The organism is Bradyrhizobium sp. BLXBL-03, from assembly GCF_051853015.1.
GTDB classification, from domain to species: domain Bacteria; phylum Pseudomonadota; class Alphaproteobacteria; order Rhizobiales; family Xanthobacteraceae; genus Bradyrhizobium; species Bradyrhizobium manausense.
In genome coordinates this window covers 7,816,327-8,039,590 of record NZ_CP182470.1, presented here as the reverse complement: position 1 = coordinate 8,039,590, position 223,264 = coordinate 7,816,327, and the positions used below count along the sequence as shown (strand labels likewise).

Here is a 223,264-nt window from a genome sequence, read left to right as displayed (position 1 = left end):
TCGCTGGCCTGGCTCTCCGGCGTGATGGCGACACCGACAGCCTCGTTGCTCGCGCCGCTCGGCGACACCGTAACCGGGCCAGGCCCGGTGAAGTTTCTGCCCTATCTCGATGGCGAGCGCACGCCGCACAATGATGCAGCCGCGGCCGGCGCTTTCATCGGTCTGCGCGGCGCCACCGGGCGCGACGCAATCGTGCAGGCGGTGCTCGAAGGCGTCGCCTTTGCCGCGCGCGACAATCTTGCCGCGCTCGGCAGTGCCAGCTCGGCGATCTCTGAAGTTGATCTCGTCGGCGGCGGCTCCCGCTCGGCGTTGTGGGCGCAGATCTGCGCCGACGTGCTCGGCATTGCCGTGCATCGCGTCGAGGAGGGTGAGGTCGGCGCCGCGCTCGGCGCTGCCCGGCTCGGCCGGCTCGCCGCTAGGGGCGAAAATCCCGCGCAGGTCTGCACGCGTCCGCGGCGCCTTGCGACGTCAACACCCAACCCGTCGCGCGCTGCGGCCTATGACGAGGCCTATCAGCAGTGGCGCAAGCTCTACCCCGCGTTGAAGGAGTTTTCACTGTGAACGCGTTACCAAAATTCTTCGGCGCCGCCGACCCCGTCGCCTATGGCGGCAAGGACGCCAAGAACCCTATGGCCTTCCGCTGGTATGACAAGGACCGCGTCGTCCGCGGCAAGCGGCTCGAGGATCATCTGCGCTTTGCGGTCTGCTATTGGCATTCGTTCTGCTGGCCCGGCGGCGATCCCTTCGGCGGCGAGACCTTCCTGCGTCCATGGCATCACGGCTCCGACGCCATGGCGATGGCGCGCGCCAAGGCCGACATCGCCTTCGAGCTGTTCCGACTGCTCGACGTGCCCTTCTTCACGTTCCACGACGTCGATGCCGCGCCCGAAGGCTTAACGCTCGCCGAATCCGTCGCCAACCTCAATGCGATCGGCGACATCTTCGAGAAGAAGATGGCCTCGGCCAAGGTGCGGCTGCTGTGGGGCACCGCGAACCTGTTCACGCACCGCCGCTACATGGCGGGCGCGGCGACCAATCCCGATCCTGACGTCTTCACCTATGCCGCCGGACAGGTCCGCGCCGCGCTGGAGGTGACGAACCGGCTCGGCGGGCAGAACTACGTGCTGTGGGGCGGCCGCGAAGGCTACGAGACCCTGCTCAACACCGATCTCAAGCGCGAGCTCGACCAGCTGGGCCGCTTCGTCTCGCTTGTCGTCGAGCACAAGCACAAGATCGGCTTCAAGGGCCCGCTTCTGATCGAGCCCAAGCCGAAGGAGCCGACCAAGCATCAATATGATTTCGACGTCGCCACCTGCTACGGCTTCCTGCAGCGCTACGACCTGCTCAAGGACGTCAAGCTCAACATCGAGCAGAACCACGCCATCCTCGCCGGCCATTCCTTCCAGCACGAGGTGGCCCTGGCCCAGGCGCTCGGCGTGTTCGGCTCGCTCGACATCAACAGGGGCGACGATCTGCTCGGCTGGGATACCGACCAGTTCGCCATGAACGTGCCGGAGCTGGCACTGGTGTTCCACGACATGATCAGGGGCGGCGGCTTCACCACCGGCGGTCTCAATTTCGATGCAAAGATCAGGCGTCAATCGATCGACCCTGATGATCTCATCCACGCCCATGTCGGCTCGATGGACGCCTGCGCACGGGCGCTGCTCGCAGCAGTCGACATGCTCGACGCCGAGGCGCTCACCGGGCCGCTCGCCGAGCGTTATGCGGGATGGACCGATAGCGAAGGGCAGGCGATCATGGCAGGCAAGCGATCGCTGGCCGATCTCTCTGATCGCGCGCTTGCCCCCGGTTTCGATCCGCAGCCGCGGTCGGGCCGTCAGGAATATCTCGAATCTCTCGTCAACCGGTACGTCTGAGCGAGGCCCGAGCATGACAACTTCTTCGACAAGCCAGCCGGTGCTGGAATTGACCGGGATCGGCAAGGAGTTCGGCGCGATCCGCGCGCTGCATGGCGTCAACATGCATGTCCATCCCGGCGAAGTGGTCGGCCTGATGGGCGACAACGGCGCCGGCAAGTCGACGCTGGTCAAGATCATCGCCGGCAATTTCCGCCCGACCCATGGCGAGATCCGCTTCGACGGCCATCCCGTCCACTTCAGCCGCCCGGTCGACGCCCGCGCGGTGGGCATCGAGGTCGTCTATCAGGACCTCGCGCTCGCCGACAATCTGTCGGCCGCGGCGAACGTCTTTCTCGGCCGCGAGCTCAAGCGCAAATTCGGACCCATCGCGCTGCTCGATCACAAGGCGATGGCGTCGCGCGCGCTGGAGCTGTTCGGCGAGCTGCGCTCGGAAACCCGGCCGCATGATCTGGTCAAGCAGATGTCCGGCGGCCAGCGTCAGGCGGTGGCGATCGCGCGCACACGCCTCTCCAACGCCAAGCTGGTGATGATGGACGAGCCGACCGCCGCGATCTCCGTGCGCCAGGTCGAGCAAGTGCTGAGCCTGATCCACCGTCTGAAGGAGCAGGGCGTCGCGGTGATGCTGATCTCCCACCGCATGCCCGACGTGTTCGCCGTGTGCGACCGCGTGATCGTCATGCGCCGCGGCGAGAAGCGGGCCGACAAGCCGATCCACGACACGTCCCCCGAGGAAGTCACCGCCCTTATCACCGGCGCGAAGGAGGCGGCGTAATGTCCGTACCCATGGAAAACCCGATCTCCTTCACCAATGTCGGCCGCAGCAAATGGTGGCACCGGGGCATCTTTGCCTCGCAGACCGGCTACGTGCTGCTGGCGCTGGTGGTGCTGATGATCGTGATGCGTTTTGCCAGCCCTTACTTCTTTACCGAGGGCAACATGCAGAACGTGGCGAAGAACTTTTCCTTCATCGCCATCGCCACGCTCGGAATCACCTTCGTCATCATCACCGGCGGCATTGATCTCTCCGTCGGCTCGATGATGTGTTTTTCCGCGATGATCACCTCCATGGTCATGGTCGAGCTGTCGGCGCCGGGATCGTATTTCGTCCACATGGCAGCCGATGGCAAGACGGTCGTCGCCAATGTGCCCGGATTGATCCTGCTGATCTCGGTGCTTGCCGGGCTGTTCACCGCGTTCATAGTCGGGATTTTCAACGGCTTCTGCATTGCGGTGCTCGGGCTGTCGCCCTTCGTCACCACGCTCGGCATGCTCTCGATCGTGCGAGGGCTGGCTTATGTCGTCTCGAACGGCCGTGGCAGCTTTCCGGGCGGGCCCGATGCCGATTTGTTCTACGCATTGACCTCGGGTGACGTGTACGGCGTGCCCGCGCCCTTCATCTACCTGGTGATCCTCGCGGTCGTGATGGCGGTTGTGCTGCATCACACGAGTTTCGGCCGCCACGTCTTCGCGCTCGGCGGCAACGAGAAGGCGGCGGAGTTGACTGGTATTCCGGTCGTGCGCGTGAAGATCCAGGTCTATGTGATCTGCGCGCTCGCCGCCGGTCTGCAAGGCATCATCATCTCGGGCTGGCTGGGATCCGCGCCCGCGAACATGGCGACGTCCTACGAGCTCAACGTCATCGCCGCCGCCGTTATCGGTGGCGCCAATCTTGCCGGCGGCCTCGGCGGACCGCTCGGCGCCATCGTCGGCTGCGTGCTGCTGGAGGTGATCCGCAACGGCCTCGTGCTCGCGCAGGTCAACTCCTACTGGCAGCAGACGCTGGTGGGCGTGATCATCATTCTTGCCGTGCTGGTCGATCGCATCCGCTCGCGCATGACTTAACACTTAACCAGTTACTCCGGCAGGACAACGAAAGATCGTCTATCCGCCTGCCGGGGCATCACATCACAAATGGATAGGCATCAAAGTGTGGAGGGAATGGTATGAAGAAGCTTCTGTTGGCTGGCGTGACCATCGCGATGATGGCGACCCCGGCATTTGCCCAGACCTACAAGTTCGCCGTCGTTCCCAAGGCGATGAACAACCCGTTCTTCGACGTGGCGCGTGACGGCTGCCTGAAGCGCGCCAAGGAACTCGGCAATGTCGAGTGCATCTACAAGGGGCCGATCGAGCACGAGCCGGCGACGCAGGCGCAGATCATCCAGGACTTCATCACCCAGAAGGTGGATGGGCTCGCGATCTCGGTTGCCGACGTCGCGTCGATGACCAAGTCGATTGAGGCTGCGACCGCGGCAGGCATCCCCGTCATCACGTTTGACGCGGACGCGCCGGGCTCCAAGCGCATCGCCTATATCGGCACCAACAACAAGGACTTCGGGTTGGCGCTCGGCAAGCAATTGCTGCAGCTTCGGCCCGAGGGCGGCAAATATGCCATGGTCTCCGGTGGTCCGGGCGCCAAGAACCTCGCCGAACGTGTCGATGGTGTCCGCGAGGCGTTGAAGGGCTCGAAGTGGGTCGAGGTGCAGGGTTCGCCGACCTTCTGCAACGACGATTCCACGCTCGCGGTCCAGCAGATGTCCGACCTGCGCACCGCGACGCCCGATCTCGCCGCGATCGTTCCGGTCGGCGGCTGGCCGATGTTCGCGCCTGAGGGCTTCAAGGCCTTCGTTAACAAGAACAAGAAGGACATCGACAGCGGCAAGCTGACGCTCGTCGTTGCCGATACGCTGAAGATGCAGCTCGAGTTGCTGCGCGACGGCTACTCCAACGCGCTCACCGGCCAGCGCCCGTTCGAAATGGGCGAGAAGTCGATGGACACGTTGCTCGCGATCAAGAAGGGCCAGAAGGTTCCGGAAGTGATCTACACCGGCCTCGACCTCGTGACCAAGGATAACGTCGCTCAATTGTTGAAGTAGGAACGTTACCAGCCCAACGTTCCTGCGCTGACCACCCTCTCCCCTTGTGGGAGAGGGTGGCTTCGCGTAGCGAAGCCGGGTGAGGGGTTCTCTCCGCGAGTCCCGCTCGTGTGATATGCGCCGAGAGAACCCCTCGTCCGCCTTGCCTTCGGCAAGGCACCTTCTCCCACAGGGGGAGAAGGAAGGGAGCCCGCAAGGTGAATAAGATGAAAAAAGCGCGGCTAGCTGACAATCTCGAAGTCACGTCAATCGGCCTCGGCTCGGCGCCGCTCGGCGGCCTGTTCTCGGCGGTCAGCGATGCGGACGCGGAGGCCACCGTCGCAAAGGCCTGGTCGCTCGGTGTCCGCTTCTTCGATACCGCGCCGCTTTATGGCTTCGGCCTCGCGGAACGCCGTTTGGGTGCTTTCCTGCGGCAACAGCAGCGCGAGTCCTATGTGATCTCGACCAAGGTCGGCCGCCTGCTGCGCGCGCCTGACAGTACGACCGTCGAGGACGATCATTTCAAGGACGCACCCAGCTTGCGGCCGCGATTTGATTTCAGCTATGACGGCGTGATGCGCTCGGTGGAGGAAAGCCTGGAGCGCCTCGGGCTCGATCGCGTCGACGTCCTGCTCGTGCACGATCCCGACGATCACTATGATGCCGCCGTCAGCGGCGCCTTCCGCGCGCTGATACGTCTGCGCGGCGACGGCACCGTGAAAGCGATCGGTTCCGGCATGAACCAGTGCGAGATGCTCACGCGTTTTGCCGAAGCCGTCCCGGTCGATTGCTTCCTGCTCGCCGGCCGCTACACGCTGCTCGACCAGGGCGCGCTGGATGCGCTGTTCCCGATCTGCATTGCGAAGAATATCGGCATCCTGCTCGGCGGCATCTACAACAGCGGCATTCTGGCCAATCCGCACACGGGCGCGAAGTTCAACTATGAGGACGCCGACGCGGCCCTCGTGGCGCGCGCGCTCGAGCTCGACCAGCTCTGCCGCAAGCATGGCACCGAGCTGAAGGCCGCCGCGCTCCAGTTCGGCATGGCCCATCCGGCCGTGACCGTTGCCGTGATGGGCGCGCGCAACGCGAGCGAGGTCGCCGACAATATCGCGATGTCGGAGCGCACGGTGCCGCAGGCCTTCTGGCAGGAGCTGCGCGCCAGGAATCTCGTCGACCCGCGGGCGCCACTGCCGGGCGGAGCGTGAGTCATGGTCATCGACGCCCACCAGCATTTCTGGGATCCCGCGCGCGCCGACTATCCCTGGATGATGGCGCCTGAGCTGGCGCCGATCCGCCGCGCCTTCGGTCCCGCCGATCTCGCGCCGCTGCTGCAGGCGAACGGCATCGATGCAAGCATCGTGGTGCAGTGCCGCTCGTCGCTCGCGGAGACCGAGGAATTCTTGGCGACCGCGCATGCCACGCCCTCCGTCATCGGCGTCGTCGGCTGGGCCGACCTGACCGACGCCGCGCTCGGCGATGCGCTCGATCGCCTGCGCACCTTGCCGGGCGGCGCCAAGCTGGTCGGCATCCGCCACCAGGTTCATGACGAGGCCGATCCCGAATGGCTGCTCCGCACCGAGGTCCAGCGCGGATTGGCGGAAATCTTCGCCCGTGATCTCGCCTACGACTTCCTCGTCCGCACCCGCGAGCTGCCCGCCGCGATCGCAACCGCAAAAGCCTTTCCGCAAGCCCGCTTCGTGCTCGACCACGCTGCAAAGCCGCCGATCGCAGCTGGCGGCAGCGCCGAATGGTCCGAGCGCATCGCGCAGCTCGCAGCCTGCGACAATGTCTGGTGCAAGGTCTCGGGTCTCGCGACCGAAGCAAAGTGGGACGATTGGGACGCCGAGCGGCTGTTTCCGTATCTCCGGCACGTCGCGAATTGTTTTGGCGAGGATCGCCTGATCTTCGGCTCGGATTGGCCGGTGTGCCTGCTCGCCGGCAGCTACAGCGAGATCAAGAGCGCGCTGGAAGCGTGCTTGGCGAAGCTCGGGCCAAGCGTGCGCGAGAAGGCGTTCGGGGTGAATGCCAAGGCTGCGTATCGGCTCGCAGGATAAGCCGAGCGCAAGCCAAACAGCAGGTGTCGTCCCGGCCTGGTGCGCAATTGCGCAACTAGGCCGGGACGACCACTGAGTTTGAGGCGGCGCTTACATCCCCTTCACGCCCCCGCGGGCACCTGATCCAGGAATCCCGTAATGCTCTTGATCCGCCCGTCCTTCAGCACGGCGAAATCCGTCCCCTTGATCGGGCTGTCGACGCCGTCAGGGCCGAGCCCCCACGAAAATCGGACATGGTCGCCGTAGCCGTTGGGCTCGCCGATCAGGCTGAACTTGAAGTCAGGAAAGCGCTGCTGCACGCCTGATATCAAGGCGTCGATGCCGTCCCTGCCATCGCCCTTCATCAGCGGATCGACATAGCTCGCATCCGCCGTCCAGTTTTCACTGAGCAATTCGCGCCGGCGATTTTGCCCGCGCTCGTTCCAGAGATCGATATAGCGGCGGGCGATGGTGATGGGGTCGGTCATGGTGCTCTCCTGCGATGGGGCCGCTTGGTTCGGCTGACCTGACTATCGAAGGTTCGCGCGCAGGGATCGATTACCTCGGAGATCATGTGTCCGTAAAAAAAAAGAGCGCGATGGGTCGCATCGCGCTCCTGTCGCATGTTGGGGCCGCGAAAATTACTTCGCCGCCGTCACCATGATCTCGACGGTGTACTGCGGCGCCGCGAGCTTGGCTTCGACGGTGGCGCGGGCCGGGGTGTTGCCGGGCGACACCCAGCCGTCCCACACCGCGTTCATTTCCTGGAACGTCTTCATGTCGGTGATGTAGATCGTGGCTGACAGCAGCTTCGACTTGTCGGTGCCGGCCTTGGCGAGGTGGCCGTCGATGGTCTTCAGGATGTCCTGGGTCTGCTTGGTCACGCTTTCGCCGGCCGCATTGCTGGCGACGACGCCGGCGAGATAGACGGTGTCGCCGTGCACGACCACCTGGCTCATGCGCGGGCCGGTTTCAAAACGCTGGATGCTCATTTGCGGAATCTCCTTCAGGGAATGGCGGCCCTGTCTAGCCCAGCCCCTCAAGCTGAGCCACCCCGGGCACGCATGCGTTGCCGGCGGCGCATGCATCCTCGATGACGCATGCGTCCTGCCTATCCCACCGCTTTCGCTGCCGCACGCCCGGCATTGCGGCCGGAGAACAGGCAGCCGCCGAGGAAGGTGCCTTCCAGCGAGCGATAGCCGTGCACGCCGCCGCCGCCGAAGCCTGCGGCTTCGCCGACCGCATACAATCCGGGAATGACGCTGCCCTCGGCGCCGAACACGCGCGAGTCGAGGTCGGTCTCGAAGCCGCCCAGCGTCTTGCGGGTGAGAATGTTGAGCTTCACCGCGATCAGCGGTCCCTGCGCGGGATCGAGAATCCGGTGCGGGGGCGCGGTGCGGATCAGCCTGTCGCCGATGTAGCGCCGCGCATTGTGGATGTTCATCACCTGCGCGTCCTTGACGTAAGGGTTGGCGATCTCGCGGTCGCGCGCCTCGATCTGCATCCTGACGTGCGCGAGCTTGAGCAGATCGTTGCCGGCGAGCTTGTTCATGGCGGCGACGAGGTCCTCGATTCGGTCGCGCACGATGAAGTCGACACCGTGGCTCTTGAACGCCTCCACCGGTGCCGGCGCGCCCTTGTTGGTGGCGCGGCGCAAGGTCATGCGCCAGCTTTTGCCCGTGAGGTCGGGGTTCTGCTCCGAGCCCGACAGCGCAAATTCCTTCTTGATGATGGCCTGCGTCAGGACGAACCAGGAATAATCATACCCCGTCGACATGATGTATTTGAGCTGGCCGAGCGTATCCGAGCCGGGAAACAGCGGCGCCGGCAGTCGCGTGCCTGTGGCGTCGAACCACATCGAGGAGGGCCCGGGCAGGATGCGGATGCCGTGGCGCGGCCAGATTGGTGACCAGTTCTGGATGCCCTCGACGTAGTGCCACATGCGGTCGCGGTTGATCAGCCGCGCGCCTGTCTTCTCGGTGATGCCGATCATGCGGCCGTCGACATGCTCCGGCACCCCTGAAATCATGAACTTCGGGGGATCGCCGAGCCGCCTGGGCCAGTTCGCCCGCACCAGATCATGATTGCCGCCGATGCCGCCGGAGGCGACGATCACGGCCTGCGCCTTCAACGCGAATTCGCCGACGATAGCGCGCGACGAGCTCTTGCCGCGCTCGACATTGGTCGCTTCGAGGATCGCGCCGCTGACGCCGTCAACGGTACCGTTGGTGATCGACAGCGCATCGACGCGATGGCGGAACCTGAAGATCAGCCGCCCGCTCTTGGCGGCCTCGCGCGCGCGGCGCTCGAACGGCTCGACGATGCCGGGGCCCGTGCCCCAGGTGACGTGAAAGCGCGGCACCGAATTGCCGTGGCCCATTGCGTCATAGCCGCCGCGCTCGGCCCAGCCGACCACGGGAAAGATGCGATGACCCATCGCGCGCAGCCAGTCACGCTTCTCGCCGGCGGCAAACGCGACATAGGCCTCCGCCCATTGGCGCGGCCAAAAGTCCTCGTCGCGGTCGAAGCCGGCGGTGCCGAGCCAGTCCTGCATGGCGAGATCAAAGGAGTCCTTGATGCCGAGCCGGCGCTGCTCCGGCGAATCAACCAGGAACAACCCGCCGAACGACCAGAACGCCTGGCCGCCGAGTGACTGCTCGCCTTCCTGATCGAGGACGATCACGCGCTTGCCGGCATCGGCAATCTCGGTCGCTGCGACCAGCCCGGATAGTCCTGCGCCGACGACAATGACGTCCGCCTGGTCAGCCCGAAGGTCGGTCATGAGTTCCCCCCTGTAGTTGTCCGGAATTGAAGCCCGTTGCCGTAACTGAGATCAAGGACGTGTCGCGTAAGGCATCGTTAACTTGTTCCACTTTGGGATTGAGCCAGGCGGAGTGCAGCGCGGACGCAACACTGGATTTGAATTTGTTTTGAGCGAGCCGGCCTGCCTAGACAAAACCACGGTAACGACCGACGCTAGGCGCGCATCACCACCTGACACGCAGATTCGAAAACGACTGGGGCGGGGGCCAATGAAGTTTCTGACGGGGTTGCTTGCGGCGGCTTGCCTGATCGCTTGCATGGGGGCGTCTCACGCGGTGGTTCGGATCGCGGATGATCGTGGCGGCCGGATCGGAACCTACGTCGACAAATACCAGGACCTCAGGCAGTCAGGCGATACCGTCATCATCGACGGTCTCTGCGCCTCCGCCTGCACCATCGTCCTCGGCGCCATCCCGCACGACCGCATCTGCGTCACCTCGCACGCCACGCTCGGCTTCCACGCCGCCTGGGACTTCGGCAGCAACGGCCGCGCCATCACCAATCCCGAAGCCACCCAGATGCTCTATGCGATGTATCCCTCGCAGGTGAAGCGCTGGATCTCACAGCGTGGTGGCCTCACGCCGCACATGCTGTTCCTGCGGGGCAAGCAGCTCCAGGCCATGTACAAGCCCTGCTACATGGACGCGCAAGCCTCGGCCAACAAGCCATCGGCAAGGTAGTCCCTCGCTTCTCACGCTCACCTTCGTCATGGCCGGGCTTGTCCCGGCCATCCACGTTTTTTGGGCACGCAAAGGAGGTTCGTGGATGCCCGGGACAAGCGCGGGCATGACGGGAGAACTCATCACCAATTGATCTCCGCCAGCCCCGTTCCGCTTGTCCGGCCACGCCCGAGCGCCTATTTCAAAGGCAGGGAACCCGATCCTTGTCATGGCTCAACCACTGCACCAGGCGCATTCGCTAAGGGACAATTCGCCCACTGCCGGGCGCGCGCCGTCTGTGCTGCTGTGGACAGGGGCTGGCGTCGGTGGGCTTCTCGTGATCGGCGCGCTCGCGCTCTGGTTCCACTATGGCACCCAGGTGTTCTTCGAAATGATCAGGACTGGCTTTGCCGCCTGCTTCTGACCCGCGACAGGAAGTTTCCCGCTCATGAGCTCCACTGCCCGTCCGCTGGTGATCGCGACCGCTTTCGCCGCAAGTCTCGTCCTCGGGCTCCTCATCATATTCTGGGCCATGGGCGGGGTCAGCAAGGTGGCGCAGCCGGCCGCGATCGGCGGCCCGTTCCAGCTCACCGACCAGAACGGCAAGACCGTCACCGAGGCGAGCCTCAAGGGCAAGCCGACCCTCATCTTCTTCGGCTACACCCATTGCCCTGACGTCTGCCCCACCTCGCTGTTCGAGATGTCGGAAGTGCTGCGCGCGATGGGCAAGGATGCCGACAAGGTCAACGCCGTCTTCATCTCGGTTGATCCGGAGCGCGATACGCCCGCGACCATGAAGGACTATCTCTCCAGCTTCGATCCGCATCTCGAAGGCCTGTCCGGCGATCCCGCCGAGACCGCCAAGGTGATCACCTCCTACCGGGTCTATGCCAAGAAGGTCCCGACCAAGGACGGCGACTACACCATGGACCACACCGCGCTGATCTACCTGATCGATCGCGACGGCCGCTTCGTCTCGCCGTTCAACCTGAAGCGGACCCCGGAAGAGGCGGCGGCGGATCTGAAGAAGTACCTGTAGGGACACCCGCAGGCGGGGGGAGGAGTGCATTTCGGCTCGCGTTCCCGGCCGGATGGTCTATAAGGCCTTCCGATCCCAACGAAATTCATGCATCTCCGGCCGATGGCTCCATCGCAACAGGCGAAATCGTCGAAATCTGCCCGTGGCTTGCTGACGGGGCTGGCCGTCACGGCCTGCCTGCTCGCAGGTTTGTCCTCGGCAAGGGCCCAGGCCCCCGCCAAGCAACCTGCCGCGGCGCCTCAGGCCACCACCCCGGTCGCACCCCAAGCCGCTCCCCAGGCGGTGCCGGGCTTCTGGGACCCGCGGCGGCGGCCGGAGCGGCCGGACCTGTCGCGCCTGACCGTGATCCGCTTCCTGACCGAGACCGACTATCCGCCGTTCAACTTCACCGGTGCCGACGGCAATCCGGCCGGCTTCAATGTCGATCTCGCCCGCAGCCTGTGCGAGGAGATCAAGGTCAGCTGCACCGTGCAAATGCGCCGCTTCGAGACGCTGGTCGATGCGCTCAGCTCCAACCGGGGCGATGCCATCATCGCCTCCATGGCGGTGAGCCCACAGCTGCGCGCGCGCGTCGACTTCACTGATCCCTATTACCGTGTGCCGGCGCGCTTCGTCTCGCGCAAGGATGCGGTGATGCCGGAGATTCGCCCCGAATATCTCGAAGGCAAGAAGGTTGGCGTCATCGCGGGCTCCGCGCATGAAGCCTATCTGAAGGCGATGTTCACCGACGCCGAGCTGCACCCCTATCCGAACGACGACGCGCTCCGCGCCGCGCTTCGCAAGGGCGAGGTCGATTTCATCTTCGGCGACGCCATCTCGCTGGCGTTCTGGATCAACGGCACCGACTCAGGCGATTGCTGCGCCTTCTCCGGCGGTCCCTTCGTGGAGAGCCGCTTCTTCGGCGAAGGCATCGGCATCGCCGTGCGCAAGGGCAATGACGTGCTGCGCCAGGCCCTGAACTGGGCCCTGTTCCGCGTCTGGGAAAAAGGCCGCTACACCGATCTGTGGCTGAAGTATTTTTCGGTGAGCCCGTTCTAGCCAACCATCGTCATTCCGGAGCGCGCGAAGCGCGAATCCGGAATCTCGAGATTCCGGGTTCGATGCGGACGCATCGCCCCGGAATGACGACCGAGACCATTTTTGCATTCTGCCCGGAAATCGCTATTTTCCGCGGCCCGGAGGCCCCTTGATGTCCGTTATCGACCCGAACATGAGCCCGAGCGATCTTCGTGCGCTCGCCGAACAATCCAACGCCTGGCCGTTCGAGCAGGCGAAGGCCATTGTCGCGCGGCTGAAGAAAAGCCCGAAGGACGAGGTGCTGTTCGAGACCGGCTACGGACCCTCCGGCCTGCCGCATATCGGCACGTTCGGCGAGGTCGCGCGCACCTCGATGGTGCGCCATGCCTTCCGCGTGCTGACCGAGGACAAGATCAAGACGCGGCTCCTCGCCTTCTCCGACGACATGGACGGCTTCCGCAAGGTGCCTGACAACGTGCCGAACAAGGATCTGCTGGCGCAATATCTGGGACGGCCGCTCACCGCGGTGCCGGACCCGTTCTCGAACGAGCATCCCTCGTTCGGCGATGCCAACAACGCGCGCCTGCGCGCATTTCTGGATCATTTCGGCTTCGACTACGAATTCGCGAGCTCGACCGTCTATTACAAGTCGGGCCGCTTCGACGCGACGCTGCTGAAGATGCTCGCCGCCTACGACAAGATCATGGACACCATCCTGCCGACGCTCGGGCCGGATCGCCGTGCAACCTATTCGCCGTTCCTGCCGATCAGCAAGACGACAGGTGTCGTGCTGCAGGTGCCGATGATCCGCCGCGACGTCGCGGCCGGTACGGTGACCTATGTCGACCCTGATACCAACGAGGAGGTCGAAACATCAGTCACGGGCGGTAACGTCAAGTGTCAGTGGAAGGCCGACTGGGCGATGCGCTGGGTCGCGCTCGGCGTCGACTACGAGATGGCCGGCAAGGATCTGATCGATTCCGTAAAGCTCTCCGGCGCCATCGCCAGGGCGCTCGGCGCCATGCCGCCCGAAGGCTTCAATTACGAGCTCTTCCTCGACGAGAAGGGTCAGAAGATCTCGAAGTCGAAGGGCAATGGCCTCACCATCGACGAGTGGCTGCGCTACGCCTCGCCGGAATCGCTGTCGCTGTTCATGTATCGCGAGCCGAAGGCGGCGAAGCGGCTGTTCTTCGACGTGATCCCGCGCCAGGTCGACGATTATCAGCAATTCATTGATGGCTTCCCCAGGCAGGACGCCAAGCAGCAGCTCGGCAATCCGGTCTGGCACATCCATGGCGGCCATCCGCCGCAAGGCGACATGCCCGTCACCTTCCAGCTGCTGCTGACGCTGGTGTCGTCGTCGAATGCGGAGAACGCCGAGACGCTGTGGGGCTTCATCGGTCGCTATCGTCCCGGCGTGTCGCCGCAGACGCATCCGAAGCTGGATGCAATGGTCGGCTACGCCATCAACTATTACCGCGACTTCGTCGCACCGACGAAGCAGTTCCGCGTGCCCACGGACAGCGAGCGCGCCGCGTTGCAGGACCTGCGCGATGCGCTGTCGCAGTTGCCGGCGGATGCATCGGCCGAAGACATCCAGAACGTCGTCTACGAGATCGGCCGCCGCGAGCCGTTCCTCGATCAGGCCAAGAAGGGCAAGGACGGCCGTCCCGGCGTCACGCTCGACTGGTTCAACATGCTCTACCAGGTGCTGCTCGGCCAGGAGAAGGGCCCGCGCTTCGGCTCCTTCGTCGCGGTCTACGGCGTGCAGAACGCGGTCAACATGATCGACGGCGCGCTGGCACGGAGTGCGTGAGGGCACTTGTAGCCCGGATGGAGCGAAGCGAAATCCGGGGTTCTCGCAACATGCACGACCTGTCCCGGATCGCGCTTCGCTCCATCCGGGCTACCTACCTGCGCTGGAGGCGCAACCACTTTCCCCAACGTCGTCCTGGCAAAAGCCAGGATCCATAACCACCGAATCTGGCTTGGCGAAGACTCGGAGTGAACAGTTGGGCGCTGCATTTGCCTCTTGGGGTAATGGGTCCTGCCCTTCGCCAGGACGACATTGAGTTTGACTCACTGGCTCGCCCAAACAATCCTCGCCACCCACGCGACATCCCCCGCCGGCATCGTCCGCTCGCCTAGCGTCGCGTCGAGCGGCTGCAGCTCCAGCGCCTTTGCCGTGCGGCGCTTCAGCGTCGCGAGCATGACCTCGCCCGCCCTGGTCTTCACCACCACACGGTCGCCTTTGCGAACCGGCGCGCCGGGCGAGACCAGGATCACATCGCCGTTGCGATAGGCCGGCAGCAGCGAATCCCCGGCGATCTCCAGGGCAAAGGCGCTGACGTCGTCAGTGATCGGCAGCGCGATTTCGCTCCAGCCCTTGCCGGACGGCGAGCCTTGCTCGTCGAACGCGCTGCTCGCAGGCGCCTGTGCGAAGCCGAGCAGCGGTATCGTGCGGCCGTCGCCGGATTCGTCGTCGATGAGCCTGGCAAAGATCTCGATCGACGAGTCCGCTGCCGCCAGCGCCTTCGCAATCGATTCGGTCGAGGGCCAGCGCTCGCGGCCGTCGGTGGTGACGCGCTTGGACTTGTTGAAGGTGGTGGGATCGAGCCCGGCCCGCTTGGCAAGGCCAGATGGCGACAATCCGGCGCGCGCGGCCAATCGGTCCAGTGCGGCCCAGATCTGGTCGTGGGTCAGCATCCTCTGCGCTTTGGCCTGTTTGACCATGGAAGGTCCAGCCCGTCGCAACTCAGGAAAACTATCCTCAAATCAACCGGTTTTCCGTTTTTCGCGCAAGAGGGCGGCGGAAGCGTTTTCAAGCGAAGTGGTGGGTACCGGTTCGCGTCAAGAAAACGCGTCAAAACAAGAATCTAGAGACCCGTTCCGATGAAATCGGAAGGGAAAAGGCTCTAGGACTTGAGTTCGGAAGGGGCCGCCTTTACGGTCGCGCCGGGTTTTGAAGACCCGTTCGGGACGAAAAAACCAAGAGACTCAAAGAGCTGAGTCGAAGAGCAAACAGGGCTCCGGCAATCTGTGGTCAAGATCTACAAAATCTGTCCGGCCTCGGCCTGGCGCGAGGCGGAACGGCAGGGCGTGTACCGGGGCAGCGCGGACGACGCGCGCGATGGATTCATCCATTTCTCGACCGCGAGCCAGGTGCCTGAGACGCTGCGCAAGCACTATTCCGGCCAGCGCGCGCTGTTCCTGGTCGAGGTCGACGGCGATGCGCTCGGCAGCGAATTGCGCTGGGAGCGCTCGCGCAATGACGAACTGTTTCCGCATCTGTATGGCGAGCTCGATCTCGGCGCCGTGCTCTCGGTGATGAACCTCAACATACGCTCCGATGGTGGCCACGATACACCGGAGCTCGCCCCGTGATCCGCGCCTTCGATGCATTCTCGCTGCCGGTGTTGCGCTGGCTCGATCCGGAGGACGCCCACCGCCTCGCCATCCAGGGCCTGCGCTTCCTGCCGCCGGTGAAGCCACGTACCGATGATCCCAAGCTTGCCGTGCGCGCCTTCGGGCTCAACTTCCCCAACCCGATCGGCATGGCCGCAGGTTTCGACAAGAGCGCCGAGGTGCCCGACGCGCTGCTGCGGCTCGGCTTCGGCTTTGTCGAGATCGGGTCGGTGACGCCGAAGCCGCAGGCGGGCAATCCGCGGCCGCGGCTGTTTCGGCTCGAGCGCGACGAGGCTGTCATCAACCGCATGGGCTTCAACAACGACGGCGCGGAAGTCGCATTGCGCCGGCTCGCCGCGCGCGCGGCCAATGGCGGCATCGTCGGCGTCAATGTCGGTGCCAACAAGGATTCGCCCGATCGCGTCGGTGACTACGTCAAGCTGATCGAGACCTTTGCACCCGTCGCAAGCTATTTCACCGTCAACGTCTCCTCGCCGAACACGCCGGGCCTGCGCAATCTGCAGGAAGGCGCGTTGCTCGACGATCTGCTCGGACGCGTCATCGATGCGCGCGAGCGTGTGAGGCAGAAGGCCGGCGACACGCCAGTGCTGCTGAAGATCGCGCCCGACCTCAGCCTCGCCCAGCTCGACGACGTCGTCCAGGTCGCGCGCTCGCGCAAGGTCGACGGGATGATCGTGTCGAATACGACGATTGCGCGGCCGAGCACGTTGCGCGAGCAGACGCGGGCGAAAGAGCAGGGCGGCCTGTCCGGCCGGCCGCTGTTCCGGCTGTCGACGCGCATGGTCGCGGAGACCTACGTCCGGGTCGAGGGCGCCTTCCCGCTGATCGGGGTCGGTGGCGTCGACTCCGGCGGTGCGGCGCTGACAAAAATTCGCGCCGGCGCGAGCCTGATCCAGCTTTATTCGTCGCTGGTCTATAAGGGCCTCGGCCTCGTCGACGAGATCAAGCGCGATCTGACCTCGACATTGCTGCGCACGGGCCGGGATTCGCTGTCCGAGATCGTCGGCGCCGATGCGGCCACGCTGACGGCGGAAGACTGGCCTGGGATGTAAGCACCGCTGCATCCGGGCTACGACTTCGCGAACGTCGCTCGATACAGCGCCGGATACCGTGCGCCCTGCAAGCCGCCGCGCGCGACATAGAACGCGAGCAGTGCGCCCCACAGCCCGGCATTGCCGAACGATTGCAGCGCCCACCACACGCCCAAGAAGATCGCCAGCGAAGCCAGCATCAGATTGCGCATCTCGCGCGCCCAGGTGGCGCCGATATAGATGCCGTCGAAACCGAAGGCGAACACGCCGGGGATCGGCGCTATCACGATGAACGGCAGGAACTCGCGTGCGGCGCGGCGGACGTCCTCGCTCGCCGTCATGAAGCTGATGATATCGGGCCCAAACAGCGCGAACAGCACCGCGACAACAAGCGCAAAGCCGAGCCCCCACAGCAGCACCAGCCGGGTCGAATCCGCAAAGCCCTTGGCGTCGCGCGCGCCAAAGCTGCGGCCGCAGAGCTGCTGCGCGGCATTGGCGAGGCCGTCGAGGAAGAAGGCGCTGACCAGGAGAAAATTGTTCAGCACGGAGTTCGCGGCCAACGTGACGTCGCCGGCCCGCGCGCCCTTGGCGGTGAAGAACAGGAACACGGCGATCAGTGCCGCGGTGCGGATCATGATGTCGGAATTGACAGCCAACAGCCGCATCAGCCTGGTGCGGTCGAACAGCATCGCGCGGGGCACGGCGAAGCCGCCATGCGCATAGCGGCGGCAGACGATAACGCCGAGCACGAAGCCGATGCCCTCCGACAGCAGCGCGGCGATCGCCGCGCCCGCAATGCCGGTGTCGTAGACCAGCACCAGCAAAATCGTCGCCGCCATGTTGATGAGGTTGATGACGACTTGCAGCGCGAGCGCCGGATTGGCGCGGGCCAGCCCGACCAGCCAGCCGAGGATGACATAGTTGGCGAACGCGAAGGGCGACGACCAGATCCGGATCATGAAATAGGTTTTTGCGGCGTGCGTCACGCCCGCGCTGCCGCCCATCACATCGAACAGCACGCCGGCCAGCGGCAGTTGCAGCAGGATCAGTCCGCCGCCGATCAGGCCGGCGACGATGAAGCCGCGCACCAGGATCACGGTCTCCTCGCGCGTCTCGCCGGCGCCGAGCGCCTGCGCGGTGAAGGCGAGCGTGCTCATGCGCAGGAAGCCGAACAGCCAGAACAGGCAGTCGAAGATCACCGACGCCATCGCGACGCCGCCGAGCAGCGCGGCATCGTCGAGCCGGCCGATCGCGGTGGTCGAGACCACGCCGATCAGCGGCGTCGTCAGGTTCGCGACCATCGCGGGACCCGCGATGGCGAAGACCTCGCGGCTGCCGACTTTGGGATGAACCGGGGCGTGCATCAGGTGCGTGTATCCGAGCCCTGCGCCGAATGCACCATCGTGGCCGGCATGGCGTGCTTGCGCCGGCCGCGCATTTCAGAGCGCCTCAGCGGCGCGGCGAGCCGAAGATGCGCGACAACAGCCAGATCGGGATCACGATGACGGCGCCGAGCAGGAAGTAGCGCCACAGCCAGTTCACGGCGTCGAAGCCGAGATCCCAGAGACGCTGGAACAGCAGGCGAATGCTGTAAATGATATTCCAGGGGTCGAAGCCGATCGCCGCCAGCACGACGCCGACCAGGATCGAGAGCAGCACCAGGCGAAACGCGACCGCCAGCGGCGAGCCGCCGAGAAAGCGGTGCAGGCCATCGCTGTGGCCGGCCGGCAAATCTCTGACGTCGTGGGCCATCTCAAACTCCTCGTGGGGGCTAGCCCCGATTATAGGTCACGGCGGGGGACATGGGGAACCCACAACAGGCCGTCAATGGCCGTCTGCGGAGGCTGCGACCTTAATTGTTGGTAGGGATTCGTCCGCTTTCAGCATCTTCTCCAGCGTCTCCAGCCGGTCGGCCTCCCGCGGCGGCTTGTCCCAGCGCAGGCGGCTGATGCGGGGGAAGCGCATGGCGACGCCGGATTTGTGCCGCGGCGAGCGCTGCAGGCCCTCGAACGCCACCTCCAGCACCAGCCCCTTGTCGCCTTCGTGCACGACATGGCGGACGGGGCCGAACTTTTCCGTGGTGTTGCGGCGGACGAAACGGTCGATCTGCAGCAGTTCCTCGTCGGTGAAGCCGAAATAGGCTTTCCCCACCGGCACCAGTTCCTCGCCATTGTCGGTTTCGGTCCAGACACCAAACGTGTAGTCGGAGTAATAGGACGAGCGCTTGCCGTGGCCGCGCTGCGCATACATCAGCACGGCATCGATGATGTGCGGATCGCGCTTCCACTTCCACCACTGCCCCTTCGGCCGTCCCGGCAGATAGGGCGCATCGCGCCGCTTCAGCATCACGCCTTCGACGGCGTCGGCATCCTCGCCGGCGCCGGCCCTTGCGGGATCGGCGCGCGCGGCGGTGAGCGCATCCCAGCTCGCGAAGGGGATGGTGGGCGAGAGATCGAGGCGGGGATCGTCGAGCTTGCCGATAAAGGTCTCAAGTCGCTCGCGCCGCTCGGCGAAGGGCAATTCGCGCAGATCGTTCTCGTCATCCCCGAGCAGATCGTAGGCGCGCAAGTGAATCGGAAAATCCTTGATCAGCTTCGGCGAGACAATTTTGCGGTTGAGCCGCTGCTGCAGGACGTTGAAACTCTGCACGCGGCCTTCGCGCAGGATCAAGAGCTCGCCGTCGATCGCGCCGGGCAGGCGCAGCGACGGCACGAGATCCGGAAAGCTTCCCGTGATGTCCTCGCCGGTGCGCGAATAGAGCCGCGCGGTGATCTGCCCGTGCTCATCGCGGCCGGCGACCGCCTGCACGCGGATGCCGTCCCATTTCCATTCGGCGATGTAATCGGCGGGATCGAGTGAAGCAAAATCACTATCCTCGATCGCATGCGCCAGCATCACGGGCCGGAACGGCGCGGGATCGCGATTGACTGGCTTTTCGGCGCGACCTTCCAGCCAGGCGAACAGGTCGAGATAAGGCGGGCTGAGGCCCGGCCAGAGCAGCTCGACCTCATGGGGATCCTTATCCCCAAGCGCCGCGGCTGCCGTCTTCGCCAGCCGCGCGGAGATACCGATGCGCATGGCGCCGGTGACAAGTTTCAACAATGCCCAGCGGCCGGTCTCATCGAGCTCGTCCAGCCAGCGCTCGAGCTGCTTCGGTAGCTCGGTCTTGCCGAGCGTGCGCAGCGTGGTGACGACCTCGGTCAGGGTCGGGGGCGGCGGGTTGTTGTGGGCGGCCAGCGCCGTCTTCGGCCACATCAACGCGACCGTTTCCGAGAGATCGCCGACATAGTCGTAACTCAAGCCGAACAGCACCTCATCGGTGCGCGATGCGATGAGATCGCGGATCAGCGCAGGCTTGGCATGCTTGAAGCTGAGCGCGCCGGTGAGCGCAGCGAGCGCGTAGCCGCGGTCGGGATCGCCGACCTCGCGGAAATAGCCTTGCAGCAAACGCAGCTTGTTGTTGCGGCCGGGCTCGTAGGCAAGGCGGTCCAGCAGTTCGGCGAAGCGGTTCATGCCTCGGCCTCGCTTCGCGCCGGAGGCTCGCCCTCGTCCTCGTCGCCATAGCCGACGAGATCGAGCGGCCGGGCGCGCAGGCCTTGCGTCTTGCACCAATGTACCAGCGCATCTTCCTGGCCGTGGGTGACCCAGATCTCGCCGGCGCCGGTCGCCGCGATGGTCGCGGTGAGGCCGTCCCAATCGGCGTGATCGGAAATCACCAGCGGCAGCTCGACACCGCCCTGTCGCGCCCGGGCGCGCACGCGCATCCAGCCCGAGGCGAAGGCGGTGACGGGATCGGGGAAGCGCCGGGCCCAGATGTCCGATGTCGCCGAAGGCGGCGCGAGCGTGATGGTGCCGGCGAGTGCCGCCTTTTTCATGCCCATCGCCGGCCGCCGCTCGCCGAGGTCGATGCCGCGGCTTTGATAATACGCGGTGATCTTCTCCATCGCGCCATGCAGATAGATCGGCGCGTCATAGCCTGCCTTGCGCAGCAGCGCGATCACACGCTGGGCCTTGCCGAGCGAATAGGCGCCGACGAGATGGGCGCGCTCGGGAAACAGCGCGACCGAGGCCAGCAGCTTCTTCACCTCGAGGGCCGCATCGCCGTGCCGAAACACCGGCAGGCCGAACGTCGCCTCGGTGATGAAGACATCGCAAGGCACCAGCTCGAACGGGGCGCAGGTCGGGTCGGGCGCATCCTTGTAATCGCCTGATGCGACGATGCAGGTGTCCTTGGCTGTCACCGCGATCTGCGCCGAGCCCAGCACATGGCCGGCCGGGTGAAACTTGACCTTGACGTCGCCGAGCCGGAGCTCTTCGCCATAGCTGATGACTTGCGTCGAGCCGGCAAAATTCTCGCCGTAGCGCAGCCGCATCATGTCGAGCGTTTCCTGCGTCGCCAGCACGGCGCCATGGCCGGCGCGGGCGTGGTCGGAATGGCCGTGGGTGATCAATGCCCGCTCGACCGGGCGGATCGGATCGATATGGAAGCCGCCGGGCTTGCAGCACAGGCCGTCAGCAGTTGGCAGCAGGATGTCTTGCGGGCGCATGATCGTCATATAGGAACATCGTGCTCCAAATTAACCCGTCATGCGCGGGCTTGACCCGCGCATCCATCCTCTTAAAGAGGTCTTTTTTGATGGATTGCCGGGTCAAGCCCGGCAATGACAATCGGTTCCTGCAATGCCGCTCCGCCTGTTCCTGACCTCCGGCGATCTCATGGCCGACCGCCGTTTCGAGTTCGCGCGCGACCTCCAGCTCAAGGGCGACCTGCCCGCCGCCGCCGATCTCTTGGAGCAGGCGATCGAGCTCGCCCCTGACTTCACCTCGGCCTGGTTCACGCTTGGCGAGATCCGCCAGCAGCTCGGCGAGCGCGACAAGGCCATCGCAGCGTTCCGGGAAGCGCGGCGATCCGACCCCGAGGATCAGCACGGGGCCGGTCTCCATCTGATGCGGCTGGGCGATACTGAAATGGCGGAAATGCCCAAGGCCTATGTGCAGGCGCTGTTCGACCAATACGCTCCGCGCTTCGAGCATGCGCTGATCAACGATCTCGGCTATCGCGCTCCTAGCGTGATCTTCAAGGCGGTGCTGGCCGCGCGCGTCGCGGCGAAGAAGCCGGCCTTCTTCAAGCGCACCATCGATCTTGGCTGCGGCACCGGGCTTGCCGCGGCAGCCTTTGCCAAGCAGGTCGACCATTTCATCGGCATCGATCTGTCATCAGGCATGATCAAGGAGGCACGCGCCACCAACCTCTATGCCGAGCTCGAAGTCGCCGACATGGTCGAGGGCCTGCGCACCAAGCCCGATGCCAGCGCGAACCTCGTCGTCGCCGCGGATGCGTTCGTCTATCTCTCCGATCTCGCGCCTGTGCTGAACGAGGCCAGGCGCGTGCTCGTATCAGGCGGAGTGCTCGCCTTCACGCTGGAGACGCATGACGGCGATGGCATCGTGCTCGGCGAAGGCCTGCGCTATGCCCATTCGGCGGAATATGTGCGGGGTGCGATTGCGAAGGCCACCCTGAAGCTCGTCACGCTTGAGCCGTGCTCGCCGCGCAACGAGAACAACGAGCCGGTGCGCGGCCTCGTCATCGTCGCCGAGAAAACTTGAGTCTAGGCGCTAAACACCCTGCAATTCAGCGTCATTGCGTTGCAAAGCGGCGTCTTCGGACTTGCGAGCTGCGCTGCGTTCCCAGCACAATGCGCAGAACCAGGGAGAGAAACAATGACCAGGAATCCATCGCGGCGCGATGTCAGCGCCGCCGCGTTCGCCACCATCGCCGCATCCGTTCTGCCCGCGCCCTATGTCCGGGCCGCCGAGAAGAAATACGATGCCGGCGCCAGTGATACCGAGATCAAGATCGGCCAGACCGTGCCGCATTCCGGTCCCGGCTCGCTCTACGGCGTGCTGGGGCGCGTCGGCGAGGCCTATTTCCAGATGCTCAACGAGGGCGGCGGCATCAACGGACGCAAGGTCAACTTCCTCACGCTCGACGATGCCTACAGCGCGCCGAAATGCGTCGAGGCGACGCGGCGCCTGGTCGAGCAGGAGGAGGTGCTCGCGCTCTACGGCTCGCTCGGCACCGCGCCGCAAACCGCCGTGCACAAATATCTGAACGCCAAGGGCGTGCCGCAGCTGCTGCTCAACACCGGCGCCTCGAAGTGGAACAATCCGAAAGAGTTCAAATGGACGATGGCGGGGTTGCCGCTCTATCCGACCGAAGCGCGCATCCTAGCGCGACACGTCATCAACGTGAAGCCGAATGCCAGGATCGGCATCCTCTACCAGAACGACGATTTCGGCCGCGATTTCCTTGGGCCCTTCAAGAAGGTGCTGGCGGATGCCGGCGGCACGGCGCAGGTGATCATGGAGCAGACCTACGATCTCACCGATCCGACGGTCGATTCCCAGCTGATCAACCTGTCGAAATCGGGCGCGGACGTTTTCTACAACATCTCCACCGGCAAGGCGTCGTCGCAGTCGATCCGGAAAGTGGCCGAGCTCGGCTGGAAGCCGCTGCAGCTGCTCTCGGCCGGCTCGACCGGCAAATCCATCCTCAGCGCCGCGGGCTTCGAGAATGCCAAGGACATCGTCTCGATCAGCTATGCGAAGGATGCCGGGCCTGGCCGTTGGGAAAAGGACCCGGGGCCCATGGCATTCGAGGAGCTGCGCAAGAAATATCTGCCGAACGTCGCTCCTGACAACACCATCGCCTATGCCGGCTACGGCCAGGCCGTGACCATGGGTGAGATCCTGCGCCGCTGCGGCGATGAGCTGACGCGGGCCAATGTGCTGAAGCAGGCCTCAAACCTCAATGGCTTCCACTCGCCCTTCTTCCTCGATGGCGTCACCTACAGCTACACACCGGACGACTACACGCCGATGAAGACGCTGTTCATCCAGGTCTTCAACGGCAAGGATTGGGAGGTCTCCGACAAGCCGGTGGTGGAGTAGCGGGTCTCCACAATCGAGATGCCGTAGGGTGGGCAAAGGCGCCCTTGCGCCGTGCCCACCATTCCTCTCGATTGTAAAAATGCGTGGGCACGCTTCGCTTTGCCTACCCTACGAGACCTCCTCCCCCTCGACGAACCCGCCCCCACGGCTTACCTCTAACGCCGTGCCGCCCCGCATCCTCAAAATTCCGGCCGAGCCGGCCCCGCTGCTGCCCGACCGTTTCCAGCAATGGTTTGCGGCCCGCGGCTGGACGCCGCGCGAACATCAGCTCGCGCTGCTGGAAAAGGCGCGTGAGGATCGATCGGCCTTGCTGATCGCTCCGACCGGGGCCGGCAAGACGCTGGCGGGATTCTTGCCGACGCTGGTGGAACTGAGCTCTGCGCCGGCGACGCCCGCGAAATCCCTCGTCTCCACCGGCCGCAGCGTGCAGCGCAGCGCCGGTCTCCACACCCTCTACATCTCGCCGTTGAAAGCGCTCGCCGTCGACATCGCCCGCAACCTCGAGCGCCCCATCGCCGAGATGGGCCTGCCAATCAAGGTCGAGACCCGCACCGGCGACACGCCGGTGTCGCGGCGCCAGCGGCAGCGGCGTTATCCGCCCGACATTCTGCTGACGACGCCGGAGCAGCTCGCGCTGCTGCTGTCCTCCGACGATGCGCCGTTTTTGTTTTCCTCGCTGAAGCGCATCGTGCTCGACGAGCTGCATGCGCTGGTGACGTCCAAGCGCGGCGATCTGCTGTCGCTCGGCCTTGCACGGCTGTGGCGTCTCGCCCCGCAGATGCGCGCGATCGGACTGTCGGCGACCGTGGCGGAGCCGGAGCAGCTCGCGCGCTTCCTGGTGCCGCAGCCCGAAGGCAAGGAAGTTGCCGCCGATATCGTCGTCGCCGGCGGCGCCGCGCCGCCGCTGGTTCAGATGCTCGACACAAGCGAGCGCCTGCCCTGGGCCGGCCACAGCGCGCGTCACGCGCTCCCCGAAATCTACGAGCTGATCAAGCAGAACAAGACCACGCTGGTGTTCGTCAACACCCGCAGCCAGGCCGAGATGCTGTTCCAGAATCTCTGGAGCATGAACGACGACGGCCTTGCCATCGCGCTGCATCACGGCTCGCTCGACGTCGCGCAGCGCCGCAAGGTCGAGGATGCGATGTCGGCAGGACGCTTGCGCGGCGTGGTCTGCACCTCCTCGCTCGACCTCGGCGTCGACTGGGGCGACGTCGATCTCGTCGTCAATATCGGCGCGCCCAAGGGCTCCTCGCGCCTGATGCAGCGCATTGGCCGCGCCAATCACCGTCTCGACGAAGCCTCCCGCGCCGTGCTGGTGCCCGCCAACCGCTTCGAGGTGCTGGAATGCCGCGTCGCCATCGATGCCATCGCCGAGAATGCGCAGGACACCCCGCCCTTGCGTACCGGCGCGCTCGACGTGCTGGCCCAGCACGTGCTCGGCTGTGCCTGCGGCGAGCCGTTTCTCTCCGATGAACTCTATGCCGAGGTCCGCACCGCCGCGCCTTATGCCGACCTGTCGCGGCAGGATTTCGACGACGTCGTCGATTTCGTCGCCTCCGGCGGCTACGCGCTGAAGACCTATGAGCGCTTCGCCCGCATCAAGCAGGACAAGGAGGGCCGCTGGCGCGTCGCCAATCCAAAAGTGCGGCAGAGCTACCGGATGAATGTCGGCACCATCGTCGAGGACGACATGCTGAAAGTGCGGCTGGTGCGCTCGCGCGGCGGCGGTCACGGTTCGACGGGGGTGATCGCGCGCGGCGGCCGCTTGCTCGGCGAGATCGAGGAGGCCTTCATCGAAGGCCTCAGTCCGGGTGACACTTTCGTATTCTCCGGCGAGGTGGTGCGCTACGAAACCCTGGTCGAGGATCAGGTCTATGTCTCGCGCGCGCATGACAAGGACCCGAAAGTGCCGTCCTATATGGGCGGCAAATTCCCGCTCTCGACCTATCTCGCCGAACGCGTCCGCCGTCTGCTCGACGACGGGCGTGCTTGGGGTGGCTTGCCCGAGCAGGTGCGCGACTGGTTGTCGCTGCAGAAGGACGTCAGCCGCGTGCCTGCCGTGCGCGAGCTGCTGGTGGAAAGCTTTCCGCGCGCCAACAAGCACTACATCGTCTGCTATCCCTTCGAGGGCCGCCTCGCGCACCAGACCCTCGGCATGCTGCTGACGCGTCGGCTCGAGCGCGCTCGCGCCCGGCCGCTCGGCTTCGTCGCCAATGAATATGCGGTTGCGATCTGGGGGCTCGGCGACCTCTCTTTCATGATCAGGGACGGCCGCATCGATCTCGACGGGTTGTTCGATCCTGATATGCTCGGCGACGATCTGGAGGCCTGGCTCGCCGAATCCGCGCTGATGAAGCGCACCTTCCGCAACTGCGCGATCATCTCCGGCCTGATCGCGCGCCGCCACACCGGCGAAGAGAAGAGCCGCCGCCAGGTGCTGTTCTCGACCGACCTCGTCTACGACGTCCTGCGCAAGCATCAGGCCGATCACGTCCTCCTGCGCGCCGCGCGCGCCGATGCCGCCACCGGCCTATTGGATCTGCGCCGCCTCAGCGACATGCTGATGCGCATCCAGGGCCGCATTACCCACCGGGAACTCGACCGCGTCTCCCCGCTCGCCGTCCCCGTGATGCTGGAAATCGGCCGCGAGTCAGTTTATGGCGAAGCTGCAGACGAGCTGCTGGCCGAAGCCGCGGATGAACTCGTCAAAGAGGCGATGGATAGAAGCGGGTAAGACGTGACGGCAGGCGCGCTGATTTCGGGGGATGACGAGGACATGCGCGTTTCCAGAGTCACCATCATCAATGTGACCTTCGCGGCCGATCTCTCCGGCGCGCTGTTCTGGGACGAGCAGCGCCTGCTGGTCGTCTCCGATCTGCATCTGGAGAAGGGCTCGAGCTTCGCCACCCGCGGCGTGCTGCTGCCGCCCTACGATACCGTCGCGACACTTGGCCGGCTCGCTGCTGTCATCTCCCGCCATAATCCCAAAACGGTCATCGCGCTCGGCGACAGCTTTCACGATCGCACCGCGCATGAGCGCCTGTCCGCGGAGGACCGCGATGCCGTCGCCGCGCTACAGAGCGGCCGCGACTGGATCTGGATCTCGGGCAATCACGATCCGATGCTGCCGCGCGATCTCGGCGGTACCGTCGCCGACGAAGTTGCTGTTGGCCCCATCACCTTCCGCCACGAGCCATCAGGCGCGCCTGGCGAGATTGCCGGCCATCTGCACCCCAAGGCCCGCATCTCCGCCCGCGGCCGATCGATGGAGCGACGCTGCTTCGCCAGCGACGGAATGCGCGCCGTGATGCCGGCCTTCGGCGCCTATGCCGGCGGCCTCAGCATCCGCGACGCCGCGTTTGCAAGGATCTTTGCGAAGACCGGCTTTGTCGCCCATCTCCTCGGCGATCGCCGCGTGCACGCGATAGCGGCGTCAAGGTGTTACTGAAGGCGCTGCTCTCGTAGGGTGGGCAAAGCGTAGCGTGCCCACCACCTGCTAATTATTGAAGGATCGTGGGCACAGCGCTTCGCGCCTTTGCCCACCCTACGCATCTCGCAAGCTCACGCCGCCTTCGCCTGCACGTCCTCGCAGAACTCCGCCAAGCGATCCGCCAGCCGCAGCGTCGCGGGGCTCGCATTGGGCGAGGCCATCAGCGCCACCTCCGTCTTGTTGATCGGCGCAAAGCCGTCCTTCGCGGTCAGCACGCGGTGGTCGGACTGGATCGACATCTCCGACAGGATGCTTAAGCCCATGCCCGCGGCCACCGCGGCCTGGATGCCGGAGAGACTCGATGATGTGTAGGCGGTGTGCCAGGCGCGGCCCGCGCTTTCCAGCGCGTGGATGGCGCCGGCGCGATAGACGCAGCCGAGCGGAAAGCCGATCAGGGGCACTGATGGCACGTCGACGTCGACCGGATGGCTCTTGCTGGTGACCCAGTGCACCCGCTCCGGCCACACCGCGATCGCGCCCTTCTCGCCGGCCGCGCGCTTGTAGAGCGCGAGATCGAGCTCGCCGCGTTCGAGATCGCGGGCGAGGTGCTTGCTCTGGTCGGCGCGCACGTCGAGGCGCAGGCCCGGGTGCGAGCGCGAGAACGTGCCCAGCAGCTTCGTCAGCCGATAGGCCGCAAAATCCTCGGGGATGCCGAGCCGGATCGCGCCTTCGCCGCCCGGCTGGCGCAGCACGTCGCGCGCCTCTTCCGCAAGCGAAAGCAGCCGCCGCGCGTAGGACAACAGCCGCTCGCCGGCCTCGGTCGGGCGCACGTCCTTGCCGTCGCGGTGCAGCAGCACCTGGCCGACATCCTCCTCCAGCCGCTTGATCTGCTGGCTCACGGTCGACTGCGTACGGTGGACGCGCTCGCCGGCGCGGGTGAAGCCGCCGGCCTCGACCACCGAGACGAAGCTGCGCAGAAGCTCGAGATCGAGCATATCAGCCTCCATTCGAAAACCAACTGATCCGCAGTTAATCATTTAATTTCCAAATGGCAAGCGGCGTCCCTAGATCGGGGGTTCAGGAGAATGCCTCATGTCGCTTGCGCCTTCGATTTCGGTTCCCCGCACCCGCTTCAACACGCTGCCGCTCGCCATCGGCCTGTTCTGCTTGCTCTGGAGCTACGCCTTCGTCGCCGGCAAGATCGGCGTCACCCATTGCCCGCCGCTGATCCTGCTCGCCGCGCGCTTCTCGCTGGCCGGCATCCTGATCCTGGGTGCCACGCTGATCCGTGGCGAAGCCTGGTCACTGTCCTGGCGCGACGCCGCGATCTTCGCGGTGCTCGGCATCGCCAACAACGCGCTCTATCTCGGGCTCGGCTATACCGGCCTGCAATCGGTCTCCGCCGGCCTCGGCGGGCTGATCGTCTCGACCAATCCGGTGTTCACGGCGGCGCTCGCCGCACTGTTGCTCGGCGAAGGCATGACCTGGCGCAAGGCGAGCGGCCTTTTGCTCGGCGTCGTCGGCGTGACGGCGATCGTGTGGCACCGTCTCTCGGTCGGCACCGACAGCCCGCACGGCATTGTCTTCACGCTGGCCTCGCTCGCCTCCATCGTTTCAGGCACCATTCTGTTCAAGCTGCTCGCGCCGAAGGGCTCGTTGTGGATCGGCAATGGCGTGCAGAGCCTCGCAGCGGGCATCGTGCTCGCGCCGATCGCGTTCACCTTCGCGCATGTTCGCGCGATCGACTTTACCCCGGGCCTGATTGGCGCCTTCGCCTTCCTCGTGCTCGGCGGCTCGATCCTCGCCTCCTGGCTCTGGTTTCATCTCCTGAAAGTGTGTGGCGCGACCGCGGCCAGCGCCTATCATTTCCTGATGCCGCCGCTCGGCATGCTGTTCGCGTTTCTCGTGCTCGGCGAACACGTCGAGGCGCGCGACCTCTTCGGGATCATTCCGGTGGCGCTCGGCATTTACCTGGTGACGCGCCCGGCAAAGCCGGTGGTGTAAGAGGAGTTCCGCATGCCCGTTTCAATCACCCTGATCGGCGGCCCCACCGCCTTGATCGAGATCGACGGCTTTCGCCTGCTCACCGATCCCACCTTCGATGCGCCGGGCGCCTATCAATTGCCGCATGTGAAGCTGGAGAAGACCACCGGCCCGGCGGTGAAGGCCGATGCGATCGGCCCCATCGATGCCGTGCTGCTCAGCCACGACCAGCATTCGGACAATCTCGACAATTCAGGGCGCGTCTTCTTGCTGAAAGCACCACGCGCGCTGACGACGGAGGCCGGCGCCAAACGCCTCGGCGGCCATGTCGAGGGCCTCGCGCCCTGGGCAACCGCGCATCTGAAGGACGACGACGGCAACACGCTGACCATCACCGCGACACCGGCGCGTCACGGCCCTGCCGGCATCGAGCCGTTGTCGGGCGATGTCATCGGCTTCGTGGTGCAATCGAGCCGCAAGGACACGAGCGCGGTCTATATCAGCGGCGACACCACCTGGTTCGACGGCGTCGCCGAAGTTGCGCGCCGCTTCAAGTGCGGCGTGGTGCTGCCGTTTGCCGGCGCCGCGCAAACGCGTGGCCCGTTCCATCTCACCATGGACACCAACGACACCATCGAGACCGCGCGCGCCTTTCCCGATGCGATGATCGTGCCCGTGCACACCGAAGGCTGGGCGCATTTCCGCCAGAACGGCGAGGATTTGCGCAAGACGTTTGACGTGCTCGGGTTCGGGCCGCGGCTGCGATTGCTGGAGCCCGGCGTGCCGACCGTGATCGAGGCGCCGTGATGCAGACTGTCATTCCGGGGCGATGCGAAGCATCGAACCCGGAATCTCGAGATTCCGGGTTCGGTCCTGCGGCCCGTCCCGGAATGACTGATGATAGCTAACCGCGTTCAATGCGCCGCCGACGCCGTCTTCTTCGTTGCGACCGGCTTCGGCGCGGGCTTGGTGGCCGCCTGCGGGGCGCTGTCCCAGCCGCCGGCGGGCGTCGCCACGTTGACGGCGTCGTCGGGCTGCGGCTCGGCGCTGAAGGTCTGGATCGCGAGCTTGGCGGCGGCGAGCGATTGCGGGTCGAGGCGCTTGGCGACATCGTCGCGCTTGCCGGCCGCATCGGCATCGCCCTGGGCGGCCGCCAGGCTGAACCATTTGTAGGATTCGGCGAGGTTCTGCTCCACGCCGATGCCGCGGGCGTAGAGGATGCCGAGGTTGAACTGGCTGTCGGCGACGCCGCGGTCGGCGGCTTTGCGGAACCACTGCGCCGCGCTCTTGTAGTTGGCGCCGCGTCCGCCACCGTCGGCGTCGAGCACCGCGAGATTGTGCATCGCCTTGGCGTTGCCGCGTTCGGCCGCCTGCGTGTAGTAGCGGCGGGCGATGTCGGCGTCCTTCTTCACGCCCAGGCCCTTCTCATAAAGCGTGCCGAGGCGGAAGGTTGCGGGCACCACGCCGGCCTGCGAGGCGCGGTCGTACCACTTGGCGGCTTCGTCGTAATTCGCAGCGACGCCCTTGCCCTCGGCAAAGCGCACGCCGATCTCGTAGGCCGCGGTCGCATCGCCCTTCATCGCAGCGACGCGCAAAGCGGGACCGGCGATGCCGTCAGGCAGCTTCTCGCTCGGCGGGATCTGGACCACGCCGAGCCGCGCGCGGCTGGTGCCTGACAGCGCGCCGGTGACATCGCCGTTCGCCGCGGGCGGAAGCGGCGCTGCTGCGGGCGCGGGGGGAATTTCGACCGAAGCCGTGCTGCCGGAGCTCGCCGCCGGCGCGGCATTGTTCAGGGACTGCTTGCCGATCGGTGTCGGCGAGGTCATCGACGGCGTGACCTGCTCGGGCGGCTTGCTCTCGACTGGCGGCGGCGCCTGCGGTGCCTGTTGGCTGGTATTCTCCATCGCCTGCGGCGCCGGCGGCACGCTGCCGCCTTCGAGCAGGTTCATCGCCATCTTGAAGGTGCCGAGCACGATCACGACCACGCTGGCGCCGACCAGCAGCGAGCGGATTTTCGAGGTGATGGTCGAGCCGCCTTCCGAAGCGGCGGCCTGGGCTTTGCCTTGAGCCTTGTCCTTGCTGCGCGCCGCGATCGCGGCCTTGACGCCGCGGGCGGGCTTTTCCTGTGGCTGCGCGGCGGCGGCCTGTGCGGCGCGGCGCGCGGCTGCGATGAAGCTCGACGACGACACCGGCTCCTTGGGCGCAGCCGGGATTTCGCTGATCGCGCTTTCGGACGCGGCAATGCGCTCGGACGTCGTGGCGGGGCGGCCGCCCGGACGCGTGCCCGGCTCGAGCGGATGATCCGGCGGCAGTTCGGGCGCGATCGCGGCGCGCACTGGGGCGGTGTGCGGCTCGAGGATCTCGCTGATCGCGCGCGGTGGCAAAGGCGGTGTAGCTTGCTGCGCCACCGGCACCGGTGGCGGCGCGGTGGGGGCGGCGGCGTGGAATTCGCGCGGCGCGGCGACGAAGCCGGAATGCGCGTGCGGCTGGGCGGCGGGATTCGGCAGCTCGGGCTTCGGATCGTATTTCGGTTGCGGCGGTTGAGGCTGCCATTGCTCGCGCGCCATCGGCACCGGCTCGACGGGAGCCGCCATCGGCAATGGCGCGGCCACCGGCATCGGCGCAGGCGCGGGCGGCGCGGCGCGCACCGCGCGCAGGTCGCCCTCGATCATGGCGAGGCGATCGACGACGTGGCCGAGCGTGTTGTGCACGGCCTCCAGCGAATCCTGGGTGCCGCGGTTGGTCTCGGCCTGGCTGAAACGGATGTCGGACAGCTCGCGCCTGACGAGATCGACCATGCCGGAATCGGGCGGCGGCGCTGAATTGCGGCTCTCGGCCAGCGCGGCATAGGTCGCCTGCTGCCGCTCGAGGTGGTGCAGGATGTCGTGCAGCCCGTCCTCGACACGGCTGAAATTGCTGCCGCGCTGATCCGAGGCGGACTCGAGCCGCTCCAGCAGATAAGAGACGCGCTGCTCGAGATGCGCAAAGGTCGAGGCGGAGTCGTTGCCGACCTGCATGCGGTCGAAACGGTCGGACAGCGCGCGGATCGCGGCTTCCAGATGTTCGGTGCTCTCGGCAGGCGCCGGCCGCTCGCGCGTTTCCAGCGCGGTCGTGAGCGCGGCGATGCGCTGCTCCAGCACCGCAAAGCTGTCGCCGCGGTCCGAGGCGCGATTGAGCTGATCGACCTTGGATGACAGCAGCTGCACGTCCTCGGCGAGGCGGGCCAGCGCTTCGTTGGAGGCGACGTTGGAGACGATGCCGCGCAGCGCCGAGATCGCGCCTTCGAGCTGGCGCACCGTCGAGGGATCGTCATTGGCGCGCAGGATCAGGTCGAGCTTGGCGCCGAGATTGCGGATCGCCTCGTCGTAGCCGGTGAGCTGCTCGGCCGGCGTCAGCGTGCGCAGCACCTGCTTGATGTCGGAAAGCGCGCGCTCGATGCCTGACAGCACCTGGCCGTCGGTCCCGTTGGAGCGGGTCTCGTCGATGCGGCGGTGCAGCGAGCGGATCTCGTTCTCGATCGATTCGATCGCGCGCCGCGGCATCGCCTCGGTGATGACGTTGCGGATCTCGGCTAGCTCGGCGCGGAAGCCGTTGATGGCCTGCTCGGTATGGTCAGGCCGCTGCAGCGACTCGATCTGGCTGGTGATCTTGAGCAGATGGCGCTCGAGCGCGGAGAAATCCGGCCCCGCCTGCGGTGGCGGCGGAGCATAGACAGGCGCAGACGGAGCGATCGGCGGCGCAGCGCGCGGCGGCACCTGCCGCGGTGCGAATCCGTCAAGCTCGCTTTGCCGTGCGGTGATCTCGGCGACCGCGACGTCGAACGAGGCGGGACTCAGCGGCGGCGAGTTGCGATAGACCTGCGCGGCCGCGCGCTCGACCGCATCGGCCTGGCGATGGCGCGTTTCAACGGGTGAGGGCGCAGGCGTCGCGCGTGGCGCCGGAGGCTGCTGCGGCTGCGGTTGCTGCGGCCGCGAGATCTGCGACAGGCGGGCATCGAGCCGCGAGATCGCATCGTTGAGCTGGCGGGCCACGCCCTGCTCGCGCGAGACGTCTCTTTCACGGGAAGAGTCTTGGCGCGGCGCGGCGGGCTTCGAAATCCGTTCGATCTGCCGGGTGATCGCGTCGAGCCGCTGATGGATATCGGCGACTTCGCGACTCGCCTGACCAATTCCTTGGTTCTGAATGTCCTGCTGCTGCGAACGCGGATCGTGACGTTGATCCTGACGCGGCTGTTCGTAAGGGCTGCGAAAGTTCGGCGGGGCCGTCTCGCCGAGCGTGGAGTTCAGCCAATCGTTGAGTGACATGCCGGCACGGCGGGCAGCGGCTTCGGCCCGCTCCCTGACGGATGGATCGATACCGTCAACACTCCACGATACGCGCGAATTCATGACTCTGTCCGGTTCCGACTCCGCGCCCACCCGACGCCTCCAGTCTCCCCACGCGTGCCGCTTGCGAGACAATCGAATTCGGCGCGGGTCGTCTGCCTCGAAGTCTGACTTTTGTCGGTTACGGTAAATAACGGGTTAAGGAAGCCGTCGCCGGTGTCTTAAAGTTGGGCGGCGGGAACCCGGGGGAAGTTGGGCGGTGGGGAACCGGGGGAGTCTTGTAGCGCTCATTGGTTGCCCAATAACCGTGTCATGCCCCGCCCTACAGCGGCACGAGGTCGACATGCAGGACGGCGGTGCATCCCGCGTCGACCGCGCGGAGACAGCGGGTGATTGCTTCATCAAGCCGATTCGGATCGCTCACCCGTTCGCCATGAGCGCCGAAGGCACGGGCAATGTCGATGAAATGCCGCTGCTCGTCCTGGCGTCCGGTCCGAAGCCTGGACAGGAACGCGTCGGCCCGCTGCGCTTCTCCGTCGGGATAAACCCGTTGCACTGCGGCCTTGACGGCCTGCCAGCCGCCATTGTCGAGAATGACGGTGAAGATCGGCAGCCGATATTGCTGCGACACGGCGTAGACGGTATCCGGCGCGGCGAAGTGGAAAGCGCCGTCGCCGACGACCTGCACGATCCGGCGCGCCGGATCGGCCAGCTTCAGTCCGAGCGCCATGCCGCCGCTGAAGCCGAGCCCGCCGCCGGCCAGACCCACATAGGTCAGAGGCTTGGTGCGGCGCAGCTGCTGCTGCAGGACCGGTGCGTTGCGGACGGCCTCGTTGAGGACGACGTCGTGTTCCGACAAGAGTGCCTGCAGCCGCGAGAAAAGGAAGGCGGGATTGATCGCGCCCGATTCGCCTCTTTCCGTGGCCGCGGCTCGTCGCCTCGCCTGGCCGGCCTCGCGCAGTGGCTCCCAGCTCTCGATCCGGCGACGCACTTTCCTGCGATAGTCGTCATCGCCGCGCGCTTCGACGGCCTCCAACACCTGTCGCAGGATGATCGCCGAATCACCGGCGATGCGCAGGTCGGTGGCAAAGCCCCACATCGGGATATCGGCCTTGAGCGGATCGATGTCGATCTGGATCCAGCGCAGCCCATCCGCGGCCTTCACGGACTGCGGGACGAAGGGCACGTCGGTATCGACGAGCAGGCCGAGGTCGGCATGGGCGACCAGGGCGGACGGATCGCCACCGGCGAAGCACGGCGAGTCCTGGGGAATGTTCACCGTCACCGGATTGAATTCGGCGACGCGAATGCCGCAGGCAAGCGCCAGCCGTTCGAGCACCGCGACGGCATCTGGATTGCGGCCGAGATAGGCGGTCAGCGCGATCGGATTCTCGGCCGCCATCAGCGCTTCAGCCACTTCATGCGCCCGCGCCGGCTCGATCCCGCCGGCCTTGACCGGGCCATACCGCGCCGGCGGGTAGGCGGGCATTTGCTGCGCGTCCCAGCTCTCCGCGAGGGTCTCGCGGGGCAGCATCATGTAGACCGGCCCCGGTGGATCGCTGTGCATGAACGCCGCCGCACGTGCCAGCGCCTCCTTCACGACCACGCCCGATGGCAGCGTGTATTCCCATTTCACATAAGGGCGTACGATGCTCGCCTGATCGAAACTGTCCTGGACGAAGTGGACATAGGTGTCGCGCGATCCCCTGAGTTCGCCATGCAGGGTGAACGGCGCCCGGCCCGCCAACAGCATGACCGGCAGCCGATAGCGAAACAGATTCTGGATCGCCATGCACGCATTGGCGGTGCCGGCATCGACGTGGACGAATACGGCCTGGCCGCGGCCTGTTGCGAACGCATAGCCGGCCGCCATGTGGACCGCGACCACCTCGTGCGGACACAGGATAACCTCGGGATGCCGTCGTCCCTCTTTGTCCCAGCGCGCGATCTCCTCGATCAGCGAGACGTGGTCGGTGCCGAGATTGGCAAAGATATAGTCGACCCCGAGGTCAACGAGGGCCTCGAGGAAGTAGTGCGCGGTGCTGTAGGTCGTCATGGCAGCTCAGCTTCTGATGGCACGCAGCGTATGGCGGAGCGGACTCAGACCGCAGCTTGCGTCGCTGTTCCGGCCACGATGTACCAGGTGACCAGCAGGCCACAGATCAGGGCTCCGGGCAGTGACGTGCCGGTACGTCGCCACGTGAAGGTCGAGATTACGGCAATGGCGGCAAGGAGCGGGATGAACTGAATGCCGATGATGGTCGAGAGCGGTACGACCGGCGAGGCCGGGAACGGATTGATCAATTTTCCACCAAGCCACATCGCCAGATATTGGCCGCCGATCAGAATGAAAATCCCGAGCGAGAGCACCAGGATGGTCGTGACATAGTGACCCATCGCCGGCGCATCGAGCCGGCTGAAATTGGCGTGCAGCGCGCGCAGCGCGACGACAAAGAAGAGCGTAAAGGGAACCAGATAGATCAGCATGATCGTCAATTGCGTCGCACTCGGCAGTTTGAGCGCCACGACCCAGAAGCGAAAGTCGATCTTGAACAGGAGGTCGGCAAGCCAGACGGTCACAACGCCGACAGCGACCGTCGCCAGTGCGATCAAGACGGCCGGCCCCGCAATACCCTTGCGGGCGATACGCCGCGGCATGAACGGCAGCAGCGCCAACGTAATCGCCGTGTTGAGCAGCGCCCAGATCGCGATCTCTGTCGTGAAAGCCTGCGGGAGGACGCGCGATGCCGGCAGCCACGCATTTCCGATCGCAAAGGCGGGATAGTAAGTGATCGCAGGCAGCAGCGCAGAAATCCAGAACACGGCCCACCAGCGTCCGCCTTTAGGCAGCGCGACACTCGTCGCATCCGAATGGACCGGCCCGGTCCGAAGCGAAGCAAAGGCCGACGAGGTCAGCAGCAGGTCGAAGACCCCGAGCAGCAGAACAAAGAAGCCGATGAGGGCGATCAATGTGCCGATCTCCTTGCGGAGCCAGATCTGATCGGTCGGCGGCAGCGGCGTGCCGCCGGCGAGCGTCTTGCTGAACCAGTCGAGGCTGTCACCGATGGCTTCGTGCGAGAAATGATCGGCCGGATGCGTGATGGCCGGGGTATAGAGAACCCGCGCCGTGCCTTTGCTGATGTCGCCATAAATCCTGCCGGGCTCGATCGGGACCGCAGCACTGAACACGGCGGCAAGCTTTTCCGACCGAGGAACATTCCTGGCATACTCGCTGCCCCACATGATTCCGGAGAACTCGTCGTATTGCGAGAACACCACGGCGAGGTTGCGCGGCCAGGTCGGCGTGCCATCGGCTGCAAAAGGCTTTCCGGTGGACGAGCCCTCCAGCACCAGCGACTTGTAGGCATCCGGCATCGCTGCAGCCGCGGCAAGAATCGTCCAGCCGCCCATCGAGTGGCCTTCAAGGCCGATGTTCTCCTTGTCGACATAAGGCAGGCTGCGCAGATAGGCCAAGCCGTCGGGACCGCCGAAGCCGTGCGCGAAAGCGGGCGGATCACTGTAGCCGTGGCCGGTCTGGTCCAGTGCAACGACGACATAGCCGCGTCTGGCGAGCTCGATCGCAAAACCGTCCTGAGTCTCGCGCGAGTTGATGTAACCATGGACCGCGAGAATGCCGGGCGCGGGGCTCTTCTCGCTTGCATTTCGCGGAATATAGACCAGGGCGCTCATGGTATTGCCCGCGGCGCCCTTGAAGCGCACGTCTTCGATACGAATGCCATTGGTCGTCTGAGTGAAATAGGCCAGCATCCCACCCAACAAGATGAGAACGGCTCCTATCGCAGCCATCGTTCTTTGACGCATTGTGTCCCCCCGTTGAAACAAGAAAGCCGTATGTCCGATCAAGCAATGTGAGCAGCCGCTGCTTCTCCCGCAGAATCGTGCTCACGGCTGCCCGGCTCGGAAGCTGCTCCCCGCAATCGCTCGAACAGCCGATCAGGATCCCGCGGCGCCGCCAGGCCGCGCCAGGCAATGTGCGTATCCGGGCGCACCATCAGCAGATTCTCGGCAAAATCGAATCCTGCCCCGGCCCGATCGACGTCGAGCACCGTCAGGGGGACGCCCGAACGCGCGGCTGCGTCCACCAGCGGTGCGGCATCGATGGTTTTAGCGAATCGCACCAGCGTATAGGCGGAGCCGAGCGCATCGAGCAGCGAACGTCCGTCAGTCAGCCAGACGTGCGGCGCGCGGGCGCCCGGCACGGTCGAGGCTGTGAAGCTGCCCATGCTGTAGGGCGGCGGCGCCTCGCCGTCATAGGCAATGATCGGTGACCGGTCGTAATAATAGCCGAAGTTCAGGCCTGCGCAGCAATATTGCTGGACGTTGAGATCGTAGGCGGCCTGGCCGACCTTGCTGCGCGCGGCATCGCCTGCCTCGCCGTCGATCTCGACCTCGGGCGGCACCGCGCGGCGTTGCCCCATCACGGCAAGCGCATGGTTCATCGCGAAATGCGACACCTGCTCGGTGATCGGCTGGCGCTCGGCCTCGTAGGCGTCGAGCAGCGCAGGGCTCGCCCAGCCCTGCAGCACGCCCGCAAGAATCCAGCAGAGGTCGACGGCGTCGGCGATGCCGGCATTCATGCCGTAGCCGGCATAGGGAATCCACAGATGGGCCGCATCGCCGCAAATGAACGCACGGCCGTCGCGGAAGCGATCGGCGACCAGGCGTCGCCCGACCCAATCCTCCTTGCTGATGATGTCATATTGGAAGCGATCGTCGACGCCGAGAATGGTGCGCAGCGCCCAGTCGCGATCGACGCTGTCGAACTCGAGCTCATCAGGTGCGAGATGGTTGTGGATCAGCCAGAAGTCGCGGCCGTCGATCGAAACAGTCGTGCCGCAGCGGCGCGGATTGAGCGACATGGTCATCCAGGCCGGCTTCTGGGTGATCAGATCCTTCAGCGCGGGAGCGCGGATGTGGGTGGACTGCACCCGCTGCACGACGTCGGTGCCTGACAGCCGCGAGCCGATCAGCCTGCGCACGGTCGAGCGGCCGCCGTCGCAGCCGATCAGATAATCGGCCGCGATGGTGATGGTCTGGTCATCATCCAGGGCCTGCGCCCGCGCCACAACGCCGTCTGCGCCCTGATCGAAATGCGCGACCTGAACGCGATTGAGAATCCGGATTCCCGGCCGGGCCTCGGCGGCCGCAAACAAAATCGGCTCGAGATAGATCTGGTTGATCCGGTGCGGCGGCTCGGGTGTCGGCCAGTCGGTATCGGGGCCGCCGGTCGCGGTGTAGCGATCGGCGCGACAGGGAATCGGGATCCGTGTCAGCTCGCGCCCGACCACGGCGGTGCGATAGGCGCAGTCGTTCGGGAAGTCGGCCGGCAAGCCGCCTTCGCGCACCTCGCGGACGATGCCGAGGCGGCGGAACACCTCCATCGAGCGCGCGGAGACGTGGTTGCATTTGACGTTCGGTGGCTCGCCGGGCGAGCGGATTTCGGCGACGACGACGTCGATGCCGCGGGAGGCGAGATCCATGGCGGCGGTCAAGCCGACTGGCCCCGCGCCGACGATCAGGACCTGTGTCTGCAAAACCTGGGTCTGGATGTTTCTCATGTCATTTTCTTCTCGCGTGTTCTCGACCTGGCTCAGGCGCGCTCTGGCACCGAAAGCTCGTCGTGCCGGGCCTGGCCGCTGACCGCGCCGCCGCGGCGCATGCTGAGCAAGGCAAGGCCAAGGATCACCAGCGCGGAGCAAAGCTGCGGCACCGCGCTGGTCTGGAACAGCGACGGGACGCTCCAATGCGCGGCGAGCATCAGTCCGCCGACGGTCACGCCGAGAATCGAGCCCAAACGGCCGATGCCGAGCGCCCAGCCGATTCCGGTGGCGCGGATATAGGTCGGATAGAGCCGCGCCGCATAGGCGTTGCAGCCGATCTGGCCGCCGATGACCGCGACGCCCGCAATGAAGACCGCCGGCACCAGGATCGGCAGCACGGCTCCGGCAAATCCGATGGTCACGATCGAGACGAAGCCGGCGACGTAGGTCAGGAACAGGACACGATGGAAGCCGAGCCGCTCGATCAGCAATCCCAGCGCGACCGTGCCGACCATTCCGCCGAGCTGGAACGCGATCCCGACGGCGATCGCGGCCTCGACGTCGAGGCCGACGCCATGCGTCAGCGTCGGCAGCCAGCTGTTGAGGAAGTAGATGTCGAGCATGTTCATGAAGAACATGATCCACAACAGCAGCGTCGGCACGAGCCGCCGGTTGGCGAAGAGCTGCGGCAACAGGAATCCCTTGCCGCTTTCCTCGACGACGGCGAAGCGCGCGTCATCCGCGAACTTTGCCGACGGGTCGATCTGCCCCAGGAGTGAGCGGACGCGGCCGTTGTTGCGCTGGTCGAGCGCCAGCAGCGACAGCGATTCCGGCAGCCATACGATCAGGACCGGGCAGAGCAGCAGCGGAAGCACGCCACCGATCACGAAGATGCCCTGCCAGCCGTAGGCCGAAATCAGCCTGGCCGCGACCGAACCGCCGATCGCCGATCCCAGCGACACCGTCATGAACATCAGCATGATCAGCAGCGTCCGGCGGCGCTGCGGTGAATACTCGCCGGTCAGTGCGATCGCATTCGGCAGGACGCCACCAAGACCGAGGCCGGTCAGGAAGCGCAGGACCACGAGGTCCTGAACGCTTCCGGCCCTGCTGGTCGCCAGCGAGCCCAGCGCAAAGACGATCACGCCCGCAATCACCAGCCATTTGCGACCGAAATAGTCGGCCAGCGCGCCGAACAGCAGCGAGCCGATCATCACGCCGAACAACGAGGCGCCGAAGACAGGACCAAGCGCGCCGGGAGCCAGATGCAGGTCCTTGCTGAGCGCCGGCGCGACGAAGCCGAGCGCCTGGGCATCGAAGCCGTCGAGCCCGATCACGAGGGCACACAAACAGATTGCGCGGACCTGGAAGGCCGAAAGCGGACGGTCGTCGATGTAACGGCCGATGTTGATCGCCTGCGCCAAATCTCCCTCCCCCTGTATTTCGTTTTTCCGACGATATCAGCCGCGTGGATGGCGATCGCGGTCAGAATTATCTTGCACACCCCAACTCTTTCGATTAGCCACAAAATTCTCATAAATTCATGAGGCTAGCTTATGAATCCGACCATGCGGCAGCTCGAGGCGCTGGTCCTGGTCTATCGCCTCGGCAGCATCACCAAGGCGGCGGCCGAGCTGCGCGTGACGCAGTCGGCGATCAGCCTCCTCATCCGGCAGATCGAGGAGAACTTCCAGGTCAAGCTGTTCGATCGGACGACGCGCGCACTGCACCCGACGGCTGCGTGCAGGGAAGCAATCCCCGCGGCGGAGCGGATCCTGTCGAGTGCACGAGGCCTCGCGCAGCATATGCGCGACCTCGTCGAAGTCAGGACGGGCCGGATCGCCCTCGCAGTCTCCGCCGGTGTAGCCTCGGCCCTGCTGCCGCGCATCCTGGCCAGGTTTCGGTCCCGCTATCCCGAGGTCAGGATCGATCTGTTCGATGTCGCTCCGGACGAACTGCTGCCGTTCGTCATGGCCGGCCACGCCGAGTTCGGAATCGGCAGCTTCGAGGACGATGGTACGTCGGAGGCGCGGATCGAAACGCTGATGGAAAGCCCGCTCTCGGCGATCGGCATCAGGAACGGCCGGTTCGAGAAGCGTCGGCGCCTGACCTGGGACGAACTCGCCGGCTCCGACCTGATCACCATGCGCCGCGGAACGCGGATCCGGACCCAGATCGACGAGGCCTTGGGCCAGACGGGCCAGGAGCTGAAGCCGGCCCTCGAAGTCTCGCTCATCACGACGGCCCTGGCATTGACCGCGGAGGGGGCCGGAATCAGCATCCTGCCGGCGCACATGCTGCCCAAGGCGCAGTTTCCAACCCTTGCAGCCGTTGCCCTGAGCCAGCCGATCGTCAAACGGCACGTCTCGCTGCTGAGTCGGGCCGACTTCACACTCTCGCCGGCAGCGGAGCAGTTCGCCGAAATCGCCAGGCGCGCCTTGTCGACGCGATAGTGACCTGAGCGTGCTGGCGATTCAGCCTGATCATCGTCGGAAGCGCCTCTGTACCGTCGGCCTGAGCGGCATCGAGGCGCAGAGCATCTTGGTACGGCGGCGGCGCCGGTATTACCCCGACGCCGCGCCGCCATGTGCTAGGCCGCGCGGACCTCGCTGAGGAATTGCGCGACTTCGGCTTGAAGCCTGCTGCTCTCCGCGGCCAGCGAGTTGGCGGAGGCCAGCACCTGCGACGACGCCGCGCCGGTCTGCTGCGCGCCGGCATTGACCTTGGTGATGCTGCCTGAGACCTCGCGGGTGCCGTCGGATGCCCTCTGCACATTGCGGGCGATCTCGGTGGTCGCTGCGCCCTGCTGCTCCACCGCAGCCGCGATCGTGGTGGCAATGCCGGATATCTGGGCAATGGTATCGCCGATTTGCTTGATGGCGACGACAGAATCGTTGGTCGCACTCTGAATCGACGTGATCTGGCCTCCAATCTCTCCCGTTGCCTTCGCGGTCTGGGCCGCGAGTTCCTTCACTTCCTGCGCCACGACGGCGAAGCCGCGACCCGCCTCCCCGGCCCGGGCGGCCTCGATGGTGGCGTTGAGCGCCAGCAGATTGGTCTGCTCGGCGATCGTCGTGATCAGCTTGATCACATCTCCGATCCGGTTCGCCGCCTCGGACAAAGTATTGATCCGGTCGTCGGTGGCACGGGCCTGCTCGACAGCCGCAGCTGCAATCTTGGTCGACTCCTGCATCTGCCGACTGATCTCGTGAATCGACGCGGTGAGTTCGTCCGTCGCAGATGCCACCGACTGGACGTTGGTGGAGGCATTCTCCGAAGCATCGGTCACGACGCCCGCCAGCTGCTGGGTGTGATTGGCCGTCTTGGTCAGAGTGCTGGCGGTCGCTTCCAGCTCCGATGAAGCGCTGCTGACGCTGCCGACGATCTGATGCATCGTCTGTTCAAAGCGCTTTACGAGGCTGTCGAGCAGATTGGCGCGACGGTCTTTCGCGGCATGCTCCGCCTCCTCCGCGGCCTGCAGGGTCCTGGCGCGCTTCAGCCCGTCGCGGAACTCCACCATCGACTGCGCGATGATGCCGATTTCGTCGTTGCGGTGGGTCTCCTCGATCGCCACGTCGAAGTTGCCCCCCGCCAAAGCTCGGGTCGTCGTCTCGATCTTCGACAGGCTCAGGACCACGAAACGGTACATATAGGCGCACAGCATCAGCACCGAGATCACCAAGAGCCCGATGGCGACCACCGAAGCGGTTCGCCACAAGGTCGCTCGCGACGACGCATCGTCGATGCTCGCCTGGGTTCGCTCGTCCAGCATGACGAAGAAGCGATCGATCGGCTCCATGATCTGCGACTTGTATTGATGATAGGTCTTCGAATGCAGCAGTTCGATGGCCCTCGTACGATCCGGCGCGGCGATCGGCTGGCCGTTCTTATCCTTGCCCTCGACGAGGTTCATCGCTTCGACTTCGAGATTGACGAGCCCGTCCGAATTCTTCTGCGCCTGCTCAAGCTGCTGGAATTCGGCATCGGTGAAGCCTTGCCGCTTCATCAACTTCGATAGGGCAACAGTCTCCGAGTCAGGCCGCGGTTTCGCCGTCCCGCCGGCGACGAAGTCCCAATAGATGCGGTGATAGGCTTGCGGCCGCGGCTTGTCGCCGTTGCGGATGGCGAGAATGTCGAGATATTGGGTTTTGTAGGACGCATCGCCGGTGACCACGTAGGTCCGGCCGAGGCGGGTGAGATCATCCGAGCTCTGGCGGAGCTCGTCTGCCAAAAGGTAGGAACGGTAGCGGTTGTCATATGCCGCTGCTTCGTCCGCTGAAGCCCCGCGCGACTTTATGATCGAGATGGCTGTAGCGAAGCCGGCCAGCACAGCCACGCTGCTTAGAATAATGAATGTCGTCCTGATCGTCGGCATCGCGTCCCCCCTTGGGATTCCGTGAAAATTGGAAAAAAACTAGAAAAGTCGCGATTAATGGTGGGTAAAATTGGGGCTGCGTAGCTTTCCGGTCCCCGTGCAACAAATGTTTAGCCGTCAAAGCGTGTTCACCATTGGTCAGCGGCTGCGCTCGGTGCATTGTATGACTTTGTTCGGCTTGCTTCCCCGAAGCGGCCGTCGCGCAGCCTTGCTCATCACGGGCAGGGGACACTTGATCGGGGCTCAAATGAACTCGACTCAGGCTGCTTTATCGGTGTCTCCTTGCGACAGGAGCAGCATACAATCGCAGCGAACACCCGTACTTTCACGATGGTCGCAGGTTCAGCTTTCGTCAACCGAGTTGGAACAACGATCTCGCCGGTTTAACCATCCGAAGCGATGGCGCCCGGTGCACGCCGAGCTCTGTCTCATCCCTCCAATCCGATGTCGAAAATGAGCAATGTAACCACTTTGCAGCTCAGCAGCTATCTGTCGAGCCATCGATCGATCGCAGCCGATCTCATCGCACAGAGCGAAGAGACCAGGCAAAAGGCCGCAAAATACGCCGAGTCCTTCGCTAATCTGGAATCGATCATCGGCTCGTTGAACGGTGCCAAGCGGCATGGCTATCGCATCCGCTTTCGCGCGCTTCAGAGCGAATTGAAAGCGGCCATCGACGAGCTGACGATCTTGGAGCGGGAGCTCGTCGACATCCGCCGAGGTCTTGCGCAGCAAGCCGTTGCGACGAGTGCGGCATCAGAAGCCCACCCGGCGCTTGCGAAGGTGGCTGGGCAACAGTCCAAAGGCCCTCTTGAAGACGTGGCCAAAATGGATCGGGTCTGAAAAGCGCAACCTAACGCGATGTCCTTGACCGAGCCATGCGTCTGGTTTGGATCTTCCGGCGCCCGGCGGCGTCGCGCCAGGCGCTTGGCCGGGATCAGTCGTATCAGCAACCGGCCCTGTTCTGCGATCAGCTTGCTGGCCTGGGATCGCACTATACCTAGCGGACCAACTCGGCCTGGAAGTTTTGGCGAGCCGATATTCGAGAATAGTGATCGGCGATCCGGGCGCGGCAAGCGGCTTGCCGATCGTCGAAGCGATCCCGCGGGTGGATTGTTGGAAGTGGAGAGCTCGACCTCCACCGAGTTCCTCCAATTCCTCCTCAGCCGATTAATTGAGCCGGGTCAGCCGAGCGGCTTGGCGGTTCCCGCCTAACTTTTCGAACACCTCATTCTTCCGATTCGGCCAGCGTCGAATGCGGCGATGTCTGGACTCGATATGGATCGTACGAGACGTAATTTTACGGGAATTGCTTGCCGTCACGAGCTCTCTGGACCGGTGCTCATGCTGGATGATGAACCGACGGTCTGCCAGATCGTCTCGCTCGTGCTGGGAAGCGAGGGCTTTGACGTGATCAGCTGCAGCGAGCCTGCTTCCTTCGTTAGCCTCTGCCGAGAGAAGAACCCCTCTTGCCTACTGGTCGATGTGGTTCTGCCTGAGATATCGGGCCTGGAAGTTCTCAAGGAGCTGCGAAAACATAGCTTTGAGAGGCCGATCATCATGATGTCCGGCAGGAGCGACATCGAAACGGCCGTCCAGGCGATCAAGGAAGGTGCCTTCGATTTCGTCACCAAACCGTTTCGCGGAGGCGACCTCGTTACCCGCGTGAGGGCCGCGATAAGCCCTGTGAAGCGCCAGGCCTCGCCGCCGATCTTTCATTTTCCAGGCCGACCGCCTCTCACATTGCGCGAGCGGGATGTCTTGCATGAACTCATCGGCGGAAGGTCAACCAAGGAGATCTCGCGTTGCCTCAATCTGAGCCCGCGGACGGTCGAGAGCTATCGCGCCAACCTCATGCGCAAGGTGAGTGCGAAGAACCTCGCCGAACTGGTGCGGCTTGCGATTGCAGCGGTGCGCCAGCGAACGTGAGGGGAGATCCGTCGGAGCCCTCAGCCCTTCTCCCGCTTGCCGTCCTCCAGCGGCACCACGGTGCCCTTGCCTGACATCGCCGACAGCGCCTCGAGCGCCTCTTCGCAGAAATCCGCCACCATCTGCTCGTGCCGCGCGCCGAGGCGAAGCAGCAGCAGATTGCCGAGGTCGAGCCGGCCCTCCGCCGTCCCGTCAGGAAAACGCTTCTTCAGGATGCGCTCGTAATTGGCGTGCCGGTCGCGATGGTGCTCCAGCCGGTCCATCAGATCGGTGCGGATCGGCTCGATGTCGATGCTGTCGAGCGCATGCAGCCGGACCAGGAGATCGTCCTTGATCGAGGGCGGGGTGCTCGGCCGCGCGGCCCAGTGCCGCAGCGCTGTTCGGCCTTCGGGAGTGAGCGTATAGATGAGCTTGTTGGGCTTGCCCGTCTGCACGACCTCGCGGCCCTGGATGTAGCCGCGGTCGCGCAGCTTGGAGAGCTCGCGGTAGATTTGCTGGTGGTCGGCCTTCCAGAAGAAGCCGATCGAGGAATCGAACGTCTTGGCGAGCTCGTAGCCCGTCATCGGACGTTCCGTCAGGCATGCGAGGATCGCGTCGCCCAGCGCCATGTGACCGGCCTCCCTGTATGCTGAACCAACCAGCTTGACTTTATGCGCATCGGCGCATATGCGTCAATGTGCATATGAGGTGGGGCTCCAGACCCCCGGACAAGCGACCTTGGCGCTACTGTGCATGGGGTTGTTTTCGCGTTTTTGCCAAAGCCCTTTGGGAGGCACCTGACAATGACCGGCCTCGACTCCTGGTACGCCTACATGAGGTCCCACGACACCAAGGCGTTGTGGGAGCTGCTGCATCCTGACGCGGTGTTCGAAAGCCCTGTCGTGCACACCCCGCAGCGCGGGCGCGACATCACCTTCAAATACCTCGCCAGTGCCGAGAAGGTGCTCGGCGGTCCCGGCTTCAGCTATGTCGGCGAGTGGCGCAGCGCCAGCGGCGCCGTGCTCGAATTCAAGGCCATGATCGATGGCATCGAGATCAACGGCGTCGACATCATCAGCTTCGACGCCGAGGGACGCATCACCCATTTCAAGGTGATGGTGCGTCCGCTCAAGGCCATCAACATGCTGCACCGCCTGATGGCGGAGCAGCTCGCCGCTGCCCAATCCTGATTCAGCATCATCACTTTCCAAGGCCTGCCGGGAGACCACCATGCCGATCTACAAAGCCCCCGTCGAAGACGTGAACTTCCTGCTCAACGACGTTTTCCAGATCGACCGCTACGACAACCTCGCCGGCTTCTCCGATGCCTCGAGCGACGTGCGCGAGGCGATCCTGGGCGAAGCCGCCAAGCTCGCCGAAGAGGTGCTGCAGCCGCTCAACCGCGTCGGCGATCTCGAAGGCTGCAAGCGCGCTGACGATGGCAGCGTCACCACGCCGAAGGGCTTCAAGGAGGCGTTCAAGCAAGTGGCGGAAGGCGGCTGGCTCGGTCTTTCCGCGCCGACCGAATTCGGCGGCCAGGGGCTGCCGGTGACGCTCAGCCAGGCCGTCAACGAATTCCAGATCTCCGCCAACATGGCGTTCTCGATGTATGGCGGCCTCACCATGGGCGCGACCGCCGCGCTGCTGGTGCATGGTTCGCCGGAGCAGAAGCAGACCTACGTGCCGAAGATGATCGCCGGCGAGTGGACCGGCACCATGAATCTCACCGAGCCGCATTGCGGCACCGATCTCGGCATGCTCCGCACCAAGGCAGTGCGCCAGCCCGACGGCTCCTTCAAGATCACGGGCACCAAGATCTTCATCTCGGCCGGCGAGCACGATCTTGCCTCCAACATCATCCACCTCGTGCTGGCCCGCATCGAGGGCGCACCCGCCGGCATCAAGGGCGTGTCGCTGTTCGTGGTGCCGAAATTCCTGGTGAACCCGGATGGCTCGGTCGGTGCCCGCAACGGCGTCGTCTGCGGCTCGATCGAGCACAAGATGGGCATCCACGGCAACTCGACCTGCGTGATGAACTACGACAACGCCACCGGCTGGCTGATCGGCGAAGAGAACAAGGGCATGCAGGGCATGTTCGTGATGATGAACGAGGCCCGGCTCGGCGTCGCCGTGCAGGGCCTCGCGCAGTCCGAGGTCGCCTATCAGAACGCGGCGGCCTATGCGCGCGAGCGCATCCAGGGCCGCGCGCTGTCAGGCGTGAAGGCGCCGGACAAGCCGGCCGATCCGATCATCGTGCATCCCGACGTGCGCCGCACGCTGCTCTCGATCCGCGCCTTCAACGAGGCCGCCCGCGCTTTCGTGATGTGGACCGCGCTGAAGAGCGATGTCGCTCATCGCTCGGAGGATCCGAAGGACCGCCAGGCCGCCGACGATCACATGGGGCTGATGACGCCGGTGCTGAAGGGCTTCCTCACCGACTACGGCTTCGCCAATGCGGTGCAGGCGCAGCAGATGTATGGCGGCCACGGCTACATCGCCGAGCAGGGCATGGAGCAGTTCGTGCGCGATGCGCGCATCGCCATGATCTATGAAGGCGCCAACGGCATCCAGGCGCTCGATCTCGTCGGCCGCAAGCTGCCGCGCGACGGCGGCCGCGCCATCATGGCCTTCTTCGGCGAGGTCATGGCCTTCGCCAAGGAGAACGGCGGCGACGATGCGATGAAGCCCTTCATCACCCCGCTCTCGACCTCGCTCGGCCATCTGCAGCAGGCCACCACCTGGCTGATGCAGAACGCGATGATGAAGCCTGATAACGCGGGAGCCGCCGCAACCGACTATTTGCATCTCTTCGGCTTCGTCGCGCTCGGCTACATGTGGGCGAAGATGGCGAAGGTCACGCTGGCCAAGATTGCCGAGGGCGGCGCGACGCCTTATCTCTCGACCAAGCTCGTCACCGGCCGCTTCTTCATGGAGCGGATGCTGCCGGAGACCGCGGCCAATCTCGCGCGCATCCAGTCCGGCTGCGCCACCATCATGGAATTGCCGGCGGAAGCGTTCTGAGTCGGCTTCCGCATCATCAAATCGAACAACAGATCAGGAGGGCGTCATGCCTGAGGCATTCATCTACGATCACGTTCGCACCCCCCGCGGCCGCGGCAAGCCGGACGGCGCGCTGCACGAAGTCACCGCGCTGGCGCTCGCCACCGTGCCGCTGAAGGCGCTCAAGGACCGCAACAATTTGCCGGAAGATTCCGTCGACGACGTCGTGCTCGGCGTGGTCGATCCGGTCGGCGAAGCCGGCTCCGACATCGCGCGCTTTGCCGCGCTGAAAGCCGGCCTCGGCGAAGCCGTGCCCGGCGTGCAGATCAGCCGCTTCTGCGCCTCCGGCTTGGACGCCGTGAACTTCGCGGCCGCGCAGGTGATGAGCGGCCAGCATGAGCTGGTGATCGGTGGCGGCGCTGAATCGATGAGCCGCGTCGGCATCGGCGCCTCCGGCGGCGCCTGGCCGATGGATCCCTCGATGGCCGTGCCGGCCTATTTCATGCCGCAGGGCGTCTCGGCCGATCTCATCGCGACGAAGTACGGCTTCTCGCGCGACGACGTCGATGCCTACGCCGTGCAGAGCCAGCAACGCGCGGCCAAGGCCTGGGACGAGGGCCGCTTCAACAAGTCGGTGGTGCCGGTGAAGGACATCAATGGCCTCACCATCCTCGCCAAGGACGAGCATATGCGTCCTTCGACGACCATGCAGTCGCTGGCGCAGCTGCAGCCGTCGTTCACGATGATGGCGCAGATGGGCGGCTTTGACGGCGTCGCGATTCAGTCGCACCCGGAGATCGAGCGCGTCAATTACGTGCACCATGCCGGCAACTCCTCCGGCATCGTCGATGGTGCCGGTGCCGTCCTGCTCGGCAGCAAGGAAGCGGGTGCCAAATACGGCATGAAGCCACGTGCAAAGATCCGCGCCTTCGCGAATATCGGCTCGGAGCCGGCGATGATGCTGACCGGTCCGGTCGACGTCACCGAAAAGCTGTTCGCACGCTCCGGCATGAAGAAGTCTGATATCGACCTGTTCGAGCTCAACGAGGCCTTCGCCTCGGTCGTGCTGCGCTACATCCAGGCTTTCGACATCGACAACGCCAGGATCAACGTCAATGGCGGCGCCATCGCGCTCGGCCATCCGCTTGGCGCCACCGGTGCGATGATCCTCGGCACCGTGCTCGACGAGCTCGAGCGCACCAACAAGTCCACCGCCCTGGTCACGCTGTGCATCGGCGGCGGCATGGGCACGGCGACCATCATCGAGCGCGTCTAAGGGGTAGGAGCAACCAACATGGCTTACAAGAATTTCAGGGTTGAAACCGACGCGGACGGCATTGCGCTCGTCACCTGGGACATTCCGGGCCGCTCGATGAACGTGCTCGACGAGACCTCCACCAATGAGTTGGAGGCGATCGTCAAGGCGACCACCACGGATGCCGCCGTGAAGGGCGTCGTCATCACCTCCGCCAAGGACGCGTTCTGCGCCGGCGCTGATCTCTCCATGCTCGAAGGCATGAACCAGGCCTACGCAAAAGTCCTCAAGGAGCAGGGCGAGACCGCGGCGAACCAGATGCTGTTCGACCAGAGTCGCCGCTTCTCGCAAGTGCTGCGCTCGATCGAGACATCAGGCAAGCCGTGGGCGGCCGCGATCAACGGCCTCGCGCTCGGCGGCGGTTTCGAGATCACGCTGTGTTGCCACTACCGCGTCGCCGCGGAGAACCCCAAGACGCGTCTTGGTCTGCCCGAGGTCAAGGTCGGCCTGTTCCCCGGCGCCGGCGGCACGCAGCGCGTGCCGCGCCTGGTGCCGCCGCAGGATGCGATGACCATTCTGCTCAAGGGCGATCCCGTTACGATCGAGAAGGCGAAGCAGCTCAACCTGATCCATGCGATCGTTCCCGCCGCCGATCTCATCAAGGCGGCGAAGGACTGGATCAAGGGCGGCGGCAAGGCCGTCGCGCCCTGGGACGAGAAGGGTTTCAAGCTGCCCGGCGGGCCGGTGTTCTCCAAGGCCGGCATGATGATGTTCCCGGCCGGCAACGCGATCTATCGCCGCGAGACCTACGACAACTATCCGGCCGCGCGCGCCATCATGAGCTGCGTCTATGAAGGCCTGCAGCTGCCGATCGACGCGGCGCTTCGCGTCGAGTCGCGCTACTTCACCTCGGTGCTGCGCTCCAAGGAAGCGGCCGCGATGATCCGCAGCCTGTTCCTGTCGATGCAGGAGCTCAACAAGGGTGCGCGCCGTCCGAAGGACGTGCCCGCAACCAAGGTGAAGAAGATCGCCGTCATCGGCGCCGGCTTCATGGGCGCCAGCATCGGCTACGTCTCGGCCCGCGCCGGGCTCGACGTCGTCCTGATCGATCGCGACCAGGAGAGTGCCGACAAGGGCAAGGCCCATGCCCAGAAGGTCATCGAGGATCAGATCAAGAAAGGCCGCGCCAAGCCTGATGATGCCGAGAAGCTGCTCGCGCGCATCACGCCGACCGCGGACTATGCGGCGCTGAAGGACGTCGATCTCGTCATCGAGGCCGTGTTCGAGGACCGCAAGGTCAAGGCAGAGACCTTCGCCAAGGCGCAGGAATATCTCAAGCCTGACGTGATCTTTGCCTCGAACACCTCGACCCTGCCGATCACGTCTCTGGCCGAGAACTTCAAGGACCAGGGCAAATTCGTCGGCATTCACTTCTTCTCGCCGGTCGAGAAGATGATGCTGGTCGAGATCATCAAGGGCAAGAACACCGGCGATCTCGCGCTCGCGACCGCGCTCGACTATGTCCGCCAGATCGGCAAGACGCCGATCGTCGTGAACGATTCCAGAGGCTTCTTCGCCAACCGTTGCGTCGGCCGCTACGTCGCCGAGGGCAACGAGATGTTCCTGGAAGGCGTGCCGCCGGCGATGATCGAGAACTGCGCCAAGATGGCCGGCATGCCGGTCGGTCCCCTCTCGCTCTCGGACGAGGTCGCGCTCGATCTCGGCCTCAAGATCATGAAGGCCACCGAAGCCGATCTCGGCCCCAACGCCATCAACCCCGACCAGAAGAAGCTGATGGTCGAGATGGTCGAGAAGCAGGGCCGCCTCGGCCGCAAGAACAAGAAGGGCTTCTACGACTATCCCGAGGGCAAGGGTCAGAAGAGCCTGTGGCCGGGTCTCTCCGCGCTGCAGCCGAAGCAGCTCGATCCTGACACGCTCGACGTCGAGGAATTGAAGCAACGCTTCCTGGTGGTGCAGGCGGTCGAGGCCGCGCGCACCGTCGAGGATCACGTCATCACCGATCCGCGCGAAGCCGATGTCGGCTCGATCCTCGGCTTCGGCTTCGCACCGTTCACCGGCGGCACGCTGTCCTATATCGACTTCATGGGCACGAAGAAGTTCGTCGAGCTCTGCCACAAGCTCGAGGCGAAATACGGCTCGCGCTTCACGCCGCCCAAGCTGCTCGAGGAGATGGCGGCGAAGGGCGAGACCTTCTATGGCCGTTTCGCGCCGAAGAAGGCGGCTGCTTAAGGCACTCGTAGCCCGGATGGCGCGCAGCGAAATCCGGGAAGAGTTTGTCAGTCCCGAAAGCCCTCCCGGATTGCGCTTCGCTCCATCCGGGCTACGCGGCTGTCGTCCCGGAGAAGCGCGCCCAAAGCTACGAACATTTGGGGTAATGGGTCCTGGCTTTCGCCAGGACGACGTTTGGATGGATCGCAGCAAACCGAAAAAGGCCGGATCGTCGATCCGGCCTTTCGCGTGTTCGCATCCTGTGCGGGCTCACTTCGCCTGCGCCAGCCCTTCCTTGGTCAGCGCTTCCTGCACCTTCGGCCGCGCGGCGACGCGGGCCTTGTAGGCGGAGAGGTTCGGCATTGCCGAGAGGTCGAACTTCATCCGGTCGGCCCAGGTCAGCATGGTGAAGAGATAGCCGTCGGCGACCGAGAACTGCTTGCCCATCAGGTAGTCCTTGCCGGCGAGCTGGCTGTCGATGTGCTTCAGCTTGCCCATGACACGGTCCTTGAAGAAGGACTTGGCGTCGTCGTTCAGCGCCGGCGCGAACATCGGGCCGAAGCTCTTGTGCACCTCCGAGGTGAGGAAGTTCAGCCATTCGAGCAGCTTGTAGCGTTCGGAGCTGTCGCGCGCGGGCGCCAGCGCCTTGGCCGGAACCTTGTCGGCGATCATCTGGACAATGACCGGGCCTTCGGTCACGATCTCACCGTTATCGAGGCCCAGCGCGGGGACCTGACCCTTGGGATTGACCTTCAGATAGTCGTCACCGTTCTCGAGCTTCTTGGCCCGGATATCGACCTTGACCAGCTCATAGGGCAGGTCGGCCTCCAGAAGCGCGATATGGGGCGACAGCGAGCAGGCGCCGGGCGCGTAATACAGTTTCATGGAATTTCCTCCTCTTGAGGCTTGGTAGGGGCGAAAGAACGCCTACATGCACCTGCATGCAATAGTCAAGATTGATGCAGGTGCATCGAGTGGGGTAAGAAGCGGACGACGAGCTTGAGCGGGACCATGAAGCGCAAACCATCGACCGAGGCAACCAGTGCCTGGATCCGCCTGATGCGGGTGCAGAGCCGTGTGCTGGACTGCGTGGAGCAGGACCTGAAGAAGGCCGGGTTCCCGCCCCTGGCGTGGTACGACGCGCTGCTCGAATTGTCGCGCGCACCGAGTGGCGAATTGCGGCCGGTGGAGCTCGAGCGGCAGATGCTGATCCCGCAATACTCCACCTCGCGGCTGATCGACCGCCTGGTGGACGAGGGGCTCGCCTCCCGGCGTGAATGCAAGATCGACAAGCGCGGCCAGTTCGTCGAGATCACGGAGGCCGGCCGCGAATTGCAGAAGCGGATGTGGGGCGCCTATTCGGCTGCGATCGAGAAATATGTCGGCTCGAAGCTCTCCGACGCCGATGCCGTCAAGCTCAGCGGTCTGCTCGACCGGCTGGGATGCTCGTGCGGCGAGATGAAGCTGCCCGTCGTCAACGTCAACGAAACCACGCCGTCGCGATGACCGCGCGGCAAACCAGCTCGTCCGTGCACCCCAAGGGGTCCGCGGACCATCCCCGTCACCCGCGCGCCTTCGATCGAAGCGCCCTTTTGATTAGAGTTTGATATGGCGCGAGACCAGATCGATATGACGCCGCTGCAGTCACGCAACGAGCTCGTTGCGTGGTTCGAGGCCGGCTGCAAGCACCCGTCCGAATTCCGCATCGGCACCGAGCACGAGAAGACGCCGTTCACGCTCGAAGGCCATCGTCCCGTGCCGTACGAAGGCGCGCGCGGCATCGGTGCGCTGCTCGAAGGCATGAAGCTCCTGCTCGGCTGGGAGCCCATCATGGAGAAGGGCAACATCATCGGGCTCTACGACGTCACCGGCGGCGGCGCGATCTCGCTGGAGCCCGGCGGCCAGTTCGAGCTGTCAGGCGCGCCGGTCGAGAACGTGCACCAGACCCAGAGCGAGCTGATGGCGCACCTGGCGCAGGTGCGCGAGATCGCTGCCCCGCTCGGTATCGGCTTCCTTGGGCTCGGCATGACGCCATCCTGGTCACGCGCCGACATCCCTGTGATGCCCAAGGGCCGCTACAAGGTCATGACCAATTACATGCCGAAGGTCGGCCAATACGGCCTCGACATGATGTACCGGACCTGCACGGTGCAGACCAATCTCGACTTCTGCTCGGAAGCCGACATGGTCAAGAAGCTGCGCGTCTCGCTGGCGCTGCAGCCGGTTGCGACCGCGCTGTTCGCCAATTCGCCGTTCACCGAAGGCAAGCCGAACGGCTTCCTGTCTTTCCGCTCCGAGATCTGGCGCGATACCGACAATGCGCGGTCAGGCATGATGCCGTGGGCGTTCGAGGACGGCATGGGTTTCGAGCGCTATGTCGACTACGCGCTCGATGTGCCCATGTATTTCGTCAAGCGCGGCGAGGAATATATCGACGTGTCGGGCTCCTCGTTCCGAGCCTTCTTCGAGGGCCGCAACAACAACCTTCCCGGGGAGCGTCCGACGTTGTCGGACTGGGCCAATCATCTCTCGACGATCTTTCCCGAGGTGCGGCTGAAGCGTTATCTCGAGATGCGCGGCTCCGACGGTGGCCCATGGGGTCGGCTGCCGGCACTGCCGGCGTTCTGGGTCGGGCTGCTTTATGACGGTGCGTCGCTCGATGCGGCCTGGGATTTGGTGAAGCACTGGACCGCACATGAGCGTCAGGCCCTGCGCGACGATGTGCCGCGCTTCGGCTTCAAGGCCCGGATCAAGGACCGCTATCTGTTCGAGATCGCCAAGGAATGCCTCGTTCTGGCACATGCGGGCCTGCGCCGCCGAGGCCGCATCGACGCCATCGGCCGCGACGAAACCCGGCATCTGGAGCCGCTGGATCGCATCATCGATTCCGGCCGGACACCGGCCGAGGACATGCTCGAGAAGTTCAACGGCCCCTGGAAGGGCTCGGTGGAACCGGCCTACGCGGAGTACGCGTTCTAGTTTTGGGCAAATAGGCCGACGAGCAGATTCGGGACCGTTCATCGGCCGTACAGGTTTGCGGCGATCAAATGACCGGCCGAAAAAACCTGAGCGTCGTCAATAACTCGAAAGCTGTTCCGATGGGGAAGGGCCGCCTGCCTGGGACCGTCATGGCAAAGGTCTTGAGGGCGAGGGCTTTGGCTTGCGTCGTGGCCTGTGCCGCGCTGCTCTCGCTCGTCTTTGCGAGTGTGCCCGCGCGCGCCCAGACGGCATTCGACCGGCCCGGCGGCGATTATTTCAATACGCCGGTCACATCGGGTGATCCCGAGGACTGCGCGCTGCTTTGCGAACGCGATCGCCGCTGCCGCGCCTGGAGCTTCGCCTATCCTGATATCGATGGCGCCGCGGCGGTGTGCTGGCTCAAGAATACCGTGCCGCCGCGACAGCCCGCCAATTGCTGCATCTCCGGGGTACGCGGGGCCGGCGTGATCGAGCCGCGCGTCGAGGGCGTCGAGACCTCGATCGACCGCCCCGGCGGCGATTTGCGCAATTTCGAGCTCAAGGAAGGCGAGGGCGAGGACGCCTGCAAGGCCGCCTGTATCGCCGACAACAAGTGTCGCGCCTTCACCTATGCCCGCCCCGGCTACACCGGCCGCGAAGCGCGGTGCTTCCTGAAGAAAGATATCAAGCCGCCGCGGCGGAAGGCCGGGTTCACGTCGGGCGTGGTGAGATAGGCAAGGTACCGTAGGCGGGTTAGCCGTGTGGGCAAAGGCGCACTTGCGCCGTGCCCACCACCTCTCCATGAGTCCGACAGGACGTGGGCACGTCGCGCGAAGATGCGCGCCTTTGCCCATCTATGAGATTTCACTCCGCGGCAATCACCGTCAGCTCCGGCCACAACGCCTTCCATCTCTGAGCTTTCACCGCGTAATTCGCCGCGGAGAAATTCGGACCCGGATTGGGGCGCGCAATCAGGCCTGCGACGTCATCGAAGCCATGCGGCGCGTAGACTTCGAAACCATCACCGGCGCGCCTCACGCCCACTTGCGTGTTCTGCGTCAGGAAACGGTCGATGCCGTCGGTCGAGCGCGACAACGGCGGATAGGGCAGGCCGTGCTTGGCCGGGTACCACAGATGCACGCGGGCCTGGTTGCGGGTCTCGATCTTGACGCCGAGATGATCGAGGCGCGTTTGCAGCTTGCGGATGACGGCGTCCTCCGCGTCCCAGGAGGCATCGGGATCGAAGTAGAAGATGTCGTAATCCGCAATACCGTAATCGACGGCACGGCCCGTGAGCACGTTCCACACCGTCTGCACCAGGCATCCCGAGACCAGCCACGCGTCCGGCAGCGCAAGTCGATGAAGCTCGTCGATGATTGCGGTGTTGACCGGATTTTTCAGGGCGAGGGCGAGAAACTCGTCCTTGCCCATGTCGCGATCCCCTCAGCGCACGGCGGTGAAGAACCGCGCGAGGCGGAAGCCGGAGAGCCAGGTCCAGACCGGCTGGCCGCGCATGCCGAGATCCCAGGAGCCGAGCACGGCATCGGCACGGCCGACCAGATTGTCGACCGGCAAGAGGCCGACGCCGCCGGAGCGCAGCGGCACGCGGCTGTCGGCCGAGTTGTCCCTGTTATCGCCAAGCACGAACAAATGCCCGGCCGGCACCTTCACCTCGGGTGTGTTGTCGAGCGGGCCGTTGTCGCGCATCTTGAAGATCAGATGCGAGACGCCATTCGGCAGCGTCTCGACGTAACGGTAGGCCGGCTCGCTGCCGCCATTGTCGTCCTCGGCGGCGCCAACGCCGTCAGGCTTCAATTCGGCGGGACGGTCGTTGATGAAGAGCTGTCCCTGCCGCATCTGGATGCGGTCGCCGGGCAAGCCGACGACGCGCTTGACCCAGGCCTGTGAGCGGTCGCCGGGCCAGCGGAACACGACGACGTCGCCTTGCTTCGGCATTTCCGCGAAGACACGGCCGGTCTCGGGCAAGTTGATCTGGATCGGCAGCGACGAGGTGCCGTAGCCATAAGGGAATTTCGAGGCGAGCAGCGCATCGCCGATCAGCAGCGTCGGCTCCATCGAGCCCGACGGCACGTAGAACGGCTCGGCCAGCGCACCCTTGGCGATGAACACCGCGGCGACGATGCCGGCAAGCTGCATCAACTGCCCGGCCCAGCCGGAGCTCTTCCGCTTCGGAGCGGCCGTTACCTTCTCAACGCTCATGCGCCCGTTCCACCCACCGTAATGCGTTCCATCAGAAGCGACGGCTGGCCGACGCCGACTGGCACGCCCTGGCCGTTCTTGCCGCAGGTGCCGATGCCGGTATCGAGCGCCAGATCGTTGCCGATCATGCGGATGCGATGCAGGTCGGTCGGCCCGTTGCCGATCAGCATGGCTCCCTTCAGCGGCGCGCCCAGCTTGCCGTTCTCGATCTTGTAGGCCTCGGTGCACTGGAACACGTATTTGCCCGAGGTGATGTCGACCTGGCCGCCGCCGAAATTCGCGGCAAACACGCCGTTCTTCACCGACGCGAGAATCTCGGCCGGGTCGCGGTCGCCCGCGAGCATGTAGGTGTTGGTCATGCGCGGCATGGGCACATGGGCATAGCCCTGGCGGCGGCCGTTGCCGGTCGGCTTCATGTTCATCAGCCGCGCGTTCTGGCGGTCCTGCATGTAGCCGACCAGGATGCCGTCCTCGATCAGCACGGTGCGGTTGGTCGGCGTGCCCTCGTCGTCGATCGACAGCGAGCCCCGCCGCGAGGCGATGGTGCCGTCATCGACCACGGTGACGCCCTTGGCCGCGACCTGCTGGCCCATCAGGCCCGCAAAAGCAGAGGTCTTCTTGCGATTGAAGTCGCCTTCGAGGCCGTGGCCGACTGCCTCGTGCAGCATCACGCCGGGCCAGCCGGCGCCGAGCACGACGTCCATCTCGCCGGCGGGGGCGGGAATCGATTCCAGATTGACCAGGGCCTCGCGCAGTGCGCCGTCGGCGGCATCGCGCCAGGATTTGGTCTCAATGAATTCGGCATAGCCGGCGCGGCCGCCATAGCCCTTGCTGCCGCTCTCCTGGCGGTCGCCTTGCCCTGCGACGACGGAGATGTTGACGCGCACCAGCGGGCGCACGTCGCGATAGCTCTCGCCGTCGGGCCGCAGGATCTCGACCACCTGCCAGGTCGCGCCCAGGCTGACGCTGACCTGCCGCACCCGCGGATCCTTGTCGCGCAGGTAAGCGTCGATCTCGGCCAGCAGCTTGACCTTGGTCTCGAAGCCGGGGGCATCGAGCGGGTTTTCATCGCCATAGAGGCGCACATTGGTGTGCGGAGGCGGCGCGGCAAAGCTGCCGGAATAGCCGCCGCGCACGGCCGCGACCGCATCGGCGGCGCGAATCAGCGCCGGCAGCGACACATCGGAGGAGTGGGCGTAGCCCACGGCATCATCCTTGACCGCGCGTAAGCCAAAACCTTGCGAGGTGTCGTAGGTCGCCTGCTTGAGCCGTCCATTGTCGAACATCAGCGCTTCGGTCTGGCTGTATTCCAGGAACAATTCGCCGTCGTCGGCACCGGAGAGCCCGCGCGCGACCTCGTTGCGAACCTGGTCGCGATCGAGATTGGCGCGGTCGAGCAGGGAGGTTGTGGCAGGGTTGGTCATGCGTCCGTCCATTATCGGTCGATGTGAGGCAAGATAATGGTTTCGAGTTGGTTCCGCGAGGGCGCGCAGCGTCACATTACGGAAACAATAGGTTCGACGGGCTCACCCTACGGCAGCTTGTCGTACCCCTCGCCGAGCCCGTTCAGGCTGAGCGGGAAGCCGATGCCTTCTTCCGGCGTCTCGAAGATGATGAAGGTCGCGGTCTTGGCGCTGCGGAGCTGGCCGAGCAGCTTGTCGTCCATGACGACCTCGGCGACGCAGCCATTGGGCAGGCAGCGCACGAAGCCGGCGCGGCCGACGTCCTGGTTGTCGAGCTTCAGCCCGAGGCCGGAGGGCAGCAGCACGCCTAAGGGGGCCACCACGCGCATCAGGCGGCTCTTCTGGTCGGCGGTCTTGAGCACGATCACGGTGAGGCCGGCATTGGAGCGGTCTTCGGCCACCACGCTCTGGATCAGGGCGCATTGCTCGGCCTGGGCGCCCGGCGGAGTATCGCAACGGATCTGCCAGTCGCCATGAACGGAGCGCACCGCGCCCTGCGCATGGGCAGCGCTTGATAGGAAAAGGCCGGGAAGGGACAGGAAAAGGACGACCGCCACGAGGCGGATCAGCGTCGTGAAACGGTCAGCCGGCCATACAACCGATCTTGGAGCCGATCTTGCCATGCATCTCGAAAGCCCCATGGGGGTCGGTCCCTCTGCTCGCTCGGGTCGCTCGCGCTGGTGGACTGATACGGGAATGACGGCGTCTTGAAGGCAATTCACAAGCAAATTCCGCGCCGCCTTGGCCGCCATTGCCGCCACGAATCAGGTTCCTGCACGGCCCTGCGCCTGTGCCTACAGCGGGCAATTCGGCTGTCAAGCCGCGGCCTCCCGGGAAACGGTATTTTTGTCTGATGTTACTAGGAAATATCTTGCGGGTGATGGCTGACAGAGGGGCCTCAAGACTGCATTGCGATAGATCAAGAATTATGGTTTGAGAGGCTTGATTTCGGCGTTCTAGCGATCTGGCCCCAATTCCTCCTAGAGGTATTCTTGCGGCGGTTTGTCAGACGGGCGGATCGAATAAGCGTTCCCCAAAAATAGGGGAATGCACTTGGGGTGATTTCGTTAGGGGAGCGCGAACGGCATGAAGATGTCGATGGGCCGGGTGGGCCGGCACTTGCTGGGATTGGCCGTGGCGGGTCTGACGCTGGCGACGGGCGGTGCGGCATTTGCCGAGCTTGGGCAGCCCGAGCCGTGGGAATGGCACCTTCAGGGTTCCGGCTCCCCGGTGATGGACAACATCGTCTGGTTCCACAACTTCTTGTCCGTGCTGATCATCCTGATCACGCTATTCGTGCTGGCGCTGCTGGTGATCGTGGTGATGAAGTTCAACGCGAGGGCCAATCCGGTGCCGTCGCGGACCACCCACAACACGCTGATCGAGGTGGTGTGGACCCTGGTGCCGGTGCTGATCCTGGTCGGCATCGCGGTGCCGTCGTTCCGCCTCCTGTTCCTCGAGCTCGACGTGCCGAAGGCGGATCTGACCGTGAAGGCGACCGGCAAACAGTGGTACTGGTCCTACGCCTATCCTGATAACGGCAAGTTCGAGTTCGACTCGCTGCTGGCCCAGGACAAGCAACCCCGCCTGCTCGGCGTCGACAACGAGATGGTGGTGCCGGTCAACAAGGTGATTCGTGTTCAGGTCACCGGTGCCGACGTCATCCACGCGTTCGCGCTGCCGGCGTTCGGCGTCAAGATCGACGCCATCCCGGGCCGGCTGAACGAGACCTGGTTCAAGGCCACCAAGACCGGCATGTTCTACGGCCAGTGCTCGGAGCTTTGCGGCAAGGACCACGCCTTCATGCCGATCGCCATTCGCGTGGTGAACGACCAGGAGTTCGCCTCCTGGGTCGATGCGGCGAAGAAGAAATTTGCGAGCGGCGGCACCAGCACCTTCGCCTCCGCAGCCGGTCCGACGCAGTAAGCGCCGGGCGGACGGCTCAACCGGACTGAACGCGACATAAAGGGCGGGACCTCCATAGGTCCGAATGGGACGCAAGGCAGGATTTGAAAATGGCAACGAGCGCAGCGGCACACGGCGATCACGCGCACCATGACGAGCACGCCCATCCGACCGGATGGCGTCGCTACGTCTATTCGACCAACCACAAGGACATCGGCACGATGTACCTGATCTTCGCGGTCATCGCGGGCATCATCGGTGCCGCGATGTCGATCGCGATCCGTGCCGAGTTGATGTTTCCGGGCGTGCAGATATTCCACGAAACGCACACCTATAACGTCTTCGTGACCTCGCACGGCCTGATCATGATCTTCTTCATGGTCATGCCCGCGATGATCGGCGGCTTCGGCAACTGGTTCGTGCCGCTGATGATCGGCGCGCCCGACATGGCGTTCCCGCGCATGAACAACATCTCGTTCTGGCTGCTCCCGGCCTCCTTCGCGCTGCTGCTGCTGTCGAGCTTCGTCGAGGGCGAGCCCGGTGCCAACGGCGTCGGCGCCGGCTGGACCATGTACGCGCCGCTGTCGACCACGGGCCACCCGGGTCCGGCCGTCGACTTCGCGATCCTGTCGTTGCACCTGGCCGGTGCCTCCTCGATCCTCGGCGCCATCAACTTCATCACCACGATCTTCAATATGCGCGCGCCGGGCATGACCCTGCACAAGATGCCGCTGTTCGTGTGGTCGATCCTGGTGACGGTGTTCCTGCTGCTGCTGTCGCTGCCGGTCCTCGCCGGCGCGATCACCATGCTGCTCACCGACCGCAATTTCGGCACAACGTTCTTCTCGCCTGACGGCGGCGGCGATCCCGTGCTGTTCCAGCACCTGTTCTGGTTCTTCGGTCACCCCGAGGTGTACATCCTGATCCTGCCCGGCTTCGGCATGATCAGCCAGATCGTCTCGACCTTCTCGCGCAAGCCCGTGTTCGGCTATCTCGGCATGGCCTACGCCATGGTCGCGATCGGCGGCATCGGCTTCGTGGTGTGGGCGCACCACATGTACACGGTCGGCATGTCCTCGGCGACGCAGGCCTACTTCGTCGCCGCCACCATGGTGATCGCGGTGCCCACGGGCGTGAAGATCTTCTCCTGGATCGCCACGATGTGGGGCGGCTCGATCGAATTCCGCGCCCCGATGATCTGGGCCGTCGGCTTCATCTTCCTGTTCACGGTCGGCGGCGTCACCGGCGTCGTGCTGGCGAACGCCGGCGTCGACCGCGTGCTGCAGGAGACCTATTACGTCGTCGCGCACTTCCACTACGTGCTGTCGCTCGGTGCGGTGTTCGCGATCTTCGCCGGCTGGTACTACTGGTTCCCGAAGATGACGGGCTACATGTACAACGAGACGCTGGCGAAAGCGCATTTCTGGGTCACCTTCATCGGCGTCAATCTGGTGTTCTTCCCGCAGCACTTCCTCGGCCTGTCGGGCATGCCGCGCCGCTATGTCGACTATCCGGATGCGTTCGCCGGCTGGAATCTGATCTCCTCGATCGGCTCCTACATCTCCGGCTTCGGCGTGCTGATCTTCCTCTACTGCGTGCTCGACGCCTTCATGAAGAAGGTCCCGGCGGGCGACAATCCCTGGGGCGCCGGCGCCACCACGCTGGAATGGACGCTGCCCTCGCCGCCGCCCTTCCACCAGTTCGAAGTGCTGCCCCGCGTGCAGTAAGCAACACGACTCCCGCGGCGCCCGCGACGGGCGCCGCGGCTCTGCAACGAAACGAGCAGGTTTAAGTGTCCGTCCTCGATCAGAATGCCATCGACATCAATCCCCGCATCTCCGAGGCGGAGGTTGGTGACTACCTCGCGCTGCTCAAGCCGCGGGTGATGTCGCTCGTGATCTTCACCGCGCTGGTCGGGATGGCGATGGCGCCGGGACATTTCCACTGGGTGCTCGCCATCACCTCGCTGCTCTGCATCGCCGTCGGCGCCGGCGCCTCCGGCGCGCTCAACATGGCGCTCGAGGGCGATATCGACGCCAAGATGTCGCGCACCGCGAACCGCCCGATCCCGCGTGGCCGCATCACCCGGCCCGAGGCGATGACGTTCGGGATGACGCTCGCCTTCTTCTCGGTGATGACCCTCGGCATCCTCGTCAACTGGATCGCGGGCGCACTGCTCGCCTTCACCATCTTCTTCTACGTCGTCATCTATACGATGGGCCTGAAGCGCTGGACCGCGCAGAACATCGTGATCGGCGGCGCCGCCGGCGCCTTGCCGCCGGTGGTGGCCTGGGCGTCCGTCACGGGCACGGTCGATGTCGAGCCGCTGCTGCTCTTCGCCATCATCTTCTTCTGGACGCCGCCGCACTTCTGGGCGCTGGCGCTGTTCCGTTCCGACGACTATGCCCGCGCCGGCATTCCGATGCTGCCCAATGTCGCCGGCCCGGACGCGACCCGCCTGCAGATACTGCTCTACACCATCGTGCTGATCGCGGTGGCCGCAGCGCCCTGGGCGCTCGGCTATTTCGACGCCGTCTACGGCATCGTCTCGCTGATCCTCGGCGCCGGCATGCTGGTGCTCGCCATCAACGTCTACTTCCGCCGCGAGCGCAGCCAGTCGCTGCGCGCAACGCGAAAGCTGTTCGCCTTCTCGATCCTGTACCTGTTCGCGCTGTTCGCGACCTTGCTGGCCGAGGTCGTATTCCCTGTGCTTGCTCGGATGGTAGGGGGCGCATGATCACGGCGATGGCTGACAAACCCGAGCCAGATGGAATCGTCCTCACCGAGGCGCAGAAGAAGAGCCGTCGTCAGCGCTCCATTGCCATTGCTTTGGCGCTCGGTGTGCTCGTCGTCCTTTTCTTCGCCGTCACCATGGTCAAGGGACCGGCGGTTCTCGTTCGGCCGCTGTAGGGGCAGATGGATCAGAAGCCGACCATATCGCAGCATCAGAGCCGAACGGCCGGCAAGGGTCGGGGCCTCGGCCGCGATGTGCTGGTCGCCTCGATCTGCGGCGGCGTGGTCGCATTGATGGTCGGAGCGTCCTACGCGGCGGTGCCGTTCTACAACTGGTTCTGCCGCGCCACCGGCTTCAACGGCACCACGCAGGTCGCGACCTCCGCGCCCGCCAGTGGCCCGATCGCACGCAAGATCGCGGTGCGGTTCGATTCCAACGTCGCCCCCGGCCTGCCCTGGAAGTTCGAGCCGGAGCAGACCGAGGTCGAGGTCAATATCGGCCAGGTCACCACCATCTATTACACCGTGACCAACCAGGCCGCGCGCACCACCTCAGGGCAGGCGGCCTACAATGTCGCGCCGCTGACGGTCGGGTCGTATTTCCAGAAGATCAACTGCTTCTGCTTCACCGAGCAGACCATGGCGCCCGGCGAGAAGCGCGAGATGCCCGTGGTGTTCTACGTCGATCCGTCGATCGTCGGCGACCACGACAATGACGGGCTCAGCACCATCACGCTGTCCTACACGTTCTATCCGGTGAAGGATCCGGTGGTGAAGCCGCTCGCATCCGGTGATGACAACAAGCGCAAGGGAAATCTCCAGCCGCCGGGTTGACGCTTCGGAGGTTGGACCAAGGGGATAAGTGCCGGACAGGCACGGGATTGAGGAGACAGACCGCAATGGCTACCGCGCAAGGCAAGCATCACGACTACCATCTGGTCGATCCGTCTCCGTGGCCGGCGGTCGGCTCGGTCTCCGCCTTCGTCATGGCGGTCGGTGCGATCTCCTGGATGCACCACATGTTCTCCGCCGCGCCGATCGTGTTCGGTATCGGCACCGTCGGCGTGCTCTACACCATGGCGAGCTGGTGGGGCGACGTGATCAAGGAAGCCCAGTACAAGGGCGACCACACCCGCGTCGTGCAGCTGCATCACCGCTACGGCATGATCCTGTTCATCGCCTCCGAGGTGATGTTCTTCGTCGCCTGGTTCTGGGCCTATTTCAACGCCGCGCTGTTTCCGGCCGACGCCGTCCACGCCACCCGTGACGCGGTGTTCGGTTGCGGTCTCGGCACGGCGGCCGGCGCCTGCGCGGTGCCGGGCACCTGGCCGCCCCATGGTATCGAAACCTTCGATCCCTGGCATCTGCCGCTGCTCAACACGCTGATCCTGCTCACCTCGGGCACCACGGTCACCTGGGCGCACCACGCCCTGCTCGAGAACGATCGCCAGGGCCTGAAATATGGCCTGATCCTCACCATCCTGCTGGGCGCGACCTTCACCTGCGTGCAGGCCTACGAATACAGCCACGCGGCGTTCTCCTTCGCCGGCAACGTCTACGGCGCGACCTTCTTCATGGCGACCGGCTTCCACGGTTTTCACGTGCTGGTCGGCACCGTATTCCTGATCGTGTGCCTGGCGCGCGCCTATGCCGGCCACTTCACGCCGAAGCAGCACCTCGGCTTCGAGTTCGCCGCCTGGTACTGGCATTTCGTCGACGTGGTCTGGCTTTTCCTGTTCCTCTGCATCTATGTCTGGGGACACGGTGCCGAGACCATGGCCCACGGCGCGCACTGAGCCGGGACGGATCGATTCTAGCAAAGGGCGGCCGCCGGGCCGCCCTTTCGTTGTCCAGCGGCCGGAGTTTGGGCCGAAATTGTGATAGGCTTGCGTGTGATGAACGACACTGCCGACACCCCGGAGGCCCAGCCCACCGTCCTGCAAAGCGCGCTGCGCGGGCTCGCCTGCAAATGCCCGCGCTGCGGTGAGGGCAAGCTCTATGCGGGCTTCCTGACGCTGGCGCCTTCCTGCAGCCGTTGCGGCCTCGACTACGCCTTCATCGATGCCGGCGATGGTCCGGCGATCTTCATCATCATGCTGGCCGGAGCGATCGTGGTCGGCTGCGCGCTCGTCGTCGAGGTCAAGTATCAGCCGCCATTCTGGCTGCATGCGGTGCTGTGGCTGCCGCTAATCCTCGCCACCACGCTCCTGCCGCTGCGCTCGATGAAGTCGCTTCTGATCGCGCTGCAATTCCATCACAAGGCAGCACCCGGCCGGTTGATCGACCGCGCGAAATGAACGAGACGTCCCGCAAGCCCGGCGTCGCCGGCTTCATGTTGTTCACACTTTTGCTGACCGCGGCTTTCGTCGCGCTCGGAATCTGGCAATTGCAGCGCCGTTCCGCCAAGCACGAGCTGATCGCAGCGCTCACCGAGCGCCTCGCGGCAGCACCCATTGCGCTGCCGCCTTCGGAGCAATGGCCCGCGCTGACGCCTGCGCGCGATGAGTTTCGCCGCGTCAGCTTCACCGCGACCTATGCGCCCCTGCCGGATGCCATGGTCTATTCCTCCGGCTCCGCGGTGCGCAGGGATGCATCCACGCCCGGCACCTGGGCCTTCCTGCCGGCGCGACTGCCGAGCGGCGAGATCGTGGTGATCGATGCGGGCTTCGTCGAGAACACGATGCAGGACCGCGGCGTCGAGGATCGCGCGGTGCAGAAGCTCGTCACGGGCGAGCCGCTGTCGCTCACCGGCTATCTGCGCTTTCCGGAGGCGCCAGGCTGGCTGACGCCAGCGGAGAACCGCGACAAGCGGCTCTGGTTCGTGCGCGATCATCGGGCAATCGCAAGTGCGCTTCATTGGGGTGCGGTTGCGCCGTTCTATATCGATCTGGAGCAGCCGGTGCCTGCGAACGGCATCCCGCGTCCGGGGCCGCTCGATGTGCATCTGAAGGACGATCATCTCCAATACGCCATCACCTGGTTCACGCTCGCCGGCGCCGTGCTCATCGCCTTTGCCGTGTGGGTGAGAGGACGGCGCCAGAGCGGCGCGAGCCCGTAGGTTCCCGGTGGGAACCCGGTATCGTCCGGTCTATATTATTCAGCGCTTATTCACGAGGGTGGTCCTAATCCGCCTTCAGGTTCTTTCCGCGGCAAACAGGATTGCTGGCGTTGAGCGATTTCGATCAGATGGGACTTGTTATTGATTGGGTGGATGCCTGCCGCAAGGGCGACCTCGCGATGCTACTCGACCTCTATGCCGACGACGCCAAGCTGGAATGCACGTGCAACGGCACGCAGATTTATCGCGGCCGGGGCGAACTCGAAACCTATTGGGGACCGAAGCTCAGCGCCTTTTCCTCGGCGGGTTTCGGCCTGGAGGAAATCCACCCGGCACAGAGCGGCATCGATCTCGAATATTCCGTTGCGGGTGCGCTGCGCATCCGCGCCTCGTTCCGCTTCAGTGCGGAAGGCAAGATCCACAGCACGCTGTGCGAACCGGCGCAGCAGGGTTCGCACGATTGCTGTGCGTGTTAATCTACCTCGGCTCGGCCCCTGATCTCCCCGCGGGGAAGGCGGCAGCGCACATAGGTGCGTTGGTCCGCACGCAGCAATGACAGTGAACCGCTGAGCGCGCGCACGCGCTCGTGCATGCCGGTCAGGCCGCGGCCGAAGACATTGTCGGCGGGAAAGCCGCCGCCGTCATCGGAGACTTCGATGGTGAGCGCATCGCCTGACGTCGCCGCCTCCACATGGGCATTCCTCGCTCCGGCGTGTCGCAGCACATTGGTCAACGCCTCCTGGATCACACGATAGACGGTCTGGGCCAACGGCCCTCTGATCCCGTTGAGATCAGGATCGATCGTTGCGGTGAGGCCGATATGCGGGGCCTGCGCGCGAAAATTGCGCAGCAGCGTCTGCACGCTGGCCTCGAGCCCCAGTTCCTCGATGTAGAGTGGCCGCAACCGGTCGAGGATGCGGCGATTGGTCTGCTGGAGCGCCTCGATGGACCGCATCACCTCCTGCACGGAGTTGCCGAGATGTCCGGTCTGCGGCGAGGCTTCGCTCAATGCGATCGTGCCGGCACGGATGCTGAACAGCAACGGGCCAAGCTCGTCATGCAGCTCGCGGGCGAGATCGTGCCGCTCATCATCCTGGAGCGACACCAGGCGATGCAACAGGTCGCGATTGTGCTGGCTCAATTGCGCGAGCGTTGCGGCGAGGGCATTGGCTTCCTTGCAGCTCTGCCGGATTTCCGGCGGCCCCGCGACCGGGATCGGCGTCGCATAATCGCCGCGTTGTATGCGCGTCAGGCCTGCGCCGAGATCTTGCAGCGGTTGCAGCGTCGATCTTGCGAACAGATAGGCGATCGCGCCGGTCAACGCCATCAGCACCGCGACGAGGCCCATCAGGGCCAAAAAACCGACCCATTTCTCGAACAGGTCGGCCGACAGGTCGGGCCTGAACACGAGGTCGCCAACGCGCCTGCCGTCGATCATCACAGGCGATGCTGCATCGATATCCGGGATGGCGATCAGGTCCACGAACCATTGCGGGACGCCATGCGCGCCGTGCAGGCCGTCCCGGACGGAAGGCGCGGGACCCGCCTCCGCTGGATGGAATTGGATATCGGAGGAGGTGCCCAAAGATTTGACAAATGCGTCGAGCATCTTGCTCGGATTGTCTGACGCGCTCAGGGCGCTGTTGAGTGCGACCGCGATGGTCTGAGCCGAGCGTCGACCAGGCTCGTTCTCGTCGGCCAGCTGGCCGGCCGCGAAGGTCTGGAGCAGCACGCCGCCCATGACCAGCGCAGCGACGAAGCTCACGCCGAGTGGAAGGAATAACTGGGTCCTGAATGGAAGTCGTTGCCACATTAGGACAATTCTAACGCGTATTGGCGGGATTCTCTCTTTCCATTTGTTCCCGCCGGTCTATGACTTGCCAAAACACGAGAGTACGAATGCAAGATACAACCAAGCTGGCGACCCGGGTCCTCATCGTCGACGACCACCCCGTTGTGCTGTCAGGTTGTCGCACCCTGTTTGCCTCCGATCATTCGATTCGGATCGACGAAGCGAACGACGCCAAATCCGGACACAAGGCCTATATCAGCAAGCGGCCGGACGTCACGGTCATCGACATCAGCCTGCCAGACGTCTCGGGCTTCGAGCTGATGCGCCGGATCCGCAAGGACGATCCGGGCGCCAAGATCATCATGTTCAGCATGAATGAAGATCCGGCCTTCGTGGTGCGCGCGGTGGAGCTCGGGGCGCAGGGCTATGTCTCCAAGGGCGACGATCCCCGGATCCTGCTCAAGGCCGTGCGCAAGGTGGTCGCCGGCGACAATTTCATCTCGCCGCAGCTGGCGGAGGCGGTAACCTTCTCGGGCGCCGCGATCAAGGCGAATCCGGCCTCGCAGATGACGCCACGGGAGCTCGAAATTCTCCGCCTGCTCGGGCGCGGCCACAAGATCGTCGAAGTCGCCGAGGCGCTCGGTATCTCCTACAAGACCGTCGCCAACACCACCTCCCTGCTCAAGCAGAAGCTGGGGGCCAAGAACCATTCCGACCTGATCCGGATCGCGGTGGAAATCGGGATGAACTCACCCGTTAGGGGCTGAGGCAATGATGCCGCGCGCCCGGCGACGCTCGCGGGCACCGCGCCGGGGCCTACCGGGAAAAACCGGAACATTTGGCGCCGCGCGCCGTTTTCTCCTTGACGATTTCGTGACAGGAAACGATAGCTCGAACCAGCGATTTTCGGGGCAGGCGCCCCAGCGACGAAACCGGGTCTGCACACATCAACGACAGACCTTCCAAGGGAAGGGCTGCGGCCTCGCCGCAGCCCTTTTTCGTTGGGCATGGTGCGGCCCCCCAAAACACTCTATGGTGCCGCAAAGCCCCTGGCTTGGAACTAGGACCATCGTGAAATCAAAGGCTTAAGGCCCGGACTCGGACCGCGCCAGCCTTTGGAGGGCAGTTTGACTCGTTATATCTCGACCCGGGGCGAGGCCCCTGAGCTTGGCTTCTGCGACGTGATGCTGACGGGGCTCGCCCGCGACGGCGGCCTGTACGTGCCGGTGACCTGGCCGCTTCTGCCAGCCGAGACCATCGCCGCCCTCTTTGGCCGGCCCTATTGGGAGGTCGCGGTCGACGTGATCCGTCCGTTCGTCGGCGGGGAGATTTCCGACGCCGAGCTCGGCCGCATGGCGAACGAGGCCTATGCCACCTTCCGTCATCCGGCCGTGGTGCCGTTGCGGCAGATGTCGCCGCATCAATTCGTGCTGGAGCTGTTTCACGGCCCGACGCTCGCGTTCAAGGACGTGGCGATGCAGCTGATCTCGCGGCTGATGGATCATGTGCTCGCCAAGCGCGGCCAGCGCACCACCATCGTGGTCGCAACCTCGGGCGACACCGGCGGCGCCGCGGTCGAAGCCTTCGCAGGCCTGGAGAATGTCGACCTCATCGTGCTGTTTCCGCACCAGCGCATCTCCGAGGTGCAGCAGCGCATGATGACGACGACGGGCGCGGCCAATGTCCACGCGCTCGCCATCGAGGGGCATTTCGACGATTGCCAGGCGCTGGTGAAGGGGATGTTCAACAATCATCGCTTCCGCGATGCGACCTCGCTGTCCGGCGTCAATTCCATCAACTGGGCACGCATCGTCGCCCAGGTGGTCTACTACTTCACGTCAGCGGTTGCCGCCGGCGCTCCGGCGCGCGCGGTGGACTTCATCGTGCCGACGGGCAATTTCGGCGATATTTTTGCCGGCTATGTCGCCAAGCGCATGGGCCTTCCGGTGCGCACGCTGCGCATCGCCGCCAACGTCAACGACATCCTTGCGCGCACGCTCAAGACCGGCATCTACGAGGTGCGGGAGGTGCATGCCACGGCATCGCCGTCGATGGACATCCAGATCTCCTCGAATTTCGAGCGGCTGCTGTTCGAGGCGAGCAAGCGCGATGCGAGCAGTGTGCGCCGGCTGATGGAGCAGCTGAAGCAATCGGGCCGTTTCGTCCTACCCGATGCCACGCTCGCCGCGATCCGCGAAGAATTCGACGCCGGCCGCGCCGACGAGACCGAGACCGCGGCTGCGATCCGCGCCGCCTGGCGCGAGGCCGGCGAGCTGGTCGATCCCCACACCGCGGTGGCGCTTGCGGTTGCCGATCGCGACACCACCGACACGACCGTCCCCAACATCGTGCTCTCGACCGCACATCCCGCCAAATTCCCTGATGCGGTCGAGGCGGCCTGTGGCCAGCGACCGCTTCTGCCGGCCTGGCTCGACGGTCTCATGACCAAGTCCGAACAGATGAAGGTGATGAAGAACGATCAGGCCGAGGTGGAGCGGTTCGTGCTGTCGGTCAGCCGCGCCGCAAAACAGGGAGTTGCCGGATGAGCGTCGAGATCACCAAGCTTGCGTCCGGCCTGACTGTCGTCACCGACAACATGCCGCATCTGGAGACCGCCGCGCTCGGGGTCTGGGCCGGGGTCGGCGGCCGCGACGAGAAGCCGAACGAGCACGGCATCTCCCATCTGCTGGAACATATGGCCTTCAAGGGCACCACGGGACGCTCCTCGCGCGAGATCGTCGAGGAGATCGAGGCGGTCGGCGGCGACCTCAACGCCGGCACCTCGACCGAGACCACGTCCTATTATGCCCGGGTGATGAAGGCCGACGTGCCGCTCGCGCTCGACGTGCTCGCCGACATCCTCGCCAATCCCGCCTTCGAGCCCGACGAGCTCGAGCGCGAGAAGAACGTCATCGTGCAGGAGATCGGTGCGGCGCAGGATACCCCTGATGACGTCGTGTTCGAGCATCTCAACGAGCTCTGCTATCCCGACCAGCCGATGGGCCGCTCGCTGCTCGGTACCGCCAAGACGCTGAAGAGCTTCAATCGCGACTCGCTGCGCAATTACCTCTCGACGCATTATCGCGGCCCCGACATGGTGGTGGCGGCGGCCGGCGCCGTCGATCACAAGCAGGTGGTCGCCGAGGCCGAGAAGCGCTTTGCGAGCTTTGATGCGACGCCGGGGCCGAAGCCCCAGCCTGCCCAATTCGGCAAGGGCGGCACCAAGGTCGTGCATCGCGAGCTCGAGCAGGCGCATCTGACGCTGGCGCTGGAGGGCGTGCCGCAGACCGATCTGTCGCTGTTCTCGCTCCAGGTCTTCACCAACATCCTCGGCGGCGGGATGTCGTCGCGGCTGTTCCAGGAGGTGCGCGAGAAGCGTGGCCTCTGCTATTCCATCTACACCTTCCACGCGCCCTACACCGACACCGGCTTCTTCGGTCTCTACACCGGCACCGATCCGGCCGACGCGCCTGAAATGATGGAGGTCGTGGTCGACATCATGAATGATTCGGTCGAGACCCTGACCGAGGCCGAGATCGCCCGCGCCAAGGCGCAGATGAAGGCGGGCCTCTTGATGGCGCTGGAGAGCTGTTCCTCGCGCGCCGAGCAGCTCGCCCGGCACGTGCTGGCCTATGGCCGGCCGCAGACGGTGCAGGAACTGGTGTCCCGGATCGATGCCGTCAGCGTCGAATCGACCCGCGATGCGGCGCGGGCGCTGCTGTCGCGCAGCCGCCCTGCCGTTGTCGCATTAGGCAGCGGCAGGGGTCTGGACACGGCGGTGTCTTTTGCGGAAGGATTGACCCGGGCGCGCGCCAAAGCTCGGCTGCACTAAAAGGCGCGGCTGCATGAGGAGCCGCTTTGGCGGAAGGTCCGCCCCGGGAACCATCACATGGCCCTGTTTCGCCTGCCCTCCAGTGGACCTGCCGCTCTCGCCCCGCGCGGCAACGGATTGTTGCTGCGCGCCCCGCAGATGTCGGACTTCCTGCAATGGGCGCATTTGCGCGAGACCAGCCGGGATTATCTGACGCCGTGGGAGCCGATCTGGCCGTCGGACGATCTGACCCGCTCCGGCTTTCGCCGCCGGCTGCGGCGCTATTCCGAGGATATCGCCGCGGACCGCTCCTATCCCTTCCTGATCTTCCGCGAGCTCGACGGCGCCATGGTCGGCGGCATCACGCTCGCCAATGTCCGCCGCGGGATCGTCCAGGCCGGCACCATCGGCTACTGGGTCGGCCAGCCCCACGCCCATCGCGGCTACATGACGGCAGCGCTGCGGGTGTTGCTGCCGACGCTGTTCGGCGAGCTCAATCTGCACCGGGTCGAGGCCGCCTGCATCCCCACCAATGCGCCGTCGATCCGGGTGCTGGAGAAGTGCGGCTTCTCCCGCGAGGGACTGGCGCGCCGCTATCTCTGCATCAACGGGGTCTGGCAGGACCATCTGCTGTTCGGCCTGCTGCACGAGGATTTCCGCGGCTGAGCTGAGCCACCGGGCGCGCCGAGATCACCCACTTTTTGCTGCCTTTTGATCGCCGATTTTGGCGATATAACCCGCACAAGCCGGCCGATCGGCCGGGACGTTGTTATGGAGTACTGCCGTTCATGAATGAGCTTCGGTCATTGCGGAAGGCGCTGCGGCGGGGTCCGGTGATCGCGCTGGCGCTGTCGGTGTCGCTGGCGGCGGTCTCGCCGGTTACCGCGCAGTCGTTGACCGACCGTTTCAAGAGCCTGTTCGGCGGCAAATCCGACGAGCCTGCCCAGCCCAAGCCGGCGCCCGCGCCAGGCGCGCCCCAGGCCGACGACGAATATGATTGCCCGCAGGTCACGGTGCGTGCCGGAGCCTCGACCTACGGCGTCGGTGCGAACGGCAAGCCGGCGGTCGGCAATGACGTGCGCTTCCAGGCCTCGATCTCCAAGATGGCACGCGAATGCATCCGCAATGGCGGCGAAATCACGGCGCATATCGGCATCCAGGGCCGCGTCATCGCCGGCCCCGCCGGCGCGCCTGCGACGGTCGAAGTCCCCTTGCGCGTCGCCGTGGTCCAGGGCGGCGTCGGCGAGAAGGTGATCGCCTCGAAGGCCTACCGCACCACGGTCCAGATGACCGAGGGCGCCAGTGTGCCCTTCACCTTCGTCGCCGAGGACCTGTCCTACCCGCTGCCGTCTCCTGCGGTCGCCGATTCCTACATCTTCTATGTCGGCTTCGACCCGCAGGCGCTCTCGCCCGAGCCGAAGGCGCGGAAGAGGAAGTAGCTCGAGGTCTCGTGTCCAGGACGCCATCAGCGCGTTTACTCGCGTCTGCGACACGCTACGGCAGCGCGTAAGCGGGGCGGTGCAGAGCCGGGGCCCAGAACCCGCGGATTGCATGCCGCGCCGCGTCCGGGACAAGAGAGCCTTCAGACAACAAAAAAGCCGGCGCGATCAGCGCCGGCTTTTTGATTGGCCGAGGATGAACCCCTCAGTTCAGCTTCTGGCGAACCTCGGTGATGCCCTTGGCGAGCAGATCGTCGGCGACCTGGCCCTTGACCGACTGCGACAGGATCGTGGAGGCGGCCTGCACGGCGGCTTCCGCGGCTGCGGCGCGGACATCGGCCAGCGCCTGGGCCTCGGCGAGCGCGATCTTGCTCTCCGCGGTCTTGGTGCGGCGGGCGACGAAGTCTTCCATCTTCGCCTTGGCCTCGGTCGCGATGCGCTCGGCTTCGCTCCTGGCGTTGGCGATGATGTCGGCGGCCTCGCGTTCGGCCGAGGCGCTGCGGGCCTTGTAGTCGGCCAGCACCTTGGCGGCTTCCTGCTTCAGGCGCGTTGCGTCGTCGAGCTCGGCCTTGATGCGCTCGGCGCGCTTGTCGAGCGCCGACATCGCCGACTTGAAGACCCCGAGATAGCCGAACACGACCATCAGGATCACGAAGGCGACGGCGACCCAGGTTTCAGGATCGAAGAACATATCGACTAACCCTTCAAGGACGCATCAACGGCGGCATTGACCGACGCCGCATCCGGAACGACGCCGGTGAGCTGCTGCACGATGGTGCCTGCCGCATCGGCCGCGATGCTGCGGACGTTGCTCATGGCGGTCGCGCGGGTCGAGGCGATGGTCTTCTCCGCCTCGGCGAGCTTGGCCGCCAGCTGCTCTTCCAGGGCCTTGCGCTCGGCTTCCGCCTGCGCATTCGCCTTGTCGCGGGATTCGTTGCCGATCGCCTGCGCCCGCGCGCGCGCCGCAGCGAGCTCGCTTTCATAGGCCTTCAGCGCCGCCTCGGACTGATCCTTCAGCGCCTGCGCTTCAGTGAGGTCACCCTCGATCTTGTTCTGACGCGCCTCGATCGTCCCGCCGACCTTCGGCAGCGCGAGCTTGGACACGATCACGTAAAGCACGACGAAGAAGATCGCGAGCGACACCAGCTGCGAAGCAAAGGTGCTGCTCTCGAACGGCGGAAAGCCGCCGCCGTGATGACCGCCATCGGCTTCGGTGTGGGCGTCGGTCGCCGGAGCTTTCGCCCCGCCATGACTCTCGGCCATGGAGTACTCCTGTTGCTGTCACGCGCCGCTTCGGATGAAGCGGCGCGGAAGAAGTCGTTCTTTAGAAAACGAACAGCAGAAGCAGCGCGATCAGCAGCGAGAAGATGCCGAGCGCTTCGGTCACGGCGAAGCCGAAGATCAGGTTGCCGAACTGGCCCTGAGCGGCCGACGGGTTGCGGACGGCTGCGGCGAGGTAGTTGCCGAAGATCACGCCCACGCCGACGCCCGCACCGCCCATGCCGATGCACGCGATGCCCGCGCCGATAAGTTTTGCTGCTGCCGGATCCATTTTAGACTCCTTGGAAGAAAGATTGGGTTGTGGGTGGAAATTCCCCGGACCGCTCAGTGTCCCGGATGAATGGCGTCGTTGAGGTAGATGCAGGTCAGGATCGCAAACACATAGGCTTGCAGGAACGCGACCAGGATCTCGAGGGCGTACAGCGCGATGGTGAGCGCCAGCGGCAGCACGCCGCCGACCCAGCCGATGGCGCCGAGCGAGAAGCCGAGCATGGCGACGAAGCCCGCGAACACCTTCAGCGCGATGTGGCCGGCCAGCATGTTGGCGAACAGACGGATGCTGTGCGAGACCGGCCGCAGGAAGAACGACAGGATCTCGATGAACATGACCAGCGGCAGGATGTAGCCGGGGACGCCGTGGGGAACGAAAATCGAGAAGAATTTCAGGCCGTTCTTGGCGACGCCGTAGATCAGCACGGTGAAGAAGACCAGGAGTGCCAGGCCGACGGTGACGATCAGGTGGCTGGAGACCGTGAAGGTGTAGGGGATGATGCCGACCAGGTTCGAGACGCAGATGAACATGAACAGCGAGAAGATCAGCGGGAAGAACTTCATGCCTTCCGCACCGGCGGTCGAGCGGATGGTCGAGGCCACGAACTCGTAGGAGATCTCGGCGACCGACTGCAGGCGCCCCGGAACCAGCTGCGCGCCGCTGGCGAGCATCAGGAGCGAGATGATGACGACGGCCACCAGCATGTAGAGCGATGAATTGGTGAAGGCGATCGTCTGATGGCCGATATGGCCGATCGTGAAGAGAGGCTCGATGTTGAACTGGTGGATCGGATCGATTTTCATCGGCGCGGCATCTCTTGGTCTGCCGGACGGGCCGGCGTGTCTCGATTCTGCCGGCCGGGCCGGCCCGCACCGGGGATCCCGGCGCGACAATTCCTCTCCGTGTGCGGATTGGCCTTACGAACCCCCACGCCTGTTCTGACCTGCGCCCGCCGACCTCACCACATTCACCACGCCGGCCACGAAGCCCAGCAGCAGGAACACGATAAATCCGAAGGGCGACGTCGACAGCAAGCGGTCGAAACCCCAGCCAATCCCCGCTCCGACAGCGACACCGGCGACCAACTCGGAGGATAACCGAAAACCAAGCGCCATCGCCGAGGCTCTGGCCGCTCCGTCTCCACCGTCACCTGCGGGTTGCTCGGTCTTGACGTGGCGGTCGCGAAATTCGGACAACCGCTGATCGAGACTTCCGAGCCGTTCGGAAAGCGCAGCTTCCTCGGGCGATCTATCGCGATCTCCATTCCCGCTGTGTCCCGTGTCTTGAGCCATGCCACGAAGACCCGAACGCTGCGGTTGAATGGAAATTACGCCCGCCACCCTCAAAAGCCGCGCGGACCATACTGACCGCACATAATCAAGTCAAGCCAAGTCACGATCGCGTCGTGATCAGCTATATGTTTGATTTTGCTGGAGATATCGACCCGCGCGCGAGCGCTGCACACAGCGTGACGCCGCACCGCAGCAGCTCGCCGCGTGATCTGCCGCTGCGGTCGACATTTCGCCGCGCTCTCGGGATCAAAGGGATGGCCGTCATCATTGATTCCACAAGGCGCGGTTTAGGCGGCGGATTCGCGCGCGCCGGCGATGCGCCGTCGCCCGGCGCGGTGTAGAATTCGATGATGTGCCACCTGCGCGGCGTGGCGGAGAGCACGATGAGACCTGCAAAACCATCCACAACATCATGGTGCGCGGCGGCCATCGTCGTGGTGACCGCTGTCAGCGGCAGCCTGGTTGCCGCGCAATCGGCGCCCGACGGCGAAAATGGCCGCTACACCATGACGCCGATCCCCGAGGGCGTGTTGCGGCTCGACACCCGCACCGGCACGGTCTCGACCTGCAGCAAGAATGGCGCTGGCTGGGCCTGTTACGCCGTTCCCGACGAGCGCTCTGCACTCGACGCCGAGATCGGCCGCCTTCAGGCCGAGGTCGAGAAGCTCAAGGGACAGGTCGCCGCCGGGCCCACAGTCTCCGGCAAGATCGACGAAGCGCTGCCAAAATCCGACCCGCTGCAAAAGGCCGAGCCAAAGGTCGCCGAGGGCGAGCGCAAGCTCGAGATTCCGCTGCCGAGCGACCAGGACCTCGACCGCGCGATGTCGTTCCTGGAGAGGGCCTGGCGCCGCCTGATCGACATGGCCAACCGCGTGCAGAAGGACGTGTCGGGGAAGATTTGAAATACCACGCGGTGCCGTAGGGTGGCCAAAGGCGCATCGCGCCGTGCCCACCACCTGAACATCGTCGCACGGATTCGTGGGCACGCTCCGCTTTGCCCACCCTACGGCACCTTGCACGTTGAGAGACCTTCGATGACATCGGCCAAATCCATCACCCGCTCCACGCCATCATCGGTGCAAGCCACCACGATCGTCTCATCGCTGCTCACCGTGCCGACAAAGGGCCGCGGCTTCACCGATCTCACCAGCGAGGCCGCAAAATTCGTCCGCGAGGCCCACGCAGGCGACGGCGCGCTGACGCTGTTCATCCGCCACACCTCGGCGTCGCTGACCATCCAGGAGAACGCCGATCCGTCCGTGCTGGTCGATCTCACCACCGCGCTGTCACGGCTCGCGCCGGAAAGCGTGCCGTGGACACACGACACCGAGGGGCCGGACGACATGCCCGCGCACGTCAAGACGATGTTGACGCAGACCTCGCTGCAGGTGCCGGTATTGGGCGGCAAGCTCGCGCTGGGCACCTGGCAGGCGATCTATCTCGTCGAGCACCGCAGCCGTCCGCATCGCCGCGAGATCGTGCTGCAATTCATCGGCAGCAATCAATAGCCCCGGAAAAGCAAACCGGCCGCGGATCGCTCCGCGGCCGGATGTTGTGTCAGCGTCTTGCGACGCGCGATCAGGTCTTGGTGATGTCGACGTCCTTCGTCTCGGGGACGAAGAAGAAGCCGACCACCGCCGTGATAGCCGCGAACATGACCGGGTACCACAAGCCCGCGTAGATATCGCCGCTCGCTGCGGTGATCGCGAAAGCGGATGCGGGCAACAGGCCACCGAACCAGCCGTTGCCAATGTGATAAGGCAGCGACATCGAGGTGTAGCGGATGCGGGTCGGGAACAATTCGACCAGCATCGCCGCGATCGGGCCGTACACCATGGTGACGTAGATCACGAGGATGAACAGCAGGCCGATGGTCGCCGACACTTGCGGACGGAAGATGTCGAACGGATTCGACATCTTGACGATGCCCGCGTCACCCGGCTTCGGATAGCCCGCCGCCTGCACTGCCGCGGTGATCGCGGGGTTCGACGTCTTGGCATCCGTGTAGGGCACTTCCTTATCGTTGACGACGATCTTCACGGCGCCCGCCGGCCCCGGAACCGTGGAGTACTTCACAGACGATTGGGCGAGGAAGGCGCGTGCCGTGTCGCAAGGCGCCGTGAAGACGCGGGTGCCGACCGGGTTGAACAGATCGCCGCAGCTTGCGGGATCCGCCACCACCTGCACCTTGACCGTCTCATAGGCCTTCTCCAGCGCCGGGTTGGCGTTGGACGAGATCATCTTGAAGATCGGGAACAGGGTCAGTGCACCGATCAGGCAGCCCGCCAGAATGATCGGCTTGCGGCCGATCCGATCGGACAGCGCGCCGAACACCAGGAAGAAGCCGGTGCCGAGCAGCAGCGACCAGGCGATCAGCAGGTTGGCGGTGTAGCCGTCGACCTTCAGGATCGATTGCAGGAAGAACAGCGCGTAGAACTGGCCCGTGTACCAGATCACCGCCTGGCCCATGGTCAGGCCGACCAGCGCCAGGATCACGATCTTGGCGTTGCTCCAGTTGGCGAAGGCTTCGGTCAGCGGCGCCTTGGAAGTCTTGCCTTCCTCCTTCATCCGCTGGAACACGGGCGACTCGTTGAGGCGCAGACGGATCCAGACCGAGATGCCGAGCAGGAACACCGAAACCAGGAATGGAATGCGCCAGCCGCCCCAATAGGCGCCCGGAGCGCCGGCAAAGCCCGGCTCGCCAGTCGCGGTGCGCGTGAACAGGATCACCAGCAGCGACAGGAACAGGCCGAGCGTCGCGGTGGTCTGGATGAACGAGGTGTAATAGCCGCGCTTGCCGGGCGGCGCGTGCTCGGCGACATAGGTCGCCGCGCCGCCATACTCGCCACCGAGCGCGAGGCCCTGCAGCAGGCGCAGGCCGATCAGCAGGATCGGCGCCGCGATGCCGATCTGCGCGGCACCCGGCAGCAGGCCGACGATGAAGGTCGACAGACCCATGATGAGGATGGTGACGAGGAAGGTGTATTTGCGGCCGACGATGTCGCCGATCCGACCGAACACGATTGCGCCGAACGGACGGACCAGGAAGCCTGCCGCGAAGGCCAGCAGCGCGAAGATGTCGCGCGTCGCCTGATCGAACATCGGCTTGCCGTCGGCGCCGGCGATGGTGAAGAACTGCGTGCCCACGATGCCGGCCAGCGATCCGTAGAGATAGAAGTCGTACCACTCGAAGACGGTGCCGAGTGACGATGCGAGGATGACGAACCGCTCATCCTTCGTCATGCCGGTCGACCGAGCCGACGTTGCAGCTAGTGTGGACATCGTGAATGCGCTCCCCGTATCTCGTTTCCTCGCGTCCCGGTCCGGGCATGCCGGATCAACCCAGGTCTTGCCCCCAAGGTAACATCGGCGTGAAACCTGCCCCAATACGACTTTCGGCCTTCCGCACTGACGCGCAACTGACGGTGGTGACTTATAGCGCCGCGCGGTCGCGGGCGGGTTGCGGATTAACCCCCTTTCGGCAAAGGAATAATGTGCTCTTGCATGCCACGGCCGGGCGGGGAAGAATTGACCATCGTGCCTATCAGGATTACTGGCGCTGACATAAACGACAGCAAGAGATCGATGAACGCTCCCTCCACCCATCTCGTCATTGCCGATGACCATCCGCTGTTCCGTGATGCGCTGCGGCAGGCGGTGGCGGGCGTTCTCTCGACCGCGAAGATCGACGAGGCCGGATCGTTCGACGATCTGACCAAGCTTCTGGAACAGACTTCGGACGTCGACCTGGTCCTGCTCGACCTCTCGATGCCCGGCATCTCCGGCTTTTCCGGCCTGATCTATTTGCGCGCGCAATATCCGGCGATCCCCGTCGTGATCGTCTCGGCCTCCGACGACAGCGCCACGATCCGCCGCTCGCTCGATTTCGGCGCCTCCGGCTTCATCCCGAAGCGGTTTGGCGTCGAGACGCTGCGCGATGCCATCCTCAAGGTGATGGAAGGCGACGTCTGGGTTCCCGCCGACACGGATCTGACGGCCGCCGCCGACCCCGACATGACCAAGCTGCGCGACCGCCTGGTGACGCTGACGCCGCAGCAGGTGCGGGTGCTGATGATGCTGTCGGAGGGATTGCTGAACAAGCAGATCGCCTACGAGCTCGGCGTCTCCGAGGCGACCATCAAGGCGCATGTCTCGGCCATCCTGCAAAAGCTCGGCGTCGAGAGCCGCACCCAGGCCGTGATCGCCGCCGCCAAGATCGCCGGCGGCCAGTGGAAGCAGGGCACGCCGACGGGGTAGCTACCGGCTGCTGGAGCCCGGATGGAGCGGCTTGTCCCCGTCGTAGCTCGCAGAGCGAAGGTGGAAAGCGTAATCCGGGCAAAAGGCTCGACCGTCATTTCGGGCGCGCGACTTGTCCGCCGAAGCCGCAGAGCGAAGGTGGAAGCAATCCAGAGTCTTTCCGCGGAGGGATTCTGGATTGCTTCGTCGCAAGAGCTCCTCGCAATGACGCGCTTTTGATGGAGTGCCTCACAACTTCTCACAGGTCCAAACGGGCGTCGCGCGTAACACGCTGATAGTCAGTTGCGTAGCTGCAACGAGGCGCTCATGAGCCAGGATGCGTGTCCGACAGCGACATCAGCAACTAACGAGGAACCAGGACCATGACACAGATGATCGATCAGCATCGCCGCCAGTTCCTCGGCATCGCAGCCGCAGCCGCTGCCGCCAGCCTCGGCGTGATCGACCTGGCGCACGCCGAGACGTCAGCCGCGCCATCCCTAACATCGAACGCATCCTTCGGCACCATCAAGCAGATCAATGCCGGCGTCCTCGACGTCGGTTACGCCGAAGCAGGTCCCGCGACCGGACCGGTGGCGATCCTGCTGCACGGCTGGCCCTACGACATTCACGCCTTCATCGACGTTGCGCCGATCCTGGCCAAGGCCGGCTATCGCGTCATCATCCCGCATTTGCGTGGCTATGGCACGACGAACTTCCTCTCCACCGAGACGCCGCGCAATGGCGAGCCCGGCGCGCTGGCATCCGACATCATCGCGCTGATGGATGCGCTCGACATCAAGAAGGCCGTCCTTGCCGGCTTCGACTGGGGCGCGCGCACCTGCGACATCATCGCGGCGCTGTGGCCGGAGCGCTGCCGCGCGCTGGTATCGGTCAGTGGCTATCTGATCTCCAGCCAGGCTGCGGGCAGCGCGCCGCTGCCGCCGGCCGCCGAGCTGCAATGGTGGTACCAGTTCTATTTCGCCACCGAGCGCGGCCGCGCCGGCTACGAGAAGTACACGCATGATTTCGCCAAGCTGATCTGGAAACTGGCCTCGCCGCAGTGGAAGTTCGACGACGCCACTTTCGACCGCAGCGCGGCTTCGCTCGACAACAAGGATCACGTCGCGATCTCGATCCACAATTACCGCTGGCGACTCGGGCTCGAAAAGGGCGAGGCGAAGTACGAGGAGATCGAACAGAAGCTCGCTTCTGCTCCCATCATCAGCGTACCCACGATCACGATGGAGGGCGATGCCAATGGCGCGCCGCATCCCGATCCTGGCGCCTACGCCAAGAAATTCTCCGGCCGCTACGATCATCGCCTGATCACCGGCGGCATCGGTCACAATCTGCCCCAGGAAGCGCCTCAGGCCTTTGCCAAGGCCGTGATCGATGTCGACGCTGGCGCCTGAGAATTGCCGATGGCTGCTGCCGGCCTTACTCCGCCGCCACCATCTGCTGCGTGCGCCACTGCCCGAGCAAAGCGCGCAGCGAGGCCGGCTTCACCGGCTTGTTCAGCACCGCGATCTTCTCGTCGCGCGCGGCGCTTTGCACGGCCGGGCTGCGGTCGGCGGTGATCAGGATCGCGGGGATGGAGTCGCCGAAGCGGCGGCGGATCTCGCGGATGGCGGCGATGCCGTTGCCGCGGTCGAGGTGGTAGTCGACCAGTAGCCCGGTCACGCGCTTGCCGGCCGCCTCGATCGCCGTGATCGCGCCTTCGGGATCGGTGACCGCGATCACCTCGGCGTCCCAGCCCTTCAGCAGCGTCCGCATGCCGTCGAGGATCGCCGCATCATTCTCGATGCAGACGATCAGCGCGCCCGAGATCGGCGTGCGCGCCAGTGGCGTTGCACTGGTCACCGCCGCGGTCAGCGTCACCGCCTTGGCCGTCGGCACCGTCACGGAAAACAGCGAGCCGCCGCTCCTGTTGGCGTCGATGGAGATGCTGTGGCCCAGCACGCGGGCCAGCCGCTCGACGATCGAGAGTCCGAGGCCAAGGCCGCGCGCGATCCGCGCGCCCTGCTCGAGGCGGTGGAACTCCTTGAAGATCTCACCGCGCTTGACCGCGGGGATGCCGACGCCGGTGTCGTAGACGTTGATGGCGAGCGAGTCTCCGCGGCGGCGGCAGCCGACCAGCACGCGTCCGCGTGGCGTATATTTGATCGCGTTCGAGATCAGGTTCTGGAGCAGCCGCCGCAGCAGCAGCCGGTCCGACTCCACCGGCAGCGAGCAGGGCACGAAGGTGAGATCGAGGCCCTTGGCGCGCGCGATCGGGGCAAATTCGATCTCCAGCGAGCGCATCAGATCGGCCATCTTGAAGCTCGAGATCGAGATTGCCATCGCGCCGGCATCGAGCCGGGAAATGTCGAGCAGCGCGCCGAGGATCTCTTCGATCGCCTGCAGCGATTCATCGATGTTCTCGACCAGCCGCGTCTCCTCGCCATTGTGCTGGCGCTCGACCAGGCTCGTGACATAGAGCCGCGCCGCATTCAGTGGCTGCAGAATGTCGTGGCTGGCGGCGGCGAGGAAGCGCGTCTTGGAGATGCTGGCGTCCTCCGCGGTGCTCTTGGCCCGCGCCAGCTCCGAATTCAGGCGCGTCAATTCTTCAGTGCGGTCGCGCACGCGCTTTTCCAGCGTCGCATTGGCGCGCTCCAGCGCTTCCGCCGCCTCGAAGCTGGGCGTCACGTCTGTAAATGTGATGACGAAGCCGCCGCCGGGCATCCGGTTGGTGAGCACCTCGATCACCATGTGACGTTCCGGCAGGCGTTCGAGATAGGGCTCGCCGTCGGTGGTGTAGGCCACCAGCCGCTGCTCGATCATCGCCTCGCGACCAGACTGGTCGGCGGGATCGCTCACGCCCATGAATTCCAGGATTTCGCGCAGCGGCGTACCGAACTGGATGAAATGCGGGGGCACGTTGAGCAGGTCGCCGAACTGTCTGTTGGAGCAGATCAGGTGCAAATCGGCGTCGAACACCGCGATGCCCTGGCGCACATGGTTGAGCGCCGTCTGCAGGATCTCGCGGTTGAAATGCAGGGCCGCATGGGAATCGTCGAGCAGCTTCAGCGCGGCCTTCGCCGAGACCGTGCGCTTGCGCAGCAGCAGCGACATCACGAGGCGCGACGACGCGGCCCCGATCGAGGAGGCGATCAGGTGCTCGGCGTGCTGCAGCAGCTCGAAATCGGCGGGCGCTCCCGGCTCCAGCCGCATGTTGCGCCGCGCCGAGAAAGCTTCGAACGAGTGCCGGGTGCGCTCAGGCCCGAGATATTGCGCCACCGTGGCCTGGATGTCCTGCACCGTGATGGTGGTGCGCCAGCGGCGGAAGTTCGGCGCGATCGGCGCGAGCGTGTTGGGCACGAACAGATCGGCCTGCACCAGCTCGATGGAGGAGGGCTGCCGCGCCAGCGACAGCAGCACATAGGTGAGGATGTTGAGCGAGAGCGACCAGACCACGCCGTGCATCAGCGGTGGCAAATCGGCGCCGAACAGCGCCTGCGGCCTCAGCGCCTCGATGCCGAAGGGGCCGTGCTGGAGCAACAGCAGTCCTGCGGTCGAGGAGTCCATGAAGCTCGGCAGGAACAGCGTGTAGAACCACACCGCGAAGCCGACCAGCATGCCGCCGATGGCACCGCGCGCGGTCGCCCGCCGCCACAACAGTCCGCCGAAAAAGGCGGGTGCGAGCTGCGCGATGGCGGCAAAGGACAACAGGCCGATCGCCGCAAGCTGGGTGTTGCCGAGCGCGCGATAGTAGAAATAGGCCATCACCATGATGGCAAAGATCGCAAGCCGCCGCGAGCGCAGCAGGAAGTCGCCGAAAGCGGTGCCGCCGGCGCGCCCCTCGGGCCGACGTTGCAGCACCAGCGGCACCACGAGGTCGTTCGAAACCATGATCGAGAGCGCAACGCATTCGACGATCACCATCGCGGTCGCCGCCGACAGGCCGCCGACGAAGACGGCGACGCTGAGAAGTCCCGCGCCGCCCTCCATCGGCAGGGCCAGCACATACATGTCAGGATCGGCCGCGCCGAACGGGAAGGTGATGAGGCCGGCGAGCGCGATCGGGATCACGAACACATTGATGGCGACGAGATAGAGCGGGAACAGCCAGCGCGCGCGGCTGACCTCGGCATCGCTGGAATTCTCGACCACGCTGACGTGAAACTGCCTTGGCAGCAGCATGACAGCGCACAGCGACAGCAGCGTCATGGTGAGGAAGTTGCCGATCGACGGCGAATACTCGATGGCGCGCACCGCCTCCGGCGTCTTCATCGCGCGCTCGATGAGTTCGTGCGGCGAGAACATCCAGAAGGTGACGAAGATGCCGGCGGAGAGGAAGGCTGCCAGCTTGATGGTGGATTCGGTCGCAACCGCCAGCATCAGGCCGTGCTGATGCTCGGTGGCGTCGGTCTGCCGCGTGCCGAACAGCACCGCGAACGCCGCCATCGCCAGCGTCACCATCAGCGCGATGTCACCGAGGATCGGGATATGGGAGAACGCCTGGTCCTCGCTCAGGATGACTGCGAGCGAGGAGGCGACCGCCTTGAGCTGCAGCGCGATGTAGGGCACCGAGCCGATGATGGCGATCAGCGCCACCGTCGCCGCCACGGCCTGGCTCTTGCCGTAGCGCGCGCCGATGAAGTCGGCGATCGAGGTGATGTTGTGGGCCTTCGCGAGCTGGATCACGCGGCGAAGCACGCCGGCGCCGAGGCCGATCATCAGGATCGGGCCGACATAGATCGCGAGGAAGTCGGTCGAGGTGCGGGTGGCAAAGCCGACCGAGCCGAAGAAGGTCCAGGAGGTGCAGTAGATCGCCAGCGACAGTGGATAGATCAGCCCGGACGCGCGGCCGGGGCCGGCCGGCGAACGGCGGTCGCCATGGCTCGCCACCAGGAACAGGAAGCCGATATAGCCGAAGGCGGTAGCAATCACGCCCCAATCGTGCAGCATGGCGAGCGTGCGTCTCCCTGGGCGCGACAATCCGTGCCCGATCTCATTTTCCCAGCAAATCTAGCGCGTTGGGAGGGCAGAGGCGACAGCGAAATGCCGGGCTTGGGCGGGGAACCGGGGTTGTCGTTAAGGTGCCAGCCTCGCCGTCGTCTCGACGAAAGCCAGGACGGCGACGGTGACCTACTCCGCCGCCAGCGACTTCTCGCTCAGCGGCAGGCCCAGCCGGTCCCACACCTGCAGCAGCGCTTCGGCGAGCTGATCGATCAGGCCGTCGTCATGATAGGGCGAGGGCGTGATGCGCAGGCGCTCGGTGCCCTTGGCGACGGTGGGGTAGTTGATCGGCTGGATGTAGATGCCGTGATCCTCGAGCAGCATGTCCGAGGCCTGCTTGCACTTCTCGGGATCGCCGACGAACAGCGGCACGATGTGGGTGTCGTTCGACATCACCGGGAGACCCGCGGCATTGAGGATCGCCTTGACACGGGCGGCGCGGTCCTGATGGCGCTCGCGCTCCCAGCTCGAGGTCTTCAGATGCTTGATCGCGGCGGTTGCGGCCGAGCAGATCGCCGGCGGCAGCGCGGTGGTGAAGATGAAGCCCGGCGCATAGGAGCGCACGGCGTCGATGATGTGGCCGTTGCCGGCGATGTAGCCGCCGAGGCAGCCGAACGCTTTCGCCAGCGTGCCTTCGAGAATGTCGATGCGATGCATGACGCCGTCCCGCTCGGCGATGCCGCCGCCGCGCGGGCCATACATGCCGACGGCGTGGACCTCGTCCACATAAGTCATCGCATTATACTTCTCGGCGAGATCGCAGATCCTGGCCAGCGGGGCGACGTCGCCGTCCATGGAATAGAGGCTCTCGCAGGCGATCAGCTTCGGCCGGTTCGGGCCGGCGACCTTCAGCTTCGCCTCGAGATCGGCCAGATCGTTGTGGCGGAACACGACCCGCTCGCAGCCGGACTGGCGGATGCCTTCGATCATTGAATTGTGGTTGAGCTCGTCCGACAGGATCAGGCAATTCGGAATGAGCTTGGCAATGGTGGCGATGCCGGTCTGGTTCGAGACATAGCCCGAGGTGAACAGCAGCGCGGCTTCCTTGCCATGGAGGTCGGCGAGCTCGGCCTCGAGCTGCACCAGCGGATGATGCGTGCCGGCGATGTTGCGGGTTCCGCCGGCGCCGGTGCCGACGCGGGTCGCGGTCTCGACCATGGCGCCGACCACTTTCGGGTGCTGGCCCATGCCGAGGTAATCGTTGGAGCACCAGATCACGACGTCGCGCTTGCCCTTCGGCGAATGCCAGACCGCGTGCGGAAACCGGCCGGCCGTGCGCTCCAGGTCGGCGAACACGCGATAGCGGCGCTCGGTATGGAGGCGATCCACGGCGGAATTGAAGAATTCAGCGTAATCCATCGGTGCAACCTGAGACGGAACTGACCAAAACAGCGCTTATCCTTAGAGCTATTCCAACTCCAATGTCTATGCGCTATCCCACATTTGGCCGTGGGGGCCTTTGGGCAAAATGCCCTATCGTGCAATTTGAAACTTGATCCCGATCAAGTTCGCGCGAGAGGGAATGTTGCTCTGCAGCATCAGCCGAGATGCGGGCTTGGTCAGGCCTGGGCTTCCTTCGCGGTTCGGCACACGCTTTCCTAGAGCGCGCCCCGCCGGCTCTACCCCATCCGATTCTCGCAGCGCATGCGCCATTGGCCCGGAGAGCATGCTCGATTTTTGCCTCCGAAAGGACCTTTTCATGAAGCGCGTGATGATCCTCAACGGTCCCAACCTCAACATGCTCGGCATCCGCGAGCCGCACATCTACGGCACGACGACGCTCGCAGAGGTCAATGCGAGCTGTGAGGACGCCGCCGCCAGGCTCGGGCTCAAGCTCGTCTTCCACCAGTCCAACCATGAAGGCGTGCTTGTCGATCTGATCCAGTCGGCGCGGCGGGATGCCGATGCCATCGTCATCAATCCGGCGGGCCTGTCCTTCACCTCGGTCTCGATCATGGACGCGATCAAGATATTCGAGGGCCCGGTGCTAGAGGTGCACATCTCCAACATCCATGCCCGCGACGAACATCATCGCCACTCCAAGATCTCGTTCGTGGCAACGGGCGTGATCTGCGGCCTGGGGCCGTTTGGCTACATCGCGGCGCTGCACGCCATCGCGAATATGAAGTGAGGTGTTGCCACGAACGCGTCAGGCCCGGGCTGGTCCCGCCTGCGCGGCCGAAGCCGCTTCGGCGAGGCGAAGGCCCGGGCATCCACGAACTTGCTTCAATGTCAGAGAACGTGGATGGCCGGGACAAGCCCGGCCATGACGGTGACCGCTCACGTCGTCCGGAACTGCAGCACGCCGTCCTTGGTCTCCGCCGTCAGCCGGCCCTCGACGATCATGTAGTTGACGTGGGCAACGAGCTCGCCGGCGGCAAAGCCCATCTGGTGCTCGTCGAGCACGTGCTTGTTGAACACGACAGGCACCAGTGCGCGCGAGGTCTGCGGCACCTCGCGGCAGGCTTCCGCGATCAGGCGGCAGCGCTCCTCGTGGTGGTCGGCGAGCTGCTTGATGCGGGTCTTCAATCCATAGAACGGCACGCCGTGACCGGGCAGCACCAGGAGATCATAGGGCAGGGTGGTGGTGAGGCTGGCGAGCGAGGCCAGGTATTCGCCGAGCGAGTTCTGGTCGGGCTCGACCGCCCACACGCTGACATTCGGCGAGATCTTGCTCAGCACCTGGTCGGCGGACAGGAACAGCTTGTCGTCGGCGCAATACAGCATCACCTGGTCGAGCGCGTGGCCGCCGCCGGTGATCACCTTGAAGCGCCGCGTGCCGATCACGACCTCGTCGCCATGCGAGATGCGGCGGTAGGACGGCGGCAGCACCGAGACGCGCTTGAGATAATCCTGGCCGCGGCCGAGCAGCTTTTCGGTGAGCGACTCGTCCATTCCATGGCGGCGGAAGAACAGCCGCTGTGCCTCGCGCCGCTCCTCGGTACCGCGGTTCTGGTGATAGACCGATTGCAGATATTCCACCTGCGACATCACCAGCGGGCATTTGAACCGCTCGACGATCCAGCCCGCGAGGCCGACATGGTCGGGGTGCGAATGCGTGACGAGCAGGCGCGTGATGTCGACGCCCTTCAGCGGCCCCTCGAACAGCTTGGTCCAGGCCTCGATCGTCTCCTCATTGCCGAAGCCGGCATCGATCATCGCATAGCCGTCGCCATCGGCGAGCAGGTAGATGTTCACGTGGTTGAGGCGGAACGGCAGCTTCAGCCGCGCCCACAACACGCCGGGCCTGATTTCCACGATCTCGTCGTGGCCGGGATGCTGCTCCCAGGGATAGCGCAGGGCCTCGGCCGAGGACTGCACGGTGTCTATTTTTGCGTTCATGCCACCGGCTTAAACCCGCTGCGCGCGGGGCGCCAGCCGAAAAAGGACGCGCGGTGGGCTCGCATAGCGGTCATTCCGGCGGCGCTATTCCGTTGCCCGGACGGGTGCGCAAGGCCAGAAGGCACGTCATTCCGGGGCGCGCGAAAGCGCGAACCCGGGATCTGGAGGTTGTGGAGCGAGATTCCGGGTTCGCCTCTTCGAGGCGCCCCGGAATGACAATCACGCCGCCCGCATATTGTTGAGGAACGCGTCGATTTCCCCGCGCAGCATGTCGGCCTCGCGGCGCAGCGCGTCGGACGCGCTCAGCACTTCGGTGGCCGCAGCGCCGGCCTCGGCCGAAGCCGTGGACACGCCGACGATGTTGCTGGAGACCTCGCTGGTGCCCCCCGCGGCATGCTGAATGTTGCGGGCGATCTCGCGGGTCGCGGCACCCTGTTCCTCGACCGCGGCCGCAATGGTCGTGGTGACGTCGTTGATCTCGCCGATGATCCGGCCGATGCCCTGGATGGCGCCGACGGCCGAAGTCGTGACCTGCTGCATGCTGGCGATCTGGGTGCGGATCTCCTCCGTCGCCTTCGCGGTCTGGCTGGCAAGGCTCTTCACCTCGGAGGCCACCACGGCGAAGCCGCGGCCGGCTTCGCCTGCGCGCGCCGCCTCGATGGTGGCATTGAGCGCGAGCAGGTTGGTCTGCGAGGCGATGGTCTGGATCAGATCGACCACGACGCTGATGCGGCTTGCGCCGTCGGCAAGGCTCTGCACCGTGGCGTCGGTGGCGCTGGCTTCATCCACCGCCTTCTTGGCGATCGCAGCCGAGGTGACGACCTGCTTGCTGATCTCCTCGATCGACGAAGACAGCTGCTCGGTGCCCGACGACACGGTCTGCACGTTGACCGAGGTCTCCTCCGCGGCGGAGGCAACCGCGTTCACCAGCGCGTTGGACTGGTCTGCTGTGGTCGACATGCTCTGCGCGGTCGCCTGCATCGAATTGGCCGATTGCGCGAGATTGTCGAGCGCGGTGCGCACCGTGCCCTCGAACTCCGCGATCTTGGCTTCCAGGTGCGCGGCACGCTCGGCCTTGGCGAGGCGATCCTTGTCCTGCTCGCTGGCAAGCGCGCGGGCTTCGATCATGCTGTCGCGGAACACCGTCAGCGTCTCCTTCATCGCTCCGATCTCATCATTCTGACGAGAGCGGACGATCTCGGTGTCTAGGTCGCCGGCGGAGAGCAGCTGCATGGCGCGCTGAAGCTCACGGATACGGCGCAGGATGTTGCGGCCGACATAGAGCCAGACAAACAGCGCCGAGCCGATCAGGGTCAATCCGCCGAGGGCCAGCATTGCCGTCGTGGCGAGCGAGATCTCCTGGCGGGCCCGGAAGGTCGACGCATTGGTCTCCTTCTGCACGCCGTCGACGAGCGCCTGCACGCTGATGCCGAGACCGACATTGAGCTTGCGGGTCTCGTCCAGGATGGTCTGGCCGTAGTCGATGGAGTCGAGCTCCTTCTGGCGGATCTTGAACACGCCGGTCTTGCCTTCGCCGAAGGCGAACAGCTTCTCCACGGCGCTGCGCACGGCCTGCATCGAGGGGATGTTCGGGAGGTCCTCGAGGTTGGACTTGACGCGGTCGCGGGTGGTCTTGAATTCCTTCTCGATCGCCTCGAGCGTATCACTGCTGTTGGCCGAGAGTGCTGCCATCATGTCGGCGGCCATCAGATTGCCATTGGCGGAGATGGTCGAGACCTGGGCGACGGTGCGCGCGGCCTCGGTGGCGTCATCGGCCGAGACTTCCGCCGAACCGAGGATCGCGTTCAGGCGCGTCTGTGTATCCAGCATCGCGGGGCCGGCGGCGCCGACGAACGCGATCTGCGCCTTGCGCAGCGCTTCATATTGCTTGTCGTGCAGCGCGCCGGTGTCGAGCCGTTCGCGCGCCGCCGACACCAGGCTCTGGGTGGCCTCGTCGATGCTCTTGGCGGTGTCGCGCAGCGCGTTCGCGGTCTGCTGGTCTGCGCCAAGCTCGATGATCTCGCCGAGCTTGGCCATCGCTTGCTGCTGGATCTCCTTCACGTTCCTGGTGCGATCGTTCAGCGCGTCATCGCTGGGAGAAGCGAGCAGGCCGGGGCCTTGTGCTGCGAGCGTCGCGCTTTGCGAGGCGAGCTGAAGGCTGGCGGCGAGGCGGGGGATGTCGCGGCCGCTCAAATCCATCATGGTCGAGCCGAGATGGTTGAACACGAAGCCGGCGCCGGCTGCGATCACGAGGCCCATGCCTGCGATCACGGCGAAGGCCGCAATCAGGCTGCCACGCAATCCCCATTTCGGCATTTTGAAGCGCGGCTTGAAACGGCCCAGGCTCGGACGGATCGCCATCGAAAATTCCCCCACAGCAATGATCTCTTATTTTCGCTGCGCAGTATCGTCAGCGCGGGTTAAAAAATAGCATGTTGCACAAATGCTTGGCAGTTCCGCAGAGCGAAAAAAGAAAGGGCCGGCAGCGATGCCGGCCCTTGATAGCGAGAAGCGTCGGTCAGGCGCGATCAGTAGGGCCCGACGACCGGGCTTGCCCAGTTGAAGCGGTAGTTGAGGCCGGCCTTGAAGGTATGGTCGTCGGTGGTGAAGTTGCCGGTGCCGACCAGCGGGCCCGCGGTGAAGTGCGCATCGCCGAAATTGTAATACTGGTACTCGGCCTTGGCCGACCAGCTCGGCGCGAACATGTATTCGAGACCGGCACCAACGGTATAGCCGTTGCTGTGATCGCCGGAGATGATGAAGCCGGTCGGCACGCCGCCAACAGTCACCTTCTCATTGTTGTCGGAATAGGCGTAGCCGCCCTTCACGTAGACCAGGCCGGGGCCCCAGGTGTAGCCAACACGGCCGGTGATCGAGCCGAGGCCACGCTGATCGTTGGTGTAGGCCACGCCGCCCGGGAACACCGCGCCGACGCTGCCGGAGAGCCAGGAATACTGGGCTTCGGCGCCGACCACGAAGTTCGGGTTGACCTGCCAGTCCATACCGGCCTGCACGCCGCCGAGGAAACGGCCGTTGCCGTTGTTGCCGGTGGAGAGGCCGTTGAAATTATTGTCGCTGGAGAACGCACCGCCGACATGCGCACCGATGTAGAAGCCGGTCCAGTTGTAGATCGGCGCGGCATAGGCCGGCGCGGCCTTGCTGTAATAGGGGCGGGCGCCGAGGTCGGCACCGATCGCCGGCGCGGACGCGCCCACCACGAGCAGCGCAACGGTTGCAAACAGAATCTTCTTCATCGTCTCGAACTCCAACACTTCAGGTCCCCGGCAGGCGCGCAGTCCGCGCCGCGTTGGTTTTGCAGATAGCTCGCTTTTGAGGAAAATGCTGTCACATGCGTGGCACAACGGCCCCCAACCTAACTTATTGGGCTGCAATTGATTTTCGTGCTTAATGGCGGCTTAAGAAGTGGTGAAGGAAGGCTTAATTCGCGCAGCCTGCGGTAACCAGCGCACGCGTTCCGTTAACCAAGACGCCGCCGCACCTCGTCGCGCATCTGCGCGCGGAAGGCCGCGCGCTTGGCGGGGCGGTCTTCCTCGCGCACGTCGTGGCGATCGAAGATGTCGAACTTCTCCAGGATCGGATAGCGCTCGCTCGCCATCGCGAGCACGCGCAGCACCTTGGTCGCGGCCAGCGTCGGGCCGCTGACCTCCCAGCGCCGGATGGTGTCGGCGCCCCCCTGCTCCGGCAGCGCGCACAGCTTCGCCATATCGGCTGCGGTGAGCTTCCGCTCGATGGCGTCTGAGAGGTCGTTGCGGAGTTGCTTCAGTTCGGGGCCGGTCATGTCACTCGCCTCCGGAAAGCTCAGTGCCATGCCCTAGCGCTGATTCGGGTCGATCCGAAGGCGAGTATCGCGCGGCGCCAGTCCGCGCGGCGCCAGTCCGGGCGGCGCCGGTCCGCGCGGCGCCGGTCCCGGCACGTCCGTGTGCGCACGGAGTTATGAACGTGCTGCTCTGGAAAATCGTCCGAACCATGAACAGATGGCAGGGCAGGCCCTGACGAGGAAGGGATCGGCCATGACAAGCATCAAATTCGCCATTGCGGCGTTCGTCTCCGCCAGCCTGGCGGCAGCGCCTTTCGCAGCCGAAGCGAAGAAGCAGAGATCCAGCGGCCACCACAGCACGCGCGTGCTGGCGCCAACTTATAGCAGTCCGGGCGTGACCGCGGCCCAGCCGAGGCCCTCTTACGGCTCATCAGGGCAAACGGTCGGCACGGTCACGGCGCCGTCGATAGGAACATACAATTGGCCGACGGTCGGCGTCACCACTGCGGTTCCGACCTGGAGCAATACCAATCCAAAGTGAAATCATGCGCGACTGCGCCGCTAGATTCCGCGGCCGTTCTGCTGACCGATCACGCAGCGCCAGGCCGCCAGGCGTTCGGCCGGATGCTGGTTCATCCAGTCGGCAAGCTGCGGCGCGCCCATCAGGCAGGATTGAACCGAGACCTGCGCAAAGTCGGAGCTGGTGACGAGTTGCTCGTGGCAATTTGACGGTGAGGCGAGGCTGCAAAGCACGGCGACGATCTTGATCATGCGAGATTGCCCCTGTCGCTCTGGCGCGTATCGGCTCCGCCCGATTGCTCGCTGCCCGGATCGGTCGGCGGGAAGATGCTGTCGTAGATCGCGCGCGCTTCCTGGATGAGGCGAAGACGCTCGCGCTCGGACTTCGAGACAAACTGAATAATCTGGCCCATATCGGTCTCCAATAGATGTCAGATCCATCATCAGATGATGGAAATCATTCCATGCGAATGTGGGGCGCCGGCTTCGTCGTTGCAGCCGTGCAGGCAGTCACAGGGGATAAAAAACCCGTGACCGATCCGTTCCTAGGCGGTCCGGAATACCGGACGGAACCGCGCCTCACGCGGCTGGCGCGCGTTCCTTCTGCCCCGGCACCGCCGCGAGCAGTTCGCGCGTGTAGGCATGCTCCGGCGAGGTGAACAGCTGCACCGTCGGCTTCAGCTCGACGATGGCGCCGCGCTGCATCACCGCGATGCGGTCGCAGATTTGCGCTGCGACGCGCAGGTCGTGGGTGATGAACAGCATCGACAGGCCGAGGCGCGCCTTGAGGTCTTCGAGCAGCTTGAGCACCTGCGCCTGCACCGAGACGTCGAGCGCCGAGACGGCTTCGTCGGCGACGATGATCTCGGGCTCGAGCGCGAGCGCGCGCGCAATGCCGATGCGCTGGCGCTGGCCGCCGGAGAATTCGTGCGGATAGCGCTCGAGCGCACCGGCGTCCAGGCCCACCATTTTGAGGAGATCGCGGGCGCGGTCGAACCCGACCTTCGGGTCAATGCCGGCCGCGATCGGGCCGTCGGCGATGATGTTGCCGATCTTGCGCCGCGGATTGAGCGAGGCGAATGGATCCTGAAAGATCATCTGGATGCGATGGCGTTCAGCGCGCAGCGCCTTGCCCGAGAGCTGCGTGAGATCGGTGTCTCCGATCCGCACTGTGCCGCGGTCGGCCTCGATCAGCCGCATCACGAGCCGCGCCACCGACGATTTGCCCGAGCCGGATTCGCCGACGAGGCCCAGCGTCTCGCCCTTGAGGATATTGAAATTGACTGCGCGCGCGGCATCGACGCGGCGGTCCTCGCGAAACCAGCCGCCGGAGGTGACGTAAGTCTTGTCCAGCCCGATCACCTCGACGGCCTTGGCCTGATCGTCGAGCGCTGCACGTTTCGGCGGGTGCATCGACGGCACGGCGGCGAGCAGCGCTTTGGTGTAATCGTGCTGCGGATCGTTGAACACGGTCGCAGCCGGGCCTTCCTCGACGACCCTGCCATGGCGAAGCACCACGACCTGGTCGGCGATATCGGCGACCACGCCGAAATCGTGGGTGATGAACATCACCGCCATGTTGCGGTTGCGCTGGAGGTTGCGGATCAGCTTGAGGATCTGCGCCTGCGTGGTGACGTCGAGCGCAGTGGTCGGCTCGTCCGCGACCAGCACGGCCGGCTCGAGCGCGAGCGCCATCGCGATCATGGCGCGCTGGCGCTGGCCGCCGGAGAGCTGGTGTGGATAAGCCCGCACGATACGCTCGGGATCGGGCAGGCCGACCTCACGCGCCAGCGACAACGCCTTTGCGCGTCGCTCCCTGGGCGTCAGCAGGCCGTGCGCCTCGAACATCTCCGCCATCTGGTCGCCGATCCGCATCAACGGATTGAGCGCGGTCATCGGCTCCTGGAAGATCATCGCGAGGCGGCGGCCGCGCAGATCGCGCCAGCCGTCGTCGTCGAGCTTGAGCAGGTCGTGGCCTTCGAACTGGATCTCACCGGAGACAACGGAGACCGAATTCGGCAGAAGTCCCATCAGCGCATGTGCGCACATCGATTTGCCGGAGCCGGATTCGCCGACCACGCAGACGATCTTGCCGGGCCGCAAGTCGAGCGAGACGCCGTCGACCGCGAAGGGACGTTCGGCGCCCTTGGGCAGGGCAATCCTAAGATTCTTGATCGAGACGGCGGGCGGGGCGGTCATCATCAGCGTCCCTCCCGCGATAGCCGCGGATTGAGCGCGTCATTGAGGCCTTCGCCGATCAGGTTCAACCCGAGCACCGAGATCAGGATCGCGACGCCGGGGAACACGGTGATCCACCAGGCCTGGCGGATCACCGTGCGGCCGGCGCCGACCATGTAGCCCCAGGAGATCAGATTGGGATCGCCCAAGCCAAGGAACGACAGCGAGGATTCCAACAGGATCGCGGTCGCGACCATCAGCGAGGCCAGCACGATCACGGGCGACAGCGCATTGGGCAGGATCTCGCGCAGGATGATCCAGCTGTGCGACTGCCCCGTGACCACCGCCGCCTGGACATATTCGCGCGTGCGCAGCGACAACACCTCGCCGCGGACGAGGCGGGCCACTGGCGGCCAGCTCACCACCGCGATCGAGGCGACGATCGAATAGATCGAGGGCTGCAGGATCGCGACCAGCACGATCGCCAGTGCAAAGCTTGGAATGGTCTGGAAGAATTCGGTGAAGCGCATCAAGGCGTCGTCGACCTTGCCGCCGAAATAGCCGGCCATGGCGCCGATGGGAATGCCGACGACCAGCGCGGCCAGCGTCGAGATGAGGCCGACCAGCAGCGAGACTCGCGCACCAAAGATCATGCCGGCGAATACGTCGCGCCCCAAAGCGTCGGTGCCGAGCGGCACGGTCGAAAGCGTGAAGGGCGGCAGGAACGGCCGCTGCACCATGCGCCAGGGCGAGTTCGGGAACAGCAGCGGCCCGAACACCGCGATCGAGATCGCAAGCAGGAGGATGATGAGGCCGATGACGCCGCTCGGACTTCTCAGCATCGATGTCCAGAACTGCTTCATGATGCGAATTCGATGCGCGGGTCGACCAGCCGATAGACCAGGTCGGTGATGAGGTTGAAGATCAGCACCATGACCGAGCAGGTCACGAAGACGCCGAGCAGCAGATTGTAGTCGCGCTGCAGGAGCGCGTCGTACATCAGCCGCCCGATGCCGGGCCAGGCGAACACGGTCTCGGTGATGACGGCGCCGCCGATCAGCGTGCCGGCATGCACACCGGCGAGCGTCACCACGGGCAGCAGCGCATTGCGCAGCACATGGCGGCGCTGAATGACGGAATCCGAGAGGCCCTTGGCGCGCGCGGTCTTGACGAAACCGAGCCGCTTCACCTCCAGCATGGAGGCGCGCGTCATCCGGGTGTAGGTCGCCATGAAGAACAGGCCGAGCGTCATCGCCGGCATGATCAGGTGCTTTGCGACGTCGATGACATGAGCAAAGCCGGGCAAGTTCGCGCCGACCGTCTCGTAGCCGAAACTCGGCAGCCAATCGACCGTGACCGAGAACAGCAGGATGCCCATCAGCGCCACCCAGAAGATCGGCGTGGCGTAGAAGATCAGCGCAAAGATGGTGATGCCGGTGTCGAGGAAAGTCCCGGCGAAGCGGGCGGCGAAGGTGCCGAACAGAACGCCGAGGGCCAGCGAGATGGCAAATGCGGTGAGCGTGAGCAGCAGCGTCGCCGGCAGCCTCTCCGCGATCAGCTTCGCGACAGGTGCCTGCTGACGGAAGGAGAAGCCGAGATCGAGGGTCGCGATACCCTTGACGTAGATGAAGAGCTGCTCGGGCAGCGGCTTGTCGAGGCCGAATTTTTCCCGGAGCTGCTGCACGAAGATCTGGTCGCTGGCCCCGGCCTCGCCCGCCATCACCACAGCGGGGTCACCGGGGGCCAGCCGGATCAGGAAGAAATTGAGGACCACGATCGCAAGCAGGACGATCACGCCCTTGAGGACACGCTGGGCGACAAAGGAGAGCATGTTAGAAAGTCATCTTGGTGACGTGACCTTTAGCCATTGGGGCGGTGCGCTCCCTCGCCCCGCTCTTGCGGGGAGAGGGTTGGGGTGAGGGGCCTCTCTCCGCACGCGAGAATGCTGGCGGACCTGTACCCCTCACCCGCCGCACTCTGCGAGTGCGTCGACCTCTCCCCGCAAGCGGGGAGAGGTAAGAAGCTCACTTGTCGAGCCACGCGTCCTTGAAGCCGTCATTGACCCCGATCCCCGTGGTGATGAGGTTCTTGATCTTGCAGCGGGTGATGGTCGGGAATTGCAGCTCGAGCATCCAGGCCACCGGCACGTCCTCGGCCAGGATCTTCTGGGCCTTGTCGTAGATCTCCTTGCGCTTGCTATCAGGCGTTGCGACCGCGCCGTCGGCAAACAGCTTGTCGATCTCGGGATTGACGTAGCCCTCGGCGTTGTTGAAGACTTGGCCCTTGGCGATGTTGCTGGAGACGTAGTTGCGCCCCACCCCGAGCGCGGGATCGCCATACTGGTAGAGATAGGTGAAGGCGATATCGAAATCCCAGTCCATGATCTTCTGGTTGCCGCCGGCGACATCGGTGGCGATGGTCTCGATGTTGATGCCGACGTCCTGGAGGTTCTGCTTCACCGCTTCGCCCCAGCGCTGCCAGGTCTCGCCATAGGCGAGCGGCAGCAGGCGGATCTTCTCGCCCTTGTAGCCGGCTTCCTTCAGCAGCGCCTTGGCCTTGGCCGGGTCGTAGGGGTATTTCGGCACGTCGTCGGTGTAGAACTTGATGGTCGAGGCCGACGGGCCGGTCGCGACCTTGCCGAGCCCGTTCCAGATCACGTCCTTGGCGAAGTCGCGGTCGATCGCATACATGATCGCCTGCCGCACCCGCTTGTCCGCGAGCGGGCCCTGGCGATTGTTCAGCCACAGCCAGGCCAGCGGCGAGAAGAACTCCCAGCCGGCACCGGTCACGCAGGTGTCCTTCAGCTTGGACAGCCGCGGCACGTCGAAATTCTCAACCGAGCCGCCGGGCAGCACGTCGACCTTGCCGGTCTCATAGGCCACCGAGCGCGCGGCGGCGTCGGGAATGACCTGCCAGTAGATCTCGTCGAGATAGGGCTTGCCCTTCTCGTAATAGTTCGGGTTCTTGACCAGGCGAATGAACGAGCCCTTCTGCCATTCCTTGAACATGAAGGGGCCGGTGCCGACGGGCGCGTTGTTGTAAGGATTGGTCTTCCAGTCGGTGCCTTCATAGAGATGCTTCGGCACCATCGGCATCGAGCCGACCTCGAAGATGCCGAGGAACGGGCCGAACGGCTGCTTCAACGTGAAGACGACGGTGGTGTCGTCGGGCGCCTCGACCTTGTCGACCTGCACCAGATTGGCGCGGGCGCGTGCGTGGGTCTGCTTCAGCATCTCGATCGAGAACAGCACGTCGGCGGAGGTGAAGGGCTTGCCGTCGTGCCAGGTGACGCCCTTCCGGAGCTTGAACGTATAGGTCTTGGCGTCTTCGCTGACGTTCCAGCTTTCGGCGAGTTCCGGCAGCGGTTCGAGCTTGGGGCTGTAGCGCAACAGGCCCTCGAAAATGTTGCCCGACACCATCTGGACCGGACCGTTCTGAACCATCGCCAGCATCAGGCCGGGCGGCTCCGGCTGGATCACGGCATTGATCACGCCGCCCGCCTTCGGCTCCTGAGCCAGCGCCGAGGCCGTGAGGCCACAGGCCAGGAGGAGACCAAGCAACACTCGTTTCGACATGTCGTATCTTTCTCAAGCGCGACCGGCCGCAAACGCTTCGCGACATCTTCGCGCACTAAGCGACGGCCGGCCCTTCCCAAGTCCCCATCCGGGCGCGAGGCTCCCACGGTCCCGTTCCCCGCCGCAAGATGAAAGTCTCGACAGTGTCAGCACAAAAAATGTACAGCGCGTCCTGATATTCGCGTCGGGAGCCTTGCCTTGGTCACCTCAGTCCCGCGCGCCGAAATCCTTCCAGATAGTGCTGGCGGTCGGCATCGTTGGTCCAGGGCAGCTGCGTCGCGATCCACTCCAGTGAGATATTGGGCTGGGTGCGGCGGAGCTCGCCCAGCGCCATGTCCGCCAGCGCGCTGTCGCCGGTCATGCCCGCGGAGACCGCGAGCACGCGATAGGCGCCGGTAAGTTCGCCACGGTGGCGGATCGCCTCGCGCGCCAGTGCAATGGCCTCGTCATAGCGCCGCTCGGTGAAGCGCGCATAGCCGGCAATGCCGTAATAGATCGCCAGCGATGGATCGCGCGGTGAGAGCCTGATCGCCTTCTGCGCCGCCTCGAACGAGTCGGAGGATCGCCCTGCATAGGACAGCGCAAGCGCGTAGTAGCCTTGCGCGAGCGAGAAGTTGGGATTGAGCGCGAGCGCCTGCTCGAACTCGGACAGCGCGTCCGCGAGCCGGCGGGTCGAGAAGCAGACGCTGCCGAGCGCGGCATGGGCCCAGGCATTCTCATGGTCGCAGCGCATCGCCGCGAGCGCGGCGTTCTCCGCGATCGGCGCCGTCGCGGCAAGCTCCGCCCAGCCGAGATGCACGCCGAACATGTGGCTTGCCGCCAGCAGCGCCAGCGCCTGGCCGTAATCAGGATCGATAGCAAGCGCGCGCTCGAGCAGCTTCTGCGCCGCGGCGTGGTCCTGCGGCGTGATCCGCCAGTAGTGCGAGAGCGCCTGCATCAGGAGGTCCCAGGCATCCAGGCTCGCTGGCGGCTTGCGCTGCGTGCGAAAATTCTCCGCGGCGTGGATCTGCGGCTCGATCGCCGCGACGATCCGCTCGGTGATCTCGTCCTGCACGGCGAACACGTCGACCAGCTCGCGGTCGTAGCGCTCGGCCCAGAGATGACCGCCGCTGCCGGCGTCGTTGAGCTGCGCGGTGATACGCACGCGGTTGTCCACTTTGCGCACGCTGCCCTCGACGATGTAACGGACGCCGAGCTCCTCGGCGATCTGCTTGATGTGGACCGCACGCCCCTTGTAGGTGAAAGACGAGTTGCGGGCGATCACGATGAACCAGCGCTGCTTCGACAGCGCGGTGAGGATGTCCTCGCTGATGCCGTCGCCGAAATAGTCCTGGGCGGGATCGCCGCTCATGTTCTCGAAGGCGAGGACGGCGATGCCCGGACGGTCGGTCGCGACGCGCGGGGAAACTGGCCCTGCCTCGGCCGGTATGGGCCGGGTTACCACTTCTTCCCGGACATCGCCGACGAAACGAAAGCCCTTCCGCGGAATCGTCTTGATCAGCCGCTGCGTCCCGCCGTCGTCGCCGATCGCCTTGCGTGCGGCGTTGATCCGGCTGTTCAGCGCCGAATCCGAGACGATGCGGTCGCTCCAGATCTGGCTGATTAGGTCATCCTTGCTGACGACGCGGGCGCGCTCCGCAACGAGGTAAAGCAAGAGGTCAAACACCTGCGGCTGCAAGGGCACGGTCGTCCCGGCGCAGGTCAGTTCGCGCAGGTCGCCGTCGAGCACGTTGTTTTCAAATAGAAATCGCACGTTTTTGGTCGTCTCAAGCAAAAATCAAAGTCGTCTCAGGCGAAAATCAACCGTCCGCGAAAGTCTTCCGCAGTCCGGTCCGGCATGGTGCAGAGACCAAACAGTGCCGATGCCTCGGCACAACGGAGCTTTCTATGACCCAACTCGATCATCAGGTTCATTCCATCGGCCCGGAGATTGCGGGCTCACGCATTTTGAAGTTCATCGCCTTTCTTTACGGAATTGCGGCGTATCTCGTGTTTTTCGTCACCATTCTCTATGCCATCGGCTTTGTGATGGGGCTGGTGGTGCCGAAGACCATCGACACCGGTACCGATACGCCGACCGCCGAAGCAGTGATCATCAATCTCCTGTTGATGATGCTATTCGCCGTTCAACACAGCGTGATGGCGCGCCAGCGCTTCAAAGCGTGGTGGACGCAATTCGTCCCCAAGCCGGTCGAGCGCTCGACCTATGTGCTGCTCGCGAGCCTGTCATTGCTCCTGCTGTTCTGGCTGTGGCGTCCGTTGCCGTCGGTCGTATGGGACGTCGCAAGCCCCGATCTTGCCGTGACGCTGGTCACGCTGTCCTTCGCGGGCTGGGCGCTGGTGTTCGCCTCGACCTTCGTCATCAATCATTTCGAATTGTTCGGACTGCATCAGGTGACCAATCATCTCGTCGGCAAGGACGCGGAGCCGCCGCGATTCAAGACGCCGCTGTTCTACAAATTCGTCCGTCATCCGATCTATCTCGGCTTCATCATCGCCTTCTGGGCGGCACCGACCATGACTGCTGGCCATCTGCTGTTCGCAGCCGTGACCACGGCCTACATCTTGGTCGGCATCGCGCTGGAGGAGCACGATCTCGTCGACCTTTTCGGTGACGAATACCGGCAGTACAAACAACGGGTGTCGATGCTTATTCCCTGGCGCCGGTCGGTTTAGCCGGGCGTCCTCTGCCACGTGTCCGCCGAACGGAGGATGCGTGGCAGCGGTTCATTTGTAAGCCAAGAATTTCTATCCCAATCCATCTCAGGAGAACCAGGATGAAACATGTCGGACACTGCTTCTGCGGCGCGGTCACCATCGAGGTCACGGGCGAGCCGGCCGCGATGGGCTATTGCCATTGCCGCTCCTGCCGCTCCTGGTCGGGCGGGCCGGTGAACGCCTTCAGCCTGTGGAAGCCCGAAGCCGTGCGCATCACCGAAGGCGCACAGAATGTCGAGACCTTCGCCAAGACCCCGCTCAGCCAGCGCAAATATTGCAGGAAGTGCGGCGGGCATCTGATGACCAATCACCCGCCGCTCGATTTGATCGACGTGTTCACGGCAACTGTCCCGACGCTCGCCTTTGCGCCCGGAGTCCACGTCAACTATTCCGAGACGGTGCTGCCGATGCGCGACGGCCTGCCCAAGCTGAAGGATTTTCCCGCCGAGTTCGGCGGCAGCGGCGAGATGATGCAGGAGTAGGAGGGCTCCCGCCTTACGCTGGATCTCCCCCGCAAGCGGGGAGAGATCTTCGCTACCTCATCCCCGCGCGCCGAAAACCTTCGAGATAATGCGCGCGGTCCTCTTCGCGCAGCATCGGCAGCTCCCGCGTGATCCAGGCGAGCGAGATGCCGGGCTGGGCGCGGTGCAATCCTTCCAGCGCAGCGGCGGCCAGGAGGGGATCGCCTGACATGCCGGCGGCGGCCGTCAGCACGCGGTGCGCGCCGACGAAATCGGCCCGCTGTCGCATTGATTCCCGCGCCATCTGCATGGCGCCCTCGTAGTTGCGGCCGATGAACTGGGCATAGGCGGCGACACCGCAATAGGTCGCCGCGAGCGGATCGCGCGGGCTCAGCCGCAGCGCGCGGCGCGCGGCCGCATCGCCGTCCTGCCATCGTCCCGCGTAGCACAGCGTCACGCCGTAGAAGGCGTGCGCCATCGCGCAGTTCGGATTGAGCCGCAAGGCAAGCTCGAACTCGGCCAGCGCGTCGTCGAAGCGGCGGCGGAACAGATAAGTATAGGCGAGGCCGAGATGGGCAAAGGCGTCCTCGCGATCGGCCTCTACCGCGGCAAGCGCCGCGCGTTCGGCGACCGGCACGGTCGCGGCCATATCGGCCCAACCCATATGCGCACCAAAAATGTGGCTGGTCGCGAGCAGGCCCAGCGCCTTGCCATAGGCCGGGTCGATCGCGATCGCCTGCTCGATCAGCCTCTGCGCCGATGCATTGTCCTCGCGCGTGACGCGCCAGTAATGCGACAGCGCGCGCATCACGAAGTCCCAGGCATCGAGGCTGCCCGGCGGCTTCTGCTGCGCGCGAAAATTTTCCGCGGCGTAAAGCTGCGGCTCGATCGCGGCGACGATGGCGTCAGTGATCTCGTCCTGCACGGCAAAGATGTCGGCAAGCTCGCGGTCGTAGCGCTCGGCCCAGAGATGACCGCCGGTCGACACGTCGTTGAGCTGGGCGGAGATGCGGACGCGGCCACCGCTTCGCCGCACGCTGCCCTCGAGCACGTAACGCACGCCGAGCTCGCGCGCGATCTCGTCGAGATGCACGGACCGGCCCTTGTAGACGAAGGACGAGTTGCGGGCGACGACGAAGAACCAGCGTAGTTTCGACAGCGCGGTGATGATGTCTTCGCTGATGCCGTCGGAGAAATAGTCCTGCTCGCGGTCGTCGCTCATATTGGTGAAGGGCAGCACGGCGATCGCGGGGCGATCGGGCAGCGCAGGGGCCGCGTGCGACGGCGTGACGCTGCCGCGCGATTCCACCGTCGCGCCTCCGGACTTGGTCTCGACGTTGCCGACGAAGCGAAAGCCCTTTCGCGCAATGGTGCGGATCAGCGCCTGGTTCGCTCCGGTGTCGCCGATCGCCTTGCGCGCGGCATTGATCCGGCTCGTCAAGGTCGATTCGGAGACGCTGCGGCCGTGCCAGATCTTGTCGATCAGCTCGTCCTTGCTGACGACCCGGTCGCGGTTCTCCATGAGGTGGACCACGAGGTCGAAAACCTGCGGTTCCACGGCAACGGGGACCTGCTCGCGGCTCAGTTCGCGCAAGTCGGTGTCGAGAAGATGGTCCCGGAACAGAAACTGCACGTCGAAAACTCAGACCTCACGGCGACTTCAGGGCAATGATGAATCAAAATGGATTTCGACTTGAGGCCTGTGAGTCGGCCGGGAGGTCGATCAGGTTCACCGCGACACCGGATGGCTGCTATGCCATTTGCGCGGAGGAATACGGCTTGAACGAGAGGTGATCGAGGCGGCGGCGCACAATCTCGAGATGGTCGTCCCGGCTTCGCCGACCCGGCTCTGGTGCATGTCAAACCGTGAATGTCCATTGCCGGGCACCGCCGGCCGCGTAAGCTCCCTCTCACTGACAACAACAGCCGCAAAGAAACGCCCATGCCCGCTTTTCCCGCCTCGACCACCGTGCTCGATTCCATGCTGTTCCGCGATGCCTTCGGCACGCCTGCGATGCGTGAGGTATTTTCCGACGTCGCGCTCGTCGCGCGCTACGCCGAGGTCGAGGTGGCGCTGGCCAAGGCGGAGGCGCGATGCGGCGTGATCCCGCAAGCTGCCGCCGACCAGATCGCGGCGCGGACCGACGTCACGGCGCTCGACTTCGATCTGTTGCGGCAGGAGACCGACATCGTCGGCTATCCGATCCTGCCTCTGGTGCATCAGATGGTGAAGCAGTGCGGCGAGGCCGGCCGTTACGTGCATTGGGGCGCGACCACGCAGGACATCATGGACACCGCCGTGGTGCTGCAGCTGCGCGCCGGATTGGAGATCATCGAGCGCGACATCGCCGAGCTGCGAAGGATTCTCGCGGACCTCTCGCGGCGCCATCGCGACACGCCGATGGCTGGCCGCACCCATCTCCAGCAGGCGCTGCCGGTGACTTTCGGCTACAAGACCGCGATCTGGCTTGCGATGTTCGACCGCCATGCCGAACGTCTCGTTCAACTGAAGCCGCGCGTGCTGGTCGGCCAGTTCGCCGGCGCGGCCGGCACGCTGGCCTCGCTCGGCGCCAAGGGGTTCGAGGTGCAGGAGGCGCTCTGCGCCGAGCTCAAGCTCGGTGTTCCCGCCTCGACCTGGCACGTCGCCCGCGACGGTTTTGTGGAAGCGGTGAATTTCCTCGCGCTGGTCACCGGCTCGCTCGGCAAGATCGCGCTCGATATCATGATCATGGCCTCGACCGAGTTCGCCGAGGTCTACGAGCCCTTCGTCAAGGGGCGCGGCGCCTCCTCGACCATGCCGCAGAAGCGCAACCCGATCTCGTCGGAGCTGATGCTGGCAGCAAGCAAGGCCGTGCGCCAGCAGGCGGGCCTGATGCTGGATGCCATGGTGCAGGATTTCGAACGCGCCACAGGTCCCTGGCACGCCGAATGGATGGCGATCCCCGAAAGCTTTGTGCTCACCGCAGGCGCCCTGCACCAGGCGAAGTTCGCGCTCGCCGGCCTCATCGTGGACGAGGCCAGGATGAACGACAATCTCGCCCTTAGTCGCGGTCTGATTGTGGCCGAAGCGGCCATGATGGGATTGGCGCCGCAGATCGGACGGCAGGAGGCGCATGACGTGGTCTACGATGCCTGCCGGCTGGCCAATGAGAAGGGTCTGACCCTTGCGGACGCGCTTTCGTCCGATCCCCGCGTCTCCGTCAGGATCGATCGTGCCACAATCGAGGCCCTCACTTCACCGAAAAATTACCTCGGCCTTGCGCCTGAAATGGTCGATCGGGTGCTGAGATCGGCAACGCGTTGAAAACCAAGATGCGTGAAACTGCGTATCTTTCAGGCTTCGCAAGGCGCTCGCACACTTGTGTCTCGTGATGCTAGACTTAGATTGAACTGTAGATTCCGACAGAGGGCCCGGCATGACCGATCAGCGCAATTCCGCCACTTCCATCGATCCCGTGAAACTCGACCGGCTGGCCGAGGTGGCGGTGAAGGTGGGACTGGGCTTGCGGCCGGGACAGGATCTTCTTCTGACGGCGCCCGCGATCGCGCTGCCGCTGGTGCGGCGCATCGCCGTCCACGCCTACAAGGCCGGTGCCGGTATCGTGACGCCGATCCTCTCCGACGAAGAGATGACGCTGGCGCGCTACCGCTACGGCCAGGACAACAGCTTTGATCGCGCCGCCAACTGGCTCTACGAGGGCATGGCGAAGGCGTTCTCGGACAACACCGCGCGGCTCGCCATCGTCGGCGACAATCCGATGCTGTTGTCGGGGGAGGATCCGTCCAAGGTCGCGCGCGCCAGCAAGGCCAATTCGATGGCCTATCAGCCGGCGCTGGAAAAGATCGTCAATTTCGACACCAACTGGAATATCATCGCCTATCCGAGCCCGTCCTGGGCGAAGCAGGTCTTCCCCGATGATCCCGAAGAGGTTGCGATCGGCAAGCTCGCGGATGCGATCTTCGCGGCATCCCGCGTCGATCGCGAGGATGCGATGGCGAATTGGGCGAGCCACAATGCGGTGCTGCGCGAGCGCACCAACTGGCTCAACGGCCAGCGTTTTCGCGCGCTGCAATATTCCGGTCCCGGCACCGACCTCACCATCGGTCTCGCCGATGGCCACGAATGGGAAGGCGGCGCCTCGCTGTCCAAGAACGGCATCAGCTGCAATGCCAACATTCCGACCGAAGAGGTCTTCACCACGCCGCATTGCCGCCGGGTCTATGGCCATGTCATGAGCTCGAAGCCGCTGTCCTACCAGGGCACGTTGATCGACAACATCGCGGTGCGCTTCGAGGACGGCAAGATCGTCGATGCCAAGGCTTCACGCGGCGCGGAGGTGCTGAACAAGGTGCTCGACACCGATGAGGGCGCGCGCCGGCTCGGCGAAGTGGCGCTGGTGCCGCATTCCTCGCCGATCTCGCAGAGCGGCCTGTTGTTCTACAACACGCTGTTCGACGAGAACGCAGCATCCCACATCGCGCTCGGCCAGTGCTATTCGAAGTGCTTCATCAATGGCGCCCAACTGACCCCGCAGCAGATCGCCGCGCAAGGCGGCAATCAGAGCCTGATCCATATCGACTGGATGATCGGCTCGGCCGAGACCGACATCGACGGCATCCTGGCCGACGGCAGCAAGGTGCCGGTATTCCGCAAGGGCGAGTGGGCGAAGTAGGGGTGCTCGTCATGCCCGGGCTTGTCCCGGGCATCCACGTTCTTTGTGGTGCAAGGCGTGGATGGCCGGGACAGGCCCGGCCATGACGATCGTGGAAAGTTCAAAGCCCGAAAGCTAACCCCAAGCTTCGCCTCACGCTGCCGCGTTGCGCAGCATCGGGTTGTTGTCGATGCTGAAGCGGTTGAACAATGTCGTGAACGGGCTGCCGTCGGTGGCGCGCACGATGGCGTCTGACGCCGCGACCGCCTCGTAGAGCGCGCCGACCGGATCGTCCGCCTCCGCCAGACCGAGGCGCCCCCGGATTTCCTCTCTCGCCTCGTTGACGTCCTCCTCGTTCTCGATTGTCGCCTCAAGCGCATCCGCCGCGCGCCGCATCTGCTGGAGATCGCCGCCGGCTGAGAATTTGAGGATGTCGAGCCAATAGGGGCGGGCAACGACGAGCTGGATGAACGCCTCGAAGCTCTCGGCGATGATACCCGCGCGACCTTCCGATGAGACGTAGAGCACATGTTGCGACGGCAGCAGCACGAAGGCGCCGCCCGAGGCGTCACTGCCGATCTGCCGGGGGATTTCAATGCCGTCGATGCTGAACCAGAGCTCTTCGTCCGGTGCGAACGAGACATCAAGGCTCTCGAGCCAGGCGACGACCTCGCCTTGGGCCGTCAGAACGTCCGGGGTCAGGGGCATCATGGGCTCCTATTCGGTCTTTTCGCGCACTTTGTCGCACCCCGCAAAAGACCGGTTCATGTGCGCGAATTTGCAGGGGAATCCCGACGTTAACAGGTTCGCGTCTGCAACTTGCGGTGGATTGTCGGTGCCTACGTAAGGAAGAATTAAAAACCGGAGACTAGCGTTCCCATCATCTTTCAAAACAATCCGGGATTAAGCCCGGTTAATCATATTGTACCTCCTGGGGGAGCAGATGTCGCGGGCATTGATTGAAATTGGTAGTTGCAATGTCGATCTCGAGCTGCGGCCGATCGAGCCGGCCTGGATCATCGAAGGCAACCCGGTGTCGCGCTCGCACATCCTTTCGACCAGCTCGGATGGCACCTCCTCGACCATCATCTGGTCCTGCACCGAAGGCCGCTTCAACTGGTACTATGATTTCGACGAGACGATCATGATCCTGGAAGGATCGATCGTGCTCGAAAGCGATGGCATGCCGCCGAAGCGCTATGGCGTTGGCGACGTCATCTTCTTCCGCGATGGCGCGCATGCCAAATGGCATGTCGAGGGCCACGTCAAGAAGATCGCCTTCTGCCGCAAGACCAACCCGGCCGTCATCGGCTTCATGATCCGCGTCGTCAACAAGCTCAAGCGCATGTTCCTCTCGCCCGGCGAACGCCGTCCGGCGACGCTCATGGGTGTCGGCTAGTCTTAATTCAAGGACGCTTCCCAGCGACCACGACGGAAGAGGGGACGGGACCAACATCCCGGCCCCTCTTTCGCGTCATGATGGAGATGGCGCGCGGTGAGAGCCGTCACCGCAGCGCTCAGCCCTTGCGCCGCGTCGCCCTCACATCGACCACCAGCCGCCAATCGGCCTCCGCCGCGGGCTTGACCTCGCCGAGCCAGTGGAAGGAGTCCGTGGTGATCTCGGTAAAACTCCAGCGTGTCAGGTCACCGGCTTCGGTCGTGCCCTCCTGCACGATGTCTTCGCCGCGCGGGCGGCCGATCTGCTGTCGGAATACACGGCGCCCGGGATCGAACCAGGAAATCCGCCACGCGGAAATGGTGGGATCGTACACCCGCAGCGTCGTGCCGTACCAATTGCCGGCGATCGGAAAGGCGGGGCCATCAACGGGACGGGGAATGATCCAGACATCCTGCACGGCCCGTCCTTCCAGCACCCAGCCGAAATGGATCTCGCCGGGCGCGGTGTGCTTCGTTCCATCGGCGCCGCGGGCCGTGATCTCCGCGTCCCAATCGCCGACGAAGCGGCCATAGAGCTGAAGCGCCGCCGCGTGTTCAGGGTTGGGGCCGTCCGCGTGCAATAATCTGGCAAGGTCGGTCATGTCGATCTCCTGTTGGCCAGGGAGATCAGCACGACCGGCCGAGAACCGACTTGGAGAAAATTGCCGTCGATGGCTCAGGTCTTGTGCAAGGACAGATCTCCGACGCCCCGGCCAGCCTTGTCGCTCGTCCGATGACTCTCTGGGCGTTCCGCACACCAGATGACGATCACCGAGATAACGACGAGCCCGGCGCCAAGCAGCATCATGCGAGAGAACGGCTCGCCGAGCACGAGAGTGCCGAGCAGCACGGCGATGACCGGATTGACGAACGTGTAGGTCGATACCATCGAGGTCGAGACATTCTCCAATAGCCAGTTGTAGGCAACGAATCCGATCACGCTGCCCGAGATGATCAGCCAAAGCGCGGCCGCAAGCGAGGTCGGCGAGACGTCGCCCGGTCTGAAGCCGCCGATCTCGCCCGCCAGCCAGCTGATTGCGAACAACACCATGCCTCCGACCGAAAGCTGCATCCCCGACAGCAGAATGGCGGACGCCTGGCTCGACATGCGTCGGGACAGAACCGTCCCTGTTGACCACGACAGCGCCGCAAGCAGCAGCCAGACGATGGGAAGCATGCTGATGCCGGCCTGCTCGACGTGCTGCCATGCGACGAGTCCGACGCCGAAGAAGCCCGGCACTAGTGCGAGCAGAGCAAGAGGCCTTGGTCGCTGATCGTCGGGAAACAGGACGTCGATCAACAGGATCCAGAACGGGATTGTGGCGAGCACGATCGCCGCCACGCCCGAAGGAACCGACTGCTGCGCGAAGGCGAGCACGCCATGGCAACCCACGAAAAAGAGCAGCCCGCACAGACTCGCATTGATCCACGTCCGCAACGGCACAGTCGCGACCTGCCTGCCGCTCATGGCCAGCAACACGATGCCGCCGCAGAACGAGCGAAGCGCCATCAGCAAGAACGGCGGGATCGATTTCAATCCCAACGTGATGGCGAAATAGGTGGAACCCCAAAGCAAATAGATGGCGGCAAACGCGCCGATGACCAGGAACCTTCTGCTCATGATTGCTCCGATCGAGGATGATCTCGACGCAACCAAGTCGGAGCGGGGTCATGCGTTCCGGTGTCGGCCTCAGACCCCGTCGAGGATGATCACCGTCGGCGTCGTCGGCAGCGTATCCCGTGAGATCCGCAAGGAACGCTCGGGGCGGCGGTCGATCTCGAATTGCCGGCCGATGCGTTGCATGAACTCGTCGAGCGGGGTGGCAAAGCGGTGCATCGGCAACACCACCGAGGCACGCAGCCGCTTGGTGATCTCCGAAACACCATCGAGCGACATGGTGTAGGTGCCGTCGATCGGCACCATCACGATGTCGAGCCGGCCGATCTGGGCAAAATGGCTGTCGTCGAGCTTGTGGTGGAGATGGCCGAGGTGCCCGATGCACAGGCCCGCGACCTCGAAGATGAAGATCGAATTGCCGTCGCGGATCATGTCGATGCCGGAATCGTCGCCGAAATAGCGGCGGATGTCGGTCGTGACGTTGCGGATGAAGCTATCGCCGATGCGCTCCGAAATGACCGCCGGCTTGCCGTCCTCGCCCCAGCCATGCAGCACGTGGGGAATGCGCTTGTCCGGATTGAGCGAATAGTGGGTGCTGTGCGCCCGGTTCATGGTGACGACATCGGGCAGCCGGCCCACTTGATAGGCACCGCTGTAATCGGTCGCGATGCGCACGCCGCCCGGCGTGTCGATGAAATAGGTGGAGTGACCGGCATAGGTGATCTCGACCTCGGGCGCGGCGGCGGCCTGCCTCAAAGCGACGGGTAAGGCGCGAGGCGCAGCATTCGCCATCGCCAGGCATTCGCTGCGCTGAGGCGGCTGCTGGGCCAGGGCCGGTGAGAGGCACGCGCTCAACAGCGCAATTGCCGCTGAAATAAGTCGCCGCATGAAATCCATCCCCGATGACCTCGGGGGAAAGTCTAGCGCGCAACGCAGCGGGTCGCCAACAGGACGCAATCAACAGCGCGTCAGTGTCGCACCGTCAGCCCCTGCCTTTAATCGCGCCTCGGGCTGAACTTCCAGGTCATCGCCACCAGGCCCGCGGTGATCAGGCCGCTGACGATGCCGGCGGTCGGCAGCGTCAGCAGCAGCGCGGCGGTGGCGGCCCAGCCGATCGAGGAGAAGGCTTCGGCAAAGGTCGCCAGCCGCGACGAGGTCTGGCGGCGACGGAACTGGCTGCGGCGGGCCTGGACCCGGAACCAGAGCTGGATCGCGGTGGCGGAGGCCGCGCCGATGATGATCATGGTGACCGTGATGGCCGCCTGCAATGGTGAAGCAAAAACCAGCGCGGCCACCAGCGGGCAGAAGATGATTGCGATCGCGATCAGCACCACTTCGATCTTGGCGCGGATGACGCTTGAGGGCGTCAGCGGCGCGGTCGCGACCAGGTCCGGCGCGTCCTCGCCCGAGATCGTCAGCCAGGCGAGCCCGCCGGCGAGCTGACCCGCGGCCATCACGATCACCGGCGTGATCAGCGTCAGCGCCGCGGAGCTGTCGCCAAAGCTGCGCCAGAGCAACAGCGCCGGCGGCACCAGATAGAGCAGCTGCATCAGGGTCTGCGAGATCAGCCAGGGATCGCGACAGAGCAGCACGAACTCCTTGCGCCGCAGCGCCTGTTGCCGCGAGCCGCCGCGGAACGGACGTTCCTTCGCGCGCTTGCGGCCGGATGTGCCGTAAGCGGCAGCGTCGATTGCGGTGTCGGCGAAGCGGCCCGAGAAGATCGCCATCACGCATCCGAGCAACATCAGCCCCAGCGCGAGAAGCAGCAGCAGCGCCTTGACATCGCCCATCGTGGCTCGCGCCGGCCACCACCAGATGCTGTCGATGTCGGGCGCGTGGGCGGCGAGGGTGCCTGAGGTCAGGATGGTGAAGCGCGACAGCGTGCCGTAGGAGACGATCGCCGCGACCTGGAGCGCGATCACGAAGCCCGCACCGATGATCGCGGCCAGGATCTGGGCGACGAAGCGCGTTCGCGCCGGGCCGATCAGGCGGAACAGGAGAATCGTGACGGCGATCGCGATCGCCGCGGCCGACAGGCCCATCGCGATGACCACGCCGAAGGCGGCAAGCCAGCGCACACCGCCACCGATCAACAGCACGTCGATGAACGGCGTCGAGAACAGCAGCGCCATCATCGTGACGGTGAGTGCGATTGCGGCGATGCGCACCGAGAACAGATTGGCGAGCGTTGCCGGCGAGGACATGATGAGATCGAGATCGGCGCGGGCGTAAAACACCCGCGTCACCGATTCGATCGCCTGCGAGGCCATCAGGGTCCAGGCAAGGAAGATCGTCGCCGAGATCACGATCAGCGAGGACTTGTCGAGCGGCAATTGCAGATTGGCGAAGCGGCCGATCACCGCCCAGGCCGGGACATGCAGCAGTGCGGCGAAGAACAACAGCCCGATCATGGCGGCGCGGGCGCGCCGGCGCCGGCCACCGGTCATCATGGCGAACCATTCGCGCCAGGCGAGGCGGAGCTCGTGACGGGCAAACCAGGAGAGCGCGGTCGCCGAGCTCATGCCGCGTCCTGCAGCGTCACCAGGGCGATGAAGAGATCTTCGAGACTGGTGTCGGCATGGCCGTTCTGCTGGCGCAGCTCGGTCAGCGTGCCCTCCGCGACGAGACGGCCCGCGGCAATCACGCCGATGCGGTCGGCCATGCGCTCGGCGACCTCGAGAATATGCGTCGTCATGATCACGGTGCAGCCGGCCCGGACGCGCATCCCGAGCAGCCCCTTCACATGGCGGGCCGAGACGGCGTCGAGGCCCGTCAGCGGCTCGTCGAGAATGATGAGGCGGGGATCGTGCACCAGTGCGCCGGCAAGCGCCACCTTCTGGCGCATGCCCTTGGAGAAACCTTCGCAGCGCTCGTGCCGGTGCGGCTCAAGCCCGAGCGAGCTCACCAGCTCCTCGGCGACCGGTTTCGACGCTGAAGGCGCAATGCCCCAGAGGCCGGCGACGAATTCGAGGTACTCAAGCGGTGTGAGCTTGTCATAGATCATCGGCTCGTCCGAGACCCATGCCATCACCTGCTTGGCCGCGACGGGATTCGCGAGCGCATCAATGCCGAAGATCGAAACGCCGCCCTCATCGGGCCTGAGCAGGCCCGCGACCATGCGCAACGTGGTGGTCTTGCCGGCACCGTTAGGGCCGACCAGCGCATAGAATTCGCCGGCATGAATGGTGAGATCGAGGTTGTCGACCGCCAAGCGGTCAAAACGCTTCGTTAACCCTCGGACTTCGAGCGCCGAGCTGTCCGGCTTCATGACGGCCACACCAACATGTTTTGCATCGGTCGCGACCATGACCCGAACATGTTTCGGCCTCCTGAATCGCGCTGCCGCAAATGCGGTCACTTGCGAGGTCATCTGCAAATGGGAGCGCGGCAGCGATCCGTAAAGAGGGCCTACCGGATCCCGCAGGATCGCTGCACCTACCTCGGTCGCCTTGAGCGGGCAGGCCTTGGATGTAGCTACCGGACTGCGAGCTGGATCAATGTGACTCGGTCGAGACGTGCTGGCTGTCGACGCCCGCGAGCCGCACGGGCTCTCCGACATATCTCAGCACGGCGGACTGATAGAGCACGAACAGCGGCTGATAGTTGCGCGCGTCGTCATCCTCGACCATCGCCATGCGGCGGTTGTCCAGCATCAGCCAGTGGCCGTCGAACCTTGCGGAGGCAATGGCATGGCCTTCGCCGCTCCTGATATCGCGCACCACGACGAGGCGGAGGTCCTCGGCGGCGACGCCGGCAAGCCGCAACGCGGCCAGCTTGGCGATGGCGTAATCCTCGCAATCGCCGGCGCCGCGCTGGAAGGTCTCCAGCGGCGAGCTCCAGATATCTTCGGCGCCGTCACTCTCGGCGTGGATGGCGAGGTTGATGGCGCGGTTGGTCTCGCCGAGCCGCGCGCGGCCGTCGCGGGTGCGGGCCTCGTCGACGATGGCGAGCAGCTTCAGCGCCGCGGGCGAAGCGCAATTGTCGCGATCGCCGTCGCACAGCACCAGCTGCACCATGTCATCGTCGAGCTTCTCCTTCAGCCCAAGCCATTTCTGCCGCATGCCTCCGCTCGAAATGGCGAAGGCGAACACGCCGAACGGCTCGGCTGATTTGCGTATGAGCGCGCCCGCGCCCGGCGACAGCAAATTGGCTGCGCGAAGATCGGCGGCCGATCCGAGCAGGATCAATCCGCACAGCATAAGAATAGCGCGCCAGGCGCGCGAGCGAGCAGCGGTCTTCATCTGACATCCCTGTCCGGCTTCGACGGGTCCTCTTGACGTGGACGTGCCGGGCTTTGTTGCTTTCGCGGAGATGGTGCGAGACGGGGCGTTTTGTTCTGCTTAACGCGCGCGGCAGGGGGCCGACTGGCGTGGAGCACGCTCAACCGCCCCTTCCCGGACTCCGTAAAATCTTACAGGCCCGGGCAACGAGAGACGCCGCCGCGAAATCAACGGGAGTGCAGCCGGAAGTTGCGGGAAGCGATTCGCCTTCCATGGCTAATGACCAGCTATTTTACGGGTTCTGTTAGTTAGGTCACAGATTTAGCTCCGTATTTGCCACAGTATGGACCGGGGAGTTACGAAGAAAAGATGACATAAGTATCCGCTGGATGGTTAATACCATCGAATACTTAATCTCGTGGAAGCTGGACTTGGGCGTGCGACGATTTACTCGAAATTTCTGCGAGTATTACTTCATTTTATCTTTGGATGTCGCCGCAGGCATAGGCCTCCGCCGCCAAGTGACACGAAACCACACAAGCAATAGATGGTTTCGCTAAGGACTTGGTAATGCTATGCAAGCTTAAGCGGACGATACTTACTTAGATTTTAACCCTTTTCATGGTGCCCGGTTGAATTACGCTGGCAAATTTGACGCCGGGCTCACCTTGGATGGCCAGGGTTCCCGTTCGTCCGCCGATAGCCATGTTGAATCCTTTACCGCCACGGCGCATGGCCATGTGCCTGACGGCGCGGTGGTCATTGCCGACCCCAATCTGATCTTCCATGGCGAGTTCAAACGCACCGGCAGTGATCTCGTGCTCTCGCACGACGGTCACGACTTCGTCGTTCACGACTACTTCAGAGGCGACAAGCGCGCGGCGATCGCCTCGCCCGACGGCGCCCATCTCACCGGCGACATCGTCAGCGCGCTCACCGGCTACGTTCAGGTCGCGCAGGCTGCGCCCGGCGCCGCCGCGGCGCAGGTCATCGGTCACGTCACCAAGCTGACCGGCAGTGCGACCGTGGTCCGCAACGGCGTCTCGGTCATCCTCAACAATGGCGATAACGTCGAGAAGGGCGACGTGGTCTCGACCGGCTCGGACTCGACGCTCGGCATCACCTTCATCGACGGCACCGTGTTCGGCCTGTCCGCCAACGCGCGGATGGTGCTGAACGAGATGGTCTACGACCCCAACGGGTCGAACAATTCCTCGCTGCTCAGCCTGGTCGCGGGCACCATCACCTTCGTCGCCGGCGAGACCGCCAAGCACGGCGACATGAAGGTCGACACGCCGGTCGCCACCATGGGCATTCGCGGCACGGCGGTGCTGACCGAGATCGCTTTCGTCGTACCCTCGGGTGGTGGCGACCCGCAGCCGCAGGCGAACTTCCAGGTGCTGGTCGAGCCGAACGGCACCACCGGCTCCTACATCCTGTTCGACAAGCAGACGCTGCTGCCGATCGCGACGGTCAACCAGGCCGGCCAGATGATCCAGATCAGCGGCGGCAACGTCTCGGTCAGCAATGCGCTGCTGTCGCCGGACGTGCAGAAGCTGATCAACGACGTGTTCACGCTGAAGTTCACCGACAACAACACCAACACCAAGCTCACCAACAACTCCACCGACAGCATCACCCAGACCGGCGACATCGTCCTGATCAAGACGCCGGACGGCTCCACCGCACAGGCGATCTTCACCAACACCGTCGCCGGCGGTGCCGGCAGTCCGGCGCCGGGTGGGTCCGACAAGGGGGGTGTCGATCGTATTCCAGGCGCGCCGTTCGCGAGCGTCCTCGATACCAACGGCAATGTGGTGACTGCGTTCGCCCTGACCGAGCACGCGAAGGCGACCGGCGACCACGGCGACGCCACCGGCGATGCCGTACCTCCCGATGTCATCATCTTCAGGGTCAACTTCGTCGACCAAAACCTGGGCGACCGGCCGACGGTGTCGGTGGACCTCGATGCATCAAAATACACCTATACGGATTCCGGCCATCACGACGTCACTCCCTCGCTCACTGCTCTCCAGAAGCAGGATATTGCGGCGACGCAGGTCAAGATCAATGTTGTCGCCGATGGCGGCAACAACAACAACGGGACCGCGGTAGCAACCTACACGATCCCCGACCACGCGTTCGACTTCCTCGCCGACGGCGAGACGCTGACGCTGACTTACGTTGTCCACGTCAACAACAATTTCGCGGTCAACCCTGAAACCAAGGACATCCCGATCACCATCACGATCACCGGCACCAACGACAGGCCGGTGATCACGACCAGCGTGCCGACCATCACCTTCTCCGGCGGCACCAGCGTGCCGGGCGGGCCGCTCACCACCAACGTTCCGACCGCTGGCACCCTCACCTTCAAGGATGTCGACCTCACGGACACCCACACCGTGTCCGTGGCGCTGACCAGCGCGAGCCTGCCGGACGGCACCACTGTGCCTCCCGGCCCGCTCGCCGCGTTCCAGAAGGCCATGTCGGTTGCGATCGGGAACGGCTTGGATTCAACCGGCACCGGCACCGGGACCATCAACTGGTCGCTGGCCGATCTGCCCGTCTATCTCGCCGACTTCATTCCGAAGGGCGAAGTGCTGACGCTGGTCTACACCGTCACGGTCGCCGACGAGCACGATGCGACCTCGCAACAGACCATCACCGTCACGCTCACGGGCACCGACGCCCCGGCGGTGGTTTGGATCGGGACGAACCAGCCCTCGGGTGGTTTCTGGAAGGACGCTGCGAACTGGGAAACCGGCACGGTTCCGACCAGCAACGATGACGTCATCATCATCACCGATCAGCTGCATGGGCTGACGCCGTCCTATCCAGTCACGATCGACGCTGCCGCGTACGGCAAGTCGCTGACGATGGATGATTACGACACAACGGTGCACCACACGGCGCCGGAGGTCATCAATCACAGCACGTTGACGCTCGGGGGCAAGCTGACGCTCAATGCCGATGCGAAGTTCACCAATGCGGCTGACGGCACCGTTCTTGTCGGCGGCGCGATCGATGTCGAGACGATCACCAGGACGAACGGCGACGTCGTCGCCAGTACCGCCAAGATTACCAACGCGGGCCAGCTCACGCTCGCGGCAGGCGGCAAGATCGACACGCTGACCACCATCACCAATTCCGGCACAATCGAATTGTCGGGCGGCACCCTGACGCTGGACACCGGCATCGCCAATGCCGGCGGTACCGTGCAGGTCGATTCCGTCGCGACGCTGGTCGCCGACGCCGTGACGATCGACGGCGGCACCCTCGCCATTCTCGGCACGCTGGAGCTCGACGGCACCAGCCTGATCGAGAACGGCACGCTGAACAATTCCGGCGCGGTCCACGTCAAGGGTGCGGTCGAGTTTGCGAACGAGACCGTCGGCAATTTGTCCCTCGGCACGATCGAAGTCTTTGCGGATGCTGTGCTGACGATCGACAAAGGCTCGATCGTCAACAACGCCGGCAAGGTCAGCGTCGACGCCCATGCGCAGATGTTCCTGAACGACGCCACGATCAGCGGCGGCGTCGTATCGATCGAGGCGGGCTCGACGCTCGATCTTTCTACCGCGACGATCGACGGCGGCACGCTGACGCTTGCCGGTACGCTGGAATCGACCGGTGCGAGCGCCATCAGCAATGCCGACATCACCAACACCGGCACGATATCAGTCACCAGCGGCACGCTGACGATCGACCCCGTCGTCATCCATACGCTCACCAACAGCAAGCTGCTCCAGGCCAACGGCGGCGAGCTCGACGTCATCGGCGAGGCCATTGTCAACACTGCTGATATCAAGGCGATCAATAGCGGCATTCTGAAGCTGTCGAGCCTCAACGTGACCAACAATAGTGGCGCGGTCACCGTTGACGGCACCTCGAAGCTCTATCTGACGGTAGCTTCGATCAACGGCGGCAGCCTCAACAATTCCGGCCATCTCTACGGCGTCTCCGGCTTCAACACGATTTCGGCCGGCATCACCAACACCGGCACGATCGAGGTGCAGGCGGGGACACTGAACCTCTCCGGCGGCCTCGCGGGCGCCGGCTCGCTGGTCATCGACGATGGCGCAACGCTGGAGCTCGCCGGCGCGACGGCGCAGACCGTGACCTTCGCCGGCGGCGCCGATACGCTTCAGCTCGACAAGGTCGTCGGCCAGAGCTTGACCGGCACCATCACCGGCCAGTCCTCGACCGGCGGCACGTTCACGGTCACCGGCGCGGCCGACATCACGACCTCGAGCGGTGACGCGCTGGATTTCACTGCATCCGGCGGCTCATCCCTCAAGCCCGCGAATATTGTCCTGACGCCCGCCGGAACGCTGACCGGTCACGACAGCGGCATCGTCGTCACGCAGGACGGCGCAGGCAGCATCTCGCTCACGACGGTCGGTGACATCACGGGCCAAACCGGAAGCGGCATCCTGCTGCACGACGGCGTAAGCGGGGCGGGCGACATCACGGCCACGATCGGCGGCGGCGTGTCCGGCGCGGTCGGCCTCGATGTCGTCTCCCACGGCGACGGCGCCGTCAACATCACCAACAATGGTCACATCACCGGCACGGCTTCGTTCGGCATTCACGTCGACCAGGACGATTCCGACGCGGCCGGCTCGACCTCCATCACCAACGCCGGCACGGTGGTCGGTGCCGATGGCGTCGCTGCGATCTCCATCCAGGAGAACACGACCGGCTTCGCGACGATCGACAATTCCGGCACGATCGGGCCCGATGCAGCCGGCAGCGTGGCCTCGACCACCTACGCCATCGCCGAGGCCGGCGGTCCCGTGACCATCAACAACACCGGCGATATCAACGGCAACATCTCGGTCGCCAGCGCCACGTTCGACAACAAGGCGGCTGGCACCTGGACGGTTTCGGGTACGAGCGTGTTCGGTACGCTGTCCAAGATCGACAATGCCGGCGAAATCGATCTCCATGACGGCGCCTCGGTCTCGAGTGCAGACGGGGCGAGCTTCGGCATCACCAACTCCGGCAAGATCGAGAGCTGGGGGACCGCCTCGATCACCGGCAGCATCACCAACACCAACACGATCGAGGTCCATACCGACGGCACCCTGTCGCTGTTCGGTTCGCTGTCCGGCTCCGGCTCGGTCACGATCGATGCCAATGCGACGCTCGATGTCGACGCCGCGGTGTCGCAGACGATCACCTTCAACGGCGGCGGCGCCGAGCTCCAGATCGACACGTCCAGCTTCGGCGGGTCGGTTGCAGGCTTTGCGTCGACCGACAAGCTCGACCTGTCGACCATCGAGTTCGACGGCGGTACCTCCGCGACCTACGATTCCGCGACCGGCGATCTCGTCGTCAGCGATGCCTACGGCCACAGCATCACGGTGAAGCTCACCGGAGGGGACTACAGCAACGCGCATTTTGCCGGTAGCAGCGACGGCCATGGCGGCACGCTGATCACGCTCAACGCCGCCGACGACGCGCCGGCGTTCAATGCCGCCGAGACGTCGCCGAGCGTCAGCTTCGCCGAGCTTGACAACAAAACCGGCGACGCCACCATGGATCCGGCGTCGGGCGGCACCGGCACCATCGATTTCACCGACATCGATCTGACCGAGCGGCCGACGGCGAAGATCACCCATCAAGACGTGACCTGGCTTGCCGCCGATCACACCACGGCTCTGACCCTGACGCCGGACGAGATTTCCGCACTCGAACACGCGCTGACGCTGCAGCAGACCGGCAACAGGAACAACGGCACCGTCGGCTGGAGCTACTCGATCGCCGACAGCGCGCTGGATTTCCTCGGGCAGGGCCAGACCGCGACGGTGGTCTCCACCATCACGCTCGACGACGGCCACAAGTCCGACACGGCCCAGGTCACCGTCACGATATCGGGCGCGAACGACGCGCCGACCCTCGCCGATCTCGACATCGGCTCGCTCGCCGATACGGGCGTCTCCGACAGCTTCGCCGATCTCACCGGAAAGCTGGCCGGCACCGATGCCGACACCGGCGAGACGGCGACGCTGAGCTACGCCTTGCTCGATGCCGAGCACAACGCGACGACGACGGTGGCGGGACAGTACGGTTCGCTGACGGTCGATTCCAACGGCAACTACGACTACGTGCCCGACTCTGCGGCAATCAACGCGTTGCAGGCAGGCGCCTATGTCGACACGTTCACGGTCCAAACCACGGACGCGCATGGCGCGCACGGCACCGCGACGCTGACGGTGAACGTTAACGGCGCCAACGATGCCCCGACGCTCGACGGCACGAAGCTGGATTCCGTCGCCGCCGACAACACCAATCCGACCGGCAGCGCCGTCAGCGACCTCTTCGCGGGCAAGTTCCACGACGTCGATACCGGCGCGAGCTTCAAGGCGATCGCGGTCAGCGCCGACAACGCCACGTCGGACCAGGGCAGCTGGCAATACGAGATCGCCGGCACCGACCAGTGGGTCGATATTTCCGGCGTCAGCAATACGAATGCGCTGGTGCTCAGCACTGATACGCTGATCCGCTTCGTTCCGAATGGAAGTTTCAGCGGCACGCCCGGCACGCTCGATGTCCACGCGATCGACAACACCTATACTGGCGCGGTCAGTGCCAACTCCCCGGTCTCGATCGACATCTCCGGCGCCGGCCACGGCGGCACGACGCCGGTGTCGGACCAGGCTGCCTCGATAGGCACGGAAGTGACGGCGCCGGCGGAGGTTGAAATGGCCGTCGCTCCGGTCTTGTCGCTTGGGCCGAATACGAGCATCTATCCCACGGATGGCTCGGCGCTCGTGACCCAGCTGTCGCTGCATGCCGGTGACATCGTCAGTGTTGATTGGAATTTCACCACTGATGACTATCTGCCGTACAACGACTTTGCCTTCGCCAGCGTAAATGGCGCCGCGTTCCTGTTATCGGACATCGAGGCGACCGGAAGCTATGGCTCGACCGGCTGGCACACTTTTACCTATAAGATTCAGACCGACGGCACCTACGCCTTTGGCGCGGGTGTGATGAACGAGAAGGACTATGCAGTTACGTCCTTCCTGGCCGTCGACAATATCCGGGTGAACGGCGAGGTCGTGCAGAGCTTCGAGAATGGCTTCGGCGACACCCAAGTCACCGGTCAGGTCGCCATCGTCTCGACGGCGCACAGCGATGTCGGCGGCTCCCAAATTGTCCCGACTGACGGAAACTTTGAAGCGTTTTTGAGCTCATATCCCACGTACAAGGCTTCGATCGAGGACTTCCTGGGGCTTGGTTCCGGCGAGTTGTCCAATATTGCCAAGTCGGAAGGGCCTGAGCACACCCCGATCAACGTTCCGATCACGGTCACCATCCCGACCGGCGCGCACCCCGACGACACCTACGTGACGATCGCAGGTGCGCCCGTCGGTTCGGAATTCAACTACGGAACCTACGACGCCAGCAACAACACTTGGCACATCGAGGCCACCGATCTCGGTGGCAACCTCACGCTGACGACGCCGGTCGGCTATGCCGGCAGCTTTAACATCACGGTGACCGCAACGAGCGTCGTCGACAGCAGCCATACCTCCGCGACGACCTTGCCTCAGACTCACGCCGTCACGATCGATCCGCTCGCTGGTCCCGAAATCGATACGACCCATTTCACTGTGTCGGAAAATCCGGACGGCACGACCTCCGTGCTTGGTTTGGCAATCACCGACGAAGATCCCGCGGCACCGTCAGAAGCATTTGCGCTCAGCGCCACGACTCAAGCAGAGGGATCAAGCGTTTCTCCGGGGACGGGGGCCGGCAATCTGAACGACATCAATGCCCTCTTGGCGAGCGGTGTCACCTACGCTCCGGGAGCGGACAAGCCGGCGACGGACATGGTCACGTTCAAGGTCACCGACAATTTCGGCGCCAGCGACACCGTCAATTTCGTTTTCAACGACGGCGGCCCGGGACCGGTCTCGCTGGTCGGCACCAGCGGCAAGGACGTGTTGTTCGCGAGCGGGCAAAGCGACACGTTGGACGGCAAAGGCGGGCAGGACCAGTTTGTGTTCGCGCCAAAATCCTTTTCGGATACGGTCCAGCACACGGTCTACGAATTCGACACTACGCTCGACAAGATCGACGTACGCCAGTTCGACAACATCAACTCGTTCAGCGATATCACCCTCACCCAGCAGAATGCCGATACGCTGGTCCGGCTGGACGATCACGAGACGATCCTGTTGAAGAATGTCGTTGTCAACAACCTGCATGCCAGCGACTTCATCGTCACCAATCACTCCGTCGGTGGCTCCGTGTAACGGGGCTGGTCGCGGCCAAAAAGACCGTATCGTCCGCCGATGGGGCATGGCAATTTGCAGGCCTTCGCTGCATGATCGGTCCAACGGAGGCGGCGCGCGGCAGGAACTTCGACCAACATGAAACGTCTCAAGATCCTGCGCCGGTGGTTTGCGCGAAAGTTCGGCTTGGCGCGGCTGCTGTGCCTTGCGCTGCTGGTCGTGTTCGCAGCTCTGCGCGTCTGGGATCCGCCGCCGGTCCAGGAGCTGCGGCTGCGCGTCTTCGACATATTCCAGCATGTCGACCCTCGCCACAAGACGGTGCGGCCGGTCACCATCGTTGATATCGACGACAAGAGCCTCGCCAGGTTCGGTCAATGGCCGTGGTCGCGCACGCGGATCGCGGACATGATCACCAACCTCACCGATCTCGGCGCGGTGGCAATCGGTTTCGACGTGGTGTTTTCCGAACCCGACCGGCTCAATCCGGATCTCGTCGCCAACCAGATGCGTTATCTTGATGATGCCACCCGCGCCAGGCTGCGCGAGCTGCCGAGCAACGATCAGGTCCTTTCCGATGCGATCAAGCGCTCGCGCGTGGTGCTGGGCGAGACCGGGCAGCAGGAGATCACGTCCGACATCGACAAGACGCTGCCCTTTACTGGCGTTGCCACGGTTGGCGAAGCGAACGCCGAGCGCTTCATGTTCGAATTCCCCGGGCTGCTCCGCAACGTGCCCGTGATCGAGAAAGTCGCGGCAGGTCGCGGCCTGTTCAGTATTCCGACCGAGCGCGATGGTCTGATCCGCCGCGTGCCGATGATCATGCGCGCCCAGGGCAACATCATGCCCTCGCTCAACCTCGAGATCTTGCGCGTCGTCACGGGAACGCCGACGCTGCTGGTTCGCACCGACAAGACCGGCATCCGCGCCATTCGCCTCAAGGGCGTCGAGATCCCGACCGACAAGAACGGTCAGTTGTGGGTGCACTATGCGCGTCAGGATCCATCGATTTATGTCTCGGCGGCCGACGTCCTCGATAATTCGGTGCCGCCAGGCAAGATAAACGGCAAGCTGGTGCTGATCGGCACGTCCGCCGTCGGGCTGAACGATCTCAAAACCACGCCGGTGTCGGCGAACATGCCGGGCGTCGAGATCCACGCCCAGGTCCTCGAAAGCGTACTGACCGGCGCGGTCATCTCGCAGCCGAACTACGCGCTCGGCGTCGAGTTGATAACCGCACTGATCATCGGCATCCTCGTCATCATCTTCACCCCGAATCTCGGCCCCGTTCGGCTGGCGCTGGCCGGCGCGTTGTTTGCCGCGGTCCTGTTCGGTACGTCCTGGTTCTTCTACTGGAAATACCGCTACCTGATCGACTTCACCTATCCGCTGCTGTCGACCACCGCGATCTACCTCACCTTCATCTTCGCGAGTTTCGTGCGCGAGCAGCGCCAGCGCGTGCAGATCCGCGGCATCTTCGCCCAATACATGTCGCCGGTGCTGGTCGAGCAGCTGGCGCAATCGCCGGAGAAAGTCGTGCTCGGCGGCGAGGAGCGCGAGCTGACGATCATGTTCTCCGATGTGCGCGGCTTCACCACCATCTCGGAGAGCTACAAGCACGATCCGCAAGGCCTGATCGCGCTGATGAACCGCTTCCTGACGCCGCTCACGGACGTGATCATCGAGCAGAAGGGTTACGTCGACAAATATATGGGCGACGCCATCATGGCGTTCTGGAACGCGCCGCTCGACGACGCCGAGCACCAGGTCCATGCCTGCGAGGCCGCGATCCGGATGCTCGAGAAGATCGACGTGGTCAACAGGGAGCGCGAGCAGGAAGCGGCCGACGGCGGCCACGTCTACATCCCGCTCAATGTCGGCATCGGCCTCAACACCGGCATCGGCGTGGTCGGCAACATGGGCTCCGATCTGAAGAAGAACTATTCGGTGCTCGGCGACAGCGTGAACCTCGCCTCGCGCCTGGAAGGCCAGACCAAGCAATACGGCTTCCCGATCATCGTCGGCTCGCGGACGGCGCTCGCCGCCAAGGACCGGTTCGCGATCCTCGAGCTCGACTTCATCATGGTCAAGGGCAAGACCGAGCCGGAGGTGATCTATGCCATCGCGGGCCGCGATGACGTGATGCAGTCGGCCGCGTTCCAGCGTCTGCGCAACATCACCATCGAGATGCTCGGCTGCTACCGGAATCGCGACTGGCAGGGCGCGCTCGACGCCATCGAGCGCGGCCGCCGCAGCGAGGACGCCGACACGCTGGAAAAGCTGTTCAAGCTCTACGAAGCGCGCATCAGGGAGTTCAAGGCCAATCCGCCGCCGGAGGGCTGGACCGGCGCGTATGCGCTGCTGACGAAGTAGGGGGGCGAGCGAGAGGGCTCCGCTGTCGCCCACACTCCGTCATTGCGAGCGCAGCGAAGCAATCCAGAGCGTCTCCGCGGAAAGATTCTGGATTGCTTCGCTGCGCTCGCAATGACGAGCCGGTTGAGGCATTTGCGCTCAACAGCTCGCGATAGTCTCCTAGGGTGGGCAAAGGCGCATTGCGCCGTGCCCACGACCTGCGTCCATCGCAACCTAATGGTGGGCACGCTTCCCCCTTCGCTCTTCGAGCTACGGCGGACAAGTCGCTTTGCCCACCCTACGGCACCTGTGCTCGCCGCCCTCACCCGATCCCGGTCGTGGTCAGCGAGTAGGGTGGGTTAGCTCAGCGGATGCGTGAAGCGCAGTCCGTTGAGCGTAACCCACCGACTTCGGTCGGCATTTACGAAAAGCATGGTGGGTTACACCGTGCGAACTGCGCTTCGCGCAGTCGCAGGGCTAACCCACCCTGCGACAGCCGTGCTTCTTCACTCCACCCCGATCGTGGTCAGATCCTGGAACCAGTGCTGCGCCTGCACGAACTGCTTGATCTTCGGCGACAGCGCGTGCGGGTTGGTGTCGTGCACGACCCAGACCAGCACGGCATCGTCGACGACAAGCGCATGGGCCCGGGCCAGCAGTTCGTCCTGCTTGGCGCTGTCGAAGGTCTGCTTGGCCTGGTCGATCAGCGCGTCGACCTCAGGGTTCTTGTAGCCGCCCCAGTTGACGCCGACAGGCGCGATCTGGCCGGAGTGGAAGAAGCGGACGATGGCGTAGAGCGGGTCTGACGTGACATAGGCGATGTTGTTGGCGGTGATGCCGGCATTCATCTCGTCGGCGGCGCCCTTGCGCCAATGCGTATAGAGCGTCTCGAGCTCGACCACCTTGAAGTCGATCTCGATGCCGATCTCCTTGAAACTCTGCTGCAGGAATTCGTTCATCGGCAGCGACAGCATCTGGCCGGTACCGCCCTGCGCGATGATGAAGGTGGTCTTCAGCGGCTTTGCTTTGGAATAGCCGGCTTCCTCGACCAGCTTCTTCGCGGCAGCGAGATCGTACTTCAGTTCAAAACTCGGCTTGCCGAACCATGGGCTCGACGGGTCGACCTGGCCCTTGGCGGGTTTGGCGAGGCCGTTCATCAGGCCGACGACCTCGTCGCGGTTGATGGCAAGGTTCAGTGCCTTGCGCAGGCGGATGTCGGTCCAGGGCGAGCCCGGCAGCACGCTGAGATGATAATTCCAGACATGCGGCGTGACGTTGTCGACGAGCTTCATGCCGGCGGCTTTGAGCTGCGGTACGGCATCGGGAGCCGGCGTCTCGATCAGGTCGACCTGGCCGGCGAGCAGCGCATTGGTGCGCGTCAGCGCTTCCGGCATCGGCACCAGCACGATCTTGTCGACCTTGGGAATCCGCTTCGCGTTCCAATAGTCCGGGTTCTTGCTGAGCTCGGCAAGCTCGCGCGGCACCAGCTTTGTCAGCTTGAACGGGCCGGTGCCCGACGGCTGGCTTGCGAACTTGTCCCAGTCCTTGCCGAGCTTCTCATATTGCGCCGGGCTCGAGACCAGGAACCACAGCATCTGATAGGGAAAGAAGGAGTCGACCGTCTTGGTCGTGATCTCCACGGTGAAGTCGTCGATCTTGGCGTAGCTGGCGACCGAGGGCAGGCGGGTCTTCACCTGCGCGCTCTGGCGCTTGTCGAATTGCGGCGCCTTGTCGTTGAGCACCTTGTCGAGATTCCAGATCACCGCATCGGCGTTGAACTCGCTGCCGTCGTGAAACTTCACGCCCTTGCGCAGGGCGAAGCGCCACTTGGTCTTGTCGTTGTCATCGACCTTCCATTCCGTCGCGAGCCCCGGCACCAGCTTGCCCGGGCGGTCGGCGACGTCCATCTCCCAGGCCACCAGCGGATCGTAGATCGTGTAGGCCGTGAACTGGTAGGCGCCGGCGCCGCGATCGGGCTGGCCCGTCGTCAGCGGAATATCCGCCATCGAGATGCCGTAGCGCACCACCGTCTCGGCGCGCGCCGAGAGTGCTGATATCGCCAGCGCAAGCGCAGCGAGACAGGTCGTAACACGAATACGCATGGCCCAAAGCTCCCAGGAGAAATCCAGGGCCAAACCTGCAATCTTGATGCCAGAATAGGCAGGGCGGTGCCCATGCACACGCGCGATCACAAGGACTTGTCGTCGCAGGGGCAATTTGCAGAATAACTTTCCTCCACTGGCATAGCCATTGCATACGTTTGCATCAAAATTAATCATCGTTTCCGGGAAAAGGACGACGGCAATGCTTATCAAGACAACCGCGCGCGCAGCACTGATTGCTGCACTCGCCCTGACCTCTGCGGCCGCCTGGCCGCGCGCGGCCGGCGCCGAGACCGTGCTGCGCATCGGCATGACCGCGGCGGATATTCCGCGCACGCTCGGTCAGCCCGATCAGGGTTTTGAAGGCAACCGCTTCACCGGCCTCACCATGTATGACGCGCTCACCGGGTGGGACCTGTCCTCAGCCGACAAGCCGAGCGTCGTCATCCCGGGCCTTGCGACCGAATGGAAGGTCGACGATGCCGACAAGACCAAATGGACCTTCAAGCTGCGCCCCGGCGTCACCTTCCATGACGGCACGCCGTTCAATGCCGATGCCGTGGTGTGGAACGTCGACAAGGTCTTGAAGCAGGACGCGCCGCAGTTCGATCCGAGCCAGGTCGGCGTCACCGCCTCGCGCATGCCGACGCTGGCCTCCGCGAAGAAGATCGACGACATGACCGTCGAGCTCACCACCAAGGAGCCCGACAGCTTCCTGCCGATCAATCTCACCAACCTGTTCATGGCGAGCCCGGCGAAGTGGCAGCATTTCTATGAAAAGGCCGAAGGCACTGATGCCAAGGCCAAGTCGCAGGCCGCCTGGGCCGCCTTTGCCAAGGACGCCGCGGGCACCGGCCCGTGGAAGATGGCGAGCTTCACCCCGCGCGAGCGGCTCGAGCTGGTCAAGAACGCTGACTATTGGAACAAGGCCCGCGTGCCCAAGATCGACAAGATGGTGCTGTTGCCGATGCCGGAGGCCAACGCGCGCACCGCGGCGCTGCTGTCCGGCCAGGTCGATTGGGTGGAGGCACCGGCGCCGGATGCGCTACCCGAGCTGAAGCAGCGCGGCTTCAAGCTCTACGCCAACGAGCAGCCGCATGTCTGGCCGTGGCAGTTCTCGCGCGTCGAGGGCTCGCCCTGGAACGACATCCGCGTGCGCAAGGCCGCCAATCTCTGCGTCGATCGCGAAGGCCTCAGGGATGGGCTGCTTGCGGGGCTCATGGTGCCCGCATCAGGCACCTTCGAGCCCGGCCATCCCTGGCGGGGAAAACCGACCTTCGAGATCAAGTACGACAAGCCGGCCGCGCAAAAGCTGATGCAGGAGGCCGGCTTCGGTCCGAACAAGAAGCTGACGGTGAAGATCCAGACGTCGGCTTCGGGCTCGGGCCAGATGCAGCCGCTGCCGATGAACGAATATCTCCAGCAGGCGCTCGCCGAATGCTATTTCGACGTGCAGCTCGATGTCATCGAGTGGAATACGCTGTTCACCAACTGGCGCCGCGGCGCCAAGGACCCTTCGGCCAACGGTTCGAACGCGACCAACGTCACCTATGCGGCGATGGACCCGTTCTTCGCGCTGGTGCGCTTCCTGCAATCGGGCATGGCCCCGCCGGTCTCGAACAATTGGGGCTATATCAACAATCCCAAATTCGACGAGCTGGTGAAGACGGCGCGGCAGACCTTCGATCCCGCCGCGCGCGACGCCGCGCTCGCCGAGCTGCATGCAGCCTCCGTCGACGACGCCGCCTTCCTCTACGTCGCCCACGACGTCGGCCCGCGCGCCATGAGTCCGAAAGTGACAGGCGTGATCCAGCCGAAGAGCTGGTTCATCGACTTCTCGCCGATTGCGATGACACAGTAGTGAGTAGGCCATCGCTGTGTCGACACGTCATGCCTGGGCCAAAGCGCGAAGCGCGTCTTCACGCAGATGACCCGGGCATCCACGTCTTTCCAATTGCTCGGTCATTCCGGGGCGCCCGAAGGGCGAACCCGGAATCTCGAGGTTCCGGGTTCGATGCTGCGCATCGCCCCGGAACGACGGAACAAGAACGTGGATGGCCGGGCCTTCGCCTCGCCGAAGCGGCTTCGGCCGCGCAGGCGGGACAAGCCCGGCCATGACGGCATCTCCGCGCTAACCTGAGTAACCAAACGTGCTCGCCTATACCGCCAGACGCATCGTCTATGTCATCCCGATCGTCATCAGCGTGGCGCTGGTGTGCTTTCTGCTCGTGCACATCACGCCGGGTGATCCGCTGGTCGCGGTGCTCCCCGCCGATGCCTCGCAGGAGCTCGCGGCACAGCTCCGCGCCGCCTACGGTTTCGACCGGCCGCTGCCGGTGCAGTTCGGGCTCTGGCTGTTGCGCGCGTTGCATGGCGACCTCGGCAATTCCATCGCGACCGGCCGCCCGGTGTTGGCCGAAGTCATGCGTGCGGTCGGCAACACCGTCACGCTGGCGATTGCCGCGGCCGTCATCGGCTTCACCATGGGCATCCTGCTCGGCCTGATCGCCGGCTATTTCCGCGAGACCTGGATCGACAAGGTCGCGACCTCCTTTGCCATCGCCGGCGTTTCGGTGCCGCATTACTGGCTCGGCATGGTGCTGGTCATCATCTTCTCGGTCGAGCTGAACTGGCTGCCCGCGGTCGGCGCCGGTCCCAACGGCTCCAACTCGTGGGCCTGGGACTGGGCGCATCTGCAATATCTCGTGCTGCCGGCGATCACGACCTCGGTGATCCCGATGGGCATCGTCACCCGCACCGTGCGTGCGCTCACCGGCGATATTCTCTCGCAGGACTTCGTCGAGGCGTTGCGCGCCAAGGGTCTGCACGAACGCGGGGTGTTCCGCCACGTCATCAAGAACGCCGCCCCGACCGCGCTCGCGGTGATGGGGCTCCAGCTCGGCTACATGCTCGGCGGCTCGATCCTGATCGAGACCGTGTTCTCCTGGCCGGGCTCCGGCTTCCTGCTCAACTCCGCAATCTTCCAGCGCGACCTGCCGCTGTTGCAGGGCACGATTCTGGTCTTGGCGCTGTTCTTCGTTGTCCTCAACCTCCTGGTCGACATCGCCCAAGCCGCGATCGACCCGCGCATCAAGCGGGGCTAGCGGGATGAGCGAGCTTCCCTTGTCCGCCAGCGCCGACGCCGCGCTGCAGGTCGCGCCCGCCACCAGCGCCCGCGGCTATTGGGCGACGGTCGGCCGCCGCATCCTGCGCGACAAGGTCAGCATGGCCTGCGCCATCGTGCTGCTGCTGATCTTCGTCTCCGCGATCCTCGCGCCCTGGCTTGGGCTGGAAGATCCCTACAAGGGCTCGATGATCCGACGTCTCCGCCACATCGGCACATCAGGCTATCCGCTCGGCACCGACGAGCTCGGCCGCGACATGCTGGCGCGGCTGATCTATGGCGGGCGGCTGTCGCTGGTCATCGGCATTCTGCCCGTGATCCTCGCCTTCTGCATCGGCACCTCGCTCGGCATCATCGCCGGCTATGTCGGCGGCAGGCTCAACACCGCGATCATGCGCACCGTCGACGTGTTCTACGCCTTCCCCTCCGTGCTGCTGGCGATCGCGATATCGGGCGCGCTGGGTGCCGGCATCCTCAACTCCATCGTGGCGCTGACCATCGTGTTCGTGCCGCAGATCACCCGCGTCGCCGAGAGCGTCACGACCGGCGTGCGCAACATGGACTTTGTCGAAGCTGCGCGCGCCTCCGGCGCCGGGCCGCTCACCATCATGCACGTGCATATCCTCGGCAATGTGCTGGGCGCGATCTTTGTCTATGCCACCAGTCTCATTTCGGTCTCGATGATCCTGGCCGCCGGCCTCTCCTTCCTCGGCCTCGGCACCAAGCCGCCGGAGCCGGAATGGGGCCTGATGCTGAACACGCTGCGCACCGCGATCTACGTCAATCCCTGGGTGGCGGCGCTGCCGGGTGCGATGATCTTCGCCGTCTCGATCTGCTTCAACCTGCTCTCGGACGGCCTGCGCAGCGCCATGGACATCAGGAACTAGGTCATGATGAGAAAGACGCGGGCTGCAAAGGCGTCGTCGGTGCCCCACCTCTCCCGACGGGAGAGGTCGGATTGCATCGTCAGATGCAATCCGGGTGAGAGGTTACGCTCCACCAAGTTTGCCGCGCCCCCTCACCCGGCGCTGCGCGCCGACCTCTCCCCGATGGGGAGAGGTGGAGGACCGTGCCCATGACCGAGACCACAACATCCGTTGCCATGCTGGAGCCGGTCGAAGACCGCGGCGGCGTTGCGCAGCCGCTGCTCCAGGTCAACGGCCTGACGAAACACTTCCCCGTGCGTGGCGGATTGTTCGCCGCCAAGCGCACCGTGCGCGCCGTCGACAACGTCTCCTTCTCCGTCGCCAAGGGCGAGACCGTCGGCATCGTCGGCGAGTCCGGCTGCGGCAAGTCCACCACCGCGCGGCTCCTGATGCATCTGATGCCGCGCGATGACGGCGACGTCATCTATGACGGCATGACCGTCGGGCAGTCGCTGTCCTTGCGCGAATTGCGCCGCGGCATGCAGATGGTGTTCCAGGACTCCTATGCCTCGCTCAATCCACGCCTGACGATCGAAGAGTCCATCGCCTTCGGCCCGAAAGTCCACGGCATGGCCGATGGCGCGGCGCGCGCATTGGCCCGCGAGCTGCTCGGCAAGGTCGGCCTCGTCCCTGCAAATTTCGCCAATCGCTACCCGCACGAAATCTCCGGCGGCCAGCGCCAGCGCGTCAACATCGCGCGTGCGCTGGCGCTGTCGCCGCGGCTGGTGATCCTGGACGAAGCCGTCTCCGCGCTCGACAAATCCGTCGAGGCGCAGGTGCTCAATCTGCTTGCCGATCTCAAGCGCGAGTTCGGGCTGACCTATCTCTTCATCAGCCACGACCTCAACGTCGTGCGCTACATCTCGGACCGCGTGCTGGTCATGTATCTCGGCGAGGTCGTCGAACTCGGCCCGGTCGACCAGGTCTGGGACAGTCCTGCGCATCCCTATACGCGCGCGCTTCTTGCTGCGATGCCGTCCTCCGATCCCGACAGGCGCACCGAGAAGCCGCCGATCTCGGGCGACCCGCCCAATCCGATCGATCCGCCCTCGGGCTGCCGTTTCCACACCCGTTGTCCGTTTGCGGAGCCGCTCTGCGCAAATGCGACGCCAAAGCTCACCGCGCTGGATAATATGGGCCACGAGGCCGCGTGCTACATGGCGATTCCAGGTTCAGGCCACAGCCGCGCGCCCCAAGAGGAAACCGCATGACAAGACCGACGACAAAGGAAATCCAGGCGACGGCGCAGATCGCCGGCGTCCCCGTGAACGAGGAGATCGCAACGCGCATCTCGAACTCCATCGGACCTGCCTTCGAGGGCTTTGCCGCCATCGCCGGCACGCTGCCGTTCGACCTCGAGCCCGCTCTCTATCCGCTCGCGCAGATCCAGAAGGTGTCGAAATGAGCACCGAGCCCGCCTTGATGACGCTCACCGAGGTCGCGCGCGCGATCGCGATGAAACAGGTGTCCTCGCATGAGGTGACGCGCGCGCTGCTGCACCGCATCGCGCAATGGCAGCCGCATCTCAACGCCTTCATGTCGATCGAAGCGGAAGCCGCGCTGAAGGCGGCAGATAGCGCCGACGCCGAGCTTGCGAAGGGCGAGGTGCGTGGTCCGCTGCATGGCGTCCCGCTCGCGCACAAGGACATGTATTATGATGCCGGCAAGGTCTGCACCTGCGGCTCGCTGATCCGCCGCGATTTCGTGCCGACGGTGACGTCCACCGCGTTGCAGCGGCTGAAGGACGCCGGCCAGGTCAGGCTCGGTACGCTGCATCTGGCCGAATTCGCCTATGGCCCGACCGGGCACAACGCCCATTACGGCCCGGTGCGCAATCCCTGGAACGTCGCGCATATCACCGGCGGTTCATCCTCGGGCTCCGGCTCGGCCGTCGCCGCGCGACTGACCTACGCGGCGCTGGGCTCGGACACCGGCGGCTCGATCCGCTTTCCCGCGCATTTCTGCGGCGTCACGGGGCTGAAGACCACGGTCGGCCGCGTCAGCCGCGCCGGTGCGATGCCGCTGTCGCAATCGCTCGATACAGTTGGCCCGCTCGCGCGGACCGCGGAAGACTGCGCGCTGCTGCTGGCGTTGATAGCTGGCCCCGACCCCGAGGATACGACCACGAGCCAGGAGCCGCTGTCGGACTATGTCGCGGCGACCAAGGGCTCGCTGAAGGGCCTCAAGCTCGGGGTGCCCGCATCGTTCTATGTCGACGATCTCGATCCCGAGGTCGCGCGCGTGCTTGACGAGACCATTGCGGTGCTCAAGCGCGAGGGCGCCGACATCGTCAAGGTCGAGTTGCCCGACCAGCGTCAATTGCAGGCCGCGAGCCAGCTCGTGCTCGCCGCGGAAGCGGCCGCCTTCCACAAGCGCTGGATGATCGAGCGGCCCCAGGACTATGGCGCGCAGACCTTGATGCGGCTTCAGAACGGCCTCGCCGTTCCCGCCATCACCTATCTCGAGGCAATGCGCTGGCGTGGCCCGGCGCTTGCCGCGCACAATGCGGCAACCGCTGGCGTCGACGCGATCATCGCGCCGGCCTCGCCCGTGCCGGCACCGACGATCGAGGAAAGCGATGTCGGCGGCGGGCCGAACGCGCCGGCGCTGCTGCAGCGGCTGACGCTGTTCACCCGCCCGGTGAATTTTCTGGGCCTGCCGTCGCTCACCGTGCCGTCCGGCTTCACCAGGAGCGGCCTGCCCGTCGGCATGCAGCTGATCGGCCGCTCCTTTGACGAAGCGACTTTGCTGACCATCGGAGCCGCGTTCCAGCGCGTCACCGACTATCACGAGAGGTTGCCCAAACTGCCGTCATGACAAAGCTCGTCGAGATCTCAGGCCTCAACATCCGCTTCAACGGCGAGCGCACGGTCTATGCCGTGAACGATCTCAATCTCTCGCTCGGGACCAGCGAGGTGCTGGGCCTGCTCGGCGAGTCAGGCTCGGGCAAGAGCGTGACCCTGCGTGCCCTGATGCGGCTGTTGCCGAAGAAGCGCACGCAGATTTCCGGCACGGTCGATGTGATGGGGCAGGATGTGCTCGCGATGAACGACGAGCAGCTCTCGTCCTTCCGCGGCCAGACCGTGTCGATGATCTTCCAGGAGCCGGCGCTCGCGCTCGATCCTGTCTACACCATCGGCGCGCAGATCGCCGAAAGCGTGGTGCGCCATGAAGGCAAGAGCTATGCGGAAGGGCGCGCGCGGGCGCTCGAGATGCTCGACATCGTGCGCATCCCCTCGGCGAGGAGGCGGCTGGACGCCTATCCGCACGAAATGTCCGGCGGCATGCGCCAGCGCGCGATGATCGCGCTCGCGCTCGCCTGTCGTCCCAAGATCCTGCTCGCGGACGAGCCCACCACCGCGCTCGACGCCACCGTGCAGATCCAGATCCTGCTGCTGCTGCGCGAGCTGCAGCGCGAGTTCGGCATGTCCGTCATCTTCGTCACCCACGACATTGGTGTCGCGATCGAGATCTGCGACCGCGTCGCGGTGATGTATGCCGGCCAGATCGTGGAGCAGGGGACCTTGCGCGACATCGTCCGCACTCCGGTCCACCCCTATGCCAGGGGCCTGCTCGCCTCGACCATCCACGGCGCCAGGCGCGGCCAGCGGCTGGAAACCATTCCCGGCACCCCGCCGTCGCTGGCCGAAAAGCCGAACAACTGCTCCTTCGCCCCGCGCTGCGCTGCGGCCCAGCCCCGCTGCCTTGAGCAGCTGCCGCCGGTCGTCGAGGTCGGACCTGGCCGGGCGGCACGATGCGTGCTGGCGGAGCCGGTGCACTCCTGAACTCAAAAATCCCCTGCGCCGGCACGCCCTTGTCACAGGCCGCACCCCGCATCCCGGCAATGGCCATTTCTACTGTGCATGGGGTTGTTTTAGCGATTCCAGGACTGAGGGGCCCCGCGGGGAACAGCATTCAGACCCCGTTCATCCCGGTTCCCGTTCCATGGCCGGGTTAACGGAGAGGGACTTCATCTTATGTACATTTCTGGTCAAAGCCTCCTCGTCATCCTGTTCGTCGGCCTGGTTGCCGGTTGGCTTGCTGGCAAGGTGGTGCGGGGGAGCGGGTTTGGCATCATCGGCGACATCGTGATCGGCATCCTCGGTGCCTTTGTCGCGACCTTCCTGTTCCCGAGGCTCGGCATCCATCTCGGCCTCGGGCTGGTCTCGGAGATCATCTATTCCGCGATCGGCGCCGTCATCCTGCTGCTGGTGGTCCGGCTGGTCCGCGGCGGCGGCCGGCTCTAGCGGTCCGACCGGTCGGAACCTTGCGCCTCTCCCCAGCGGCTTGTCAGCGCCCTGGGGGGAGGCGCTTGTCTTTGCTCGAAAAAGCCGCAAAGACTGTGAAACACCGGACTTGCGGATCGGGCTGTTCGCAGTAGATGTGGCCAGGCCCGGATGAATTCGATTGCATTGCAAGCGGGGAGAACCCGATATTAATCCGCGGCGCATACGCCATGATTCGCCTTTGAATCCAGGGGGTCTGCCCCTCACCCGAAAGAGATCAGACTGATGGCAGCCGTTCCCGGCCTCCGCCGTTCAGAGCTCGGTGACGCGCTGCGTGCCTGCCGCACGGCATTCGTCGGCGTCGGCTTCATGAGCTGCATGATCAACCTGCTCTATTTGACCGGGTCGATCTTCATGCTGGAGGTCTACGACCGGGTGCTGCCGAGCCGCAGCATCCCGACCCTGGTCGGCCTGATCGTGCTCGCCGGCGGCCTCTACATGGCACAGGGCGTGCTCGACATGATCCGCAGCCGCATCCTGGGACGGGTCGGCACCGCACTCGACGAAGCCCTGAACAAGCGCGTGTTCGACACCATCGTGCGGCTGCCGCTGCTGGTTGGCAATCGCAACGAGGGGCTGCAGCCGCTGCGCGACCTCGACAATGTCCGCTCCTTCCTCGGCGGCATGGGCCCGAGCGCCTTCTTCGACCTGCCCTGGCTGCCGCTCTATCTCGGCATCTGCTTCGCCTTCCACGTCTGGATCGGCGTGACCGCGCTGGTCGGCGCGGTCATCCTGGTCGGCCTGACGCTGGTCACCGAATTTCTGTCCCGCCAGCCGGCCAAGGAGGCCATGGGCCTTGCCGCCCAGCGCAACGACCTCGCCCAGTCCAGCCGCCGCAATGCCGAGGTGCTGGTGTCGATGGGCATGGCCGGCCGGCTCAACGCGCGCTGGAGCGCGGCCAACGAAAAATACCTCGCCGGCAATCAGCGCGCCAGCGACGTCGCCGGCGGCCTCGGCGCCATCGCCAAAGTGCTGCGCATGATGCTGCAATCCGCCGTGCTCGCCGTCGGCGCCACGCTCGTCATCCACCAGGAGGCGACCGCCGGCATCATCATCGCCGGCTCGATCCTCTCGGCCCGCGCGCTGGCGCCGGTCGATCTCGCCATCGCGCATTGGAAATCATTCGTCGCGGCCCGCCAGAGCTGGCACCGCCTCAGCAAGCTTCTGGAGCAGATGCCGGCGCAGGCGACGCCGACGCAATTGCAATCGCCCACCAGCCGCCTCTCGGTCGAAGGTGTTGCCATGGTGGCGCCGGGCGACCAGCGCCTCATCGTGCAGGACGTCACTTTCTCTCTCGAAGCCGGCAACGGCCTCGGCGTGATCGGGCCGAGCGGTTCCGGCAAATCCTCGCTGATCCGCGCGCTGGTCGGCGTCTGGCAGCCGGTCCGCGGCAAGGTCCGGCTCGACGGCGCCGCGCTCGACCAATGGTCGAGCGACGTGCTCGGCCGCTACATCGGCTATCTGCCGCAGGACGTCGAATTGTTCGGCGGCACCATCGCGCAGAACATCAGCCGCTTCGACCCCGAGGCGACCTCCGACGGCATCATCGCCGCGGCCAAGGCAGCCGGTGTGCACGAGATGATCATCAAGATGCGCGAGGGCTACAACACACAGGTCGGCGAGCAGGGCGCCTCGCTCTCGGCCGGCCAGGCCCAGCGCGTCGCGCTGGCTCGCGCGCTCTACGGCAATCCGTTCCTGATCGTGCTGGACGAGCCCAATTCCAATCTCGACACCGAAGGTGACGAGGCGCTGACACGGGCGATCCGGAGCGCCCGCGAGCGCGGCGCCATCGTCGTCGTGGTGGCGCACCGGCCGATCGGCGTCGAGGCGGTCGACCAGATCCTGGTGCTGCGAGACGGCCGCATGCAGGCCTTCGGTCCGAAGGAGCAGGTCCTCGCCCAGGTGCTCCAGCCCCGCGTCGCGCCGCCGGCGCCGATCAAGGTCGTCAGCGAAGGCGGAGTGACCAAAGCATGAGCACGATGACGGTTGGCGGGACCAAGGCGGCCGCGACCAGGACTGTCCGGGACTCCATCCGGTTTCATCTGATGCTCGGGCTTGGAACCGTGGCGTTCCTCGCCGTCGGTCTCGGCGGCTGGGCCTCGACGGTGCTGATCTCAGGCGCGCTGATCGCGCCGGGCCAGGTCGTGGTCGAATCCAACGTCAAGAAGGTGCAGCATCCGACCGGCGGCGTGGTCGGCGAGGTGCGCGCCCGCGACGGCGACGTGGTCAAGGCGGGCGACATCGTGGTGCGGCTCGACGACACCGTGACCAAGGCCAACCTCGCCATCGTCGTCAAGAACCTCGACGCGGCGCAGGCGCGTGCGGCACGGCTTCAGGCCGAGCAGCGCGGTCTCGACAAGATCGAGTTTCCGCAAGCGCTGCTTGACCGCCGTGACGATCCTGACGTCAGGGCGCTGCTCTCCGCCGAAACCAAGCTGTTCGAGGTCCGTGTCAACGGCCGTGCAGGCCAGAAGGCGCAGCTGCGCGAGCGCATCCAGCAGCTCAACGAGGAGATCGAAGGTCTCTCCGCGCAGGAGAAAGCCAAGGACAGGGAGATCGCGCTGGTACAGCAGGAGCTCACCGGCGTCCGCGATCTCTATGACAAGCATCTGGTGCAGATCTCGCGCCTGACCACGCTGGAGCGCGACTCGGCCCGCCTCAACGGCGAGCGCGCCCAGTACGTCGCCTCGCGGGCCCAGGCCAAGGGCAAGATCACCGAGACCGAATTGCAGATCATCCAGGTCGACAAGGACATGGTGAGCGAGGTCTCCAAGGATCTGCGTGAGACCAACGACAAGAGCGGCGAGCTGATCGAGCGCAAGGTCGCGGCCGAGGACCAGCTCCGCCGCGTCGACATTCGCGCTCCGCAGGATGGCATGGTGCTGCAATCGACGGTGCACACCGTCGGCGGCGTCGTCACCGCCGGCGACACCTTGATGCTGATCGTGCCGCAGACCGACGATCTCCAGGTCGAGGCCAAGGTCAATCCGGTCGATATCGACAAGCTGCAGATCGGCCAGAAAACGCTGCTGCGTCTGTCCGCCTTCAACCAGCGCACCACGCCGGAGCTCAACGGCGTCGTCAGCCGCGTCTCGCCGGACGTCACCACCGACCAGCGCACGGGCCAGAGCTACTATACCATCCGCGTCTCGATGTCGGCGGAAGAGGTCGCCAGGCTCGGCGATTCCAAGCTGATCCCCGGCATGCCGGTGGAGGCGTTCGTGCAGACCGGCGACCGCACCATGCTGTCCTACCTCTTGAAGCCGCTGCACGACCAGTTCATGCGGGCGTTCCGGGAGAAGTGACACGCGAAAGCGTGTCATCCCGGAGCGCGCTTAGCGCGCATCCGGGATCTGGAGCGGCAAGCTCGATTTCGTAGATGGGTTAGGCGAAGCCGTAACCCACAACTACTCCATCCGCTGAAGCAGAAGCGGTGGGTTACGCTGTGCTAACCCCACCCTACGGCACCTGCTTCTTTGCTATAGTTCGACTCACGTTCCCAAAACCCAGCCGGTCGAACAATGCAGTCTCCACCATCCATCGCCACCAAATCCTTCTCCGACGCATCCGCGGCCGTCGCCCGCCTCGAAGAGATCTACGAGCGCAACACCAAATTCCTGCGCGACCGGTTCGAGGCCTATGTCTCCGGTGAAGCGATCACGACGCGGGTGCGGGCTTATTATCCGTTTGTCCGTCTCACCACCGCGACGCATGCGCGGCTGGATTCGCGTCTCTCCTACGGTTTTGTCGCCGGTCCCGGCGTGCACGAGACCAGCGTGACGCGGCCGGATCTGTTCCGGGCCTATCTCACCGAGCAGATCGGCCTGCTGATCCAGAACCATGGCGTGCCCGTCGAGATCGGTGAATCCGCCGAGCCGATCCCGATTCACTTCGCCTATCGCCGCGATATCAACATCGAGGCGGCCATCACCACCAGCGAGAACTCGCCGGTGACGCGATCGCTGCGCGACGCGTTCGACGTGCCTGTTCTCGCCACCATGGACGATTCCATCGCCGACGGCACGTTCCAGCTTCAGGCAGGTGCGCCCGAGCCACTCTCGCTGTTCCGCGCCGCCCGCGTCGACTACTCGCTGCGCCGGCTCTACCACTACACCGGCACGGACCCCGAGCATTTCCAGAACTTTGTGATCTTCACCAACTACCAGTTCTATGTCGATGCCTTCGCGCAAGCGTGCCAGCAGCGGCTCCAGTCCGGCGAAGCCGGGCTCGACGCGTTCGTTGCGCCCGGCAACGTCGTCACGCGCAGCGACGGGAGCACGACCGGGGTCGCGCCTGCGCGCACGCCGAACATGCCGGCCTTCCATCTGGTCGCGCCTGATTATCGTGGCATCACGCTGATCAATATCGGCACCGGTCCCTCCAATGCGCGCAATGTCACCGATCACGTCGCGGTGCTGCGGCCGCATGCCTGGCTGATGCTCGGGCACTGCGCGGGCTTGCGCAACACGCAGCGGCTCGGCGATTACGTGCTTGCGCATGGCTATGTGCGCGAGGACCACGTGCTCGATCGCGAGTTGCCGCCGTGGGTGCCGATCCCGGCGCTGGCCGAGATGCAGGTCGCGCTGGAGCAAGCGGTTGAGGACGTCACGGGTCTGGAAGGTTTCGAGCTCAAGCGATTGATGCGCACCGGTACGGTCGCTAGCGTCGACAACCGCAATTGGGAAATCTCCGGGCCAGAGGTCATCCGCCGCCTGTCACAATCGCGCGCCGTCGCGCTCGATATGGAATCGGCTGCGATCGCCGCCAACGGTTACCGCTTCCGCGTGCCCTACGGCACGCTGCTCTGCGTCTCCGACAAGCCGCTCCACGGCGAGATCAAGCTCGCGGGCATGGCCAGCGAATTCTATCGCGCCCGGGTCGGCCAGCATCTCGAGATCGGCCTGAAGGCGCTCGAGCGGCTCAAGCAGCAGGAATCGGAGCGGCTGCATTCGCGCAAGCTTCGTAGCTTTGCCGAGGTCGCGTTCCAGTAAATCGATCAGAGCTGCCCCCAACAACGGCAGCACGCTTGTCGTGCCGAACTCGTCGTATGCCCGCGTGCGTGCCCGCGGGAATATTCCTGCCGAAGCAGGGTTATCATCTCGTCCGGGGCGTGTTCGAGCAGATATCAGGAGACCACAATGGTCAGTCCGATCATCAGGCTTGCCGTTCGCGGTGCGTATCTTGCGGCGCTCACTGCCATGGCCGGATCTGCACCTGTCTGGGCAGCAGGTGGCGGAGGTGGCGGTGGAGGTGGAGGCGGGATGGATCCCTTCGCCCACCCCTCTTCCAGCCAGAGTACGCCGGCCCCGACCTATCCGTCGCGCAGCGGCACCAAAGCCACACAGAAGGGCAAGAAGGCCAATAACCAGTCGAGTATCGATGATCCGGCCTTTGCCGCAGGCTACCGCGTGGCCTACGACACCATCTATGAGCGCAACGACTACCTTGCGGCGATCGCGCAGTTGAAGTCACTCGGCCACGACGACAATGCGAATGTCGCCAATCTGATCGGTTACTCCTACCGCAAGCTCGGTGACTACAAGCAATCGCAGGTCTGGTACGAGCACGCGCTGAAGATCGACCCGAACCACGTGCTAACCTGGCAATATTATGGCCTGTGGCAGCTCGAGCAGGGCAATCGCGAGCAAGCGATGTTCCATCTCAACCGGATCGCGGCCATTTGCGGGACGGATTGCGACGAGTACAAGTCACTGGCAGCAGCACTGGACAAGCCCACCGGTACAGCTCTCGCCTACTGAAGCCTGTGAGCCGACTGCCAGCTGTGGGGTGACAAGTCCGGCGAATTTCAGCATTGTCCCGTTCGGGGGCGAACGGGACAATTGCATGCCGCTGACGCGCGACAGGATCATCGGCCACGACCTCGAACGTCTGGCCTTCCGCTTCACCATGCTCAACGATGGTGACGTTGTGGATTGCCAGATCAGCGACGCCGCGATGGACGAACTCGCGGGCATGCAGGGCACCGAAAGCAGCGCCCGGCAAGCGCAGTTCTTGTCCTTGCGCGAAACCATCGAGCGGATCGCGTCGGATCTCTATGACGAGGCGCCGCGGTTCAAAGGCCATGTGGTGCGAATTTTTGTGCGCCATTTGGGACGGTGAGGTCGGTCCTTGCCTCGAGCAATAGTGCCTCTCCGTCATCCTGAGGTGCGAGTGGCGCGATGCGAAGCATCGCGCCGGGAGCCTCGAAGGATGCACGGCCGAGATGCAGCCGGGCCGTCGTCCTTCGAGGCTCCCCTTGCGGTGCAAGGGGAGCACCTCAGGACGACGGAACTGAAAGCGTGGTCGCTGGCAACCGTTCACCCCTCCAGCTTCCTCAACAACAACTTCAGCGCCGTCGCCGCGAACATCTGCATGTTGGCGAGGCGATCATTGCTGCCCGTCTCCAGTGTCATCACCTGCGTTGCGGGCCCCGCGACCGCCATGCAGCTGTGGCCGGCGGCATCGCCGTAGCGGTTGCCGGTCGGGCCGGCTGCGCCGGTCTCGGACAGGCCCCAGTCGGAGCCGAAGCGGCCGCGCATCTGCTCGGCGAGGAGTTTTGCGTAGGGCTCCGAGGATGAGCGGAAGCCTTTCATCCCCTCGTCCGAAATATCCATCAGCACGCGTCTGGCGTCGCGGGTGTAGACCACGGCGCCGCCGAGGAAATAGGCGGAGGCGCCGGGCACCGCGAGCAGGCTTGCCGCGATCAGGCCGCCGGCCGAGGATTCCGCAACCGCAATCGTCTGTTTGCGCGCGATCAGTTTCGCTGCGACCTGTTCCGCAATGCCGACGAGTTCTTTCATCCTCTCCCCCTTGTTCCCTTCGCAACCGAGCTCAGCCTTCCTAGCATATGACAGCAGCGTTGGCCGAGTTGCGGGCGAGGGGCAGGCCTGCTTGAATGGCTGACAAGGCGGAGCGGCGAAGAGCCGCCCGCGAACGGAGCGGCCAAGCGCCGCCCCACGACGAGACCGAGACCGACGAGGAAACGTGAGAAGGGAGACGTCATGGCGTCCCTGATCGCCGGTGGGGTGGATTGCGATGTTCATCCGGCCGTGCCGCATCTGACCAGCCTGCTGCCCTACCTGAACGATTATTGGCGCGACCAGGTGACGACGCGCGGCATGGTCGACCTCGTTTCGCAATCCTATCCGAAGAATTCGCCGATCGTGGCGCGACCCGATTGGCGTCCCGAGACCGGCAAGCCCGGCGAAAGCCTTGAGGACATGCAGCGCCATGTGCTCGATCCCTTCCAGCTCAGCTGCGCCATCTGCAATCCGCTTTACGGTGTGCAGATGGTGTTCTCGGAGGACATGCAGGCCGCCTTCTGCCGCGCGCTGAATGAATGGCTCGCCAGGGAATGGCTCGATCGTGACTCCCGGCTGCGCGGCTCGATCGTGATCCCGACGCAAAGCATCGAGAAATCCGTCGCCGAAATCGAGCGCTGCGCAGAAGACAAGCGCTTCGTGCAGGTGCTGATGCTTGTGATGGGCGACACGCCGCTCGGCAAGCGCGCGCTGTGGCCGATTTATCAGGCGGCGGAACGGCTCGACCTTCCCGTCGGCATCCACGCCGGTTCCGCCTATCACAATCCGCCGACCGCGGTCGGTTGGGGTTCCTATCACATCGAGGATTATGTCGGTCAGGCGCAGGCGTTCCAGACCCAGCTCACCAGCCTGATCGTCGAGGGCGTGTTCGCAAAATATCCGCGGCTGAAGATGGTGATGCTGGAGTCGGGCGTGTCCTGGATCTCGCCTTTTCTCTGGCGCCTGCACAAGTTCTGGCGCGGGGTGCGGATGGAGACGCCCTGGGTCGATCGCGCGCCGCTGGACATTGTGCGCAGCAACATCCGCTTCTCATTACAGCCATTTGATGCGCCGCCGGAACCCGAGACATTAATTCGCCTGTTTGATCATATGCAGTCCGACGAATTGGTCCTATTCTCCACGGACTATCCGCACTGGCAGTTCGACGGCCAGGATGCGCTGCCCGAGGGTCTCACCCCTGATCTCGTGCGCAAGATCATGATCGACAATCCGCATGCTACCTATCCCCGCCTGAAATGAGCCCGCTGCCAAAGGAGGCAAGGCGATGAACATCCAGTTCCGCGAGAGCACCGAAACGTCCTCTCCCTTGACGACCAAGACCGCGATTGCAGACTGCGACATCCATCCGGCACGCGCGACCCGGACCGAGCTTTATCCCTACCTCGCCAAACGCTGGCAGCATCATCTCGAAATCTACGGCGTCCATGCCTATCAGGGCATGATGGAAGGCCCGCCCTATCCGAAGGCCCAGCCCAACGCCTCGCGCCGCGATGCCTATCCGCCCGAAGGCGGGCCGCAGGGCTCTTCGCTCTCCTTCATGCAGAAGCAGCTGCTCGATCCCAACAATGTGCAGCTCGGTGTGCTCAATCCGCTCAACACCGGGCAGGGCATCCGCAATCACGAGCTCTCGGCGGCGCTGTGTTCCGCGATCAACGACTGGCAGATCGACAAATGGACCAGCAAGGACAAGCGCCTGAAGGCGTCCATTGTCGTGGGCAATGAGGACGGGATGTCGGCTGCTGCGGAGATTCGCGAGCGCGCCGGCGACAAGAATTTCGTGCAGGTGCTGCTGCTCAGCCGCAATGTCGAGCCGCTCGGCCAGCGCCGCTATTGGCCGATCTATCAAGCCGCGGAAGAGGCGGGGCTTCCGGTCGGCGTGCACGCCTTCGGCTTCGGCGGCAACCCGATCACACCATCGGGCTGGCCGTCCTATTACATCGAGGAGATGGTGGGCCACTCGCAGTGCCAGCAATCGGCGCTGGCGAGCCTGGTGCTGGAAGGTGTGTTCGACCGCTTCCCGAAGCTGAAGATGGTGATGATCGAGGCCGGCTTCGGCTGGGCGCCGTCGCTGGCGTGGCGGCTCGACAAGGTCTGGCAGCGGCTACGCAGCGAGGTGCCGCATGTGAAGCGGCCGCCGTCCGAATATATCCGCGAGCAGGTGTGGTGGACCACGCAGCCGATGGAAGATCCCGAAAGGCGCGAGGATCTGTTCGACGTCATCAAATGGATCGGCTGGGACCGGCTGTTGTTCGCGACCGACTATCCGCATTGGGATTATGACGAGCCGTCGCGGGTGCTGCCGGCAGGCGTGAGCGAGGCCAATCGCGAAGCGTTCTATCTCGGCAATGCCAAGAAGCTGTACGGGATTGCCGCATGATCCGGAAAAGTGTGAAGCGGTTTTCCGATCAGATCATGCGGAGGACTTAGAGCATGGCGCGGCATGTGGTTGCCGCGGTCGATGAATTGCCGCCCGGCACGCGAAAATTTCTCGAGATCGACGGCCGGCCGATCGCGGTCTTCAACATCAAGGGCGAGTATTTCGGCCTGATGAACCGCTGCCCGCATCAGGGCGCTGCGTTGTGCGAGGGGCCGCTGATCGGCCTTGCGCAGTCAAAGGATCCCGGCGAGATCGAGTACACCAAGCTCGGTGAGATCATCCGCTGCCCGTGGCACGGCTGGGAGTTCGACATCCGCACCGGCCAGTCCTATTGCGATCCCCGTCGCTTTCGCGTGAAAGCCTATCCCGCCCACGTCGAGCCGGGCGCAAGCGTGGTGAAGGGACCCTATGTCGCCGAGACGATTCCCGTGAAGGTCGAGAGCGACTACGTGGTGGTGGAGTTGTAGCTCCCTGTCATCCCGGGGCGATACGAAGCATCGAGCCCGGAACCCATCGTGCGTCAGGAATGCTGGGAGAAATGGATTCTCAGGTGCGCAATTGCGCACCATAGTTCGCGCGACGCGCGCTCCGGAACGACATCAATGCCCAGCCGTCGGCTCGACGACCGGATCATACGTCGGCACCGCCTTGCCGCCGCCGCGATAGACGATCGAGGCCGCAATGATACCCAGCAGTGCTGCGAACATCAGCCAGGCGCCGGGCATAGCCTTGTTGCCGGTCTGCTCGATCAGCCAGGTCGAGGCGAACGGCGTGAAGGTGCCGAACAGCGCGGCTGCGAGCGCGAAGGCCAGCGAGAAGCAGGTCGTGCGCACATGCGCCGGCACGATCTCGACCAGCGCGCCGAGCATGGTGCCGCTGTACATGCCGAAATAGAACGAGAACATCATCTCGACCGCGAGCAGCTTGCCGAAGGTCGGTGCCGCCACCAGCCAGCTCAGCGCCGGATAGGCGGTGAGCAGCGAGAGGGTGGCGATCCCGATCAGCACCGGCTTGCGGCCGATGCGGTCGGACAGCGCGCCGCCGACCGGATTCCAGATGAAGTTGGTGACGGCGACGAGCAACGTCACCAGCAGCGCATCCTGCGTCGACAGCTTCAGCACGGTCTTGCCGAAGGTCGGCGTGTAAACGGTCACGAAGTAGAACGTCGTCGTGGTCAGGATCGCGATCATCATGCCGAGGATGACGATGCGCCAATTGGCGAGCGCGGAAGCAAATACCTGGCTCGCGGTCGGGTGCTTCTTCATGGCGAGGAACGCAGGCGTTTCCTCCAGCGTGCGCCGCAGGAAGAAGATCAGGGGAATGATCAGGCAACCGACGAAGAAGGGAATGCGCCAGCCCCAGGACGCGACCGTGTCGGCCGGCATCAGCTCGGACAGGATGTAGCCGAGGATCGAGGCAACGAAGATCGCGACCTGCTGGCTGGACGACTGGAAGGAAGTATAGAAGCCGCGATTGCCGGGTGTCGAAATCTCAGCAAGATAGACCGACACGCCGCCGAGCTCGACACCCGCGGAGAAGCCCTGCAGCAAACGGCCGATCAGCACGATGACGGGCGCCGCGATGCCGATCGTGGCATAGCTCGGACAGAAGGCGATGACGACAGTGCCGACCGCCATGATGCCCAGCGTGACGATCAGGCCCTGACGCCGGCCGATGCGATCGATGTAAGCGCCGAGGACGATTGCGCCGACGGGGCGCATCAAGGCGCCGAGCCAGAACACACCGAAGGTGTTGAGCAGCGACGCGGTCTCGTTGGTGGAGGGGAAGAACGCCTTGCCGATTGCGGCGGCATAGAATCCGAACAGGAAGAAGTCGAACTGCTCGAGGAAATTGCCCGATGTCGCACGCAGGATCGCGCCGATGCGCGATTTGATTGCGGGCGGATTTGATGATGCTGCTGGTCCAGCCATTGGCGTTACTCCCCTTCAAGACGTGGCCGGACCGGAACTCATTTTCACGGCAAGGCGGCAGATTGCTGCTGCGACAATCTGCCTAACCCCTGTCGCGCGCCGCGAGGCGAGTCAATCGGTTTTTCCGGGGGAAGCTGATGGTTTTTCAGGCTTTATTCTGCGCTGCAGCGATCATCCATTGGCGGAAGGCGGCAAGCTTCGGCGTCTCGCGACGGCCCTCCGGCGAGACCAGATAGAAGCCGGCATCGGCCGGCAGCGCGATCTTGAAGGGAACCACGAGCCGGCCCTTGGCGATGTCGTCCTGCACATAGGACGTCCGTCCCATCGCCACGCCCATGCCGTCGATCGCCGCCTGGACCGTCATCAAGGTCATGTCGAAGGTGATGCCGGGCTGCCGCGATATGCTGGTTGAAAGCCCCGCTGCCGTCAGCCAGAGGCGCCAATCGTCGCTGGTGGTGGTATGCAGCAGGACGTGGTCCTTTAGGTCCTCAGGCGTGCGCAGCGATTTGTCGCCCCGAAGCAGTGAAGGGCTGCACACCGGAAACAGCTCGTCCGCCATCAGCCAGTCGGCGCGCACGCCTGGCCATTGGCCTCGGCCGTAGCGGATCGCGGCATCCACATTGTCGCGCTGGAAGTCGACGAGGCTGGTCGAGGTGGTGATGCGGACGTCGATGCCGGGATGCGCCTCCTGGAAATCGCTCAGGCGCGGCAGCAGCCATTTCGCAGCGAGCGAAGCGATCGTCGAGACGGTCAGAACCTTGTCGTCCTCCTTGCGCAGCAGCCGGTCGGTGGCGAGGCGGAGATCGTTGAAGGCGGCGCGAACGCCGGGCAGGTAGTCGCGCGCTTCCGGCGTCAGCGCGAGCGCGCGGTTCTGCCGGATGAACAGGCGGATGCCGAGCTCCTCCTCGAGGCGCCGGATCTGATGGCTGATCGCGGTCTGGGTCACGTTCAGTTCGGATGCGGCCAGCGTGAAGCTGAGATGGCGCGCGGCGGCCTCGAACGCCCGTAATCCGTTCAGGGATGGCAATCTGGCAGTCATTTGGCAGCATGATACATGAGTTTAATTCATGCGAAAAGGTACAAATTGTCGTTTGTGGATCTGCGAACGCGGGCAGATATTAGCAGCCAACTTAGCTCCAGGAGCTGAAGATGTCTACTTTGACCCAGAATTCGATGACAAATCATCATGCGCCCGGGCTGCTCTACCAGATCGGCGAAACGCTCCACATCTGGCACGAGCGCTACCGGACCCGGCGCGAGCTGACCAACTGGACTGCCCGCGATCTGCACGACGTCGGCCTGTCCTGGACCGACATCGCCCATGAGGCCGACAAACCCTTCTGGCGGGCCTGATAGGCCGCCAGGCCGGCGCCGCCTGACCACGGGGCGCCGGCGGTCCCTCTTCGAGGTCGCGTGTCATGAGCAGCTATCGTCTGGAAGACCTGAGGCAACACGCGGATATGCTGCGTACCCGCGACGGAGGGGCGGTCAACCTTCGCTTCGTCGAGCCGCGCGATACCGACGAGCTACAACATTATTTCCGCTCGCTCACGACCCGCTCCCGCTACAACCGCTTCTTTGGAGCGATCAGCGAGCTGCCGAAGGGGCTGCTGAGCGAGTTTCTCGACATCGGCGCGCGCGAGCGTTTTACCGTAGTCGCGACCAAGTTGATCGATGGCTTCGAGACCATCATTGCCGAGGCGCGCTACGCCTTCCACGCCGAGACCGCGACGCTCGAATTCGGCCTGTCCGTCGACGACCGCTGGCAGCGCCATGGCATCGCCACCGCGCTGATGAAGAATCTCGAATGCCGCGCCGCCGCGCTTGGCGCCGAGCACATGTTCGGCGACACCCTGCGCTCCAACGAAACCATGGTCTCGCTGGCACGCAAATCCGGCTTTGTCTTCGTCAATCACCCCGATGACTGGAAGCTGGTGCGCTTCGACAAGGAGATCCAGGTCGCGCCGCAGGACATCCCCTGCGCGAGCTGGCGTCTCGCCGCCCTTTCCCGTCAGGCCGAACGCCCCTCAGCCTCGGCCTGACACCACTCCGTGCCCGGCCTGGCCAAGCCAGCGCCGGGCATTTTTTTGTGCGACGACGGAATGGATCCGCCTGTTCTGACTGCGTACCCGGATGGAGCAGCGCAATCCGGGATTCGTGCCACAAGCGCTGAGACCCCGGATTTCGCTTCGCTCCATCCGGGCTACGGCTGACCAACTACTTCCCCGTAAACACCGCCTTGCGCTTCTCGATGAACGCCTGCACCGCCTCCTTGTGATCGGCGGTCGTGGTGAGACGGATCAATCGCTCGGCTTCGTGATCGCGCGCCGTCTCGAAATCGAACAGCAGGGCCTCATCGAGATTGTCCTTCATGTAGCGCAGCGCCAGGCGCGGGCCTTCGGCGAGAGACTTTGCCAATGCGAATGCTTCGGTCTGCAGCTTGTCGTCGGGCACGACGCGGTTGACGAGCCCGATCGCCTCCGCGCGCGCCGCGTCGACGCGGTCGCCGGTGAACAGCAGCTCGCGCGCCCGTGCGGTGCCGACGAGGCGGGTGAGCAGCCAGGCGATGCCGTAGTCACCGCTCAGCGCGATGCGGGCATAGCCGGTGGCGACAAAGGCCGATTGCGCGGCGATGCGGATATCGCAGGCCATGGCAATCGCCAGCCCGGCGCCGACCGCAGGGCCGGGCAGGGCGGCGATGGTCGGCTTGCGCACCGACGCCAGCGCGCCGGTGAGCAACCGCTGCCGCTCCTGGAGATCGGCGACCTTCTCGTCAAAGGACATTTCCAGCTTCTTCGGATCGCGATGCGCGCCCATGCCCTTGACGTTGCCGCCGGCGCAGAACGCCTCGCCAGCGCCGGTGATGAGCAGCGCGCCGACATCGGGACTCTCACCGCAGGTGCGGATCATGGTCCGCAGCGCCGGGGTCAACGTGTCCGACAGCGAATTGCGCGCCTCCGGCCGGTTCAGCGTGATCACGGCGACGCGACCGCGGATGACGCAGAGGAGTTCATTGGTGCCGGTGTCGACGGCGGTTTCCGTGGTCATCTTCGCCTCCCTACTCCTTGGCGTCATTCCGGGGCGATGCGAAGCATCGAACCCGGAATCTCGAGACTCCGGGTTCGGTCCTGCGGACCGCGCCGGAATGACGAACTCACTCAAAACTTCTCCACCCAAGGCCGCAGCTCGAGCTCCCAGCTCCAGGCGCTGCGCGGCTGCTGCAACACGTTCCAGTAGCTCTCGGCGATGGCACCGGGATCCAGCATCGAATCCGGCTTGTCCGCTGCTTCCGTGCGTGTCGCACTGCGGATGCCGCCGTCGATCACGAAATGCGCGACATGGATGCCTTGCGGCGATAATTCGCGCGCCATGCTCTGCGCGAGGCCGCGCAGCGCGAACTTGCCCATCGCGAACGGCGCCGATTGCGCATAGCCCTTGACGCTGGCCGAGGCGCCGGTGAACAGGATCGCGCCGTGCTGGTTCGGCACCATGCGCTTGGCGGCCTGCTGCGCCACCAGGAAGCCGCCATAGGCGCTGACCGCGATGGCATTCGCGACGTCGGCCGGGACCAGCTCGACGAACGGCCCGCGCGAACGGCCAGAGGCGTTGTAAACGACGAGGTCGGGCGTGCCGATCTCGCGCTCGACCAGGCCAAACAGGCGCTCGACCTCCTCAGGCTCAGTGGCGTTGCAGGCATAGGCCTTCGCGCCGGTCTCGCTGCAGAGTGCGCCCAGCTTCTCGATCTTGCGCGCGGCCAGCGCGACGCGGATGCCTTGCTTTGACAGCAGCCGTGCCAGCGAGGCGCTCAGGCCTTCGCCGGCGCCGACGATGAGCGCGACCTTGTATTTCGGATGTTCCATGATGTGATCTCTCGGGGACGGGACGCCGTTGATCTAGGCATCCGCCGTGCGGACAGCCAGCCGGCGCCATCGGCCTGCCGATCACAATTCCGCAGAGCGAATTGCTCCTTCACGGCAATTATGCCTCCCTGACAATTTGCAGCTTTATCGCCTCTCGCGACGGGAGCATGATCGACATCATCTCAAGCGGCAAGCGATAAGAATTGCCGCCGGGCGGAAACGAAGAGGACGATCATGCACGAGCCGGTCACAGCGCAGCCGAAAAGTGCCGCGGCCGCACCTTCCGGCCTGCTGGCGCCCGACACGTCAGGCATGAATTTCTACCGTGCCGATCCGGCGCTGACGGACCTCCTGCGCATCCATCTGCCGGATAATCTGTTTCGCCACATCGAGCCGCATCTCGGCCGCCTCGGCGAGCTCGCCGGCGGCCGTCTCGACGAATGCGCGCGGCTGGCCGATCGGCACACGCCGATACTGCATCAGCGCGACAAGTTCGGCCGCGACGTGCAGTGGATCGAATATCACCCGGCCTATCGCGAGCTGGAGAACGCCGCCTTCGGCGAATTCGGCATCCACGCGCTGTCGAACGCCAAGGGCATCATGGGCTGGCCCGACAAATACCCCGTCGTTGCCAAGCATGCTTTCACGTTTCTGTTCAACCAGACCGAATTCGGCATGGGCTGCCCGATCAATGTGACCGATGGCTGCGCCAAATTGCTTTCGAATTTCGGCAGTGAGGCGCTGAAGGCAAAGTATCTCGATGGCCTGACCTCGACGGACATGAGCAAGCTGACGCAAGGCGGCCAGTTCATGACGGAGAAGGAAGGCGGCTCCGACGTCGGCATGCTGACCACGCGCGCGGTGCAGGAGGGCGATCACTGGCGCCTCTACGGCGAGAAATGGTTCTGCTCGAATGCGGACGCCAAGGTCGTGATGCTGCTGGCGCGCCCGGAGGGCGCCGGCCCCGGCACGCGCGGCGTCGGCCTGTTCCTGATGCCGCGCTTGCTCGATGACGGCGCGCAGAACCACTATCGGATCGTGCGTCTGAAGGACAAGCTCGGCACCCGCTCGATGGCCTCGGGCGAGATCAAGCTCGAAGGCGCGATCGCCTATGCGGTCGGCAAGCTCGACCGCGGCTTCGTGCAGATGGCCGAGATGGTGAACTCGTCGCGGCTCTCCAATGGCGTCAAGTCGACCGCGCTGATGCGCCGCGCCTATCATGATGCGATGACGGTGGCGACGAGCCGCGTCGTGTTCGGCAGCCGCATCATCGATCTGCCGCTCGGCCGTCGCCAGATGCTGAAGATCATGCTGCCGGTCGAGCAGGCGCTGTCGATGAGCTTTCTCACCGCAGACGCGCTCGACCGCGCCGAAGCCGGCAGCCAGGACGCGGCGGCGCTGCTGCGCATCCTGACGCCAACCTTGAAATTCCGCGCCACGCGCGATGCGCGAAAAGTCTGCGGCGATGCGCTCGAGATGCGCGGCGGCATCGGCTATATCGAGGAATTCGCCACGCCCCGCCTGCTGCGCGATGCGCATCTCGGCTCGGTCTGGGAAGGCACCGGCAACATCGTGGCGATCGATGCGCTGCGGCGTGCCGTCGGCCGCCACGGCGCGGAATCCGCGCTCTCAGCCGATCTGCATGCGCGGCTCGATGACAGCCCCTCCGTGCCGCAGGCCTGGCGCGACAATCTGCGCGGCTTCGTCGATCGCGCGGTCCGCCTCGCGCGCGAGGTCGCCGGCAAGTCCGAGAACGAGGCCGAGGCGCGGCGCGCCACGAGCCTGCTCTATCATGTCGCCAGCGCAGTGGCGCTCGCCTGGGAGGCGCATCGCATCCACGGCATGCGCGGCGATGCGCGCAGGTTGCTGCTGTCGCGGCTGGTGATCGACCATCGGGTGACGCCCGGCGATCCGTTCCGGCTGACGGAAAATGCCACGCAGGCAAAGATCGCGGCGCTGCTGCTCGGCGATAGCTCGGCCGGCATGAGCGAGGTTGGCGAACTCGTTCTGGCAGCGTAGGCTGCGCGTCACGATCAAACAAAAAAGCGCGACAGGGAGTGCTCGATGAAGGCCGCCGTCCTCTATGAAGTCAACAAGCCGCTCGTCATCGAGGATGTCAGCCTGCCGAAGCCCGGCCCGCGCGAGGTACTGATCCGCACTGCTGTCGCTGGCCTCTGCCATTCGGACCTTCACTTCATGGAGGGCCTCTATCCGCATCCGCTGCCCGCGGTGCTCGGCCATGAGTCCGCCGGAATCGTCGAGCAGGTCGGCTCCGATGTGGCCTATGTGAAGCCGGGCGACCACGTCGTCACCTGCCTCTCCGTGTTCTGCGGCACCTGCGACAATTGCACCACCGGTCGCACCGTGCTCTGCACCGACACCACGGTGAAGATGCTGCCGGGCGTCTCAGATCGGATGCAGTGGTCGAAACCCGACAAGCTGCACCAGTTCCTCAATCTCTCGTCCTTCGCAGAGCAGATGCTCGTGCACGAGAATGCCATCGTCAAAATCCGCAAAGACATGCCGCTCGACCTCGCTGCGCTGATCGGCTGCGGCGTCATCACCGGCTACGGCGCGGTGGTGAATACGGCGAAGGTCACGGCCGGAGAGACGGTCGCGGTCATCGGCTGCGGCGGCGTCGGCATGGCCGCGATCAACGGCGCGCAGATCGCCGGCGCCGGCCGCATCATCGCCATCGACACCAATCCGGCCAAGCTGCAGCTGGCGACCAAGCTGGGCGCGACCGACATCATCAACCCCGCCGACGGCGACGTGGTGAAGCAGGTGCGCGACCTCACCAATGGCGGCGTGCAGCATTCCTTCGAGGTGCTCGGCCGCAAGGAGACCGCCGAGCAGGCCTTCGCCATGCTGGCCTCGGGCGGCACCGCCACCATCGTCGGCATGATCCCGTTCGGCCAGAAGATCGAGCTGCACGGTTTCGACTTCCTGAGGGAGCGGAAGATCCAGGGCTCGTCGATGGGCTCCAACCATTTCCGCGTCGACATGCCGCGCCTGGTCGATTTCTACCTGCGCGGCCGGCTGCACCTGGAGGACTGGATCTCGGCCAAGTTGAAGCTCAGCGAGATCAACGAGGGCTTCGCCAACATGAAGGCCGGCAAGACGCTGCGCAGCGTGATCGTGTTTGATAGCTGATGCAACGGCGGTGTTCGTGGCCCGGATGGAGCGAAGCGTAATCCCGGACGCTTGCCGCGGACGGGCTGTCCCGGATTGCGCTGGGCTCCATCCGGGCTACGGGAGGAGCCTCACCGCGACACGTGTGCCGACACCGCCAGCCACGTCCCGTTCTTCTTCGCCCAGCAATCGGTATACCGCCCCGTCGCCTGCTGGCCGTCCTCGGTGGTGTAGCTCGTCGCCGCGTGGATGATGGCGAAGTCGCCCATGATGCGGATGATGACGTCGAACGCGTGCAGATTGCGGATCGCGATCGGCCGCGCCGTTTGCTCGAGGAAGGCGGCGCGGTCGACCAGCGTCTTATCAGGATTGGAGCAGTAAAACTCCGGCGCCAGGATCTCGTCGAAGCGCTTGACCTCGCAGTTCTGCACGGAAGCGACGTAGTCGCGGTTGAGCGCGGTGAGCTGTTCGAGGTCCTGGCTCATGGTGCTTGCTCCCTTCCTGCCATTCCGGGGCGCGGAGCGCGAACCCGGAATCTCGATGTTATGTGACTCCGTCATTGCGACGAGTCCGTAGCCCGGATGGAGCACAGCGTAATCCGGGATCTTTGCCGCGGAAAGGCCGCCCGGATTACGCTTCGCTCCATCCGGGCTACAGGCTTCCTCTCCCTTTCGAAGCCGTCAATTATTTTGCTCCGTCATTGCGAGCGAAGCGAAGCAATCCAGAGATATTTCCGCGGATGTAGTCTGGATTGCTTCGTCGCGAGGGCTTCTCGCAATGACGGGTGGGATGAACCATCAATCGTCAAACATCTTCGGCGGCACGAAGCCGCCGAACTCGCGCTCGATCAGCTCGGCGAGCTTCAGCGGCGTGCGGTCTTCCAGCCACGGGCCGACGATCTGCACGCCGACCGGTAGGCCGTCTTTCGACAGGCCGAGCGGAACCGCCGTCGCGGGCAGGCCCGGAAGCGTCGCGACGCCGGGCCAGGCGAGCTGGTCGGAATAGGGATAATCCGTGCCGTCGATGCTGATGCGCCGCAGGCTCTGTTCCGGCAGATGATCATGCGGAAAGGCCGGCGTCGGCATGATCGGGCAGATCACCGCGTCGAAGCTGTTGAACAGCGCGCGCCATCGCGCGCGCAGCACGGCGCGGCTGCCTGCGTCGAGCACCCAGGCGCGGTGGCTTGCGATGGTGCCGCGCAGCCGCTCCGCGCCGAGGCTCCGGTCCTCCGGCGACAATTGGCTTGCCCGCGCCCGCGAATCCGCGAGCTCGTCGGGCAGGAAGAACGCGCCGAGGAAGCTCAGCAGCATGCGCATGTAAAGCCGCGACGTCTCCGCGAAATCCGGCAGCAGTGCGCTCTCGCGCGCGACGGTCACGCCGGCCTTCGCAAGATCCGTCGCTAGCCTGTCGATCGCGCCGCGGACATCCCGATCGGTCGGCAGCAGCGGATGGCTGTCGATCACCAGGACACGAAAATCCTGCAACGACTGATGTCGCGCGACGGGCAGCTCGAGCTTGTAGGCGACGCCGGCATCCAGCGGATCCGGTCCGGCCATGACGTCGAGCAGCAAGGAGAGATCCGCAGCGGTGCGTGCCATCGGGCCGATGACCGCGAGATCGCCTTCGCGGGGAAGGGCCGGAAATGGCGGCGGCGTCTCACCGCGGGCGGGGCAGAGATTGAGGGTCGGCTTGTGGGCGAAGATGCCGCAATGAAAGGCCGGCACGCGCAGAGAGCCGCCGATGTCGGAGCCGGTGGCGAGCGCGCAATAACCCGCGGCAAGGGCTGCCGACGATCCCCCGGACGATCCACCCGGCGTGCGGCCGAGATGGTAGGGATTGTTCGTGGTGCCGTAGATGTCGTTGTAGCTCTGCCAGTCGGCGAGACCGACCGGTACGTTGGTCTTGCCGAGGATCACGCCGCCGGCCTGCTTGATGCGGTCGACCGGCAGTGCGTCTTCCACCGGCCTGAAATCCTTCTGTGGCACGAACCCCCAGGTCGTGGGCAGGCCGGCGATGTTGAAAGATTCCTTGATCATCATCGGCAGGCCGAGCAGCGGCTTGCGCTCGCCGCGCGCCAGCGCCGCGTCAGCTGCGCGTGCCGCGTCGAGGGCGCGACCGAAATCCCGCACGCAGATCGCGTTGATCTTGCCGTCATGACGCTCGATGCGGCCGATCGCATCCTGCGTGAGTTCGACGGCGGAGACCTTCTTCGCCGCCAATGCGGCCGACAGCTCGATCGCGCTCTTGAAACTCCATTCCGATTTGGCCACGACATGCTCCTGCGCTTCAACTGATGGATGATGCGTAGTTTTAACCGATGCCGCAACCGCCGTTTGATCGCGGTTGATCTGTCCTGACGTTATCCCGGGCGCTATCCGGGCAGCATTCGCTGCATCACGCGGTCGCGATAGATGAAGATGTGGGCAAGCGCGGCGGCGACGTGAACGACGATGGTGACGAGCAGCGCCCATTCCATCGCCTGGTGAAGGCCGTCAATGGTGCGGCCTGCAGCGGCGTTGTCGGACGCCAGCATCGGCAGCGGCACGAGATAGAAGAACGACACCGGCCAGCCCCGGAAGGAGGCAAACAGCCAGCCCGAGATTGTCGTCGCCAGCACCAGCGCGTAGAGCAGCCAGTGGACGACCTCGGAGCTCAGGCGTTGCCAGGCGGGAAGAGAGCTTTCGGGCGCGACCGGATGAGCGAGCCGCCAGACAAGGCGGAGAGCCGTCAGGACGAGGATCGCGATCCCGATCGAGATGTGAAACGTCATTCCGGCACCCGGGCTCATGCCGCGATGGATGTCCGGCATCAGCCAGCCGATCGGGTATTGCACGGCGAGCAGCGCGACGATGCACCAATGGAAGACCTTGGCCGGTGTGCCGTATTGCAAGTGGCGCATCATGGAGGACCTGGAGTTGGTGCTGCGCCGGTCAGGGCTGGAAGCCTCGTGTCGCAGCGTGGGTGAACGGATTGACCGGCCCGCTATTCATGCGTGGGTGGGCATCAGATTTCTGCCCCGGTACGGGAAAGGCATAGCCGATGATGGTCTTGACCACGAGGCGGTCGGACGCCGGCGTCAATCCGTAGCCGACGCCGAAATTCACATCGAATACGCCGGCCTTGAAGTCGGTGACGGCAAACAGCGTGTGCTGCTGGTCGGCAAGCCTGTCGAAGCTGCCGATCTGGCCGAGATCGCTGTAGTATTCGAATCCTGCGAACAAATCGTCGCCGAACTTCCGCGCAATGCGCGCAGCCGGCGTGAAATGCTGTTCCGCGAATTTCCCGAAATGGAAGTCGACGATCGGATTGACGATGAACTCGTAATCGCTGTTCCGCACCCCGATGATGGGGCGAATCTCCATGGCGAAGCGGGATTGGGAGAAAGGCGGCGTCTCATTGCTGAATTCGAAGTTCACGCCGTAGAAGAAATTGCGTTGTTCGGCGTGCGGCGAAACGAACAGCGTTCTCAGCTTGAAGGCGTCCGAATAAAAGCGCTGGTCCTGAATGGAGAACGGCAGATAGAGGCCAACCTCCCACCAATCGGTCACGCCGTAAGCGAATTCCGGCGTGCCGTTGAGGCTGTGATTGGAGGCGAGCCCGCCGGGGAACGGCGGATCCTTCTGTCCGAGCGCGACATAGTTGAGATGCTGCTGGATGGTGAATTGGCCGGTTTCGGCGATGCCGGCATTGTAGACCTGGATCTCGTCCGTGGCGCGCACGGCTTGGACCGATGCCAGCAGCATCGATGCGCCGGCCAGGCTAGCGCGCGCGACGGTGCATGAACTGCGTCGTATCATCATCGCCGCCTATGCTGCCCCGATCAATATTCCCACGGCGAGCACAATCGCGCCGCCGAGCACGATCTGGAATACGGCCTGGAGGAACGGCGTGTCCATGTAGCGCGAGCGGATGAAGGCGATCGCCCACAATTCGAAGAACACGACGACGCCCGCGATTCCAGTGGCGATCCAGAACGCGTTGGCCCAGTGGTCGGGCACGAGATAGGGCGCGGTGTGACCGAGGCCGCCGAGCGTGGTCATCGCGCCGCAGGTAAGGCCGCGCAGCCATGGAGATCCGCGCCCTGTGAGCGAGCCGTCGTCGGACAGCGCTTCGGCAAAGCCCATGCTAATGCCGGCACCGATGGAGGCAGCAAGGCCGACCAGGAACGTCTGCCAGTTCTGGTGGGTGGCGAAGGCCGCGGCGAACAACGGCGCCAGTGTCGAGACCGAGCCGTCCATCAGGCCGGCGAGGCCCGGCTGCACATATTGCAGCACGAACATGCGGCGGTTGGTGCGGTCTTCTTCGGCGCGCACGTCGGAGCTCAGGATCTGGTCTGTCAGCTTCGCAGCGGTCTCTTCATGGCCTTTCTCGGCTTCCGCGAGATCGCCGAGCAGGCGGCGCACACCGACATCCTGGGCGTGTTCGGCGGCCTTCACGTAAAAGCGCTCGGCCTGCAATTCCATGGTCTCGACCTCCCTGCGGATGGTGTCGAGCGGCAGGTTCTTGGTGAGCCAGACCGGGCGGCGCTTCAGGAATCCCTTGACGTCTTCGCGGCGGATCGGCGGCAGATGCTGGCCGAAGCGCTGCTCATACAATTCCAGCAGCATGTGGCGGTGGCTGCGCTCCTCCTCGGCCATCTGCTCGAAGAGCTTGGCCGAATCCGGATAGCGCTCCTTGAGATCCTCGGCGAAGGTCATGTAGATGCGGCTATCCTCCTCTTCAGAGGAAATCGCGACCGCCAGCACTTCACGCTCGGTCAAATCGGCAAAATTCTTCACTGACTGCGCCTGATATAGTTTAGAAGCATTCTAAACTGCTATAGGCTGCAATTCGTTCAGGGTCAATTCACGCGAGCCGCGCCAAGGCTTGCATCCGAACGTCACAATGGTGCGTGGGCGCACGGAACCGGGCCCCGACGTACAGGTTCGAATCTTTGGATGTTGGTGGACGGGTGAATGATGGACAAGGTCAAATTTCGTCTCAATGAACCCCGGCTGGCGCCGCGTCGCACCAAGCTCGAAATCCCCGGATGGGCTGGCAAGCGCGAACCACGTGCGAACGGTTCGCGTGAGCAGGTCTGGCACTGCGTGCCCTTTTCAGAGGGCGCGCAATACGGCATCGAGCTGTTCTATCCCTATGATTTCGAGCTTCACGTCACGACCAGAGAGGGGCGCTTGATCCTCGAAGCCAATTGGGGCGAGCCGCCCGAAGGCGGCGCGGAATGGCCGCCGTTTCGCAAGTTTGGCGACGCCTTCTACACCTATCAGATCCTGCTCGATCTCAAGGTCGAGAAAGGCATGGCTGTTCGCACCGAGCCGCATCCGCGATTCTATGCCGATCCGACCGACACCGTGCCGATTGCCGTCCCCGCGTTGATCCGTAATTGGTGGCCCATGATGTTCTTTTGCGTCTTCAAGGCGCCGGCCGAGGGCCGAACCCATATCTTCCGACCCAACGAGCCGTTCGCGCAAATCATCGTCATTCCCGAGGAAGCGACCTTCGAACTGGAGCCCATGGGCGAAGAGGAAGCGGCAGAGCGCGAGCTGCAGGCCCGCCGAATCTACGCCAATCGGCCCAAGCTGGCCGCAGGCACCGAGTGGACGTCGTCATCTGATACGGTATTCGATGGGACCTATCGGCACCTGCACCGCGCGGCCAAGGAGAAGGCTCGTAACGGGTAGGGCGAATGACCATTCCTGGGCAGTGCCGTCCCTTTCCTGGTTTCCCGTCATCAAATGCAAACAGGACCCGGAGGTCCTGTTCATCTCGATCCTGGTATCGCGACCTCAGTAGTAGTCGCGGCGATAGAAGCTGTGATGATGGTGGTGGTGATGGTGATGATGGTGGTGATAATACCGCCGATATCGCGGGACCACCACGACCGGCGCGTCGTAGTCGTAATAGCGCCGACGATAGAAGCTGTGGTGGTGATGGTGATGATGATGATGGTAGAATTGAGCGAGCTGAACATTTTCGCTCGCTTTTGGCGGAGCCGCTTCATCGATGGCTTGCAGCAAGGCGCTGGCGTTCGCAATCGGCTCGAGCAGGTCCGCGTATGAATTCGCCTGGAGCACGTCCGTAGGCGCGGGCGCAGCCTGCGCGGCTCCTAGCGTTCCGAGCGCGGCCACCGCTCCCAACAGTCCGGCGATCTTCTTGTCCAATGTCGTTCTCCATGGTCGCCGGACCCAGCTCCGGTATCTCGCAACGTCAGATATTGCCGAATGTTCCCTGAACCGCCGATTAATGCCCTGTGGCGGGAGGGTGGCGTCGTTCAGCTTGCGGAGACTGTGGCGGCGCGGCGGAGGAACTGCAGCAGCAATCGGCTGACTTCCGCGGGCTGCTCTTGTTGCACCCAATGACCGGCACCGTCGACGAGATGGCAGCCGAGCAGCTTCGTGCAGCCGCGGCCCTGCATCGCTTCGAACACGCCGGGGCGCTGATAGGTGCCCCAATCCTGCTTTCCCGAGATGAAGCAGGAGGGCACGTCGATGCTGCGCCCGGCGAACAGCTGCATCTCGTCGTTGAGCATGCCCGACGTGCCGTAGCGATACCATTGCAGCCCGCCCTGGAATCCGGTCCGGCTATATTCGGCGCTGTAAAAAGCAAGATCGCTGTCCGGCAGCCATCGGTTGGCGGCGATCGCATGGCGCGATGGCATCTCCTTCGCGACCGTCTCGGCCATGGTCTCGCCCAGATCCATCACATAATAGGTCGGCAGTTTTGCAAGCTCGTTCGCCGACCATGATTTCAGCGGATACGGCTTGTTGTCCGCCCAGTCCGCGCTCTTGTGATGATAATAGGCGCGCAGGAAATCATGCAGGCCTTGTGGAGCGTGCAGCATGTCGGCATTGGCCGCGCGTGTCGAATAGTACCATTGATAGTGGATGCGCGGGCGCGGCAGCGCGGCAAGCTCACGATGCACGGGATCTTCGACCGCAGGCTTCGCCGGCGCATCGACGGTGTTGAACGGCAGTGGCGGCGCACCGCCGAACGGTGCGCTCATCAGCGTCACCGAGCGAAACACGTCGGGCCGGATCAGCGCGCACCAGGCCGCGACCGGGCTGCCGAAATCATGCCCGGCGAGATCGACCTGCCTGTAGCCGAACGCCGATACGAGCGAGAGTGCATCGTGCACCAGATTGAGGAGCGAGAACGGTGCGAGATCGCCGTCGTAATCCGCGGTCCATCCGGTGGTGCGGCCATAGCCGCGCTGATCGGGTGCGAGCACGTGATAGCCGGCCGCGGCCAGCGCCGGCATCACCTTGCGCCAGGAGAAGGCGAGCTCGGGAAAGCCGTGCAGCAGCAGGATGCAGGGACGGCCCTTGGTCTCGAAGCCCGCCTCGAGCACGTGCATGCGCAGCCCGTTGATGCCGTCGACATAACGCGAGCGGATGCCGGCGGGCAGGGGAATGTCGGGGAGTGATGTCATTGCTTCTCTCCACTCGGGCGGATTCGTAGGGTGGGTTAGTCCCGCGGATCGCGCGAAGCGCAAACCGCGGGGCGTAACCCACCATTCCGGCTTCCGCGGACACTAACGAGGTGGATTACGCTCGGCGACTGCGCTTTGCGCAGCCGCAGAGCTAACCCACCCTACGGCACTGCGCTAAACCGCCGCACACACGAACGCGTTGCCCTTGCGCCTGATCTTTCCCACCGACGGCGAAGGGAAATGCGCGGTGCAGCACAGCGTGTCGGTGTCGCAATAACGCTCGAGGAAGCTGCGGCGCGTCGTGGCCGCCTTGGCCGGATCGACGTCGAACTTGATCGACAGCTCCGGATAAAGCGTTTGCAAGGGCGAGTGCATGAGATCGCCTGAAAACACCGCATCGTCCTTGCCGCGGCCCATCGTAACAGCGATGTGGCCCGGCGTATGGCCGGGCGTCGGCAGGATACGAACGTGGTCGCCGATCTGGTGGTCGTTGCCGATGAGCTCGTGGCGCTTGGCTTCGACCACGGGCAGCACGCTGTCGACGAAGGGCGGGACCGCCGTCTTTGTATTCTGCTCGAACCAGTGATCGTATTCCTGCTTGGCGAAGAGGTAGCGCGCCCTGGGGAAGGTCGGCACCCAGCGGCCGTTCTCCAGCCGCGTGTTCCAGCCGACGTGATCGACATGCAGATGCGTGCACATCACGAAGTCGATGTCGTCGACCGAGACGCCCGCGGCATTGAGTGCGCGCAAATAGGTGTCGTCGGTCTTCATGTTCCATTTCGCGCGATTGGGGCGCGGCTTGTCGTTGCCGATGCAGCTGTCGATCAAGATGGTGTGGTGAGGCGTCTTCACCACGTAGGACTGGAAGCACAGCAGCAGCACGTCCTGCTCGTCCAGTGCTTTGGCCTGCCGCATCCACGCCCGGTTCTCGGCCAGGACCTCAGGCGTCAGTCCCGGCAGCATGTCCAGTGCCGGCACGAAGGAAGTTTCCTGCTCGATGACGCGATGGATGGTGAGGTCGCCGACGGAAAATTTCAGGCTCATAAGGAACTCCCGCTGGTTGCAGCATGATCCGCAAAACTGTGCAGCGGTTTTCCGACAGGATCCCGCTCAACAACAAGCCTAAAGCGAGATGATGATCATCCAGCTACGCGGCCGGCGGCACCGAGATCTTCACCGAGGGCCGCTCCAGCATCTTCTGGTGGAAGGCATCGAGCTTCGGATAGGCCTTGCGCCAGCCGCAATCGGCGAAGCGGAAGTCGGCATAGCCGAGCACGCAAACAAGGCCGATCTGCGAGATGTCGAACGGGCCGTTCAGTACCTCGGGCATGTTCTCGAAGCGCGCCATGCCGGTCCAGGCCCGGTTCCAATGGTCGTCCGACCACGCCTGCCATTGCAGGCCCTGCGGCCGCACCATCTTCTCGTAGCGGCACAGCAGCATGGAATCGAGCATGCCGTTGATGAGGGAGTGATTGGTCTTGGTCTTCCAGCGCCGCGGGCCGTAATCCGGGATCAGGCTGCCGCCGGCCATCTCGTTGAGATATTCGACGATGACGTAGGAATCCAGAATGACGTCGCCGTCATTGGTGATCAGCACCGGCAGCTTCTTCAGCGGCGTGATCTTCGAATAGTCCTCGTTGGCCGTGCCCGGCGCGACCGTCGCCGGCATGAATTCGATCTTGTCGATCAGCCCGAGCTCGATCGCGGCGATGCGCACCTTGCGGGCAAAAGGGGAGGCGGCGGAGAAGGAGAGTTTCATTGCGAGCATCCGAAAATGAAAATTGCGATCGTCGTTGCGAGGAGCAAAGCGACGAAGCAATCCAGTCTGTTTCCGCAGAGGAATTCTGGATTGCTTCGCTTCGCTCGCAATGACGGGGAGAGGTCCTACCGGCCCTACGCCGCCACGATCTCCTGACGCTGCTCGCCGAGGCCTTCGATGCCGAGGGTGACGACGTCGCCGACATTGAGGAAGGTCGGCGGCTTCATGCCGAGGCCGACGCCGGGCGGGGTGCCCGTGGTGATGATGTCGCCCGGCAGCAGCGTCATGAACTGCGAGACGTAGGACACGCACTTGGCCATCGAGAAGATCATGGTCTTGGTCGAGCCGGTCTGGCGGCGCTGACCATTGACGTCGAGCCACATCGACAGGTTCTGCACGTCCTTGATCTCGTCCTTGGTGGCGAGCCAGGGGCCGAGCGGGCCGAACGTGTCGTGCGACTTGCCCTTGGTCCACTGACCCAGGCGCTCGATCTGGAAGTTGCGCTCGGAGACGTCGTTGCAGACGCAGTAGCCCGCGACGTAGTTCAGTGCGTCGGCTTCCGAGACGTATTTGGCGCGGGTGCCGATGATGGCGGCGATCTCGACCTCCCAGTCGAGCTTGGTCGAGCCGCGCGGCTTCTCGACGTTGTCGTTCGGGCCCGACAGCGAGGTGTTGGCCTTCATGAAGATGATCGGCTCGGTCGGAATGGCAGCGCCGGTCTCCTTGGCGTGGTCGCTGTAGTTGAGGCCGATCGCGACGAATTTCGAGATGCCGGTGACGGGTGCGCCGAAGCGCGGCTTGCCGGAGACGGCGGGCAGTGAGGCGGGGTCGATGGCAGCGAGCTTCTTCAGGGATTCCGGGGAATAGGCCTCGCCGGTGAGGTCCTTCAGATGGGCCGACAGGTCGCGCAACTGGCCGGATTTGTCGATCAGGCCGGGCTTTTCCGCACCCTTTTCGCCGTAACGAACAAGCTTCATTCTGTTTCTCCCTTGGGATGGACTGATCGGTTGAACAGCTTCATGGAACAGCACGGCGGGAAATTCAACCGCCGAAAAGGGATGCATTGCAGCCCTTACTTTGTGGGGTGGTCCGGGATCGTAGGGCGGGTTACGCCCTCGACTGCGCTTCGCGCAGCCGCAGGCTACACCCTACGAAGACGACAATCCCAGCGCCTCGAACCTGAACGCTTCCCCGTCCCGTTTGATGTGCCCGGCGGAGAAATGCCCGCCGATCACCAGCGTCGGGGTGTCGGCAAAGCGCGAGAACACCTTGTGCCGGCTCGCGGCCGATTGAGCGGTGTCGGTGTCGACGACCGAGCACCAGTCGAGATGCGCCATCTGGCAGGGGTGATGGGCGACATCGCCGCTGAGCAGCGCCTCTTCGCCGCCGGATTCGATCAGCACGCTCATGTGCCCCGGGCTGTGGCCGGGCGTCGGGATAACACTGATCTGTTCGCAAAGCCGATGATCGCTCGGGATCAGCTCGGCCAGGCCCGCATCGATGATAGGCTTCACGGAATCGTCGAACACCGCGACCTTGTCCGGCTCGGCCTTGTAGTCACGCCAATAGTCATATTCGGTCCTGCCGAACAGGTAGCGCGCCTTCGGGAAGGTCGGCACCCATTTGCCATCCACCAGCTTCGTATTCCAGCCGACATGATCGACGTGCAGGTGCGTGCACAGCACGGTGTCGATGCTGTCGGGGGGAAAGCCCGCTTCGGTCATCATCTCGAGGAACGGCGTGTTGCGGTTATTCCAGACCGGGACGCCGCGGCCCTGCTTGTCGTTGCCAAGGCCGGTGTCGACCACGATACGGCGCGCCGGCGTCTCCACCACCAGCGAATGGATCGACATTTTCAGCCGGCCTTCCTCGGTGGCGAAATGCGGGATCAGCCAGGGCAGCTTCCGGATTTCGTCATTGGTGGCGGCCGGCAGGATGAAGCGGGTCGAGCCCACCGTCTCCATTTCGACGATCTTGGTGATTTTGACCTGGCCGACCCTCCACCGCATCGGGCGTACCCCCATCTTCTTGCTTGTACCCTCACCGTCATTCCGGGGCGTGACGAAGTCACGAACCCGGAATCTCGAGATTCTCAGGTGCGCAACTGCGCACCATGGCTCGATGCTCACGCATCGCCCCGGAATGACGGGGATAATTGGCGCCGAAAGATGCACATTTTCCGCCGCAAAACGCAATGGATCATCTGTCGTGATGTTGCGTTATGTGAGGAACCCGTCGAGATCCACAGGGGGAGCCCATGCCCGAGCTTGCGATTTCCGCCGACAAGGTCGCCTTTATCATCGAGAAGGCGCGCGAATTCGACGTCAAGGAATCCGACTCAGATCCGGATTCCGGCTCCAACCCCTCCGACGACGACGAGATCGACGTGCTTGAGGACAACAATTCCGATCCGGTCGCAGCCGAACTCGGCAGCTTTATCCGGGCGCTGAACGAGGACGAGCAAGTCGACTTGGTCACGCTGATGTGGCTGGGCCGTGGCGACGGCGATGTCGAGGAGTGGGACGATTTGCGCGCCCGCGCGATCGAAGCGCGCAGCGAGTACAAGGCGCCACGCCGCGAGACGGTGCGCTATCTCCTGGGTGAGCCGATGCTCGGCGATCTGCTCGCCGACGGCATGGACGAGCTCGGCATCGACTGGAGCGACGAGCGGACCACGCCGGTGTCGTAAGGCAAATCGCTTCGAGTTTGATCAGTCGAGCCGCGAGCTCGCTTCAACCTCTCCTTTGGAGAGGTTGAAGCACCACTTGGCCTCACAGCGTTCCCGGGAACGCACCGCCGTCGAGCAAAATGTTCTGGCCGGTGATGAAGCCGGCCTTGGCGCCGCAGAGGAAGGCGCAGGCGTAGCCGAACTCGTCGGGCTGGCCGAAGCGGCCGGCGGGATTGAGCTTGGCCCGCTCGGCCAGGATCGCTTGCGGCGTCGTGCCGCGCTTGTCGGCCTCGGCCTTGGCGGTGCCGGTCAGGCGATCGGTCTCGAACGGGCCCGGCAACAGGCCGTTGATGGTGACGTTGTTGATCACGGTCTTGCGCGACAGGCCGGCGATGAAGCCGGTGAGGCCGGCGCGCGCGCCGTTGGAGAGGCCGAGAATGTCGATCGGCGCCTTCACTGCGGCCGAGGTGATGTTGACGATGCGGCCGAACTTGCGCGCCATCATGCCGTCGACAGTCGCCTTGATCAGCTCGATCGGCGTCAGCATGTTGGCGTCGATCGCCTTGATCCAGTCGTCGCGGGTCCAGTTGCGGAAATCGCCGGGCGGCGGGCCGCCGGCATTGTTGATCAGGATATCGGGCTCGGGGCAGGCCTTGAGCACGGCTTCGCGCCCCGCAGGCGTCGTGATGTCGCCGACGATCTCGGTGACCTTCACGTCTGGATAGGCCTTCCGGATCTCGTCGGCCGTCTTCTTCAGCGCATCCGCGCCGCGCGCGGTCAGCGTGACGTCGACGCCGGCTTCGGCCAGCGAGAAGGCGCAAGCGCGCCCCAGGCCCTTGCTGGATGCGCAGACGATGGCGCGGCGACCTTTGATCCCAAGATCCACTGTTTCACTCCCGAACAATAGCAGGCAGGTTTTCGATGGGGCGCACTCTAGCCAACATCAGTGCCGCTGATAAGGGCGGTGCCCGCGTCAAAATGCATGCGGGTTGGCGCTGCGATGCAAATGTGGGGGCATGATCCGGAAAAGTGTGCCGCGGTTTTCCGAGAAGATCATGTCCAAGCAATAGAAAAGAGCGCGATCCCATCGCGCTTCAGATGCGCCGCTCCTGCTTGAGGCGGTCGATCGCCTCGGCGGCCTCCGGCGGCAGCGACTTGAACCCCATCTGCCCGACCGCCGAGAACAGCGGCCGCAGATGCGAGTCGGCAAGGAAGGGCGGCTGGTGGTTCGCCGGCACGATCTGGTCGAACACCAGCACAAGTGTGGTGGCGACGAGCCCCACCCTGATGGCGCCCAGCGCAGCCCCGCCAAGGCGGTCGCCGATCCCGGCGTCGCGGATGGTGTCGCTCAGCGCGAGGCGGCCGATATAGCCGAACAGCATGCCGACCACGATGAAGATGCCGAAGAAGCAGATCCAGTTTTGAACGAGCGGCGCGTTCGGATTGCCGGCGACCTGCGGCACGATCAGCGGCATCAGTGCGACAGCGATGGGGGCGGCGAGCAGATAAGCGAGGATGGTCATGGCGCTGCCGATCAGGCCGGTCCTGAAGCCGAAGCCGATGGCAATTGCGAGCGCCGTATACACGGCGAGATCGAAACTGTTCATGAGCGAAGCCCTGCCAATGGAACGTATGAACGCCAAGCCGATCGTTCCGTTTCAGATCGCTAAAATCGTCCGTATTTTTGTGGCTCCGGCGGCTGAGGGTGTTGTTGGTTTCAGGTTTATTTGAGGTCAGTAAAGAAATGTCTTAGGCGTCGTCCCGGCCTGGCGCGCAATTGCGCACGGGGGCCGGGACGCCGGCGGAGATTGCGGGCTTCGCTCTACCGCATCTCTCCCTTGATCATATCCGCCGCTTTCTCCCCGATCATAATGGTTGGTGCATTGGTGTTGCCGCCGATCAGCGTCGGCATGATCGAGGCATCGACGATGCGCAAGCCGTCCACGCCATGCACCTTCAGCTTCGGATCGACCACGGCCATCGCATCCGTGCCCATCTTGCAGGTGCCGACCGGGTGATAGACGGTGTCGACGCGATTGCGCAGAACGTTGCGGATGTCGTCGTCGGTGCGGACATCCGCCGTGAACATGTCCTTCTTCTGCAGCGCGCGCAGCGCGGGCGTCTCCATCAGGCGCCGCGTGGTCTTGAAGCCCGCGACCATCGCCTCGAGATCCTCCGCTTCGCCCAGAAAATTCGGATCGATCATCGGTGCAGCGAGTGGGTCGGCGCTTTTCAGCCAAACGCTGCCGCGGCTCTTCGGCCTGAGCAGGCAGACGTGGCATGAGAAGCCTGGCTCCTTGTGCTTCTTGCGGCCGTGATCGTCGAGCATCGCGATGACGAAGTGGAGCTGAATGTCAGGCACGTCGAGGTGGGCCTGCGTCTTCAGGAAGCCGCCGCATTCGGCGAAATTGGTGGTCATCAGGCCACGTCTCTCCTTGCGGTACTGCTGGATGCCGCGGAGCAGGGATGGCAACCGACCGAGCGAGGCGTGAACGAAATGCGGGTAGTCGGAGGCGTAGACGAACACGAAATCCGGATGGTCCTGCAGATTGCGCCCGACGCCCGGCAGATGACTGACGACGCCGATGCCGTGCTTGGCCAGCGTTTCGCCATCGCCAATACCCGACAGCATCAAGACTTGCGGCGATTGGAACGCGCCGGAGGCGAGGATGACCTCGCGGCGCGCGCGCAGCTGCTTCCTTTGCTTGCCCTGCACATATTCGACGCCGACCGCGCGCCCACCTTCGAACAGAATGCGCGTTGCGTGCGCCCCGGTCTCGACGCGCAGATTGCCGCTGATGTCCAGATGGGGAGTCACATAGGCCCGCGCCGCGCTCCAGCGCTCGCCCCTGTGCTGCGTCACCTGATAGCTGCCGAGGCCTTCTTGATCCTCTGCGTTGAAGTCCTCGCGGATCCGGAACTGCGCCTCGCGCGCGGCCTGATGAAAGATCTCATGGATCGGATTGTCCGAGCGCAGCCTGTTGACATGCAGCGGGCCGCCCTTGCCGTGATATTCGCCGTCGAAGTCGGAATTGTTTTCCGAGCGCTTGAAATAGGGCAGCACGTCCGCATACGACCAGCCTTGATTGCCGAGCGAGGCCCAGTGGTCGTAGTCCGATTTGTGGCCGCGGATATAGACCATGGCATTGATCGCCGAGGAGCCGCCGAGGCCCTTGCCGCGCGGCTGATAGCCGATGCGGCCATTCAAGCCCTTCTGGGGCACCGTATCGAAGGCCCAATTGGCCGTCTTGTACGGCAGGGCGAGCCCGAATGGCGTGGTGATCCGCCAGCTGTCGTTGCGCCCGCCGGCATCGAGCAGCGCCACTGACGTCGCCGCATCCTCCGACAGCCGCCCCGCCACCGCGCAACCGCCGGAGCCCGCCCCCACCACGATGAAATCGAATGCGTCAGTCATTGATGATTCCCCCCATTTTTCTTCTCGTCATTCCGGGGCGATGCGTAGCATCGAACCCGGAATCTCGAGGTTCCGGGTTCGCTTCGCGCCCCGGAACGACTGCTTCTACGACATGAATCGGCGCTCCCTCCCCACGGCCGTTTCGCCGCTGTTTTGTTGCGACAAGCTGGCGGTTTGTGGAACTTCTGGCAAGTGTGCTACAAATCGGCCGGAATCCGCGCCCGTTAGCCGTCATAAAGTCGAAAAAAACGTCCCCACAGCCCTTTCCAAAGACGGTCCGGGTTGGTACATACCCCCCGCACCCGACGGGCTTGGCCCCGGGGTTGCCTTCCAGGGAAGCCTTCGGGACGGGAGAAGCAAGCCACGCGCACCGCGTTGGCCCTCAATCCAACGTCCCCGGCATTCTTGCGAAGGCGCGCAACGGTTTAACGCGGGGTGGAGCAGCCCGGTAGCTCGTCAGGCTCATAACCTGAAGGTCATAGGTTCAAATCCTATCCCCGCAACCAAATTCGGACTTCACCGGTTCCGATACGAAAATGGCCCGCTTGATGCGGGCCATTTTTGTTTTTGGGCCGGAAGCTGCGACGGCTTGTTTCTCGAACAAATTTCGCCGGTCTGTCGTCATCGTTACAACGGCCGTCGCCGCGAACAGCCCACACTGGTCGCTAGCTGAGATCGTGCAGATCCTTGCCGAGCGGCGGCTTCAGCGAAAATCCGCTGAACCTGACCCGCAATCCCTCGCGCTCCGGTGTGCAAGCCATTGGACCGACGAGACAGGATCGCGCCGCGGCGAACGGAGCCAATCGGACGAGAGGCCAGGTCTTGCCGTCAGCCGAGGTCTGCAATCGCAGAACGCCGTCGGCGACGGTGACGCGCATCCGGAAATCGCCGGCCGCGTGCTCATAGGGCGCCGTTGCCCAATCCGACTGCCCAATGGTCAAGACGCTCGAGAGCATCGCGCGCCCGTCCGAAAATTCGATTCCGGCTTTGATCCAATGCTCCGCATCGATACGCACCATGATGCCGGCTTGATCGTAGAGTTCCCGAAAATCGCTCTGGATGCGCAGTTCGGCCGTAAACGCCTCCGCGGTCGGAAAGCCCAGAAAATGACCGCTGTCGCGGCAGAAGCCGTAATGCGTTTTCTGCCAGAAATCGGTGGCCTTGTCGGTGACGAGTTCGATGCTGTCGCCCTGCGCGGTCCACCGTTTTGGTTGGTTCAGCCAGACACCATCGTGTCTTGCGAAGATGGCAGCGCTCATGTCGAACCTCGGCTTGTAGCTGTTGCGAAACCGATAGCCTGACGGGGGAGCCGGTACCAGCAATCGTTGGCGGGATCCGTTCGAAACAGCGAAGCCATCGCCTCGCTCCCGCGTGAGCAGGGTCACGGTCTGCCGTTTGGAGTTCCCTTAGCGTGCTTCCCGGATGACCGGCACGGTGCGCGGTCATGTCTTTTGGAGGACGCAACATGAAAGTCTCCCGCATCACCCTGCTTGCTTTGGCCGCCACCGCCAGCCTCGGCTTGGCCGCTCCCGCTTCCGCAACTGACTGGAGCTGGCTATCGAACAAGGACTACATCGCGTGCCTGCAACTCTACGCCTACGGCAATTTTCAGATGCCTCCGAACCTCTCGCCAGCACAGCAAGCCGCCTACCATGAGAAGGGGCGCCAGTTCTGCAACCGGACCTATTACGGGCATAATTGATATGGCTGCATTGACTTCGACGCGGCCAGGCTATCGCCGGTCTCAGCCGCGTCGGACGCCCCGGTTGCTTCCAGCGGGCAAGCAGGTATCGTTGTGCGCTGTGTTGTCTGTAGTCGTTGCCGCCCACAGTTCGAACAGAGATTTGCTGGTTAAACGGGATGAGACGGCGGGATTTTCTTCGAGCTATGGGCATGGCGGCGGCATGGCCGCCAGCGGCGCTGGCAGAGCAGGATGCATCCCGTCACGTGCCGACCGTCGGCTTCATGGGCTTTGCGACAGCGGAGGCTGATGCGCCGGCCCTGCAGCATTTTCGCAAGGGCTTGAATGATCTTGGCTACGTCGAAGGACGCTCGATCTCCATCGATGCGCGCGCGGCCAACGGCGACGTGGCGCGCGGGCTCGCGATCATCGACGAATTCGCGGCCAAGCCGGTCGATGTCCTGTTGTCGCCTGGTCCCGCTGCAGCGCGCGCAGCCGTGAGCAAGACCAAGATCCCGGTGGTCGCCGTCGCGCTGCCCGCCGTGCAGAGCGATCCGGACTTGTTCCAGAGCCTTGCGCGTCCCGGCGGCACCCTGACGGGCTTTGCAGCTTTCGGCGAACAGATGTCGTCGAAGCGGATCCAGATGCTGAGGGAGATCCTGCCCGAGCTGAAGACATTGGGCGTGATGAACAACGCAACCGATCCCACATTCAGTGCCTGGGGCGCGCAGACGATGCTGGAAGCACGCTCTGCCGGCATGGAGCCGATGCGTCTCGGCCTCACGGCTGCCTCGCAGGCAGCCGTGTCCGAGCAGATCAAGATGTTGGCGGATGCGGGCGGTGCCGCAATGGTGGTGATCCGCGATTACATGACGTCGGCGATGCGGGACGAAATTTGCCATGCCGGCATCGAGAGGAAGATTGCCGTCGTCGGCGAACAGGCCGAGTTCGCTCGCGCCGGCGCACTACTCAGCTATGGCGCCGACATCGGCGACCTGTTTCGCCGTGCGGCCGGCTATGTCGATCTGATCCTGAAAGGGCGAAAGCCGGCAGAGATGCCGATCCAGCTGCCAACCAAATTCCAATTGGTCGTGAACCTCAAGACGGCCCGCGCATTGGGGTTGACGATCCCGCCGTCGATCCTCGTGCTGACGGACGATGTGATTGAGTGATGCGGCCGGCTTGCGCAGTTCGGATGGGTTGAGCGCTTGCGAGACCTATTGCCGCATTCGTTCAATCCGGTCGGGGGATCGGCCAGGGCGCAGGCGGCTTGACTTCCTTCAACGTAAAGGTCGTTTGCATCGCCTTGATGCCTGGCAGCCGGCGGATGGTCGTCATGGCGAACTCCGCGTAAGCATCGAGGTCGCGCCCCACCACCTGGAGCAGGAAATCCGCGCTGCCGGCGATGCTCCAGCAGGCGACGATTTCCGGCAACGCCGCCACGGCGTTCTCAAACGCACGCGCCTGCGCCTCGCTGTGATCCTCGATCGACACGCTGATGAAAGCGAGCACACCCCAGCCAAGCGCGCGGCGATCGAGGCTCGCCTGATAGCCGGTGATCACACCCTCCTCTTCCAGGCGCTTCACCCGGCGCCAGGTCGGCGACGTCGACAGATGGATCCTGTCGGACAATTGCGCGACCGTCAGCCGGGCGTCGCCCTGGAGCGCGGCCAGAATCGCGGCGTCCTGGGCATCAAATGGCAAGGGCATGACTTACCTCAGTTCGAGAAAACTCTCGGCTTTCTATGCCTCAGCTTGGCTCCCCAGTCACCCAAATAGGCATCCCTTGTCATAACGCGGGGCATACCCTGAAGGCCCAGACCAAACCGCCGCCGGGGTGCCGGCAACGCAGCGCCGCTGCTGGCGGTCAACGGAGTCCATGCCGAATGAATGCCCCCGAGACACGCCTTGCGATCATCGTCGATCCCTCCCTGCCGCTCGGACTGATCGCCAACACGGTGGCAACGATCGGCATCGGCATCGGCGCCGTCGAGCGCGGCCTTGGCGACATCGAACTGACGGATGTCGCGGGGCGCGCGGTGAAGACGAGCGCGATCTGTCCGGTCCCGATCCTCCAAGCGTCCGCGAAGGAGATCGTGTCACTGCTGCTCAAGGCATTGCCGGCGCCCGACCGGGCGATCGTGGTGCCGTTCCCGAGATTTGCGCGAAGCCTGCATGCCTTCGCCGACTATCGGGCCCGGTTTCCGCAGTGCGACCTTGCGAGCGAGCCGATCGATGGCCTGGGACTTGCCGGCGCAGAGAAGTGGGTCAGGTCCTTGACCGGCAGTTTGAAGCTGCTGCGCTGAGGACGTCAGCAATCAAGGCAAGAGCGGACTCGTTTTGCTCAACGTGAATTCCTCTCAGGTTGACCCGCTGCACTGGCGTTCAACGCAACCCTGCGAAAACTAGACCTGATCGACCGCAGCGATCCCGTATGCGACCTTGTCGCCCGCAAGATCATTGAGATTGGGTCAAGCGGCGTAACCAACGCTGTAGCGCTTGCCTCGATCGCCAGCAGGCAGCTTGATCCAAGGTAAGGCCGTCTCTGAGGATGGAGAGACGGCTCCGTTCAGGGGGGACTGGTTAGGCCGGGGCCGCTCGGCCAGCCCGACATGGACTAGCGAGATTTCCAAGACGAGATGCCAGGCCATTGTTCCTAACTAACTGGTAACTGTCCGTATTGACCCCTGGTTTCCTAACTTGGATTAGCGAGCGCCCTAATTTGCTTTGTTCATTTTTGAACCGAGCCACCGGTCCAAAATTGATTCCTGTCAATCGAGACAGGAGGTCTCAAATGCCGCGTTACTTCTTCCGTGAGCATGTGCGAGGCCAAACGACTGAAGACCCGCAAGGAACGCAATTTCGGGACGATAGTGAGGCGTGCCACCAAGCGGTACTGCGAATGCCAGCCAATCTGAAAAAAGCTGAGAAACGTTCCCATGACACCCACGTCGCCACCGAAGTCACCAACGGTAACAGGACCCTGTTTGTCGTGAGGGGGAAAGTCGTTGTCGAACGGCGGTAGCACGCCTCGGTGACAACGCGCTCGGCGCCACCCTGCTGCCCTTGCTGCCGAACATGAGCCCGTTGCGCATTTGGAGAAGCTCAAAACGCAGATCGCGGAATGCGAGATGATCCGCGATTTGGCGACGAGCCTGAGAAGCGCGAGCCATTCGCCAGAACGGCGGAGCATTTCAAGGTGCTTGCCGAGCAGCTTGAAATGGTAGTCGGGACCGGCTCAATGAGCGCCTTCCTCTCGGACGACGCCCACCAGCCAACTCCGAAAGAGGAACCGGACCCGTAGCTCTCCGGCAGGGGGCTAGGCTGCGAGGTCGAACGTCGCAATCAGAGCGCGGACCTCATCCGCCAATTGGCGATAGTGCTCGCTCGCTCTCAAATAAAAGCCCTGATTGCTCTCATTTGCCGTCTTGGCAGTCCTTTGGCATTCAGCAGCAAGGCTCTCATAACGCTCTAACTTGGCTTGAAAACCGCTCATCCCAGCTACCCAACTTTTTACAAAGGGAGCCGAACTTATTCGCGGATTTATGGTGCGGCAAGGGGGTTGGACTATGCTGCATCGCAAATTCGAATGCCTTGCCTACCGCTCGAAGCGGTCGCCGCTTCTACCGGCCTGTGAGGCCAGCATCATTCTGCCGCGTGCAGACCTTGCTCCGTGGGCTCATAGCGAAAGCCGCGCTTCATGAGCCAGCCACCTTCGACCATTCTCCGTGCCAAGGGCATGGAGCACACGGGCTGATTACCGCCGGGATGATAAAGACCGTCATTGCGTTCGACGAGAAAACCATAAACACGCGCGAGCCGCAGGGGCTTGAGCATTCCGGGAAATAGAACGACAGGCTCGTCCTTCATGTCTCAGCCAAGTGGCTGGACCGGCAGTCGTTCCCAAATATTCGCACATGACAGGCGCTGGCGGCCCCACCTGACCGCAGTAGCGAGCCCTGCCGATAGGTTTGCGCAAGATCAACACGTCTTGCCCGATCGTCATAGTTTCGTCCGTAGCCGAACAACCTGTTTTGGGCTGCTGGGGGTCATGAAGCCCGGGCTCCTAGGCACACCGGGCCTCGCCTTATTTTTCCTTGAACTTATTGAGCAGCGCCGAAAGAAGTAAGGCCGCCACGGAGGTGGCGGCCTCTTTCGAGCGAGGACGCCGAGGCCAATATTAACATAGCTAAGTGTGCGCTCCGGTTGTTCCGGCGTATTGTTTCACCATCACCAACCGAGGCTCTGTCCGTAGGCGTTGGTGGCTGAGAGACCCAGTGAGCTCCCGCCTGCATAATCGGGGAGCGCCGTCGTGCCGCACCAAAGGCTCATCAAACGCTTGCTTACAGCCGGCAGGCTGTCGGAGTCCGAACAGAAAGCGTTAGTTGGATTGCCTTACGCCGTGCGCAATCTGGCCGACGGGGACATTGCCGTGCATCAGGGTGAACGCCCCAGCGCCTGCACCGTATTGATGAGCGGCTTCTTGTCGCGGCAACGGGTGATTTCAGAACGAAATCAGATATCCGCCTTCTACGTGCCCGGCGACATCCCGGACCTTCACTGCTTGCATGTGCCAACGATAGATCACGATCTGTGCAGCACGGGTCCGTCCACAATCGCCACTGTCAGCCACGTCGTGCTCAGACAGGTGTTGCGGGATTTCCCCGGACTAACCTACGCTCTTTGGGGAGAGACCGTTATCCAGGCGGCAATTTACCGCGAATGGGTCGAGAACCTTGGAGCACGTGCTGCACTTCCGCGAGTTGCGCACTTGCTCTGCGAACTCTCAACGCGAATGCAAAAAGTCGGACTGGCGGAGAACGGCAAAATGAACTTGCCGTTCACGCAAGCCGACTTTGCCGATGCTTGCGGCCTTTCGGTAGTGCACGTCAACCGCACCATTCAAGAACTCCGTCGTCGGGGCCTGATCGACTGGCAAAGCCAAACGCTAGAATTGCTGCAGCGTGCAGAGCTGGAGTTCATTGGAGAGTTCAACGAGGAATACCTGCATTAAAACACGGAGGGTCGTAGCATCAGCCAATTGTCGGCTGCGGCACATGGCTGCCGCATCCCGAGATCGTGGCACGATCAAAGACATTTTGTTGATGAAGGTCTTGATGATGACAAGCACGTCGCATCGCTCACGACCACATCGACGATCAGCGACGGCTTAGGAACATCGGGCAGTTCGGCCTATTCTTCAAATATGCCGAGATATTTCTTTCACTTACGCGGTGCTGTACCCGAGAGGGACCTTGAAGGCCAAGTGCTTCCGGACGACGAAGCGGCTTGGCGAGAGGCAACGACCTTCGCAGGCGCTCTCTTTAATGAGATCGACGGCAGGTATCGACCCGGCCAAGATTGGTCATTGGAGGTGGCCGATGCAGCCAATAGGCCGATCTTCTCAATCAGCATATCTTCTACACGAATGCGTTAGGAACCAACTCCGGCTCTTGAACCAAGCCGCTCTATCCTTGGTTGCTCATGAATGGAGGTAGCTGCAATGCCTCGTTGCTTCTTTCATCAGCATGCGCGAGCCAAAAGACAGAAGACCTGCGTGGAGAACTGTTCCCGACGGATGGGGCAGCATGTCACCGAGCCGCGCAGCGGATGCCAGACGGCCTCAAAGGAGCTGCGGAGCGTTCCCGCAACACCTATGTCTCCATTGAGGTAACTGACGGCAACCGAACCCTGTTCGTGGTGAGGGGAACAGTCGTTGTCGAACGGGGGTAAGGCCACGTCGGCCGCGAGCGCGCGCGGGTCCCGTACTGCCACAACTGCGGTGCATGAGCCCGGAAATGGCCCTTCGCTTCCAGCGGCCCCTCTTGATTTGAGAATGCAAAAATGAGGAGGACAACATGCCGAACGGGTATTGGATCGGGCGCATCGACGTGATCAAACCCGAATACACCAAAGCCTACGGCCCCGCCCTCGCGGCAGTGCTCCGCAAATACCACGCGAAATTCCTGGTACGCGGCGGCACATTCGAGGCAGTGGAGGGCAAGGCGCGCGACCGCAACATCGTGATCGAGTTCAAGGACTACGAAACCGCGCTCGCCTGCTACCGCTCACCTGAATACACCAAGGCGAGGGCACTGCGCGCGGGCGCCGTGGACATCGATATCATCGTGATCGAGGGCTACGAGGGCCCGCAGCCCACGGATTGAGCCCCGCCTCGGCGGCGCGCACCACGCAGCTGAATCTTGCCTCGTAGGTGGTTCGCACTGCCGAATGCCTCCTTCTGGCCCTTCCCAAGCAACTCCCCGTTGGGTCTGCTCTTCGGAGCAAAGCAGACCCACGACAGAACTGGCTGCCACAGCGCTACACGCGACCACGCCTCCGCGTTCAGCGCGAATGCTCTCAGTCCGGAAAGCTCAGGATCATCTTGAGCAGCTTCGGAAATCGCGCGTTGATGTCTTCCTCGCGCAGGACGTTGCGGTGCTGGACGCCTTGTTTTGACGTCCGGACCAGGCCGGCCTCCCGCAGAACGCGAAAATGGTTCGAGAGCGTCGACTTCGCCATATCGGGGCAAGGCGCCGCCTCGGTGCACGACATGCAATCCTTCTGCGCGGCCAGGCTCTTGACGATACGCAGCCGCATGGGATCCGCGAGCGCGCCGAGCACCCCCGCCAGTGTGATCTCCTCCCGCGCCGGGTGAACGAACTGGGCCATGCCCAAAATATAGCACGTCCCTTGAATTGGTCCAATAGTTCACTAGTATTGAACTATTGAATATCGGCATCCCCCCGAACAATGGAACACATGCGATGACCAAGAGACTCGAAGGTAAAGTTGCCCTGGTGACCGGCGCATCCAAAGGCATAGGTGCCGAAATCTCCGCCCGGCTCGCGGCCGAGGGCGCGGCGGTTGCCGTCAATTACAGCTCCAGCAAGCAGGCCGCCGACCGCGTGGTCGCCGGCATCATCGCCAAGGGCGGCAAAGCCGTCGCGGTCCATGGCAATCTGGCCGACGCCAAGGACGTGAAGACCATCGTCGCGGAGACCGTGAAGGCGTTCGGTGCGATCGACATCCTCGTCAACAACGCCGGCATCTACGAGTTCGCCCCGCTCGAGGCCATCACGCCCGAGCATTTCCACAAGCATTTCGACCTCAATGTGCTTGGCCTGCTGCTGGTCTCGGGTGAAGCGGCGAAGCACTTCAACGCCAATGGCGGAAGCATCATCAACATCTCCTCCGGCGTATCGACCATTACACCGCCAAACACCGCCGTTTACACCGCGACCAAGGCCTCGGTGGATGCGATCACCGCCGTACTGTCGAAGGAGCTCGCGCCGCGCAAGATTCGCGTCAACGCCGTCAATCCCGGCATGATCGCAACCGAAGGTGTCGTGTCGGCGGGACTGCACGAGGGCGACATGCGCAACTGGATCGAATCCGCCACGCCGCTCGGCCGCATCGGCAAGGTCGAGGAGATCGCCGCCGCGGTGGCCTTCTTCGCATCGGATGATGCGTCCTACGTCACCGGCGAGACACTTCACGTCACCGGCGGGCTTCGCTAGCGAGTAAAAGCTGCCCCGGCGGCCCAGCTCGTAGGGCTGAGCAGCAGCGAAACCCATCGCCTGACGGGCGGAGCCTGTACCGACAATCGTGGCTCGATCGAGCCCAGTCGCCGCTCCAGTGATCCTCCGTGGTTCGACCAGAAAGCGGGCCGGCAACATGCCGGCCCGCGCCTTGATGTCTTCCAACACACCGCCGACCGGGGGCGATCAGCTCGCCTGAGGCGGCAATCGCGCTCGCCGCCGGCTTGCCCGGCGGGCAGGACGATTTTTGCAAGGTATGCAATGGCTTAGCTACTGTGCATGGGGTTGTTCCGGGCTTTGCCCACGCTGCCGACGCATGTGACGACAAAGTCCCTTGCGCGGCCACCAAGGTCGGCTACCGTTGGCGCTCTAACCGCAGGGTTAGGTGACCTTTTGATTGATCTTTTTTAGCATCCGATTTTGCCGGCGCCGCGATGGCGCGACGCCTACCTGATGAGGCGGGGGCCATGAGCATAAGGGACCAGGCAGCACTGTTGGCGCCGGTCGAGCGCGACTTGCGGCTCGACGTCTTCCGCGGCATCGGCCTGTGGATGATCTTCCTCGATCACATCCCGCACGACGTCGTGGCCTGGCTGACGCTGCGCAATTACGGCTTCAGCGACGCCGCCGAGTTCTTCGTCTTCATCTCCGGCTATCTGGTGGGCTGGATCTACGGGCCGATCATCGCCGGCGGCTGGTTCCTTGCCGCGCTGAAGCGACTGTGGCGGCGGACGGCGGAAATGTATGTCGCCCACATCATGCTGTTCCTGCTGTTCACGGCGCAGATCGCCCGCACCGCCCGCCGCTTCGACAATCCGATGTACGAGCACGAGTTCAACGTCTTCAATTTCCTGGCGCATCCGGACGAGTTGATCGGGCAGGCGATCCTGCTCAAATACAAGCCGGTCAATCTCGACGTGCTGCCGCTCTACATCACGCTGATATTTGCCTCGCCCTTCATCGTCTGGTGCCTGGTGCGCCTGCCGAACCTGACGCTTGCGGGGTCCGTGGTGCTCTACGTGCTGTCGCGCTGGTTCGACTGGAACGTTGCCTCCTACCCGCCGGGCACGACCTGGTATTTCAATCCGTTCTGCTGGCAGCTGATGTTCGTGTTCGCCGCCTGGTGCGGCATCGGCCAGATCGAGAAGATCAGCCAGTGGGTATGGTCGAGGGCCGCAATGATTCTGGCCGCGGCCTGGCTCGTCTTCGCCTTCATCATCGTGATGACCTGGCACATCCCCGCGCTCGAGGCCATGATCCCGAAATGGATGATCAAGGCGATCTACCCGATCGACAAGACCGACCTCGACATGCTGCGCTTCACGCATTTCCTGGCGCTGGCGATCTGGGTGACGCATTTCCTGCCGCGCCATTGGAAAGCGCTGCATACCTCCTGGCTGCGTCCGATCATCCTCTGCGGCCAGCACTCACTGCCGATCTTCTGTCTCGGCGTGTTCCTGTCGTTCTCCGCGCACTGGATCCTGACGCAATACACCAAGGGCGTCTGGGAGCAGCTCGCGGTCTCCTTCCTCGGCATCATCATCATGATCGTCGTCGCCTGGCTGCTCGATCGGGCCGAGCGTGTGCCGAACCTCTTCGTGAAAGTGTCGGACGTCGAAGAGCCCCAAACCGCCGCCGTCGAGATCGTGCCTGCCGCAACCGCCGCCGCGCCGGCGCGCCGCTGAGGGGAGAGGTCCATGTCCAGACGTTTGCTCGCGATCGCCGGTATCCTCCTGCTCCTCGTTGGCCGCGCTTCCGCGCAAGCGCCGTCGCCCGAGGCGATGAATGCGGCGCGCAAGCTCGTGGTCACGCTGAAGATCGCCGATCAATACCGCGCGCAGCTGCCGCAGCTGCTGCTCAAGCTGCGGCCGGTGGTGACGCAGGAAAGGCCGGAGATCGAGCGCGACTATGACGCGATCACGGCGCCGGGTGCCGAGATCTTCCCCCCGCTCTTCAACGCGATGGTCGACCAGATCGCCGCCGTCTATGCCGCAAGCTTCACCCCGGACGAGCTGCGCCAGATCGAGGCGTTCTACGCCCAGCCGGCCGGACAAAAATTCCTGGCGCAATCCGATGCGCTGGCGCAGGCGAGCGCGCAGATCGCTCAGGATGTCAGCCAGAAGGCCGGTGACCAATTGAAGCAGCGCCTGATCGAGGCGCTGCGCCAGAAGGGACACAAGCTGTAGGCGCCCTCAGTGGATCGCCGCGTACATGATCTTCTCCTCCGTCGCTTCCAGCGCGGAGAACTCCTCCACCACCTTGCCCTGGCGCGACACCAGGATGCGGTCGGACAGCGCCATGATCTCGGGCAGATAGGACGAGATCACCACCACCGCCTTGCCCTCGTCGGCGAGCCGGTTGATCAACTCGTGGATCTCGACGATGGCGCCGACATCGACGCCGCGGGTCGGCTCGTCGAAGATGATCAAGTCGGGCTCCTGCACCAGCGACTTCGCGATCACCACCTTCTGCTGATTGCCGCCCGACAGTTCGACCACCTTGACCTGATCGCCGATGGCGCGAACCTTGAGCTTCTCGATCCAGGACTTGCCGACCGCATCCGTCTCCCGCCGCGACAGCATCATCCGGCCCCGCGGAAACTTCGACAACAGGCCGAGATAGATGTTGCGCGCGATCGAAGACGTCTCGAAGAAGCCCTCGACCTTGCGGTCCTCCGTGACATAGGCGATGCCAGCCTTCACCGCCGGCGCCGGCACCCGGTAGCGCACCGGCTGGTCGCGCAGCAGGATCTCGCCGCCATGGAAGAAGTCGCGCTTGAGCACGCCGGCGACGATCTTGAAGGTTTCGGTGCGGCCTGCACCAACGAGGCCGAACACGCCGGTAATTTGCCCAGCGAACACCGACAGCGAATTGTTCTTCACCATTGGTGCCATCTTTAAATTCTGCACCGTGAGCACGCGCGCGCCGGCCTGGCGCACACTGTTCTTGCGTGCGCCGTAGAGGGTGTTGGAGAGGTCGCGTCCGACCATGGCCTGCACGATGGCGGCGCGATCAAACTTGGCGACATCGTCGGTGACCACATGCTTGCCGTCGCGCAACACCGTGATGCGGTCGGCGAGCAGCAGCGCTTCTTCAAGCGCATGCGAAATGAAGACGATCGAGACGCCGCGCCTCTTGAGGTCGCGGACGAGGTCGAAGAAATATTTCTTTTCTTCCGGGGTCAGAGATGCGGTCGGCTCATCGAAGATGATGACCTTGGCACGGTGCAGCACCGCGCGCGCAATCTCGACCATCTGCTTCTTGGCCGCGCCAAGGCCGCTGACGGTGGCGGTCGGCGTCACGTCGAAATTGAGCGATTGCAGGAACTGCTGCGCGGCGATGTAGATCCCCCGCAGGCGGTTGTAAAACTTCTCCTGTCCCAGAAACAGGTTTTGCGCCACCGTCATGGTCGGCACCAGGCTGTTCTCCTGGAACACCATGGCGATGCCGAGATTGCGCGCCTCAAGCGGTGTCTTCGGCGCGACCTCGGCGCCGTCGACCGTCATGGTCCCCGAGGTCAGCGTCACCACGCCCGCCATCACCTTGGTAAGGGTCGACTTGCCGGCGCCGTTCTCGCCGACAAGCGCATGGATCTCACCGCGGCGCAGATCGAAGTCGACCCCGTCGATGGCGGGTACGCCGGCATAGAGCTTTGTTGCCTTGCGCAGCGAGAGTGCGATGTCGCTCATGTTCGAAATTCCTCGGCAAGGCCGGCAATGGGCAGCCTCAAAATGCGGCCCGGTCCCTTGGCGATCAGCACGAGATCGCTGCCCATCTCGACGGCCGCGACGACGCCGTGATTGATGCCGTCGACCCGGCTGTGCAGCGAATAGAGCGGCTGGCCGTCGGCATCGAGACGGATGACGAGGCCATAGGAACGCGGCGGCGCCCACGGCTTGATGACGCCCATCGTCTTGATGTGCGCGCCCTGCATCGGCTCCTTGAACGAGCGCCCGGAACGCAGCCGCGGTGCGACCCAGTGCTCGGGCGCGATCTCGGCCATCATGCGGCGCCGATAGCCGGCTTCGCGCAGCACGAACTCGACGAGCTGGGTCCGCGCGGTGAAGGCGGTGAGCCAGTAGCCGCCGCCCGAGGCTTTCGACAGCCGTGATGGATAGACGGGCAAGTGAGCGAGCACGATCTTCGGCGATGCACCCGGGGAGACAAGAACGAGGCGGTGGCGCCAGCTCTCGCTGACCAGCATGGCGTTACCATGCGCGCAGGCACCGAAGGCATAGCCGAGGCCTTGGGCCAATCGCGTCACGGTCCTGCTGCCGGGATCGAGCCGGTACACGCGGCCGCTCCGATTGAGCTCCAGCAGGTCACGCGCCCAATCGTCGACACTGCATGCTGCAGAGCCGTCTGTCGCAATCAGCGCATTGTCCTCCGCCAGCGCGAGTGCATTGATCGCATTGAACGCCGCGTCGGCAAAGGTTGCGCTCGGCTGCTCGGCCGAGGGGCTTTCGTATGCACGGACCTCACGCCCACCGAGCGCGACGGCGAGGCCGCCGCCGGGGAGGGCACAGAGCGCGGAGATCGGCTGCTCGAAGCGGCGCAATTCCGAGGCCGAGCCACCGTCCAGCGACAACAGCCTTCGTCCGTCTGCAATAAAGAGCTTGTTGCCGTCAGCGGCAAGATCCGCAGGCGACTCGCAGGTCAGCAAGGTTTCGGCCGATTCAAGCTTCTGGTTCGGCTTCAACGCGCCGTCGAAGGACGGCACGGTGATGGTGGCGTCGCCGCGTCCGAGAAAGCGGTTGGCGAAGTCTCTGACGGCCGCGATCACGACTGCTTCCCCCACCTCTTGTCATACTGGACGAAGTTCGGATCGGCGTTGTCGAGCTTGTAACGGCCGATCCGGTTGTTGAGGATGCCGCCGAGGTAGAGGTAGCCGCGATGCTCGCGCATCGAGGTGATCATCGGATGGTTCTCGCCGTGCAGATCCCAGAACGATTCGAGGATCCTGCCCTGCTCATTGAATTTAACCACGCAGCCGGTGTTGATGTTGGGAAACAGCCACTCATCGACCGGTACGCGCTTGGCCATGCGGCGGCGGAAGCCCGGCATCTTCCAGGCGAGGTCGAGCGAGGGGCTGCGCATGCCGACCAGCGCCAGCCAGTAATTGCCGTCCGAGGCGAGGTTGATGTTGTCGGGGTATCCAGGCAGATTGTCCATGACGACCTCGACCGCGCCTTTCTTCGGCCCGGCGAACCAATAACGCTTGATCGAGCAGCCGAAGGTCTCGGCGAACAGGATCGACTGGCCGTCGCTGGCGACGCAGATGCCGTTGGGGAATTTGAGTCCGCGCAGCTCGGTACGCGTCGTGCCGGTCTTGGTATCGTAGCAGATGATGCGGCCATTGCCGCGCGCCTCCAAGCCATCGATGGGCCATTCGTCCATCTCGTAACGGACCGTCGCTTCGGAGAAGAAGATCAGGCCATCGTCGGTGATGTCGAGGTCGTCGGCGAGGCGCAGGCGGCTATCGTCGTTGACCGAGCGTAGGCTGCGGTTGGTCTCGTCGGTCGCCTTTTCCACGGTGCAGTCAGGCTTGATGCGATAGAGGCCCATGCCGCCGATGCAGACATAGAGATTGTCCTCACGGTCGAAGGCCATGCCGAGCGGCTGGCCGCCGATATGAGCGAACACTTCCATCTTTTGGTAGTCGGGCGCGAGGAAGCGCATGATGTCGCCGTGGCGGGAGCCGGCATAGAGATTGTCATGGCGATCGAGGATGACGTCTTCCGGCGCCTCGATGCGGCCGAGGCCGATCGCCTCGACATCGCGGAGCTTGTCGTTCTGCTCGAATGGGCCGCCTTGCCCGATCTCCGTTGGCGGCGGTGGCGGCAATTCGTGATAGGTCGGGGCGACATAGACCTTGCTGATGATACGGGTCCGGTTCTTCTGCCAGCGGATGTCGATCATGGCGGCGACAAGCAGGATGCCCGCGAGCGCCATGCGATTGACGCCGCCGCGTGCGTTCATCGTCGTCAGGCCATTTGTGATCAGCAGCACGATCAGCACACCCACTGCCGATTTGGCGACCGAGCCCTTGCCGCCGCCGAGCGTGATGCCGCCGAGCACGGTCGCGGTCAGCACGATCACCTCCAGGCCGACGCCGATGTCGCCGCCGACGGTGCCGAGCCGGGAGGCGAAGAAAAGCGCGCCGACGCTGGTCAGCGCGCCGCTTGCGACGTAGCAGAGCGCGATGGTGCGGCGAACCGGAATGCCCGAATTGTAGGCCGAGCGGCGCGAGCCGCCGATCGCGGTGATGTGCCAGCCCGGGCGCAGCCGCGTCATGAAGATGTGGCCGAAGATCGCGATGACGATATAGGCGAGCGCCACGGTGGGAATGCCCAAGACAGAGCCGGAGCCGATAAAGTCCCAGGACGGGATGTCGGGGAAGGCAGAGGCGATCGCGTTGGAATAGCGCTGGATCAAAAGGTCATAGGCCGAGCGGTAGATGATCAGCGTGATCAGCGTGGTGATGAAGGCGCGGAGTCGCAGATATCCGACCAGAATGCCGTTGACGGCGCCAAGCAGCGCGCCGCACAGCAGCGTAGCGATCACAACGGCCGGAACCGGCCAGCCCGCGACGTCGAGCAGATAGAGCGCGCAGAAATCGGTCAGTGCGAAGATCGACCCGACGGAGAGGTCGATGCCGCCGACGATGACCACCAGGGCAAGCCCGAGCGCAATGAAGCCGATCTCGCCGGCCTGGCGCGCGGTGTCGGCGAGGCTCGCCGGCGACAGGAAGTTGTCGATGGACCGGCTGAACGCAAAGCCGACGATCAGGAGCAGGATGACCGGGATGGCTGTCTCGGTCCATCGCTTGGACAGGATTTCGCCGAGAAGATGATCAGGCCAGTAGCGGTAACGCAGGCTTGTGATTGTGTCGCGCATCGGCTTTCCAGCAGGACATGGAAACTATCGGGGGCAAGGTCCCCGGGCATAGATCCCGGGGACCGCGAGCCCTGGCGCGGACTATTTCTTGAGGTCGCTGAGATTCCAGCAGGCGGTCTGGCTGTCGGCGTTCTCCTTGGTGATCGGAATCAGCGTGGTGTATTCCGAACCCTTGATCGAGCCGGGCTTGGCGCCCGAGGACAGCAGCCACTTGATCGTGCCGGCCATTTGTGTGGCCTGGGTCGGTACGTCGTAGCTCAAGTTGAGGTCGAACGCGCCCGACTTCACCAGCTCGCAGGCGCCCTTGCGTTCGCCGCCGCCCGATGTCGCCAGGAACACCTTGCCGGTGAGACCTGCTTCCTTCACGGCCGCTGCGGTGCCGATGTCCATGCCGTCCCAGAAGCCGACGATGCCGCAGAGATCGGGATTCTGCTTCAGCACCGTTTGCGTGATCGCCTTGGCCTTGGCGGCATCCCAATCGGCGGCCTGGCTCGATACCACCTTGATTTCGGGATGCTTGGCCAGAACGTTCTCGACGCCCTTGAGCGTATAGGCGCTCGCGGCGGCCGACAGCGCACCCTGGATGATCGCGATCTTGTTCGACTTGCCCTCGCAGGCCTTGACCACGCCTTCGGTCTGGCGTTCGCCGATCTCGACCCAGTTGGCACCGACGAAGGCGGAACTGCGATAGGCCGAGCCCATGTTGATCTGGATGACGTAGATGCCCTCGTTCTCCGCGCGCTGGAGCAGTTTTGCGTAGGTCTGGACGTCAGGATTATGCACGACCATTACCGCCGGCTTCTCCGAGATCAAGGAGGTCACGGCCTGCGCGCCGGCGTTGGTGTTCCAATTGGCGTCGCGGATCACGAACTTGACGCCGTAGGGCTCGAGCTCCTTCTTCAGGCCGGCATACCAGCCCTCCGTGAGGTCGAAGTTCATCGCGACCGGCACATAGGCCACGGTCTTGCCGGCGAGCGCCTCCTTGAACGGCTTCTGGAACGGCTCGTCGAGGCCCTGCTGGGCGAGCGCCGGTCCGGTGAGTGCGGTGAGAGCCAGTGCGGCGAGGGGTACCCTGGTCGGGTTGCCAAAGATCTTCATTGCTTCCTCCTTGGTTGTAGTTGTCGTTGCTGTCGATCGTTCAGATGTCGCCCTGCTGTGCCGTTTCTTCGTTGCGTGGATTCAGGAAAGAGTCCGTGATGACGGCGAGCAACAGCACCACGCCCTTGACGAGATTTTGCCCGGCGTAGGAGATATCCATGATGGTCATGCCATTGAGCATGGTGCCGATCAGCAGTGTGCCGATGATGACGTTCAGCACGCCGCCGCGGCCGCCGGAGAGGCCGATGCCGCCCAGCACGACCACCAGGATCACGTCGTAGATCAGCGTCGAGTTGAAAACGCGCGTCGGCATCGAATTGACCGATGCCGCCATCACGAGCCCTGCGAAACAGCCGATCAGGGCCGCGATCACGTATTGCAGCACGATGATCGGGCGGGACGGAATGCCGGTGACACGTGCGGCGTAAGGATTGTCGCCGATCGCGTAGATGTAGGCGCCCCAGCGCGTCTGGCGCAGCAGGAATGCGACCACCATGCAGGCGATCGCGAACATCACGATCGAGGTGGGAATGCCGAGAATAGTGCCCTGTCCGAGTCGCTCGAAGCCGTCCATGCCCGAACTCCATTGCACGACGTCGAGCTGGAACAGCACGGCTTGCCCAAGGCCCGCGAGCAACAGGCCCGTTGCGAGCGTCGCAAACAGCGAGGGCACCTCGGCATAGGCGATCAGCCAGCCATTGACGAGGCCGAAGGCGATCGTGATCAGGACGGCCGTCAGCAACGAGAAGGGGAGTGAATGGCCGTTCTGCACCATTTGCAGCACGAGCCCGGGGGGCACTGCGAGCGCGGCGATCAGCGAGATGTCGATGCCGCGGCCGATCACGACGATCGCCATGGCGAGGCCGAGGATGCCGAGTACTGCCACGTTCTGGAGCAGCGTCAGCATGTTGTCGGCCGTCAGGAAGCCGTTCAGGAAGATCGAGAACACCAGGAACAGCAAGGCAAAGACGGCAAAGACGATCTCTTGCTGGCTGAATCGGAAGCGCTTCATCGTCCGGTCCTTCCTGCGTTCTATGGCCGCGCCATTTGTTTTGGCCTCGGGCGAACCCCGGCGGACATTCGTCCGCTGCTGCGGTTTCCGCGCGACAAGGCGGCGCTTACGAAATTGTCGACGCCGTCGATATATCCGTCGATCGACGTGCCGCGTTTGCGGTATTTGGCGCGTTTGACGTACCAGTCCTGCAGCAGCGGCTTGATCAACGACGCCGTAAGCCCGACATGTTCGACCGTGAAGGCGCCGCTGGCGACGCCTTGCCGGAGCACGTCGGCGATGATCTTCTCGGTTGTGGCTTCCATGTCGATCGCGCGCTGGCGTTCCGCCGGCGGGAAGGACTTCGCTTCCATGAAAGCGAACACGAACCAGGGCTGCATCGCCTCGCTCATGCGGATGTGAGTCGCGATGATCCAGCCGAGGTGCTTGTTGGCGTCATTCCTGACGTCGTCGGGAGGCGCCGTCAGGACCTCGGTCGCCGTTGCCGCGACCTCGCCGAGGATCATCGAGAGCAGCCTGGGCTTGCTGTCGATATAGGTATAGAGGCCGCCCATGCTGAGGCCGGACGCTTCCGCAAGCTGGCGCAGCGTGGTGGCGTGGAAGCCCTGCTTGTTGGAGAGCGCGAGGGTGGCGCCGATGATGCGTGTCAAATTTGCGATGGCGAGCCGCGGCTTCTGCACGCGAATGGAGTCGCGATGACGTTCCAGAATGCGCGTGCACAGCGCTTCTGTCGAGAACGCATTCGTCCAAGGTCGTCGGCGCGCGAGGTTCACGCTGCCTCCCCTTATGTCTTCCCGGACCTTTGGTTGTTGACCCAGGCGTGGGCTTTGCACCCTTATGGTTATTCCTAGCGCAGAGAGTGGCAGTCCGGAAAGGGGGCATGCCAGAATTTTCCGAGAGAGCGCTCGCTCGCTTTTTCCGGCCGATGCAATCACCCTGACCGATTTGACGAGGCCAGTTGCGCCGAATACTTTTCTTGCGAACTCGAAAAAGCGCGTAAACGCAAGAGTCTGGCTGCGGTCAAGGCTGGCATGTACGCGGATGGCAGATTGCGGGGGAACGAACATGTCGAACGACATCGAAGCCACCATCGCGAAAGCGCGCGAGCATTCGATCGGCGATCTCCTGCGCCGATCGGCGGCCCGCGAGCCGGGCAAGGTCGCGGTGAGTTGCGGCAGTGTGAGCTGGACCTTCGCGGAGATGGACGCGGTCTGCAACCGGCTCGGCCGCGGCCTGCTCGGGCTTGGCGTGAAGAAGGGCGATCGCGTTGCCGTGCTGTCGCGCAATTCCCACGCCTTCGCTGCGCTGCGCTTTGCTCTGGCGCGGATCGGTGCGGCGCTGGTGCCGATCAACTTCATGCTTAATCCCGACGAGATCAGTTTCATCCTCAAGAGCTCCGGCGCCAAGCTGCTGGCCACTGGCCCTGATTTCGTCGAGCCGGCTCGCGCCGCTTCAGCCAAGGATTGCGCGGTCGAAAAAATGATCTGGCTGCCGGGTGAGGATCCCGCCACGGCGCCTGCAGATCTCGCCACCTTCGACGGTCTGCTTCATGCTGACGGCTCGGGCCTCGAGGCCTCCGTCGATAGCCGCGATCTCGCGCAGATCGTCTACACCAGTGGCACCGAATCCCTGCCCAAGGGCGCGATGCTGACCCATGAAGCGGTGATGTGGCAGTATGTCAGCTGTATCATCGACGGCGGCATGAGCGTGGACGACAAGTTCTTACACGCCCTGCCGCTCTATCACTGCGCCCAGCTCGACGTGTTCTTGGGTCCGCAAATCTATCTCGCCGCCTCCGGCGTGATCACGGGCAAGCCGACCGCCGACAACATCCTGGCGCTGATCCAGGCACACAAGATCACATCGTTCTTCGCGCCGCCGACGATCTGGATCGCGATGCTGCGCTCGCCGAACTTCGACAAGACCGATTTGTCGACGCTGCAAAAGGGCTATTACGGCGCCTCGATCATGCCGGTGGAGGTGCTGCTTGAGCTCCAGCGCCGCCTGCCCGCGGTAAAATTCTGGAATTTCTACGGCCAGACCGAGATCGCGCCGCTCGCGACCGTGCTGCGGCCGGAGGACCAGTTGCGCAAGGCCGGCTCGGCCGGCAAGCCCGTGCTCAATGTCGAGACGCGGGTGGTCAACACGTCGATGGAGGACGTCAAGGTTGGCGAGGTCGGCGAGATCGTGCACCGCTCGCCGCATTTGCTGTCGGGCTATTACAATGATCCCGCGAAGACCGCGGCGGCGTTTACCGGTGGCTGGTTTCACTCCGGCGATCTCGCCACCGTCGATGAAGAGGGCCACATCACGGTGGTCGATCGCGTCAAGGACATGATCAAGACCGGCGGCGAGAACGTCGCCAGCCGCGAGGTCGAGGAGATGATCTATCGTATTCCCGCGGTCTCCGAGGTTGCCGTCGTCGGCCTGCCTGATCCGCGTTGGATCGAGGCGGTCACGGCCATCGTGGTGGTCAAGAGTGGGGAGACGCTGGATGAGGACAGCGTCATCCAGCATTGCGCCGGCCAGATGGCGCCTTTCAAGGTGCCAAAGCGCGTGATCTTCGTGGATAGCCTGCCGAAGAATCCGAGCGGCAAGCTGCTCAAGCGCGAGCTGCGCCAGCGCTTCGTCGGGGGCGAGACGCTCGACAAGGCGATCCAGAAGAACTTTGGGACGTGAGGCGTTTCTTTTTGGAGAAGAGGACGCCAGCTCAATACTTCTTCACGTGCGCGCCGAAGGCCAGCCACAGCGCCGTCGATGCAAGGCCGAAACCGCCGAGCAGCAAAAACGTCGGGCCGTAGCCGATCCATTGCGCGATCCAGCCGCCGAGCGCGGGGCTCAGGCTCGCGCCGACGCCTTGCACGGTGATGACGGCACCTTGACCGAGATTGATGCGACCGGTGCCGTCCAGCGAGCGCGCGACCATGCCGGGAACGGCGACCGTCTGTAATCCGGTGCCCATCCCGTCCAATATCTGCATCGGGACCACGCCCCACCATCCCGTCACGAAGAACGCAAGCACGCCCCGGACGGGTAAGAACATGAAGGAGACCAGGATCACCGGCCAGTAGTTGCGCTTTCCCGCGACTTGCATGGCAACCAGCGACGTCACGACCATGACGCCCTGCGCGATGACGACGGTGGTCGCGACGAAGCTCGGACCGTTGGCCTGACGTTCGGCCACCGCTGCAAGGCCATAGAGCGGGACGATGGCTGCATTGCCGAGATGGAAGATGGCAAGCGCGAGCGCCAGCACGAGGAGTGGCTTGTGCTTGAGGAGGACGGACATGGCATCCGGCGGATTCTTGCTCTCATCCTCCTTGCTGCCGCGGGCCTGACGATCGTCGATCGCCTTGGCGGGAATCATCAGCACGCAGGCGATCGCGATAGCACCGAACACGGCCGCCAGCACGAACACGGCGACGTAGCCGAAGGTGTAGCCGAGATAGCCCGACAGCGCCGCGCCGACCATGTTACCGGCATGGTTGAAGGCCTGGTTGCGCCCGTTCAGCGCATTGAAACCCTTTTGCTTGGCCATGCCCAGCGTGATGCCAGTCACCGCCGGCACGATCGCAGCGCTCGCCAGCGATTGCGCGACTTGCGAAAACGTCACCGCCCAGAAATTCTGCGAGATCAGGATGATGGCGGAGGCAAGGACCACAAAGATTCCGGGAATGACCACCCACAGCCGCTTGTTGTGGCTGGAATCGATAAAGCCGCCGATCGGCGTCGTCACCAGCATGCCTGCGACATTGCCGATCGTCAGCGCAGTGCCGATCAAGCCGGTGGTCCAGCCGCGCTCTTGCAGGAAGACGCCGACGAATGGGCCGATGCCGGACTGCATGTCCGCCATGAAGAAATTGACGGCGAACAGCGGCCAGATGCGCGAGGGACGCGATGTCATCGAAACGCTGAACGTGATGCTGCCGATCGCATGAGGTCTCGCGCAGGTGGAAATGGCCGACTGTTTGTGCCGGAGCGGTCCGAAAAGTAACATGCGCTAACCGCGTTGGTTCCTCCGGACTTGCAATTGGAGGGACGCGACGTCACCTCATCGGTGTCCACTCTCGTTCCGGATCACGCCATGCCCCTTTGGACCTGCGAAACCTGCGGTGCGCAATTTCCGGACACCGGAAATCCGCCGGCGTCCTGCCGGATCTGCGAGGATGAGCGGCAATATGTGAACTGGAAAGGCCAGGCCTTCCTCACGCGGGATGCGCTGGCAGAGCGTCACCGCCTCGTCTGGCACGACGATCTCGGCCTGACCGGCATCGCGCTCGAGCCGAGCTTTGCGATCGGCCAGCGCGCGCTGCTGGTCCCCGATGGCGGAGGGTACGTGATGTGGGACTGCATTCCGCTGGCAACGCCGGAGGCGGTCGCCCATGTCAAATCGCTCGGCGGCCTGACAGGGATCGCGATCTCGCACCCACATTATTATGGTGCGCTTGCGGACTGGAGCGAAGCGTTCGGCGGGGTGCCGGTCTATCTGCACGCTGACGACCGCCAATGGGTGACACGGCCGCATCCGTCCATCGTGCACTGGACCGGCGATCAGCATCGCATCTCGGACGATGTGCTGCTGTTGCGGACCGGCGGCCATTTCGCCGGTGCCACCATGTTGCATGATGCGCGCGGCGCCGATGGCAAGGGCGCACTTCTGACCGGCGATATCGCGCAGGTGACGATGGATCGCCGCTTCGTCAGCTTCATGTATTCTTATCCCAATTACATGCCGCTCAACGCCGCCGCGGTACGGAGGATTGCGGCTGCGGTCGCGCCTCTCGCGTTCGATCGCATCTACGGCGCCTGGTGGAGTCGCAACATCGCTGGCGGCGCCAAGGCCGCCTTCGCGGCCTCGGTCGAGCGATACATCGCGGCCATCGCCTGAGCCGGCCGGAACGCCATTGCCTATCGCCATTAACTGGACTATAAGTACAGATATTAGGCGCGACGCAACGATGCGTTCGCTGGTCCGGCACGATCAATGCATCGTGGCTTTGGCGGGCGCGTGTTGTCGCCGTGTGAGCGGGAATAGGACGCATGACCGGGCGGCGCGACTACGAGATCTTTGAGGCCGGCAATTTCGTGCTTCAGTCCGGCGCTGTCTTCCCCGCGATGAACCTCGCCTACAAGACTTATGGCGCGCTGAATTCGGCCAAAGACAACGTCATTCTCTATCCGACCTCATTCAGCGCGCAGCATTTCGACACCGAGTGGTTGATCGGGCCCGATGGCGTGCTCGATCCCACCAGCTATTTCATCATCATCCCGAACCTGTTCGGCAACGGTCTGTCGTCGTCGCCATCGAACTCCGGCAACGAACCATTCCCGCAGCTCACCTATCACGACGCCGTCGCGGTCCAGCATCGGCTGCTGACCGAGCGCTTCGGCATCACAAAGCTGGCGCTGGTCTATGGCTGGTCGATGGGCGGCATGCAGGCGTATCACTGGGCCGCGCTTCACCCCGACATGGTCGAACGAGCAGCGGTCGTCTGCGGCAGCGCGCGATGCGCGCCCTACAATTACGTGTTCCTGGAAGCCGTGAAGGCTGCGCTGTCAGGCGATCCCGCCTTCCGCGACGGCCGCTTTGTCGAAAGGCCCGTTGCCGGCTATCGCGCCATGGGGCGCGTCTATGCCGGCTGGGCGATGTCTCACGGCTTCTATCGCGACGAGCTCTGGCGCGAGGCCGGCTTCACTTCGCTCGAGGACTATCTCGTCCGCGCCTGGGACGCGACCTTCGCCCGGCGCGATGCCAACGATCTGCTGGCGCAGATCAGTATCTGGCAGACTGGCGATATCAGCCGGTGCGCTGCCTTCGGCGGCGATTTAGATCGCGCGCTCGGGGCGATCAAGGCGCACATGCTGCTGATGCCGGGCGCCACTGATCGTTATTTTGACGTGCGCGACAATGAGGACGAGCTCGGCCGCCTCGTCAACGCAAAATCAGCCGTGCTGCATCCGATCCCGTCGCTGCACGGCCATCGCGCCGGCAATCCCGTCAACAATCCGCGCGACCGGGCCTTCCTGAAGGCCGAGATCGCAGAGCTTCTCAACAAGTAACGCAGGTCCCTGATCATGACTGACGCGACCGTTTCCGTTTCAGAACCGGGCCACCGCCTGAAGCCGCTGACGCCGGCGATGCTGCGCCAATTGTCGGTTCGCTCCGATCTCAAGGGCGCGGTGCGTAGCCTCTGCCACTACGCAATGGTCGTGCTGGTCGGATCGTTGATCTGGAAGGTGAGCTCGCGCTATGGCGTCCTCTGGGCTTTGCCGCTGATGGTGATACAGGGCTATTTCGTCGCCTTCCTGTTCATGGCGCTGCACGAGACCGCGCACAAGACCGCGTTCAGGAGCCGCGGCCTCAACCTCGCGGTCGGCTATCTCTCGGCCTTCATCATCGGGCAGCCTTACGAATATTACTGCCTGTTCCATTGGGACCATCATCGCTACACCCAGGATCCCGAGAAGGACCCGGAGCTGATCGTCGGCGTGAAGCCGAAATCCGACACCCAGGTCGCGCTTGCCTATAGCGGTCTGCTCCAGGTTGCCGGGCGGCTGCGGCTGATGCTCGGTCATGCCGTCACCGGCAAGGTCACGGTACCCTGGATCCCCGAGAACAAGCGCGTCATCATCGTGACCGAAGCGCGCGTCTATGCGGCCCTTTATGTCCTGCTGTTCGCGCTCTCTCTGTGGTTCTCCTCGACCCTGCTGCTCAAGGTCTGGATCGCTCCGCTGGTCATCGGGCAATTCTTCCTGCGGCCCTATCTGCTGGCCGAGCACACCGGCTGCGAGCGCACCCGCAGCGCCTTCCAGAACACCCGCACCACCTACACCGGCGCGGCCGTCAAATGGATTGCGTGGAACATGCCCTATCATGTCGAGCACCACGCCTACCCGTCGATTCCGTTTCACGCATTGCCGAAGCTGAACGCGATCGTCGACGGCGAGATCGTCTATCGCGGCAACGGCTATATCAGGACGACACTTGAGACTTGGGCGTGGTTTCGCAGGCAGCTGAAGGCCGCTTGAACCTAACGCAAAGCTCCGGTCGCAGCGCGACCGGAGCTTTGTCGTGAATGCACGCTATCAGTAGACGGTATAGCCGCAGACATTCACGACGCGGACACGCAGACCGTGACGGGTCTGGACGACGCACTCCTGGTAGCAATTGTCGATGCCGGTGTTGACGTAGAGGCGGCCATAGCCAAAGCCCCAACCGGGACCCCAGTGGTGGTGGAAGCCGTGAGCGGACGCCGCGGTGGGCATGAGAGCGGCGGCGCCGAGCGAGCCGGCGGCGATCAGACCAAGTGCAAGCTTACGAAACATTCTCATTCTCCGGTGTGGCGCGAGGCCGTTGTTATGTCCCTGCTTCTCGGTCGAGCCGAAGCGTGATTGCGTTCACACGGCGAGGTGAGAATCGTGTTTCAGAATGGTTTCGTCGGTCGCGGTGAAACCCGCCGCAGTCAGGCTTTTCGCGCCGCGCGATAGCGCGCGGCCATCGCCCGCGTCATCTCGGCGATCTTCTCGCGGAGATCGGAGGGCTCCAGCACTTCGGCTTCGGCGCCGAGGCGCAACAATTCCGCGGCGGCATGCCATGATGTCTTGCCCGTCGGGACTCTGGCGATACGCCAGCCGTCCGCATCAGCGGTCTCTTCAATCTGCGTGCGCGCCCTGACGTAAGGCTGGCTCAGCGCGTCGAGCAATTTTACGCCTGATGGCGAGAGCCGCACGACCGCGACGTTAGGGTGCATCTCGGCCTCCAACCGCAGCGTCGCATCCCGCCAGTAGGCCGCGAGGTCGAAATCGGCAGGGCGATCGAAGCTGTCGTCGAGCGCCTTGCAGTCAAGCACGCGCGCGACGCGATAGGTACGCACGCTGCCATCGACTTGACCTGCGAGATACCAGCTGCCGCCCTTGAGCACGAGACCGAGCGGGGCGACACGGCGCTGCTTCTCCGAGCGCCAGCTCTGGTAGCGAATCCTGATCAATGTTCCGCGCAAAGCGGCGCCGGCGATGGTGCGCAGATGCGTTGGCTCCTCCGTTTCGCCAAACCAGCCCGGCGCGTCCAGATGAAAGCGCTCCTGCATCCGGCCGGCGTCTTCGCGCAAATTTGCCGGCAGCGCCGCCATCAACTTGTTCTGTGCAGCGATCATCGCGGCATCCAGCCCCAGCGCCGCCGCCGGGCCCGGGAGCCCTGCGAGGAAGAGCGCGCCTGCTTCGCTCTGAGACAGCCCGTTCAGCCTTACGCGATAGCCATCGAGCAGGCGGTAGCCACCCTCCGCACCGCGGTCGGCATAGACAGGGACGCCGGACGCCGCGAGTGCGTCGATGTCACGGTAGATCGTACGCACCGAAACTTCGCAGGCCTCTGCCAGCTCGGGTGCGGTGACCTGCCCCTTGGCCTGGAGGGTGGTGAGGATCGATAGCATCCGGCTCGCGCGCATATTTCCTTAAACCATACCTGACACAGGATGTCAGGTATGGTCGGTTAGAGATGCGGCCATCGCAAGCCGACCCGAGGGAGACCTGCCATGACCGACCCGAATCGCATCACGCTATATTATTCGCCGCAGAGCCGGGCCACCGGCACACGGGTGCTGCTGGAGGAACTGGGGGCGCCCTACGATCTCCATATCCTCAACATGAAGGCGGGCGAGCAGCGGCAACCGGCCTATCTCGCCATCAATCCGCTCGGCAAGGTACCGGCAATCCATCACCACGGGGAGCTCGTGACCGAGCAGGTCGCGATCACCATCTATCTCGCCGATCTCTTCCCCGAGGCGGGGTTGACGCCCACCCTGAATGATCCGCTGCGCGGTCCGTACCTGCGCTGGATCGCCTATTATGGCGCTTCGTTCGAGCCGGCCCTGATCGACAAGTTCATGCGACGCGAGCCAGCCCCGATCACACAGTCGCCTTATGCCGACTACGACACCATGCTCGGGGCGCTCGAGATGCAATTGTCGAAGGGGCCGTATCTGCTCGGCGAGCGGCTGACCGCCGCCGATGTCCTGTGGGGTGTCGCGTTCAGCTGGACCATGATGTTCGGCATCGTGCCGAAAAAGGACGTCTTCGTTCGCTATGCCGAGCGCATCACCTCGCGACCGGCGTTCCAGCGTATCAGCGCGGCCGACGATGAGATGGCTGCGCAGCATGCCAAGGCTGTGGGAGCCTAAGCCTCACTCCGCTTCGTCCCGGGCTCGCGCGTCGCGCGCCCCGGGACGACCACCGAGTATGAGGCGCGCCCTCGGACGCCCTGCCCCCTCAAAACCTCGGTGCCCGCTTCTCCGCGAACGCCTTGATACCTTCCTTGATCTCGTCGCCGCGCATGCTGTCGCGATGGCGCTGCTCTGCGGCCGCCTCGTCCAGTTCGCCGCGAGCGAATTCATTGATGGCGCGCTTCATGCCGCGCATCGCATTCGGTGCGTTGCCGGCGAGGATGTGGGCGAGCTTGTCGACTTCTTCGTCCAGAAACTCGACTGCCACCATGGCGGTGAGGTAGCCGATCCGCAGCATTTCCGGCGCAGTAATCTTTTCCGCGGTGAGGAACAGCTTCTTGGCATTGTCGACGCCGAGCCGGGTCACGTAGCGTTTGATGCCGCTGCTGTAATAATGCAGCCCGAGCCGGGCCGCCGGCATGAACATCTCGGCGGTGTCGACGCCGATACGGAAATCACAGGCGAGCGCGAGATCGGTCGAGCCGCCATACACGCCGCCATTGAGTCGGCAGATCGTCGGCACGCCGAGATCCTCGAGCCGGTTGACGACGACTTCGAAGGCCGAGCCCGCGCTCTGCTGCTCGTTGGCGCTGACCGCGCGCTCGGCGACCGAGTTGAGATCGTAGCCGGCCGAGAAGGCGCGTCCCGTGCCGGTCAGCACCAGGACGCGGATATCGGGATCGGCCTCGATCCGGTCGAACAAGTGGACGAGCTCGCCAAGGTCTTCGGCCTGGAGCCGGTTGAGATGCTTGGGCCGGTTGAGGCGGATGGTCGCACGGGCCCCGTCGATTTCGAGCAGGGGGCTGGAAGCCGCGTCGGCTGTCTCCGACATTCTTGTCTCCACTACCTGTTTTCGAGCGCGCGCCGTTTGGCTTCGGCGTCGATGGTCTCGGCCAGATCGGGGTGCCGGGCCATCAGCACGCGGAAGTCGACGAGGTCGAGCACGAGCAGCCGCGACACTTTCGTGGTCGAAACGTTGGCGCCGCGCATGTTGTTGCCGAGCAGCGCCATCTCGCCGAAGAAGGCGCCTTCCCCGAGCTGTACCTTCTTGCCGGGCAGGTCGACCTCGACTTCGCCGGCGGCGATGAAATACATGCAGTCGCCCTGCGTGCCCTTGCGGATGATCATGGTGCGCGCCGGCAGCTCCATCGTACGAAGCATGTGGGTGACGTCGGCGATGGCCGCAGGCCCCAGCGCCGCGAAGAACGGCACCTTGCTGACGGATTCCCAGGTCTTGAGGAAATTGTCACGGCGGGTCTCCGCTGCGAACCCGGTCGCCAGGATACCGGTCCAGAGGCCGAACACGCCGAGGCCGGAGATCATCACCAGCGCCGCCACCATGCGGCCGAGCGGCGTGACCGGCACGACGTCGCCATAGCCTGTCGTGGTCAGCGTGACGACCGCCCACCACAGGGCGGCGGGAACGCTGCCGAATGTTTGCGGTTGCACGTCCCGCTCCAGGAAATACTCCGCGACGGAGGCGAGAAAGACCACCATCAGGAAAATCACGAGCACGCTGAGCAGCGGCCCCGATTCCAGCACGAGCACGCGGCGGAGCTGGCGCAGGCCGGGAATGCCCGGCACGACCTTCAACACCCACAGCACGCTCAGCAGCCAGGCCGTCTTGGGCTCGGCGCCGAGGATCAGTGCGATCGGTACGGCCAGTGCCCCGACGGTATCGACCAGCCCGGCGGAGGAGGACATGTAAAGTCCCAGCCGCCCTTGCCGTCTCATATGGCGCAGCCGGACCAGCCATTCGAACACGAAGTAGGCGAGGCTGGCCCACAGCAGGAGATCGACCCAGTGGTGTGCCGTTTCATAGGCCGGGTTGAGCGTCAGCAGCACCATGCTGAGCACGCCGACGGTCACGGCCACATAGGCCGCTTTGGTCATGTTGCGGCCGGCGGTCGCGGCCACGAACTGGGCCAGGGCGGGAAACATCGGCTTCAACATGAGGGATGACGGCTCGGTCTGGCTCTTGCGGTCCCCGGGGCTGGGACTTCAGCGCCAAAGTGCCCGTCCGCACGAGGGCCGTCAACGACAGGCGCCCGCCTTCGATGCGCGTGGCTAATCCGGTAGGTCAAGCCGTCACTTGAAATGGGGTGGCTCGTCATAGCCGCGGCGGCTGCTCAAGAACAGCAGCATCATCAAGCCGATGCCGACGACCACGGAGAACCCCGCTCCGAGCGCCAGGGCCACATAGCCTTCCGTCGGGATCGGCTCGCCGCCAACCGACATGGCCGAATAGGCGAAGTAGCCAACCGCAACCAGCATTCCCAGCAAGATGATGAGAAGGAGCATACGCATGGTGCGTTCTCCGGTTGTGTCCCTAACCAACGGTTGTTTTGTGAGACGGTTCCGCGAGAGACACGGCCGCGATTGGCCGGGAAAACAATCCCCGGGCGCGATCGATAGGTCAGGCACTCTGAGCTGTCTTCACCGCCACGACATTGGTGTCGTCATGCGGGGGAGGGAGGGCCTGTCGGGTGGCCTTCTCGAGCTCGCCGGCATGGCGCTTCAGGTAGTCGCGGCGCATACCGATCTCGTCGCGGACAAATTCGTAACCGAGCTTGAAAGTATCGAGCCCGTCGGTACTGATCGTGCCGTCGCGCAGGCCGATGACCGCGCCCCGCAAGATGCTCTCAAGCTCGTCCTGGAGGCATTCGAGCTCATCCGGTGAATGGGCGTGTTCGATGCGTTCGCCGATGTCCAGGATGGCGGTGGAGAGCTCACTTGCCTTTTCCGGCGCGATGCGGGTGATTTTGGCGTAGATTGCGGCGAAGATCGAGCCGATGACGCTGAGCGCGGCGGCGCCCAGATACATCATGTCGCTGTATTTATCCATGAACGACTTGGTGTCATCGTTGATGTAGTCGGCCGCGCCCTGATGCGCCATCACGTAGGCGTCCTTCTCGACCGACGCCGGCTCAATGTGGGTCGCAAAGCCGTTGTCGAGCCCGAGCGCGGATTTGTTCTCGTAGACGATGCGCGCGATGTCGCCGGCGGTGGTACCCGACATTTTGGATTGAGCGACCAGGAGCCATTCGAGCCCGATCGTATCGAGATCGTCGTCGGGAATCTCGGGCGATGCCGACAGCGTGCCGGCCGTCAGCGTCTCGTCGGAAATGCCGGGGAATTTGCGCGCCAGCGCCTTGGCCTCATCGATCGCATTCAGCGTGAAGCCGCCGCGCTTGGCGACCTGCTCATAGGCCTTCTCGCGCACGGCCTTGGAGGCGTGGACGATTGCGATCACCGCGCTGAAGCCACTGGCGGGCGCGAACAGCTTGTCCAGGGTCATGCCTTGCGGCGCCATCTGGATCTTGGCGGCGTCGGGGCTGTCGGGGGCGATATCGAGTAGGTTGCGGACGAAGGCGAGCGAGGATTCGCTGTCGGCGCGAACCGCGACCTTTTTCTTCTTCAGCTCGGCCAGCGACTTGATCTTCTTATTGCCGGGACCGAGCAGAAGCACGAAATCGTGCTCCAGCAGCGCCAGAGTGCGCGCCCGCGCCGGCACCTTGGCGTCGGTGCGCAGGATGGCGAGATCGGCCTGCCTGCGGTCGAATTGCGCGATTGCCTTGGCGTTGTCGGGATTGTTGACGATCTTGATCCGGAAACGCGAGCCGCTGTTCTTCAGCAGCGTGGCGAGCTTGTTCGCGAACAGGGCTTCGTCGCCGTCGGGCCCGCCAACAGCAAAGGTCAGCGTCTCCGAATTGTGCAACCAGGCGCGGCCCGCCCAGACGGTCGCCAGCGACAGCAGCAGGGTGAGCACGACATACAGCAGCACCTGCTGCTGATTGGTCTTGATCACTTTGGGACGCCGTGGCGGCGGGGGTTCAGTCGACGAGGTCGGGCCTTCAGCACTCATGGCAGCACCTGGCCTTATTCCTTGAACGGCGGGCGGCCGGATCATCGCCGGCAGCCTGCGCAAAAATTTCGTAAGCGTTTAAAAAAGAACGATAATCCTCCAGGATGATAGCGCTCCAGTTGCGGAAAGCAAATTCCGCGCCGGAGGTAACCTTACCCCGGGGCGACCTCTGGTCTTGTTGATCCTATCACCGTTTAGCCACACTTGGCGATTTTCCGGTTCCCCCGGCTGCATTCCGGCGCAGGAAATGTCATAAATCGTCGGTCCCGATGGATTTGACGGGACCAAGAAGAAGTTGCGCTGAACGCTCCATTTTTCTTTTCGAGTCAACGAGGGCGTCAGCTTTGTCGTTTCCACCTCTGTCATCGGCGGTTCCGGTCGAAGCGCTCATTGGCTGGATGTTGCTGCTTACCTTCAAGCACATCATCGCCGATTTCGTCCTGCAAACGGCCTGGATGGCGCACGGCAAGGACCAGAAGCACGGCTGGGCTTTGCCGCTCCTGGTGCATTGCCTGATTCACTTTGCGGTTGCGTTGCCATTGATCCTGATCGTGGCGCCAAAATTCTGGTTCGTGGCGCTGATCGATTTCGTCATCCACATCACCATCGATCGCGCCAAGGGATTTGTGTCGGCCAATTTCGGCGTCAACCAGGAGCACCCCTGGTTCTGGACCCTGATCGGCGTCGACCAGGCGCTGCACCATCTGACCGGCTTCGGCCTCTCCATCTTCATGGCGGCGAACTGAGCTTGGACCTCCATTCGGAGAACCCCGCCGGCGGCGGGGATCTTGAAGGACTGCCGCAAGGCCACCGCCAACCCCGTATTCAACCCGGTAGGGCTGCGCTCTGATTCGCGGCATAAGAGCATGGACACCGGGTGACTACCGCCCAGGGTGGTTAACCTTTCATTAGAGAATTGCGCGGCATCTTCCGGACACGAGGGAGAACTGCAATGTTTTCAAGCCGCGACGCTTTTGAAAGCGATTTCTGCCCGGTTCGTGACGAGCTTCTTGGCGAGATGTACCGCGCCAATGAAAGCGGTCTGCCGAGGCTGGTTGAGAGTGTTTCCCCTGACGTCCGCGCCAGGCTGGCGCTGTTTTGCTATCGCCGCAGCCATCTGCACTCGTTGGCCGTCGTGATCGCGCGCAGCTGTAGCGAGCGCGACCTGATCGAGAACGGTGGCCGTGTCGGCTCGACACTCTACGCGTTGTCGCGCGAAGGCTCGGCCAAATCATCGCCCTCGCTGTCGGGAGGCCGCAAGCCGATCACGTTGTCGACCAAGCCGCTCTCGGTGCTCGCACCGCTGGACGACGAAATCGACGACGAGATCAGCGAAGCCGTTCCCGCCTAAGCGGTCTCTATCACAGGCAGCCCGAACTTCCGCCGCGCCATCGCGCATTCGGCATCTCCAGGCATGCAGGTGCGGCACACCTCCGGCCGCACCGCATAGATGCCGCACGTGGTCGCCTTGCCGATATCTCCCTGCAACGCCGAACAGCGATCGCCCTCGCAGCGCATGCCGGACTGACGCGCGTTGACGAGGCCCGAAGGGATCAACGCAAGCTCTTCGTCGCTCTCGATCGAGAAACGCGGCCAGTTTTGCGAATAGCCGCAGCAGGCGCCGCAGCTCTGGCAGCAGCTCGATTGATCGATCTCTTCCATCGGCATCACGTGTCCTTCGGCGGTCCCCAGACCAGGCTCTGCCGCCATTTCGCGCGCAGCACGTCGCGCCTTTCAGGATATCGCTCGTCGAGATAGGTCGCCTCCACGACGCGGTCGGTGCGGAAGCTGCGGAAGTCTCCGCGTAGCTCGCACCACGCGGCGAGCAGACGCACGGCTTCGAGATAGCCGACCGAGATCGGCCAGATCATGCGCTCGCTGGGACGACCCTGTTCGTCGCGATAGCGCAGCATGATCTTCTTGCCTTCGTGGATCTGCGTGCGCGTACGCGCCATGTCCAGACGGTCAGGCTCCCTGTTCCAGCTCGGCCGCGCCCGGCTCGCCGGCTCCAGCACGAAGGGCCGCAGCCGCTCGGGCACAGTGTCGGCGATCTTGGCCATCAAATCTTCGGCCGCGCGCGCCAGCGTGGAATCGGCATGGCCCGCGACCCATTGCGCGCCCAACACCGCCGCCTCGATCTCGTCCGGCGTCAGCATCAAGGGCGGCAGGTCGAATCCTTTTTCCAGGATGTAGCCCATGCCGGCTTCGCCGCGGATCGGCACGCGCTGGCCTATCAACGTTGCGATGTCGCGATAGATGGTGCGCTTCGAGGTCTCGAGCTCGGCTGCAATTGCGTCCGCGGTCAGCGGCTTACGGGTGCGCCTCAGCACCTGGATGATCTGAAACAGCCGGTCGGCACGTCTCATGACAATTCTCTCATCGAACGGCGGATCAGAAATCGGCGCGCGGCTGCTGACAGGATGTTGGCAGCAGGGGAGTTCTATACCGGGACAACACATCGACTGAAGAGGGTTTGTTCATGATCACTCCGATCCATCTTGGCCTGGCTGGCCCGCTCTGGCGAGCGCAAGCCTCGTTGCATGCCAGAGTCTTTGGCCGCTTCGTGTTTCTCGAACTCACTGCCGTCGACCTCCGCCTCGCGATCGCAACCGTGGTGACACGTTCGTTGATCCAGGCTGCGGACGCGCTCGTCCGCCATGTGATGGGCCGCGCCTGGCGGGGGGCCCGTTTCGCAGAAGATATCACGGCTGCTGCCACCATGGTGGCAGCAGCCCGGCACTAGGTTCCGTCAACTCTTTCGGCAGGTTCAGGAGAGCTCACATGATCACGCTTTACGGCTTTGGCACCGGCTTCGGCCTGCCGGAAATCAGCCCCTTCGTCACCAAGACCGAGGTGCAGCTCAAGATGGCGGGGCTGCCCTACCGGAAGGAGCGGGCGATGCCGCCGGCCTCACCCAAGGGGCAGCTGCCTTTTATCGACGATGGCGGCGAGGCGGTGGCCGATTCGACCTTCATCCGCGCCCATATCGAGCGCCGCTACGGCTTCGACTTCGATGCCGGCCTCTCGTTGCAGGAGCGTGCACAGGCCTGGGCCTTCGAGCGCATGATCGAGCATCACGTCTACTGGGCGCTGATCGGTGCCCGCTGGGTTGATCCGGTCAATTTCGCCAAGGGACCTGCGCATTTCTTCGACGGTGCGCCGGAGCACAATCGGGAGAAACTGCGCGAGGATGCCCAGTTCCGCGTCGCCGAGAACTATCTGCTCTCCGGCCTCGGCCGCCACGCCCCCGATGATGATGTCGATCTCGCAGTGCGTTCGCTGTTTGCGCTGTCGGTGCAGCTTGGTGACAAATCCTATCTGATGGGCAACAAGCCCAGCGGTGTCGACGCGACTGCGTTCGGCGCGCTCGCTGGCATCTTGACGCCGTTCTTCGAGTCCAGCCTGCGCGACCGCGCGGAAGGGTTTCCGAACCTCACCGCCTATGTCGACCGGATGATGGACACCTACTATCCGGAGTTTGCCTGGACCCCCCTGCGCCAGGCGGCGTGAGGCAAGCGCGCCGGACGTATAAAAGAAAAGAGCCGGCCTGATGGGCCGGCTCTCGTCATTTCGGAGACCGACGCCGCCTACCTCACCAGCGTGTACTTGCCGTTCTTCACGGTGAGCAGGATGCGCGAGCGCTCGTCGAGGCCGTAGCGGTCCTTTTCGGTGAAGTTGTAGACGCCCTGGCTGGCGGCCAGCTCCTTCTCGGACAGCAACGCCTGACGGATCGCTTCGCGGAACTCAGGTGTGCCGGGTTTTGCGGTCTTCAGCGCCGTCGGGATGATACGCTTGAGGATCTCGAAGGCATCGTAGGAATGGCCGGCGAACTGGCTGCGGCTGTTCGGGCCGTACTTGGCTTCATAGGCTGAGTTGAGCGCAAGGCCTGGCTTCTTGGTGGCGGCTTCCTCCGGCTGGTCCTCGGGGTCCATGACAGGACCGGATGCCATCAGCACGCCTTCGGCCGCTTGGCCGGCGATGCGGATGAAGTCCATGCTGGCAGCGCCGTGGGTCTGGTAGATCAGGCCCTGATAGCCGCGCTCACGCAGCTCGGTCTGCGGCAGCGCGGCCGCGGTGCCGGAGGCGCCGACCAGGATCGCATCGGGATTGGCGGCCACGAGCTTCAGCACCTGGCCGGTCACCGAGGTATCCGGACGGGCGAAGCGCTCCTCGTCGACGATGGTCATGCCCATCGGCACGGCCTGCGCCTTCAGGTCGTTGAACCAGAGGTCGCCATAGGAGTCGGAATAGCCGATATAGCCGAGGGTCTTGATGCCCTTGGACTTCATGTGATCGTACAGCACCTTGCCGACGATCGGGATCGGCTGCGGCATCGCCACCGACCACTTCATGCGTTCCGGCGTGATCGGGAAGGGAGCCAGACCAAAGTGCGGAATGCCGGCTTCGTTGGCGACGTTGGAGACTGCGATGGTCGGCGGCGTCAGCGCCGAGCCCATGATGATGTCGGCTTTGGATTCGGTGACGAAACGGCGGGCGTTGGTGGTCGCGGTGGTGGGATCGCCGCCGTCGTCGAGCACGATCACCTTCAACGGAACGCCGCCGATTTCCTTCGGCACGAATTCCAGCGCGTTGCGCTCGGGGATTCCGAGCGCGGCGCCCGGGCCGGTGGTGGTGGTGGTGATGCCGATGGTGATTTCGTTGGTCTGGGCGTGCGCGGGCAAGGCCGGCAACGCCAGCGTCGCCGCCGCGATGGCAGTCAGGTAAAAGCGTTTCATCAATTCCTCCCTTGACGTTTTCTTTGAAAGCAGAAATCGGGGATGAATTCAGCCCCGTCTTTTGGCGATGCGGCGATTTGGTTCCGGATTAGCTCCCTGTGAATTTGGCCACCATTTCCGGGGGGAATGGTGCCGATTTCAGTCTGTCGGGGTTGTCGGGGTCGCGGCCGACCAGGACGCGCGTCTCGAAGCCTTCGATGGCGAGCGCCTCGCCCTTGTAGACGTTGTGCTTCACCTCGAAGCTCGAGCGCTTGATGCTCTCGATCTTCGTTTCGATGGTGATCCAGTCGCCATAGGTCGAGGGAATGTAGAACTTGGACCGCGTATCGACCATGGGGATGCCCACCAGGCCGTATTTGCGAACCAGGTCCTGCTTGGAGAAGCCGGCGACCTCGAACAGGGTCGACGTCGAATCGTCGAACATCGCGAAATAGCGCGGATAGTAGACGATGTTGGCGGGGTCGCAGTCGCCCCACTGGATCTGGACGTCGCGCCGGTTCACGAACATGCGTTGAGTGCCTTATTTCGGCGCCATGCGCAGCGAGCCGTCGAGGCGCACCACTTCGCCGTTGAGATAGGAGTTCTCGACCATGTGCAACGCGAGCGCGGCGAACTCGTCGGCATTGCCAAGACGGCGCGGGAAGGGGATGGCGGCGGCGAGCGAGTCCTGCGCTTCCTGCGGCAGATTGGCCAGCAGCGGCGTCAGGAACAGCCCGGGCGCGATGGTCAGCACGCGGACGCCGAACTGGGCGAGCTCGCGCGCGATCGGCAAGGTCATGCCGACGATGCCGCCCTTCGAGGCCGAATAGGCCGACTGGCCGATCTGGCCGTCATAGGCGGCGACCGAGGCCGTGTTGATGATGACGCCGCGCTCGCCGCTCGCCTGCGGCTCGAGCTTGGACATCTCCGTCGCCGCGAGGCGCAACATGTTGAAGGTGCCGATCAGGTTGATCTTGATCACCTTGTCGAAATCGGCAAGCGCCATCGGGCCGTCGCGCCCGACGACGCGTTTTGCAACGCCGATGCCGGCGCAGTTGACCAGTACGCGGGCCGGACCGTGGGCCTTGGCCGCCTGTGCGATCGCAGCTTCGGCGGAGGCCGCGTCTGAGACGTCGCAGGTGACGGCGACGCCCTTGATCTCGGCGGCAACGGTCTCTGCAAGCTTGGTATTGAGATCGCACACCGCGACCTTGGCGCCCTGCGCCGCCAGTTTTCGTGCTGTGGCAGCACCCAGACCCGATGCGCCGCCGGTGACGATGGCTGCCTGATCCTTCAACAACATGGCGTTCTCCTTCGATGAGTTTCTTTAGCCGACCGATATCACGCGGTCAGACGGATTGGCAGCGTAGAGCTCTTCAATCAACGCGCCGCGATGCTCCAGCACCGCGCGCTGGTTGATCGAGCCCTTGTCGGTGACCTCGCCCTTGTCGATCGAGAGCGGCGTGTCCATCAGGATCGCACGGGTAATCCGGGTCGAGGAGCCGGTCGCCGAACCGAGAAACTGGGTCAAGCGCTCGCGGAACGCCTCGCGGACCAGCCGGTCGCGCGTCGCGACCACCACGTCGTCCGGCGGCAGCGTCGGGTTGATCAGGCGGCAGCCGTCGAGATCGAGCACGATGAGAGCGGAGATCTCGTCACGGTTGATGCCGGCGATGACGACGTCGCGCACCAGCGGCGCGCAGGCTGCGATGAGGCGCGCGCGCAAGGGACCGACGCTGACCCAGGTGCCGCTGGCGAGCTTGAAATCCTCGCTGACGCGGCCGTCGAAATCGAAGCCAGCGTTGAGATCGTCGGGATCGGCAGGCTTGAGCGCATCGCCCATCTTGTAAAATCCTTCCTCATCGAAGGATTTTGCGGTGATGTCAGGCTGGCGCCAGTAGCCGGGCATCACGTTCGGCCCCTTGGCGCGGACCTCGAGCTTGCCGTTGTTTGGCACCAGCTTGGCTTCGTTGCCGGAAACGGGAAGGCCGACATGGCCGGAGCGGCTGGTACGCGGATTGACCGACATGAAGAACGGTGCGGTCTCGGTGGCACCGAGGCCCGTGAGCATCGGTACGCGATATCCCTTCTCCTTGACCGCGAGCTCGTCAAGACTGTTCCAGACGAACGACGACAGCGCAGCGCCGGAGAAGAACATCGCATGCAGGCGATCGAAGAACTTTGCGCGCAGGCCCTGGTCGTCCCGCAAATAGGGCAGCAGCGATTCATAGCCCTTGGGCACGTTGAAATAGACCGTCGGCGAAATCTCCTGGAGATTGCGCACGGTCTCCTCGATGCCGCCGGGCACCGGCTTGCCGGCGTCCAGATACATCGAGCCGCCATTGTACAGCGTCAGCCCGATATTGTGGTTGCCGCCAAAGGTGTGGTTCCACGGCAACCAGTCGATGATGACGGGCGGCTCGTCCTTGAGGAAGGCGAGCGTCTCGCGCAGCATCACTTGGTTGGCGCAGATCATGCGCTGCGTGTTGATGACGGCCTTGGGATTGCCTGTTGAGCCCGAGGTCAGCAGGAATTTTGCGATTGTGTCGGGGCCGATCTTCTCATGGAGCTCGTCAAGATCGCTACGGATCGGGGTTGCGATGAGGTCGGCGAGCAGGGTGACGTCGCGGCCCGGCACATGGCCATAGGAGGCAGCGATCTCGGTACCGAGGGAGACATTGGCGGCGAGCGCGTCCGCGAACTTGTCGGCATCCTCTGCGAAAACGAGGCCGGGCGTCAGCAGCTTCATCAAATATGCGAGCTTGCCGTAATCCTTCGACACCAGCGAATAGGCCGGTGACACCGGGCAGAAGGGAATGCCGGCATAGAAGGCGCCGAAGGCGAGCAAAGCGTGGTCGATCGAATTGCCGGAGAGGATGACGACCGGCCGCTCCGCCGACAGGCCGCGCCGGATCAGGCCTGAGGCGATATGCCGGCTCGCGGTGAGCAGCTCGGCATAAGTGATCTTGCGCCAGCCCCGGCCACCCTCGCGTTCGGCCATGAAGACGCGGTCCGGCGTCGCCGTCGCCCAGTGATGCAGACGATCGGTGATGCGGACGGGATAGTCGCCGAGGGGCTGCTTCGGCCGCAGATAGATCGTGCCATCGGCGCGACGCTCGACATCGACGACGGGATCTCCGAACGAGATCGGCCGCAGCGGAGAATTGCTCACGCCGCGCTCTGTGCTGGAAGAGGACGGCTGTGCGCTCATGACTTCGGCTTTACCTTGGCGGTCTTGTGCTCGAGGAACTCGCGGATCCTGCGTTTTGCTTCCTTGTCGCTCTGCGCAACGGTGGCCATCAGCGATTCCATCAAAAGGCCGGTCTGCGGATTGGCCTCCGCGATCATCGGGAGCGCTTGAAGCACGGCGAAATTCGTCAACGGCGCGTTGGACGCAATCTTGGCCGCAAGCTCCAGCGCCTTGGGCAAGCCGTTGCCGGCCTCGGTGACATATTGCGCAAAGCCGTAGGACGCGCCCTCGGTCGCGCTATAGACGCGGCCGGTCAGCATCATGTCCATCATCCTGGCAACGCCGATCAGCCGCGGCAGCCGCACCGAGCCGCCGCCGCCGACGAAGATGCCGCGCTGCCCCTCTGGCAGGGCAAAATAGGTCGAGGGCTCGGCGACACGGATATGCGCCGCGCAGGCAAGCTCCAGCCCGCCGCCGATCACGGCACCCTTCAGCGCGGCGATGACGGGGACGCGGCTATACTGGATACGGTCGAACACCCGATGCCACATTTGGGAATGGAGAAGGCCGCCGGTGGCGTCGTGGTCCTGGAGCTCGGACAGGTCGAGACCGCTGGAGAAATGGTCGCCGATGCCGTGAATGACCACCGCACCGACATCCTCGGGCAGGGACGTAAAGCATTGGCCGATTTCGAGAATGATGCCGTCATTGAGCGCATTGCGCTTGGCCGGCCGGTTCAGCCCCACGGTCAGAACCCGGTCCACCCTCTCGATCTGAAGCAGCCCGGAGGTGCCCGCGCCAGCGGTCTCGGCGTTTCCCTGTGTCATTTGCGTCCTTATCAGAATAGTTATGTTGTATAACGAATTTGGGAGGAGTCAAGGAGGGGGCCGGTAGGCAAAAGCCGTCCTCCAATTTGGTGTCGTCCCGGCGGAGGCCGGACCCATAACCCCAGGGAGGCATTTGGCGAAGATTGGTCGTTCGGTACTCCGACCGCCTGCAGCGGATAGATCACGCGGTATGGGTCCCGGCTTTCGCCGGGACGACAGTTGAGTGTGCGCTCACACCACCTGATGCACGTCGATCACCACGCGATCGGCGTGCCGCGCGGCTGAGCCGACAAAGATGTGCTCCATCAGCCAGCGATATTTCTCGTGCCCCGTCTCGAATTTCGGCACGGTCCGAAAATAGATCAGCTTCGGATCAACGGGTTCGCCACGCTTGAGCTTTTGCAGGAGTTCGATCGGGCCAAAGCGGATGCCCTTGTTCTCGACATAGATGGTGGCGCCGTCGTCGGTCTCGAAGGCGTATTTGGCCTCCAAGTCGATCAGCTCGTTGGGGCGGATGGTTTGGAAGTCGGCGCCGTACGGCAGCACTTTTCCAGTGATCGCGCCCGTCACCTCACCGCCGATGATCGGGATGATGCGGCGGACGCCGATGCCGGTCTCGCCAGCGGTGATGACGTCGCCGATTTTTGCAGTAATCGTGAAGACATAATTTGTCGCGAGCGTCGGTGTGGTCATTGCTTCGCCTCGCTAGTGCGCCATCATCCGCATCGGCAGCCATGTCGCCAGCAGCGGGAACGCGATCAGGATCACCAGGCGCACGAGGTCGGTCGCCACGAACGGAATCACACCCTTGAAGATCGTGGAGAAGGAGACGTCCTTCACCACGCTCTTGATGACAAACACGTTCATGCCGACAGGCGGATGGATCAGCCCGAGCTCGACGGTCATCACGATGATGACGCCGAACCAGATCGGGTCGAAGCCGAGATGTGTGATCACGGGGAAGATGATCGGCACGGTCAGGATGATCATCGCCATGGCGTCCATCAGGCAGCCGAGCACGAGATACATCACCATGATCAGCGCCAGCACGCCGTAAGGGCCGAGGCCGAGGCCGGTGAGAAATTCCGTCACCTTCTGCGGCGTCTGCGTCACCGTGAGGAAATAACCGAAGATCAAAGCGCCGATCAGCACGGTGAACACCGCGGCCGCGGTGCGCGTCGCCTGCAGCAGCGAGGCCAGCACCTTCTCGCGGTCGAGCCGTCCCGTGACCATGCCGATGATGAAGGCGCCGGTGGCGCCGACGCCGCCAGCTTCAGTCGGCGTAAAGCGCGGCAGGAAGGGCAGACCGTAGAGACCGCCGATCACGAACACGAACAGCAGCACCGGCGCCCAGATGTCCTTCAGTCCGGCGAAACGCTCGCGCCAGGGCAGCACCTTGCCCTTGGGCAGGAAGTCGGGGCGGAGATAGCCGATCAGGAAGATCGTGATCATATACATGGTCATCGCCAGCAGGCCCGGAATGATGCCGGCGATGAAGAGTTTGCCGATGTCCTGCTCGGTGATGATGCCGTAGACCGCGAGCACGGTGGAGGGCGGCAGCATCGCGCCAAGCGTGCCGCCGGCCGCGATCACCCCTGTCGCAAAGGACTGCGGATAGCCGAAGCGGCGCATCTCGGGATAGGCAACGGCGGAGAAGGTGGCTGCCGTCGCCACCGATGAACCGCAGATCGCGGCAAAGCCGCCGCAGGCGCCCACGGTCGCGATGCCGAGCCCGCCGCGCAAATGTCCGACAAAGCCGTTGGCGGCGCGGAACAGCTCCCGGCTCATGCCGGAATTGCTGACGAACGAGCCCATCAGCAGGAACATCGGGATGACGCCGAAGGTGTAGTCGGTGACCGTGCGCATCGAGGTCTGGCCGACCAGTTTCAGCGCCGGCGTCGCGCCGACCAGATAGGAGAAGCCGGAGACGCCGACGAGCCCCATGGCCATGCCGACGGGGACGCGCAGCAGCATCAAGGCAAACAGGGAGATGAAGCCGATTACGGCGACGGCATCTGTGCTCATGATTATTCCGTCGCCTTCAGCTTGGGGTCGTGCATCTCTTCAGGATGGAAGATCAATCGGTAGGTGCGGATCGCGATCAGCAGAACGGCCGAGACGTCGCCGATCCAGGCGATCGCGAAGAACGGCCAGGTCGGCATGTGCATGTCGAAGGTCTGGACGTTGTCGTTGTAGGTGCCGCGCACCTTGTCGAACAGCGTCCAGGTCTGCACCGTGACGACGAACAGCAGCACCAGCGTCGCGAACACGTCGATCCAGCGCTGGTAGCGTGGCCCGACATTGCCCCAGACCAGATCGACCGTGATGTGCGTGCCGCGGTAGGAGGTTGCCGCGATGCCCCAGAAGATCAGGATGCCGAGCAGCATGCGACCGATGTCGAAACTGTCAGGGATCGAATAATTCAGCGTGTTGCGCAGCAGCACCGACAAAAAAATGTCGAGCGCGACGATGCCGACGAACGCGGCGGCGATCCATTCGATCGTGTCGATGATGCGGTCCATCCAGGCGCGCTTCATGGGGAGAGAGTCCTTTCGACCAGTTCGAGGTGTCCCCGCGATGGAGCCGCGCTCCCTCCCCCGCTTGCGGGGGAGGGGTGGGGAGAGGGTGTCTCCACAATCGAGAACCCTCAAGAGGAGAGAGCCCTCACCCGGCACTCGGGACGATGCTTCGCATCGCCCGGAACGCGCCGACCTCTCCCGCAAGCAAGCGGGAGAGGTGTAGTCTCACTCCGCCAGTGCGTTGTACTTCTTCAACGACGCCTTCAATTCCGCCAGCGCAGCGTTCGGATCGATGCCGGTCTTCTTGACGCCATCGCCCCAGGTCTTGACCAGCGGTTCGGCGGCCTTCTTCCAGGCGGCGGTCTGGTCCGGGGATAGCTTGTAGACCTCGTGACCTTCTTCCGCCTTCACCTTGTCGACGCCGGCATCTTCGAACTTGCCCCAGTGCTCGCCAACCACGCCGGCCATCTCGGTCGAGCAGTTCTTGTCGACCGCGGCCTTCTGCTTGTCGGACATCGCATTGTACTTGTCCTTGTTGATCACGAACACGAAGGTCGTGGTGTAGAGCGGCGCTTCCATGTGGAACTTGGTGACCTTGTCGATGCCGAACAGCACCAGCGAGCCCCAGGGAAAGGTGACGCCGTCGGCGACGCCGCGCTCGATAATGTCGCGCACTTCAGGGGCGGAGGACTGCACATTGGTGCCGCCGAGCGCCGTGACGAAGTTCGCCATGGTGGCATGCGCGGGACGGATCTTCATACCCTTCACGTCCTCCGGCATGGCGATCTTCTTGCTGCGCGAGTGGAAGGACGAAGGCGAGTGAACGAAGGCGAGGCAGTATTTGACGTCCTTCATCTCCTTCTCGGCGTATTTGCGGTACCAGGCGTCCAGCCCCATCGAGCCGCCCTTGGCGTCAGAGATCAGGAACGGCAATTCGCCGGCGCCGATGACCGGGAAGCGGCCGGGCTGGTAGCCGGGATTGACATAGGTGACGTCAGCGATGCCGTCGCGTGCCATGTCGTAATGGTCGAACGCCTTGCCGAGCTGCTGGGCCGGAAACACCTTGCCGGTGATGGTGCCGCCGGAATCCTTGTTCACTGCGGCCACCCAGTCTTCAAGAGACTTTTGCAGCGGATGCGACGCCGGCACCCAGTGCGAGACCTTCAGGTCGACGGTTTTGTCCTGCGCGAACGCAGGCGTCACGCTTGCTGCCAGCAGCAAAGCCAGACAGGCCTTCCTCATTTCGTATCTCTCCCCTTTCGTGACGGCAGGCTTCGATGGCCTGGTCTTGTTAATTAACATGTTATCTAATCGGCCGGCGCGTTCAAGCCGGAACTGCTGCGTCATCTACGTCAGCGCTGTTGCACGGATTTGTCGCTGTCCGAGCGACCAACCTCCCTTTCTGCCAAACCGTTATATGATATAATTATCCTGCGTGGATCAACGCGACAAGCGAGCCGCGACGAAGCCTACAGGATCGGGAGGAGCAAGTATTGCGGACAAAAGTCGCAATCATCGGGGCCGGGCCGGCGGGATTGTTGCTTGGGCAATTGCTGCACATTTACGGCATCGACAACGTCATCCTGGAACGGCAGAGCCCCGACTACGTGCTCGGACGCATCCGCGCCGGCCTGCTGGAGGAGGGCACCGTCGCGCTGCTCGATCAGGTCGGTGCCGGCAAGCGGGCGCATGCCGAAGGCCTGGTGCACGAGGGTATCGAACTGGCATTTTCCGGGAGCCGCCACCGCATCGACATGAAGGCCGCCACCGGCAAGACGGTGATGATCTATGGCCAGACCGAGGTCACGCTCGACCTGATGAATGCGCGCAAAGCCGCCGGTCTCACCACCGTCTATGAGGCCAAGGATGTGCAGCCGCATGATTTCGACGGCAGTCACCCGCGTGTAACCTGGGTCAAGGATGGCGTCACCCACACGCTCGATTGCGATTTCATCGCCGGGTGCGACGGCTTCCACGGCGTCAGCCGCGCGAGCGTGCCTGATACGGCGATCGAGGAGTTCGAGCGGGTTTATCCGTTCGGCTGGCTCGGCATCTTGTCCGAGACGCCGCCGGTCAGCCACGAGCTGATCTATTCCAACCATGCGCGCGGCTTTGCGCTTTGCACCATGCGCTCGATGAAGCGCAGCCGGCATTACGTGCAATGCTCGCTCGATGACCATGTCGATCAGTGGCCGGACGATCGCTTCTGGGATGAGCTGAAGCGCCGGCTCGACCAGGAGGCGGCCGACAGTCTCATCACCGGCCCCTCGATCGAGAAGAGCATTGCGCCCTTGCGCAGCTTCGTCGCCGAGCCGATGCGTTTCGGCAAGATGTTCCTGTGCGGCGACGCTGCCCACATCGTGCCGCCGACCGGCGCCAAGGGGCTGAACCTCGCCGCCAGCGATGCGCATTATCTGTCAGGCGCACTTCGCGAGTTCTACGACGAGAAATCGAGTGCCGGCATCGATACCTATTCCGCAAAGGCGCTGGCGCGCGTCTGGAAGGCCGTGCGCTTCTCCTGGTGGATGACCTCGATGCTGCACAAATTCCCCGACACCGGCAGCATCGGCGCGCGCATCCAGCTCGCCGAGCTCGACTACGTCACGCAGTCGCCGGCCGCGATGACGTCACTGTCGGAGAATTATGTCGGGCTGCCGTTCTAAGAAGGTGCCGTAGGGTGGGGTTGGCTAAGCAGTGCGCGAAGCGCATCTGCTCGGCGTAACCCGCCTGTTTGATTTCCGCGGAGACAGAAGTGGTGGGTTACGCCTACGGCTAACCTACCCTACGGCACTGTCAATGCGACACCACACGTTTCAAACATCTGCGCAAATCCCGTTTAAAACTTTGTAATTGATGCGTTCGTCTCGTCCATCGCGTTCAATGCTGTCAATCAACAACGCGAGACGCGCATGACCTCCATCGACATCCCCGAAGGCTTCGAGCCGCTCGCCCGCAAGAGTCCGATGACCGAACCGTGGGAGCCGCTCTACGCGAAGAAGACCGACCGTGCCGTCATCATCGGCCTGCGGCTGGCAAGGCCGCACACCAACGGGCGTGGCTTGATCCACGGCGGCCTTATCACCGCGCTCGCCGACAACGCGATGGGCTACAGCTGCGCCCAGCTGACGAACTGGACCACCTCATTCGTGACGGTTTCGCTGTCGATCGATTTCGTCGGCTCGGCCGAGACCGGCCAATGGTGCTCGATCGAGAGCGACGTGATCAAGACCGGCAAGACGATCTGCTTCGCGCAGAGCCTGGTCAAGGCCGACGGCGTCGTGATCGCGCGGGCCAGCGGCACGTTTCGCGTCGTGCCGAAGCCGGGATAGCCGTCATTCCGGGCGGTGCGAAGCACCGAACCCGGAATCTCGAGATTCGGGGTTCTCGCTTCGCGAGCCCCGGAATGACGACTTCACCCAAACTTCCAATCCGTCGTTTCCACCACGAGATCGATGAACGCCCGCACCTTGGCCGAGAGCAGCCGCGAGGTCGGGTAGACGATGTGGATCGGCAACGCCGGCTGCTCGTATTTCGCCAGCAGGACCTTCAGGCGTCCGCGCCTCAGGCCCTCGGCGGCCTGATAGGCCAGCACGCGCGTGATGCCGCCGCCGGCTTCGGCATATTGCAGGGCGGCGTCGGCACTGTTGCTGGTGAAGCGCGGAGTTGGCGTCACCTCGATGCCCCGGCCGTCCTGCATGAACTGCCAGCTCGCGGACGGACCAAATTGGATCGTCTGGTGCTCAGACAGCGCCTGCGGCGTCCTCGGCTCGCCGTGGCGCTTGAGATAGCCTGGCGTTGCCACCGTGATCCGCCGCATCTCGCCGACCTGACGCGCGACCAGTGAGGAATCGGCAAGATGGCCGATCCGCACCGCGGCATCGACGGCGTCCTCGACAAGGTTGACGAGATTGTCCGACAGCCTGAGCTCGGCCGCCACCTCGGGATAGCGCTTGAGATAGTCGGTCATGACAGGCCCGACATGGAGCCGGCCGAAACCCACCGGGGCCGAGACCACCAGCCGCCCGCTCGGCCGGTTGCGCTCTTCCCGCGCCGCGCCGTCGGCCTCATCGACGTCGGCGAGGATCCGCCGGGCGCGCTCCAGATAGCGCCTGCCGACATCGGTGAGCCGCACCTGTCGCGTGGTCCGCTGCAGCAGCCGCGCGCCAAGATGCTCCTCCAGCGCTGCAATCAGCCGCGTCACCGCCGAAGGCGATAGCCTTAGCTTGCGCGCCGCCGGCGCAAAGCCGCGCAGATCGGCGACCGTGATGAAAACGCGCATGGCGTCAAGGCGGTCCATGGACATTATTGCATATGTCGCAACGATGAAGTGTCAAGCCACCTGATTGTTCTAGACGGCAGAAGGTCGATCTTGGGTCGTGAAAGACCGCAGACATGCGCCGGAATTTTCAGGAGATGTTCCGATGACCGCAGTTCGTACCTATGCCAGCGATGTCGCCTTCACCCCCGCTGTGAAGGCGATCCAGGCACGCAAGGGCTCGCGCGAAGCCTATGGCCGCGTCGAGCAGCGCGGCTGGCGCACCGAGGTCGACGAGAACCTCGAGGCCTTCCTCGCTGAGGCCAACAGCTTCTACTTTGCCACGGCATCGGCGGACGGCCAGCCCTATATCCAGCATCGCGGCGGCCCGAAGGGATTTCTGAAGGTGCTGGACAAGCAGACGCTTGCTTTCGCCGACTATGCCGGCAATCAGCAATATCTGTCTCAAGGAAATCTCTCCGAGAACCCCAAGGCCTACATTTTCGTGATGGACTATGCCCATCGCCGTCGCGTGAAGATCTGGGGCGAGGCGCGCGTTGTCGAGGATGACGATGCGCTGACGGATGCGCTGATGCCGAAGGGCTATCGCGCCCGGCCCGAGCAGGTGATTCTCTTCAAGATCGTGGCCTGGGACACCAACTGCCCCCAGCACATTCCGCAAAAGTTCGACGCCCCGGATGTGGCGGCGGCGCTAGCCGCGAGGGATCAGCGGATTGCGGAGCTCGAGGCGGAAATTGTCGCGCTGAGGGGACCAGCGGCTGCGGAGGGCGGCTAGTCGTCCACGTCGTCCTGCGTGCGGCCGAACAGGTGCACGATGCCAGGCGTCGCAATTGTCACGAACACGAAGCGCGACAGGTGATGGGCGCCGACGAAGATCGGATCGATGTGCAACGTCAGCGCCAGCGCCAGCATCGCGTCCATCGCACCGGGCGCGTAGGCGACGACGACGTCCGAGAATTTCACCTGCGTGGTGAGTGCGACGATGCCGACGAAGATGGCGGAGACGGCGATGGCTACGGCAAATGAGCCGAGCGCGGCGTTGATGTGGCCGGCCAGCGTCTTGATGCGCATCCGGGCGAAGCGGCTGCCGATCAGCGCGCCGATGCCGACCAGCGACACGCCGCGCACCCAGTTCGGCAGGCCGCCGTCGACCCAACCCGCGCCGTGCAGCACGCTGGAGGCGATCATGGCGCCGAACATCCAGCTCGCCGGAAATTTCATCAGCCGCAGCACGAGTGACGCCGCCAGCGAAGCGGCAACCAGTTCCAGAAGATCGAGCGGCGAGGCGATCGCGGTCGTTAGAGATGGCGAGACCGAGGGGGCGACGCCCGCGATAGCCAGCACCATTGGCAGCGCCGCCGTCAGGATGATCACGCGCATGGTCTGCACCACCGCGATACCAGGCAAATCGGCCCCGCGCTCAACCGCCAGGATGGTGATCTGCGAGAGCGCACCGGGGCTGCCGGCCAGGAAGGCCGAGGTGCGGTCCCAGCCATGGACGCGCTGCAAGTAATAGCTGGAGCCGAAGGTCGAGCAGAAGGTGGCGAGCGCCAGAAGACCGATGGTCAGCGGATAGGCACTGACCTGCTGGATCAGATGGCGCGATACGACCGAGCCCAGCGAAATTCCGAGCAGCACCAGCACGGCCTGGGTCAGGAGCGGCGGCACCGAGAGCTGACGTCCGGCAATCGCGGCGATTCCGACCGCGATCATCGATCCCGAGATCAACCCGCCCGGCAAGCCCAGGGCAAGGAACATCAATCCACCGGCCGCGCCGATGATAAGTGTCTCCGCGGTGCCTAAAACCTTGGCACGGCTCGGCCATTCGAACGGAAGGGAGGCGGTGATTTGCTTCACGCCGCCTTATCGCAAATCGGCGAGAGGGGCACAATTGCAGGCTCGTCATGCCGCAATGCGTGCGCCTCTCGCCAAAGGCGAGGCGAGGATTGTGACGGAGTTACTTCTTGTCAGCGGCCGGCGCTGGCGTGGCAGCGCCACCGGCCTTCGCAGTCTTGATGCATTCGGAGCGGAATTTCTTGCGCTCCTTGCCATGCAGGCCCTTGGCGTCCGCCTGCTTGGAGCATTCCAGCGACTCGGCCGAGTGCTCCTTTGGCGCCTTCTTGTCAGTGGTGGTAGCAGCATCGGTCTTCATATCGGACTTGGCAGCCGGCGCCGCGGTCTGGGCGAAGGCGGTGCCGGTGGCGAACAGGGAGGCGATCGCGACGACGGCAAGGCGGGAGGCGAGGGTCATGATGTGGCTCTTCTTGCGAGAGTTGCGGAGGCCGCGAACGTCGACCCGCGTTGCTGAACGCCACATGAATAACACGACCGGAGCGGCCACTATATTTTGGCCTCAGCCACCATCGCTTTCTTGTCCGAAGTCGCCGACACGCTACGATAGCAATCCTCGTTTTGCTTCCCTGAGGGAGACCAAGGATGACCATTCAAGCGAAATTGTTGTGTGCCATTGCGGTAACGGGCGTTGCCGCGCTGGTGGCGAGTGCGCCGGCCCGGGCATTGACCGCGCAGGAGTGCAGCGCGAAGTATCAAGCCGCCAAAAAGGACGGCTCGCTCGGCACCATGAAGTGGAATGACTTCCGCAAGGCCCAGTGCGGCGCCGACGCGACGCCTGCGGCTGCGCCGACCGCAGCTGCCCCCGCCGCACCTCCGTCCGCGCCGGCGGCGACAACGACGGCGAAGAAGGAAGTTGCGCCCGCAGCTGCTCCGGCGCCGACCCTGCCGGCCGGTCCGGCGATCTTCCCGAACGCCGTCGATCCGAAATACGCCAAGGAGACCGCCGGCAAGGCCCGCCTTCACACCTGTGTCGACCAATACAATGCCAACAAGACCACCAACGGCAATGGCGGCATGAAGTGGATCGCAAAGGGCGGCGGCTATTACAGCGAATGCAACAAGAAGCTGAAAGGCGCCGCCTGAGGCTTCGAGATCACGTCGAGGCCGGAGCCAGGCTCCGGCCTCTTGTTTCAGTCCAGCAGTTTTTCGGCCGACTTCGCCACGAGCTGCGATCGCTTGCGCGGGCCGCGCTCGACGAACAACAGGCTCTGGCCGAAGATGAAGCAGTAGAACAGGAAGGCCTGTGCTTCAGCTTCTTCGGCTTCAAGGCCGGTCGCGCGATAGAGTTCGGCGACGTGCTTCAGCCGCGCCGCATCGACACTTGCGACCGCCGCCGCGGCGCTCTCGTCTGAACGCGCCCATTGCCTGATCGCGAGCTCGATCGCCATGCCTTCCGGATTGAGCCGCTCGGAGTAGAGCTGGATCACCGCCTTCAGCCGATCGCGGGGTGCTTCGCCGTCAAGGCTGGTCTGCTGCGCGATCGAGGTCGAACGGCCCTCGCGCCAGTGCACCAGCATGGCCTCCAGCAGCGCGGCGCGGTCGGCGAAGCGGCGGTAGAAGCCGCCTTTGGTGACGCCGAGATTCTTGGCGAGCACCTCGACCCTGACACCCCCGACGCCTGCACGGGCAAGCTCCTTGAATCCTGCCTCGACCCAGACGTCGCCCTTGCCGTCGTTCATAAATGAAGCCCTCACCGGTTCTTGATACGGTGCCGTATTGCTAACGCGTTCGGCGCTTGATACGCTAGCGTATCAAAATCAAGACACGGCAAGGGCGGGCAATGACGATGGAGCAGGAGGCAACCTACCGCGGCACGGTCTATCCCTGGCACTGCGATCATGTCGGCCACATGAACATCATGTGGTATGTCGGCAAGTTCGACGAGGCCAATTGGAATCTGTTCGCCCGGCTCGGGCTGACGCCGAGCTATCTGCGCATCTCCGGCCGCGGCATGGCAGCGGTGCAGCAGAACATCAGCTACAAGCGCGAGTTGCTCGCCGGCGACATCGTCGAGATCCGCAGCCATCTGCTCGAAGTTGGCGACAAGTCGATCCGCTTTCGGCACGACTTGACCAATGCCGAGACCGGCGAACTCGCCGCAACTTGCGAAATCATCGGTGTGCACATGGACCGCAGCCAGCGCAAATCGGTGCCATTCGAGGCTGTGATCCGCGAGCTCGCTCTGAGGCATCTTGTCGAACCGGTCGAGGCCTGAGCCATGGCTGCGTTCGAGCCGAATAACCCCGGCTATCGTGCGGCGGCCATCGCGATGTTCGAGCGGCAGCCGGCGATGCACACGCTCGGCATCGTGATCGTCCGCCTCGCGCCAGGCGAGGTCGAGCTCGCCATGCTGCATTCGGCCGCCTTCACACAGCAGAACGGCTTTGTCCATGCCGGCATCATCACCGCCGGGCTCGACAATGCCTGCGGCGTCGCCGCCTTCACGCTGATGCCATCAGAGGCCGATATCCTCACGGTCGAGTTCAAGACCACGCTGCTCGCGCCGGCCCGCGGCGAACGCTTTGTCTTCAAGGCCGAGGTCGTCAAGCCCGGCCGTACACTTACCTTCTGCGAAGCCAAGGCTTTTGCCGAACACGAGGGCAAGACCACACTGATCGCGACCATGACCGGCACGCTGATGGCAATGCTGCCCCGCGCAACCGCTTCGCACGAGCCGCGCCAATCCCACGCCTAGCGGCAATTGACAAGCCCTGCAGCGCATCCCTTGATGCGTCATGCTCGCGAGTCTCAGCCTCATCCTGCTCTGCCAATTGATCGGCGAAGCCGTGGTCCGCGGCCTCGGCCTGCCGCTGCCTGGGCCTGTGCTCGGCCTGCTCCTGCTTCTGATCCTGCTGCTCGCCCGCGACCGGTTTGCACTGCTCGCGCGTGGGCCATTGCGGAACGACGGCGTGGAGACCGCGAGCAAGGGGCTGCTGGCGCATCTGTCGCTGCTGTTCGTGCCCGCCGCCGTCGGCGTCGTGCAAAAGCTCGATCTGCTCGCCTCTCATGGCGTTGCCATCATTCTGATCCTGGCAGCCTCGGTGGTCGTGACTTTGCTGGTGACCGTCCTGACCTTCCGCCTGGTCAGCCGTCTGTTGCGACAGCAGGACGTCCCATGAAGGACAATCCGTTCTCGCTCTGGGTCTATCTGTCGCAATCACCGCTGCTCTGGCTGACGGTGACGCTGCTGGTCTATGCCACCACGGATGCCGTGTCGCTGGCGACGCGGCGCCATCCATTCGCCAATCCCGTGCTGCATGCAATGTGGATCATCGGAGCGTTCCTGCTCGTAACGGGCACCTCCTACACCACCTATTTCGCCGGCGCGCAGTTCGTGCACTTCCTGCTCGGGCCCGCCACCGTCGCGCTCGCCGTGCCCCTCTACGAGAACCGCAGGCGCGTGGTCTCATCCATTGTGCCGATGCTGGTGGCGCTGGTGGCGGGCTCGGTGACGGCCGTGGTTTCTGTCGTGCTGCTGGCGGAGTTCGCTGGCCTGCCGCGCGATGTGGTGCTGTCGTTGGCGCCGAAATCGGTCACGGCGGGCGTTGCCATGGGCATCGCGGAATCCCTGCATGCGGACCCATCACTGACGGCGGTTGCGGTGATCCTCACGGGGATTATGGGTGCCATTATCGTCACGCCGCTGATGAATCGTACCGGTGTGACCGATTTTCGCGCCCGCGGTTTTGCCGCCGGACTTGCCGCGCACGGCATCGGGACTGCCCGAGCGTTCCAGGTCGACGAGATCGCCGGCGTGTTCTCCGGTATCGCCATGAGCCTGAACGCTCTGGTGACCTCGTTTCTGGTCCCTTTGGTGGTGACTCTGCTGCTGCGATGACATCGCCTCCGCAACACTCTATATTGTCTGTAACAACTCCCGGTCCTGACGCGTATTTGCTGCGATGGGACCGAAACGGGACAAGATATGGCTGGATATCGGAATAGGGGACTTATGCCGACGCGCCGAACGGCGCTGACGCTGATGGGCGCGGGCGCCCTTGCGGCTGGCGGGATGACCTTGGCACGCGCGGCCACCGGTGATGACGAGGTGCTGACCGAAGCCAAGGTGCTGCGCGATCCCGATGTTCCCGTTGCCGGCAATCCCGATGGCAACATCAGCATCATCGAATGGTCCGACTACAATTGCCCCTATTGCCGCAAGCTCGAGCCGGAGCTGCGCCAGGTCGTCCAGGACGACGGCAAGGTCAGGCTGGTTTTGAAGGACTGGCCGATCCTCGGGTCGGTCTCGGTGGCGGCCGCCCGTATCGCACTCGCCGCGAAATACCAGGACAAGTATCACAAGGCCCATGACGCCATGATGGGCGTCAGCTCGCGCCTGACCGAATCGCGCATCAACGAGCTGCTCGCCTCGGTCGGAGTCGACATGGATCGTCTCAAGGGCGACCTCACCGCGCACGCCAAGGACATCGACGCGATCCTCAAGCGCAACAACGAGCAGGCCGAAGCTTTCGGCTTCAACGGCACGCCGTCCTTCATCGTCGGCAAGTATCGCGTCCCCGGCGTGCTCAGCATGAACGAATTCGAGCAGGTCATCGCCGACGCCCGCAAAGCCAAGATGAACTGAATATCGCCGTGCTGGTCGCAGTCAAGACAAAGGCGCCGCCGCGGATCCGCGACGGCGCCTTGTTCATATCAGGTTGATCGAATTACTTGGACGAGATCTTGACCCAGTCCTTGTGCGCGCGATCGCGCAGCAGGTCCCAATCGGCCTTTGCAACGTCCCAGTTCACGATGGTGCGATTGGTGATCGCGACCTCGCCATTGGCGACTGACGACGTCTGCATGGAATCATAGACATAGACGCTGCAAGCAAGCAGCAGCGCGCCCAGGATCATTCCGAAAAAAGTCTGCATGGAGAACCCTCCGGTGTGTCGGGCGGATAACGTCGGCCCGGAGTGAATGGTTCCGCGACAGTAGGGCGCGGGTAAGGACGCCTCGTTCACGCCCCGTTCAGCCATTGCAGCAGCTCCGCGTTGATCTCGCGCGGATAGGTGTGACTGAGATCATCGATCTCACGGTAGGTGACCTTGGCGCCCGCGGCCGTGAGGGCTGCTTGCGTTTGCCGCGCGGTCTGCACCGGAAACATCCAGTCGAGCTTTCCGTGAGTGATAAAGACAGGCAGGCCCTGAAGCCGCGTAGCGTCGGCCATCTCCGCCATCAGCGGATGGAAAGTCGCCGACACCGGCGCGAGATGGGTGAAGGGCGAGGCGCCGTCAAGCCCGCTGACATAGCAGAAGGTGCCGCCGTCGCTCATGCCTGACAGCAACATGCGTGAGGCGTCGATGGTCCAGCGGCCGCGGACGGTCTCGAGAATGCGCATCAGGTTGGGCGTGTCGGTGTCGTCGCCCATCAGCGCCCAGGTCTGCCCCGTCGCCGTCGGCGCCACCAGGATCGCGCCCAAGCTGCGCGCATCGCGCAGCCAGCTCCACAGGAAGCCGCGACCATTGCCGCTGCCGCCATGCAGCGCCATCACCAGCGGCCAGGCGCGGTCCGGCGTGTAATATTCGGGTACATAGACCGAGAAGCCGCCACGGCTGCCGGGCTCGTTGTGATCGTGGAAGATGCCGGTGCGCTCGCTCGCGCCGACCTCTAGCCGCGATAGCAGTTCCTCATTCTCGCGCTTGGCGGTGTTGAGGAAGAAATTGCTCACTGGCGGGAATTGCACCGACAGCGGATAGAGCACCTCTTGCGCGCGCGGCAGGTGGCGCAGCGCGCGGAAGACGGAGACGAGATCGCCATTGCCGCGCTCGACGTCACGGATGCCGGCAAAGGCTGATAGCGTCTCGTTGCAGGCGAGATCGAGCCGCTCGCGAAGCCCGGCAAATTGCTCCGGCCATTCTCCGATCGCAGCGCGCGCGCCTTGCAGCGCATCGTCAGGCGCGCCGATCGCGTTCATGACCGAGCCGAAGGCCGGCGGATGCAAATGCCGGGCGAAGTAGCCGAGCGCTTCCAGCGCGTTGAGCAGCGGCGGCAGCACGGCCACGATGTCGTCGACGACGGCCTCGGTCATTGCTGCTTCCCTTGGCTGGACTAGTGCAGCTTCGGCGCCTTCAGAAGCTTGAAGCGATCAGTCGACGTCACCGTGACGTCGAAGGTGACGCCCTCATGATGCGCGCTGCCCTGATGATGCACGGTGAGAGGCACGTCGACGCCGGCAGGGCCGAGCGCCCACATCTTCTTGTAGAAGCTCGTCTGGCTCGTGACCTTCTCACCATCCACGGCCAGGATCACGTCGCCGGTCTTGAGCTCGGCGCGAGCAGCCGGACCATTGGCGGAGATCCCGATCACCACGACGCGGTTGTCGATCTCGGTCGAATAGAGCCCGAGCCATGGCCGCGCTGGCTTGTTGACGCGGCCAAACTTGCGCAGGTCGTC

Annotated in this window: 214 protein-coding genes and 1 tRNA gene (2 of these 215 running past the window's edge); 110 read left to right on the top strand and 105 right to left on the bottom strand. The window is 64.1% G+C overall.

Going from position 1 to position 223,264, the window contains the following annotated elements:
• The 7 genes from xylB to ACNJX9_RS37880 all read left to right on the top strand — a co-directional run.
• A protein-coding gene (xylB, locus tag ACNJX9_RS37910; protein WP_439407176.1) for a xylulokinase crosses the window boundary here: on the top strand, positions 1-561 show its 3' portion. The gene continues 897 nt to the left of window position 1, outside the view; the window shows 561 of its 1,458 coding nt (coding positions 898-1,458); its start codon lies off the left edge, out of view; it ends in the stop codon at positions 559-561.
• Positions 558-1,880 (top strand): xylose isomerase, encoded by a 1,323-nt coding sequence (gene xylA / locus ACNJX9_RS37905; protein WP_439407174.1) that lies wholly within the window; start codon positions 558-560, stop codon positions 1,878-1,880. The genes xylB and xylA overlap by 4 nt, the downstream gene beginning before the upstream one ends.
• Positions 1,881-1,893: 13 nt before the next feature.
• Positions 1,894-2,655, top strand: coding sequence for an ATP-binding cassette domain-containing protein (locus ACNJX9_RS37900; RefSeq protein ID WP_057742609.1), 762 nt, complete (start codon positions 1,894-1,896; stop codon positions 2,653-2,655).
• Positions 2,655-3,725, top strand: a complete 1,071-nt coding sequence (locus ACNJX9_RS37895) for an ABC transporter permease (protein WP_057742612.1) — start codon at positions 2,655-2,657, stop codon at positions 3,723-3,725. The genes ACNJX9_RS37900 and ACNJX9_RS37895 overlap by 1 nt, the downstream gene beginning before the upstream one ends.
• A gap of 101 nt (positions 3,726-3,826) precedes the next feature.
• Positions 3,827-4,759, top strand: a complete 933-nt coding sequence (locus ACNJX9_RS37890; RefSeq protein WP_271598700.1) for a sugar-binding protein — start codon at positions 3,827-3,829, stop codon at positions 4,757-4,759.
• Between the two features lie 206 nt (positions 4,760-4,965).
• A complete protein-coding gene (locus ACNJX9_RS37885; RefSeq protein ID WP_439410207.1) occupies positions 4,966-5,946 on the top strand; it encodes an aldo/keto reductase in 981 nt (326 codons plus the stop codon).
• 3 nt (positions 5,947-5,949) lie between these two features.
• The gene (locus tag ACNJX9_RS37880; RefSeq protein WP_057742616.1) at positions 5,950-6,795 is read left to right on the top strand and encodes an amidohydrolase family protein; all 846 of its coding nucleotides are present in this window, start codon (positions 5,950-5,952) and stop codon (positions 6,793-6,795) included.
• A gap of 101 nt (positions 6,796-6,896) precedes the next feature.
• Here ACNJX9_RS37880 and ACNJX9_RS37875 read toward each other — a convergent pair whose 3' ends face one another.
• The 3 genes from ACNJX9_RS37875 to ACNJX9_RS37865 form a co-directional block, all read right to left on the bottom strand.
• The gene (locus ACNJX9_RS37875) at positions 6,897-7,262 is read right to left on the bottom strand and encodes a nuclear transport factor 2 family protein (protein ID WP_057742618.1); all 366 of its coding nucleotides are present in this window, start codon (positions 7,260-7,262) and stop codon (positions 6,897-6,899) included.
• Between the two features lie 153 nt (positions 7,263-7,415).
• Positions 7,416-7,766, bottom strand: a complete 351-nt coding sequence (locus tag ACNJX9_RS37870; RefSeq protein ID WP_057742620.1) for a RidA family protein — start codon at positions 7,764-7,766, stop codon at positions 7,416-7,418.
• Between the two features lie 119 nt (positions 7,767-7,885).
• Positions 7,886-9,556: an FAD-binding dehydrogenase gene (locus tag ACNJX9_RS37865; protein ID WP_439407170.1), complete on the bottom strand. Its 1,671-nt coding sequence runs from the start codon at positions 9,554-9,556 to the stop codon at positions 7,886-7,888.
• A 250-nt stretch (positions 9,557-9,806) separates the two neighbouring features.
• Between ACNJX9_RS37865 and ACNJX9_RS37860 the strand changes: the two genes are divergently transcribed.
• The 5 genes from ACNJX9_RS37860 (at position 9,807) to ACNJX9_RS37840 (ending at position 14,128) form a co-directional block, all read left to right on the top strand.
• The gene (locus ACNJX9_RS37860; RefSeq protein ID WP_057742624.1) at positions 9,807-10,277 is read left to right on the top strand and encodes a hypothetical protein; all 471 of its coding nucleotides are present in this window, start codon (positions 9,807-9,809) and stop codon (positions 10,275-10,277) included.
• Positions 10,278-10,485: 208 nt separating this feature from the next.
• Entirely contained in the window at positions 10,486-10,680 is a 195-nt protein-coding gene (locus ACNJX9_RS37855) for a hypothetical protein (protein WP_439407168.1), read from the top strand.
• A gap of 24 nt (positions 10,681-10,704) precedes the next feature.
• Complete coding sequence (locus ACNJX9_RS37850) at positions 10,705-11,295, top strand: SCO family protein (RefSeq protein WP_057742628.1); 591 nt, start codon at positions 10,705-10,707, stop codon at positions 11,293-11,295.
• A 102-nt stretch (positions 11,296-11,397) separates the two neighbouring features.
• Entirely contained in the window at positions 11,398-12,333 is a 936-nt protein-coding gene (locus ACNJX9_RS37845) for a transporter substrate-binding domain-containing protein (RefSeq protein WP_057742663.1), read from the top strand.
• A 151-nt stretch (positions 12,334-12,484) separates the two neighbouring features.
• Entirely contained in the window at positions 12,485-14,128 is a 1,644-nt protein-coding gene (locus tag ACNJX9_RS37840) for a lysine--tRNA ligase (RefSeq protein ID WP_439407165.1), read from the top strand.
• A 263-nt stretch (positions 14,129-14,391) separates the two neighbouring features.
• On the opposite strand, the gene ACNJX9_RS37835 is transcribed toward ACNJX9_RS37840, so the two are convergent.
• On the bottom strand, positions 14,392-15,045 hold the full coding sequence (locus ACNJX9_RS37835; RefSeq protein WP_439407163.1) for a S24 family peptidase: 654 nt from the start codon (positions 15,043-15,045) through the stop codon (positions 14,392-14,394).
• A gap of 306 nt (positions 15,046-15,351) precedes the next feature.
• Here ACNJX9_RS37835 and ACNJX9_RS37830 point away from each other — a divergent pair, with 306 nt between their 5' ends.
• Positions 15,352-15,696: a DUF952 domain-containing protein gene (locus ACNJX9_RS37830; protein ID WP_057742634.1), complete on the top strand. Its 345-nt coding sequence runs from the start codon at positions 15,352-15,354 to the stop codon at positions 15,694-15,696.
• The gene (locus tag ACNJX9_RS37825; RefSeq protein WP_220004145.1) at positions 15,693-16,790 is read left to right on the top strand and encodes a quinone-dependent dihydroorotate dehydrogenase; all 1,098 of its coding nucleotides are present in this window, start codon (positions 15,693-15,695) and stop codon (positions 16,788-16,790) included. The genes ACNJX9_RS37830 and ACNJX9_RS37825 overlap by 4 nt, the downstream gene beginning before the upstream one ends.
• Positions 16,791-16,807: 17 nt before the next feature.
• On the opposite strand, the gene ACNJX9_RS37820 is transcribed toward ACNJX9_RS37825, so the two are convergent.
• The 4 genes from ACNJX9_RS37820 to ACNJX9_RS37805 form a co-directional block, all read right to left on the bottom strand.
• Complete coding sequence (locus ACNJX9_RS37820) at positions 16,808-18,133, bottom strand: MATE family efflux transporter (protein WP_439407162.1); 1,326 nt, start codon at positions 18,131-18,133, stop codon at positions 16,808-16,810.
• 85 nt (positions 18,134-18,218) lie between these two features.
• Positions 18,219-18,521 (bottom strand): DUF6460 domain-containing protein, encoded by a 303-nt coding sequence (locus ACNJX9_RS37815; RefSeq protein ID WP_057742640.1) that lies wholly within the window; start codon positions 18,519-18,521, stop codon positions 18,219-18,221.
• A gap of 72 nt (positions 18,522-18,593) precedes the next feature.
• A complete protein-coding gene (locus ACNJX9_RS37810; RefSeq protein WP_439407161.1) occupies positions 18,594-20,282 on the bottom strand; it encodes an ATP-dependent DNA ligase in 1,689 nt (562 codons plus the stop codon).
• The gene (locus tag ACNJX9_RS37805) at positions 20,279-21,316 is read right to left on the bottom strand and encodes a ligase-associated DNA damage response exonuclease (RefSeq protein WP_439410206.1); all 1,038 of its coding nucleotides are present in this window, start codon (positions 21,314-21,316) and stop codon (positions 20,279-20,281) included. Before ACNJX9_RS37805 ends, ACNJX9_RS37810 begins: the two co-directional genes overlap by 4 nt.
• A 133-nt stretch (positions 21,317-21,449) precedes the next feature.
• Here ACNJX9_RS37805 and ACNJX9_RS37800 point away from each other — a divergent pair, with 133 nt between their 5' ends.
• The 4 genes from ACNJX9_RS37800 (at position 21,450) to pdeM (ending at position 27,171) form a co-directional block, all read left to right on the top strand.
• A complete protein-coding gene (locus ACNJX9_RS37800; RefSeq protein ID WP_439407159.1) occupies positions 21,450-22,376 on the top strand; it encodes a methyltransferase domain-containing protein in 927 nt (308 codons plus the stop codon).
• Between the two features lie 114 nt (positions 22,377-22,490).
• Entirely contained in the window at positions 22,491-23,720 is a 1,230-nt protein-coding gene (locus ACNJX9_RS37795; RefSeq protein WP_439407157.1) for an ABC transporter substrate-binding protein, read from the top strand.
• Between the two features lie 163 nt (positions 23,721-23,883).
• The gene (locus tag ACNJX9_RS37790) at positions 23,884-26,457 is read left to right on the top strand and encodes a ligase-associated DNA damage response DEXH box helicase (RefSeq protein WP_439407156.1); all 2,574 of its coding nucleotides are present in this window, start codon (positions 23,884-23,886) and stop codon (positions 26,455-26,457) included.
• Positions 26,458-26,499: 42 nt separating this feature from the next.
• Positions 26,500-27,171 (top strand): ligase-associated DNA damage response endonuclease PdeM, encoded by a 672-nt coding sequence (gene pdeM, locus ACNJX9_RS37785; protein ID WP_057745972.1) that lies wholly within the window; start codon positions 26,500-26,502, stop codon positions 27,169-27,171.
• A 113-nt stretch (positions 27,172-27,284) separates the two neighbouring features.
• Here the strand turns inward: pdeM and ACNJX9_RS37780 are convergent, their stop codons facing one another.
• Positions 27,285-28,148, bottom strand: coding sequence for a LysR family transcriptional regulator (locus tag ACNJX9_RS37780; RefSeq protein WP_057746801.1), 864 nt, complete (start codon positions 28,146-28,148; stop codon positions 27,285-27,287).
• A 97-nt stretch (positions 28,149-28,245) separates the two neighbouring features.
• Here ACNJX9_RS37780 and ACNJX9_RS37775 point away from each other — a divergent pair, with 97 nt between their 5' ends.
• A complete protein-coding gene (locus tag ACNJX9_RS37775) occupies positions 28,246-29,157 on the top strand; it encodes a DMT family transporter (protein WP_439407154.1) in 912 nt (303 codons plus the stop codon).
• 12 nt (positions 29,158-29,169) lie between these two features.
• Entirely contained in the window at positions 29,170-29,943 is a 774-nt protein-coding gene (locus ACNJX9_RS37770; protein ID WP_439407152.1) for an MBL fold metallo-hydrolase, read from the top strand.
• A gap of 107 nt (positions 29,944-30,050) precedes the next feature.
• Here ACNJX9_RS37770 and ACNJX9_RS37765 read toward each other — a convergent pair whose 3' ends face one another.
• From ACNJX9_RS37765 to ACNJX9_RS37745, 5 genes are all read right to left on the bottom strand, one after another.
• Positions 30,051-33,524 (bottom strand): hypothetical protein, encoded by a 3,474-nt coding sequence (locus tag ACNJX9_RS37765; protein ID WP_439407151.1) that lies wholly within the window; start codon positions 33,522-33,524, stop codon positions 30,051-30,053.
• A 259-nt stretch (positions 33,525-33,783) separates the two neighbouring features.
• Positions 33,784-35,517 (bottom strand): thiamine pyrophosphate-requiring protein, encoded by a 1,734-nt coding sequence (locus ACNJX9_RS37760; RefSeq protein ID WP_439407149.1) that lies wholly within the window; start codon positions 35,515-35,517, stop codon positions 33,784-33,786.
• A 44-nt stretch (positions 35,518-35,561) separates the two neighbouring features.
• Complete coding sequence (locus tag ACNJX9_RS37755; RefSeq protein ID WP_439410205.1) at positions 35,562-37,229, bottom strand: alpha/beta hydrolase; 1,668 nt, start codon at positions 37,227-37,229, stop codon at positions 35,562-35,564.
• Positions 37,230-37,321: 92 nt separating this feature from the next.
• Entirely contained in the window at positions 37,322-39,040 is a 1,719-nt protein-coding gene (locus ACNJX9_RS37750) for an FAD-dependent oxidoreductase (RefSeq protein ID WP_439407148.1), read from the bottom strand.
• 32 nt (positions 39,041-39,072) lie between these two features.
• Positions 39,073-40,446, bottom strand: coding sequence for an MFS transporter (locus ACNJX9_RS37745; protein WP_439407147.1), 1,374 nt, complete (start codon positions 40,444-40,446; stop codon positions 39,073-39,075).
• 132 nt (positions 40,447-40,578) lie between these two features.
• On the opposite strand from ACNJX9_RS37745, the gene ACNJX9_RS37740 reads away from it, so the two are divergent.
• A complete protein-coding gene (locus tag ACNJX9_RS37740) occupies positions 40,579-41,475 on the top strand; it encodes a LysR family transcriptional regulator (protein WP_439407145.1) in 897 nt (298 codons plus the stop codon).
• A gap of 137 nt (positions 41,476-41,612) precedes the next feature.
• Here ACNJX9_RS37740 and ACNJX9_RS37735 read toward each other — a convergent pair whose 3' ends face one another.
• A complete protein-coding gene (locus tag ACNJX9_RS37735; RefSeq protein WP_057745999.1) occupies positions 41,613-43,397 on the bottom strand; it encodes a methyl-accepting chemotaxis protein in 1,785 nt (594 codons plus the stop codon).
• Between the two features lie 444 nt (positions 43,398-43,841).
• On the opposite strand from ACNJX9_RS37735, the gene ACNJX9_RS37730 reads away from it, so the two are divergent.
• Both ACNJX9_RS37730 and ACNJX9_RS37725 read left to right on the top strand, forming a co-directional pair.
• Positions 43,842-44,240: a hypothetical protein gene (locus ACNJX9_RS37730; RefSeq protein WP_439407144.1), complete on the top strand. Its 399-nt coding sequence runs from the start codon at positions 43,842-43,844 to the stop codon at positions 44,238-44,240.
• 420 nt (positions 44,241-44,660) lie between these two features.
• Positions 44,661-45,326, top strand: a complete 666-nt coding sequence (locus ACNJX9_RS37725; RefSeq protein ID WP_083514128.1) for a response regulator — start codon at positions 44,661-44,663, stop codon at positions 45,324-45,326.
• Between the two features lie 20 nt (positions 45,327-45,346).
• On the opposite strand, the gene ACNJX9_RS37720 is transcribed toward ACNJX9_RS37725, so the two are convergent.
• Positions 45,347-45,934 carry a PadR family transcriptional regulator gene (locus ACNJX9_RS37720; RefSeq protein WP_057746008.1) on the bottom strand — a complete coding sequence of 196 codons (588 nt, stop codon included), beginning with the start codon at positions 45,932-45,934 and terminating at the stop codon, positions 45,347-45,349.
• Between the two features lie 174 nt (positions 45,935-46,108).
• Between ACNJX9_RS37720 and ACNJX9_RS37715 the strand changes: the two genes are divergently transcribed.
• Genes ACNJX9_RS37715 through ACNJX9_RS37700 form a run of 4 tightly spaced genes read left to right on the top strand, consistent with a single transcriptional unit; the run spans position 46,109 to position 51,810 of the window.
• Positions 46,109-46,495 carry a nuclear transport factor 2 family protein gene (locus ACNJX9_RS37715; RefSeq protein ID WP_439407142.1) on the top strand — a complete coding sequence of 129 codons (387 nt, stop codon included), beginning with the start codon at positions 46,109-46,111 and terminating at the stop codon, positions 46,493-46,495.
• A 40-nt stretch (positions 46,496-46,535) separates the two neighbouring features.
• Entirely contained in the window at positions 46,536-48,326 is a 1,791-nt protein-coding gene (locus ACNJX9_RS37710; protein WP_439407140.1) for an acyl-CoA dehydrogenase C-terminal domain-containing protein, read from the top strand.
• A gap of 46 nt (positions 48,327-48,372) precedes the next feature.
• Positions 48,373-49,581 (top strand): acetyl-CoA C-acetyltransferase, encoded by a 1,209-nt coding sequence (locus ACNJX9_RS37705; protein ID WP_439407138.1) that lies wholly within the window; start codon positions 48,373-48,375, stop codon positions 49,579-49,581.
• Between the two features lie 18 nt (positions 49,582-49,599).
• Positions 49,600-51,810 carry an FAD-dependent oxidoreductase gene (locus tag ACNJX9_RS37700; protein WP_439407137.1) on the top strand — a complete coding sequence of 737 codons (2,211 nt, stop codon included), beginning with the start codon at positions 49,600-49,602 and terminating at the stop codon, positions 51,808-51,810.
• A 249-nt stretch (positions 51,811-52,059) separates the two neighbouring features.
• On the opposite strand, the gene gstA is transcribed toward ACNJX9_RS37700, so the two are convergent.
• Positions 52,060-52,674 (bottom strand): glutathione transferase GstA, encoded by a 615-nt coding sequence (gstA, locus tag ACNJX9_RS37695; RefSeq protein ID WP_439407136.1) that lies wholly within the window; start codon positions 52,672-52,674, stop codon positions 52,060-52,062.
• 126 nt (positions 52,675-52,800) lie between these two features.
• Here gstA and ACNJX9_RS37690 point away from each other — a divergent pair, with 126 nt between their 5' ends.
• From ACNJX9_RS37690 to ACNJX9_RS37680, 3 genes are all read left to right on the top strand, one after another.
• Positions 52,801-53,295: a MarR family winged helix-turn-helix transcriptional regulator gene (locus ACNJX9_RS37690; protein ID WP_057746026.1), complete on the top strand. Its 495-nt coding sequence runs from the start codon at positions 52,801-52,803 to the stop codon at positions 53,293-53,295.
• A gap of 102 nt (positions 53,296-53,397) precedes the next feature.
• The gene (locus tag ACNJX9_RS37685; protein WP_439407134.1) at positions 53,398-54,768 is read left to right on the top strand and encodes a glutamate--cysteine ligase; all 1,371 of its coding nucleotides are present in this window, start codon (positions 53,398-53,400) and stop codon (positions 54,766-54,768) included.
• Between the two features lie 119 nt (positions 54,769-54,887).
• Positions 54,888-55,481 carry a PAN domain-containing protein gene (locus ACNJX9_RS37680; RefSeq protein WP_057746804.1) on the top strand — a complete coding sequence of 198 codons (594 nt, stop codon included), beginning with the start codon at positions 54,888-54,890 and terminating at the stop codon, positions 55,479-55,481.
• 130 nt (positions 55,482-55,611) lie between these two features.
• Here ACNJX9_RS37680 and ACNJX9_RS37675 read toward each other — a convergent pair whose 3' ends face one another.
• The 4 genes from ACNJX9_RS37675 to ACNJX9_RS37660 all read right to left on the bottom strand — a co-directional run bounded on the left by ACNJX9_RS37675 (position 55,612) and on the right by ACNJX9_RS37660 (position 59,071).
• A complete protein-coding gene (locus ACNJX9_RS37675; protein WP_057746031.1) occupies positions 55,612-56,178 on the bottom strand; it encodes a nucleotidyltransferase family protein in 567 nt (188 codons plus the stop codon).
• Between the two features lie 12 nt (positions 56,179-56,190).
• Positions 56,191-56,967, bottom strand: coding sequence for a signal peptidase I (gene lepB / locus ACNJX9_RS37670; RefSeq protein ID WP_057746034.1), 777 nt, complete (start codon positions 56,965-56,967; stop codon positions 56,191-56,193).
• Positions 56,964-58,391: a metalloprotease TldD gene (gene tldD / locus ACNJX9_RS37665; RefSeq protein ID WP_057746808.1), complete on the bottom strand. Its 1,428-nt coding sequence runs from the start codon at positions 58,389-58,391 to the stop codon at positions 56,964-56,966. The genes lepB and tldD overlap by 4 nt, the downstream gene beginning before the upstream one ends.
• A gap of 107 nt (positions 58,392-58,498) precedes the next feature.
• On the bottom strand, positions 58,499-59,071 hold the full coding sequence (locus ACNJX9_RS37660; protein ID WP_057746811.1) for an invasion associated locus B family protein: 573 nt from the start codon (positions 59,069-59,071) through the stop codon (positions 58,499-58,501).
• Positions 59,072-59,516: 445 nt separating this feature from the next.
• Here ACNJX9_RS37660 and coxB point away from each other — a divergent pair, with 445 nt between their 5' ends.
• The 9 genes from coxB (at position 59,517) to ACNJX9_RS37615 (ending at position 66,602) form a co-directional block, all read left to right on the top strand.
• Entirely contained in the window at positions 59,517-60,356 is an 840-nt protein-coding gene (gene coxB / locus ACNJX9_RS37655) for a cytochrome c oxidase subunit II (RefSeq protein ID WP_057746038.1), read from the top strand.
• Positions 60,357-60,445: 89 nt separating this feature from the next.
• Complete coding sequence (gene ctaD / locus ACNJX9_RS37650) at positions 60,446-62,062, top strand: cytochrome c oxidase subunit I (protein ID WP_057746042.1); 1,617 nt, start codon at positions 60,446-60,448, stop codon at positions 62,060-62,062.
• Between the two features lie 65 nt (positions 62,063-62,127).
• Positions 62,128-63,072 (top strand): heme o synthase, encoded by a 945-nt coding sequence (locus ACNJX9_RS37645; protein ID WP_057746045.1) that lies wholly within the window; start codon positions 62,128-62,130, stop codon positions 63,070-63,072.
• Complete coding sequence (locus tag ACNJX9_RS37640) at positions 63,069-63,245, top strand: hypothetical protein (RefSeq protein ID WP_057746048.1); 177 nt, start codon at positions 63,069-63,071, stop codon at positions 63,243-63,245. Before ACNJX9_RS37645 ends, ACNJX9_RS37640 begins: the two co-directional genes overlap by 4 nt.
• 6 nt (positions 63,246-63,251) lie before the next feature.
• Positions 63,252-63,902 (top strand): cytochrome c oxidase assembly protein, encoded by a 651-nt coding sequence (locus ACNJX9_RS37635; protein WP_057746051.1) that lies wholly within the window; start codon positions 63,252-63,254, stop codon positions 63,900-63,902.
• A 65-nt stretch (positions 63,903-63,967) separates the two neighbouring features.
• Positions 63,968-64,864 (top strand): cytochrome c oxidase subunit 3, encoded by an 897-nt coding sequence (locus tag ACNJX9_RS37630; protein WP_439407133.1) that lies wholly within the window; start codon positions 63,968-63,970, stop codon positions 64,862-64,864.
• A 99-nt stretch (positions 64,865-64,963) separates the two neighbouring features.
• A complete protein-coding gene (locus tag ACNJX9_RS37625) occupies positions 64,964-65,365 on the top strand; it encodes a DUF983 domain-containing protein (protein ID WP_057746057.1) in 402 nt (133 codons plus the stop codon).
• Positions 65,362-66,126, top strand: a complete 765-nt coding sequence (locus ACNJX9_RS37620) for an SURF1 family protein (protein ID WP_439407132.1) — start codon at positions 65,362-65,364, stop codon at positions 66,124-66,126. Before ACNJX9_RS37625 ends, ACNJX9_RS37620 begins: the two co-directional genes overlap by 4 nt.
• A 110-nt stretch (positions 66,127-66,236) precedes the next feature.
• The gene (locus tag ACNJX9_RS37615; RefSeq protein WP_057746063.1) at positions 66,237-66,602 is read left to right on the top strand and encodes a nuclear transport factor 2 family protein; all 366 of its coding nucleotides are present in this window, start codon (positions 66,237-66,239) and stop codon (positions 66,600-66,602) included.
• Here ACNJX9_RS37615 and ACNJX9_RS37610 read toward each other — a convergent pair.
• Positions 66,599-67,939 (bottom strand): histidine kinase, encoded by a 1,341-nt coding sequence (locus ACNJX9_RS37610; protein WP_439407130.1) that lies wholly within the window; start codon positions 67,937-67,939, stop codon positions 66,599-66,601. The genes ACNJX9_RS37615 and ACNJX9_RS37610 overlap by 4 nt on opposite strands.
• 86 nt (positions 67,940-68,025) lie before the next feature.
• On the opposite strand from ACNJX9_RS37610, the gene ACNJX9_RS37605 reads away from it, so the two are divergent.
• The 5 genes from ACNJX9_RS37605 (at position 68,026) to ACNJX9_RS37585 (ending at position 73,168) form a co-directional block, all read left to right on the top strand.
• A complete protein-coding gene (locus tag ACNJX9_RS37605; protein WP_057746069.1) occupies positions 68,026-68,685 on the top strand; it encodes a response regulator transcription factor in 660 nt (219 codons plus the stop codon).
• Between the two features lie 360 nt (positions 68,686-69,045).
• Positions 69,046-70,464 (top strand): threonine synthase, encoded by a 1,419-nt coding sequence (gene thrC, locus ACNJX9_RS37600; RefSeq protein ID WP_439407129.1) that lies wholly within the window; start codon positions 69,046-69,048, stop codon positions 70,462-70,464.
• Positions 70,461-71,750: a M16 family metallopeptidase gene (locus ACNJX9_RS37595; RefSeq protein ID WP_057746075.1), complete on the top strand. Its 1,290-nt coding sequence runs from the start codon at positions 70,461-70,463 to the stop codon at positions 71,748-71,750. The genes thrC and ACNJX9_RS37595 overlap by 4 nt, the downstream gene beginning before the upstream one ends.
• 57 nt (positions 71,751-71,807) lie before the next feature.
• Positions 71,808-72,395, top strand: a complete 588-nt coding sequence (locus tag ACNJX9_RS37590; RefSeq protein ID WP_018316343.1) for a GNAT family N-acetyltransferase — start codon at positions 71,808-71,810, stop codon at positions 72,393-72,395.
• 122 nt (positions 72,396-72,517) lie between these two features.
• On the top strand, positions 72,518-73,168 hold the full coding sequence (locus tag ACNJX9_RS37585) for a hypothetical protein (RefSeq protein WP_057746080.1): 651 nt from the start codon (positions 72,518-72,520) through the stop codon (positions 73,166-73,168).
• 205 nt (positions 73,169-73,373) lie between these two features.
• On the opposite strand, the gene ACNJX9_RS37580 is transcribed toward ACNJX9_RS37585, so the two are convergent.
• The 5 genes from ACNJX9_RS37580 to ACNJX9_RS37560 all read right to left on the bottom strand — a co-directional run bounded on the left by ACNJX9_RS37580 (position 73,374) and on the right by ACNJX9_RS37560 (position 76,012).
• On the bottom strand, positions 73,374-73,859 hold the full coding sequence (locus ACNJX9_RS37580; RefSeq protein ID WP_057746083.1) for a F0F1 ATP synthase subunit B family protein: 486 nt from the start codon (positions 73,857-73,859) through the stop codon (positions 73,374-73,376).
• Between the two features lie 5 nt (positions 73,860-73,864).
• Entirely contained in the window at positions 73,865-74,431 is a 567-nt protein-coding gene (locus ACNJX9_RS37575) for a F0F1 ATP synthase subunit B (RefSeq protein WP_057746086.1), read from the bottom strand.
• A 61-nt stretch (positions 74,432-74,492) separates the two neighbouring features.
• Positions 74,493-74,720, bottom strand: coding sequence for a F0F1 ATP synthase subunit C (locus ACNJX9_RS37570; protein ID WP_018643436.1), 228 nt, complete (start codon positions 74,718-74,720; stop codon positions 74,493-74,495).
• A 53-nt stretch (positions 74,721-74,773) separates the two neighbouring features.
• Positions 74,774-75,523, bottom strand: coding sequence for a F0F1 ATP synthase subunit A (locus tag ACNJX9_RS37565; protein WP_057746088.1), 750 nt, complete (start codon positions 75,521-75,523; stop codon positions 74,774-74,776).
• Between the two features lie 114 nt (positions 75,524-75,637).
• A complete protein-coding gene (locus tag ACNJX9_RS37560; protein ID WP_057746092.1) occupies positions 75,638-76,012 on the bottom strand; it encodes an AtpZ/AtpI family protein in 375 nt (124 codons plus the stop codon).
• 113 nt (positions 76,013-76,125) lie between these two features.
• On the opposite strand from ACNJX9_RS37560, the gene ACNJX9_RS37555 reads away from it, so the two are divergent.
• The 3 genes from ACNJX9_RS37555 (at position 76,126) to ACNJX9_RS37545 (ending at position 77,520) form a co-directional block, all read left to right on the top strand.
• On the top strand, positions 76,126-76,353 hold the full coding sequence (locus ACNJX9_RS37555; protein ID WP_439407128.1) for a hypothetical protein: 228 nt from the start codon (positions 76,126-76,128) through the stop codon (positions 76,351-76,353).
• Between the two features lie 42 nt (positions 76,354-76,395).
• Complete coding sequence (locus ACNJX9_RS37550; protein ID WP_439407127.1) at positions 76,396-76,914, top strand: hypothetical protein; 519 nt, start codon at positions 76,396-76,398, stop codon at positions 76,912-76,914.
• Between the two features lie 132 nt (positions 76,915-77,046).
• Positions 77,047-77,520: a secondary thiamine-phosphate synthase enzyme YjbQ gene (locus tag ACNJX9_RS37545; protein ID WP_439407126.1), complete on the top strand. Its 474-nt coding sequence runs from the start codon at positions 77,047-77,049 to the stop codon at positions 77,518-77,520.
• Positions 77,521-77,590: 70 nt separating this feature from the next.
• Here the strand turns inward: ACNJX9_RS37545 and ACNJX9_RS37540 are convergent, their stop codons facing one another.
• Positions 77,591-79,294 (bottom strand): MFS transporter, encoded by a 1,704-nt coding sequence (locus tag ACNJX9_RS37540; RefSeq protein WP_439407125.1) that lies wholly within the window; start codon positions 79,292-79,294, stop codon positions 77,591-77,593.
• 303 nt (positions 79,295-79,597) lie between these two features.
• Here ACNJX9_RS37540 and ACNJX9_RS37535 point away from each other — a divergent pair, with 303 nt between their 5' ends.
• Together ACNJX9_RS37535 and ACNJX9_RS37530 are read left to right on the top strand one after the other, a co-directional pair.
• On the top strand, positions 79,598-80,269 hold the full coding sequence (locus ACNJX9_RS37535) for a response regulator (protein WP_057746103.1): 672 nt from the start codon (positions 79,598-79,600) through the stop codon (positions 80,267-80,269).
• Between the two features lie 362 nt (positions 80,270-80,631).
• Complete coding sequence (locus ACNJX9_RS37530) at positions 80,632-81,663, top strand: alpha/beta fold hydrolase (protein ID WP_439407124.1); 1,032 nt, start codon at positions 80,632-80,634, stop codon at positions 81,661-81,663.
• A 25-nt stretch (positions 81,664-81,688) separates the two neighbouring features.
• Here the strand turns inward: ACNJX9_RS37530 and ACNJX9_RS37525 are convergent, their stop codons facing one another.
• Positions 81,689-85,198, bottom strand: coding sequence for a PAS domain-containing hybrid sensor histidine kinase/response regulator (locus ACNJX9_RS37525; protein ID WP_057746106.1), 3,510 nt, complete (start codon positions 85,196-85,198; stop codon positions 81,689-81,691).
• Positions 85,199-85,378: 180 nt separating this feature from the next.
• On the bottom strand, positions 85,379-86,608 hold the full coding sequence (gene hemA / locus ACNJX9_RS37520) for a 5-aminolevulinate synthase (protein WP_439407122.1): 1,230 nt from the start codon (positions 86,606-86,608) through the stop codon (positions 85,379-85,381).
• Positions 86,609-86,948: 340 nt separating this feature from the next.
• Here hemA and ACNJX9_RS37515 point away from each other — a divergent pair, with 340 nt between their 5' ends.
• Positions 86,949-87,380 (top strand): type II 3-dehydroquinate dehydratase, encoded by a 432-nt coding sequence (locus ACNJX9_RS37515; protein WP_057746818.1) that lies wholly within the window; start codon positions 86,949-86,951, stop codon positions 87,378-87,380.
• 149 nt (positions 87,381-87,529) lie between these two features.
• On the opposite strand, the gene ACNJX9_RS37510 is transcribed toward ACNJX9_RS37515, so the two are convergent.
• The 4 genes from ACNJX9_RS37510 to ACNJX9_RS37495 form a co-directional block, all read right to left on the bottom strand.
• Positions 87,530-88,591 (bottom strand): MBL fold metallo-hydrolase, encoded by a 1,062-nt coding sequence (locus ACNJX9_RS37510; protein WP_439407120.1) that lies wholly within the window; start codon positions 88,589-88,591, stop codon positions 87,530-87,532.
• A gap of 219 nt (positions 88,592-88,810) precedes the next feature.
• A complete protein-coding gene (locus tag ACNJX9_RS37505; RefSeq protein ID WP_057746114.1) occupies positions 88,811-90,952 on the bottom strand; it encodes a methyl-accepting chemotaxis protein in 2,142 nt (713 codons plus the stop codon).
• A gap of 167 nt (positions 90,953-91,119) precedes the next feature.
• Positions 91,120-91,845 (bottom strand): outer membrane protein, encoded by a 726-nt coding sequence (locus ACNJX9_RS37500; RefSeq protein ID WP_439407119.1) that lies wholly within the window; start codon positions 91,843-91,845, stop codon positions 91,120-91,122.
• A gap of 224 nt (positions 91,846-92,069) precedes the next feature.
• Positions 92,070-92,390 (bottom strand): hypothetical protein, encoded by a 321-nt coding sequence (locus ACNJX9_RS37495; RefSeq protein WP_057746824.1) that lies wholly within the window; start codon positions 92,388-92,390, stop codon positions 92,070-92,072.
• 232 nt (positions 92,391-92,622) lie between these two features.
• On the opposite strand from ACNJX9_RS37495, the gene ACNJX9_RS37490 reads away from it, so the two are divergent.
• Positions 92,623-92,910, top strand: a complete 288-nt coding sequence (locus ACNJX9_RS37490; protein ID WP_439407118.1) for a hypothetical protein — start codon at positions 92,623-92,625, stop codon at positions 92,908-92,910.
• Positions 92,911-92,930: 20 nt separating this feature from the next.
• Here the strand turns inward: ACNJX9_RS37490 and ACNJX9_RS37485 are convergent, their stop codons facing one another.
• From ACNJX9_RS37485 to ACNJX9_RS37455, 7 genes are all read right to left on the bottom strand, one after another.
• Positions 92,931-93,140: a hypothetical protein gene (locus ACNJX9_RS37485; RefSeq protein WP_057746117.1), complete on the bottom strand. Its 210-nt coding sequence runs from the start codon at positions 93,138-93,140 to the stop codon at positions 92,931-92,933.
• Positions 93,137-93,301 (bottom strand): hypothetical protein, encoded by a 165-nt coding sequence (locus ACNJX9_RS37480; protein ID WP_167353974.1) that lies wholly within the window; start codon positions 93,299-93,301, stop codon positions 93,137-93,139. The genes ACNJX9_RS37485 and ACNJX9_RS37480 overlap by 4 nt, the downstream gene beginning before the upstream one ends.
• Before the next feature lie 166 nt (positions 93,302-93,467).
• Entirely contained in the window at positions 93,468-95,087 is a 1,620-nt protein-coding gene (locus ACNJX9_RS37475) for an ABC transporter ATP-binding protein (RefSeq protein ID WP_439410204.1), read from the bottom strand.
• A gap of 2 nt (positions 95,088-95,089) precedes the next feature.
• Positions 95,090-95,929 (bottom strand): ABC transporter permease, encoded by an 840-nt coding sequence (locus ACNJX9_RS37470; protein ID WP_057746120.1) that lies wholly within the window; start codon positions 95,927-95,929, stop codon positions 95,090-95,092.
• Positions 95,926-96,897 carry an ABC transporter permease gene (locus tag ACNJX9_RS37465; protein ID WP_439407117.1) on the bottom strand — a complete coding sequence of 324 codons (972 nt, stop codon included), beginning with the start codon at positions 96,895-96,897 and terminating at the stop codon, positions 95,926-95,928. Before ACNJX9_RS37465 ends, ACNJX9_RS37470 begins: the two co-directional genes overlap by 4 nt.
• Positions 96,898-97,090: 193 nt before the next feature.
• A complete protein-coding gene (locus ACNJX9_RS37460; RefSeq protein WP_439407115.1) occupies positions 97,091-98,641 on the bottom strand; it encodes an ABC transporter substrate-binding protein in 1,551 nt (516 codons plus the stop codon).
• 202 nt (positions 98,642-98,843) lie between these two features.
• Positions 98,844-100,394: a winged helix-turn-helix domain-containing tetratricopeptide repeat protein gene (locus ACNJX9_RS37455; protein WP_439407114.1), complete on the bottom strand. Its 1,551-nt coding sequence runs from the start codon at positions 100,392-100,394 to the stop codon at positions 98,844-98,846.
• 134 nt (positions 100,395-100,528) lie between these two features.
• Here ACNJX9_RS37455 and mddA point away from each other — a divergent pair, with 134 nt between their 5' ends.
• Together mddA and ACNJX9_RS37445 are read left to right on the top strand one after the other, a co-directional pair.
• On the top strand, positions 100,529-101,317 hold the full coding sequence (mddA, locus tag ACNJX9_RS37450; protein ID WP_057746130.1) for a methanethiol S-methyltransferase: 789 nt from the start codon (positions 100,529-100,531) through the stop codon (positions 101,315-101,317).
• A gap of 101 nt (positions 101,318-101,418) precedes the next feature.
• Positions 101,419-101,841 carry a GFA family protein gene (locus tag ACNJX9_RS37445; protein ID WP_271599113.1) on the top strand — a complete coding sequence of 141 codons (423 nt, stop codon included), beginning with the start codon at positions 101,419-101,421 and terminating at the stop codon, positions 101,839-101,841.
• A 52-nt stretch (positions 101,842-101,893) separates the two neighbouring features.
• Here ACNJX9_RS37445 and ACNJX9_RS37440 read toward each other — a convergent pair whose 3' ends face one another.
• Complete coding sequence (locus ACNJX9_RS37440; RefSeq protein ID WP_439407112.1) at positions 101,894-103,453, bottom strand: winged helix-turn-helix domain-containing tetratricopeptide repeat protein; 1,560 nt, start codon at positions 103,451-103,453, stop codon at positions 101,894-101,896.
• Positions 103,454-103,762: 309 nt separating this feature from the next.
• On the opposite strand from ACNJX9_RS37440, the gene pcaB reads away from it, so the two are divergent.
• Together pcaB and ACNJX9_RS37430 are read left to right on the top strand one after the other, a co-directional pair.
• A complete protein-coding gene (gene pcaB / locus ACNJX9_RS37435) occupies positions 103,763-105,124 on the top strand; it encodes a 3-carboxy-cis,cis-muconate cycloisomerase (RefSeq protein WP_439407111.1) in 1,362 nt (453 codons plus the stop codon).
• A gap of 112 nt (positions 105,125-105,236) precedes the next feature.
• Positions 105,237-106,493 (top strand): aminopeptidase, encoded by a 1,257-nt coding sequence (locus ACNJX9_RS37430; protein ID WP_439407109.1) that lies wholly within the window; start codon positions 105,237-105,239, stop codon positions 106,491-106,493.
• 132 nt (positions 106,494-106,625) lie between these two features.
• On the opposite strand, the gene ACNJX9_RS37425 is transcribed toward ACNJX9_RS37430, so the two are convergent.
• Entirely contained in the window at positions 106,626-107,180 is a 555-nt protein-coding gene (locus tag ACNJX9_RS37425; protein ID WP_439407108.1) for a hypothetical protein, read from the bottom strand.
• Between the two features lie 235 nt (positions 107,181-107,415).
• On the opposite strand from ACNJX9_RS37425, the gene ACNJX9_RS37420 reads away from it, so the two are divergent.
• A complete protein-coding gene (locus tag ACNJX9_RS37420) occupies positions 107,416-107,871 on the top strand; it encodes a cupin domain-containing protein (RefSeq protein WP_057746144.1) in 456 nt (151 codons plus the stop codon).
• Between the two features lie 118 nt (positions 107,872-107,989).
• On the opposite strand, the gene ACNJX9_RS37415 is transcribed toward ACNJX9_RS37420, so the two are convergent.
• From ACNJX9_RS37415 to ACNJX9_RS37390, 6 genes are all read right to left on the bottom strand, one after another.
• A complete protein-coding gene (locus ACNJX9_RS37415) occupies positions 107,990-108,511 on the bottom strand; it encodes a hypothetical protein (RefSeq protein WP_439407107.1) in 522 nt (173 codons plus the stop codon).
• A 74-nt stretch (positions 108,512-108,585) separates the two neighbouring features.
• Positions 108,586-109,530 carry an EamA family transporter gene (locus ACNJX9_RS37410; protein WP_439407106.1) on the bottom strand — a complete coding sequence of 315 codons (945 nt, stop codon included), beginning with the start codon at positions 109,528-109,530 and terminating at the stop codon, positions 108,586-108,588.
• 69 nt (positions 109,531-109,599) lie between these two features.
• Complete coding sequence (locus tag ACNJX9_RS37405; protein WP_057746843.1) at positions 109,600-110,415, bottom strand: MBL fold metallo-hydrolase; 816 nt, start codon at positions 110,413-110,415, stop codon at positions 109,600-109,602.
• Positions 110,416-110,522: 107 nt separating this feature from the next.
• Positions 110,523-112,049: a permease gene (locus ACNJX9_RS37400; protein ID WP_439407104.1), complete on the bottom strand. Its 1,527-nt coding sequence runs from the start codon at positions 112,047-112,049 to the stop codon at positions 110,523-110,525.
• Complete coding sequence (locus tag ACNJX9_RS37395) at positions 112,046-112,795, bottom strand: ABC transporter ATP-binding protein (RefSeq protein WP_057746846.1); 750 nt, start codon at positions 112,793-112,795, stop codon at positions 112,046-112,048. The genes ACNJX9_RS37400 and ACNJX9_RS37395 overlap by 4 nt, the downstream gene beginning before the upstream one ends.
• Positions 112,796-113,021: 226 nt before the next feature.
• Positions 113,022-113,768 carry a transglutaminase-like cysteine peptidase gene (locus ACNJX9_RS37390; protein WP_439407102.1) on the bottom strand — a complete coding sequence of 249 codons (747 nt, stop codon included), beginning with the start codon at positions 113,766-113,768 and terminating at the stop codon, positions 113,022-113,024.
• 647 nt (positions 113,769-114,415) lie between these two features.
• Here ACNJX9_RS37390 and ACNJX9_RS37385 point away from each other — a divergent pair.
• Together ACNJX9_RS37385 and ACNJX9_RS37380 are read left to right on the top strand one after the other, a co-directional pair.
• Positions 114,416-122,017: a VCBS domain-containing protein gene (locus ACNJX9_RS37385; protein WP_439407101.1), complete on the top strand. Its 7,602-nt coding sequence runs from the start codon at positions 114,416-114,418 to the stop codon at positions 122,015-122,017.
• A gap of 117 nt (positions 122,018-122,134) precedes the next feature.
• Positions 122,135-124,366 (top strand): CHASE2 domain-containing protein, encoded by a 2,232-nt coding sequence (locus ACNJX9_RS37380; protein ID WP_439407099.1) that lies wholly within the window; start codon positions 122,135-122,137, stop codon positions 124,364-124,366.
• 485 nt (positions 124,367-124,851) lie between these two features.
• Here ACNJX9_RS37380 and ACNJX9_RS37375 read toward each other — a convergent pair whose 3' ends face one another.
• A complete protein-coding gene (locus ACNJX9_RS37375; RefSeq protein WP_439407097.1) occupies positions 124,852-126,447 on the bottom strand; it encodes an ABC transporter substrate-binding protein in 1,596 nt (531 codons plus the stop codon).
• 202 nt (positions 126,448-126,649) lie between these two features.
• On the opposite strand from ACNJX9_RS37375, the gene ACNJX9_RS37370 reads away from it, so the two are divergent.
• The 13 genes from ACNJX9_RS37370 to ACNJX9_RS37310 all read left to right on the top strand — a co-directional run bounded on the left by ACNJX9_RS37370 (position 126,650) and on the right by ACNJX9_RS37310 (position 140,903).
• Complete coding sequence (locus ACNJX9_RS37370; protein ID WP_439407096.1) at positions 126,650-128,308, top strand: ABC transporter substrate-binding protein; 1,659 nt, start codon at positions 126,650-126,652, stop codon at positions 128,306-128,308.
• A 289-nt stretch (positions 128,309-128,597) separates the two neighbouring features.
• Positions 128,598-129,551 (top strand): ABC transporter permease, encoded by a 954-nt coding sequence (locus ACNJX9_RS37365; protein WP_271599129.1) that lies wholly within the window; start codon positions 128,598-128,600, stop codon positions 129,549-129,551.
• 4 nt (positions 129,552-129,555) lie between these two features.
• A complete protein-coding gene (locus ACNJX9_RS37360) occupies positions 129,556-130,458 on the top strand; it encodes an ABC transporter permease (protein ID WP_439407094.1) in 903 nt (300 codons plus the stop codon).
• 188 nt (positions 130,459-130,646) lie between these two features.
• Positions 130,647-131,708 (top strand): ABC transporter ATP-binding protein, encoded by a 1,062-nt coding sequence (locus tag ACNJX9_RS37355; RefSeq protein WP_057746176.1) that lies wholly within the window; start codon positions 130,647-130,649, stop codon positions 131,706-131,708.
• Positions 131,705-131,902: a hypothetical protein gene (locus ACNJX9_RS37350; RefSeq protein ID WP_439407092.1), complete on the top strand. Its 198-nt coding sequence runs from the start codon at positions 131,705-131,707 to the stop codon at positions 131,900-131,902. The genes ACNJX9_RS37355 and ACNJX9_RS37350 overlap by 4 nt, the downstream gene beginning before the upstream one ends.
• Positions 131,899-133,314 (top strand): amidase, encoded by a 1,416-nt coding sequence (locus tag ACNJX9_RS37345; protein WP_439407091.1) that lies wholly within the window; start codon positions 131,899-131,901, stop codon positions 133,312-133,314. Before ACNJX9_RS37350 ends, ACNJX9_RS37345 begins: the two co-directional genes overlap by 4 nt.
• A complete protein-coding gene (locus ACNJX9_RS37340) occupies positions 133,311-134,282 on the top strand; it encodes an ABC transporter ATP-binding protein (protein WP_439407089.1) in 972 nt (323 codons plus the stop codon). The genes ACNJX9_RS37345 and ACNJX9_RS37340 overlap by 4 nt, the downstream gene beginning before the upstream one ends.
• Positions 134,283-134,474: 192 nt before the next feature.
• Positions 134,475-134,744, top strand: coding sequence for a GlsB/YeaQ/YmgE family stress response membrane protein (locus tag ACNJX9_RS37335; protein WP_057746187.1), 270 nt, complete (start codon positions 134,475-134,477; stop codon positions 134,742-134,744).
• A gap of 264 nt (positions 134,745-135,008) precedes the next feature.
• Positions 135,009-136,757: a type I secretion system permease/ATPase gene (locus tag ACNJX9_RS37330; RefSeq protein WP_057746189.1), complete on the top strand. Its 1,749-nt coding sequence runs from the start codon at positions 135,009-135,011 to the stop codon at positions 136,755-136,757.
• Entirely contained in the window at positions 136,754-138,088 is a 1,335-nt protein-coding gene (locus ACNJX9_RS37325) for an HlyD family type I secretion periplasmic adaptor subunit (RefSeq protein ID WP_439407088.1), read from the top strand. The genes ACNJX9_RS37330 and ACNJX9_RS37325 overlap by 4 nt, the downstream gene beginning before the upstream one ends.
• A gap of 216 nt (positions 138,089-138,304) precedes the next feature.
• Positions 138,305-139,774, top strand: a complete 1,470-nt coding sequence (locus ACNJX9_RS37320; RefSeq protein WP_439407086.1) for an AMP nucleosidase — start codon at positions 138,305-138,307, stop codon at positions 139,772-139,774.
• 147 nt (positions 139,775-139,921) lie between these two features.
• A complete protein-coding gene (locus tag ACNJX9_RS37315) occupies positions 139,922-140,542 on the top strand; it encodes a tetratricopeptide repeat protein (protein ID WP_439407085.1) in 621 nt (206 codons plus the stop codon).
• A gap of 85 nt (positions 140,543-140,627) precedes the next feature.
• A complete protein-coding gene (locus ACNJX9_RS37310) occupies positions 140,628-140,903 on the top strand; it encodes a DUF1488 family protein (RefSeq protein ID WP_057746200.1) in 276 nt (91 codons plus the stop codon).
• 197 nt (positions 140,904-141,100) lie between these two features.
• Here ACNJX9_RS37310 and ACNJX9_RS37305 read toward each other — a convergent pair whose 3' ends face one another.
• Positions 141,101-141,583 (bottom strand): CinA family protein, encoded by a 483-nt coding sequence (locus ACNJX9_RS37305; RefSeq protein ID WP_439407084.1) that lies wholly within the window; start codon positions 141,581-141,583, stop codon positions 141,101-141,103.
• A 201-nt stretch (positions 141,584-141,784) separates the two neighbouring features.
• Between ACNJX9_RS37305 and ACNJX9_RS37300 the strand changes: the two genes are divergently transcribed.
• The 3 genes from ACNJX9_RS37300 to ACNJX9_RS37290 are packed head-to-tail and all read left to right on the top strand — an operon-like array spanning position 141,785 to position 144,448.
• Positions 141,785-142,843 carry an amidohydrolase family protein gene (locus ACNJX9_RS37300; RefSeq protein WP_439407083.1) on the top strand — a complete coding sequence of 353 codons (1,059 nt, stop codon included), beginning with the start codon at positions 141,785-141,787 and terminating at the stop codon, positions 142,841-142,843.
• A 25-nt stretch (positions 142,844-142,868) separates the two neighbouring features.
• Positions 142,869-143,981: an amidohydrolase family protein gene (locus tag ACNJX9_RS37295; RefSeq protein ID WP_057746212.1), complete on the top strand. Its 1,113-nt coding sequence runs from the start codon at positions 142,869-142,871 to the stop codon at positions 143,979-143,981.
• A gap of 53 nt (positions 143,982-144,034) precedes the next feature.
• Positions 144,035-144,448 (top strand): Rieske (2Fe-2S) protein, encoded by a 414-nt coding sequence (locus ACNJX9_RS37290; protein WP_057746215.1) that lies wholly within the window; start codon positions 144,035-144,037, stop codon positions 144,446-144,448.
• A gap of 132 nt (positions 144,449-144,580) precedes the next feature.
• Here the strand turns inward: ACNJX9_RS37290 and ACNJX9_RS37285 are convergent, their stop codons facing one another.
• A complete protein-coding gene (locus ACNJX9_RS37285) occupies positions 144,581-145,912 on the bottom strand; it encodes an MFS transporter (RefSeq protein ID WP_057746218.1) in 1,332 nt (443 codons plus the stop codon).
• A gap of 145 nt (positions 145,913-146,057) precedes the next feature.
• On the bottom strand, positions 146,058-146,951 hold the full coding sequence (locus ACNJX9_RS37280) for a transcriptional regulator GcvA (RefSeq protein ID WP_439407081.1): 894 nt from the start codon (positions 146,949-146,951) through the stop codon (positions 146,058-146,060).
• A 110-nt stretch (positions 146,952-147,061) separates the two neighbouring features.
• Here ACNJX9_RS37280 and ACNJX9_RS37275 point away from each other — a divergent pair, with 110 nt between their 5' ends.
• Both ACNJX9_RS37275 and ACNJX9_RS37270 read left to right on the top strand, forming a co-directional pair.
• Positions 147,062-147,265 (top strand): DUF1127 domain-containing protein, encoded by a 204-nt coding sequence (locus ACNJX9_RS37275; protein ID WP_057746222.1) that lies wholly within the window; start codon positions 147,062-147,064, stop codon positions 147,263-147,265.
• Positions 147,266-147,330: 65 nt separating this feature from the next.
• On the top strand, positions 147,331-147,954 hold the full coding sequence (locus ACNJX9_RS37270; RefSeq protein WP_439407080.1) for a GNAT family N-acetyltransferase: 624 nt from the start codon (positions 147,331-147,333) through the stop codon (positions 147,952-147,954).
• Positions 147,955-148,129: 175 nt separating this feature from the next.
• On the opposite strand, the gene ACNJX9_RS37265 is transcribed toward ACNJX9_RS37270, so the two are convergent.
• Together ACNJX9_RS37265 and ACNJX9_RS37260 are read right to left on the bottom strand one after the other, a co-directional pair.
• Entirely contained in the window at positions 148,130-148,960 is an 831-nt protein-coding gene (locus tag ACNJX9_RS37265) for an enoyl-CoA hydratase (protein WP_439407079.1), read from the bottom strand.
• A gap of 110 nt (positions 148,961-149,070) precedes the next feature.
• A complete protein-coding gene (locus ACNJX9_RS37260) occupies positions 149,071-149,772 on the bottom strand; it encodes an SDR family NAD(P)-dependent oxidoreductase (RefSeq protein ID WP_439407077.1) in 702 nt (233 codons plus the stop codon).
• Between the two features lie 234 nt (positions 149,773-150,006).
• Between ACNJX9_RS37260 and ACNJX9_RS37255 the strand changes: the two genes are divergently transcribed.
• Both ACNJX9_RS37255 and ACNJX9_RS37250 read left to right on the top strand, forming a co-directional pair.
• Positions 150,007-151,791 (top strand): acyl-CoA dehydrogenase family protein, encoded by a 1,785-nt coding sequence (locus ACNJX9_RS37255; RefSeq protein ID WP_439407076.1) that lies wholly within the window; start codon positions 150,007-150,009, stop codon positions 151,789-151,791.
• Positions 151,792-151,836: 45 nt separating this feature from the next.
• On the top strand, positions 151,837-152,925 hold the full coding sequence (locus ACNJX9_RS37250; RefSeq protein ID WP_439407074.1) for a Zn-dependent alcohol dehydrogenase: 1,089 nt from the start codon (positions 151,837-151,839) through the stop codon (positions 152,923-152,925).
• Positions 152,926-153,035: 110 nt separating this feature from the next.
• Here the strand turns inward: ACNJX9_RS37250 and ACNJX9_RS37245 are convergent, their stop codons facing one another.
• The 5 genes from ACNJX9_RS37245 to mbfA all read right to left on the bottom strand — a co-directional run bounded on the left by ACNJX9_RS37245 (position 153,036) and on the right by mbfA (position 157,682).
• Positions 153,036-153,389 (bottom strand): nuclear transport factor 2 family protein, encoded by a 354-nt coding sequence (locus ACNJX9_RS37245; protein ID WP_439407073.1) that lies wholly within the window; start codon positions 153,387-153,389, stop codon positions 153,036-153,038.
• A 312-nt stretch (positions 153,390-153,701) separates the two neighbouring features.
• Positions 153,702-155,174, bottom strand: coding sequence for an amidase (locus ACNJX9_RS37240; RefSeq protein ID WP_439407072.1), 1,473 nt, complete (start codon positions 155,172-155,174; stop codon positions 153,702-153,704).
• 101 nt (positions 155,175-155,275) lie between these two features.
• Positions 155,276-155,806, bottom strand: a complete 531-nt coding sequence (locus tag ACNJX9_RS37235; protein ID WP_057746248.1) for a cytochrome b — start codon at positions 155,804-155,806, stop codon at positions 155,276-155,278.
• Positions 155,807-155,834: 28 nt separating this feature from the next.
• On the bottom strand, positions 155,835-156,647 hold the full coding sequence (locus ACNJX9_RS37230; protein ID WP_057746849.1) for a hypothetical protein: 813 nt from the start codon (positions 156,645-156,647) through the stop codon (positions 155,835-155,837).
• A gap of 63 nt (positions 156,648-156,710) precedes the next feature.
• Entirely contained in the window at positions 156,711-157,682 is a 972-nt protein-coding gene (mbfA, locus tag ACNJX9_RS37225; RefSeq protein WP_439407071.1) for an iron exporter MbfA, read from the bottom strand.
• A gap of 180 nt (positions 157,683-157,862) precedes the next feature.
• Between mbfA and ACNJX9_RS37220 the strand changes: the two genes are divergently transcribed.
• Positions 157,863-158,585, top strand: a complete 723-nt coding sequence (locus ACNJX9_RS37220) for a hypothetical protein (RefSeq protein ID WP_057746255.1) — start codon at positions 157,863-157,865, stop codon at positions 158,583-158,585.
• A gap of 105 nt (positions 158,586-158,690) precedes the next feature.
• On the opposite strand, the gene ACNJX9_RS37215 is transcribed toward ACNJX9_RS37220, so the two are convergent.
• The 6 genes from ACNJX9_RS37215 to ACNJX9_RS37190 all read right to left on the bottom strand — a co-directional run bounded on the left by ACNJX9_RS37215 (position 158,691) and on the right by ACNJX9_RS37190 (position 164,101).
• Positions 158,691-159,065, bottom strand: a complete 375-nt coding sequence (locus ACNJX9_RS37215; protein ID WP_439407069.1) for a hypothetical protein — start codon at positions 159,063-159,065, stop codon at positions 158,691-158,693.
• Between the two features lie 110 nt (positions 159,066-159,175).
• Positions 159,176-160,333, bottom strand: a complete 1,158-nt coding sequence (locus tag ACNJX9_RS37210; RefSeq protein ID WP_439407068.1) for an alpha/beta hydrolase — start codon at positions 160,331-160,333, stop codon at positions 159,176-159,178.
• A gap of 174 nt (positions 160,334-160,507) precedes the next feature.
• Complete coding sequence (locus ACNJX9_RS37205) at positions 160,508-161,377, bottom strand: MBL fold metallo-hydrolase (protein WP_057746264.1); 870 nt, start codon at positions 161,375-161,377, stop codon at positions 160,508-160,510.
• A 103-nt stretch (positions 161,378-161,480) separates the two neighbouring features.
• Positions 161,481-162,092, bottom strand: coding sequence for a glutathione S-transferase family protein (locus ACNJX9_RS37200; RefSeq protein WP_220005511.1), 612 nt, complete (start codon positions 162,090-162,092; stop codon positions 161,481-161,483).
• A 134-nt stretch (positions 162,093-162,226) separates the two neighbouring features.
• On the bottom strand, positions 162,227-163,069 hold the full coding sequence (locus tag ACNJX9_RS37195; protein ID WP_057746856.1) for a fumarylacetoacetate hydrolase family protein: 843 nt from the start codon (positions 163,067-163,069) through the stop codon (positions 162,227-162,229).
• Between the two features lie 171 nt (positions 163,070-163,240).
• Positions 163,241-164,101 carry an MBL fold metallo-hydrolase gene (locus tag ACNJX9_RS37190; RefSeq protein WP_439407067.1) on the bottom strand — a complete coding sequence of 287 codons (861 nt, stop codon included), beginning with the start codon at positions 164,099-164,101 and terminating at the stop codon, positions 163,241-163,243.
• A 248-nt stretch (positions 164,102-164,349) separates the two neighbouring features.
• On the opposite strand from ACNJX9_RS37190, the gene ACNJX9_RS37185 reads away from it, so the two are divergent.
• Positions 164,350-164,781, top strand: a complete 432-nt coding sequence (locus ACNJX9_RS37185) for a DUF3775 domain-containing protein (RefSeq protein ID WP_439407065.1) — start codon at positions 164,350-164,352, stop codon at positions 164,779-164,781.
• A gap of 82 nt (positions 164,782-164,863) precedes the next feature.
• Here the strand turns inward: ACNJX9_RS37185 and ACNJX9_RS37180 are convergent, their stop codons facing one another.
• Positions 164,864-165,646: an SDR family oxidoreductase gene (locus ACNJX9_RS37180; RefSeq protein WP_057746273.1), complete on the bottom strand. Its 783-nt coding sequence runs from the start codon at positions 165,644-165,646 to the stop codon at positions 164,864-164,866.
• Positions 165,647-165,854: 208 nt separating this feature from the next.
• Entirely contained in the window at positions 165,855-166,367 is a 513-nt protein-coding gene (locus tag ACNJX9_RS37175) for a CvpA family protein (protein ID WP_439407064.1), read from the bottom strand.
• Between ACNJX9_RS37175 and ACNJX9_RS37170 the strand changes: the two genes are divergently transcribed.
• On the top strand, positions 166,366-166,491 hold the full coding sequence (locus ACNJX9_RS37170) for a hypothetical protein (RefSeq protein WP_439407063.1): 126 nt from the start codon (positions 166,366-166,368) through the stop codon (positions 166,489-166,491). The genes ACNJX9_RS37175 and ACNJX9_RS37170 overlap by 2 nt on opposite strands.
• A gap of 91 nt (positions 166,492-166,582) precedes the next feature.
• Here the strand turns inward: ACNJX9_RS37170 and ACNJX9_RS37165 are convergent, their stop codons facing one another.
• Positions 166,583-168,175: a GMC family oxidoreductase gene (locus tag ACNJX9_RS37165; RefSeq protein WP_439407062.1), complete on the bottom strand. Its 1,593-nt coding sequence runs from the start codon at positions 168,173-168,175 to the stop codon at positions 166,583-166,585.
• 429 nt (positions 168,176-168,604) lie between these two features.
• Here ACNJX9_RS37165 and ACNJX9_RS37160 point away from each other — a divergent pair.
• Positions 168,605-168,681, top strand: a tRNA-Met gene (locus ACNJX9_RS37160).
• Positions 168,682-168,840: 159 nt separating this feature from the next.
• Here the strand turns inward: ACNJX9_RS37160 and ACNJX9_RS37155 are convergent.
• Positions 168,841-169,434, bottom strand: coding sequence for a DUF1349 domain-containing protein (locus ACNJX9_RS37155; protein WP_439407061.1), 594 nt, complete (start codon positions 169,432-169,434; stop codon positions 168,841-168,843).
• A 206-nt stretch (positions 169,435-169,640) separates the two neighbouring features.
• On the opposite strand from ACNJX9_RS37155, the gene ACNJX9_RS37150 reads away from it, so the two are divergent.
• Together ACNJX9_RS37150 and ACNJX9_RS37145 are read left to right on the top strand one after the other, a co-directional pair.
• Positions 169,641-169,877: a hypothetical protein gene (locus ACNJX9_RS37150; protein ID WP_439407059.1), complete on the top strand. Its 237-nt coding sequence runs from the start codon at positions 169,641-169,643 to the stop codon at positions 169,875-169,877.
• 191 nt (positions 169,878-170,068) lie between these two features.
• The gene (locus ACNJX9_RS37145) at positions 170,069-171,028 is read left to right on the top strand and encodes an ABC transporter substrate-binding protein (protein ID WP_439407057.1); all 960 of its coding nucleotides are present in this window, start codon (positions 170,069-170,071) and stop codon (positions 171,026-171,028) included.
• A gap of 61 nt (positions 171,029-171,089) precedes the next feature.
• On the opposite strand, the gene ACNJX9_RS37140 is transcribed toward ACNJX9_RS37145, so the two are convergent.
• A complete protein-coding gene (locus tag ACNJX9_RS37140) occupies positions 171,090-171,566 on the bottom strand; it encodes an Lrp/AsnC family transcriptional regulator (protein ID WP_439407055.1) in 477 nt (158 codons plus the stop codon).
• A 176-nt stretch (positions 171,567-171,742) separates the two neighbouring features.
• On the opposite strand from ACNJX9_RS37140, the gene ACNJX9_RS37135 reads away from it, so the two are divergent.
• Positions 171,743-172,162 carry a DUF2000 domain-containing protein gene (locus tag ACNJX9_RS37135; protein ID WP_439407053.1) on the top strand — a complete coding sequence of 140 codons (420 nt, stop codon included), beginning with the start codon at positions 171,743-171,745 and terminating at the stop codon, positions 172,160-172,162.
• Between the two features lie 488 nt (positions 172,163-172,650).
• Entirely contained in the window at positions 172,651-172,881 is a 231-nt protein-coding gene (locus tag ACNJX9_RS37130; protein WP_162268349.1) for a DUF6894 family protein, read from the top strand.
• A 294-nt stretch (positions 172,882-173,175) separates the two neighbouring features.
• On the opposite strand, the gene ACNJX9_RS37125 is transcribed toward ACNJX9_RS37130, so the two are convergent.
• Positions 173,176-173,352 carry a hypothetical protein gene (locus ACNJX9_RS37125; RefSeq protein WP_439407051.1) on the bottom strand — a complete coding sequence of 59 codons (177 nt, stop codon included), beginning with the start codon at positions 173,350-173,352 and terminating at the stop codon, positions 173,176-173,178.
• A gap of 149 nt (positions 173,353-173,501) precedes the next feature.
• Positions 173,502-173,726, bottom strand: coding sequence for a hypothetical protein (locus ACNJX9_RS37120; RefSeq protein WP_439407050.1), 225 nt, complete (start codon positions 173,724-173,726; stop codon positions 173,502-173,504).
• Between the two features lie 442 nt (positions 173,727-174,168).
• Between ACNJX9_RS37120 and ACNJX9_RS37115 the strand changes: the two genes are divergently transcribed.
• The 3 genes from ACNJX9_RS37115 (at position 174,169) to ACNJX9_RS37105 (ending at position 176,023) form a co-directional block, all read left to right on the top strand.
• Positions 174,169-174,870: a Crp/Fnr family transcriptional regulator gene (locus ACNJX9_RS37115; protein WP_439407048.1), complete on the top strand. Its 702-nt coding sequence runs from the start codon at positions 174,169-174,171 to the stop codon at positions 174,868-174,870.
• 192 nt (positions 174,871-175,062) lie between these two features.
• Positions 175,063-175,293, top strand: coding sequence for a DUF6894 family protein (locus tag ACNJX9_RS37110; RefSeq protein WP_430648619.1), 231 nt, complete (start codon positions 175,063-175,065; stop codon positions 175,291-175,293).
• 421 nt (positions 175,294-175,714) lie between these two features.
• Positions 175,715-176,023: a DUF1330 domain-containing protein gene (locus ACNJX9_RS37105; RefSeq protein WP_439407046.1), complete on the top strand. Its 309-nt coding sequence runs from the start codon at positions 175,715-175,717 to the stop codon at positions 176,021-176,023.
• Between the two features lie 193 nt (positions 176,024-176,216).
• Here ACNJX9_RS37105 and ACNJX9_RS37100 read toward each other — a convergent pair whose 3' ends face one another.
• On the bottom strand, positions 176,217-176,528 hold the full coding sequence (locus tag ACNJX9_RS37100; protein ID WP_439407044.1) for an ArsR/SmtB family transcription factor: 312 nt from the start codon (positions 176,526-176,528) through the stop codon (positions 176,217-176,219).
• A 95-nt stretch (positions 176,529-176,623) separates the two neighbouring features.
• Here ACNJX9_RS37100 and ACNJX9_RS37095 point away from each other — a divergent pair, with 95 nt between their 5' ends.
• The 3 genes from ACNJX9_RS37095 (at position 176,624) to ACNJX9_RS37085 (ending at position 179,583) form a co-directional block, all read left to right on the top strand.
• Positions 176,624-177,376, top strand: a complete 753-nt coding sequence (locus tag ACNJX9_RS37095) for an SDR family NAD(P)-dependent oxidoreductase (RefSeq protein ID WP_057746306.1) — start codon at positions 176,624-176,626, stop codon at positions 177,374-177,376.
• A gap of 488 nt (positions 177,377-177,864) precedes the next feature.
• Entirely contained in the window at positions 177,865-179,082 is a 1,218-nt protein-coding gene (locus ACNJX9_RS37090) for an OpgC domain-containing protein (RefSeq protein WP_439407042.1), read from the top strand.
• Between the two features lie 12 nt (positions 179,083-179,094).
• Positions 179,095-179,583, top strand: coding sequence for a DUF2059 domain-containing protein (locus ACNJX9_RS37085; RefSeq protein ID WP_439407041.1), 489 nt, complete (start codon positions 179,095-179,097; stop codon positions 179,581-179,583).
• A 6-nt stretch (positions 179,584-179,589) separates the two neighbouring features.
• Here the strand turns inward: ACNJX9_RS37085 and ACNJX9_RS37080 are convergent, their stop codons facing one another.
• The 6 genes from ACNJX9_RS37080 to ACNJX9_RS37055 all read right to left on the bottom strand — a co-directional run bounded on the left by ACNJX9_RS37080 (position 179,590) and on the right by ACNJX9_RS37055 (position 187,483).
• Complete coding sequence (locus ACNJX9_RS37080) at positions 179,590-181,086, bottom strand: sugar ABC transporter ATP-binding protein (RefSeq protein ID WP_057746312.1); 1,497 nt, start codon at positions 181,084-181,086, stop codon at positions 179,590-179,592.
• Entirely contained in the window at positions 181,083-182,180 is a 1,098-nt protein-coding gene (locus tag ACNJX9_RS37075; protein ID WP_439407039.1) for a hypothetical protein, read from the bottom strand. The genes ACNJX9_RS37080 and ACNJX9_RS37075 overlap by 4 nt, the downstream gene beginning before the upstream one ends.
• Entirely contained in the window at positions 182,177-184,294 is a 2,118-nt protein-coding gene (locus ACNJX9_RS37070) for an ABC transporter permease (protein ID WP_439407038.1), read from the bottom strand. The genes ACNJX9_RS37075 and ACNJX9_RS37070 overlap by 4 nt, the downstream gene beginning before the upstream one ends.
• Positions 184,295-184,375: 81 nt before the next feature.
• Entirely contained in the window at positions 184,376-185,392 is a 1,017-nt protein-coding gene (locus ACNJX9_RS37065) for a sugar ABC transporter substrate-binding protein (RefSeq protein ID WP_439407036.1), read from the bottom strand.
• Between the two features lie 40 nt (positions 185,393-185,432).
• Positions 185,433-186,404: an ABC transporter permease gene (locus ACNJX9_RS37060; RefSeq protein ID WP_439407034.1), complete on the bottom strand. Its 972-nt coding sequence runs from the start codon at positions 186,402-186,404 to the stop codon at positions 185,433-185,435.
• 20 nt (positions 186,405-186,424) lie between these two features.
• Positions 186,425-187,483, bottom strand: a complete 1,059-nt coding sequence (locus ACNJX9_RS37055) for a TetR/AcrR family transcriptional regulator (protein ID WP_439407033.1) — start codon at positions 187,481-187,483, stop codon at positions 186,425-186,427.
• Here ACNJX9_RS37055 and ACNJX9_RS37050 point away from each other — a divergent pair.
• Positions 187,470-189,083, top strand: coding sequence for an acyl-CoA synthetase (locus ACNJX9_RS37050; protein WP_439407031.1), 1,614 nt, complete (start codon positions 187,470-187,472; stop codon positions 189,081-189,083). The two genes, ACNJX9_RS37055 and ACNJX9_RS37050, sit on opposite strands and share 14 nt — an antisense overlap.
• Positions 189,084-189,114: 31 nt before the next feature.
• On the opposite strand, the gene ACNJX9_RS37045 is transcribed toward ACNJX9_RS37050, so the two are convergent.
• Positions 189,115-190,308: an MFS transporter gene (locus ACNJX9_RS37045; protein ID WP_057746863.1), complete on the bottom strand. Its 1,194-nt coding sequence runs from the start codon at positions 190,306-190,308 to the stop codon at positions 189,115-189,117.
• Positions 190,309-190,488: 180 nt separating this feature from the next.
• Here ACNJX9_RS37045 and ACNJX9_RS37040 point away from each other — a divergent pair, with 180 nt between their 5' ends.
• The 3 genes from ACNJX9_RS37040 (at position 190,489) to ACNJX9_RS37030 (ending at position 193,433) form a co-directional block, all read left to right on the top strand.
• A complete protein-coding gene (locus tag ACNJX9_RS37040; RefSeq protein WP_057746331.1) occupies positions 190,489-191,292 on the top strand; it encodes a hypothetical protein in 804 nt (267 codons plus the stop codon).
• Positions 191,293-191,444: 152 nt separating this feature from the next.
• On the top strand, positions 191,445-192,464 hold the full coding sequence (locus tag ACNJX9_RS37035) for an alpha/beta fold hydrolase (protein WP_057746335.1): 1,020 nt from the start codon (positions 191,445-191,447) through the stop codon (positions 192,462-192,464).
• 15 nt (positions 192,465-192,479) lie between these two features.
• On the top strand, positions 192,480-193,433 hold the full coding sequence (locus tag ACNJX9_RS37030; protein WP_439407028.1) for a fatty acid desaturase: 954 nt from the start codon (positions 192,480-192,482) through the stop codon (positions 193,431-193,433).
• 57 nt (positions 193,434-193,490) lie between these two features.
• Here ACNJX9_RS37030 and ACNJX9_RS37025 read toward each other — a convergent pair whose 3' ends face one another.
• Both ACNJX9_RS37025 and ACNJX9_RS37020 read right to left on the bottom strand, forming a co-directional pair.
• Complete coding sequence (locus ACNJX9_RS37025) at positions 193,491-193,730, bottom strand: hypothetical protein (protein WP_439407026.1); 240 nt, start codon at positions 193,728-193,730, stop codon at positions 193,491-193,493.
• Between the two features lie 137 nt (positions 193,731-193,867).
• Positions 193,868-194,848 carry a helix-turn-helix transcriptional regulator gene (locus ACNJX9_RS37020; RefSeq protein ID WP_057746345.1) on the bottom strand — a complete coding sequence of 327 codons (981 nt, stop codon included), beginning with the start codon at positions 194,846-194,848 and terminating at the stop codon, positions 193,868-193,870.
• An 87-nt stretch (positions 194,849-194,935) separates the two neighbouring features.
• Between ACNJX9_RS37020 and ACNJX9_RS37015 the strand changes: the two genes are divergently transcribed.
• A complete protein-coding gene (locus ACNJX9_RS37015; RefSeq protein ID WP_057746347.1) occupies positions 194,936-195,580 on the top strand; it encodes a glutathione S-transferase family protein in 645 nt (214 codons plus the stop codon).
• An 88-nt stretch (positions 195,581-195,668) separates the two neighbouring features.
• Here ACNJX9_RS37015 and ACNJX9_RS37010 read toward each other — a convergent pair whose 3' ends face one another.
• From ACNJX9_RS37010 to ACNJX9_RS36995, 4 genes are all read right to left on the bottom strand, one after another.
• Entirely contained in the window at positions 195,669-196,454 is a 786-nt protein-coding gene (locus ACNJX9_RS37010; RefSeq protein ID WP_439407024.1) for an enoyl-CoA hydratase/isomerase family protein, read from the bottom strand.
• A gap of 11 nt (positions 196,455-196,465) precedes the next feature.
• Positions 196,466-197,575, bottom strand: coding sequence for a cyclic nucleotide-gated ion channel (locus ACNJX9_RS37005; protein ID WP_057746353.1), 1,110 nt, complete (start codon positions 197,573-197,575; stop codon positions 196,466-196,468).
• Between the two features lie 135 nt (positions 197,576-197,710).
• Positions 197,711-197,929 carry a hypothetical protein gene (locus ACNJX9_RS37000; protein ID WP_220006054.1) on the bottom strand — a complete coding sequence of 73 codons (219 nt, stop codon included), beginning with the start codon at positions 197,927-197,929 and terminating at the stop codon, positions 197,711-197,713.
• 109 nt (positions 197,930-198,038) lie between these two features.
• The gene (locus ACNJX9_RS36995; protein WP_271618327.1) at positions 198,039-199,487 is read right to left on the bottom strand and encodes a TAXI family TRAP transporter solute-binding subunit; all 1,449 of its coding nucleotides are present in this window, start codon (positions 199,485-199,487) and stop codon (positions 198,039-198,041) included.
• A gap of 398 nt (positions 199,488-199,885) precedes the next feature.
• On the opposite strand from ACNJX9_RS36995, the gene ACNJX9_RS36990 reads away from it, so the two are divergent.
• Complete coding sequence (locus tag ACNJX9_RS36990) at positions 199,886-200,233, top strand: DUF3307 domain-containing protein (RefSeq protein WP_057746865.1); 348 nt, start codon at positions 199,886-199,888, stop codon at positions 200,231-200,233.
• A gap of 206 nt (positions 200,234-200,439) precedes the next feature.
• Complete coding sequence (locus tag ACNJX9_RS36985) at positions 200,440-200,838, top strand: hypothetical protein (protein WP_057746361.1); 399 nt, start codon at positions 200,440-200,442, stop codon at positions 200,836-200,838.
• On the opposite strand, the gene ACNJX9_RS36980 is transcribed toward ACNJX9_RS36985, so the two are convergent.
• Together ACNJX9_RS36980 and ACNJX9_RS36975 are read right to left on the bottom strand one after the other, a co-directional pair.
• Entirely contained in the window at positions 200,835-201,149 is a 315-nt protein-coding gene (locus ACNJX9_RS36980; RefSeq protein ID WP_271599191.1) for a YkgJ family cysteine cluster protein, read from the bottom strand. The genes ACNJX9_RS36985 and ACNJX9_RS36980 overlap by 4 nt on opposite strands.
• A 5-nt stretch (positions 201,150-201,154) precedes the next feature.
• Positions 201,155-201,853 carry a helix-turn-helix transcriptional regulator gene (locus ACNJX9_RS36975; RefSeq protein ID WP_057746364.1) on the bottom strand — a complete coding sequence of 233 codons (699 nt, stop codon included), beginning with the start codon at positions 201,851-201,853 and terminating at the stop codon, positions 201,155-201,157.
• Between the two features lie 113 nt (positions 201,854-201,966).
• On the opposite strand from ACNJX9_RS36975, the gene ACNJX9_RS36970 reads away from it, so the two are divergent.
• Positions 201,967-202,230 carry a hypothetical protein gene (locus ACNJX9_RS36970; protein WP_439407021.1) on the top strand — a complete coding sequence of 88 codons (264 nt, stop codon included), beginning with the start codon at positions 201,967-201,969 and terminating at the stop codon, positions 202,228-202,230.
• Between the two features lie 38 nt (positions 202,231-202,268).
• Positions 202,269-202,997, top strand: coding sequence for a glutathione S-transferase family protein (locus ACNJX9_RS36965; RefSeq protein WP_057746869.1), 729 nt, complete (start codon positions 202,269-202,271; stop codon positions 202,995-202,997).
• A 77-nt stretch (positions 202,998-203,074) separates the two neighbouring features.
• Here the strand turns inward: ACNJX9_RS36965 and ACNJX9_RS36960 are convergent, their stop codons facing one another.
• From ACNJX9_RS36960 to ACNJX9_RS36920, 9 genes are all read right to left on the bottom strand, one after another.
• Complete coding sequence (locus tag ACNJX9_RS36960; RefSeq protein WP_271599061.1) at positions 203,075-204,223, bottom strand: ABC transporter substrate-binding protein; 1,149 nt, start codon at positions 204,221-204,223, stop codon at positions 203,075-203,077.
• An 88-nt stretch (positions 204,224-204,311) separates the two neighbouring features.
• Entirely contained in the window at positions 204,312-204,731 is a 420-nt protein-coding gene (locus ACNJX9_RS36955; protein ID WP_092230816.1) for an acyl-CoA thioesterase, read from the bottom strand.
• Between the two features lie 12 nt (positions 204,732-204,743).
• On the bottom strand, positions 204,744-205,505 hold the full coding sequence (locus ACNJX9_RS36950; protein WP_057746374.1) for an SDR family NAD(P)-dependent oxidoreductase: 762 nt from the start codon (positions 205,503-205,505) through the stop codon (positions 204,744-204,746).
• 24 nt (positions 205,506-205,529) lie between these two features.
• Positions 205,530-207,413: a feruloyl-CoA synthase gene (locus ACNJX9_RS36945; RefSeq protein WP_439407019.1), complete on the bottom strand. Its 1,884-nt coding sequence runs from the start codon at positions 207,411-207,413 to the stop codon at positions 205,530-205,532.
• Entirely contained in the window at positions 207,410-208,219 is an 810-nt protein-coding gene (locus tag ACNJX9_RS36940; RefSeq protein WP_057746381.1) for a crotonase/enoyl-CoA hydratase family protein, read from the bottom strand. The genes ACNJX9_RS36945 and ACNJX9_RS36940 overlap by 4 nt, the downstream gene beginning before the upstream one ends.
• Before the next feature lie 231 nt (positions 208,220-208,450).
• Positions 208,451-208,912, bottom strand: coding sequence for a DUF3237 domain-containing protein (locus tag ACNJX9_RS36935; protein WP_439407016.1), 462 nt, complete (start codon positions 208,910-208,912; stop codon positions 208,451-208,453).
• A gap of 12 nt (positions 208,913-208,924) precedes the next feature.
• On the bottom strand, positions 208,925-210,244 hold the full coding sequence (locus tag ACNJX9_RS36930; RefSeq protein ID WP_439407014.1) for a TRAP transporter large permease: 1,320 nt from the start codon (positions 210,242-210,244) through the stop codon (positions 208,925-208,927).
• A 2-nt stretch (positions 210,245-210,246) separates the two neighbouring features.
• Positions 210,247-210,756, bottom strand: a complete 510-nt coding sequence (locus ACNJX9_RS36925; RefSeq protein ID WP_057746393.1) for a TRAP transporter small permease — start codon at positions 210,754-210,756, stop codon at positions 210,247-210,249.
• A gap of 207 nt (positions 210,757-210,963) precedes the next feature.
• Entirely contained in the window at positions 210,964-211,980 is a 1,017-nt protein-coding gene (locus tag ACNJX9_RS36920; protein WP_057746396.1) for a TRAP transporter substrate-binding protein, read from the bottom strand.
• A gap of 251 nt (positions 211,981-212,231) precedes the next feature.
• On the opposite strand from ACNJX9_RS36920, the gene pobA reads away from it, so the two are divergent.
• Entirely contained in the window at positions 212,232-213,401 is a 1,170-nt protein-coding gene (gene pobA / locus ACNJX9_RS36915) for a 4-hydroxybenzoate 3-monooxygenase (RefSeq protein ID WP_057746401.1), read from the top strand.
• A 246-nt stretch (positions 213,402-213,647) separates the two neighbouring features.
• Positions 213,648-214,067, top strand: a complete 420-nt coding sequence (locus tag ACNJX9_RS36910; RefSeq protein ID WP_271618319.1) for a PaaI family thioesterase — start codon at positions 213,648-213,650, stop codon at positions 214,065-214,067.
• 83 nt (positions 214,068-214,150) lie between these two features.
• Here the strand turns inward: ACNJX9_RS36910 and ACNJX9_RS36905 are convergent, their stop codons facing one another.
• On the bottom strand, positions 214,151-215,035 hold the full coding sequence (locus ACNJX9_RS36905) for a LysR family transcriptional regulator (RefSeq protein WP_439407011.1): 885 nt from the start codon (positions 215,033-215,035) through the stop codon (positions 214,151-214,153).
• Between the two features lie 124 nt (positions 215,036-215,159).
• On the opposite strand from ACNJX9_RS36905, the gene ACNJX9_RS36900 reads away from it, so the two are divergent.
• Entirely contained in the window at positions 215,160-215,789 is a 630-nt protein-coding gene (locus ACNJX9_RS36900) for a pyridoxamine 5'-phosphate oxidase family protein (RefSeq protein WP_439407010.1), read from the top strand.
• Here ACNJX9_RS36900 and ACNJX9_RS36895 read toward each other — a convergent pair.
• Both ACNJX9_RS36895 and ACNJX9_RS36890 read right to left on the bottom strand, forming a co-directional pair.
• The gene (locus tag ACNJX9_RS36895) at positions 215,786-216,871 is read right to left on the bottom strand and encodes an AbrB family transcriptional regulator (RefSeq protein ID WP_439407009.1); all 1,086 of its coding nucleotides are present in this window, start codon (positions 216,869-216,871) and stop codon (positions 215,786-215,788) included. The two genes, ACNJX9_RS36900 and ACNJX9_RS36895, sit on opposite strands and share 4 nt — an antisense overlap.
• Before the next feature lie 100 nt (positions 216,872-216,971).
• The gene (locus tag ACNJX9_RS36890) at positions 216,972-217,265 is read right to left on the bottom strand and encodes a PsiF family protein (protein ID WP_057746872.1); all 294 of its coding nucleotides are present in this window, start codon (positions 217,263-217,265) and stop codon (positions 216,972-216,974) included.
• 185 nt (positions 217,266-217,450) lie between these two features.
• Between ACNJX9_RS36890 and ACNJX9_RS36885 the strand changes: the two genes are divergently transcribed.
• Positions 217,451-217,951: a hypothetical protein gene (locus ACNJX9_RS36885; RefSeq protein ID WP_439407008.1), complete on the top strand. Its 501-nt coding sequence runs from the start codon at positions 217,451-217,453 to the stop codon at positions 217,949-217,951.
• Positions 217,952-217,998: 47 nt separating this feature from the next.
• Here the strand turns inward: ACNJX9_RS36885 and ACNJX9_RS36880 are convergent, their stop codons facing one another.
• Positions 217,999-218,547 (bottom strand): TetR/AcrR family transcriptional regulator, encoded by a 549-nt coding sequence (locus ACNJX9_RS36880; protein WP_439407007.1) that lies wholly within the window; start codon positions 218,545-218,547, stop codon positions 217,999-218,001.
• A 107-nt stretch (positions 218,548-218,654) separates the two neighbouring features.
• On the opposite strand from ACNJX9_RS36880, the gene ACNJX9_RS36875 reads away from it, so the two are divergent.
• The 5 genes from ACNJX9_RS36875 to ACNJX9_RS36855 all read left to right on the top strand — a co-directional run bounded on the left by ACNJX9_RS36875 (position 218,655) and on the right by ACNJX9_RS36855 (position 221,453).
• Positions 218,655-219,083, top strand: coding sequence for an acyl-CoA thioesterase (locus ACNJX9_RS36875; RefSeq protein ID WP_439410203.1), 429 nt, complete (start codon positions 218,655-218,657; stop codon positions 219,081-219,083).
• A 3-nt stretch (positions 219,084-219,086) separates the two neighbouring features.
• The gene (locus tag ACNJX9_RS36870) at positions 219,087-219,563 is read left to right on the top strand and encodes a PaaI family thioesterase (RefSeq protein WP_439407006.1); all 477 of its coding nucleotides are present in this window, start codon (positions 219,087-219,089) and stop codon (positions 219,561-219,563) included.
• A gap of 40 nt (positions 219,564-219,603) precedes the next feature.
• A complete protein-coding gene (locus tag ACNJX9_RS36865) occupies positions 219,604-219,987 on the top strand; it encodes a CidA/LrgA family protein (RefSeq protein ID WP_057746429.1) in 384 nt (127 codons plus the stop codon).
• Positions 219,984-220,706, top strand: coding sequence for an LrgB family protein (locus tag ACNJX9_RS36860; protein ID WP_057746433.1), 723 nt, complete (start codon positions 219,984-219,986; stop codon positions 220,704-220,706). Before ACNJX9_RS36865 ends, ACNJX9_RS36860 begins: the two co-directional genes overlap by 4 nt.
• Before the next feature lie 87 nt (positions 220,707-220,793).
• Positions 220,794-221,453 (top strand): DsbA family protein, encoded by a 660-nt coding sequence (locus ACNJX9_RS36855; protein ID WP_057746436.1) that lies wholly within the window; start codon positions 220,794-220,796, stop codon positions 221,451-221,453.
• Between the two features lie 82 nt (positions 221,454-221,535).
• Here the strand turns inward: ACNJX9_RS36855 and ACNJX9_RS36850 are convergent, their stop codons facing one another.
• The 3 genes from ACNJX9_RS36850 to ACNJX9_RS36840 all read right to left on the bottom strand — a co-directional run.
• Complete coding sequence (locus ACNJX9_RS36850) at positions 221,536-221,742, bottom strand: hypothetical protein (protein WP_057746439.1); 207 nt, start codon at positions 221,740-221,742, stop codon at positions 221,536-221,538.
• Between the two features lie 86 nt (positions 221,743-221,828).
• The gene (locus ACNJX9_RS36845) at positions 221,829-222,899 is read right to left on the bottom strand and encodes a phospholipase (protein ID WP_057746442.1); all 1,071 of its coding nucleotides are present in this window, start codon (positions 222,897-222,899) and stop codon (positions 221,829-221,831) included.
• Positions 222,900-222,919: 20 nt separating this feature from the next.
• Positions 222,920-223,264, bottom strand: partial view of a S1C family serine protease gene (locus ACNJX9_RS36840; protein WP_057746445.1) — the 3' end only. 645 nt of this gene lie beyond the right edge of the window; only the last 345 of its 990 coding nucleotides appear in the window; its start codon lies off the right edge, out of view; it ends in the stop codon at positions 222,920-222,922.

What these genes read in the sequence shown, in the direction of transcription:
- ACNJX9_RS36955 (WP_092230816.1), bottom strand. Translation starts at nt 204,731, where the DNA reads ATGTTCGTGAACCGGCGCGACGTCCAGATCCAGTGGGGCGACTGCGAC.
- ACNJX9_RS37475 (WP_439410204.1), bottom strand. Translation starts at nt 95,087, where the DNA reads ATGACCGCCCCGCCCGCCGTCTCGATCAAGAATCTTAGGATTGCCCTG.
- ACNJX9_RS37840 (WP_439407165.1), top strand. Translation starts at nt 12,485, where the DNA reads ATGTCCGTTATCGACCCGAACATGAGCCCGAGCGATCTTCGTGCGCTC.
- ACNJX9_RS37515 (WP_057746818.1), top strand. Translation starts at nt 86,949, where the DNA reads ATGAAGCGCGTGATGATCCTCAACGGTCCCAACCTCAACATGCTCGGC.
- ACNJX9_RS37080 (WP_057746312.1), bottom strand. Translation starts at nt 181,086, where the DNA reads ATGAGCGACATCGCACTCTCGCTGCGCAAGGCAACAAAGCTCTATGCC.
- gstA (WP_439407136.1), bottom strand. Translation starts at nt 52,674, where the DNA reads ATGAAACTGTATTACGCGCCCGGCGCCTGCTCGCTGTCGCCCCATATC.
- pcaB (WP_439407111.1), top strand. Translation starts at nt 103,763, where the DNA reads ATGCCCGCTTTTCCCGCCTCGACCACCGTGCTCGATTCCATGCTGTTC.
- ACNJX9_RS37890 (WP_271598700.1), top strand. Translation starts at nt 3,827, where the DNA reads ATGAAGAAGCTTCTGTTGGCTGGCGTGACCATCGCGATGATGGCGACC.
- ACNJX9_RS37685 (WP_439407134.1), top strand. Translation starts at nt 53,398, where the DNA reads ATGGCGCGAGACCAGATCGATATGACGCCGCTGCAGTCACGCAACGAG.
- ACNJX9_RS37090 (WP_439407042.1), top strand. Translation starts at nt 177,865, where the DNA reads ATGAGCATAAGGGACCAGGCAGCACTGTTGGCGCCGGTCGAGCGCGAC.
- ACNJX9_RS37350 (WP_439407092.1), top strand. Translation starts at nt 131,705, where the DNA reads ATGACAAGACCGACGACAAAGGAAATCCAGGCGACGGCGCAGATCGCC.
- ACNJX9_RS37765 (WP_439407151.1), bottom strand. Translation starts at nt 33,524, where the DNA reads ATGAATTCGCGCGTATCGTGGAGTGTTGACGGTATCGATCCATCCGTC.
- ACNJX9_RS37105 (WP_439407046.1), top strand. Translation starts at nt 175,715, where the DNA reads ATGCCGAACGGGTATTGGATCGGGCGCATCGACGTGATCAAACCCGAA.
- hemA (WP_439407122.1), bottom strand. Translation starts at nt 86,608, where the DNA reads ATGGATTACGCTGAATTCTTCAATTCCGCCGTGGATCGCCTCCATACC.
- ACNJX9_RS37325 (WP_439407088.1), top strand. Translation starts at nt 136,754, where the DNA reads ATGAGCACGATGACGGTTGGCGGGACCAAGGCGGCCGCGACCAGGACT.
- ACNJX9_RS37055 (WP_439407033.1), bottom strand. Translation starts at nt 187,483, where the DNA reads ATGTCGTTCGACATGTTCGTTCCCCCGCAATCTGCCATCCGCGTACAT.
- ACNJX9_RS37425 (WP_439407108.1), bottom strand. Translation starts at nt 107,180, where the DNA reads ATGCCCCTGACCCCGGACGTTCTGACGGCCCAAGGCGAGGTCGTCGCC.
- ACNJX9_RS37875 (WP_057742618.1), bottom strand. Translation starts at nt 7,262, where the DNA reads ATGACCGACCCCATCACCATCGCCCGCCGCTATATCGATCTCTGGAAC.
- ACNJX9_RS36940 (WP_057746381.1), bottom strand. Translation starts at nt 208,219, where the DNA reads ATGACACAGGGAAACGCCGAGACCGCTGGCGCGGGCACCTCCGGGCTG.
- ACNJX9_RS36880 (WP_439407007.1), bottom strand. Translation starts at nt 218,547, where the DNA reads ATGAACGACGGCAAGGGCGACGTCTGGGTCGAGGCAGGATTCAAGGAG.
- ACNJX9_RS37345 (WP_439407091.1), top strand. Translation starts at nt 131,899, where the DNA reads ATGAGCACCGAGCCCGCCTTGATGACGCTCACCGAGGTCGCGCGCGCG.
- ACNJX9_RS37835 (WP_439407163.1), bottom strand. Translation starts at nt 15,045, where the DNA reads ATGGTCAAACAGGCCAAAGCGCAGAGGATGCTGACCCACGACCAGATC.
- ACNJX9_RS37185 (WP_439407065.1), top strand. Translation starts at nt 164,350, where the DNA reads ATGCCCGAGCTTGCGATTTCCGCCGACAAGGTCGCCTTTATCATCGAG.
- ACNJX9_RS37430 (WP_439407109.1), top strand. Translation starts at nt 105,237, where the DNA reads ATGACCGATCAGCGCAATTCCGCCACTTCCATCGATCCCGTGAAACTC.
- ACNJX9_RS37815 (WP_057742640.1), bottom strand. Translation starts at nt 18,521, where the DNA reads ATGGCCCACGACGTCAGAGATTTGCCGGCCGGCCACAGCGATGGCCTG.
- ACNJX9_RS37110 (WP_430648619.1), top strand. Translation starts at nt 175,063, where the DNA reads ATGCCGAGATATTTCTTTCACTTACGCGGTGCTGTACCCGAGAGGGAC.
- ACNJX9_RS37860 (WP_057742624.1), top strand. Translation starts at nt 9,807, where the DNA reads ATGAAGTTTCTGACGGGGTTGCTTGCGGCGGCTTGCCTGATCGCTTGC.
- ACNJX9_RS37165 (WP_439407062.1), bottom strand. Translation starts at nt 168,175, where the DNA reads ATGACTGACGCATTCGATTTCATCGTGGTGGGGGCGGGCTCCGGCGGT.
- ACNJX9_RS37420 (WP_057746144.1), top strand. Translation starts at nt 107,416, where the DNA reads ATGTCGCGGGCATTGATTGAAATTGGTAGTTGCAATGTCGATCTCGAG.
- ACNJX9_RS37375 (WP_439407097.1), bottom strand. Translation starts at nt 126,447, where the DNA reads ATGCGTATTCGTGTTACGACCTGTCTCGCTGCGCTTGCGCTGGCGATA.
- ACNJX9_RS37255 (WP_439407076.1), top strand. Translation starts at nt 150,007, where the DNA reads ATGCACGAGCCGGTCACAGCGCAGCCGAAAAGTGCCGCGGCCGCACCT.
- ACNJX9_RS36870 (WP_439407006.1), top strand. Translation starts at nt 219,087, where the DNA reads ATGGCTGCGTTCGAGCCGAATAACCCCGGCTATCGTGCGGCGGCCATC.
- ACNJX9_RS37625 (WP_057746057.1), top strand. Translation starts at nt 64,964, where the DNA reads ATGAACGACACTGCCGACACCCCGGAGGCCCAGCCCACCGTCCTGCAA.
- ACNJX9_RS37895 (WP_057742612.1), top strand. Translation starts at nt 2,655, where the DNA reads ATGTCCGTACCCATGGAAAACCCGATCTCCTTCACCAATGTCGGCCGC.
- ACNJX9_RS37000 (WP_220006054.1), bottom strand. Translation starts at nt 197,929, where the DNA reads ATGCGTATGCTCCTTCTCATCATCTTGCTGGGAATGCTGGTTGCGGTT.
- ACNJX9_RS37720 (WP_057746008.1), bottom strand. Translation starts at nt 45,934, where the DNA reads ATGGCGCTGGGCGACGCGATCCTCGCATGCCTGACGGAACGTCCGATG.
- ACNJX9_RS36990 (WP_057746865.1), top strand. Translation starts at nt 199,886, where the DNA reads ATGTTGCTGCTTACCTTCAAGCACATCATCGCCGATTTCGTCCTGCAA.
- ACNJX9_RS37270 (WP_439407080.1), top strand. Translation starts at nt 147,331, where the DNA reads ATGAGCAGCTATCGTCTGGAAGACCTGAGGCAACACGCGGATATGCTG.
- ACNJX9_RS37190 (WP_439407067.1), bottom strand. Translation starts at nt 164,101, where the DNA reads ATGCGGTGGAGGGTCGGCCAGGTCAAAATCACCAAGATCGTCGAAATG.
- ACNJX9_RS37590 (WP_018316343.1), top strand. Translation starts at nt 71,808, where the DNA reads ATGGCCCTGTTTCGCCTGCCCTCCAGTGGACCTGCCGCTCTCGCCCCG.
- ACNJX9_RS37410 (WP_439407106.1), bottom strand. Translation starts at nt 109,530, where the DNA reads ATGAGCAGAAGGTTCCTGGTCATCGGCGCGTTTGCCGCCATCTATTTG.
- ACNJX9_RS37120 (WP_439407050.1), bottom strand. Translation starts at nt 173,726, where the DNA reads ATGAAGGACGAGCCTGTCGTTCTATTTCCCGGAATGCTCAAGCCCCTG.
- ACNJX9_RS37370 (WP_439407096.1), top strand. Translation starts at nt 126,650, where the DNA reads ATGCTTATCAAGACAACCGCGCGCGCAGCACTGATTGCTGCACTCGCC.
- ACNJX9_RS37575 (WP_057746086.1), bottom strand. Translation starts at nt 74,431, where the DNA reads ATGGCCGAGAGTCATGGCGGGGCGAAAGCTCCGGCGACCGACGCCCAC.
- ACNJX9_RS37395 (WP_057746846.1), bottom strand. Translation starts at nt 112,795, where the DNA reads ATGAAGCCGGACAGCTCGGCGCTCGAAGTCCGAGGGTTAACGAAGCGT.
- ACNJX9_RS37060 (WP_439407034.1), bottom strand. Translation starts at nt 186,404, where the DNA reads ATGAAGCGCTTCCGATTCAGCCAGCAAGAGATCGTCTTTGCCGTCTTT.
- ACNJX9_RS37680 (WP_057746804.1), top strand. Translation starts at nt 54,888, where the DNA reads ATGGGGAAGGGCCGCCTGCCTGGGACCGTCATGGCAAAGGTCTTGAGG.
- ACNJX9_RS37800 (WP_439407159.1), top strand. Translation starts at nt 21,450, where the DNA reads ATGCCGCTCCGCCTGTTCCTGACCTCCGGCGATCTCATGGCCGACCGC.
- mddA (WP_057746130.1), top strand. Translation starts at nt 100,529, where the DNA reads ATGACCCAACTCGATCATCAGGTTCATTCCATCGGCCCGGAGATTGCG.
- ACNJX9_RS37810 (WP_439407161.1), bottom strand. Translation starts at nt 20,282, where the DNA reads ATGAACCGCTTCGCCGAACTGCTGGACCGCCTTGCCTACGAGCCCGGC.
- ACNJX9_RS37730 (WP_439407144.1), top strand. Translation starts at nt 43,842, where the DNA reads ATGTCGAAAATGAGCAATGTAACCACTTTGCAGCTCAGCAGCTATCTG.
- ACNJX9_RS37415 (WP_439407107.1), bottom strand. Translation starts at nt 108,511, where the DNA reads ATGACCGACCTTGCCAGATTATTGCACGCGGACGGCCCCAACCCTGAA.
- ACNJX9_RS37150 (WP_439407059.1), top strand. Translation starts at nt 169,641, where the DNA reads ATGAAAGTCTCCCGCATCACCCTGCTTGCTTTGGCCGCCACCGCCAGC.
- ACNJX9_RS36855 (WP_057746436.1), top strand. Translation starts at nt 220,794, where the DNA reads ATGGCTGGATATCGGAATAGGGGACTTATGCCGACGCGCCGAACGGCG.
- ACNJX9_RS37715 (WP_439407142.1), top strand. Translation starts at nt 46,109, where the DNA reads ATGACCGGCCTCGACTCCTGGTACGCCTACATGAGGTCCCACGACACC.
- ACNJX9_RS37605 (WP_057746069.1), top strand. Translation starts at nt 68,026, where the DNA reads ATGCAAGATACAACCAAGCTGGCGACCCGGGTCCTCATCGTCGACGAC.
- ACNJX9_RS37355 (WP_057746176.1), top strand. Translation starts at nt 130,647, where the DNA reads ATGACCGAGACCACAACATCCGTTGCCATGCTGGAGCCGGTCGAAGAC.
- ACNJX9_RS37275 (WP_057746222.1), top strand. Translation starts at nt 147,062, where the DNA reads ATGTCTACTTTGACCCAGAATTCGATGACAAATCATCATGCGCCCGGG.
- ACNJX9_RS37525 (WP_057746106.1), bottom strand. Translation starts at nt 85,198, where the DNA reads ATGCTGCACGATTGGGGCGTGATTGCTACCGCCTTCGGCTATATCGGC.
- ACNJX9_RS37880 (WP_057742616.1), top strand. Translation starts at nt 5,950, where the DNA reads ATGGTCATCGACGCCCACCAGCATTTCTGGGATCCCGCGCGCGCCGAC.
- ACNJX9_RS37245 (WP_439407073.1), bottom strand. Translation starts at nt 153,389, where the DNA reads ATGAGCCAGGACCTCGAACAGCTCACCGCGCTCAACCGCGACTACGTC.
- ACNJX9_RS37700 (WP_439407137.1), top strand. Translation starts at nt 49,600, where the DNA reads ATGGCTTACAAGAATTTCAGGGTTGAAACCGACGCGGACGGCATTGCG.
- ACNJX9_RS36960 (WP_271599061.1), bottom strand. Translation starts at nt 204,223, where the DNA reads ATGAAACGCTTTTACCTGACTGCCATCGCGGCGGCGACGCTGGCGTTG.
- ACNJX9_RS37490 (WP_439407118.1), top strand. Translation starts at nt 92,623, where the DNA reads ATGACAAGCATCAAATTCGCCATTGCGGCGTTCGTCTCCGCCAGCCTG.
- ACNJX9_RS37660 (WP_057746811.1), bottom strand. Translation starts at nt 59,071, where the DNA reads ATGGGGCTTTCGAGATGCATGGCAAGATCGGCTCCAAGATCGGTTGTA.
- ACNJX9_RS37585 (WP_057746080.1), top strand. Translation starts at nt 72,518, where the DNA reads ATGAATGAGCTTCGGTCATTGCGGAAGGCGCTGCGGCGGGGTCCGGTG.
- ACNJX9_RS36845 (WP_057746442.1), bottom strand. Translation starts at nt 222,899, where the DNA reads ATGACCGAGGCCGTCGTCGACGACATCGTGGCCGTGCTGCCGCCGCTG.
- ACNJX9_RS36985 (WP_057746361.1), top strand. Translation starts at nt 200,440, where the DNA reads ATGTTTTCAAGCCGCGACGCTTTTGAAAGCGATTTCTGCCCGGTTCGT.
- ACNJX9_RS37095 (WP_057746306.1), top strand. Translation starts at nt 176,624, where the DNA reads ATGACCAAGAGACTCGAAGGTAAAGTTGCCCTGGTGACCGGCGCATCC.
- ACNJX9_RS37610 (WP_439407130.1), bottom strand. Translation starts at nt 67,939, where the DNA reads ATGTGGCAACGACTTCCATTCAGGACCCAGTTATTCCTTCCACTCGGC.
- ACNJX9_RS37295 (WP_057746212.1), top strand. Translation starts at nt 142,869, where the DNA reads ATGAACATCCAGTTCCGCGAGAGCACCGAAACGTCCTCTCCCTTGACG.
- ACNJX9_RS37850 (WP_057742628.1), top strand. Translation starts at nt 10,705, where the DNA reads ATGAGCTCCACTGCCCGTCCGCTGGTGATCGCGACCGCTTTCGCCGCA.
- ACNJX9_RS37015 (WP_057746347.1), top strand. Translation starts at nt 194,936, where the DNA reads ATGACCGACCCGAATCGCATCACGCTATATTATTCGCCGCAGAGCCGG.
- ACNJX9_RS37030 (WP_439407028.1), top strand. Translation starts at nt 192,480, where the DNA reads ATGACTGACGCGACCGTTTCCGTTTCAGAACCGGGCCACCGCCTGAAG.
- ACNJX9_RS37770 (WP_439407152.1), top strand. Translation starts at nt 29,170, where the DNA reads ATGCCCGTTTCAATCACCCTGATCGGCGGCCCCACCGCCTTGATCGAG.
- ACNJX9_RS37795 (WP_439407157.1), top strand. Translation starts at nt 22,491, where the DNA reads ATGACCAGGAATCCATCGCGGCGCGATGTCAGCGCCGCCGCGTTCGCC.
- ACNJX9_RS36920 (WP_057746396.1), bottom strand. Translation starts at nt 211,980, where the DNA reads ATGAGGAAGGCCTGTCTGGCTTTGCTGCTGGCAGCAAGCGTGACGCCT.
- ACNJX9_RS37040 (WP_057746331.1), top strand. Translation starts at nt 190,489, where the DNA reads ATGCCCCTTTGGACCTGCGAAACCTGCGGTGCGCAATTTCCGGACACC.
- ACNJX9_RS37360 (WP_439407094.1), top strand. Translation starts at nt 129,556, where the DNA reads ATGAGCGAGCTTCCCTTGTCCGCCAGCGCCGACGCCGCGCTGCAGGTC.
- ACNJX9_RS37330 (WP_057746189.1), top strand. Translation starts at nt 135,009, where the DNA reads ATGGCAGCCGTTCCCGGCCTCCGCCGTTCAGAGCTCGGTGACGCGCTG.
- ACNJX9_RS37020 (WP_057746345.1), bottom strand. Translation starts at nt 194,848, where the DNA reads ATGCGCGCGAGCCGGATGCTATCGATCCTCACCACCCTCCAGGCCAAG.
- ACNJX9_RS37210 (WP_439407068.1), bottom strand. Translation starts at nt 160,333, where the DNA reads ATGACATCACTCCCCGACATTCCCCTGCCCGCCGGCATCCGCTCGCGT.
- ACNJX9_RS37235 (WP_057746248.1), bottom strand. Translation starts at nt 155,806, where the DNA reads ATGATGCGCCACTTGCAATACGGCACACCGGCCAAGGTCTTCCATTGG.
- ACNJX9_RS37540 (WP_439407125.1), bottom strand. Translation starts at nt 79,294, where the DNA reads ATGTCCACACTAGCTGCAACGTCGGCTCGGTCGACCGGCATGACGAAG.
- ACNJX9_RS37285 (WP_057746218.1), bottom strand. Translation starts at nt 145,912, where the DNA reads ATGGCTGGACCAGCAGCATCATCAAATCCGCCCGCAATCAAATCGCGC.
- ACNJX9_RS37260 (WP_439407077.1), bottom strand. Translation starts at nt 149,772, where the DNA reads ATGGAACATCCGAAATACAAGGTCGCGCTCATCGTCGGCGCCGGCGAA.
- ACNJX9_RS37265 (WP_439407079.1), bottom strand. Translation starts at nt 148,960, where the DNA reads ATGACCACGGAAACCGCCGTCGACACCGGCACCAATGAACTCCTCTGC.
- ACNJX9_RS37320 (WP_439407086.1), top strand. Translation starts at nt 138,305, where the DNA reads ATGCAGTCTCCACCATCCATCGCCACCAAATCCTTCTCCGACGCATCC.
- ACNJX9_RS36905 (WP_439407011.1), bottom strand. Translation starts at nt 215,035, where the DNA reads ATGGACCGCCTTGACGCCATGCGCGTTTTCATCACGGTCGCCGATCTG.
- ACNJX9_RS37675 (WP_057746031.1), bottom strand. Translation starts at nt 56,178, where the DNA reads ATGGGCAAGGACGAGTTTCTCGCCCTCGCCCTGAAAAATCCGGTCAAC.
- ACNJX9_RS36860 (WP_057746433.1), top strand. Translation starts at nt 219,984, where the DNA reads ATGAAGGACAATCCGTTCTCGCTCTGGGTCTATCTGTCGCAATCACCG.
- ACNJX9_RS37505 (WP_057746114.1), bottom strand. Translation starts at nt 90,952, where the DNA reads ATGGCGATCCGTCCGAGCCTGGGCCGTTTCAAGCCGCGCTTCAAAATG.
- ACNJX9_RS36930 (WP_439407014.1), bottom strand. Translation starts at nt 210,244, where the DNA reads ATGAGCACAGATGCCGTCGCCGTAATCGGCTTCATCTCCCTGTTTGCC.
- ACNJX9_RS37560 (WP_057746092.1), bottom strand. Translation starts at nt 76,012, where the DNA reads ATGGCTCAAGACACGGGACACAGCGGGAATGGAGATCGCGATAGATCG.
- ACNJX9_RS37900 (WP_057742609.1), top strand. Translation starts at nt 1,894, where the DNA reads ATGACAACTTCTTCGACAAGCCAGCCGGTGCTGGAATTGACCGGGATC.
- ACNJX9_RS36925 (WP_057746393.1), bottom strand. Translation starts at nt 210,756, where the DNA reads ATGAAGCGCGCCTGGATGGACCGCATCATCGACACGATCGAATGGATC.
- ACNJX9_RS37500 (WP_439407119.1), bottom strand. Translation starts at nt 91,845, where the DNA reads ATGAAGAAGATTCTGTTTGCAACCGTTGCGCTGCTCGTGGTGGGCGCG.
- ACNJX9_RS37480 (WP_167353974.1), bottom strand. Translation starts at nt 93,301, where the DNA reads ATGGGCCAGATTATTCAGTTTGTCTCGAAGTCCGAGCGCGAGCGTCTT.
- ctaD (WP_057746042.1), top strand. Translation starts at nt 60,446, where the DNA reads ATGGCAACGAGCGCAGCGGCACACGGCGATCACGCGCACCATGACGAG.
- ACNJX9_RS36945 (WP_439407019.1), bottom strand. Translation starts at nt 207,413, where the DNA reads ATGAGCGCACAGCCGTCCTCTTCCAGCACAGAGCGCGGCGTGAGCAAT.
- ACNJX9_RS36970 (WP_439407021.1), top strand. Translation starts at nt 201,967, where the DNA reads ATGATCACTCCGATCCATCTTGGCCTGGCTGGCCCGCTCTGGCGAGCG.
- ACNJX9_RS36965 (WP_057746869.1), top strand. Translation starts at nt 202,269, where the DNA reads ATGATCACGCTTTACGGCTTTGGCACCGGCTTCGGCCTGCCGGAAATC.
- ACNJX9_RS37845 (WP_057742663.1), top strand. Translation starts at nt 11,398, where the DNA reads ATGGCTCCATCGCAACAGGCGAAATCGTCGAAATCTGCCCGTGGCTTG.
- ACNJX9_RS37470 (WP_057746120.1), bottom strand. Translation starts at nt 95,929, where the DNA reads ATGAAGCAGTTCTGGACATCGATGCTGAGAAGTCCGAGCGGCGTCATC.
- ACNJX9_RS37710 (WP_439407140.1), top strand. Translation starts at nt 46,536, where the DNA reads ATGCCGATCTACAAAGCCCCCGTCGAAGACGTGAACTTCCTGCTCAAC.
- coxB (WP_057746038.1), top strand. Translation starts at nt 59,517, where the DNA reads ATGAAGATGTCGATGGGCCGGGTGGGCCGGCACTTGCTGGGATTGGCC.
- ACNJX9_RS36910 (WP_271618319.1), top strand. Translation starts at nt 213,648, where the DNA reads ATGACCTCCATCGACATCCCCGAAGGCTTCGAGCCGCTCGCCCGCAAG.
- ACNJX9_RS36935 (WP_439407016.1), bottom strand. Translation starts at nt 208,912, where the DNA reads ATGACCACACCGACGCTCGCGACAAATTATGTCTTCACGATTACTGCA.
- ACNJX9_RS36900 (WP_439407010.1), top strand. Translation starts at nt 215,160, where the DNA reads ATGACCGCAGTTCGTACCTATGCCAGCGATGTCGCCTTCACCCCCGCT.
- ACNJX9_RS36975 (WP_057746364.1), bottom strand. Translation starts at nt 201,853, where the DNA reads ATGAGACGTGCCGACCGGCTGTTTCAGATCATCCAGGTGCTGAGGCGC.
- ACNJX9_RS37005 (WP_057746353.1), bottom strand. Translation starts at nt 197,575, where the DNA reads ATGTTGAAGCCGATGTTTCCCGCCCTGGCCCAGTTCGTGGCCGCGACC.
- ACNJX9_RS37070 (WP_439407038.1), bottom strand. Translation starts at nt 184,294, where the DNA reads ATGCGCGACACAATCACAAGCCTGCGTTACCGCTACTGGCCTGATCAT.
- ACNJX9_RS37045 (WP_057746863.1), bottom strand. Translation starts at nt 190,308, where the DNA reads ATGACATCGCGTCCCTCGCGCATCTGGCCGCTGTTCGCCGTCAATTTC.
- ACNJX9_RS37290 (WP_057746215.1), top strand. Translation starts at nt 144,035, where the DNA reads ATGGCGCGGCATGTGGTTGCCGCGGTCGATGAATTGCCGCCCGGCACG.
- ACNJX9_RS37550 (WP_439407127.1), top strand. Translation starts at nt 76,396, where the DNA reads ATGAGACCTGCAAAACCATCCACAACATCATGGTGCGCGGCGGCCATC.
- ACNJX9_RS37405 (WP_057746843.1), bottom strand. Translation starts at nt 110,415, where the DNA reads ATGCGGCGACTTATTTCAGCGGCAATTGCGCTGTTGAGCGCGTGCCTC.
- ACNJX9_RS37065 (WP_439407036.1), bottom strand. Translation starts at nt 185,392, where the DNA reads ATGAAGATCTTTGGCAACCCGACCAGGGTACCCCTCGCCGCACTGGCT.
- ACNJX9_RS37085 (WP_439407041.1), top strand. Translation starts at nt 179,095, where the DNA reads ATGTCCAGACGTTTGCTCGCGATCGCCGGTATCCTCCTGCTCCTCGTT.
- ACNJX9_RS37725 (WP_083514128.1), top strand. Translation starts at nt 44,661, where the DNA reads ATGTCTGGACTCGATATGGATCGTACGAGACGTAATTTTACGGGAATT.
- ACNJX9_RS37400 (WP_439407104.1), bottom strand. Translation starts at nt 112,049, where the DNA reads ATGAGCTCGGCGACCGCGCTCTCCTGGTTTGCCCGTCACGAGCTCCGC.
- ACNJX9_RS37570 (WP_018643436.1), bottom strand. Translation starts at nt 74,720, where the DNA reads ATGGATCCGGCAGCAGCAAAACTTATCGGCGCGGGCATCGCGTGCATC.
- ACNJX9_RS37510 (WP_439407120.1), bottom strand. Translation starts at nt 88,591, where the DNA reads ATGAACGCAAAAATAGACACCGTGCAGTCCTCGGCCGAGGCCCTGCGC.
- ACNJX9_RS37145 (WP_439407057.1), top strand. Translation starts at nt 170,069, where the DNA reads ATGGCGGCGGCATGGCCGCCAGCGGCGCTGGCAGAGCAGGATGCATCC.
- ACNJX9_RS37595 (WP_057746075.1), top strand. Translation starts at nt 70,461, where the DNA reads ATGAGCGTCGAGATCACCAAGCTTGCGTCCGGCCTGACTGTCGTCACC.
- ACNJX9_RS37305 (WP_439407084.1), bottom strand. Translation starts at nt 141,583, where the DNA reads ATGAAAGAACTCGTCGGCATTGCGGAACAGGTCGCAGCGAAACTGATC.
- ACNJX9_RS37755 (WP_439410205.1), bottom strand. Translation starts at nt 37,229, where the DNA reads ATGCTGGCCTATTTCACTCAGACGACCAATGGCATTCGTATCGAAGAC.
- ACNJX9_RS37690 (WP_057746026.1), top strand. Translation starts at nt 52,801, where the DNA reads ATGAAGCGCAAACCATCGACCGAGGCAACCAGTGCCTGGATCCGCCTG.
- ACNJX9_RS37155 (WP_439407061.1), bottom strand. Translation starts at nt 169,434, where the DNA reads ATGAGCGCTGCCATCTTCGCAAGACACGATGGTGTCTGGCTGAACCAA.
- pdeM (WP_057745972.1), top strand. Translation starts at nt 26,500, where the DNA reads ATGCGCGTTTCCAGAGTCACCATCATCAATGTGACCTTCGCGGCCGAT.
- ACNJX9_RS36980 (WP_271599191.1), bottom strand. Translation starts at nt 201,149, where the DNA reads ATGGAAGAGATCGATCAATCGAGCTGCTGCCAGAGCTGCGGCGCCTGC.
- ACNJX9_RS37545 (WP_439407126.1), top strand. Translation starts at nt 77,047, where the DNA reads ATGACATCGGCCAAATCCATCACCCGCTCCACGCCATCATCGGTGCAA.
- ACNJX9_RS36850 (WP_057746439.1), bottom strand. Translation starts at nt 221,742, where the DNA reads ATGCAGACTTTTTTCGGAATGATCCTGGGCGCGCTGCTGCTTGCTTGC.
- ACNJX9_RS37780 (WP_057746801.1), bottom strand. Translation starts at nt 28,148, where the DNA reads ATGCTCGATCTCGAGCTTCTGCGCAGCTTCGTCTCGGTGGTCGAGGCC.
- ACNJX9_RS37390 (WP_439407102.1), bottom strand. Translation starts at nt 113,768, where the DNA reads ATGAAGACCGCTGCTCGCTCGCGCGCCTGGCGCGCTATTCTTATGCTG.
- ACNJX9_RS36875 (WP_439410203.1), top strand. Translation starts at nt 218,655, where the DNA reads ATGGAGCAGGAGGCAACCTACCGCGGCACGGTCTATCCCTGGCACTGC.
- ACNJX9_RS37620 (WP_439407132.1), top strand. Translation starts at nt 65,362, where the DNA reads ATGAACGAGACGTCCCGCAAGCCCGGCGTCGCCGGCTTCATGTTGTTC.
- ACNJX9_RS37530 (WP_439407124.1), top strand. Translation starts at nt 80,632, where the DNA reads ATGACACAGATGATCGATCAGCATCGCCGCCAGTTCCTCGGCATCGCA.
- ACNJX9_RS37125 (WP_439407051.1), bottom strand. Translation starts at nt 173,352, where the DNA reads ATGAGCGGTTTTCAAGCCAAGTTAGAGCGTTATGAGAGCCTTGCTGCT.
- ACNJX9_RS37280 (WP_439407081.1), bottom strand. Translation starts at nt 146,951, where the DNA reads ATGACTGCCAGATTGCCATCCCTGAACGGATTACGGGCGTTCGAGGCC.
- lepB (WP_057746034.1), bottom strand. Translation starts at nt 56,967, where the DNA reads ATGAGCGTTGAGAAGGTAACGGCCGCTCCGAAGCGGAAGAGCTCCGGC.
- ACNJX9_RS37735 (WP_057745999.1), bottom strand. Translation starts at nt 43,397, where the DNA reads ATGCCGACGATCAGGACGACATTCATTATTCTAAGCAGCGTGGCTGTG.
- ACNJX9_RS37220 (WP_057746255.1), top strand. Translation starts at nt 157,863, where the DNA reads ATGGACAAGGTCAAATTTCGTCTCAATGAACCCCGGCTGGCGCCGCGT.
- ACNJX9_RS37865 (WP_439407170.1), bottom strand. Translation starts at nt 9,556, where the DNA reads ATGACCGACCTTCGGGCTGACCAGGCGGACGTCATTGTCGTCGGCGCA.
- ACNJX9_RS37870 (WP_057742620.1), bottom strand. Translation starts at nt 7,766, where the DNA reads ATGAGCATCCAGCGTTTTGAAACCGGCCCGCGCATGAGCCAGGTGGTC.
- ACNJX9_RS37630 (WP_439407133.1), top strand. Translation starts at nt 63,968, where the DNA reads ATGGCTACCGCGCAAGGCAAGCATCACGACTACCATCTGGTCGATCCG.
- ACNJX9_RS37010 (WP_439407024.1), bottom strand. Translation starts at nt 196,454, where the DNA reads ATGTCGGAGACAGCCGACGCGGCTTCCAGCCCCCTGCTCGAAATCGAC.
- ACNJX9_RS37460 (WP_439407115.1), bottom strand. Translation starts at nt 98,641, where the DNA reads ATGTCGAAACGAGTGTTGCTTGGTCTCCTCCTGGCCTGTGGCCTCACG.
- ACNJX9_RS37380 (WP_439407099.1), top strand. Translation starts at nt 122,135, where the DNA reads ATGAAACGTCTCAAGATCCTGCGCCGGTGGTTTGCGCGAAAGTTCGGC.
- ACNJX9_RS37635 (WP_057746051.1), top strand. Translation starts at nt 63,252, where the DNA reads ATGGATCAGAAGCCGACCATATCGCAGCATCAGAGCCGAACGGCCGGC.
- ACNJX9_RS37200 (WP_220005511.1), bottom strand. Translation starts at nt 162,092, where the DNA reads ATGAAACTCTCCTTCTCCGCCGCCTCCCCTTTTGCCCGCAAGGTGCGC.
- ACNJX9_RS37740 (WP_439407145.1), top strand. Translation starts at nt 40,579, where the DNA reads ATGAATCCGACCATGCGGCAGCTCGAGGCGCTGGTCCTGGTCTATCGC.
- ACNJX9_RS37535 (WP_057746103.1), top strand. Translation starts at nt 79,598, where the DNA reads ATGAACGCTCCCTCCACCCATCTCGTCATTGCCGATGACCATCCGCTG.
- ACNJX9_RS37485 (WP_057746117.1), bottom strand. Translation starts at nt 93,140, where the DNA reads ATGATCAAGATCGTCGCCGTGCTTTGCAGCCTCGCCTCACCGTCAAAT.
- ACNJX9_RS37300 (WP_439407083.1), top strand. Translation starts at nt 141,785, where the DNA reads ATGGCGTCCCTGATCGCCGGTGGGGTGGATTGCGATGTTCATCCGGCC.
- ACNJX9_RS36995 (WP_271618327.1), bottom strand. Translation starts at nt 199,487, where the DNA reads ATGAGTGCTGAAGGCCCGACCTCGTCGACTGAACCCCCGCCGCCACGG.
- ACNJX9_RS37565 (WP_057746088.1), bottom strand. Translation starts at nt 75,523, where the DNA reads ATGAAAATCGATCCGATCCACCAGTTCAACATCGAGCCTCTCTTCACG.
- ACNJX9_RS37760 (WP_439407149.1), bottom strand. Translation starts at nt 35,517, where the DNA reads ATGACGACCTACAGCACCGCGCACTACTTCCTCGAGGCCCTCGTTGAC.
- ACNJX9_RS37135 (WP_439407053.1), top strand. Translation starts at nt 171,743, where the DNA reads ATGAATGCCCCCGAGACACGCCTTGCGATCATCGTCGATCCCTCCCTG.
- ACNJX9_RS37315 (WP_439407085.1), top strand. Translation starts at nt 139,922, where the DNA reads ATGGTCAGTCCGATCATCAGGCTTGCCGTTCGCGGTGCGTATCTTGCG.
- ACNJX9_RS37885 (WP_439410207.1), top strand. Translation starts at nt 4,966, where the DNA reads ATGAAAAAAGCGCGGCTAGCTGACAATCTCGAAGTCACGTCAATCGGC.
- ACNJX9_RS37025 (WP_439407026.1), bottom strand. Translation starts at nt 193,730, where the DNA reads ATGTTTCGTAAGCTTGCACTTGGTCTGATCGCCGCCGGCTCGCTCGGC.
- ACNJX9_RS37035 (WP_057746335.1), top strand. Translation starts at nt 191,445, where the DNA reads ATGACCGGGCGGCGCGACTACGAGATCTTTGAGGCCGGCAATTTCGTG.
- ACNJX9_RS37170 (WP_439407063.1), top strand. Translation starts at nt 166,366, where the DNA reads ATGAGCGAAGCCCTGCCAATGGAACGTATGAACGCCAAGCCGATCGTT.
- ACNJX9_RS36950 (WP_057746374.1), bottom strand. Translation starts at nt 205,505, where the DNA reads ATGTTGTTGAAGGATCAGGCAGCCATCGTCACCGGCGGCGCATCGGGT.
- ACNJX9_RS37705 (WP_439407138.1), top strand. Translation starts at nt 48,373, where the DNA reads ATGCCTGAGGCATTCATCTACGATCACGTTCGCACCCCCCGCGGCCGC.
- ACNJX9_RS37310 (WP_057746200.1), top strand. Translation starts at nt 140,628, where the DNA reads ATGCCGCTGACGCGCGACAGGATCATCGGCCACGACCTCGAACGTCTG.
- ACNJX9_RS37775 (WP_439407154.1), top strand. Translation starts at nt 28,246, where the DNA reads ATGTCGCTTGCGCCTTCGATTTCGGTTCCCCGCACCCGCTTCAACACG.
- ACNJX9_RS37100 (WP_439407044.1), bottom strand. Translation starts at nt 176,528, where the DNA reads ATGGCCCAGTTCGTTCACCCGGCGCGGGAGGAGATCACACTGGCGGGG.
- ACNJX9_RS37820 (WP_439407162.1), bottom strand. Translation starts at nt 18,133, where the DNA reads ATGCACGCCCCGGTTCATCCCAAAGTCGGCAGCCGCGAGGTCTTCGCC.
- ACNJX9_RS37175 (WP_439407064.1), bottom strand. Translation starts at nt 166,367, where the DNA reads ATGAACAGTTTCGATCTCGCCGTGTATACGGCGCTCGCAATTGCCATC.
- ACNJX9_RS37465 (WP_439407117.1), bottom strand. Translation starts at nt 96,897, where the DNA reads ATGCTCTCCTTTGTCGCCCAGCGTGTCCTCAAGGGCGTGATCGTCCTG.
- ACNJX9_RS37130 (WP_162268349.1), top strand. Translation starts at nt 172,651, where the DNA reads ATGCCGCGTTACTTCTTCCGTGAGCATGTGCGAGGCCAAACGACTGAA.
- ACNJX9_RS37250 (WP_439407074.1), top strand. Translation starts at nt 151,837, where the DNA reads ATGAAGGCCGCCGTCCTCTATGAAGTCAACAAGCCGCTCGTCATCGAG.
- ACNJX9_RS37495 (WP_057746824.1), bottom strand. Translation starts at nt 92,390, where the DNA reads ATGACCGGCCCCGAACTGAAGCAACTCCGCAACGACCTCTCAGACGCC.
- ACNJX9_RS37335 (WP_057746187.1), top strand. Translation starts at nt 134,475, where the DNA reads ATGTACATTTCTGGTCAAAGCCTCCTCGTCATCCTGTTCGTCGGCCTG.
- ACNJX9_RS37750 (WP_439407148.1), bottom strand. Translation starts at nt 39,040, where the DNA reads ATGAGAAACATCCAGACCCAGGTTTTGCAGACACAGGTCCTGATCGTC.
- ACNJX9_RS36885 (WP_439407008.1), top strand. Translation starts at nt 217,451, where the DNA reads ATGACCATTCAAGCGAAATTGTTGTGTGCCATTGCGGTAACGGGCGTT.
- ACNJX9_RS37140 (WP_439407055.1), bottom strand. Translation starts at nt 171,566, where the DNA reads ATGCCCTTGCCATTTGATGCCCAGGACGCCGCGATTCTGGCCGCGCTC.
- ACNJX9_RS37855 (WP_439407168.1), top strand. Translation starts at nt 10,486, where the DNA reads ATGGCTCAACCACTGCACCAGGCGCATTCGCTAAGGGACAATTCGCCC.
- ACNJX9_RS37580 (WP_057746083.1), bottom strand. Translation starts at nt 73,859, where the DNA reads ATGTTCTTCGATCCTGAAACCTGGGTCGCCGTCGCCTTCGTGATCCTG.
- ACNJX9_RS36890 (WP_057746872.1), bottom strand. Translation starts at nt 217,265, where the DNA reads ATGACCCTCGCCTCCCGCCTTGCCGTCGTCGCGATCGCCTCCCTGTTC.
- ACNJX9_RS37445 (WP_271599113.1), top strand. Translation starts at nt 101,419, where the DNA reads ATGAAACATGTCGGACACTGCTTCTGCGGCGCGGTCACCATCGAGGTC.
- ACNJX9_RS37205 (WP_057746264.1), bottom strand. Translation starts at nt 161,377, where the DNA reads ATGAGCCTGAAATTTTCCGTCGGCGACCTCACCATCCATCGCGTCATC.
- ACNJX9_RS37230 (WP_057746849.1), bottom strand. Translation starts at nt 156,647, where the DNA reads ATGCTGCTGGCATCGGTCCAAGCCGTGCGCGCCACGGACGAGATCCAG.
- ACNJX9_RS37640 (WP_057746048.1), top strand. Translation starts at nt 63,069, where the DNA reads ATGATCACGGCGATGGCTGACAAACCCGAGCCAGATGGAATCGTCCTC.
- tldD (WP_057746808.1), bottom strand. Translation starts at nt 58,391, where the DNA reads ATGACCAACCCTGCCACAACCTCCCTGCTCGACCGCGCCAATCTCGAT.
- ACNJX9_RS37050 (WP_439407031.1), top strand. Translation starts at nt 187,470, where the DNA reads ATGTCGAACGACATCGAAGCCACCATCGCGAAAGCGCGCGAGCATTCG.
- ACNJX9_RS37340 (WP_439407089.1), top strand. Translation starts at nt 133,311, where the DNA reads ATGACAAAGCTCGTCGAGATCTCAGGCCTCAACATCCGCTTCAACGGC.
- ACNJX9_RS36865 (WP_057746429.1), top strand. Translation starts at nt 219,604, where the DNA reads ATGCTCGCGAGTCTCAGCCTCATCCTGCTCTGCCAATTGATCGGCGAA.
- ACNJX9_RS37195 (WP_057746856.1), bottom strand. Translation starts at nt 163,069, where the DNA reads ATGAAGCTTGTTCGTTACGGCGAAAAGGGTGCGGAAAAGCCCGGCCTG.
- ACNJX9_RS37805 (WP_439410206.1), bottom strand. Translation starts at nt 21,316, where the DNA reads ATGCGCCCGCAAGACATCCTGCTGCCAACTGCTGACGGCCTGTGCTGC.